The following is a 214,713-nucleotide window of genomic DNA, read 5'->3' on the forward strand; positions in this document are numbered from 1 at the left end:
TTTTTTTTGTTGTGTTTGTTTTGTCGGTTTTGGGTGGGTGGTGGGGGGGGGGGGGCGCCGCCCCCCCCGGGGGGGGCGCCCCCGGGGGGGGCCCCCCGGGGGGGGGGGGGCCCCCCCGCCTTGTTCCTGCCCGACGTAGTGCGCCCGTAGAGCCAGCGTCTACCGGTCCGGTCGTTGACTCCGACGATCCGGCACGCCTCGACGTTGGTGTAGCCCTGCTGCATGAGCCGGGAGTATGCCTCCCGCTCCCGGCTCAGCTTCACAGGCCCCTGAGCGTTCCGGTCCCTGCGGATCTCGAAGTCCAATGCATCCCCTGAACTGGGGTGTTGCAACGACTGCTAGGGCCTGTGTGAGGTTGTGATCAGTCTTGGGGTTCTGCCTCTTCTGAGGGCAGAACCCTGTAGGACTGTGGCTGTGACGCGTAGGCAACTCACTGATGATCAGTGGAAGCTGATCGAGCCGTATCTGCCGGTCGGCCGGTTCGGGCCGTACCCCGAGCGGCTGCGGGAGCAGTTCGAGGGGGTGATCTGGCGGTTCCGCTCCAGTGCCCAGTGGCGGGAGATGCCGTCCGAGTTCGGCCCGTGGCCGACGGTCTACGGCCGGTTCCGGGTCTGGCGGGACGCAGGCGTCTTCACCGCCCTGTTGGAGGGCCTGATCGCCGAGGCTGCCCGCGTCGGGAAGGCGGACCTGTCGCTGGTCAGTGTGGATTCCACGTCCGTCCGTGCTCACCACGACGCTGCCGGGATGCTCGTCGGCGAGGAGGTCATGGACGCCCTGGAGGAGGCGGCGCGCGAGCAGGAAGAGGCCCGTCAAAAAGGGGCGAGCCGCAGGAACAGAACGGACACGACGAGCAGCGACGCGCCCGGCTTCGGCGCAGGCTCCGCCTGAAGGAAGCCCTGCTCGGCCGGTCCCGGGGCGGCCTGACCAGCAAGGTCCACCTCGCCGCCGACCGCAGGTGCCGGCCGCTGTCGTTCGTCCTGACCGAGGGGCAGGCCGCGGACAGTCCGCAGTTCATCCCCGTGCTGGAGAAGGTGCGGGTCCGCCTGCCGGTGGGCCGTCCCCGCACCCGGCCCGGTGCGGTCGCCGGGGACAGGGCCTACTCGTCCCGCAGCAACCCCGCCTACCTGCGCAAACGCGGGATCAAGGCGGTCATCCCGGAGAAGAAGGACCAGGCCGCGAGCCGGAAGCGGAAGGGCAGCAGGGGTGGCAGGCCGGTCGGTCACGACGCCGACCTCTACAAGGAGCGGAACACCGTCGAGGGCCTGATCAACAGGCTGAAGGCATGGCGCGGCATCGCCACCCGCTGCGACAAGAAGCCCGAAAGCTACCTCGCCGGCCTCCACCTCCGCGCCGCGATGATCTGGATCGACGACCTCCTGCGGACGACCAAATGATCACAACCTCACACAGGCCCTAGAACCCAAGTGAGCGATCCGGGCCCTCGTTCGCCCTGGCGGGCAGAGGCGGAGGATACGAGATGCGAACTCGTGAGGGGTTGCTCCCAACACGCTTTCCAGATGTTCGTCCGGCTGTCCGGGGACGGTCGTAGGCGTCCTGACCTGCGGCGGAACGACCTGCTGGCTGGGCTCTGAACGGTGGGGGTGAATGCAACCAAAACTGCAACCACGGCCAGCTGTGCTGCGCGCGACTGGCAGGTCGCGCCGATATCGTGGTGCCGATCAGTTGATGGCGTCGTGGGGAGCGAGCGGGGGGCGATCGTCGATGACGATGCGGGTCCTGGCGGCATCGCCCTGTGAGGGAAGCGCGTTGTTGATGACGCTGGCGATCCGGTTGTAGTACGTCGACGCGAGTGCGCGGTCCTCGCGTGAGGTCGTATGTGATTGCTGCGTCGAGTGCAGGGCGCTGAGGATGGCAATCAAGGTGCGTCCGGAAAGCGTCACATTGGTCTGCTCGTCGTCGTCGCCGTTGGCAGCGAGTCCCGGGACGCGGAAGTGGGCGTTTCGGGCCGCTTGTTCCACGATGAAAGCCCACGCGTCGCGGTGGCAGATGAGGTCGGCTGCGCTGATGCCGGCAGCTTGCTCAAGTACGGCGTCGAGCGTCCGCTGCCCGGCAGTCTCCGGGGCCTGCTCCTCGGGTTCGGAGTCAGATGCGTCCAGTGCTGCCTCGTGGGGGACAGGGGGGTGCACGACGGTTGTGGGGATCGGCTCGTAGCTAGGCGCGACTGCAGTCGAGACGGGATTTTCAGCCGCTCTACCCAAGGCGTCTGTCCGTGCTTCGGCCGCCTCGCGGCGTGCTGTCTCAAGTTCGAGACGCAGGGATTCCGATTCGCGGCGGGCGTCGGTGATGGTCTTGTGGGCGTCGTTGAGTTCACGGCGGAGTTCGCGCAGCTCGTCCCGCAGGTCTTGAAGGCCGCCCTCCCGAGTAAGCCGTGCCAGAGCTTCCCCTCTGTCTGCTGTCGCGAACCGTCCAGACTGCATGTCTCGTCTTCGAGTCGACCCGCTCGGAGTGGGCCTGACGAGGGGCTCAACGGGGCGGGGCCAAGCGGCTCTTGAGGCCAGGCCGGCGTGAGTCCCATTTCCGCGCTTGGTGGCCCCTCTCCGGCTCTATGGTCGTGCCGTGGACTTCATAGAGATTGCCCCCGGCGTGACAGCCACGCCCCGGTCTGTCGAGCACGAGAGCAGCATAGGTACGCTCGCGCGAATCCGTGGAATGCATCAGAGGTACGGGCTTGCCCGAGACTTCCTGCCGCGGTCTGGTCCACCGTGGGGATGGGTCATTCCGGGGAATGGGCTGTACGAGTGGAGGGTTCGTGGTGATGACCGCGATGGTGCTCGATTCTTCGTCGTGAAGGGCACATTCAGGCGCAGGGTGATCCTTGTGTCGCAGGAAGCCGCAACTGCTCTCGCGAACCGTATGGGTTCGCGGGCTACTTGATGGCCATGCCAGGCAGTCGGACCTGAGAGGTCGGGTCTTGCGCACAGGTGCAACAGGTCAGTAGGCCCAGGTTGAACCTGTTCCGCGGTACTCCTCGACCGGGATCGGGTGGATGTCGGGGCGCATGCGGTCGGTGTACAGCAGGCCGTCGAGGTGGTCGATCTCGTGGGCGATGAGGCGGGCGAGGCCGAACTCGTAGGTGACGGTGGTGATGGTGCCGTCGAGGGTGGTGACGGTGACGTCCATGCGGAGGGGGCGGGGCACCATGCCGCGGACGTCGAAGAAGCTGAGGCAGCCCTCGTATTGTTCGTCGGTCTCGTCGGAGACGGCCGTGATCGTCGGGTTGAGCAGGATGATCGGCTCGGCGCCGGCGGTCGGGGGAAGGACCAGGGCGGCGGCGCGGGGGATGCCGATCTGCGGGGCGGCGAGGCCCATGCCCTTGGCGAAGGCGTGGACGCGGCCGATGCGATCGACGGCGGCGAACAGCTCGTCGATCACGGTCTGGGCGGCGGCGTGTTCGGCCGGTAGGTCGAAGGGTTCGGCGGGCTGGTTGAGGATGGGGATGCCCTGTTGGACGACGCCGAGGGACTGCATCTGCTGGCTGGGCCGTACCTCGATCACTTGATCTCCTTGGTCTGCTGCGGGTCGTTGGCGGTGGCGGTCCAGGCGCCGACCAACGTCGGCTCGGGCCGGAGTTTGATCCCGGTCGCGATCTCGACCTGGGCCGAGAGCTCGGTGAGGGCCTGGGCGAAGCCCACCGCGGTCGCTCCGTCGTGGGCGGTGAGCGTGAGGGTCCGGCGTTCCGAGCAGCGGATGCCGGCCGCGATCTTGTAGGCGGGGCGGTAGCCGATGTGCTCCAGCAGCCAGCCGGCGCTGGCATGCAGCTGCCCGTCGCTGTCGGTGTGAACCGGACAGCCGGCAGTCGACTAGCGGGCGGCCTGCGCGGCGGTGACGGGCGGATTGAGGAAGACCGATCCGGCCTGGCGGGCATCTGGACCGTGGGGGTCGAGGAGGAGTCCGCGGCGGTGGCGGTTGGCGAGAACGGCGGCCGTCACCTCGGCGACGGGCGGTCGGGTGCTGATGGAGACGCCGAGTTCGTCCGCGAGCGGCTGGTAGGTGACGGGGGCGGCCGGTGAGCGGGTGAGGTGGAACGTTGCGGTGAGGATGGTCCAGCGGCCGGGGTCGTTCTTGAAGCGGCTGTCACGATGGTGGAGGCGGCATACCTGGGCGGGCAGGGTCCGCAGTCGGCCCATGTCCCAGTCCCAGGCGGTGAGGTGGTCGAGGGTGTCGGAGACCTGCTGGCCGTAGGCTCCGGCGTTCTGGACGGGGGCGGCGCCGACAGTGCCGGGTATGCCGGCCAGGCACTCGATCCCGGCGAGGTGTTCGGCTGAGGCCCACTGGACGAGGTCGGCGAGCGGGTGACCGGCCTGGACGGTCGCGGCCACCGTGTCGTCGTCCACCCGCTTCATGGTGATGCCTCTGGTGTTCATCACGGCGACGGTGCCCTCGTGGCCGGTGTCGGAGGCAATGACGTTACGGCCGTGGCCGAGGGTGAGGGGTGCGTCCTCCTGCCGGTCGCCGATCGTACGGACTAGTTCGAACCAATCGTCGGGGTCGGCGACCCGCAGGACGTTGTTGGCCGGGCCACCGAGCCGCAGGGTGGTGAGGGACGCGAGCGTGGTGCTGGGCACGGGTGGCCCTCCTAGGGTTCGTCGGTGATCGCCTTGAGGGCGAGGGCTCGCAGCGGGGCGAGGCGGGTGCGATTGTCCTGGTGGTGGTAGACGGCGTTGGTGCAGATGGCCAGGTAGCGGCCGGTGGTCGGGGCGAGGTAGAGGCTGGTGCCGGTGAAGCCGTGGTGGTAGACCACGCCGCCCTCGTCGGCGAGGATCCAGGCCAGGCCACGGTTGAGGCCCGGCTCGATCTCGGCCTGCGGCCGCATGCTGTAGGCGAGCCAGCGACCCAGGGGCCCATCAGTGGCGTGCGAGGACAACAGGTGGACGGCGAAGGTGGCGAGGTCGGCTGGGGTGGTGAACACCCCGGCGTGGCCGGCGACTCCGCCGAGCAGGGCGGCGTTGTCGTCGTGCGGCATTCCCCAAAGCCGGGGCCCGCCGGTCAACCGCTGCTCGGTCGGGGCGACCTGAGCGGAGCGGGGCACCGGTCCGTAGGTCGTGCTGGTCATGCCGAGGTGCTGCCAGAGCTCGGCCGCCAGCTCGTCCAGGCGCTGGCAGCGGTAGTGGGCCAGGGCCAGGCCGAGGAGGATGAAGCCGCGGTTGATGTACCGGTGGCCGGCGCCGGGCTCGGCGATCAGGTCTTCGCCGCAGATCAGTTCAGCGAGTGGCTCGGGGCGGCCCCGGTACTGGTCGAGGCGGGTGTCGGCCCGTAGGCCGGATGTGTGGGACAGGATCTGGCTGACAGTCACCTGTCCGCCCGGCGCCTCTGCCGGGATGCCGGTCAGCAGTTCCCGAGCCGGGGTGTCCAGGGTGAAGCCATCCATAAGGGAGGTGCCGACCAACGGCCAGGTGGCCAGGACCTTGGTCAGCGAGGCCACGTCGTAGACCGTGTCCGGCCCCGGCCGGGCGTCGCCGCACTCGGGGGCGACGACGCCGGAGGCCAGGTAGCCGGGCGCGGTGTCGAAGATACCGTGGGCGATGACGCCGCCGGGCACGGTGCCGTCAGCGGTCATCAGGTCCAGGCACTCGCGCAGCTCGGCGAGCGCGTTCGGCTTCCACGGCACGGTGAGGGTCACGGCTACTCCTGGTCAATCGTCAGGTCGGCACCGAGCGCGGCCAACTTCGGCAGCAGGCTGCCGTATCCGCGCCGCAGGTGATACATCCCTCGGATCGTAGAGGTGCCCTCGGCGGCCAGGGCAGCGATCACGAGCGCGGTCACCGCCCGGATGTCCTCCCCGGCCACGTCGGCGCTGGTGAGCGCGGACCGGCCCCGGACGGTGATCACCGAGCCAGTCGCGTTGACGGCGGCGCCGAACGCGGCCAGGGCCGGCAGGTGGGTGTCGCGCTGGGTGTAGATCCGCTCGTCGATGCGGGACGTGCCGTCGGCCTGGGTGAGAAAGGCGGTCAACTGTGGCTGCACGTCGGTCGGGAAGCCCGGGTGCGGGCCGGTGGCCATCTGTACCGGCCGTGGCCCGGCCGGGGCGCTGACGGCCGTTCCGCCGTCCAACGAGTCGAACTGGATTCCGGCGTCGGCGAACACCGACACCAGCCCGTCCGGGAACGCGGCCGGCGGGAAGCCGTCCAGGTGGACGGTGCCGCCAGCGATGGCGGCGGCCAGCGCCAGGGTGGCGGCCTCCAGCCGGTCCGGCGGGACGGTGAACACCCCGCCCTGGATGCGGTCGGTGCCGGTGACGTTCAGGGCCGTGCGGCCCCGCCACTCGATGCCGACGCCGGCCTGCGAGAGCAGGGCTGCGGTGTGGGTGACTTCGGGCTCGATGCTGGGGTTGAGGATCGAGGAGGTACCCGGGGTTCGGGCGGCCAGCAGCACGGCGGTGACCGTCGCGCCCAGGCTCGGCCCCCATGAGCGGGTCTCGGCGTCAGTGGTAAACGGCAGCCGCTTGCCGGTGAAGCGGGCCCGTACCCGGCCGCGGTGCACTTCGACCTCGGCCCCGGCAGCTTCCATCGCGGCCAGGTGCCGGTCGATGTAGCGGGCGCAAAAGGCGTCCCCGCCGGGGATGGGGAAGGTGACCTTGCCGGCGCGGGCCAGCAGGGCGCCGCCCATGACGGCGGTGGTGCGGATGCGCCGTCCGAGGTCGTCCGGGATGACGGGGAAGTAGGAGTCGGCCGGACGGGTGGCGAACTCGTCGTCGGTCACGGTGGCGCGGGTACCGGTGCGGTGCAGGATGTCGGCGACGACCGAGGTGTCCAGGATCCCGGGGGCGCCGACCAGCGTGAGCGGGTCGTCGGCGAGGATCGCGGCGGCGTACAGGTGCAGGGCGATGTTCTTGCTGCCCTGGACGGTGGCGGTGCCCGTCAGGCGGCGGCCCCCGGTGATCCGTACGGCCCGCTGGGCGGTCGTCGTGGTGGTGTCGGTGGTGGGCATGGTCACCTTCCCTGGCTTCCGGCCGGGAAGAAGCCCCCGACCTGGGTCTTCGGATAGAGCACGGTGTGCGCGCCGATCAGAGTGGCGGGCTGGAGGACGGTGCCAGCGGGGACGATCACGCCGTCGCCAATGACCGCGCCGAACTTGGTCTGGCCAGTGGCGACTCGGTGGCCGTCGAGGTACGCGCAGACCGCTTCGGTGGCCGGTTCGGTGACCGGCCCGGAGGTGACCCGCAGGCCGGTGGTGGACACGAACGCGCCGATGTTGACGCCGAGGCCGAGCACGGAGTCCCCGACGAAACTGGTGTGCTTCATAAAGACGCCACCGGTCAGCAGCGAGCGGGTGACCTCGGCGCCGAAGCCGATCCGGCAGCCGGGGCCGACTACGGTGTTGTCGCGCACCCGGGCGCCGGCTTCGATCACAGCGCCGGGGCACACCAGCACCGGACCGGTGACGAACGCGCCGTCGGCGATGACGGCCCCGGGCGCGACGATCACGTGGCCCCGAACGGTGGCGCCGGGCTCGATGGTCCCGGCGGCCTCCGGCAGGGGGACGTCCAGGTTGCCGGCCAGGAGGTCGGTGATGGCCTTCTTGAGGCCGAACACGGTTGGGCAGTGGCTCAGCAGGTGCAGCACCACCGGGTCGGTGACCTGCTCGGTGTCGAAGTAGTACGCGGGGGTGGTGCGGTAGTCGATGCGCTCCAACTCAGTGTGCAGCGCGGGCGCGTCGGTCAGCCGGTGCATGGCTGGATCTCCTCTCGGGCGAGCGAGCGGAAGAAGGAGGTGGGGTCGTCACGACGGCCTCCGGGTGCCTCAGGAAGCAGGCAGGTCGGGCGCGGTCGCCGCAATCTGGGGGCTGGCCTCGGCGGGCTGATTATGAACAGCCAGGCCAAGCAGGGCGAGCACGGGCAGGTGCAAGGCGGCCCAGGATGCGGTGAGGAAGGCGCCGAGTCGGTCACGATCCGCCGGGGCGGCGTGCCGCCGGTTGTCGGGCGGTGGGGAGGTGCTGGGCGTTGGCATGGGAGGGCCTTCGGCAGCAGGGGGAGGAGCGGACGTTCCCCAGTGAACTGCCGGGCGGAAGGCTGGATCCGTAGCCGGACTACGGCCCGTAGTCCGGCTACGGTCAGACGATTTGAACGCCCGCGCGGGCGGCGAAGTCCCGTACGCCAGGCAGCTTGCGGTCGTGCCGAAGCAGGGGGGCGACGAGGTCACGGACGGCACCCCGGCGGATTTCCTGCGGGGCCGCCTCCTCAGCGGCCAGGAGAGCCCGGTAGCACTGTTCGGGCTTGTTCCACTGGTCGAACGCACGGGCCACATCGGTGAAGAACCGGGCTTGCCGCTCGGCGGTCGGCAGCGCGGTTGGGTCGATCGTGGAGGCCAGCTCGATCGCCCGGCCAGCGTCACCGAGCTCGTAATGCACCGACAACTCGTGCAGGGCGACGCCCTGGATGCCGTCGACCAGGCCGGAAGCCCGGCCGGCAGCTGCGGCGCTGTCGGCAGCCTCACGGATTAGCGAGTGTGCGTAGGCGCGGTCGCCGGTCTTCGCGGCGGTGTAGGCCGCAGTGGCGTACAGGTCGCCGCGGGCGGCCAGGCGGGCGGACTCGGGCACCGTAGTGTCGGCGAGGAGGTCTTCGGCGGCGACCACCACGATGTCGGTTGCTCGGGCCAGACTGCCCTGGCGGCGCCAGGCGCTGGAGACCATCCGCTGTGCCTCGGCGACCACCAGCGGGTCGCCGCCGCCCCGGGCGGCGGTGAGCGCGCGGTCGGCGGTGATGGCCACCAGGTTGTTGTCGCCGATCTTGATGCACAGTCGGACCGCGAGGTTGTAGAGCTGGGCGACGTTGCGAGCCCGCTCCTCGGTGCTGCCGACCATCTGGGCGGCAGCGATCCGGCTCGGCAGAGTCTCAGCGAGCGCGTCGTACTTGGCCGCCTTGAACTCACGACGGGACGTCAGGAGGGAGGCAACGACGGTCTCGTGGGTGGGCTCGCTGCGGGGCGCCGGAACCCGCCCTGTCCCGTAGAGCAGCAGGTCCTCCAGGCCGGCCAGCGGTGACGCTGTCTCGGCGTGCGCGGCCTGCTGGCCGACGACCGGGGTGAACAGGGCGGCAGCCGCCAGGGTCAGGAACGGGCGGCGTCGCACATCGTCCTCCTCGGCAGCGGAAGTGCTCGTCAGCGTAGCCGAGGTGGACTTGCGGGGGCGGGACCTTGGCCGGTCTGCGGCTGGTTGCGGTAAGGCCATCAGCTCGTTGAGCTCGCAGCTCAGTACCTCCGCGAGGCGCCGGAGCAGGGTCAGGTCTTTCACCTGCTGCAAGTCCCGCTCGACCAGCGACATCCAGACCTCGCTGCGGTCGAGCTCAGTGGCGAGGCGGAGCTGGGTCCACTCCATCTCGGCGCGACGGAGCGCGATGAACTTGCCGAACGTGATGCCGTTGCCCCCCACGCTGGCCCCCGGTGCCGTGTTGAAGCCACTACGGATCGCTACCGTACCGATGGTTGGGGCCACGGTGTGGGGCTTTCGGCGCCGAGCCAGCGTTCACCGCACTGTCCGGCGGGCTTGAGTCGGGCTGCGTTGCTGGCCCCCGAGGGTCTTGCCCTGAGGTCATCTGTGTTGCCCTCGCACCCCTGGGCGAGAGCAACTCTCTTCGCTGCGAGGTGCACGCAGGGTAAGGACTCCTTGCCTCACAACTTGCTCCGGCTGTGCGCCGTGAGGCGCTCTCCGATCGCGCGAAGGTGAAAGGACTTCGCTGCTCCCCCTGTCGCAGCACGGGGAGTGTAGCTGGGGGCAGTTCGTCCTGGGAGACGCCAGGCCGGATGGAAGCAGCCCCGACAACGCCGGGACGGTCCAGCACTGCCAGATGGATCGGGTTCGGCAAGCGAGACGCAGAGGTGTACGAGAGGAATCGATGTGTACGCCCCTTAATGAGTTGCCAGCTCCAACCTGGCGGATATGGGCTGGTGACGGTGCGTTCCCACTCACTGAGCATGACCGAGTGGGGAACTTCCGGGAAGGCATAGGTGGGCCGTCCCGGGAGGCCACGGTGAAGGACTGCGGCGTAGTCGTGGCGATGCCGTAGGGGCAAAGTCGAGCACCTCCTGTGACAAACGATCGGGAGTGAACACGGGAACTGCCTGGTGACAGCTCCCTGGGACCGGACAGCCAGTCCGGGCGCGGGGATAGGTCCGTCGTCGGCCGAATGCGCCGGGCAGGACGGAGCCGCCGTAGTAGTCCGAGGCCGGGAAAGCCGGTCACATAGCGAAGGGCGGCAGCAGTAACGAGAGGTAAGGAGGCTGCAATGCCGGAAGACGCCGCGCCGAATGGCACGGCTCCGGACCTGATCTCGCAAGGGAGTTGGGCCCGGGTATCGGAGATGCAGGCCAAGCTTCACCGTTGGGCGGTGGCCGATCCCGGCCGCCGGTTCGACGACCTGTTCAACTTCGTGCACCACCCCGCGACGCTCCAACGAGCGTGGGACCGGGTGGCGGGCAACACCGGGGCGAAGACTCCCGGATCCGACGGCCTGACGGTCGGCCGGATCGAGCGGGAGATCGGCGTCCGGGTGTTCCTGGAAGGGCAGCGTGAGGCGATCAAGGCGGGCGAGTTCCGTCCCCAGCCGGTGCGGGAGCGCAAGATCCCCAAGCCGGACGGGTCCGGGAAGGTCCGCAAGCTGGGCATTCCCACGATCGCCGACCGCGTGGTCCAGGCTGCGCTGAAGCTGGTGCTGGAACCCCTCTTCGAGGCCGACTTCATGTCGATCTCCTATGGGTTCCGGCCCGAGCGGCGGGCGCACGACGCCATCGCCGAGGTCCAGCGCTTCGGCTCCCAGGGCTATCACTGGGTGCTGGACGCTGACATCGAGGCGTGCTTCGACCGGATCGACCACGCGGCCCTGATGGACCGCGTGCGCCTTCGGGTGAAGGACAAGCGCGTGCTCTGCCTGGTCAAGGCGTTCCTCAAGGCCGGGATCCTCACGGAGCTCGGCGGCATCGAGGAAACGCATTCCGGGACGCCGCAAGGGGGCATTCTCTCCCCGCTGTTGGCCAACATCGCGCTGTCGGCGCTCGACGAGTACCTGCACCGCGACTGGCTGCCCGGCGGGCAGATGCACACCAACTGGCAGCGCATGAAGCGTCGAAGCCGAGGCCAACCGACCTGGCGCATCATCCGCTACGCGGATGACTTCGTCGTCATGGTCCGCGGCCAACGCGGCGACGCTGAGGCCCTGCGCGAAGAAGTCGCTTCGGTGCTCGCCCCGTTGGGTCTGCGGCTTTCGCCGGAGAAGACCCGGATCGCGCACCTGAGCGAGGGTGTCGACTTCCTCGGCTTCCACCTCAAGTGGATGAAGAAGCGAGGGACCGTCGACAAGTGGTTCGTCTATACGCTCATCGGCAGCCGGCCCGTTCGGCAGCTGAGGTACAAGATTCGAGCCCTGACCCGCAGGACGTCCCAGCTGGACCCCAGATCCGTACTGATCCGGCTCAACCAGATCCTGTACGGATGGGCCATGTACTTCCGTCACGCCGTCGCCAAGCACACGTTCAAGAAGATCGCCGACTTCGTCTGGCGACGATTCACGACGTGGATGAGGCAACTGCACCGCTGGGGATGGAAGGACATCTGCCGGTGGCTGCGCGGTCCCGACGGGACCTGGCGACCACCCGCAGTGGACGGCATCGAGTTGATCAACCTCGCCCGCAAACCGGCGGTCACCCGCTACCGCTGGCGCGGCAACACGATCCCGACCCCTTGGTCCAGCTACTGAACCATTCCGCTCAACGGCAGGAACTGTGGAGAGCCCGTTGCGTGGAGACACGCACGGCGGGTTCGGAGAGCGGTCTGGGGAAACGGACCACGAGCAATCGCGGCACCGCGCCCCAGGCCGACTCACCTCCAACGGTCCGACCTGGATCCGGATTACAGGTCCCTGTAACCAGGGGCCACCAATGCGCTGGCAGTGCTCTTTCTGAGCTTACGCAGACCAGATCACGGGACGTTACGGCGTGCGGTGGAAGCGCGGAAAGCTGCTGTGGTTCGACGGCTGATCCCCGAGTCGTCAGCCCGGCAAGCTCAAGGGCGGGCTGACGACCAGGTAAAGCGAAGATCGACAACTGCGCTAACCGATAGTCGAGTTGACGGTCGGCCGCCCGGCCGGACGACCCTGCCCTCCCCGCCCGCCGTCGCGGACGCGGCCCGGGACCGGCAGGCCCGATCAGCCGATCGGTGGTGCGAGGTACTCCAGCGCGTAGCCGTGGCCGTCGCCGTCGCTGGAGGGGGTCACGCGGGCGATCCCGGGTGAGTCGAGGTGGGCGCCGGCTACGAAGTGGTCGGGGCGGGTCAGTCGTTCGAGGAGGGCCGCTCGCGCGTCGCGGGCCTGGGACTGGTCGCCGTCGAACTCCCAGGCCACGTTCGGCTGATCGAATTGGAGGGTGGGGACATGGACGGTGTCACCCCAGACGAGAAGATGCCCGGTGCCGCTTCTGACGTCGTAGACGGTGTGACCAGGCGTGTGGCCCGGTGTCGGGATCGCGGTGGTCCAGTCGTTGATCGCGACCTTCCCCGACACGGGTACGACCCGGTCGCGGATCGGATCGAGCCGCCCCGAGAACACCGAGGCGTCGCCCGCGCCGACCCACACGCGTTCGAGGCCGGTGAATGCTTCCGAGCCGTCCGGAGCGATCAGTCCGCTCACATGGTCCTCGTGCCGGTGGGTGATGGCCACATCGGTGATGCGCGCGCGGTCGACTCCCGCTTCGTCGAGCGCGTCGTAGATCAATCCCATGGTGGGGTCGGGCCAGACGTCGGACGCGCCGGTGTCGACGAGAACCGACCGCGTGCCGTCGGTGACGAAGAAAGCGTTGACCGACAGCCGCAGGTTGTCGCCGGCCAGCGGGACCGCGGGCGGCAGCACGTCCAGCGCGCGCCCGTCCACGCCGCGGAGCCGTGTCGGCGGCATGTCGATGTACCCGTCTCGCAACGAGGTTACCTGCAGGTCGCCGAATTCGAACGTGGCGTGGTGCCGGCCACACGAGATCAAACGCATGGAACCCCTCCGTCATGTCGGGCGCACATCGTGCGTCTCCGATAGGAGATCAGATCTCCTTTAGAAGAACACTACACTGTGGGCAGCGCAGTACCCATCGATCGAGGAGCACGGTGGTCGAGCAAGACGGAAACGCGGCCGAACCGCAGCACGGTGACGACCTGGCCGGTGCGTTCGGCGGCAACGTGCGGCGGCGCCGCGAGGAGGCGGGCCTGACGCTGGAGCAGCTGTCCGAACGGTCGTCGGTCAGCCGGGCGATGCTGTCCAAGGTCGAACGCGGCGAGAAGAGCCCGACGATCGGCGTCGCGTCCAGGATCGCCCACGCGCTCGACGCGTCGCTCTCGGACCTGATCGGTACGCCGGCGGCCGCCGCGCCCGGTGTCGCCCTCGTCATGCGCAAGACCGATCGCCCCGTATTCCGTGACCCGGAGACCGGCTTCGAGCGGCACATGGTGTCGGCGGCCCCGGGCGCGGGACGAGCCGAGATGGTCGTCCACCACCTTCCCCCGCACGTCTCCACCGGGCTGCTGCCCGCGTACCCGCCGGGTGTGGAGAAGCAACTCGTGGTACTCGAAGGCACCGTGACCGTCGCGATCGGCGGCATCAGCGAGACCCTGAACACGGGCGACTCCCTGTTCTTCCAGGCCGACGCGGACCACGGCTTCGCCAACCCGACGAACGCCCCCTGCGAATACATCATGGTCATCTCGCGCAGAACCTGATCGGCGGCGGTGTGCGGGGCTCGACGAACCCGCCCCAAGCCTCCGCAGTGACCTTGACCCTGATCCTGGCCCTGCCCCTGACGCCTGCCGCCGAAGGCCGGAGGAGGGCCCAGCCACCCTGCCGGGACGGCCGACCGGAACGCGGAACCCCCGGTCCGGTGCCCGCGGGATCGCGGATCTCAGAAGCTGTAGCCCTTCCCGCAGAACGTGGCGGTGACCTTGTGCGGCTCGAAGTCCGGGAGCACCGAGTGGAGGTTGACCACCTCCGGCACGATGAGCAGCAGGTCGATGACGAGCGCGATGATCAGCAGCGGCATGAGGGGCCGCGCCATGGCGTTCCGCCCCCGCACCGCGGCCCACAGCAGTACGGCGAGGAAGGGCGCGGCAAGTATGCCGATGGCAGGACCGGCCCATGCGGCGACCTGCGCGGACACGGGTATCGCGGGGGTGGGGACGCACACCAGTCCGCTGACGTAGTGGCCGTGGGCCCAGAACGCGTAGACGGTGCAGGCCAGTCCGACCGGGACGGCCAGGATCGCCATGGTGGTGAAGAGCGGCCACCGGTCGTTCGAGGACGAGCGGGCAGGAACGGTGGTGGAGTTGTGAGCCATCTGACCAGTGCCAATCGGGATCGGGTTGCTTGGGCCCCAACTTACTGATCGTTTCAGAATGAGTTGAGCGCGGGTCTTGCGCTCGACGATCTTGGTCGGCAGAGCGTCCGAGTGCGTGTTGATCTTGTTCCGGAAGACCTGTGGGAGCGCGTTGCTCCGCTGCTGCCACCCGCTCCCGAACGGCGACACCGCCACCCTGGGCCACTGCGAGTCCCGGACCGGGCAGCCCTCGCCGGCATCGTCTACGTACTGCGGACCGGTGTCGCATGGCGCGATGTCCCCGCCCAGACCGTGGGCTGCTCCGGAGTCACAGCCTGGCGTCGGCTGCGGGACTGGACCGAGGCCGGCGTCTGGCCCCGCCTGCACGCCGCGCTGCTGACCGAACTGCGCCGCGCGGACCTGCTGGACCTGGACGACTGCGCCGTGGACGGCTCGCATGTCCGAGCTCTCACAGGGGGGATCACGTCGGCCCCTCGCCGTTGACCGCGCCCGCCCCGGCTCCAAGCACCATGTGATCGTGGACCGTTGCGGCACCCCGCTCGCCGTGACGCTCACCGGAGGCAACCGCCACGACGTCACCCAGCTTCTGCCGCTGCTGGACGATCCGCGGGCTTCGAGGACGCCCGCGGCGCAGGCCCCGACGGCTGTTCGCCGATCGCGGATACGACTTCGACAAGTACCGCCGCCTGCTGTGGAAGCGCGGCATCAAGCCGATGATCGCCCGACGTGGTGTCGCTCATGGCTCCGGGCTGGGCAAGGTGCGCTGGGTCGTTGAACGTGCCTTCGCCTGGCTGCACCAGTTCAAGCGGCTCCGCATCCGCTACGAACGACGCGCCGATCTCCACCAGGGCCTGCTCGAACTGGCCTGCAGCATCATCTGCCTCCGACGCCTACGAGCCTCATCCTGAAACGATCAGTTGGCTACGCTGAACCACCCCGGCCGCACCTCGGTCAGAAGCGGTTGCAGCGACCGCACTGCGGACCGCAGGTCCTCATCCGTGACGTCAACAGTCTCCGGCAAGCTCAGCCCGTAGCAGCGCAGCCGCCAGAGGTCGAAGACTTCACTCCCGTCGGCTGCGAAGTCCATATCGACCTCAGTGCCGTTGTCGCTGACGAAGCGACAGCCTGCCCCATGAACGGTGTAGGAGTAGGCACCGATGTGATCACTCCGGCTGATCCGGCGCGACCGGGCCAGGCCGAGGACATCCGCCAGTCGCTCAAGCGAGGGAATCGCCACCCTCATGGCCTCGTCAATCGCGTTCAGAGCGTGGACGTAGCCGAGCACGAGGTCTCGTGCAGCCCCAACCCGTTCCATACGGCCTCATCCCCCTGAGCCTGTGGCTGAAGAGATTGTTCCATGAGTCGCCAGCGTCTCCGCAGGACGGCATTCTGAAACGATCAGTTAGAATCTCGGCGGCCGCCCCGATCATCTCCCCCGACAAGCCGCGGGTCTCGTGATCGGACCCTGCGCCTTCCTGAGCCGAAACCCCCAACTGACCGGCCGCACCCGCGCCTTCGTATCGTGTACGCCATGGCGAATGAAGCGGAGCCGGCATCCCGCCGCACCGACAGGCACGGCAACAGGTCTAACTCGGCCACGGACGGCACCGCCTCCCACCGGGACACGTGCAGCTGCTTCGACCAGCGGCGAGTGAGCAACCGGCGGCGGGTGAGCTTCCACCACGAGCAACAGGACACCTCCTCGCCCGCCTGGCAGCACCTCCTGGCGCTGATCGAGGAGGCCGCCGCGGACGGACGGGAGGTGTTTCGACCACTGATGGAGATGAGCCCCGAGGATCGGCGCCAGATCGTCACCCTGCCGCCCAGCATCGCCAAGCTCACCGCCGTCAAGCAGTTCACCCTCTACGGCAGCAACCTCGTTCGGATCCCTGCGGAGATCGGCGCCATGAGCAGCCTGCAGGAGTTCACCCCGTACACGTCGTACCGGCTGCACTGGTTCCCGTACGAGATGACCAGGTGCCCGAACTTGAAGCGCAGCACGGTGAGCACGCGCGCCCTGTACGGGAACGAGAAGCTCCGTCCACCGTTTCCCCTGCTCCAGCCCGCCGGCACCGCAGCCACTGGCCTCGACTCGGGCTCGGGCACGGCGACACCGATCCCGGAACATGGGGTTCAGCAACGATCCGCAAGTGCAGCATCTGTGACCGGTCATTGGAAGGCACCGGGATCCACCAGGCGTGGATCTCGTTGCGAGTTGCCACCGACGTCCTGCCACTGCTGGTCAACGCCTGCTCCGCATCCTGCCTGCAGGCCCTTCCCGAGCCCCCGGAGGGCCACCTCCGGCACCCGCACTCCGGTGGCCCAAGCCTTGCGCAGCCGACCGCCCACGCGACTTGGACGCCGCGCTCGCGGACCCTATGACTTGGGACGATCCACAGGACCCGTGGTGGGTGGGCGCAGTCACCCTGTCGCTGACGGAAGGAGGGCGCAACACGCTCTTCGCTCAGGACTCCACCGGGGCGGGCACGGCATCCACCGCGTGAAGCGCCCCGGGACCGTCGTCAGGCCGGAGCTCTGGCACCGGTCACATGCCGCGCTCGGGACCATAGATCGGCGTGGGGCGTTCGGTGGGTGACATCGGCAGCGGTTCGAGCAGCACCGGGCCGGGGTAGAAGGCGGAGCTGTTCGGGCCGACCATGTCCTCGCCGACGAGGTAGCGGTAGAACCATTCGGAGAAGCTCATCCGGTACTCGTACCAGGATCCGTCGTGCTCCACCGCACAGATCCGCTGTCCCGTCCGGTCGGGCAGCGGGGCCAGGAAGACGTATTCGCCGCGGTCGGTGTTGGTGATCGGGATCAGGCCGTCCCTCGTCCCGAACCTGACCTCCTGCAGGCCGAGGGCAGCGCGGATGTTCTCCTCCGGCTCCACCCAGTCCTCCCGATCCCAGTCGAGTCGGGCCCAGGCTTGGGAGGTCTCGCGGATCTCCTTCCCGAGGTTCCAGCGCTCGGTGGCCGGATGCGAGAGGTACAGGTGCCCGTTGATCTGCATCGGAGCGTAGGCGTCGACAATCGCCTTGTAGTCCTCGGGGAAGTCGATACCGATCTCGGCCTCCAACTCGGCCCATGCTTCCGGGCTGGCGAAGCGCCGTTCGCCCGGGCCGAGCATGGCGAACACGTCGGCGAGATGGTCTCGCATCGGCTCTCCTCATCGGGTTCGGGCGTCAGAACGCCGCGCCATCGCCACCACGAACGTTGGGGCGTGCCGCAAGGCTAACCGGGACCAGTGACATCGACTCAGCCGCGCAAGGCCGGATCGACTGGAAGGCACAGCCGACGACTGCGCACCCGCCCCCTCGCACTCCCCCGGACGAGCATTCGGTCACGCCGCAGCCCTGTCTCGCAACCGATGTGGGACCGGGTCGTCGCGGTGTCATACCAGCCCGGTGAAGCTCTCCCGGCCCGTCGGCCATCGGAACGGACGCACAGGCGTCACCAGCTCGAACACCCCTTCCATCCGGGAACATGCGGAGACGAGCTGCTCGTCCGACGGCAGTGAGCGTCCGAGGCCCAGTCCTCGAAGGCGTAGGACAAGCCCGGCTCCCCGGCATTGCCGTTGACCGTGTTCGCGGGCTCACTGCCAAAGCCGCTTCGACCAGTCACCCCGAGGGAGATAGGCACGGCCATCACCGACCTGCTTGATCCCGCCGGGAACAACGTCCCCGTGGTACGGATACTGCTCCGTCACAGCCGCCAGCAGGAACTCCAGGAAGCCGCCCTCGAACAGGTCCCACTCCCGCATCGAGTGGAACTTCGCAGCGACCGGCCACCGGTTTGGGTCCGGGCCCCTCATCAGCCAGAAGAAGTGGTCGGAGCTGTAGTTGTTGGCCCACTTCAGGAGCCCGCCCTCGGCCGGGAACAGCGGATACGGGCACTCGTCGTAGTCCCCGTCCTGGTGGACCTCGGCCAGCCAGGCACAGTATCCGTAGGGTTCGGTCGTGTAGTACAGGAAGCCCTCGAAGCCGAGCGGCTGCCCGGTCTCGGGACCAGGCGCTGCCGATGGCGTGCAGATGTGCAGTTCGTCGCTGATGCTGACCATCCCGTACCGGTCGACGAACGCCCGGTAGTCCGCGGGCAGCTGGAAACCGAGCGCTTCCGGCCCGAGCTCCCACGGGACCGGGACGACTCCGTCCGCTGGCGGCGGCCCGATGACCGCGCCGAGCCGGTCCAGCATCTCCTCAATGTTCACGTCTACCCCCGTCATCCGCCCGATCGCACCGGAGGCTACCGGGTACCGCCCGTCCCGGGACTGACAGCCCGGCAAGCGGCAGCCGCGTCCCCCTGGCGCCTCGTCAAGGCGTCCGCCCCGGCGTCGGCGGTTCCTCGCCGGGGCGGGCTCGTGTGGCCGCACTGCCCCCGTCGTGGCGGGTGCCTCGGGCGGGTGCGGTGCGGCCGATCCTGCGTCGGTGCCCGGCTAGTCGAGGGTGAGCAGGATCGCGACCGTGTTGCCCTCGGCGTCCAGGCACTCGGTGGTGTTGGAGCCGTCCGGGTCGGCAAGGAGGCCCAGTACGGTGCCGGTGCCGTCCTCGTCCGGGATCATCAGCCAGTCGTTCGCGAAGTCGCCCTCGGCTGGCTCGACCGGCCAGTCGGTCGGGTCCACCGACGCGTCCTGGAGCATCTCGCGGAGGCGCTCCATCCTCCAGCTTTCGCCACCGGCGGCGCGCGCGGACAGGGTGGCCCAGGCGCGCTTGAGCATCCCGGTGCCCGGCTCGATCCAGGTCGTGCTGGGATTCGCGTGTATCACGGCCAGGCCGGACGGGGTCGCCACCCGGTCGCCGCAGTCCTCCGTGCTGACCGGGACGGTCTCGCCGGGGTGCACCAGGACCGCCACCGGCACCCCGGGTGCGGCTTCACGAGCGACCAGGTAGACCGGTGTGCCACCGGGCCGCATCGGGAAGCCGCCGCCCTCGGGCCCCAGCGGGTCGTAGATCGTGCCGTGGTCGCAGGATCCCTGGATCAGGCCGAGCCGCTCGATCCGCCAGCCGTCGACCGTCCGCGTCCCCTCGAACGGATCGGCCAGGGCCGTGCTCAGCGCGGGCATGTACGGGTACTCGAACTCGTCAAGGTCGTCGTCATCGTCGTAGGACATCCGGTCTCCCGATAATTCGTAGGTGAGAGGGAGAGTAGACCGCGGCCCTGACACAGACCGCTGGACCGGAGGCCGGTGATGATCATCAGGACGCTGCGTCGCCTTGAAGCCACGTGGGGCCTTCGGTGGCTCAGGGGTGGACGAGGCGGCCCGGGGCCGATTGCTGAGTGACCGTCGGTGTCCGAGCGGCGGGCCGGTCCGGGGGCCGGTCCGGGGGCCGGTCCGGGCCACCTCGCCGGTCGGTGTGTCCGAACGGGCGGGCATGATGGCGCCGTGCCGACCGCCGAAGAACCCCACCAGCCACCTTCCCGCGAACCGGAGCCGATAGCGCCGGGCCGGGCGACACCCGACCCGTTCGAGGGACTCGTCCTGGACGAACGGTTCATCAAGGACGCCGCCGTCAAGGAGCCGACCGCCCGGACCCGGATGCTCGCCGCGCAGTGGCGCAAGGAGCCGCCGGTGGACCCGGGAGGCCGCCGCTGGGCACCGGGCGCGGCCTCCGGCACGGCCCGCTCGAAGTGGACCCGGCCCGGACGCCGGCGCACCGTGCTGATCGCGGCCACCGCTTTCGCGGCGCTGCTGGCCGTCGCGGTCGGAGCGGACCCGGCCGGCCTGCTGAGCCGGGACAGCCCGGCGGTACGCGGCCCGTTGGCCGTGCCCGCATCGCCGCGGCCGACTGCGGATGTCGCGCTGCCCGGTGGCGGGGTCTCCGACGGCACCAGGTGCGGCACGAAGGGCTTCCACCACTTCGACCCGGCTCCGGCATCCTTCACCTTCGCCGGCGGATCACAGCCGGACGCCCCACCGCCAGGACCGCAACTCGTCCTCGGCTCCTACGGGTTCTCACGGACCTCGGCGAAGGACCCCGGGCAGTTCACCATCGGTCTGCTGCTCGGTCCGGGCGCCCGCGACCGCGCGCTGGACCTGTCCGCGCCACTCGGATCGCAGGGCGTCGCGGTGGAGATCGAGGGCCCGGACGGCCTGGTCGGCGGAGCCCACGGCCTCCCGATCACGCGCGACGACGACACCCCGTCCGCCGCCGGCGGCACCGTCCACGTCGGACCCGAGGGCGGCGCCTCCGTCCAGCTGACCCTCCCGGCCGGGGCCCTGTGCCCGGGCTTCGACGGCTTCGCCGTCCAGCAACGCCTGATGTCGCCGACCGACTCGCACAACACCATCATCGGCCAGCCGCCCTACCGGCTCACGGTCTCCGTCTCCGATCCGGCGATCGGCGCACTACGGCGCCAGGTGGGCTCGACGGTGCCGGGCGACGTGCTGGCGACCGACAACCGGATGCCTCACTGACCGGAGCCACCGGAGAAGAGGCCCGACGACGCTGAACCGGGTCCGGCGGTACGGCGGTTCGGCGGTCTGCTGGGCCTCCAACCGAGCACGCACCCGCCGGCGGTGGGCAGCGCGGCGGTCGGGTGGCTCCGTCCGGTGCGGTGACGGGCCGCGGACGGGGCCGCGGGCGGGGCCGCGGGCGGGGCCGCGACGTCGAAGAGGGCTGTCGGCGTGGCCTGCTTGACCCGTCGGGTCGGGCCCCGCAGAGTCGGGTGCGGTCCTGTGCGGGCATTGGCAGGCGGCCCGCCGCGAGGGCCGGAGCCGCTCCGGGCGTGCCGGGCGGAGCGTCGACGTGAGGGAGCGGGTGATCCGATGGTTGTCGACTTGATCGTGATCGGTACGGCCATCACCCTGGGGCCGCTGCACAACAGCGCCTTCGTCCTCCTGCTGTCCTCGCGGCGCGGCGTCCACAAGGGGCTCGCCTTCCTGCTGTCCTGGCTGGCCAACCTGGTCGCCGTCGTCGCCTGTGTGCTGCTGCTGACCGGCGGGACGCCACCCGTCCACCACAGTTCGCCGTCGAGCGCGGCCCTCGCCGCCAAGCTCGCGATCGGCGTCGGCCTGGTCGTGTTCGGCGGCTACCGAAGTCGGCAGCCTCCCCGCCCGTACCGGCCACCGAGCTGGGCGGGGCGCGTCGACAACGCCTCGCTCGGCACCGCTGCCGGACTCGCCTGGCTGCTCCAGCCCTGGGCTCTGGTCGGAGCCGGCGCCGCCACGGTCGTCGACGCCGACCTCTCCTCCGTCTACACCTGGCTCGACCTGACCGGCTACTGCCTGCTGGCCACCCTCAGCCTCCTGGTGATGGAGCTGTACACCGTCTGGGCTCCGGAGACCTCCCGCGCCCGGCTCGACGCGCTGCGAACCTGGCTCGAACAGCACCAGGACCAGCTGATCATCACCCTCTCGCTGCTGGCCGGGCTCTGGCTCACCGCCAGCAGCATCTACCATCTCGTCACCTGAGGACCGGGCGGGCGGCTTCGGACTCGTCACGGGCTTCCGGGGTTCGGGCTCGCTGCTGCCTTTCTACGCGCTGGCGCTGGCGCTGGCACTGGTGCTCTCGGAATCCGCGCTGCTGCTGCTCTGGCTGCTGCCGCTGTCCGCGCTTGCACTGGCGCTGGCCTTGGCGCTGGCCTTGGCGCTGGCATGGTCGGAATCGGAACTGTTGCTGCCGCTGAACCCGCTCCCGTGGCTGGGCTTGCTCCCGTGGCTGGGCTTGCTCCCGCGGCTGGGCTTGCTCACGTGGCTGGGCCCGCTCCCGCGGCTGGGCTTGCTCACGTGGCTGGACTTGCTCCCATGGCTGGGCCCACTCCCGCGGCTGGGCTTGGTCCCATGGCTCCTCTTGGATGATGAGGATCCCTTCGCCGAGGGCCTGCCCGAGCCGACGGAGCCGCTGGAGGAGGATGTCTCGGTCGAGCTGGACGAACTAGATGAGCTGGAGTCGCTATACGAATCGGACGAACTGGATGAGCTGGATGACCTGTGCGGATGGGATGAGCCGAACGACTCATGCGAATGGGTGTGCGAATGCGACGAGCTGTGCCCAGTGCCGCCGCCGGACCCGGCGGCCCGGGTTCGTGCGCCGGTGCCGGTTCCGGTGGTGGTCGCAGCGGCGGCGCGGGTGGCGGGGGTGATGACAAGGGCGACGGTGGCGAGGAGGAAGGTGCGGCGGGCCGGCTGGTTCATGGGCGCTCTCCGGTGAGGGTCAGGGCGTGGCGCAGGTGGCTGGTGAAGTCGCCGGTGGTGGGGTGGCGGGCATCGGGGTCGGGGTCGAGGGCCCGGTGGAGGGTCTGCTGGAGGTGGGGCCAGGTGGTGGCGGGCCAGCCGGTGAGGGGGCGGGGGCTCCGGGTGAGCTGGTGCGTGCGGGTGCGGGTGCGGCTGCCGGTGTCGGGCAGGTGGTGGCGCTGCTGGACCACGCGGTAGAGGATCGCCGCCGCGCTGTACTGGTCGCTCGCCGCCGTCGGAACCGGCCGCGGCCAGGGTGCGAGGCATTCGGGTGCCGCGTAGACGGTGGTGGCGCAGCGGTGGAGTGTGTCGGGGGTGGGGGTGCCGTGCCATGCGCAGCTGTCGAGGTCGATGAGGGTGAGGGTGTGGCCGTGGCCGACGACGATGTTGCGGGGGCTGAGGTCGGCGTGCACGACCTCGTGGTGGTGGAGGCCTTCGAGGGCGTGGCACAGGGCCAGGGTGAGGCGGGTGAAGACGTCGGCGCTGCCGGGTGACCATGCGGCCATGGAGTGGTCGAGGTGTTCGAGCAGGTGGTGCAGGGTCGGTCCCTGTTGCCAGGTGACGGCGAGGTAGTGCAGGCCGCGGTGGACGCCCTCGCCGGCGAGGTCGGCGACGTGGGGGTGTGCGGCTGCGGCGCGCAGGCCGCGGGCCTCGTTGTGGGCTCGGGCGAGGACGTCGTGGTCGGCGTCGTGACAGGTGGTCTTCAGTGCCACGTGCGTGCCGTCGGGGGCTGTGGCTCGGAAGACGTTCTGGCAGCCGCGGCGGCGCAGGAGTTCCAGGGGGCGGTAGCCGGCGATCGTGGTGTCCAGGAGTCGGCCGGGGGTGCGGCCGTGCGGGCAGCGGCGGGACGGGCGGGCGCGCTCGGAACGGTCCGGAAGGTCCGGTCGCGGCTGTGGCGTGCCGGACGTCCGGCTTCGGGCGGAGGGTGCGGGCAGCGGACGCGCCGGTGGGGTGATCGGGAGGGTCGGGAGGGTACGGGGCATCGCTTCCTCGTGGGCGGGGACGACGGTGGCGGTGTGGGACGCGCGCTCGGCCGCTGCGGCCGGCGCGCGTCCCACGAGCGGCGGTGTCAGGTCCGGCTGACCGTGAAGGGGATGCGCTTGGTGACGTCCTGGACGCGGACCTCGCCGCTGATCGTGGTGACGCGGGTGCCGCCTCCGGCGCAGACGACGCTGTCTCCGATGGCGTGACCGGCGTAGGAGACGAAGCGGATCTGGCCGCGGCCGCTGGTGTCGACCTTGATCTCGAACGAGCCGATCGCGTAGCGGGAGTCGCTGGGGCCGGTGGCGATCTCGGTCTTGAACGTGTTGACGCCCGCAACGACCGGGGTGACGGTCATCGCGCGGTCGTTGCCGTTGGCCGAGGCAGCGCCGGTGAACTCCGTATCCGGACTGTCGCCGCCCACGTAGTCGCTGATGGAGCCGCCGCACACGTCGGTGGTCGCGGCGCCTGCGGGCGGTACGGCGGTCAAGGCGGCGGCGAGGGCGAACGCGGCGACGACGGCCCGCGGGCCCAGTCTCCTGCTCATGGGGCGAGATCCTTTCTGACGGACGAAACTCCAGTCAGTGTCCGAACCACGCCGTCGCCCGGCGGGCAACACGGGCACCCGGGCGGTCCGGATCACCACAGCGGCGTAGTCCGAATGCCTTCGGTCGCCCCGGCCGGTGGTCACGCGGGGTCGTCGGCAGGTCCTGCGTTCGCCGGAACGCGGCACGCGGGCGGCCGGCCTTCCCTAGGGTGTGGGGGAACAGGGATCGAGGGGCGGTGGCCGACATGTCGGTCGGGACGGCACCGAGGGACGGGCCGGGGGACGATGCGTCTCCGCAGGTGCGCAACATCATCGAGGGCGGGCACTTCTTCGGCACCGTGATCCAGGGCAGACACGTCGAACTGCAGCTCACACGCGACCCCGAGCGCGCACTGACCGGCCTGCCGCAACGTTCCTCCGCCTTCACCGGTCGCGACGACGAGCTCGCCGCGCTCCTCGCGGGACTGGCGCCGGAGACCGTCGGACGGTCGCCACGCGTCCACGTGGTGGCCGGGCTCGCGGGGATCGGGAAGACCGAGCTCGCCGTCCAGGCCGCCGATGAGGCTCTCCGCAGGAAGACGTGGTTCCCCGGCGGTGTCCTCTTCGTCGACCTGCTCGGTTACGACCCGGACCGCCGCCTTTCCCCCGACCACGCCCTGGACGGCTGGCTGCGCGCGCTCGGCGTCCCGCCCGCGCACATCCCGCCCGGCGTCCAGGACCGCTCCCGGCTCTTCCGCAGCGTCCTGTCGGCCCACGCCGAGGCCGGCCGTCCGGTCCTCCTGGTCGTCGACAACGCCGCCGGCCCCGACCAGGTCCGCCCGCTCCTGCCGGGCGACGGCGTCACCGCGGCGATCGTCACGTCCCGCGACAGCCTCGCCGTCGACGCCCGGCTGCACGAACTGGCCGAGCTCGGACACCGGGCCTCCGTCGGCCTCCTCGCCCACGCCGTGCGCCAGGCCCGTGGCGAGGGCGACACCCGCGTGGCCGACGCCCCCGAGGACACGGCCGCCGTCGTCCGGCTGTGCGCGGGCCTGCCGCTGGCCCTGCGCATCGCCGGCGCGCTGCTCGCGGACAGCCCCGACCGGCCGGTGTCCTCCCTGGCCGAGGCCCTGGCCGCCGACCACACCCGTCTGGAGCGCCTGCAGCACGCGGACCGCGCCGTCCGGGCGGCGTTCGACCTCTCCTACGGGCACCTGCGCGCCGCCCACGCCCGTCTGTTCCGCCTGCTCTCCCTTAGTCCCGGCCCCGACTTCGCCACCGAGTCCGCCGCCGTGCTGGCCGGGGTCGACGACATCGAGGCCGAGCAGCTCCTCTGCGACCTCTCCCGCGCGCACCTCGTCGAGGTGGCCGGCGTGTGGGGGCGCTGGCGCATGCACGACCTCGTCCGCCTCTACGCGGACGAACGGGGGCGCCTGCCCGTACACGCCGCGGCCGACCACCGGGACGCCGCCCAGGACCGGCTCCACGGGCACTTCACCGCCACCGTCCGTGCGGCCGACTCCCACCTGGCCACGCTGTCCGGTCCGCCCTCGCCCCGCTTTCCCGACCTCGCGACGGCCTTGGCCTGGCTCGATGCCGAACGGCCCAACCTCGTCGCCCTCATCGGCGCCGCCCCACCCCTCGGGCGGCCCGGGACCACGACGACCCTCGCCCTGGACCTGGCCCGGTACCTCGGTCACCGTCGTCATCTCGACGACTGGCTCGACGTCACCACCACCGCCCTGGAACTCTTCCGGGAAAGCGCCGACCGGCACGGCGAGGCCAGCGCACTGAACCTCCTCGGACTCGCCCTGCTGGAACTGCGCCGGTTCGACGAGGCCCGTGCGGCCCACACCCGGGCGGCCGCCGTCTTCCGTGTACTCGGCCACCACCTCGGCAGGGCCAGGGCACTCAACAACCTCGGGCTCGCCCTGCGGGAGGAACGCCGTTTCGACGAAGCCATCGACACCCTGACCGAGGCGGCCGCCGTCTACGGTGGACTCGGAGACCTCTACGGAGAGGCCATCGTGCTGAGCAACCTCGGCGCCACGATGCGCGAGGAGGGCCGGTTCGACGACGCGGTCGACGCCCATTCCCGGGCCGCCGCGACCTACGCGCGCTGCCACGACCGCCGGAACGAGGCCAGGGCGCTCAACAACCTGGGGCTCGTCCTGCTGGAGATGCGCCGGTTCGACGAGGCCATCGACACCCTCACCGGCGCGGGCAGCACGTTCGACGAACTCCAGGACCTCCACGGCGAGGCCACCGTGCTGACCAACCTCGGTGCCGCCCTGAAGGCGGCGGGCAGGGTCGAGGAGGCCATCGCCGCCCTCACCCGTGCCGTCGAGGCGCACCGTGTGCTCCACGACCGCCACCGCGAGGGCGGCGCGTTGAACAACCTCGGCCTCGCCCAGCAGCGGGCGGGTCTGACGGGGGCGGCCCTGAACTCCTTCGGCAGCGCCGCGACGCTGTTCCGCGAGCTCGGCGACGACCACAACGCGGCCAAGGCGCTGACCAATCGCGAGCGGGTGGGGGCGCAGGGGCCGCCCGGCCCCGGAGGCGGTGGCGGTGGCGGTGACGGTGGCGGTGGCGGTGGCGGTGGCGGTGGCGGTGGCGGTGGCGGTGGCGGTGGCGCCGACGGTGTCCCCGGGAGGCGCTGACGTCCCGGCCGCCCCGGGCAGCGGGAGCTCGGCCGATCACCGTGCGCGACGGGGCGGGGGACGGGGGTGGACCGCCGCGCGGCGCGGCGGCGGGCAATCCGCACGATACTGAAGCCATGTCGCAGAACGCCCGCACGCACCACGAGCCGTCGCGTCTCACGGTCAAGGGCCGCGAGGTACGACTGCGCACCATTGCCATGGCCGTCATCGCGGTCCTGGCCGTCTGGTTCATCGCGGTGAACACCGCCTCGGTGACCATCACCCTGTGGGTCTCCGACGTCACCATGCCGCTCTGGGTCGTCCTGACCGTCACGATCCTCGTCGGCATGCTGATCGGCGTCTTCCTGGCCCGCCGCCGCGCCGCCCGCAAGTCGGCTCGGTCGTGATCCCGGGGCCCGTGGGTCGGCGCCCAGGGGCCCGCACGGCAGCCCGTGCGCGGGCTGCGCCTTTCCGGCGCCCCGGCGCCGTTCCGCCTGCCCGGGCGGGTGCGGGGCGCCCGTGTCACACCAGGGCCGCGCCGCCGTCCACCGCGAGCGTGGTGCCGGTGACGTAGGCGTTGGACAGCACGAAGAGATAGGCCGCCGCGGCTTCCTCGGCGGTGCCGACACGCCGTGTGAGCAGCTCGGACCCGGCGCCCTGGAGGAAGGCCTCCGGGTCCGGGACGCTGCCGTCCCACAGCTCGGTGCGGATCACACCGGGCTGGACCACGTTGACGCGCAGCGGGGCGAGTTCGACGGCGAGTGCCCGGGACAGGGCCTCGATGCCGCCGGTGATGCCGGCCGTGAGCACGGTTCCGGACAGGGGGCGGATCGCGAGGACGCCGGAGCTGAAGGTGATCGAGCCGCCCTCACGCAGTCGCGGTACGGCGTACTGGGCGGCGAGGAACGCGCCCCAGAACCGGCGCTCGAAGACGGCCCTGGCCTCCTGCGGGGTGGTGTCGGCCAGCGGCTTGATCAGCAGGGATTCGCCCGCGGTGTAGACGAGGTGGTCGAACTCCCCGACCTGCTCGAAGAACGCGGCGATGGCGTCGCCGTCGGCGACGTCCAGGCGGCGGCCTTCGGCCGGCTCGCCCAAGCGCTTCGTCGCGGCGTCCACGCGGTCCTGGTTGCTGGAGGCGACCACGACGGCCGCGCCGGCCGCCGCGGCCTGTCGGGCCACCGCGAAGCCGATGCCGGAGGTTCCGCCGATGATCACGATCTTCTTGCCGGACAGGTCCATGGGGCCGTTCCTTCCTCGATGCGGTGCCGGGGTTCGGCGACCGCCGTGGCACGAACGTACGCCGCCACCATCGAGACGGTGAATGCCTTGAAGTCTCGATTCCCTGTCACATCGTCTCGCTGTACAGGGCCTAGAGTGGCGCCATGGACATCCTCAGCGACACCCTCGAAGTCCTGCGCACGGGGCGCCCGATGGTGACTCGCACCGACGCGCACGCCCCGTGGGCCCTGAGGTTCCAACCCGTCTCGGGAGCCGGATTCCACGTGGTGGTGGAGGGACACTGCCACCTGCTGCCACCGCACGGCCGACCGCTCGCGCTCGGGCCCGGCGACATCGTGTTCCTGCAGCGCGGCAGCGGACACACCCTGTGCGACGTGCCGGGCCGCGAGCCGGTGGACTTCGTCCCGGAGCGCGTGGACCGTTCCTCGCCGATCGGCCAGGTCACCGTGGACGGGCCGGGGCCGCGCACGGTGCTGGTGTGCGGCGCGTACGCGATCGACGTCGATCGCCCGCATCCGCTGTTCGGCGATCTGCCGGAGGTCATCCACCTCCCCGCGGTTCCGGGCCGCCACCCGGTGCTGCGCTCGGCGGTCGATCAGCTGTGCGCCGAGTTCCACGCGCCGCAGCCGGGCTCGGACGCGGTCGTCACGGCGCTCGTCGATCTGCTGCTGCTGTACATCCTCCGGTCCTGGTACGCCGAACTGCCGCAGGAACGGACCCGGGGTTGGGCGGCCGCGCTGACCGACCCGGCGGTCGCCCCGGCCCTGAAGGCGATCCACGACGATCCCGGCCACCCCTGGACCGTGGAGTCGCTGGGCACCCGCGCCGGGCTGTCGCGCGCGGCGTTCGCCCGCCGCTTCGCCTCGGTGGTCGGCGAGCCGCCGTTGACCTACCTGACCAACTGGCGGATGGCCACCGCGGCGCGGTTGCTGCACCGGTCGCCGGACCCGCTGAGCACGATCGCGCAGCACACGGGGTACACGTCGGAGTTCGCCTTCGCCAAGGCCTTCAAACGGCACTTCGGATCGCCGCCCGGGGCCTACCGCAAGCAGGTCAGGACGGCGGCAGGCGACGAACCGCGCGGATACGCCTGACGGTGCGGGGCGGGACGTCACCGCAGCGGACCGGGAGGCGGTGGCCGCTGTGCCGGTACACCGCGTGCACGCACGGACGGGGGTCACTCACCGGAGCAGCGCTTGGAGCTCCGGGAGTCGCCCGAACAGCTCCGGCAGGCCGTGCACGCCGTTGCGTGCGGACTCGTGGGACAGCGCGAGGTCGGGGCCGGTGCCCACCTCGACACCGGCGAGGCACCGGAGGACGTTCCACCTGGTGTGCCCCAGCCAGCCCCCGACCGTGTACACGAACCAGCTCGGACCCGGCGGTGGCAGCGCCCCGCCCCCCGCGGCGTAGCCGTCGAGGACCGAGCGGAAGACGGCGGGCCTGATGTCGTCGAGGCCGGGGCCCTTCGCGAGGCTCAGCGCGGTCGAGCCGAGCTCGCCGGACAGGTCGAGCATGCCGGAGAGCTCCCAGTCGAGCACCACCGGCCGGCCCTCCCGGGCCAGCAGGTTCCACGGGTGGATGTCCCGGTGGGTCAGCACGACGGGGCCCGGCCGTTCGCAGGTGTCGACGAAGTGCGCGATCGCGAGGAACGTCCCGACGTGGGAGGCGAGTTCGTCGGCCCACGGCTGTCCGGTCGCCAGCGCCCGCGCGGCGAGTTCGGGCCAGTCCCGTGGTGTCGGGTCCTCGGCCGGCACGTGGGGCCAGGCGACGTCGAGCGCGTGGATGCGCGCGAGGATCCCACCGATCTCGAACGCGTACGCCGCCGACACCGGGGCCTCGGGCACCTTCTCGCCCTCGGCCCAGCGGTGAACGAGCGTGCCGTGGTCGGCCGAGATCGGCTCCGGCATCGGGATGCCGGCGGCGAACGCCGCCTGCTCGAACCTGAACACGTCCTCGACGTGATAGGTCAGGCGGCGGTCGGCGAGGTTCAACTCCTTGACCGCGAAGGACCCTTGGTCGGTGTCGAGCCGGTACATCCGATTGGCGAACCCGCCGTGGACGCGGATCATCGGCCCGGTCGGCACGCCGAGATGTGAAAGGTTCACCCCCGCATGCTAGGGCCGGCGGTCCGGCGGCGCACCGGACTTTTGCGCGCCGTTGGCCGCCGGGGAACGGCCGGCCCCGGCCGTCGGGGACGGGCGCTCCGGGCCACGGATGCGTCGACCCCGGGCCACACGGGGGACAAGCTGCCTGTCGCGGCCGGGTCAGCCGCGCGGACACCGACAGAATGCCCTGATCGGCAGTCAACCAGGTGCATTCGGGAGGTCCCCGTGTTCCGTCTCCGTTCCCTTGCGCGGGCCGGGGTCGTCCTGCTCCTCGGGGCCGCGATGGCGGCCGCCGGGCCGAACCCGCGCACAGCGGCCGCCGCAGGCCTGCCCGCTGCCGGGCGGCTCCCGGCCCACGTGGTGGTCGAGGACCCCGCCGGCTACGTCGACCCGTACGTCGGCACCCGGGCGGACGCTCCCGACCGGGGCCACGGCGGCGGCGCCGGAAACACCTTCCCGGGGGCGTCGGCGCCGTTCGGCATGATGCAGTGGAGCCCCGACACCGCCACCTACCAGCACGGCGGCTACGCCTACGACGACCCGAGGCTGAGCGGCCTCAGCCTCACCCACATCTCCGGTGCGGGCTGCAGCGACTACGGCACCACCCCGTTCATGCCCGTCCTGGACGGCACGCCGACGGCGTCCTCCGCGTTCTCGCACGCGAACGAGCGCCTCGCCCCCGGGTCGTACGGTGTCACCCTCGACAACGGCATCGGCATCGACCTGGCCGTCACCCAGCGGTCCGGGATCGCCCGCTTCAGCTATCCGGCCGGGCACACCGCGTCCCTCGCCGTCGATGCGGGCCGGGCCTTCAACGCGGCGTCGGGCGAACTCACCGTCGAGGGCTCCACCATCTCCGGGTTCACCGACGGCGGCGGCTTCTGCGGCACGTCCAACCGCTACCGGGTCTACTTCCACGCCGCGTTCGACCACCCCTTCAGCCACGTGGACGCCGGCGACCGCTCGCCCGACGCCAGGACCGTGGTCTCGTTCGACACCGGCCCCGACGACGTGGTCACCGCCCGGGTCGGGATCTCCTTCGTCAGCGTCGAGGGTGCCCGCGCCAACCTGGAGAGCGAGCAGCGCGGCGCCCCGCTGGCGGAGGTCCGCGCCCGCTCCCGCGCCCGCTGGAACGACCTGCTGGGCCGGATCGCCGTCGCGGGCGGCACCAGCGATCAGCGCCGGGTCTTCTACACCGCGCTCTACCACGCCCTGCTGCACCCGAGCGTGTTCAGCGACACCGACGGCCGCTACCCGGGCTTCGACGGCCGGCTCCGCGCCACCCACCGCGGCCACGCCCAGTACGCCGACTTCTCCGGCTGGGACGTCTACCGCTCGCAGATCCAGCTGATCGCACTGATCGCCCCGGACGAGGCCGCCGACATCGCGCAGTCGATCACCGACCAGGGCGACTCGGCCGGCTACTTCGACCGGTGGACCCTGGCCAACGGCGGCACCGGCGTGATGGTCGGCGACCCGCTCCCGACCATGGCCGCCACCGTCCACGCCTTCGGAGCCACCGGCTTCGATGCGGCCCGGCTGCTGCGGCTGGCCCGGCAGGGCAGGGACGACCCGCGCCAACGCCCCGGCCACGAGGCCTACGACACAACGGGATTCGTCCCGGCGGACACGGAAGGGCAAGGCGCGTCCATCACGCTGGAGTACGCGACCACGGACTTCGCGCTGGCCCAACTGGCCGCCCGGCTCGGGGACTCCGCCGCCCGTGACGTCCTGCTGCGACGCTCGGCGAACTGGCGCAACGTCTTCAACGACACCAGCCGCTACGTCCAGCCGCGCGACGCGGACGGCAGCTGGCCCCCCTTCAGCCCCGAGCGGCCCGGCGGGTTCGCCGAGGGGAACTCCGCCCAGTACACCTGGATGGTGCCCCACGACCAGCGCGGCCTGTTCGACGCGATGGGCGGCCGTGCGGCCGCCGTGAACCGGCTCGACACCTTCTTCACGGAGCTCAACGCCGGCTCCCGGGCGCCCTACGCCTACCTCGGCAACGAACCCTCCCTGAACACGCCCTGGGCCTACGCCTACGCGGGCCGCCCGGACCGCGCCCAGGACGTGGTCCGGCGCGCCCTCACCACGCTGTTCACCGACACCCCCGGAGGCGAACCCGGCAACGACGACCTCGGGCAGATGTCCTCCTGGGCGGTGTGGGCCGCCCTCGGCATGTACCCGCAGGTGCCCGGCCGGGCCGAACTCGTCCTGGCCAGCCCCCGGTTCCCCGCCGTCACCATCCGTCGGGGCGACGGCCCCACCATCGACATCAGCGCCCCGGGCGCCTCCGACACCGTCCGCTACGTCCACGCGCTGCGCACCGACGGCCGTCCCACCGGCCGCCCCTGGGTGAGTGAGCACTTCGTCCGCCACGGCGGCACCCTCGCCTTCACCCTCTCCGACACACCCGACCCCTCCTGGGGCAGCGACCCGGCCGACGCACCGCCGTCCTTCCCGCCGCCCCCGGCCCCGGCGCAGGTCCAGGCCCCGGCTCAGGCCCCGGCCCCGGCCCCGGACCAGGCCCAGACTCCGGCGCGGGACCACCAGCCCGGAGGCGCGCGGTGAACCACCGCGGCGCGCCGGTGGCCACGACCGTGAAAACGGGATGCCTCGGCCGGCAGTGGTCGGGTAGCGTGCGGGTCATGTCGAGTCCTGAGTCAGACGAGGTGGGGGCTTTCGGTCACGCCGTCAGCCCCCTTCACCACTGAGCTCGTAAGCCCCGTCGTCGAACCGCGTTCTGCGGTCGGACGGGTGTGCCCTCAGGGGGCCGGCCGCGGTGACGAGATGACCCTCTCGTGCCTCTCCTCGCCCCGGAGCCTCTCGATGCCCCTTCCGCTGTACCTGCTCGCCGTGGCGGTCTTCGCCATGGGCACCTCGGAGTTCATGCTCGCCGGCCTCCTGCCGGACCTCGCCCCGGATCTCGACGTCACCGTCGGCACGGCGGGCGTGCTCACCTCGGCCTTCGCGATCGGCATGATCGTCGGCGCCCCCCTGGTGGCCGCACTCTCCCGCAACTGGCCCAGGCGCGCCGGCCTGCTCGGGTTCGTCCTCGCGTTCTCGGCGGCGCACGCCGTGGGCGCCGTCACCACGAGCTTCCCGGTCCTGTTCGCCACCCGCGTCGTTGCCGCGCTCGCGAACGCGGGGTTCCTCGCCGTCGCCCTGACGGCTGCCGCCACGCTGGTCCCGCCCGACAAGAAAGGACGCGCGCTGGCCGTGCTGCTGTCAGGCACGACGACGGCCACCATCGCCGGTGTCCCCGGCGGCTCGGTGCTCGGCACCCTGCTCGGCTGGCGGGCGGCGTTCTGGGCCGTCGCCGCGCTCTGCCTGCCCGCAGCTCTCGGCGTCCTGAAGGGCATCCCGGCGGGACGCGCGGAGGAACGGACCACCGGCGGGCCGACCCTGCGAGCGGAACTCGCCCAACTGGCAAGGCCGAGGCTGGTCCTGGTGATGCTGCTGGGTGCGCTGGTGAACGCGGCGACCTTCGCCGGCTTCACCTTCCTCGCCCCCGTCGTGACCGGCACCGCCGGGCTGAGCGAGCTGTGGGTCTCCGTCGCGCTGGTGCTCTTCGGTACCGGGTCGTTCGCCGGCGTCACGGTCGCCGGTCGACTGTCCGACCGGCACCCCGGGCCGGTCGTCGCGGTCGGCGGCCCGCTGCTGCTCGTCGGCTGGCCGGCACTGGCCCTGCTGGCGGACCGGCCGGTCGCCCTGCTGGCCCTCGTGTTCGTCCAGGGTGCCCTGTCGTTCGCGCTGGGCAGCACCCTGATCACCCGGGTCCTCTACGAAGCCGCGGGAGCCCCCTCTCTGGCGGGATCGTACGCGACCGCCGCACTCAACGTCGGAGCCGCCGCCGGCCCCCTCATCGCCGCGACCACCCTCGGCACCGGAGCCGGGAACCTCGGGCCGCTGTGGTCGAGCGGATTCCTGGTCGCCATCGCGCTGCTCCTCGCGTTCCCCCTCCGCAGTGTGGTCGCGGCCGGCCGAAGCGCGGAGGTGCTCCGGTGACGCGGGCGAACGCCGAGAGCCCACGTCCTGTGTGCCGCGTCGAAAGCGGCCCCCAGGACGTGGGCGCCCCCGCCCCGTCGACTGGCGGGCGAAGGATCACGCCCGCGCGAACTCCAGGACGGCGATCCCACCGAGGACGGTGACCGCGGCCGTCAGCCGTAGCCGCCCGAGGCGCTCGCGGAACACCACGGTGGCGATCAGCGCGGCGATCACGATGCTGGTCTCGCGCAGCGCCGCGACCGACGCCAGGTTGCCCCGGGACTGCGCCCAGACCACCAGGCCGTACGCCGTCAGCGACAGCACCCCGCCGAGGATCCCGACCGGCAGCACCCTGCGCACCCCGGTGAGCAGGGCGCGGCCGCGCCGGGCCCAGACGACCGCGACGAGTGTCGGCCCCTGGAGCAGGAACAGCCAGGCCACGTAGCCGCCGACGGTGCCGGCGTGCCGGACGCCGCTGCCGTCCAGCACCGTGTAGCCGGCGATCATCGTGCCGGTACCGGCGGCGGCCGCGAGAGCGGGCAGTTGCGCCCGCCCGGGTATGCCCTGGGCGAAGGCCAGCCCGATCAGCCCGCAGGAGATCACCACCACACCCGCCAGCTCGCCCACCCCCAGGTGCTGGCCGAGCACCGTCACCGACAGCAGCGCGACCAGCAGCGGCGCCGAGCCGCGGGCTATCGGGTACATCTGCCCGAAGTCGCCCAGCTGGTACGCCCGCAGCAGCAGGACCGTCGAGATCGTCTGGACCACCGTGGAGGCCAGCAGGTACGGCCAGGCCGCGGCGGCCGGCAGCGGATTGACCGCGACCAGCACCAGGGCGCAGGCGGTGTAGGTCAGGTTGATCAGCGCGAAGCCGACCATCTTGTCCGGGATCCGGTGCGCCAGCCCGTTCCACACGGCGTGCAGCACGGCGGCCGTGAGCACGGCCAGCGGCACGGCCGACCCGATTTCTGACATGGCGAAGCTCCCCTCCCGTCAGCCTGCCGGACTCCCGGCAGTGCTTGGAACCGAATTCCACGGTATCCTAGATCCATGGAAGAAGGTTCCGAATTTTTCACGCCCCTGGAATCCCAGCTGGCCGCGCAGATCCGGGCCCGTCTCGGCGAGCTGCGCGGCACGGAGGCGAGGGTCGCCCAGGTGGTGCTGGACCGGGGCACCGCCCTGGTGCACCTGAGCGTCAGCGACGTCGCGGCGCTGGCCGGAACGGCCCCCTCCTCCGTGGTCCGGGCCTGCCAGCGGCTCGGCTTCCGCGGCTTCCAGGAGCTCAAGATCGCCGCCGCCCTGCACGCCCCCGCCACCCCCGCCCCGGGGCCGGCCGCGGACACCGACGACCCCGCCGCCCGGGCGCTCGCCGACACCCTGCGCGCCGCCCGGGAGGCCCTGGAGGGCATCACCGCCACCCTCGGCCCGGACGACCTGCGAGCAGCCGCCGAGCTGCTGAACGACGCCCCCCGGGTGCTCCTGGTCGGCACCGGACTCTCCGGCGCGGTGGTGCTCGACCTCGCCTACCGGCTGCGCGCGCTCGGCCTCCTGGTGGACGCCCCGGCCGACTCGATGACCGCCCAGCTGGTGGCCACCGGACTCTCCGCGGGCGCCGTCTGCCTGGCCGTCAGCCACACCGGCGCCACCCACAGCGTGGTGGCCGCCGCCCGCAGCGCCCGGGCCGCCGGCGCCGAGGTGCTGGCGCTCACCAGCTACGCCCGCTCACCGCTCACCGAGACGGCGACCTGCGCCCTGATCGCGGGCGGCCAGGACCTGGTCTTCGGCCTGGAGACCACGGCCAGCCGCCTCGCCCACCTGGCCGCCGTGGACGCGCTCGCCCAGACCCTGCTGGCGCTGCGCGGACCGCGCGCGGAACAGGCCCTGCGGCTCGCCGCGGACGTCTGCGCGGACTACGTCTACTGATACCGCATCGGGCGACGTTCGCCCGGTCCCGCGGGACGGGGCGACGGCGGGCTGCTGTCGTCGACGCGGAGTGCCCTGGATGCCCCCCGACGCCGGTGTCGATCTTGGTGGTAGTTTGCGTCGCGAGGTGACGGCTGTCCGGGCTCCGCGCACCGAGTCGCACATGGCCGCGGGCTGCCGGGCCTCGTCTTGCCGAACATGCGCACGGAGGTGGTTCTGTGATCGGGCCGGGAGCGATAGCGGGGATCGCGGCGGTGGAGCTCGGCATGGTGCTCACACCGGGGCCGAACATGATCTACCTGGTCTCCCGCTCGATCGCCCAGGGCCGCCGGGCGGGCCTGACCTCGCTGGCCGGAGTCGCCCTCGGCTTCCTGGTCTACCTCTTCGCGGTGTCCGCCGGGATCGCCACCGTCTTCGCGCTGGTGCCGGAGATCTACCTGGCGATCAAGCTGGCCGGAGCGGGCTACCTGCTCTGGCTGGCCTGGAAGGCCGTCCGGCCGGGAGGTCGATCCGCCTTCACGGCCCGGGAACTGACACCGGACGGGCCGCGCAAGCTCTTCCTGATGGGCTTCCTCACCTGCCTGCTCAACCCCAAGGTGGCCATCCTCTACATCTCGCTGCTGCCGCAGTTCGTCGACCCGGCACGCGGCCATGTCGGCGTCCAGGGGCTGCTGTTGGGGCTGACCCAGATCGCGGTCGGGGTCGCGGGGAACGCGTTCTTCATCGTGACGGCCGGCTCCGTCGCCGGGTTCTTCAACCGGCACCCGCTCTGGCAACGCCTGCACCGCTATGCGATGGGCGCCGCGCTGACGGGCTTCGCCGTCAGGATCGCCACCGAACGCACGGACGCGGCGGTCGCCCTGCCCTGACGGCCGAGCCCGGGGGCGACCACCCGGCGCACGCGGACGTCATGACTCGGCCGGGAGGGCTCGGCGCTCCTACCGGGTTCCGGCCTCCGCTCCTCCTCAGCGTCCGATGCGGTGGTAGGCGGCGGCCCAGCCGGCGGCGGTGCGGTCGCCCCGGGTGAAGACGGCGGCGCCGGTCCGACCGGCTGACGGGTCGTCCTGCCGCGGAGCCGGGTACGGCACCTCGACGGCGGTGACGGTGCCGGGGCCGGTGGCGCTGCCGGCGTCGGTGTGCCGGGTGGCCGCGGTTCCGTTCCAGGTGACGACCGTGGCTCCGCGCGGCGCCCGGACGTGCGCGTGGTCGGGGTGGAGGGTGATCTCGGTGCCGGTGGTCCGGGACGCGAGGAGCGCGAGGTAGTCGCCCGGGGTGAGGCGGCAGGTGTCGGGCGGGGTGGTGCCCGGCCAGTCCGGTGAGTCGATGCCGCGGGAGCGGGCTGCCTGCCACATGGCGGGGACCAGGGCGTGGGCGTGCATCGGGGTGGCCATCTGTTCGCACATCCACAGCAGCCGGCCCGCGCCGCGTGCGGGGCCGAGGGTGCGCCAGCGGATGCGCTGGGCGAGGTCGGCGGCGGTGACGGCTATCCAGGGGTGGACGGTGACGAGGGGCCCTTGGGCGCCGAGCCAGGCGAGGTAGCGCTGGGCGTCGTCGAGGACCGGTGCCATGGAGTCGGCCGGGATGCCGCGGATGTAGGCGGGCCGGCCGCGGAAGGCGTGTGGTGCGCGGGCGACGAGGAGCAGGACGGCGCGGGCGAGGTCCCCGGCGACCGGCTGCCAGTCGTCGTCCTCCTCTTCCTCGTCCGCGGGCTCGCTCCCGTCGGGCCTGCCGAGGGTGCGCAGGACGTTGTAGAGCTCGGCCTTGGCGCGGTCGGTGAAGGGGGCTTGTTCGAGTGCGGGCAGGCGGGTGGCGAGGGTGGTGATGAGGGCGCCTTCCGCGGCGTCCGGGTCGGTGGGGACGGGGAGCAGGGCGGCGGCTTCGGCGAGCGTGGCGGCGAGGTCGGCGTCGACCATGAACCGGCTGGTGAGACGGCCGAGTTCGGTGGCTTCGAGCCTGTCGTCCCCGTCTGGGTCGGGGGTGCGGGTGAGGTAGGCGGCGTCGGTCAGGAAGTCGGTGGCGTCGTGGAGGGGGTCGAAGGGGTGGTGGCCCTGGTGGAAGGCGAAGGTGCTCTTCCACCAGTTCTCGGCCTGGGTGACGGTGGCCAGGCGGTTCTGGACGGCTTCGGCGAGCAGGTGGTCGGGCAGGCGGTCGCGGATGCGGGAGGTGACGGTGTACCCGGCGGCGAGCCGGGCCTGCCAGTGGTGGCGTTCGCTGGGCGCGGTGAGCAGGTAGGCGTGGCCCTCGCGCTCCCCGGCGCCGATGCGGCCGGCGCGGCCGAACATCTGCTGGACCATGGACACTTCGATGCGGCTCATGCCGATCTGGGTGTCCCGGACGATGACGGCGCGGGCGGGGAGGTTGACGCCGGCGGCGACGGTGGAGGTGGCGACGAGGATGTCGGCCCGGCGGGCGCGGAAGGCCTGTTCGGCGTCGCGCTTGTGGGGCCAGTCCCGGTAGTGGAGGCGGACGCCGGCCTTGGTGCACAGGCGCTCCACGAGGTCGCCGTCGTCCGGGTCGGCGCCGGTGGTGTCGACGCCGCGGTCGTGGGCCAGGGCGAGGGCCGTGGTGCGAACCGAGCGCTTGCTGCCGCAGAACACCAGGACGCTGCCGCCGTCGGCGGTGTGCCGGCGGGCGAGTTCGACCGTGCGGGCGGTGCGGGTGAGGTTGCGGGTGGCCCAGTCGGGCGCGTCCGCGTCCGGTGGCATCGCCGGTAGTTGCCAGGTCAGGCGGGTGGGGCGCCAGGGCGAGCGGACCAGGCGGGCACCGAGCCAGGCGGCCGTCTCGTCGGCGTTGGCGACGGTCGCGGACAGGCCCACGATCCGTACCCGGGCGGCGTCCTCGCGGACCCGGGCCAGGAGTGCTTCCAGGACCGGACCGCGGACCGGGTCGCCGAGCAGGTGGATCTCGTCGACGATCAGGCAGCCGACCTCGGCGAGCGCCGCGCGCAGCGAACCGGCGCGGCAGATCGCCTCGAACTTCTCGGTGGTGGCGACCCACAGGTCCGCCTCGCGGATGAGGTCGGTGTCGACGGCGGCCTCGCCGGTCAGCCGGACCACGCGCAGGCCGGCCCTGCGCCAGGCGGCGAGGTCGCGGTCGAGTTCGTCGGTGAGGGAGCGCTGGGGAACGAGCCAGGCGGCCTTGCGGCCGCGCCGGTGGGCGGTGAGGGCGGCGACCATGCCGATCGCGGTCTTGCCCGCGCCGGTCGGGGCGACGACCATCACGTGCTCGTCGCCGCCGGTGACGACGGGAACGGTGGAGGCCTGGACGGGGTTGAACGCCGGGTGCGGCAGCAGGGCCTTCCAGTGTTCGGGGACCAGTTCCTCGACGGGCACGAACGCCTCGATGTCGCCGGCGGGAAGCTCGTCCAGGGCGTCCCACTGGGCGGCGAACGCGTCCCGGGCGGCGTACGCGGCGGGGCCCGCGGCCGGTGTCGCCGCACCGCCGGACCAGGCGGCCAGGTCGACGGGCCCGCCGAGGTCGGACACCGTGGTCACGAACTCGTCCTCGACCCAGTGCGCGGCGGTGCGCACCCGGGCGCCGAGGCCGGTGAGCGCGTGGCGCAGGCCGTCGAACCCCTCCCCCGCCGGGACGATGACCCGGACGTCGGCGGCTGCGCGCAGCACGGCCTCGGGCACCTGCCAGGCGGGGTCGGTGACCTTCCCCCACCACAGGGCACGCGTCTCCTGCTGCGCGGGCAGCGGCAGGTCCTCGGGCCACGCCGGGCCCACCGGGGCGGGTGCGGGCTCCCGGGAGGGGTGGGGCAGGCGGACCGCGGTGACCGTCACGCCGGGCCCGGCCGGACAGCGGCCCGGGTCGAGGCCGGCGACCAGCCGGGCCGCGGCGCGGACGGTCGTCGTGGGAGCGGCCTTCGTCCGCCGGGGCGCGCGGGCGGCGGGCACCACAGGGACCGCGGGCGCGGCGGGCGCGGCTCGCAGGAGCTTGTCGTAGGTCTTCACGCCTAGGTCGGCAAGTGTGTACGCGCGCGGGCAGGCGGGGCAGACCAGGGCGACGTACCGGTACTGGCGTCCGCCGGACTCGTACGGGCGGCGCAGCGAGTGCAGCGGCCGGTCACACTCGGGGCACGGGCGGGGCAGCTGTTCCTGGTAGGTCCAGCCCGGTTCGGTGAACCGTTGCTGCAGCCCTTCGTCCGGCAGGTCGCTCCCCCACCGTTCACTCATCACCTGCGGGACCGTCAGGTCGCTTGCCTCGGTTTCCGTTTCGTGCACGGTGCTCACTGTGTCAGCCGGGGCCGCGGCTGTGCCAGAGGGGTTTCGGTCGGGCGATGGGCGGCCGGCGGCGCGTACCCGGGGTACCCCGTCTCCTCCGATTGCCTACGAACCTGTGAGTCCGTATCCGAACTTGATGCGATTTCCGGCTCGTTCTCCGTCACACCCACCGGTGAACGCGCCCCGAAGCGGGGGCGTGTACGACCGGTCGCCGCTCTCCTGGGGGTCCTGTCCGGATCGGGCGGACGCCCGCCGACCACGAGAGTGAGGCCCCAGGTGGGGATGACAAGACGAAGGACGCGCGTCGCGCGGGCCGCGGTGCTCACCGTCGCGCTGACCGTCAGCGGGGTGCTGACGGCGCCCGCGGCGTACCCGCAGAGCGCGGACGGAGCGGTGACGGTCCGGGTGGTCCGGGCCGTCGACGCCACGGGTACGTGGACGCCCGCGCTGGAACCCGGCCTGGCGGGCGTGCGGGTGACCCTGACCGGCGGGAACCGGGTCCACGTCGAGGGCACCACCGCAGCCGACGGGACGGTGACGCTGGCACCGCCGCAGAACCGCGACCGCGGCGGCAAGTACCGGGTGCAGGTGGTGAATCCGAAGCCCGGCGTGCTGTTCCCCGCCTTCGCCTCGCGGGAGGGACTGGACGGGGCGCCCGACCGGCTCAGCTCCAACCTTGAGTTCGTCGACCTCTCCGACGGCCGGAACGTCTCGTACACCACGGGCCTGTGGAGCCCCGGCGACTACTGCCAGAAGAACGCCCCCCTGGTGACGACCTGCCAGAACACCACGTGGGAGGGCGGTGCGCAGCGCACGCTGGTGTCCTTCCCGTACGGTGCGCGCGGCCAGGACGGCGTGGACGTGAACGTCACGGACATCGCCACCGACGCGGAGACCGGCACGCTGTTCGGCATCGCGTGGAACAGGGCCGACGGGCGGGTGTTCTCCTCGGCGGCGGCCAAGCGCACCACCGGCTACGGCCCGGGCGGCTCCGGCGGGATCTACGTGACCGACCTGGCGCAGAAGCGGACCACGCTGTTCACCACCGTCCCGGACGCCGGAAGCACGGCGCACGAGCCGGGGACGGACGACGCGTTCCTGACGGTGCCGGGCAAGGAGAGCCTCGGCGGGCTCAAGGCGACGGACGACGGCAGGGACCTGTTCGTCGTCAACCTCAACGACCGCCGGCTGTACCGCTACGACGCCACCGCGGCGACCGCGGCGTCACCGAAGGCCGTCTACCCCGTCCCCGACCCGGGCTGCCCCTCGGCGGGTGACTGGCGCCCCTTCGGCCTGGGCTTCCAGGACGGGACCGGCTACCTCGGCGGTGTCTGCTCGGGCGAGTCGACGGGCGCGGTGTCGGACCTGCGGGCGGTCGTGCTGCCCTTCGACCCGTCCACCGGCCGGTTCCGCCCCGCCGTGCTGGACCAGCCGCTGGACTACCCGCGCCAGTCGACCGTCGGCGCGGGCCCGTGCGACGGCGCGGGCTGGTTCCCGTGGACGGACACCTACCCCACCACGCAGAACGGCCAGACCTGCTCCGGCTTCCGCGCCCAGCCGGAGCCGGAGCTGGGCGAGGTCGGTTTCGAGGCGGACGGTTCGATGCTGCTGGCCTTCCGCGACCGCTTCGCCGACCGGGCGACGGGCCAGGAGGCGGCGGGCGCCGCCGTCGGGCAGGTCCTGTCGGGCGGCGATCTGGACAAGGCCTGCCCGGTGAACGGCACCTACGTGCTGGACACCGACAACGGCTGCGGACTCTCGCCCCGGGGCACCCGCTTCTTCGACACCAGCCGGATGGGCTTCCACCACAACGCGGCCTACGCCGGGATGGCGCTGTCCAAGGTCGAAAGCACCCTCGGGATCTCCGGGTTCGACCCCAACAGCACCGCCTTCGGCTACGGCACGTCGTTCCTCCAGCGGGCGGACGGCAAGCAGGACCCGGCGTTCGGACTGCGCCTCAACCCGCCGAACGTCCCGGCGCCGTTCGGCAAGGGCGCCTCGATGGGCGACCTCGAAGTGCTCTGCGACCGGGCGCCGCTGCAGATCGGCAACCGGGTCTGGTACGACCCCGAGCGCGAAGGCATCCAGGAACCCGGCCAACTCCCCGCGCAGGGCGTCACCGTCCACCTGTACGACGGATCGGGCGGGCTCGTCGGAACCACGACGACGACGGCACGCGGCGAGTACTACTTCGACGACTCGAACGTGGCCGGCGGCCTCGCACCGCACACCGCGTACACGATCCGGCTGGACAACCCGTCCGACTACGCCGAGGGCGGTCCGCTCCACCGCTGGGTGCCCACCCGGCACGACGTCGGTGACGACCCCTTCGTCAACTCCAAAGGCATCGCCCCGCCGGGAGAGCACTATCCCGAACGGGCCCTGACCACCGGCGGCCCCGGCGAGAACGACCACACCCTCGACTTCGGCTTCCGACGCTGCGGGTGCGGCCACTGACAACCCCCTCGGTGGCGGCGTGGCATCGAGGTCGACCACGACCCTGACGCCACGCCGCCGACAGGCCACGGCGCCCGGCGGACCCCCGCCGGACGCCGATCAGAGGTGGTCGATCACGCACACGGAAGCCAGGCCGTGGAGTACCGCGAGCAGGGGTACCGGAACGTCCAGCCGTGGATCGACAGCAGCCTCGGCAGCCTCAAGACCGAGTCGGCTCGCGTCCTCGGCGAAGCCGCACTGACCATGACGTCCCTGGAGTGGCAGAAGGTCTACCTCGGGTGACGCTCGTGGTCCGCCGGCTACGCCTTCCGCCCCCGGCTCTCGAAGGAGGCGGGGGCGCACTTCGCGCCGACACTTTCTGAGGCCCTTGAGAACGGGGCCCGGTCAGGCGGTGCGCGGCTGCCGCACGGCGCGGGCGAGGCCGAGCAGGGTCAGCAGGATGACCGTCCCGGCGTAGAGCGAGAGGGCGGTCTGCAGGCCGAACAGGTTGGTCAGCAGACCGGCGAGGACGGCGGGGACACTCATGGCGAGGTAGCTGAGGACGTAGTAGGCGGCGAGCGTGCCGGCGCGTTCGCCCGGGTCGGCCGGGGGCAGCAGCAGGCGCAGGGCGGCCTGGGTGACGGCGCCGAAGCCGGCGCCGGCCATGGCGGTGCCGGCGAACAGCGCGGACAGGCTGTGCAGGTGCGGGCCGCTCAGGGTGAGCAGGGCCCCCGGGATCAGGAGCGCGGTGCCGGCGAGGCTGACGGCTCGGGCGGGCAGCGCCCGGGTGGAGTGGCCGGCGAGGCCGGCCGCGGCCGTCAAGGTGAAGAAGACCAGGCCGCCGGTGGCGGGGGCGGCGTGCGGGGCGATGAGCCGGGCGAGCGAAGGGCCCAGGGAGGAGTAGAAGCCGCCCATGGCCCAGGCGGCGACGACGCCGGGCGCGGCGAACGCCATGGCCGGCCGGGAGGCGCGGGCGACGGCGATCGCGGGGCGCAGTGAGCGCCATGCGCCGACGTGGGGGAACGCGGTCTCGGGAGTGAGCAGGACTGCGACGGCCTGCGCGGTGAAGAGCAGGAGCAGCAGCAGGTACACGGTGCGGGTGGGGGCGGGGGCGTACTGCACGAGGGCGGTGGCGGCCAGCACGCCGACCGCCATGCCGGCCACGGGGGCGATGCCGTTGGCGGCCGTCGCCCGGCCCGGCCGGTCGGGGTCCTCGAAGTCGAGCAGAGCGGCTCCGACGGCGCTGGTGGCCACGCCGGTGGCCAGTCCCTGCAGGATCCGGGCGGCGATCAGCGCCGACGTCCCCTGTGCGGTGGCGAAGACGCCCATCGCAGCGGCTTCCGCCAGCAGCGCCGCGGCGAGGACCGGGCGCCGGCCCAGGTGGTCCGAGAGCGTGCCCGCGGTCAGCAGCGCCACCAACAGGGCGAGCGCGTAGGCGCTGAACACGATGGTGAGCGTCAGGGCCGAGAAGTGCCATGCGGCCTGGTAGATCGCGTAGAGCGGGGTCGGTGCGCTGGAGGCGGCCAGCAGGCCGACCAGGATCGAGGCGTGGAGCGGGAAAGCGCCGCGCCGGCTCAGGACGGGCCGGCGGCGGGGGTGGGACGGTAAGGCCGTGACGCTGGTCATGGAACACCTCGGAGCCTTAAGGCGAATGCTTTGCGTTAGTCACCCTAGGCCCGCGCCACTCGGAAACGCAAATATTTAGCTTTTAGGCGACAGAAGGACGGCCGAAGGGGACTCGGCGCGAGCGAGTGCCGCTGCTACCAGACGCTCGATGTAGGCCGCGGACAGGTCCGACGGGCGGAACAGGATCCGGTACATCAGCGGGGCGACGACGACGTCCAGCAGGGTCTCCACATCGGGCACCGCCTCCCCGCGGCCGGCCGCCCGCACGTTGACGGCCTTCAACTGCTCGGCGGCGTAGTCGGAGCAGCGGGCCGCGTTGCCCTGCTCGGGCTCCCCCAGCAGGGCGTCACGGATGTACGTGAGGCCCGCCGTCGAGGACATCTCCTCGGCGAACTGCACGGCCCACGCCTCCAGATCCGCCCGCAGGGTGCCGTGGTCGGCCGGCGGGGCGTCGGGGCGCAGCCGCTCGACGGCCACGTCGGACAGCAGTTCCCGCAGATCCCCCCAGCGCCGGTAGACGGTGGACGGCGTCACTCCCGCGCGGGCGGCGATCAGCGGCACGGTGAGCGCATCCCGCCCCACCTCCGCCTCCAGATCACGGACGGCCTGGTGCACGGACTGCTGGACGCGGGCACTGCGGCCGCCGGGGCGTGTGGTCGGTCGGGCACTCATGCGTACAGCTTAATGCGAATGAGTTGCGTTCCTGGTGCCGCCCGGCCGGACTGCCGGCGTCGTGCACCTCGTCCGCGCCGTCACGATGACCCGAACCGCGCAGCTCGCGTCGACGCGTTCGTCGGCGCGTTCGTCGGCGCGTTCGTCGGCGCGTTCTTCGACGCGGCGGTCAGGACACGGTGGCCGGAGGCCCGCGATCCGCCTCGGGCATACTGAGCGGATGCGGATGACGGGTGGGGCCAACTTCCCGGCGGTGGCCGGGCGTTTCGACGGTGGGCGACTCAACGCGACCTGGCCGTTCGGCGTGCTCACGGTCGGATCCGGGCGGGTGCACCTGAGGGCCCGGCTGATCGGCGCCGTGTGGCGGATGTCCGGCGCGGAGCCGCTGGACGGCACACCGGAGGAGATCGCCGAGGTCTTCCCCTGCCGCGGCCGCCTGGGGACGGCCGGTGTCGGGTTCCGCACCGTCCAGGGCCACCGCTACTACTTCTGGACGGGCGCCGTGGCAACGGTCATCGACACCTGCCGCCACCAGGGGTTCACCGTGTCGAGCGAGGTCCAGACGATGTGATCCGCGGACGCCCGGGCCCGGCACGGGGTTTCAGGCGAGCCAGTCCGTGTAGTGGGTGGGGGCGATGCGGGCGCCGCTCGGGGCGGTGAGGACGTCGCCGTGGACGGCGGCGAACAGGCCCGCCGTGTCATCGGTGACGACTCGGCGCCCGTCGCCCTTGGCGGTCAGGGTGAGCCGGCCGAGTTCGTCGAGCGGGTAGACGTCCGGGCCCGCGATGTCGACGACGCCGTTCAGGGGGCTGCCCGCGGCGACTTCGGCGACCACGGCGGCGACGTCCGCGGCGGCGATCGGCTGGATCGGCGTGCGCGGCAGGCGGACGGTGTCGCCGTCGGCGGTCATGGCCAGGGTCGCGTCCATGAACTCCATGAACTGCGTGGCACGGACGATGGAGTACGGGACCGGTCCGGCCTTGAGGGTCTCCTCCTGGAGCACCTTCGCCCGGTAGTAGTCCAGATCGGGCACCTGGTCCACGCCGACGATGGAGAGGATGACGGCGTGCCCGACCCCGCCCTTGTGGCTCGCGGCGAGAAGGTTGTCCATCGAGGTCCGGAAGAAGGCGAGCGAGGCGTCGTCGAAGGTCGGGGAGTTCGTCAGGTTGACGACGACGTCGGCGCCCGCCACGGCCTCCTCCAGCCCCTGCCCCGTGATGACGTCCACGCCCGTGGACAGGGAGTGCGGGACGGCCTGATGCCCGGAGGCGTTCAGGTTCTGCACGACCCGTGACCCGATCAGCCCGGTTCCGCCGATGACTGCGACCTTCATGGCATTCGCCCACTTTCGATGACTGGCGTCCGACATGCGCCTTCCGTACTGCCAACCCTCGGCGAACGCGCCCGTCCCGGCGAGCCCGGCCCGTCCGGGTGTCACCCACCGTGACGGTCGGGCGGCCGATCGACCGTCCGCTGAGAAGAAACCACCCTGGTCACAGGCCTGTCGGCGGCCCCTGGGAGAATCTGCGCCATGACAACCGACATCCGCCGCTCCGCGGGAACCAGAACCCTCTCCGACGCCCTGCTCTCGATGTTCGGCATCCGGCGGCTCAGCACCGAGAAGGACCTCGCCGACCTCCGGGCGGGCACCACCCTGCAGGTGTTCTGCTCAAGCCCGACGCTGGGCACCGTCAAGATGCTGTCGGTCGGCAAGGGACGGACCATTCCGCACACGGCCTCCGGCCACCTCCACCTCTCGGCCGACACCGTGACCTGGCACAACCGGCGCACCCGCGAGAACGTCGTCCTCCAGGGCCCGTTCCGCCTCTCGCCGTCGGAGCAGAAGGCGCCGCTCCCGAAGATGGCCCGCCTCGACCTCGCCGCGGGCGACGAGCAGCACGTGATCGTGATCCCCAAGGCCGACGTCTCCCTGGTCACGCAGGTCCTGGAAGCGGCCGACCGGTAACACCTGGGCGGGACACCCCGGCCGGGGAAGGCCGGCAGGCCTGGTAAGCCAGGCAGGCCAGGCAGGCCAGGCACGCCGGGCAGACCTCGCAGACCTGGTAGGCCGGGCAGACCGCCTGCTCCGCTCAGACGCCGTCGAGGTCGGCGCGTATGCGGAGCCGTAGCTCGCCGAAGAGACGGTCCCAGTGCCGGCGGGCCTCCTGATACTCCGGCTCGGTGTACGTGACGCCGGACTCGACCAGGTCACGAAGGTCCCGCAGCGCTCTGAAGGCTGTGACGGAGGACTGTTCGACACCGTCCGACGCGGTGATCGAGACCTGGTACCGCAGCTCGTAGGCACCCCCGGACTTGAATGCCTCCACCGCGACCCGACCGCGCTCGTCCGCGGGCGCCGTGGGGTTCCGCGCGGCCTGGCGGATCTCGTTCCAGGTCCTGGACAGCGCTGCGAGGTACTCCGCGTAGAGCAGTCGCTTGGCGTCCCGGTGCCGGTCCCGGTGGTCGCGCCGCCACCTGACCCGGTCAGCGATGAGCGTGGACGTGACGCCGATGACGGCGCCGAGGGCGGTACTCGCGAATGGTGACCAGTCCATGGGGCCGAGGCTATGCAAGCGCCGCCGGCTCTGAGTGCGGTTCAGGCGAACCCGGCTGCGGTCGTCGGGGTTGTCGGGGTCGTTCGGCGTCACCGGGTCGTCAGGGTCGTCGGGGTCGTCGGGGTCGTCGTCGGGTCAGCTGACGCTGAGGGCCCGGAGTGACTGGCCGAGATACAGGAACAGCAGGACGATCCCGAATCCGACCGCGGTGGCGGCGGCCACGTCGGCGGCGAGCCCCTGCGCGGTCAGGAGCGGGCGGATCCAGAGGAAGAGCAGCGTGAGCACCGCGGTGTTGACGCTCTGCGCGAGTGGCCGCCACGTCAGGTCGTGCAGGCCGTCGGCACCGGCCGCCACGGACAGCGGCACGACGCCGAGGCCGACGAACAGTCCGAGGATGACGAGCATGGAGATGCTCTCGACGTGCCACGTCCAGCCGGTGTGCACGAAGGCGTCGAGGTCCTTCGTGTCGTTGACGACGGCCCCGAGCTGTGGGGCGGAGGGCGCCCACAGGGCCCGGACCCGGCCGTCCGGGCGGGGTTCGTCGTGGGTGACCCCGTAGGCGGCGACCTGCGGGCCGCCCGGTATCGCGAGCACGAGGTCGGCGTGGTAGCCCGTGACCTCACCCTCGTCCTCGATCTCCTCGACACCGGAGGCGTCGACGACCGTCGCGGTGACGGTGACCGCACCGGCCTGCTTCAGCTGGCGGACGGATTCGCCGCCGTCCATCCCCCGGAGCGAGGCCGGCACCGCGGCGGCGAGCGGGACGAGGACCCAGACCGCGGCGTACCGCACGTAGACCCAGGCGGGGCTGTGGAAGCTCTCCGGCACCCTCGGCTCGGGTTCCCGCCGCGGGGGCTGTTTGGAGAGCAGGACCCGGCCGGACCTCGCTCGCGCCACCGCGCGCAGGGCGGCGCGCGTCCAGAGGGCGACCAGCCGCAGCCAGAGCAGGCCGAGGCCGACCCACCCGAGGAGGAGCAGGCCGGTCTGCGGTTGCACGGCGCCGGAGCCCAGCCCGAAGGCCCGCACCAGCGCGACCGCCATCGCCGCCCACGCCCCCACCGCACAGCACCGGACCACCCACGTCAAGACACGTCCCACCGCGCACCCCCGTGATCGACTCCGGCGGAGTCTCCCACATCGTCAGGCTGCCGGGCCGTGGATTGTCAGTGCCGGGCGGAAGGATGTGCGGTGACGCAGCAGCCCGTACCGAGGAGCACCGTGACCGCCGCCACCGAGCCGACCTACCGTCCCGTCTTCCAGGACCTCTGGTGCGCGTCCGACCTCGGTCCGCACCGCCCGTGCGGCGGCACCTACGAGTGGTACGACGCCGACACGCTGCCGCCGCTGGAACCGGCCCGTTTCGACGGCGGGTTCGGGTGGCTCGGCGGCACCGGCCCGGTGCTGCCGGAGCTCGCCGGGCACCTCGACGCCGTCGCCGCCGAGCTGGCGGGCGCCGGGATCGTGCTGCCCGCCGAGTTCACCGCCTTCCAGACCGGCGCCACCAGCTACCAGTCCCTGGACGCGGTGTCGGCCACGGCCTGCTGGACGGACGTCTCGTCGCCGATACCGAGCCCGGTGGAGCCCGGTGCCTTCCTGGTCCGCTTCCTGCGCGACCAACAGGACTGCGTGCACTGGTACCTGTACCTGCGCCCCACCGGCGAGGCCTTCGTGGTGGCCTCCCCGCTGGACCTCGCGGACGCGCCCGAGTGGGACGAACCGGGCGTGCCGGTGGACTGGTTCGGGGCCATCGCCCGGTGCGCTTCCTCGTTCGAGGAGTTCGCGTTCCGCTTCTGGGTGGAGAACCGCCTGTGGTGCGCGCTGCACGGCTACGGCGAGGAGAGCATGGACGACGAACTCACCGGGTACCTCGCGCACTACGAGCGCGGCTGACCACCCGGAGACCGGAGTTGCCGGGCGGCCTTCTTCACTTCCACCTGTGCCCGCAGAGCCACCGCCTTGTCGGAGTCGCCGTACCACCACCACGTGTACCCGGCGATCGCCAGGAACAACGCCACGGAGACGAAGAAGAACGGATTCAACCGGAACTGCCCGCCTCTGGCCAGGCCGTAGACGGTCCAGAAGGTGAGGATGAGTGCGCCTTTGAGCAGGACGGACAGCGTCTTCTTGGTGCGGAGGTTCATGTCGCGCACTGTAGGGCCCGGCGGCAGTGCTGACCAAGCGTCACGAAAGAGGGGTGATACCGGGGCTGATCTGCCGAAACGTCGCCATCCGCGGGGCTCGGGGCCGGGCTCGTGCTCGTGCTCGTGCTCAAGCTCGTTGCCGCATCGGTCCGCCCCGGTCCGCCCCGGACGGGACAGACCGGGGCGGACCGATGCCGGCGCTGGATCAGCCGGCGTTGCTGGTGTCCGGCGAGAACGGGCCCACGCACACGGTGCCGAGCGTCGCCTCCCTGACGCACACGGTGACGTTCACCCGGCCGGAGAAGTCCGCCGAAGCGCTCTGACCGGGGTAGAACAGGCCGGTCTGCGAGTTGCCGCTGGACGGGGTGATCGTCCACCGGTAGTCGGTGTAGTGGCCGGAGGACAGCGAGACCGTGGCGTAGGTGTCGCCCACGTACCGGTACCAGGTGGCGTAGGCACAGATGGAGAAGTTGCCGTTGCTGTTGCAGTGCGTCGTCGTCGCGTGTGCGGAGGTGGTGGCGCCCAGCGTGGCCGCGACGACGGCGGCAGTGGTCAGTCCTGCCTTCACGAACTTCATGTGACTCCCTCGTAGATGTCAGTGGGTCATGGAAGGTCGGTGCGGGGCACCCGTTCGTCGGCCGGTGGAGCCCGGCGGAACTCGGGCCGACCGCCCGGGGTGTCGGGCACGGGATCCAGGGAACCCCGGTGACACATCCGCCGTCGAATGATTCGATTTCTTTCGAAGAGAATCTCGACGCGGGGGGCGGCTCGTGATCAGGATCGACCTCGGCAGTCAGGGGCTGGGCAAGGTCAGGTTCGCCATGACCCCGCTCGACGTCGCCAAGGACCTGCTGTACTCCCTCGCCCGCTCGCCCGGTTCACTCGACCCCGAGTGGCAGGCCTCGGCCCGGCAGGCACTGTCCGCGGGGCGGCTGGGATTGCTCGCCGTCGTCGCGGGCGGGGGCCCACGCGGTTACGCCCCCGACTTCCTCCGGCCGGAACCGCCCGGCTCCCAGCTGCCCCTGGACGAGGCCCTGCACCGCGTCGCCACCACAAGCCGGGAGCGGATCCGCTACGAACTCACGGGGGCCGTCGGCGGCCACTCATGGGGGCGCACCGCTGCCGACCGGCCGCCCCGGCTGCTCCTCGATGCCATGGAACGGGGCGAGGAGTACGTGGCACAGCGCGTCGCGGTGGAGCTGGAACGGTTCTGGCACACCGCCCTCGCGCGTCACTGGCCCGGCATCCGGGCCCGGCTGGAGGGCGACGTCGCCGCCCGCGCCACCGTGATCACCCGGCACGGCATCGCCGAAGCCGTCAACCACCTGGCCCCCAACCTGGAGTGGGACGGCGGCGCCCTGACCGTCCACCCGACGACCCCCGGACTGCCCACGTCCAACCTCGACGCCGATGCCGCGATCTTCGTACCGAGCGTCTTCGCGGGACGGGCGACCTTCTGCGGTGCCGAGCCCCCGGGCGCGCCGTCCCCCCGCCTCCCGCTGATCGTCTACCCGGTCGGGCCGAACGACTGCCTCCCGACCGCGCCCGAAGGAGCACTGATCGGCCCGACCCGCACGAGGCTCATGGCCGAACTCGCCCAACCCCGCACGACCGGAGAACTCGCCCGGCGCGTCCACCTCAGCCCCGCGACCGTCTCCTACCACCTGCAGATCCTCCACCGGGCCGGCCTCGTACAACGCACCCGTCGATCCCGCACCGTCCTCTACCAGCGGGCCATGACCACGCACGGCGGGCAGTAGCCGCCCGAGGACGCCCGCGCCGTCGGGGCGGCCGGCTCAGGGATTCCGTCCGTCACTATCACCGTCACCGTCACCGTTGCCGTCACCACCGTTGCCGTCACCACCGTTGTCGCCATCACTGTCGCCGTCGCCCTCGCCCTCGTCGTCGCCGTCGCCGTCACCGCCGTTGTCGTCCGACGACTCGCCGCCCCGCGAGCGGTGCTGCCGCAGGTACCAGACCAGCAGGGTGACGGCGATGATCACGGCGATCGCGATGGCGGCGAACCGGCCGACCGTACCCTCCACCCTGCTGTAGGCGGCTCCGGCGAAGTAGCCGAGGAGGGTGAAGCCGACGCCCCACGCGACCCCGCCGAGGGCGTTGTAGAGCAGGAACCGGCGGTACGGCATGCGGGACATCCCGGCCAGCGAGGGCACCAGCGGGCGGAAGAAGGCGATGAAGCGGCCGACGAAGACGGCGGCCGGCCCGCGCCGGCGGATCAGGTCCTGTGCCGTGCCGACCCGCTTGGCATGGCGACGCAGCGGGCGGGTGTGGAGGATCGACGGGCCGAGGTGCCGGCCGATCTCGTACCCGGCGGAGTCGCCGAGGACGGCCGCGCAGACGACGACCAGGACCATCAGGCCGAGCGAGGCGCGGCCCTGGTGGGCCAGGAAGCCGCCGAACACGGCGGCGGTCTCGCCGGGGATGAAGAAGCTGAAGAACAGGGCGTCCTCGGTGAAGACCATGCCGCCGATGACCGCGTACACGACCGGGCCGGACAGGCTGCGCAGCCAGTCGGTGATCGCGTGCATCGGCCACACCTCGTCGGCGATCGTGCCCCTTTCCGCCCCAATGTAACGCTTGTCCCCACGCCGACCCCGTCGCACGGGACCGGGGCGGCGCGTTCCGCACCGACGGGAGGGTCGGCCGACGGCCGTCCGGGAAGCCGACGGCTCCGTCGCTCGCGATGCCGGCGCCCGGCCCGAGGGGCGCGCGGTACGCCACCTGCCCGGCGGCACCCGACGGGCCTGCGCGCATCGTCAACGGACCTTGCGCGGACGGCCGACGACTCCCGTCGCGCGCTGCCGCAGGGTTGGTGGTGGGCACCACGCCGGTGCCCACCGCCATACCCGGGAGGGATGCACCATGTCGCCCATCCGCACCATGTCGCCCGTCCGCACCAGGCCGTCCGTCCGCACCAGGCTCGCCGCCGCGGCCGTCGCCGCCCTGGCCGGTGCCTCGGTGCTCGCCGCCGCTCCGTCCGCGAGCGCCGGGACCGCCGTCACCGCGGTCGCCGGGGAGCCGGGGCTGTACCGGGTCACCGGGCCGGACGCGCTCGACTCGGCCTGGGACCTCTGCAAGGACGGCCAGACCTGTTTCTGGCAGAACGCCAACGCCGGCGGCTGGATCTGGATCGTGCCCTACTGCGGGCTGAACGACGTCCCGGACTGGTTCGACGACCGCGCCAGCTCGGTCTGGAACCGCGGCGGCGGCCCCGCCGACATCTACGCCGGCTCCGACTACTCCGGATTCATGGGCACCGTCCCGCGCTGGTGGCAGGGCAACCTCGCCTCCGCGCACAACGACCGGCTGAGCGCGGTCAACGTCCGCTGCGGCTCGTAGCGACGCCCGCACCCGCCGAGGCCCGGAAGTCGCTCGCGGTGGTGCCGTACTCGTCGCGGAAGGCCCGGCTGAAGGCGGCAGCGGCGCGGAAGCCCCAGCGCGCCGCGATCGCGTGCACCGGCACCACCGCGAGACCCGGGTCGGCGAGGTCCGCCCGGCACCGTTCCAGGCGGCGCCGGCGGACCACCGCCGCGACACCGCCGCGCTGTTCACGGTGGAAGAGCCCGTGCAGGGTGCGCAGCGAGATGTGGTGCCGGGCGGCGATCGCGGTGGGCGAGAGGTCCGGGTCGCCGAGGTTCTCCTCGATGAAGGCGTCGATGCGGGCGAGCAGCATCCGGTGGCGCGGCTCCGGCGGCAGCCGGTCCTCCACGCCCAGCCGGTGCGCGAGGAAGGCGACGGCCAGTTCGCGCGCCGCGATGCCGAGCCGGACGGCCTCGTGCTCGGCGACGGCGGGCGCCTCCCGCACGAGGCCGCGCAGGAATGCGGCCAGCACCCCGCCGACGCCGCCGCGGGCGGACGCGGAGCTGGCCAGCAGCCGGTCCAAGCGGCGGTGGTGCAGCGGGAGTTCGGCTGCCGGAAGGTGCAGGATGACGGCCCGGGACACGCCGCCGGGCAACCCGCGGCCGTCGAACGGGCGGGAGGTGTTCCACATCACGAGGTCGCCGGAGCGCATCCTGGTCTCGTTGTCGCCCTGGGCGATCCACATCGCGCTGCCCCGGATCAGCGCGAGCTCGTACACCTCCGGGTCGGAGCGTCGGATGAGAGCGGGGGTGCGCTCCGATCGGATGGACGGGAAGGACATCGTGGTGAGGTGTTGCCCGGGGCCGAGCGCCAGCGTGCCGACGGTCGCGGGGAAGTCGTCGGCGTGCTCGGTGGTGATCCGGGTGGGCGCGACGTCCCGGGCGACCATCTCGCACCACCACTCGAACCGGTGTCCCGGCTCGACGGCGGAACTGTCCAGGTGCTGGTAGGGCATGGGCCGCTCCCTGCGCTCCCCCGGGGGCGTGCGACACGGCCGCCCGAGCACGTCGCCGACATGACACAGCCTGCGCACGGCCGCCGCCTCCCCGCAAGCGCTCGAATCCGCCAACTCCGCAGCCCGCACCGCCCGGTGTGCACGGCTGCCGGTCCCGCACCACGACCCGCGGGCGACGTGAGGTCAACTGACCATCAATGTGGCCTGGTTGACGGTCAGAGAGGGGTCGGCCCGACGGCGGCACTCCGGCTTCCCAGGGGGCTCTCGCTGTGCGAGGCTGCTGCGGAAAGAGCCGGCCCGCGGGAGGGAGGACCAGGCATGCCCGAGCAGCACGCGGACGAGGAGCAGCCGGAGGGCTTCCAGGCCGTGAACAGGATCGAGGGCGACGTCACCGTCCACGGCCCGGTGATCCAGGCGGACGTCCTCGTCGCTGACTCCACCGTCGACACCGACGGTGTCCGGCACCTGTCGCCGGCCCTGGCGATCTCCATCGAGAGCTTCCGATCCGGCACCACGGAGATCGTCCACGAGGGCGAGGAGACGACGGGTTCCTCGTTCCCCGGCGCCAGGCCTCGCCCTTCGGCCGTCCGCCGGTGGTGGCGTCGACTCCGGGGCCGACGCGGGCGACCGGGCGCGGACGGATAGCCCGGTTCTCGGCCGCCTGATGGTGGCCTGACCGAGCGAGCGTCTGCCTGAGGTCACTGGAAGTCATGGGCCCGCGGGCGCCGGGCCGGGGAGGGCCCGGCCGGGCGCGTGGGCCGTCCTCAGGTGGAGGGCCGGCCCTCCGGCGCGGCGGCGGCCGCGGACGCGGGTGCGGCGTCGGCCACCGGCGGAGCGGCCGGGGCCGAGACCATGGCCTGGACGCGGGCTTCCTGGGCGGCCCTTGCCGCGAGCGGGTTGACGTCGGCTCGGCGGGCCAGCTGCATGGCGGTCAGGCGGTTGACCACCATGATCGCCGCGATCGCGGCCACCAGCCGCAGCGCCGACCCGGCGGCCTCCACCCGGATGGTGCTGCGCAGGCTTTCGAGGTCGCCCGGGACCGACGGGTCCACGTGCTTCAGCATGGTGGCGGCGATCCGGCTGACGATGATCGAGCCGATCCAGGTGGACCACCACAGGGCGATCACCTTCTCCGACGGCGTGCGCCGCCTTCCTTCGGCGTCCAGCGGCGCGCTGGCCCTCCAGCAGTCGACCATCAGCTGCCAGGGGAACCAGAGCGCGACGACGGGGGTGAACCACGCTCCGATGACCCAGCCGCGCCCGAGGCGGTGCCCGTTCGGCAGCAGCAGATCGGCGTTCTTGCGGATGCGGTAGAACCAGACGATGAACACCACGATGGTGGCCAGCACCAACGTGCTGTACACGTCGTTCAGCGTCTGCGCCGTGGAGTGCACGGCATCGAAGTCGTCGAGGTCGGCGTCACCCGGCGCGTCCAGCAGCCCGCCCACGAGGACGTCGGACCACACGTCGACCGCGACCGCCAGCACCGCCAGCGCGGCGTCCAACGCCAGCAGGGCGTACAGCGCCACGGCGAGGCCGTTCGCCGGACTCAGCGCCGCGGCCCATCCGGGGACCGCCTCCGCGCAGCCGAAGCAGCGGCCGCTGTCCGTGCCAACGGGGCGCGCCCCGCACGCCACACACACCATCAGATCGTCAACTCCTGGAATCGCCGTGTGCTCGACCCCGCACACCGGTATGCCACCACCCCGACGGGGGCGGGCGGGCCGACTCTAGGGGATCCGTGGTGCCGTCGGCCAGCGTGAATTCCCAGCTCGGAGGCGGTATCGCCGGATACGTGGCAATCGCTCCGACATCCGGGCCCGGGAGTCTGATCCGAAGCCTGGAGAGTCTGATCCGAGGCCGGAGCCGATCGGCATCCCTGCCCGGCACCGGGCCCTCCGTGATCCACCGGTGTGCTCGCGGTGTCCCACCGGAGGCCGTCGGTGAAGGACGTGCGGTGGACGGGCCGCGGCAACCGCAGGCCGCAGGGCGGCCGGCTACTTGCCGGCCGCTGCCACGGAGGTGACGGCTTCCGCCAGGGTGGGGCGGTAGATGCCCATCTGCGGGTTCAGGACGTGGGTGCCCGCGGCGAGCGGGAAGTTGCGGGTGTTGGCGAGGGGCATGTTGGTGTCGTCGTCGTCGACCAGGACGTTGATCTCGTTGATGCCGGGGGTGGTGCCGGTGGTGGCGCCGCTCGGGTTGAGGTCGATCACCACGTAGGCGCTGCGGCCCGCCGGGACCGGGAAGCGCAGGGTGCCGCTGGCGAGGATCGGCTTGATGTTGTTGCTCTGGTCCCGGGCGGTGGAGTTGCCCAGGTCGACGCCCGGGGTGGAGCTCAGGCTGCAGGTGCCCGTGCCGTTGTTGTGGACCTCGATGGCCCACTGGCTCGGAGACCCGGCGCGGGGCGCCGCCTGGACGGTGAGGTTCTCGATGTCGCACGGCCGGGCGTCGGTGCCAACGTCCCCGCTGCCGGGCTGGGTGCCGCCGGGCTTGGCCGCGCCCGACGGGCTCGCGGCGGGCGGTGTCTTGGCGGCCGGGCGGGTGGCGGTGGGCAAGGCACCGGCGGTGGGCGCGCTCGCGGTGGGAGCACCGGTGGCCGGGCCGGCCGGCGTCGACGGCGCGGCTGCCACCGAGGTGGGCGCGGGGGCCGGAGAGCCGCCTGCCGTGTCGGCGTTGTCGGGCCCGCACGCGGTCAACGCCAGCCCTGCCCCGACGACGAGGACGGCGGTGGCGAGCAGCGGACGACGGTTGCGGACGAACATGGTGACTCCTCGATGACGGTGGGTACGTGAGGGGCGCTGACCGGCGCCGATCGGCGCCGATGCGCTCGGACAGTTCAAAGGACGTACGGCAGAAGGAATTTGGTGGCATCCGTGGCGTCACAATCGCCAGGACATGACCGGGACCGGACCGTGACGTTCGATCGGGTACGGCGCGGTTGACAGAGCCCGTTGTGCCGGTGGGAGTTGTCGAGCGCGCGACGGATCCGGTGGTGCACCGCCCGCGTCGGCCGCCGGGTGGCTCTGGAGGCCAGGGGGCAGGACGTCGGACGTCGGACGTCAGCGCAGGGTGAGGCCGGCCTTCCGTGCGAGGTCCGGGTCCTCGGGACGGCCGAGGACGAGGATCCGGAGGGCCGTGCCGGCATAGACGGCCAGGCGACGGGCGATCCTGCGGGCGGTGTCGGGCATGGTGGTCTGCCTTCCTGTCTTCCGGGCCTGGCTACTGGTCTTCGGGCTACCGGCCTTCGGGCTGCCGGTCTTCGGGCGACCGGTCTTCGGGCGACCGGTCGCTCTTCGGGTCGGGTGGTGCGGGTGTCACCAGGAGACGGCGTCGTCCATCGACTGCTGCCAGTAGGTGACCTTGAGGGAGTCGTCGACGTACGCGCCCTTGGCCGGCAGCGGCGGGTGGGCTCCGGCGCCGACGCTCTCGTTACCGGAGGGGCCGTGGAAGTAGACCTCCAGGGAGGTCACGGTGCGGCCGTTGGCGCCGTCGGTGCCGTCCGTGGAGGAAAGGTTGACGGAGGCGTAGCCGGACTCGCCGGGCTTGAGCGTGACGACGGCCTGCGGCTTAGAGTCGTCGATGACGGGGGGCACGGACTGGGCCTCGCCGAAGCGGACGGCCGGGTAGCCGTAGAGGTAGCAGATGCCGGAGCCCGTGTTGGTGACCGTGAGCAGCATGTGGTTCACGGGGCGGTTGAGCGGGGCGGCGGTGGTCTTGGTGTTGGAACCCTCGCAGGTGCTCGGGTTGGCGGCGGCGGGAACCGCGGGGGCCTTCGGTGCGGAGGAGACGGGGGCGTTGGCGGCGGGCTTGGAGGCGGTGGCGGCCGGGGCCTTGCCGGTGGGGGCGGCGGCGGACGGGGCGCCGGGCGCCGCGGAGGTCGAGGGGGTCGCGGGTGCGGTGGGCGGCGTGGTGAACGGGGTGACCGTGACCGTCGGGGCGGGTCCCGCCGACTTGACGTCCCCGTCGCCGTTGCACGCGGTCATCGAGAGGGCGGCGATGGCGACGCCGGCGGCAGCGGTGATCAGCCGGGTGCGGGAGGTGCGGACGGACATGTGGTGGTGCCCCTTTCGGCGTTCGCCCAACGGGTGGGCCGGTGCGTCGATCGGATGACCGAGGCTTGATGACCGAAGCCTGCGGGGCACTTCGTCCCAGCCACCACACCTGGCGGCACGATCGGGAGGGTGGAACGGCGAATGAGCCTCTGACCAGCGGGGATGGGCCGAGCCTGGAACGCTGGAACGGGACACCGAGGGGTCGCCGAGCGGTCGCCGAGGGGTCGACGGGACAGGAATGGAGACGATCCGGCACGCCGTCGGGCGACCGGGCGGGCTCCGTGAAGCCGACCGGCCGCGGTGCGGGCGGACTCACCCACACCGCGGCCGGGGACGACGGGCGGCGGATCGCTAATCACTCATCGCGGACCGGTTACTCGGAGGCGTCCTTCCCGGGATGGTGGTGCTCACGGTCGAGGCGCAGGGCGAGCAGGGCGTGGGCCATCGCGCCGCCGGCGCAGACGGCCGCGGCGACGAACCCGATCTCGGCGATCTCCTCGCGCGTGGCCCCCGCGTCCGTCGCGCCCCGGGTGTGGGTGTCGATGCAGTACGAGCACCGCGTCGTCATCGCGACGGCCAGCGCGACCAGTTCGCGCAGCTTGAGCGGAATCGTCCCGCCCTCCCGGAAGACCGATTCGTGGAAGTGGATGAAGGCGTCGAACTCGTCCCGGGCCAGGGCGCGGACGGTCGGCACGGTGCGCAGGTCCGAGGGCTGTTGGTAGGTCATGGCCCGATCCAAGCCGCGCGGCGCACGGCGCGTCCAAGACCGTTTCGGACCGGGTGGGCATGCTTCGGCTATCGCTTCCGATCGCTATCGTGACCCCCATGGACCTGCGCAGACTCGGCTACTTCGTCGCGGTGGCGGAGGAGGCGAACGTCGGACGGGCCGCGAAGCGGCTACGGATGTCGCAGCCGCCCCTGAGCCAGCGCATCCGCGAACTCGAAGCGGACCTCGGCTGCGCGCTGTTCGTCCGGACCCCGCGGGGCATGGAACTGACCGCGCCGGGCCGGGTCCTGCTGGTGGAGGCCCGCGCCCTACTGGCCGGCGCCGAACGGGCCCGCGAGCGGGTACGACGGGCCGCGGGCGAGCGGGTACTGCGGGTCGGGGTGCTCGGACCGGGCGAGCAGGCGCTGTCCTTCCCCGCCGCCCGGGCCTTCGCACAGAGCTGCCCCGACACGACCGTCCGGCTGCACCAGGGCGACCTGGGCGACCCGCTGATCGGACTCACGGCCGACCAGGTCGACGTGGCGATCACCTACGGCCCGTTCGACGAGACCGGGTTGGCGACGCGGACGGTGCGCGAGGACCGCTGCTACGCCGCCGTCCCCGCCGACGACCCGCTGGCCCGTCGGCGCAGCCTGAGCGCCGGGGACCTCGCCCACCGCAGCTCCGTCCGCCTGCCGGAAACCGCCGACCCCACCTGGCGGGCCTTCTGGCAGCCGACCCCCGACAGCGCCGACGGACCGGCGGTCCGGTCCCTGGACGAGTGCCTGCACGCCGTCCTGTGGCAGCGCGCCGTCGCCCTCGTCCCCGGCCAGGCGGCCGCCCGCCACCAGGTCGAGGGCATCGCCTTCCGCCCGGTCGACGACCTCCCGCCGAGCCGTCTGGTCCTCGCCTGGCGCCGGGCCGACCGCTCCCCGCTGATCCCCGCCTACGCGGCCGCCCTGTGCGCGTCGACCGGGTAGTCCGGGACAGGGACGCCGCACGAGCCTCCCCCGACGGTTCGGCGCACGGGCGCTGAGCTGCTAATATTCTTCTTGTCGCGAGGGAGAATGATTCCTCGTCAGGCGTCAGCGGTGCTACCAGAGCACGTCCTACTTTCAGTAGGAAGAGTCCGTGCAACCCGGGCCTGGCGCTCCATAGTCGGACGGGGTCCGGTACCTACCCAGGTACCGGACCCCGTCCGCGTTCCCGGCAGCGCCGGGCAGCGCCGCTCCCGGCGCCGATGGGGCGGACGACGACTCCCGTGGCCTCGTCGACGGATTCCTCGACGGATTCCTCGACGACCGGTGACCGGAACCCCCGGTGCTCCCGCCCTGCCCCTCCCCTGCGAACGGCCGTCGCGCCGCGGGGCGCGCCGGCATGCTCCGCCGGCCGCCCTCGCCAAGCTGATCACCCCGGCCAAGGCGACCAGCGCGCGGCTGATGCCGTACCAGGGCGACAAGGCCCTGCTCGAATGGTCCTCGTACGGCGAATCCGAAGCGGTCATGACGCTGATCGACGTCAAGAGCGGCCGCCGGCTCGCCGAGGGGCCGGGCATCGACACCAACGGCACCGTCGATGACGACGGCCTCGCCGTCTCCCCGGACGGCAACACCGCCGTGGTGCAGTACGGCAAGGGCGCAGTGGCCTGGAACACGGAGACCGGCAAGGAGCTGTGGCGCCAGGCCGCGGACGAGGTGAACATCACGCCGCGCGCCCTCCCGGGCAACGGTGTCCTCTACGCGTACGTGAACGGCGCCGGAGCCGCGCTCGACGTCCGCGACAAGAAACTGCTGGCCTCGGGGATCGGGGAGATGCCGCAGTTCACGACGAACGGGTACGCCGCTGTCCGCGGCCCCGGGGGCCTCTTCGTCTTCGCCACCCAGCCCGTCTGACGGACGGGCGCACCGCCCCCCGTTCAGGGTCCCGATGGGTCCCGGGGGGGGCCAGCGGTCCCCGGTGGGGGCGGTGTCGGGTGGGGTGGGCCCGACTGATCGTTCCGGAATGGGTCGAGCCGCGGGTCCCGTGCTCGACGATCTCGGTCGGCAGGGCGTCCGGAGTGCGTGCCGATCTCGTTCCGGCCCTACTCTCACACGGTGATCACCATGCCGACGGACGAAACGAATCAGCCGGACCCGACCGAGAGCGGAGCGGACTTCCGCGTCCTGCTGCAGCGCCTCATCAGGCAGTACGAGGACTCCGGCACGGACGTCCCGGAGGTGGACGACGTGCTGCTCCGCTGGGCGGCCGCGCTTCCCGACCACGCCCCGGATCCCGGCTGGCCCGGCCTGGCCCGCCACCTGCTCGACGCGCTCGCCGCGCCGTCGGCCGGGCTCGCCGCCCCTGCCGCCCTGGCCGATGAACCGCCGGTCGCGACCTCGGGGGACCTGCGCACCCGGCTGCGCGCCCTGGCCGCCGACTACGCCCGGGACCGTGCCTGGCGGGCGGACAGGCGGGCCCGCGGCGAGTGGGCCGGTGACGGCGGCGGCTGGGCGAGCGCCTCGCTGGCCGGGTTCCTGGAGTCCTGGGACAGCTGGCTGGACGCCTCGCTCGGCAGGCCGCCGAGGTTCCCGGGCGTTCCGCCGGTCGAGCCGGTGACGTGGGCTTCGGTCGCCTGGCAGCTCGGCGCGGCCCGCGTCTACGAGTGACGCCGTCCGGACGCGCGGAACTCCCGGAGGTCCGCCAGGCCGCCGGGCGTCCGCCGCGCCGGCCCCGCAGGCCCAGCCCGCCGCCTTGCGGCCCGTGCCCGTACCCCGGGTGCGGGCCGCAACAACCGCAACAACCGGCCGCAATAAGGAGTGTCGGACCACCCGGTGCTGGTGCTGTACTGGGCGCATGGGGGTTGACGACGGCCGGATGCGGTTGCCACTGACGAGCCATCCTGTCGGTGATCCGGGTTCCGGGCTCAGCCGGATCCTGAGCACCGGCCGGATGCTCCGCAACACCTTCGTCCACCCGCCCGACGGCCAGGTCGCCTTTCTGACCGCGAGCCGCGCCGACCTCCTGCGGCTCGGCGCCCTGTTCCGCGTCGCCGCGACGAGCCCGCACAGTGCGGTCCACATCCCGCTCCCGTCGGGCGACCAGCCGACGACCTTCGTCGGCAACGCCCGTCCGCTGCCGCTGCTCCTGGCCCGCGAGGACACCGGGCTGCGGCCCTCGCACTGGCCGGACCTGCGGCGCCGGATGCGCCGCGCCTCGACGCCCCTGAGGGTGACGGCCCCGGCGGCGCGCTCCGCCGACCGCCCCGACGACGTCCGTCGCCGCGCCGACCGCCACCCCGCCCGTTTCGCCGAGCACGCCGCGACGATCGTCATCACCGCCCGGGCCGAGCTCCTGTTCTGGATCGGGGACTGGCTCACCGACGTCGGCGACCGCGTCGCCGCGGAGCCGCACGTGCATCAGCACGGCGAGTGCTTCCTCGGCGACATCGTCGGCTTCTTCGACCCCGAGGGCACGAACCGGCCGATGCACGCGTTCTGCGTCGTCGCCGTCGAGCCGATCTTCCACCGGGCCCGCTGGCAGCAGCAGCGCACGCCCGTCGGATGACCACCGGGCGCTGCGGGCCCTGCGGGCGCTGCGGGTGCTCCGGGGCGGCGGCGTGCGCTCACCTCCCGTCGGAGCGTTCGGCCAGGCTCCGGCGCCACTGCTCCATGCCCTGGCGGAGGGACTCGTTCACCATCAGCAGGAGTCCGGCGGAGGACTCGAACCGGGCGCCCGCCGGGGTCGCAGCCCCGAGGATCCCGGCCGCGCGCTTCGCCTCGGCCGCCAGGGCGTCGTTCGTCTGCATGGTGACCAGCAGGGTCCGGACCCAGATGCCGTCGTCGATGACGTAGCGTTCGCGGCGCACGCCGGGAGTCCGCTCCCGCCGGAGCAGCCCCTGCTGCTCCAGGAACGTGACGGCGTTGGAGATCGACGCCGGGCTGACGCGGAGCCGCTGGACCAGGTCGGCGGCGGTGAGGGCGCCGGAGTCGGTGACGTACAGGCAGGCCATCACCCCGGCCGCCACCCGGGGCACCCCCTGCCGGACCAGGACGGCGGCCCAGGACTCCGTGAGGTCCTGGACCGTGTGGGGGTCGCGCCCCCCGCCGCCGTCGGGGACCGGCGCCGCCGCGGGTTCGGCCTGCTTGTGCCGGCGGGCGCGGTGGCGGGTGGCCTCGTGCGCCCGGGTCGCCCCGTAGCCGTCGGGCCCGCCGTTGCGGGTGACCTCCCGCATGACGGTCGAGGCGGGCCGGCCCAGGCGCCGGCCGATCTCCGCGTACCCGAGTCCGTCGGCCAGCCCTGCGGCGATCTGCCGGCGGTCCTCGCTGGTGAGTCTGCCTCCGGGCATCGGCACCCGTCTCCCCTCTACCGGCGTGCGCGGGGCCGGTGCCCGCGAGCCTCGCGCCACAGTATGCATTCAGCCGCAGCTCATTGCAAAGGAGGGCTCGATCGCCCATTGCATTAAGCGTCAAGGTCATTGCAAAGACGGGCCTTCGACGACAGAAATACCCTTTTAAGGCAAGCGAAGTGAGGCTCTTTTGAGCGTTGACCGATTCATGAACGCAATGTAGCGTCGAGCATGTTCAGCGAAGCCCGAACACTGGCGAGAGCCGGCCGGGTTCCCACGCCGACGTCCGCCGCCGGCGGATCCGAAGGAGGCACCACCATGTCCGTCACCCCCACCCACCAGCCGGAGCCCGCCCTGCCCGAGCCCGCCACCGGGCAGGACCGCCCGGACCTGCAGGAGGCCGTTCAGGCCTTCGTCGACGCCGGGTTCGCCGGGATGCAGATGCGGGTGCACGACGAGCAGGGCGCATGGGTCGGCACCGCCGGCGTGCGCCAGCTGGGCGAGGCCGGGGAGCCTCCGGCGGACGGGCGGTTCTGGATCGGCAGCACCACCAAGACCTTCGTCGCGACCCTGGTCCTGCAGCTGGTGGCCGACGGCGCGATCGGGCTGGAGAGCCCGGTCGTCGACCACCTGCCCGGGCTCGGCCTGGACGGGCGCATCACCGTACGGATGCTGCTGCAGCACACCAGCGGGCTGTACAACTACACGGGCGAGCTCGACCCCGACGGGACGTTCGTGCCGGGGCTCCCCTCGGTGGGCAAGGCCTGGGTGGAGAACCGGTTCCACAGCTACCGCCCGGAGGAGCTGGTGCAGTTCGCACTCTCCCGGCCCGCGCGGTTCGAGCCGGGGACGGACCAGAGCTACTCCAACACCAACTACACGGTGGCCGTGCTCCTGGTCGAGCGGATCAGCGGCCGCTCGTACGCCGAGGAGATGCAGCGACGGATCCTCCAGCCGCTCGGACTGCGGGACACCGCGGTGCCCGGCACCTCCCCGGAGCTCCCCGAACCGCACGCCCACGGCTACTACCGCTACCAGGACGCCGAGCGGTGGGAGGTCGTCGACGTCACCCGGCAGAACCTCTCCCTGCTGGTCGGCGCCGGCGACATGATCTCCACCACCCGGGACCTCCACACCTTCTTCTCCGCGCTGCTGGGCGGCAGGCTCCTGCCGGCCCCGCTGCTGGACGAGATGCGCACGCCGCACGGGATGCTCGGGTACGGCCTCGGCCTGTTCGTGCAGGACCTCGGGCCGGGCCACGGCACCATCGTCCACCACAACGGCGGCGCCCCGGGCGGCTTCGGGGCGCTGATGATCAGCACCCCCGACGGCGGAAGGACCCTCACCGCCGGGCTCACCACCGGGGACTCCGCGACCGACCCGGCACAGGAGTTCCCGAAGGCGCTGGACCGGCTCGTCAAGGCGGTGTTCGGCGGCGGGCAGGCCGGCAGCGACGGGCCCACGGCCTGAGCGGCTCGCGGCCATGAGCCCGGGTCCGGGAGACGGCCGGGTCGGCGTCCGCACGACGGGGGTGGACGCCGACCCGGCAGCGAGCCAGCGGCGCGGCAGCAACCGGCCGACATAGCTGCCGGTCAACAACGCCGCGCTCCGAGGGAGTTCGCCCTCCGGGCGGAGGTGCGCTAGCAGCACGAGGGAACCGGAAGATGTCCTCCCGGCCCGACATACGACCGCAGGCTGCCCAGGGCGGAGGCCCCGCCGGGCGGAGCGGCGTGCGGGCGCCGCATGCGGTTCAGTCGCCCGGCCACTTCACGGCCGGCAGTGAACTCCCGCGCCATGCGGCCGGGTTGACCCAGGCCGGCGTGCCGCCCCGGTTTCCGGGGCTCCGCAGGCGCACGCGCGTCGACGTGCGCGGTGGCCGGGTCAACCCCGGGCGGGCATGGGTGACGGGCTTCCCACGATCCGGTGATCGCCAGTGCATCGTTGACGACCCGTTGGAATGATGGCGCCGCTCGCCACCATTGGTTCGCCGACGATCGGTGCTACCACTTGCCGTGCGCTCGGGACACAACCGGGACAGCGCCTCACGGTCGTGCCCGAGTGACACGACCCTCAGCGAGAAACCGAAAGGCTCCTCCATGGCCACCGCACTCCGCAAGACGCTCGCCCTCGCCACGCTGGCACTGACGGCCTCCTTCCTCCCCGCCGGGCAGGCGGGGGCCGCCGACACCGCCCGCCCCGCGACGCGCACCCCCGGCCTCTACTGCCTCGCCAACGCCTGGAACACCCCGAACGTCTCGACGAAGCCCTGCAGCACCGGCGACCAGGGGCAGCACTGGACCGTCTCGGGCGAGCAGATCTCCCTCACCAACGCACGGGCCTACTGTCTCGCCAACACCTGGAACGCCCAGGACGTCTCGGTGAAGCCGTGCAGCACCGGCGACCAGGGGCAGTACTGGAGCATCCAGGGCCAGCAGATCGTCCTGACCTTCGCCCCGGCCTACTGCCTCGCCAACACCTGGAACACCCCGAAGGTCTCCACCAAGCCGTGCGACGCCAATGACCCGGGGCAGCACTGGGTGGTCTTCAACGACCAGATCAGCCTCGCGGCGGCCTGACCCCGCCTCCGCTTCCGCTGCGTCGGCGCCGGCGCAGCGGAAGCGGTGCTCCCCGTAAGGGCTCTACCCGACGGTCCCTACCCGCGGGGCCGCACCGCCGGACGAGCACGGAGCGGACACGGCACGACCGCACCCGGTAGCGTGACCGGGAGCTGTGCAGGGCGGCCACGTGTCCCGGCCGTGACAGCCGGGCTCCAGCACACACGATCCGGACAGGGAGAGCAGCACATGAGCACAGCGCATGCCGGCCCGGGTGACTACAGCACGGTGCCGAATCCGGAGCAGGCCCTCAAGTACGCGATCCAGCACATCGCGGGTGACCGGGTCGAGATCGTCGAGGGAGTCATCACCCCCGTGTCGCCGTCCTGGGCCCACGAGACCGCTGTCGACCTGATCCGTGAACAGATCGGCCCCCGCATGCGCGAGCTCGGCCTCCGCGCCGGCTCCGGGAACCTCGACCTGCCGGGCACGGAGAACTTCTACGTACCGGACCTCGCCGTCGTACCGGCCGAGTTGGCGAAGACCGAGGGTGCGCTCCTCCCCGACCAGACCGTGCTCGTCGTCGAGGTGACGTCACCGTCGAACGGTGAGACCGACCGCACCGCCAAGCGTCGGCGCTACTCCCAGTTCGGCGCCCCGGTGTACCTCCTCGTGGACCGGCAGGAACGCACCTGCACACTGTTCTCCCAGCCGGGCCGACTCGGCTACACCCTGGTCGAGGGCCCCCACCCCTTCGGCACTCCGCTCCGGCTGCCGCAACCGTTGGACCTCGAACTCGACACCTCGGGTTTCTGAGCCCGGATCACGCCCGCCGCCCGGATCACGCCCGCCGCCCGGGCCGGGCCGAGGTCCCAGAGCGCGGGCGCCCCCCGGAGCGCGGGTGGCCGCGATGCCGCGACGGCGGACCTGGTTGGATCAACGCATGACGGATTGGTCGCGACTCAGCCATGCCTACGGAGCCGCCGGGGACATACCGGCGCTGCTCGACCGGATCACCGCCGAGCCGAGCCGGGAGCTCTGGAGCGACCTGTGGTCGGCGCTGTGCCACCAGGGCAGCGTCTACACGGCGAGCTTCGCGGCACTGCCCTGGCTGGCCGGAACGGCCGCGGGCGGGGACCGGGAACAGGCGGTCGACGCCCTGGTCCTGGCGGGCGCGATCGTGGCCCGCGCCGACCAGTGCCGCGGAGTCGACGACGTCCGCTCGGTGTACGCGCCGCAGATCGCCGCGCTGCTGACAGCCGTGGACGGGTACCGCCGGACGGCTTCCGACCGCGCCGACTACATCCACCTCCTGGAGGCCACGCTCGGCTTCGAGGGCGTCGTCGGCTGGAGCGAGGGCCTGGCCTGGGGACTCGGGAGCGAGGAGTACGTGGTCTCCTGCCCGGACTGCGAGACGGACCTGTTCATCGTCTTCGGCGAACGCGGCTTCTTCTCCAGCAGCGAGGACCACGCACTCGCGGACGGCGGCATCGCGACGATCGAGACGAGGGCCCTGCGCCCCTCGCCGCCCGCGGACCTCGACGGCATCGGCCGGCGCCTCCACGACCTCGCCCTCGCCGAGGGTCAGCCCGAGGTCGCGCACGCGTTGACCTACGTCTTCGGCCACGCCGCCTGCCCCGACTGCGGGTGCGACTTCGCGGTCGCAGAGCAGATCGCCGCCGACTGGTGACGCTTCCCTGCCCTACCGGGGTCGAGCCCGCGGCGTCGTGAAGGGCCGGCGGTTCCGGCCGAGTTCGGCGCCGGCTGCTCTGGCGGCTCGCTCGATCTCCGCGCGCCGGGCCTCCCGGAAAGCCTCGTCGTGCGGCGGAGTCGCGTACCGGGCCGTCGTCCCCGTCGAGCCGTCGAGCTGTTCGCGCAGGATGTCGGCGTGTCCCGCGTGCCGGCTGGTCTCGGTGAGCATGTGGACCAGGACGTTGAACAGCTTCACGTCGGGGCTGGGCCACCACGGCACGTGACCGGAGGCGTCGACGGCGAGGGCGGTGATCGTCGCGTCGGCGTGCTCCCAGGCGCGACGGTACCGGTCGGTGATCTCCTCGCGCGTCTCGTGCTCGGTCGCCCACATGTCGGCGCCACGCTCCCCGGCATCGTCCCACCGGGGCAGGGGCTCGGGGAACGGCCGGTCGAAGACCTCGCCGAAGTACCTGGCCTCCAACACCGCCAGGTGCTTGACCAGGCCGAGGAGGTTGGTGCCCGTCGAGGTCAGGGGCCGGCGGACGTCGTACTCGCCGAGCCCGTCGAGCTTCCAGAGCATCGCCGCGCGGATCTCCCGCAGATCGCTGTGCAGGTACGCCTTCGCGAAATCGTCGATCATGGTGCACGAGCCTGTCACGGCCCGCAGGCGGGCTCAACGGGCGACCGGCGCTCCCGGCGTGGCACCTGCGTCCTGGTGTCAGCCGTCGGCCGGCAGCTCGTGCGGGCTGAAGGTGCGGCGGTAGGCGGCCGGGGAGACTCCGAAGGCCGTCCGCATGTGCGCGCGCAGGGAGTTGGCGGAGCCGAAGCCGGCCCGGTGGGCGACCAGGTCGATCGAGAGGTCGGTGGTCTCCAGCAACTGCTTGGCCATTTCCAGGCGTTGGGCGGTCAGCCACTGCACCGGGGTCATGCCGGCTTCGTCGCGGAAGCGCCGGGTGAAGGATCGCAGGCTCATCCGGGCGTGCTCGGCGAGGCGGGTGAGGGGCAGCGGCTCGCCGAGGTGTTCCAGGGCCCAGGCGCGGGTGGCGGTGGTGCTGGCGACGGTGGGTTCGGGGACCGGACGGTCGATGTACTGGGCCTGTCCGCCGTCCCGCCAGGGCGGCACGACGCACATCCGGGCGGTCCGGTTGGCGACCGCGGCGCCGTGGTCGCGGCGGATCACGTGCAGGCACAGGTCGACGCCGGCGGCCACACCCGCGGAGGTGAGCACGTCGCCGTCGTCGACGAAGAGCACCTCCTCGTCGACCTTGACCGCCGGGTAGGCCCGGCGGAACTCCGGGGCCAGGTTCCAGTGCGTGGTGGCCGGCCGGCCGTCGAGCAGCCCGGCGGCGGCGAGCACGTAGGAGCCGGAGCAGATGGACACCAGCCGGGTGCCGGGCCGGATGCCGGCGATGGCCGCTTCGACCTCGGGCGGCAGCGGGCCGCCGCGGCCCAGCTCGGGCATGGCGTGCGTGGGCGGGACGATCACGGTGTCCGCCGCGGCCAGCGCCTCGGGCCCGGCGGCCGGTTGCACGGTGAAGCCGGCGTCGCTGAGCACGGGGGCGCCGTCGGCGGTGCAGACGACGACGTCGTAGAGCGGGCGGCCGTCGGCGTCGAGGGCGCTGCCGAACACCCGGGAGGGGATCCCCAGCTCGAAGGGCGGGACGCCGGGCAGGGCGAGCACGGCGATCCGGTGCCGCCGGGGCTTCGTCCACCCGGGGTTCCGGACCTGCGCGGGCTCCCGTTCGTCCGTGTCCCGAGCCGTCTCTGCCGCCCCTGTCCGCTGCGCCGTACCCATGGCCAGATCCTGTCACATAGTGGCCAGACGGCCAACACCACCGCCGTCCCGGATACCGGATCGTGGACTGCGTCGCCGGGGAACGGCGGCGCACCGAACGGAACGAAGGACGAGGCAGGACAGCATGCGAGCGGTGGTCGTGGAGCAGTGGGGCGGGCCCGAGAACCTGGTCGAGCGCGAGGTCGAGCGCCCCGAACCGGGCCTGAACGAGGTCCTGGTGCGGGTGCACGCGGCCGGCGTGAACCCGGTGGACTGGAAGACCCGGGCCGGCGGCGCCCTCATCGAGTGGGGCGACGTCCCGGCGGTCGGGTGGGACGTGTCCGGCACGGTCGAGGCCGTCGGGCCCGGCGTCGGCGTGTTCCGCCCCGGCGACGAGGTCTTCGGGATGCCGCTGTTCCCGCGCCAGGCGGGCGGGTACGCCGAGTACGTGGTGGCACCGGCCCGTCACCTCGCCCCCAAGCCGGCCGCCCTGACCCACGTGGAGGCCGCCGCGCTGCCGCTGGCCGCGCTCACCGCCTGGCAGGCGCTGGTGGACACGGCGGACGTGCGCCCCGGCGAGCGGGTGCTGGTGCACGCGGCGGCCGGCGGGGTCGGCCACTTCGCGGTGCAGATCGCCAAGGCCCGCGGCGCGTACGTCATCGGCACCGCCAGCGCCGGCAAGCACGACCTGGTGCGGGAGCTGGGCGCGGACGAGGTCGTCGACTACCGAACCGTGCGCTTCGAGGACGCCGTCTCCGACGTCGACGTGGTACTGGACGGCCTCGGCGGCGAGACGGCGCAGCGTTCCCTGCAGGTGCTCCGGCCCGGCGGCCGGCTGATCACCCTGCCCGGCCCGGACGACGTGCCCGCCGCCCCGGACGGCGTGCAGGCCCAGTGGGTGCTGGTCGAGCCGGACCACCTGGGCCTGCGCGAGATCGCCGCGCTGGTGGAGCGGGGCGCGCTGCGGCCCGTGGTGGAGACGGTCCTGCCGCTGTCGCAGGCCGCGAAGGCGCACGAGCTCGGCGAGCAGGGCCGCACCACCGGCAAGATCGTCCTGACGGTCGCCTGACCCCGGACGGGCCAGGGAACGCGAGCAGGCCCGAGCCGCAGGTGGCCACTGCGGCTCGGGCCGAGGAGGAGGCCGCCGAGCCGGCCGGCGCAGCGGGCCCGGAGGCGGCATCGGCCGTAGAGTCCGAAGGCATGGCCGACCCGCCAGTCTTCGACGAGATCGCCGACGCGCTGTACGCCCTCGCGCCGGCCGACTTCACCGTCGCCCGCAACGCGCGCGCCGACGAGGTCAAGAAGGCCGACCCGCAGCTGGCCAAACGGGTCCGCGCCCTGCACCGCCCCACCCACGCCGCCTGGGCCGCCAACCTGCTCGCCCACCGGCACGGGGACCTCGTCGGGCAGCTCCTGGACCTCGGCCGGGAGCTGCGCGACGCCCAGCAGCACCTGGCCGGGGACCGGCTGCGCACGCTGACCGACCGGCGCCGCCGGCTGGTCCGGGAGCTGACCGAGCAGGCGCAACAGGAGGCCACCGCGGCCGGGCACCCGCTCGGCGCGGACGCGGCCGCCGACGTCGATCGCACGCTGTCCGCCGCCCTCGCGGACCCGGACGCGGCCCGGGCCCTGGCCGGCGGCCGGCTCACCGCCGCCCTGGAGCCGCCCCTGTGGCCGGGCGCCGCTCCCGCCGGGACGGAGACCGGCCGCCCGGACGCGGCCGCCACCCGGACCGCCGAGGCGGCACCCGCCGACGGGAAGGGCTCGGCGGCCCGGACCCGAACGCGGGCACGCGCCGAACGCGAACACGAGCGCGAGAACGAACAGGAACGCGCCAACGAACGGGTACGCGAACGGGAACGGGAACGCGAGCGCGAGCAGGCCCGAGCCGCGGTGGCCGCCTCGGAGCGGGCCGAGCGGGAGGCCGCCGACCGGGCCGCCGACGCCGCCCGCGAACTGCGCCGCGCGACGTCGGCCCGGCAGCGGGCCCAGGAGGAGGCCGATCGTGCCGCGGCAGCCCTCGCGCAGGCCCGGGAGCGCGACGGCAGCGCGCGGACGGCCCTCGCCCGGGCCGACGACCGGGTCCGGGCCGCCGAGGACACCGCCGACGCCGCCCGCGCCCGGGCGTCCCGGGCCCGTGAGGCCGGGCAGGCGGCGGCCGCCCGGCTGCGGGCCCTGGAGGACGACGGAGGACGGTGACCACGGCGCGGGTGAGGAAGGGCGGCGGTCGGCTCTCACTCATCCGGTGCGGGGCAGCAGTTGGGACAGCCGCCTCCGGGCGTAGTCGACGAACCCGACGGCGGGCACCAGCTGACACACGGCCGATCCGATCACCCGGCTGCGGGAAAGCCCCAGGGCGGCGAACTCCTCGCCGATGAGCGGGAAGTAGGTGTCGTTGTCGTCGCCGACGTCCGGCGTCTCAAGCCACACCCGCTCGCCGTCGACCAGGTACGGGAAGCGGCGCAGCTTCTTCCGGTGGGTGGGCACCAGCGATTCCGCGTGGTGCAGGAACGAGTTGCGGTTGTGCCCGACGCCGAGCAGCAGGATGGACCCGCCCAGCTGGTGGATCCTCGCGAAGGGCGAACCGTTCCCGAGGGCGTAGCCGAGCGGCTGCTCGGCACAGATGGTGCGTGCGTCCGCGCCGAGGGCCGCCAGGGATGCCTGGGGGTGCCGGCTTCGGACCCGGTCCGGGTGCGCCAGCACGGCGCTGGGGATCGCACCCATCGCCGTCGGCAGCGCGTCGTGGAAGGTCGGGACGGCTGCGCGCGCCGCGGCCGTTCGCGGGTCGTCGAAGGCGTAGCGGTCGGGGTGCGGATCGGCGACCTGTCGGGTGTAGGCGGGCACGACGATCGTGCCGTTCCGGCCCACTGCGGCGCGCAGGGCCTGCACCACCGCGTCGGCGCCGCCGTCCACCCGCCCGAAGGCGGACAGCGACGAGTGGACCATCAGGACGGATCCCGGCCGCACGCCCAGCGATTCGAACTCACCTTGCAGGGCTGTCGCGTTCAGTGGCTCGGTGGGTGGTGCGGTGTTCATGTCGATGCCCCCGTCGTCTGTCGTCATGTCGTCGTGTCGTCTGTCGTGTGTCATCGGCCGTGTGTCATCGGTCGTCGCCGTTCGGGCCGTTCCGCCGTCACGTCGCCAGGGCCGCACGGAGGAACGCGAGGATCTCCGCCCGGGCGGCCTCTGCCTGTGGTTCCACGCCGGGCAGGGTGAGGAACGCGTGCTTCGCTCCCGGGTATTCGGAGAGCCGCACCGGGGTCCCCGCCTCGCGCAACTGCTCGGTGTAGCGGCGGCCGTGGTCGGCGACCGCGTCCCGGGTGGGCACCACCACGAGCGCTGGGGCGAGCCCGCTCAGATCGTCCGCGTACCGCGGCGAGACGGCCGCGGCGTCGGCTCCCGGCGGGACCGCGAGCCGCTGGACGAACCGCAGTTGCGGCAGAGCCCGGGTCGGGCTATGCCCGAACTCGGCGATCGAGGGGTGGTCGAACATCGTCCCGGTCACGTCGACCACGGGGTTGACCAGCACCTGTGCCCTGAGCTCCGGGCCCGCCCGCCTGGCCCGGATGGCCGTCAGCGCGCTGATGAGCGCGCCGCAGCTCTCGCCGAAAACCGCCACGCGGGCAGGGTCGACGCCCCACTGCGCCGCGTGGCGCACCACGTGCCGGAGCACGTCCCAGCCGTCGTCGGCGGCGTTCGCGAGCGGGCTGTCGGGGGCGAGGAGGCGGTGTTCGACCGAGACGACGAGGGCGGGCAGGTGGGCGGCGAGGTGGCTGTTGGTCCAGTCGCACTGCGCCGCGGTGCCCACGAAGCCGCCTCCGTGGACGTGGACCACGAGTGGCAGGTCGGTCCGGGCGTCGTCGGCGCCGTCTCCCGCCGCCACCGGCCGGTACACCCGGACGGGGAGGTCGCGGCCGGGAAGCGCCAGGTGCTGCCAGGTGATCGCGGCGCCGGGATCCGGTTCCCCGAGCACGGCCCGGGCCGTGCCGGACGCCCGCCAGCGGTTCTCCGCGTCGCGGTAGGCGCGCAGTTCCTCGGCCGTGATCGCCGAGAGGTCCGGCTCCGGCGGTCGTGTCGCGGACGTGGTCGTGGTCGTGGTCTCGCCCATGTGTCCTTCTCCCCCTCCCGGCCGCATGCCGGGTGTTCGTCGTGGCCTGACGGTGCGTTGTCCTCAGTATGCACGCACCGCGTGCATCATCAAGTGCATTGCCAAGTGCAAAGCCGAGTGCATGAGTTAGGCTGAGCGCCGGACGAGCAAGACGAGCAAGACAAGACAAGACGAGAAGGACGAGAGGGGCGGGATGACCGGCCGAAGGCGATGGTCGACCGAGGAGATCCTGGACACGGCGGCGGAACTGCTCCGCACGACCGATGCCGAGTCGTTCAGCGTGCGCAAACTCGCCGCAGCACTCGGGACCGACTCCTCCAGCCTTTACCGGCACTTCCGCAACAAGACCGAACTGCTGCGCGCGGTGGCCGACCGCGTCCTGCTGGCCGCCATGGACGGCTACCGCCCCGAGGGCGACTGGAAGCAGCGCATCACCGCGCTGGCCCTGCGCCTGCGCGAGGCCTTCGGCGAGCAACCCCAACTCGCCACGGTGTGGGGGCGCTACGCCTCCGGCGGCACCGGATCCCGGCTGGTGATGGAGGAGCTGCTGCAGGCCCTGCGCGCGTCCGGGCTGCCCGACGAGGAGGTGCCGGTGCGGTACCACCGCGTCGTGATCCTCCTCGCCGCACTGATCGCCTCCGAGGCCGGCATCAGCACCATCTCGCCCACCGAGTACGAACAGGGCATGGAGCAGTTCCGCGTCGCGGTGCTCGGCGCCGACCCGGAACGGTTCCCCACCCTGGCCCACTTCGCCCGCGACGTCCGCCCCCTCGGAGCGGACCGCAGCGCCGCCTTCGAGGAGATCCTCGCCGCCCAGCTCGCCCACATCGAGGCCTCGATCCCCTGACGCGCCGGCGCCGGACGTCCCCTGCGACCGGGGTCCTGCCGAACGCCGGTGGCGGAGGTCGGGTACGCGAGGGGCACGGGTACCCGTGGGCCTCCCCCTCGCCCACCCGCAGAGCGGCGTCCGAAATCCGCCGGACTCGGGAAGCCGGAACGACGAGGGTGGTCCGTGCGGGGGAAGCCCGCAGGACCACCTCGAAGGGACACCGGCCGATGGCGGCACACACGACGACGGACAGGGCGGTGGCCGACCGGCTCGACGGGACCGACTGGGCGGCCCTCGTCGGGGAACTCGACGAGTACGGGCACGCCCTCACCGGCCCGCTCCTCACCCCCGCCGAGTGCCGGACGATCTCCGACCGCTACGACGAACCCGAGCACTTCCGCACGACGGTCGACATGGCCCGGCACCGCTTCGGCTCCGGCCAGTACCGCTACTTCACCCACGAACTTCCCGCTCCGGTAAGGGACTTGCGGGAATCCTTCTACCCCCGCCTGCTGCCCGTCGCCCGCGCCTGGGCCGCCAGGCTCGGCGCCCCCGCACCGTGGCCCGACCGCCTCGACGAGTGGCTGGAGCTGTGCCACTCCGCCGGTCAGGCCAGGTCCGCGCAGATTCTGCTGCGCTACGGCCCCGGCGACTGGAACGCCCTGCACCGCGACGTGTTCGGCGACATGCTCTTCCCGCTGCAGGTCGTCATCGGCCTCGACGCTCCCGGCACCGACTACACCGGCGGCGAGTTCCTGATGACCGAGCAGCGCGCCCGCGCCCAGTCCCGCGGCTCGTCCACCCTCCTCCCGCAGGGCCACGGCCTGGTCTTCACCGCCCGGGAGCGGCCCGTGGCGAGCAGGCGGGGCTGGTCGGCCGCACCGATGCGGCACGGTGTGAGCACCGTCCGCTCCGGCCGCAGGCACACCCTCGGCCTCGTCTTCCACGAGGCCTCGTGACCGCCCACACCGACGCCGAACTCGCCTCTCTCGTGGGCCTGTTGACCGCCGACCGGGCCGGCGTCGAAACCGTCGCGATCGGTCACGGCCGGGACGACCCCTCCCGCGCCGCCGCGCACGCTTTCGCCGAGGCCTGGCAGGCGCGCGGCGGCACGGTCCTCGCCCGGGTGGACTGGCCGGAGGACGCCGCCTCCTGGCTGCGCCCCGCGCGCCGTCTGACCGCCCAGACCCCCGACGCCTGGGTGATCGCGGCCGCCGTCCCCGGCTTCGCCCGGCTCGCCCGCCGCCTGCGGCGGTCCACCGACTTCGACCCGGCCCGCGCCGTCGCGTTCGCCGCCCTCGGCGATCCCCGCCTGCCCGCCCTGGCGGGCCCCGGCACCCTGGACGGCCTGCGCGGCGCCACCGCGGACGGCGGCACCTGGGAGGTCCGGGACGACCGGATCCTGGACGACCGGCTCACCTCCGACCACCCGAACGGGACGAGCAGCTGACCCCTGGGCAGGACGACCGGGTGCGGTCTCCATTCGCCGAAGGGTGCGTCCGAAGGGTGCGTCCGGACGGCCGGGCGTGCACGACGGGGCCGGCCCCGCCCGCTCTTGTGGACCCTTCGTGAAGATCGCTAGCATCGCCCCGGGGCCGCCCGCCGACGCGGCCGGGGAGGAGCGGTGTGTCCCAGCGGCCGGCGTTACCGGCGGAGCCGGATCCGATGGCGGCGATGGACCGCCTCCTCGACGGCGTCCTCGCAGGTCGCGGTGGTGTCCTGGAGCTGGTGGGCGACCCCGGCACCGGCAAGACCCAACTGTTGAACGCCCTGGCCCGGCTGGCGGCGGACCGCGGCGCGGCGCTGCTGCGTGCCAGGGCCGTTCCGGGCGAGGCCAAGCCGTACCAGGTGTTCCGCGACGCCTGGTGCTCGGCGCCCGAACCGCCCGGTCCGCCCGCGCCGTCCGGCCCGGCACGCGTCCCCCGCTGGGACTCCGCCGCCGACCGGGAACTCGCCCGCGCGCTGGGCGCACTCGGCGGGGACGGCGCGGTCCTGCTGCTCGACGACCTCCACCACGCCGACCCGTCGTCCGCCCGGCTGCTCGGGCAGCTCCTCGACCAGCCGCCGCCCGGTCTGCTGCTGGCGCTCGCCCACCGGCCCCGGCAGACCCCGCCCGCGCTGCTCAGCGCGCTCGACGAGGCCGAACAGGCCGGCACCGCCACCCGGATCGAGCCCCGGCCGCTGGACACCGCCGCCGTCGCCGCGCTGCTGCGCGCGCACGCCGAGCGCACCGGGCCCGCCGGGCCGCCCGACCCGGCCGCCGAGCCGGCCGCAGCGCCGAAGGCCCCGCCGGCCGGGCTCACCGGCCCCGGCGCCGCCCCGGCCCGGTGGGAGGCGGAACGGCTGCGGGCGGCCTCGGGCGGCAATCCCCGGATCACGCGGATCCTGCTGGAGTACGGGCCCGAGCCCGGCCCGTCGCCCGCCGGTGGCCGCCCGCCCCGGGCCGCCGCACCGCTGCTCGCCGAACTCGACCTGCTCTCCCCGGCCGCCGCCGAGCTGCTGGACGCCGCGGCCGTGCTCGGTGAACCGTTCTGGCCCGGTGACCTCGCACAGGTCCGCGGCCTCGCCGCCGCCCCCGCCGCCGAGGCGCTGGCCGAGCTGACCCGGGCCGACCTGGTGCGCGCCGCCGGGCCCGGCGGCGAACTGGCCTTCCGTCACCCCGTGCTCGGGACGCTGCTCCACCGGCGGATCGACCCCGGTCTCCGGACGGCGCTCCACCGGCGCGCCCTGGCCCTGCTGGAGACCCGGGACGCCCCGGCCGCCGCCCGGGCCGGGCACGCCGAGCACACGGTCCGCGGCACGGACCCGGCCGAGGCGCTGCGGCTGCTGGCCGAGGGCGCGGCCGAGGTCTTCGCGACCGCGCCCGCCACCGCGGCGCGCTGGCTGCGCATCGTCCTGGCGCACCCGCCGCGGGACAGCCGGGACACCGATGCCCGGGTCCGCCTCGCGGTGGACTGCTGCCGGGCGCTGACCGCCGCCGGCCGGCCCGCCGAGGCGCGCGAGCTCGCCCACCGGGTCCTGCACGGCTCGCTCACCCTGGGCGAGGGCCCGCGCTCGGCAGTCCTCGCGGCCTGTGTCGGCGCGGAGCGGCTGCTCGGGCGGTACGCCGAGGCCGACGCCATGGCGCGCACCGTACTGGACTCGCTGCCCCGGCCGCTGACGGCCCCGCTGCCGGCCGAGACCGCCGAGCTGGTCTTCGACTACGGGCTGCTGCACGCGCTGCGCGGCACCGCCGCCGAGGTCCGCGACCTGGCCCACGAGGCGGCCGGGGTGGCCGGGCAGCCCGGCCGGACCGCGCTGCAGGTGCTGGCCGGCTTCTGCGACAGCTACGCGGGTGACTTCGCCCGCGCCGATCCGGCGGTGGCCGCCCTGGCCCACCTCGTCGACTCCCGACCGGACGGCTTCGCCGGCCGGGCCCCGGAGCTGCTGGCGCTGCTGGGCTGCGCCGAGCTGTACCTGGAACGGTTCACCGACGCCTACCGCCACCTGGACCGGGGCCTGTCGGTGTCCGGCGACGGCGCGCACAAGCACCTCGCCGTCGACCAGCTGCTCGGCCTCTCGATGCTCGACCAGTGGGCGGGCCGGCTCGACCTGGCGCAGCGCCGGGCCCGGCGCGCCGAGCGGCTGGCGGACGAGATCGGCGCCCCCGACGCCGCCGGGCTGGCGATGGCGATGCGCGCCTCCGCACTGCTCTGGGCCTCGCCCCGGCGGCGTACGGCAGAGGCCGTGGCGCTGGCCGAGCAGGGCCTGCGGACCACCGTCCCGGGGGCCGGGTGGTGGGCCGGCTCGGCGCTCGGTCTGCTCGCGGTGGCCCGGCTGGCCGGCGGCGATCCGGCCGGCAGTCTGCGTACCCTCGCCGACGGCGGCGGTCCCGACCTCGAACGGCTGCAACCACCGTCCAGGCCCTCGTTGTTCGCGGTGATGACGACGGCCGCCGCGCTGTGCGGGGACCTCGGGACGGCGCGGCGCAGCGCGGCGGCGGCCGACGAGGCGGCCCGGCGGCTCGGGCGGCCGACCTTCCAGCAGGCGCACGCCGACCGGGCGGGCGCGGCGCTGGCGCTGGCCGAGGGCGACCACCGGGCGGCGGCGCGGCTGGCGCTGGGGGCCGCCGAGGCCTTCGACGCGCTGCGCGTGCCGCTGCTGTCCGCCTGGACGGTGATCGGCGCGGCCCCGGCGATGGCGGCGGCGCTCGGCCGGCGGGCCGCGCTCGGCCGGCTCGACGAGGCCGTGGAGTCGGCCCGGCGGTGCGGGGCGCTGCGGCTGTGCGAGGACGGCGCGCGGGTCAGGTCGGCGCTGCTGGAACAGCCAGCCGCGCCGACGGCCGCCACCGGCGGATCGACGGCGGCCACTCGCGGTTCGACCGGGCTGAGCAGGTCGACCGGGCTGAGCAAGGCGACCGGGCCGACCGGCCTGAGCGGATCGACCGGCCTGACCGGCCTGAGCGGGTCGACGGGTCTGACAGGGCTGAGCGGGTCGACGGGTCTGACCGGGCTGAGCGCGCGGGAGCGCGAGGTGGCCGAACTCGCCGCGCAGGGGCTCAGCTCGCGCCGGATCGCGGAGCACCTGGTGCTCAGCCCGCGGACGGTGGAGACCCATCTGGGCAGCGTCTACCGCAAGCTCGGGGTGGCCTCGCGCGCGGCGCTGGCCCGGCTGCCGCTGGACACCGACGGCGGACTGCCGGGCGCCGGGCCCGCGGCCTGATGCTCCGCCAGGGCAACTGCTCGGTAACCATCTTGCGTAGGTCTACCGATGCCCGCGGTGGCACCCCGGGGCCAGACTCGACGGCGGACGGCCGACCGCCGCCCGCGCACCGCGACCCGGAGCGCCGGGACGGTCGTGGACCCTCCGTCCGCCCCCTCGCCCACAGTGGAGACCCCCGTGAAGCTCCGGACCGCCCTGAGCGCAGTCGCGCTCGGAGTCACCGTCCTCACCGCCGTTCCGGCGACCGTCCTGCCGCAGGCCGCCTTCGCGGCGGACTGCTACACCTCGTGCGACCCGTGGGACCACGACTACACCGGCGACGGCTTCGTCCTGGACGTCGACGGCCTCCCGCTGGACAGCACGCCGTTCCCGGACGACGACGTGATCCGGGTGATCGGACGGGCGCAGCCCGACCCGGTCCCGGTGCAGCCGGAGTGGACGCCGCCGAGCGGCGGCTCCACCGGTTCGAGCCCCGGCACCCGGGCGACGCCGGTGAAGATCGTCAACAAGAAGGTGATCCGCAAGGACTGCGTCCAGAACACGTCCGACCACCCGACCACGATCAAGACCACGACCAGCTACTCGGTGTCGTACAGGGTGAGCATGGAGCTCGGGATCGAGGCGCTGAACGCGCTGAAGCTCACCGTCGGGCACGAGCTGAACACCGTGTCCACCCAGTCCACCGAGGTCTCGGTGGAGATACCGGCCCACGGCACCTGGGCGCTGGGGGTGGAGTACCAGACGGTCGAGTACGCCATCACCGCGACCAACTGGATGGGCCAGACCGAGACCCAGTACGTGACGGTCACCCAGCCGACCGGCAGCCTGATCTCCGGTCCCTGCGGATGACCGCTCTGTTCGCCGAGCGCGGGGCACGGCCGGTCCGTCCGGTCGTGCCCCCGCCCGGGGCGACGGCGGTGCCGGCCGGGGCGCGCGGTCCGGCCCTCGCCGCGCTGGCCGAACTGCGCGAGGCCGCGGCCGACTTGGACAACCCGGACCTGTTCCACCGCCCCCGGCTCCGGACCCGCCTCCACCCCGGCCGGCTCGGCGGCACGGACCCCGGCCGGCTGGCCGAGCAGGCCGCGGCCTCCGCCGGGAACCGCGCCGCCGCCGGACTGCTCGCCGTGGCCTCCGTCCGGGCCGAGCTCCGGGAACGGCCGGGGCAACGGCCCTGCTTCACCCCGGACGCGCTCGTCGACCTGCAACGCCTGCTGGTCGCGGAGGACCCGTCCGTACCGGGCGGCGGCGGGCTGCGCCGCACCGACGCCCACGTGGTGTGGCCGGACGGGCGGCGGTTCGCGATCGCCGTCCCGCCCGGCCGGCCGCTGCACGGGCACCTCCGGCGCTGGCACGACTGGACGGTGACCACCGACTCGCCGCCCCTGGACCTGGCGGCCTTCGGAGTGCTGCGGCTGTACACCGTCCACCCGTTCCCGGACGGCAACGGCCGGCTCGCCCGGCTGCTCGCCCAGTGCGACCTGGTCGCGGCGGGCCTGCTGCCCGGGCTGCTGCTCGACCTGGACGGCTGGGTGGAGGCCCGGCGCGCCGTGCACGACGAGGCGATCGTGGCCGCGGCCGACGGCGACTGGGCGCGCTGGGGCGCGGTCTTCGCCGAGGCCGTCACCGAGACCGCCCGGCACCGCACCGCCACGCTCACCGCCCACCGGCGGCTGCTCACCGCCGCGATCGACGCCGTCCGGGAGGACCGGCAGGCGGTGGGCGTGCTGCGCGGGTTCACCGCCGCCCCGGCGGTGTCCGCCGACTGGCTGCGGCCGCGGCTGCCCTACGACCCGGCCACGGCGCTGGCCCGGCTGCGTCGGGCGGGGCTGCTCACCCGTCACCCCCGGCTGCCCGGGGCCCTGGTCCACCCGGGCCTGCTGGCGCTGCTCGACACGCCGTTCGCCGCCCGCCTGCCCGACGGAGCCCGGCCACGCTGACGGCCCGTGGTGTCGACGGCACCGACGGGGTCGACGGTGTCGGTCACGTCGTCGCGGGTGGTCCGGAGTGCGCCGGCGGGTTCCGGAACCGGGGCCCCGGTGCGCAGGCTCGAAGCGCCGACGGACCGACGGGATCACCCGTGGCCGGTGGCCGAGGGGGCTCCCCGCGATCAGGCGGCCAGGGTGAGGACCTGGCCGGGCAGGAGCAGGTCGGGGTCGTCGCCGACGGTGCCGCGGTTGAGGGCGTACAGAGCGGGCCAGCCGCCGGGGACGCCGGCCGCCTGCGCGATGTCCCCGAGGGTGTCGCCCTCCCCCACCGTCCACGTGTCGGTGCGCCGGTCGCCGCTCGCCTCCGCGGCGGTGTCCGGGTCGGCGGTGTGCTGCGGGGCGAGGGAGGCCGCGGGTACGTGCGGCCGGGCGTACACCGGGCGGTTGCCGCGCCCGCGGCCGTCGGTGCGCGCGGCGGTGTGGGCGGTGGGGTGCGCGGCGGAGCGGTCACCGCCGTGGGCGGACCGGGCCCCGCAGGCCGGCCAGGGCGTCAGGCCGCGGCGTGCGGCGAGCCGTTCGGCCACCGCGATCTGCTGCTCCCTCGTCGCCCGGTCCGCGCGCGGCGCGTAGGCGAGGCCCCCGTTGGAGCGCCAGGTCGCCTCGTCGAACTGCAGGCCCCCGTAGTAGCCGTTGCCGGTGGAGGTGTTCCACCGCCCCCCGCTTTCGCACCGGGCCACCGCGTCCCAGTCCGCACCGGCCCGGACACCTCCCGCCGCCGCGGCAGCGGTCGACGCTCCCGGACCGCCGGAAACGACGCCGAGCGCGAGCAGGACGAGCGGGAGAAGGACGATCAGACGGCGCACCGCCACGGGCAGCAGCGACATGAGCACTCCTGGACTCGGGAACGAGCACTGGGCACCGCGGTGCCCCCTCCAGCCATTCACCACTCCGGCGCCGTCCGACCGCCGACGGGCCGGTGACTCCTCCGGGCAGCCGCCCTACACCACTCGAACGCCGGTGGGCACGAGGCGTCGCCCGGCGGGTTGTCGCAGTTCTGTACCGGAACCCGGCGGTCCGATCATCGACGGGCCGCCGGTGGCTATCGTCGGCCGGGCATCGAGCATCGCGACGACAGGGGACGTGTGAACGACGGGGGACGCGCGGACGGCGGGAACGAGGTCGCGCCGGGAACCGGCACGGCGGCCTGGGCGAGGGCCGGCCAGAGGACGGTGCGGTTCCTGCTGACGGCGTTCGCCGGTGCGGGGATCGCCCTGCTCCTGCTGGGGCTCGGGCTGGCGTGGCTGGTGGACTGGAGCGGCCCGAACCCGACCGACACCGGCGGCTTCGGGGACTACCTGCTGGTTTCCGCCCTCTGGGCGGTCGGGGCGGGGGTGGCCGGCCTGGTCGGGGCGCAGCTGCGGCCCTCCCGGGGCGAGGGGTCGGACCTGGCCTGGCTGGCCTGGTGCGACCTCGGCCTGGTGCTCGCGCTGCTGTGGCCGTTGCAGGTGTTGGCCGTCGCTGCCGTCGTCGGGTTCGCCGCCGTCACCGGAGTGCGGGCCGGTGGCCGGGTGCGGGCCGGTGGCCGGGCCCGGTGGCTGCGCGGGTGTGGGGCACTGGCGGGGGCGTGCCTGTCCGTCGCCGGGGCGGTGTGGGGTGTCACCGGCTACGCGGCCGAGCAACCGTGGACGTCCGGCGATCCCGCCGACCGGGCCGTCGTCGGCACCTGGAGCGGCCCGAACGGCGAGACCCTCGCCCTGGCGGCCGACGGCACCTTCCGCGCCACCGCTGCCACCACCGCGACGGCCGCGGCGGGGGCGCGACACTCCCTCACGGAGCCCTGGTACCAGGGCGAAGGCCGTTGGAAACTGACCGACATGGTCGGCCCGGGCCGGACGCTGACCCTCACCTTCGCCTCCGGCACCGACGACCTGGTGGTGTACGGGGCGCTGACCCCGTCCACGCTCTGCCGGCCCTACGCGGAGGAGTGGTGCGACGCCGCCCTCCACCGGTGACGGCCCGGCCGGCCACGCGCGCGACCGGCCACGGGCACGACCGGCCACCCGCGACCGGCCGGGCCGTCGAACACCCGGATCGGTCGGACACGTGCGTTCCGTTGCGAGGGCCAACTATTCACCGGGGACGGGGGTTTGGGGCGCAAGGCAGGACGGCGGCGGTGCCGACGGTCGGATGATCGGGGGATGGCCCACGCCGCGAGCCCGTACTCGTTTCCGCTCCCGTCGGTTCCCTTCCCGATGGCCCCGGTTCCGCTGCCGCCCCGGCCACCGCACGTCCATCCGCCGTCCCCGCCGCCCCGGCCCCAACCACCGCCGACCGACTGCCCGACGCCCAGCCCCACGCCCAGCTCCACGCCCACACCCACAGCCAGTCCCCCGGCAACGCAGCCACCGACGACCTCGCCCGCACCCACCGCACCGTCCGCGTCGCCTGCCCACCCGTCGCCGATCCACCCGTCGCCGTCGCACCCCGGGCCGGCCGCCGAGGTTCCGGCGCCGCCGCCGGCCCGGGTTCACGAGGGAACGCGGCCGACGGCGCCCCGGGCGACGCCCGGCCCGACGACGCCCGCACCCGCGACGTCGCGTCCCGCCGCACCGACGCCCCTGCCAGTCGCCGACCTCGGCGCCACCACGACCGCATCGGCGGTCGCCGCCCCGCCGCCCGACGGACCGGACGCGCCCACCGTGCCGGCTCTCGCGCCCTCCGTGTGGGCCACCGTCGTCGTCCTCACCGTTCTGCTGCCCGCCGCGCTCGCCGCGGTGTTCGGCCACCACCGAGCCCCCGTCAGGAGCCGCCGTTGAACCCCGGACCGCTGATCGCCGCCGCCCTCGCCGCCGCGTCCCTCGCCGTGGCCCACCGGCTCCGCCCGCGCTCCCCCGAGGGCGAGGGCCCGCCCGAACCGCACGCCACGCTGGCCAGCATCGGCTCCGGCCTGCTCTCCGGCTTCACCCTGCTCACCGGCTTCCTGATCGCCACCGGCTGGGCCGCCCGGAGCACCGGCATCACCCCGCCCGGCGGCCTGTACGCGGCCGACCTCGCAGCAGGCACGGCCGTGCTGCTCTACCCGGCCCTGGCCGGGCTGCCGTTCACCCCCCGGTACGTGACGGCGGTCTGCCTCTTCGGCCTGCTCGTGGGCTACACGACGGCACTGGCATTCCAGCTCCGACCGTAGCCCTGCCCGGGCGGTACGGGGCCTGTCCGAGCCGGGCGCCCTCGCGCCACGAAAACCGTGTGCCCTCACCCGTCGCGGTGTCCAATACTCGGCGCCATGCAGGCCTTCCCCACGAACCCGGACCGGCTCGAAGCGCCGGTGCAGCTGACGGACGACACCGGCACCGCGTGGCAGCTCCGGAAGAAGCGGATCGACCTTCGCGCGGTGCGCCGGCTGATGAAGGACCGCGCCGCGACGGTCGTCCTCGGCGAGAGCGGGGGCACTCGCCCCCGGCTCGTCGCGGACAGCGAGCGCCCGCAGCTCTGGGACGAGGTCAAGGACGGCTACCGGGGGCCCGGCGGTGGCGGGACCGCGGGCCGCTACCTCGCGCACGAGTTCCGTGCGGATTCCGACCGCCGCATGCTCTACGTGGAGGAGCACTGCTGACCGCGAGGCGGATCACGCCCGTCCTCGTCCGAGGACGCGCTCGGCTCGGGCCGCAAGTTCCGCCCTCGTCCGACCCCCGCACCTCTTTTTCGTCATCTTGACGAAAAAGGGGTCCGCGCCATATCGTCGCCATGACGAAAAGGGGGCCCTCCGATGGCCGACATCACCCGACGATTCGGGCTGCGCCACCTGCGCGCCGTTCCCACCGCCCATGTCCGCCACCTGCGGCGCGGGCGGGTCGCCCACGAGGGGGCCGGGCTGGCGTTCTGGTTCCGGCCGCTGACCGCGGCGATCTCCGAGGTCCCGGTGGACGACCGGGAGCTCGCCATGCTCTTCCACGCCCGCACCGCCGACTTCCAGGACGTCACCGTCCAGGCGACGCTCACCTACCGGATCACCGACCCGGCCACCGCCGCCACCCGCGTCGACTTCGGGATCGACCCGGACACCGGCGCCTGGCGCGCGGCCCCGCTCGACCAGCTCGCCACCCTGCTCACCGAGACCGCCCAACAGCACGCGCTGGGCCTGCTCGCCCGCACCCCGCTCGCCGCCGCCCTCGTGGACGGGGTCAGCGCGGTGCGCGAGCGGATGACCGAGGGCCTGGCCGACGAGCCGCGGATCACCGAGACCGGGCTCGCCGTGATCGCCGTCCGGGTGGTGGCGCTGCGGCCCGAGCCGGAGGTCGAGCGGGCGCTGCGCACGCCCGCCCGCGAGCTGGTGCAGCAGGAGGCCGACCGGGCGACCTTCGAGCGCCGCGCGGTGGCCGTCGAGCACGAGCGCGGCATCGCCGAGAACGAGCTCGCCAACCGGATCGAACTCGCCCGCCGCGAGGAGCAGTTGCTCGCCCAGCAGGGTGCCAACCGGCGACTCGAAGCGGAGGAGGAGGCCGTCGCCGACCGGGTCCGCACCGACGCCGAGGCGCAGCGCCGCACCCGGCTGGCCGCCGCCGAGGCGCAGGCCGCCCGCGAGCTCGGCGACGCCCGGGCGGCGGCCGAGGCCGCCTGGCTGGCCGCCCACCAGCAGGCCGATCCGGCGGTGCTGCGGGCGCTGGCGCTGATGCGGCTGGCGGAGCACCTGCCGCGGATCGACAGCGTGACGCTCACCCCGGACGTGCTCACCGGTCTGCTGGCCCGCCTCGGCGCCCCCGGGGCGCAGCGGTGACCCTCGCCCCGCGGGTGGTGCTGGTGCACCGGCGCACCGAGTACGAGGAGCTGGTGGCCCGTCACGGCACGCCCGGGCAGGCGGCGTTCTTCCTCGCCTCGCGGGGCCGCTCGGTGGAGGAGGTCGAGCAGCGCCATGCCCGGCAGGCGGCGGCGCTCGCGCGGGCGGCGGCGGCCGTGCCGCTGGACTGGCGGCGCAGCCGGGTCGAGCGGGCGGACCTGCCGCGTTTCCTCTTCGAGCCGGGGGACGTGGTGGCCGTGGTCGGGCAGGACGGCCTGGTGGCCAACGTCGCCAAGTACCTGGACGGCCAGCCGGTGGTCGGCGTGGACGCCGAGCGCGGTCGCAACGCCGGTGTGCTGGTCCGCCACCGGGTGGAGGCGCTGCCCGCGCTGCTGCGGGCGGCGGCGGGCGGCGAGGGGTCTCTGGAGGAGCGGACGATGGTCGAGGCCGTCGCGGACGACGGCCAGCGGCTGCTCGCGCTGAACGAGGTGTACGTCGGGCAGCCCGGCCACCAGACGGCGCGCTACCGGCTGGCCGTCGAGGGTGACCCGGAACCCCAGGCCTCCTCGGGGGTGCTGGTCGGCACGGGGACCGGTGCCACCGGCTGGTGCCGTTCGGCATGGCTGGAGCGCGGCGGCCCGCTCGCGCTCCCCGCCCCGGGTGCCCCGGCCCTGGCCTGGTTCGTCCGCGAGGCGTGGCCCTCCCCCACCACCGGCACCACCCGGGTGCACGGACTGCTGGACGGCGGGCGGCAGTTGGTCCTGACCGTCGAGTCCGAGCACCTGGTCGCCTTCGGGGACGGCATCGAGGCGGACGCCCTCGAACTCGTCTGGGGCCAGAGCGTCCGCCTCGGGGTCTCCACGACGTGCCTGCGCCTGCTGGCGTGAGCCCGGCCCCGCGCGCCGCCGGGCGGGGTGCGGGGCGGCGCGCGGGGGTGGGAGAGGGCGGTCAGGCCCCGTGAGCACCGCCCGCCCACACGGCGGGGGTCCGCTGCGACCAGGGAGCGGCCTGTTCCAGCTGTCCGGCGAGACGGAAGAGCAGGTCCTCGCGGCCGTGTCCCGCCGCGAACTGGATGCCGATGGGCAGTCCGGTGGCGGGGTCGGTCTCCAGCGGCACGGACATCGCGGGGGTGCCGGCGACGTTGAACGCAGCCGTGAAGGGCGAGCGATGCAGGACCTGCCGGAGCCAGCCGACCGCGTCGCCGCCCTCGGCGCCCTCGGCGTACCCGCCCAGGGGGACGGGCAGTTCGGGCAGGGTCGGGGTGAGCAGCAGGTCGTACTCGGCGAAGTAGCGGCCGATCGCGCGGGCGACGCCGTTGCGCATCGCGAGCGCCTGGACGAACTCCGTCCCGCCGACCGTCCGCCCGTAGGCGTAGCTGGTCAGCGTCTCGGGTTCGAGGGTGGTGGAGTCGACCGGTCGCCCGGAGGCCGCGGCAAGGCCGTCGATCCAGACTGCCAGATTGGTGGTCCAGAGGCGGGCGTTGGCCAGGACGAACTCCTCCCAGTCGACGCCGAGGTCGACCCTGACCTCCTCCACTCGGTGCCCCAGCGATTCGGCGAGCCGGGCGGAGCGGAGGGCGGCGTCGACGACGGTGCCCTCGACGGCCCGGCCGCCCCAGGGCCGGGTGAGCAGGCCGATCCGCAGGCTGCCCGGGGAGCGGGTGACCTCCTGCGCATAGGGCCGCTCGGGCCGCTGCGCGGAGTACGGGTCACCGGCCTCGGCGCCGTGGACGAGGTCCAGCAGCGCGGCGCTGTCGCGCACCGAGCGGCTGAGGACACCGTGGACGGCGAGGCCGTTGAAGACCTCGTCCGCGTCGGGGCCCATGGATATCCGGCCGCGGGTCGGCTTCAGCCCGAACAGGCCGTTGGCGGCGGCGGGGACGCGGATGGAGCCCGCCGCGTCGGTGGCGTGCGCGATCGGGACGATGCCGGCAGCGACGGCGGCTCCCGAGCCGCCGCTGGAGCCGCCGGGGCTGCGGGTCGGGTCCCAGGGGTTGCGGGTGGGGCCGTACAGGGCGCCTTCCGTGGTGGTGCTGTACGCGAACTCGGGAGTGGTGGTGCGTCCGAGCGTCACCAGTCCGGCGCGGCGCAGGCGCGTCATGAGCGTCGAGTCGGCTCCGGCGACGTTCCCCGCGGCGAGCCGGCTGCCCAGCTCGACCCGCCGGCCGGCCATGGTGACGGCGAGGTCCTTGATCAGGAAGGGCACCCCCGCCAGCGGGGTACTGCCCGGGGCCGGCGCGTCCTGGGCCGGCCAGGTCTCGACGACGGCGTTGATCCGCGGATTCACCGCCTCGGACGCGCGCCGGGCGGTCGAGGCAAGTTCCGCGGCGGTCACCTGGCCGCGGGCCACCAGGTCGGCCAGGCCGACGCCGTCATAGGTCACGTACTCGGAGAGCTTCATCTTCGTCCGTTCTGGAGGGTCGACACCGGTCGGCGATACCGATCGGTCTTGCATGAGACCGATCGGTATCGTCCGGGACTGAGCGGTACCGTAGCATCGGAAGCAGGCGGCGCAACGCCCCACTGGAACGAGGAGGGGCCGCAGGGTGAGCACGGACGGGATCGGCGGAGCCGACAGGGCCGGCAGGCGGAGCAGGGTGGCCACGTTGCCGCCCCGGGAGCGGATCCTCGACGCGGCGGAGGAGCTCTTCGCCCGCGAGGGGATCAAGGCCGTCGGCGTCCAGGCGATCGCCGACCGGGCCTCGACCACCAAGATGGCGCTGTACCGTCACTTCGCGACCAAGGACGCCCTGGTGGAGGAATGGCTGCGCATCGTCGCCGCCGACTACACCGCCGTGTTCGACCGGTTGGCGGAGGCCCACCCCGACGACCCCCGGGCCCAGATCCTGGGGATGGCCCGGTTCATCGCCGACGGACTTCCCGGGATCTCCCACCGGGGGTGTCCGTTCATCAACTCCATCGCGGAACTGCCCGACCGCGCGCACCCGGCGCGGCGGCTGATCGAGGCCCACAAGGCCGGCCAGCTGCGCCGGCTCACCGACCTGTGCGCCCGGGCCGGACTGCCCGACCCGGACGAGGCGGCTGCGGAGCTCACCTTCGTCCTGGAAGGAGCCCAGGTGAGCACCCAGAACGGGAGCGTCGAGCACGCGGGCGAGCGGCTCATGAGGATCGTCGGGGCCGTCCTGGAACGGCACCCGGCCCCTGCCCCCGACGGCCCGTCACGGCACCGGACCGGCCGACCGCCGGGGAACGGCTGACGGACGGCCGGGGAAGGGAGCGCCGACCGCCGGGGAACGGCTGACGGACGGCCGGCGGCCGGCTCGGCAGCGGGTCAGGAGCCGCCCGCCACCAGGCCGTCCACCTGGTCGCGGTCGATGCTGAGCGCCATCCCGCCGTACGTCTCGTTGACGCCGCCCCGGTACTGGTGGATGCGGTGGCCGGTCCACAGGTCGTCGGGCAGCCCGGCCTGGCCGGTGGTCGTGGCCTTTCCGTCCCAGCGGGCGTACCAGATCGCGTCCGGCAGCGGGGACCGTCCGGCCCGGGCGGCGGCGACGATGTCCGCGATGCCGGAGTCCATGCTGGAGTAGAAGCCCGAGCGGTACCCGGCCTCCTGCAGGGCCCTGGTCCAGCCAGCGGTGAAGTCGACCACCGCCCGGCTGCACACCGCGTCGCCCGACGGGTACGCCTCCATGTCGAGGTACACCGGGCTGCCCGGCCCCAGCCCGAGCGTCTGCAGCGCCTGCGCCGCCTCCGCCGCCTCCTCCCCGCCCTGCTCCTCGGCCCGGTCCGGGTCGATCCGCAGCGGCTTGTCCGGGCGCGCGGCGCAGGGCGCCTGGAGCCCGACGTGCGTGGGCACCAGCTGCCACCCCATCGCGCGGACCTGGGCCACCCACTGCGGCGTCAGCCGGCTCTGCGTACAGGCGCGCTGGCCACCGCTGCTGTAGATGTTCACCGCGCCGTACGGCGAGGCGGTCCACCAGACGGACATGGCGTCCAGCGACGGCGCCGAGCAGGCGTCGAACCCGGGCCCGGTGTAGCGGTACTCGGGCAGCGCTTCGTCCGGTCGTGGTCCGCTCGGCGGCGGACCGGGCGGCAGCGGTACGGGCGGTCGTGGCACGGGCGGCAGCGGTACGGGCGGCAGCGGTACGGACGGCAGCAGCCCGGCGAGGGGGCCGGAAGCGGGCGCGGCAACGGGCACGGGCCGGACGGCCGGCTCCCGCGCGTCGTGGGCGAGCCCGTGGGCGGCGCCGGGGAGCATGGCGAGCACGGCCGCGGCGGGGAGCGCGGCGAGGGACGAAAAGCGCATCCCCCCGTTCTAACCGCCGCCGGGGACGCCCCCGCGTCACACTGCGGCCGTGCCGCACCCGTTCACCCGCAAGCGCGACACCGCCGAGCCGAACGTACCGGACGCGGGCCGGCCGGCTCGGACGGAGCCTCACCACACCGTTCCCGCCCGGCCGACCGGGACTTCACTGCGGTCGGGCGGTCCGGCGCAGCGCGGCCGTGAAGGCGGCCGCGTGGCGGGCGATGTGTGCCGCGTCGGCCCGGTATCAGTCCGGGGCGGGGGCCGCCTCGGGGCGGCCGGGGCCGATAACGGGGTCGGCACCGGGGCCGAGAACGGGGCCCGGCTGTGCGGCGCGCGCGGGGGCGCGCGGGGTTTCGGGTGCGCGGTGGAGCAGGCTGAGCCCGCCGCCGACGGCCAGGGTGACCACCACGCCGATGGGGACCAGCCACTGGGCGGCGATGGCCGTGGGCACCGTCCCGGCGGCCGTGGTGACGTCGATCTTCACCCCGCGCACGAGGTAGGTCATCGCGGCGACGGTGACCACGAAGGCGAGCACGGAGTCGGTCCCGTTGGCGCGCCGCACGAGGCGGCCGAGCAGGAAGGCGCCGAGCAGTGCGCCGTAGGTGTAGCCGGCGATGGTCAGGCCGGTGAGGTAGACGTTGCCGGTGCTGGTGCTGAAGGCGCAGGCGAAGACGGCCATCAGCGCGGCCCACACCAGGGTCATCACGCGGGCGAGCCTGAGGAGGAACTCCTCGGAGGGCGTGCTGCGGAAGAAGCTGTGGATGATGTCGGCGACCGTCGAGTTCGACATGGAGTTCAGCGCCGAGGACAGCGAGCCCATGGCGGCGCCGAGGATGCCGGCGACGAGCAGGCCGGAGACCACCACGGGCAGCCCGTGCAGGATGAAGTCGGGGTAGAGGTTGTCGGAGCTGCCGAGTCCGAGCGCCTTGAAGCTCTTGCCCTCGTTGTAGGACCAGAGCAGGGCGCCGACGAGGGAGAAGGCGGCGAACTGGAGGGTGACGAACACGCCGGAGGCGATCATCGCCTTCTGGCCGTCGCGCAGGGTCCTGGTGGCGAGGATGCGCTGCACGATGAGCTGGTCGGAGCCGTGGCTGGCCATGGCGAAGATCGCGCCGCCGACGATCGCGGTCGGTAGCGCGAACGGGCTGGTGAGGACGTGGGCGGGGGCGAAGTCGGTGTCGAAGAGCCGGAACCGGCCGGCGTCCAGGGCGCGCGCGTAGCCGTCGGTGCCGACGTGGCCGGACAGCACCGCGATGGTGAGGAGTGCGCCGCCGAGGTAGAGGCCCATCTGGATGGCGTCGGTCCAGATGACGGCCCTGATGCCGCCGAGGTAGGTGTAGACGACCGTGATCAGCGTGAGCACGATGATGATGGTGCGGTAGCCGGTGTGCACGCCGAACTCGCCGAGCAGCAGCTTGATCGGGATCGCCGAGGCGAACAGGCGCACGCCCTCGGCGAGCAGCCGGGTGACGACGAAGGTCACCGAGGCGAGCCCCTGGAGCCCGGGGCCGAACCTGCTGCCCAGGTACTGGTAGGCGCTGACGAAGCCGCCGCGCTTGTACAGCGGGATGAGCGCGGTGGCCACGACGACGCGGCCGATGACGTAGCCCAGGGCCAGTTCGACGTTGCCGAAGCCCTGCCCGCCGTAGGCGCCGCCGGGCAGGCTGATGACGGTCAGCACGCTGGTCTCGGTGGCCACGACGGAGAACGACACGGTCCACCAGGGCATGTGGCCCTCGCCGACGAAGTAGTCCTTCGCGGTCCGCTGACGGCCGGCCAGCCGCAGACCGATCACCGCGATGGCGACCAGGTAGACGACGACCACGAGAAGGTCGAGTTGGCGCACGCTCTCTCTCCTGTCTCTCTCCCGGCCGCCGTTCCCTCCCGCCCCCTGCGCTCTCCCGGCTCCGGGCCCGCTCCCGACGTCTCCTCATCATCACGCACCGGAGCCGGTCTCAGGGCCGAAAGCCCGGATGCCTGCTGACGTGCCGTCCGATCACAATCTGAGAATCGGATGATCTGTGAGACGGCGGTGACCTCCGGTGGGATGCTGTGCCCTTGGTCCGACCACCGCACCGACCCGGGAGCCACCCATGCCGCTGTTCGGCAACCGCAAGAACCTTCCGAAGCCGCTCTGCGACGAGCACGGCCCGTGCAAGGCGCTGGCCGCGATCTCGGTCTTCGAGGTCCGGGACCGGCTGCGGCTGCTGGTCGCCCCGACCCGGTCCCTGGGCCCCGACCCCATGGCCCGGCCGATCGACGACGAGCTGTCGGTCGTCCTGTGCGTGAACGGCGGCAAGCGCGGCGGGGCGACCGAGGCCCTGTCGATAGCCGAGCACGCCGCCGACCAGTGGAGTGTCAGCCGGGCCGAGCTCTGGGAGCGGGCCTTCGCCAACCTCGCCACCGAGAAGCTCAACCGACAGTCCTTCAACGCGACGAACGGCGACGTCCTGTACGCCGTCAACGGGATGGGCGTGTGGCCCGGCGCCGCCCAGGCCCTGCGCCTGGAGAACGCCCTGGGCGGGGCCGAGCTGCCGTACGGCGCGCTGGTCACCCTGCCGACGAGCAACGCCTTCTGCGCGGCACCGATCCGCACCGGCTCGTCGCTGAACGCGATCCGCTTCATGATCGACCTGTCGAAGCAGCTCCAGGCGAACGACCCGGCCCCGCTGACCTCCTCGATCTTCTGGTACCGGGACGGCTGGCTGGAGAACCTGAACGTCGGCGACAACGGGATGATGCGGCCCTCCGCCCGCTTCCGGGAGATGGCGAACGGCCTCCCGGCCGCGTGAGGCCCGTCCGGATCGTGATCCCGGCTCGCCCGCCGGGGGCTGCCGGCCGTCCGCCGGACGATTGGCACGGTGTGCGAAGCACTCGCCCCGCCGTCACCCGCCCCCGGGGGCCGGGAACCCGGTGTCCACGGGGTGCGTCCTCGTCGTCGGTCGGCGTGCCGTAGGGTGCCGCGCCGGCAGGCACAGTCGGCGGTGGCGCACGGCGAGCACGACACGGAGCGGGGAGCAGCAGACGATGGACGACCGGACGCAGCAGGGCGACAGACCCGGCGGGGGCGGCACGCCCTCCACCGCCCCCGGCGAGGCCCCTCGGGCCGAGGACGCCCGGGTTGACGAGGCCGGCGTCGACGAGGCCGGCGTCGACGAGACCCGGGCCGAGGACTCGCAGACCGAGCAGACCGAGCAGACCGAGCAGACCGCGGAGTCCGCGGAGGCCCGGCCCGAGGAGCCGCAGGTCGAGAAGCCGCAGGTCGAGGACGCCCGGCCCGAGGACGCGCGCGGGGCCTGGGAACTCCCGGGCTACCTCCACGACCGTGAACTCGGCGCCGGAGCCAGCGGCCGCGTCGTACTCGCCCACCACCTGGAGACCGGCACGCCGGTCGCGATCAAGTACCTGCACGACCGCGTCGGCACGCCCGCGCTGCGCGCCGAGGCCGAGGTCCTCGCCCGGATCGACTCCCCGCACATCACCCGGCTCTACGAGTACGTGGAGGGGGCGCGGGGCTCCGCCATCGTGATGGAGCTGGTGGACGGCATCGCCCTGCGCGACCTGCTGCGCGCGGAGGGCGCCACCAGCGCGCAGGCCGCCCTGGTGGTGCTCAAGGGCTCCCTGCTGGGCCTGGCCGCCGCCCACGAGGCCGGGGTGGTGCACCGCGACTACAAGCCCGCCAACGTGCTCGTCGACACGGCCGGCACATCGAAGCTCGTCGACTTCGGCATCGCGGTGCCCAGCGGCGACGACCGCGACGTCTCCGGCACCCCCGCCTACATGCCGCCCGAGCAGTGGGCGGGCCGCCCGGCCTCCCCGGCCGGGGACGTCTACGCCGCCACCGTCACGTTCTTCGAGTGCCTCACCGGCGCCCGCCCCTTCGAGGGCGCCACGATCGCCGAACTCGCCGTCCAGCACGCCGAGGCGCCGATCCCCGCCGAACTCGCGCCCGACCTCGTCCGGCCGCTGATCCTGGCCGGTCTGGCCAAGGACCCGGAGGCCCGTCCCGACAGCGCGGCCGCGTTCGTCCGCGAGCTGGAGGCCGTCGCGACGACCGGCTACGGGCCGGGCTGGGAGGAACGGGGCCGCCTCGACCTGCTGGGCCTGCTCGCGCTGCTCGCGCCGCTGCTGCCCGGCGCCGGCGCGGCCGGCGCCACCTCGCTGGCCCACACGTCCGTGGGTTCCCAGAGCTCCCTGGGTTTCCTGGAGTCGCTGGGCTCCCAGGGTGCCGTGAGCGCCCTCGGCACCCAGGGCGCGGCTCCTGCGGCCCAGCAGATCCCGCACCCGGTCCCGCCCGGCCGCGGCGTGCTCCGGCGCAACCGCGGCAAGGCCCTCACCGGCGTCGCGGCCGGCGCCCTCACCCTCGCCACCCTGGCCGGCCTGGCGGCCGCGGGGGCGACCGACGGCGGTGCCCGCACGGTCGTCGGCGCAGCCTCCCCGGAGGCGACCACCAGCATCGACCCGCAGACGCCGACGGACGGCCCCGCCTCCCCCATCCCGAGCGGCGACGGCTCCACGCCGAGCCCGACGGCCTCCACCTCCGCCCCGACGGCTTCGCCCACGGCCACCCCGAGCACGCCCGGCAGCACCCCCACCGCCACCCCGACCTCCAAGGCGCCCACGGCACCCGCCACGCCCGGCCGGCCGGCCCCCGGCGGGCCGCCCGCACCGTCCACCCCCGGCGCGCCCGCCCCCACCACGGCCGCGCCGGCACCGCCCCCGGTCACCGCCCCGCCGAGCCCCAGCCCGAGCCCGACGGTCGCCCCCGCCACCCTGACGGTCGACTCGGTCAGCCTGGCCCCCGTCACCTGCAGCGGCCGTTGGAGCCTGACCGCGACGGCCACGGTGACCGCCCGGGGCACCGGCAGCGGGACACTGACGTTCAGCTGGTACCACAGCTCGGGCGGCCGCGCGGTCACCGTCGCGACCGACACCGTGCCCGTGGTGAACGGCACCGCCACCATCAGCCGCGCGCACGACTTCGGCTCCGCCGACACCTTCCCGACCTGGGGCGTGCGCGTCACCACCACCCCGGCGGCGGGCAAGGCGGGCACCACGTCCTCCGAGACGTCCGCCTTCCTCTGCAACCCGCCCCGCTGACGCCCCGGCACCTGATCCTCCCGTTGCCCGTGCCGTTCCAGTCTGCTCCCCCTTTCCGTCCCCGTTCCCGTCCTGGAGAAGCCATGTCCACCTCCCGCCCCGACTCCGCGCCCGACCCGGGCGCGGACAGGACCGTCGTTCTCGGCAAGCACCCGGCCGCCGACGGCGGTACGGGCGGCGGAGCCGCCGTGGGCGAGGCGACCGTCCGACTGCCCCGCGAGACGGAGGCCACGGTCCGCCTCACCGGCACCCCCGGCGGGACGGGAGCGAGCGCCGAGGGGGCGGAGTCGGAGGGACCCGACGGCGGTACGGGCGGCGGAGCCGCCGTGGGCGAGGCGACCGTCCGGCTGCCCCGCGAGACGGAGGCCACGGTCCGCCTCACCGGCACCCCCGGAGGGACGGGGGCGGGCGCCGAGGGGGCGGAGTCGGAGCCGGAGAGCGCGACCTTCCTCGACCCCCGGGTCTGGGGCAGCGAACCGCGGAGCGGGCAGACCCTCACCCTCACCGACTCCACGCGGACCGAGGAGTCCACCGCTCCGGCCGCAGCCCAGGACGCCGAAGCGGCTCCCGCCGTCCCCCCTGCCCCTGCCGTCCCCGCCGACAGTGCAGCCAGTGCAGCCGCCGCCTCGTCGTCCTCCTCCGGGTCCGTCACCCCGGCGGAACGCCCGCTCGCCTCAGGGGAGTTCCGCCACTTCGGCCCCGGCGTCCCGCCGCGGGCGGCCGCCGCCTGGCACGGCCAGACGGTGCCGGAGACCGGACAGCCACGGCCGCCTCGCCGGGTGTGGCGGTGGCTGACCCCGTTGCTCGTCGTCCTCCTGGCCCTCGCGGCCTTCCTGTTCTGGCGCCACCTGCGCCCCCCGGCCCTGGCCGTCACCGGTGTCACCGTAACGACCGACCAGGCGAACCCCGGCTGCGCGGCCACCGCGGTGGTCACCGCCGCCGTCGAGACCAACGGCGGTGCCGGCACACTGCGCTACCGCTGGGTGCGCAGCGACGGCACCACCTCGGACGAGATCGTCCAGGACGTCCGCTCCGGTGTGCACCACACCGACCTGGTGCTGCGCTGGAGCTTCGAGGGCCAGGGCGCGCTCCAGGCCACCGCGACCCTGCAACTCCTCGCCCCGGCCGCCCGCACCGCCGCCACCTCGTTCACCTACCACTGCAGCTGAAGCCCGTCGCCTGCCGCCTGCCCCACGCGGGCGGGCGGTCCGGGCGGGCGGTCCGGGCGGATGTCCGGGTGGCAGGCCGGGTGTGCCTCACCCGAGGCGGACGGGGGCCTGCGCGTGGTGGTACAGCTGCGCGATGTCGAGCGGTGGGAGCCGTGACAACGTGGTGCGGGCTGTGTTCATCGCGGCGGCGTGACGGGGGTCGCCGAGGACGGCCGTCATGGCTTCGGCGATCTCGTCGCGGGTCGCGGTGAGGTCGAGCGCACGGCCGAGCCCGCGCCGGGCGAACGCGGCGGTGTTGCCGGGCTGGTCGGCGAGAACGCCCATGCCCAGGACGGGCGTTGCGCCCTGGACGGCGTCGAGCAGGGAGGCCCGGCCGCCGTGTGTCACGAACAGGTCGGCGCGGTGCAGGAGCGCCGGCTGCGGGGCGTGCTCGACGACCGTGATGCGCGGGTCCGCGCTGTGCAGGTCCTCGGCGAGGCGTCCTGCGGACACGATCGCCTCGCAGCCGATGTCGGAGAGTGCGGCCGTGATCTCCCGGTACGCACCCCCGACGACGCTGCGGAGGCCGGCCATCGCGGTGGTGAGGGTGCCGAGGCTCACGTAGACGAGCGGCCGGGACGAGGAGGAGGCGCGCCCCCGACGGTCGGGCTGAGCGGTCCGGAAGCTCGCGACGGTGCGTCGGACGGCGTGCGCCGAGGGTGGGGGCGCCGCGTGGAACCACGGGAGCGGCGCGGGGGTGAGCATCGGGGGCAGTAGGGGGACGTCCTGACCGTACCGGTCGTGGAGGGGCGCCAGGGCGGGTACGACGTCGGTGTCCCAGAGTTCCAGGAGCAGCGGGCCGAGCCCGTTGTCCGCTGCCAGCAGTGGCAGGTGAAGGACCCTCGCCGCGAGGTGCGCGCCGAGGTCGCTGCACTCGGCGATCACCAGATCGGGCCGTGTGCGGGTCCACGCGGTGATCAGGTCGCGGGCCTTCCGTTCGGCCCGGTCCGGCCAGAGCCGACCGAAGACGTGGCGGTTGAAGGACGCGTTCCCGTACTCCTTCCAGATCTCGCTCGCCTCCTGCTGCACGGCGGGATCGCAGGTCCAGTCCGACCCTGCCCGGTGGAACTCCACTCCTCGGCGCCGGGCTTCGAGGCGGAACATGGGAGGGGCGTGGAGCGCGACCCTGTGGCCCTGCTCAAGGGCCGGGCCGATGACGTAGTCGAGCGCGGACACGTGCGAGGGGACCGGCTCGGCGGTGATGGCGATCCGTAAGGCCACGGGGGACTCCAAGTGGTGTGGTGCGGGCCCGCGTTGCGGGCTTTGCGGGCGGTGCGTCGACCGGATGACCGGGCTCGACGACCGAAGCGTGCGTGGCGGCCCGTCCCGGCGACCAGAGCTGACGGCACGATGGGTAGGGTGGAACGGCTGATGGGGCTCTGACCAGCGGGGGCGGAACGGGCCTGGAACGCCGGACCGGGACGCCGGGGGATCGGAGGGGACAGGTGTCACAGGACACGGGGGCCGGGGAGGCGGAGGAGTTCGCGCGGCTGCTGCGGGAACTCAAGGACCGCTCGGGCCTGAGCTACGGGACGCTGGCCAAGCGCCTGCACATGAGCACGTCGACGCTGCACCGCTACTGCAGCGGCACGGCGTTGCCCAACGAGTACATGGCGGCGGAGCGCTTCGCACGGTTGTGCCGGGCGACGCCGGAAGAGCTGGTGGAACTGCACCGGAGCTGGATCCTGGCGGACGCGGCACGGGGGCGGCGGACGGAGCGGGCCCCGGAGCCGGCGCCGGAACCCAAGCCCGATCCGGCTCGGACTCCGGCTCCGGCTCCGGCTCCGGCTCCAGCGCCGGCTCCAGCGCCGCCCGCCTCCCCGGCGGCCGGGGAAGCGGGCGCTGAACCGGTCGTCGAGGTGGTGACGCCGCCCGGATCGCCGCGGCGCCGCCGCAACGTGCTGATCGCCTCCGCCGCGGCCGTCGCGCTGCTGGCCGCCGTGGTGGTCTTCGTGCGTCCCGGCGGCTGGGGCGGCGACGACTCGGGCGGCCGGCAAGCGGCCGGCGCCACCGCGTCGGGCGCGACGGCCACGGGCACGACAGCGCTGCCGGGGCCGCCGCCCTCCGCCGTCTCCGCTGCCTCCACCGCCGGGACGGCGAGCCCGTCGGACACCGCCACGGCAGCCGCCACCCCGCCCGGGACCGCGGCTCCCGGGTCCGCCACCCCCGGTGCCACCCCATCGGCCGACGCACCCCCGCCGCTCACCGTCGGCACCCGGCCGTACGTCTACGACAACCCGTGCAGCCAGCACTTCCTCGTCAACAGCGCGCCCGCCCAGGTCGGGCCGCCCGCCCCCGAGCGCGACGCCCCGCGCTGGGCCGCCGCCTACGGTGCGGTGTCCTCCGGCGAGCAGGAGATCGCCTTCACCGTCCAGGGCACCGGAGCAGACACGGTCGTCCTGGAGGCGCTGCACGTGCGGGTCGTGTCCAGGGGTGCGCCGCTCGCCTGGAACGACTACTCGATGGCCGTAGGCTGCGGCGGCGAGGTCGACATCAAGTCCTTCGACATCGACCTCGACCGGGGCAGCCCCACCGTCACCGTCAAGGGCGGCCAGCGGAACTTCCCGTACAAGGTCAGCGAGTCCGACCCGGAGGTCTTCTACGTCATCGGCCACACCAAGGCGCACGACGTCCGCTGGGACCTCACCCTGGACTGGTCGAGCGGCAGCCGCCGCGGCACCATCCGCATCGACAACGGCGGCACCACCTTCCGCACCAGCGCCAACGTCAACCGCCCGGGCTACGACTACCCGCTGGGCCCCAACGAGTGGATCAAGCGAACGGACGGGTAGGAGCTGTCGGGTCCGGTCGTCGACGGCGTGTTCCGGCCTTTGCTTCAGGCGCCGGTGGCGGCGGCCGTAAGTCGATTGCCGGAGCTCGGCGGCTGCGCGACCATCGTCGGATGGAAACGGACGAGGGTCGGAAGCTGGTTCGGGTGGTGCAGACGTGTTCTGCCTGCCCGTCGCAGTGGGATGCCTGGACGGCGGACGGCCAGTACCTGTACCTCCGGTACCGGCACGGTGAGGGCAGCGTCGAGTGGCACCCCGGGCCTGACGATGAGGCCGACACGCCGGAGTCCTGGAACGCGGGCCTCTCGGGGCTCCTGGTCGAGTGGGACGACGGCACCGACGGCGGTGTCATCAGCCTCGGGGACTTCCTCGCGGCAGCGGGTCTGGTGCTGGCGCCGGGTGCCGCGGTGAGCTGAGGCCGTGACACAGCGTCGGGCGCGCGGCCGGGCGACGGTCACCCGACCGACCGGACAGCGTCAGGGCCCGCCGTCAAAGCCCCGCGGGCGGGGGTTCGACGACGGGCCCTGACGTGCCCGGCGGCTAGGTCAGCACAGCATGTCTTGGCCGCTGTTGACGACGGAGCCGTTCGAGAAGTTCCACTCCGGCGTGTGCCCCTCGCGGGAGCAGCCGCTGAACTCGGCGATGCCGTAGTAGAGGCGGTCGCTGGAGGGGTTGGAGTAGATCGACAGCTTGCTGTGTCCGGGGAGGAACGAGTCCCACCAGGCCGTCCCGTCCCACACGACCGTCGGGGACGCCGGGCCGTACTCGGAGCCGCCGCCGGAGGAGTTCCGGACCTCGATGAAGCCGTTGGCCCTGGTCCAGTTGGTGTTGGTGATGTGGGCTTCGGTGTAGGCGCCCGAGGTGCACGAGTCCCACGCGAGGTAGAACGTGCCCATGGTGTGGCCACCGCTCCAGATGTAGCGGGTCGGGCCGAGCTGGGACAGTCCACAGGCGTGCGCGGTGGCGGCCGGGCCGGCGACGGCCACCGTCAGGCCGCCGGCTGCGACGGCGAGCGCGGTGATGCCGGCCCGGATCCGGGTGCGGAGTTTCATTTCACGTCCCCCTTTGTGAGCTGAACTTCCTCGCTCGAACGGTGCCACGGAATCCGGACCCCGGTCCAGCCATCGACTTACCGGATTCCCGTAAAGCTTTCGTATGGCGCCGCCGATTGCCGCCGACGCGTTTTGTCGGGCGAATGACCCATGGTGCCGAGATGGGTGGACGACTGCAGTTCCTCGACAACCCGCTGGGCTCAGGAAGTGCTGGTGGGCGCGGACCGGCCGACCTGGAGGTGGTAGTCGGCGGCGGTGGCGAAACTGCCCGCCGCACCCCGCACGCTGAGTTCGTGGCGGCCGGGGGCGAGCGGCTCCAGCCGCACCCACAGGCCGCAGGCGTACCGGTAGACCTTCCCGGAGCCGGCGGTGAACGGGTTGCCCTTGACCGTGTCGAACCCGATCAGGGTCGGCTCGATCGTCTCGACGGGCAGGGCGCGCCCGTCCAGGGTGGCGCTGCCCTGGGCGGCGGTCATGAAGTCCAGGCAGTCGGTGCGGCCGCCGCTCAGGTTCACCACGGGGAAGATCATCGGCATGTCGGCGGGGACGGTGCAGGAGCGTGTGACGGCTCCGCCCGTGGTGCCGGCGAGGAACCAGAGGTCGGCCTTCTGCCCCTGGCCGCAGAGGTGGCCGTCGCGGTCGAGGACCGGATTGCGGGCCTGCTCGATCGAGGCGGCCCAGCTCCACCAGCTCGCCTGGACGTCGTACGGCCGGATGGCCTGCACCCTGGCCGTGTAGGCGGGGTTCGCGTCGGGCGGGGGTTCCTGCGTCGCCGGGACGCTCGGCGAGGGGGTCGCGGCGGTCGGGACCGGGGTGGCGGACCCCGAGGCGGCGGGGCCCGGGGCGACCGAACCGGCGGCCCGGTCGGGGGCCGGTGAGCCGGTGCAGGCCGCGGTGAGGGCCAGGGCGCCGACGAGTACCCCGGCGAGTCGTCTGGAGAGCATGATCGGAAAGCTTACGGGGGCAGGTCCGGGGACCGGACGCCGGGCGGCCCGGCCAGCCCGGCCCGGAACGGCTCACCCGCCCCCCGGCCGTCGCCGGTCCGGGGGCGGTTGACGGATGGTCACGGCCGGGCCCTACGGTGGTCGGCATGACGAACTCGGGGACCCCGGACAGCGACAAGACCGACGTCCGGATCAGCATCTTCGGCGGCAACCGCCTTGCAGGACACGAGATCCACAGCCGCACCGTGACCGCCTCGCTCATCGGCGGCGCCGACATCGACCTGACCGACGTGGACATCCCCGACGGCGCCGAGGTGCGGATCACCAAGCTCAGCCTGATCGGCGGGGTGAAGCTGCGGGTCCGCCCGGAGGTGCGGGTGGTGGTCGGCGGCATCCGCCTCGGCGGGGTCAGCGACGACGGCCCGAGCCGCCCCGGCGGCCCGACCGTCCACGTCGCCGCCTGGGGCCTGCTCGGCGGCGTGAGCGTCCTGCGCGACTGACGCGGGCCCGCGCGGGACCCGCGCCGCGAGCGGTGGGAGCGCCGCCATCGGACGGCGGGCGCCGCCGTCAGGTGGTGGGCGTCGGCGCGGGCGACGCCACGCCGGTGGGCGGAGCCTGGCAGGGCAGGGTGACCATGACGGTCACGCCCTGGCCGGGCTTCACCGCGCCCACGGTGATGGTGTAGTGCTCGGACTCCTGGGAGGCCTTGAAGTCCCAGGTGTCCGCGTCGGACCCCTTGGAGGCGATCTTGAAGCCTTCGCCCGCGAGCTTCTCGCGCAGTGCCCGGACCACCTCGGGACGCTGCTCGTCCGCGGCATCCAACTGGATCGCCGAGCCGAGCTGGTACGGCTCGCCCTCGTCGGCGACACTGATCCCCCGGCCCGGGCACTCGAAGAAGCCGGACATGCCGCCCCACGGATTCCGCTCAAGGCCCGTCAGCGTCCGCACGTGGTCCTCGATGCGCTCCGCCCGGGTCCGCGCCTCCTCCCGGGACTCCACGCGCACCGGCTTGCTCGGCGCGTCCGACCCGCCGACGAGCGAGCACGATCCGAGCACCAGTGCGCCCGCCGCCATCAGCACGGCCGCACCGGCCCCCCGTACGGCCGCACCGGACGGAAGGGCCGTCGAACTCTTGGACAACTGCGGTACTCCCCCGTGAACAGGCGTGCGATCTGCAGTCCGGATGCTACGGCACCACCGGGGAGGATCCGTACTCGATTCGAGGCCCTCCGTGCCCGGTCCTCGTCCGTCCGCCGTCAGCTGTCAGCTGTCACCCGTCACCCGCCGGCCCGTCAGCCGTCGCGGAGGATGCGGTGGGCGATCGGCGGGTGCACGCGGAGCAGGGCCAGCAGGGCCCGGGAGGCGCCGATCGGGACGAGGGGGCGGCCGCGTTCGATGCCCCGGGCGATCGCAGCGGCGGCCTCGGCGGCCGACAGCTTGCGGACCGCACCCTCCCGGTCCGCCGTCATCGCCGTGTCGACCAGCGGCAGCACCACCTCCTGCACCCGGACGGACGGCGTGTCGGCCTGCGCCTGGTAGCGCAGCGACTGCACCAGGGTGTGCACGGCGGCCTTGGTCGCGCAGTAGACGGGTGCGGAGCGCTTGGGCGCGTACGCCAGGCCCGAGGTCACGGCGACGAAGGACGCCGGGCCGCCCGCCGCCGCGAGGTGCGGCCAGCTCGCGGCCGCCAGCTCGACCACCGAGCGGAAGTTGACGGCGATCTCCTGCCCGACCCGGTCCAGCAGTTCGGGGCTCGGCCCGCCGGTGAGCGAACCCAGGTGCTGGACACCGGCGTTGGCGACCACCACGTCCAGCCCGCCGAGCTGCCCGGCGGCGAGCCGGACCACCCGGGCGGCCTCCCCGGGCACCGCCAGGTCGGCGACCACCGCGTGCCGCGCGGCCTGCGCGGACGCCGGGGTGACGGTGAAACCGTTTGCGGTGTCCGGGACTTCGGGCACGCCGGGGTCGCTACGCCGGCCGCAGGTGACCACCCGCGCGCCGGCGTCGACCAGGGCGCGGGCCAGGGCGTCCCCGACCCCGCTGGTGCCGCCGGTGATCAGAATGCGCTTTCCACTCACGTTCATGCACGCCACGATGGCTCGGCGCCGCACCCCGCACTTGTACGATCGCGCCATGGCGCCTCCCCCGTCCCGGCCCTCCGGCCGGACCGTGCACCCCGAACTCACGGCCGCGGTGCTGTGGGCCGTCACCGCGGGCGCCACGCCCCCCGCGCCCGCCGCCCGGCTCGCCGAGCGCCACCTCACCGACGGCACCCCCGTGCCCGAGCAGCTGCACCGCGAGCTGCTCGCCCACCTCCAGCGCCTCGGCTGGCCGACCGTCCTGGCCGCCGCCCGCCGGCTGTTCGCCCGACCGCGGGACCCGCTGCTGCGCTCCCTCGTCGCCGCCGAGGACGTGGCCGACTTGCTCACCCGGTCCCGGCTCGCCGAGCCCTGGCTGTACATCGGCCACACCACCCGGGCCGACCTGCGCCCCGGCGAGCTGACCGTGCGCCACCTCGGCCACCTCGGCCACCGGCCGCTGCCCGCCGAGACGCTCTTCGTCTGCGCCCTCCACCTGACGGCCGTCGCCACCGTCACCGCCCAGGACGTGGACGCGGTCCTCCTCACCGGCGACGGCCGCACCCTGCCGCCGTCCGCCCTCCACCCGACCGACGCGCCCGCCCCGATCGCCGCCTGGCGGCTGCGCTGGACGGACACCGCGACGGCCCCGACGGCACCCCACCCGGCCGAGCGGCGGCTGCTCGGCGAGGTCCGCCGCCGGATCGCCCTCGACCCGGCCGCCCCCTGGCGGGTCGGCGACACCGCCACCGGCCTCGGCCTGTCCGCGCGCACCCTCCAACGCGCCCTGCGCACCGCCGGAACCACCTTCCAGGCCGAACTGACCGCCGTCCGCCTGGACACCGCCGGGCACCTGCTGCGCCGCACCGACCTGCCGCTCGCCGACATCGCCGCCGCGGCCGGCTTCACCGACCACCCCCACCTCAGCCGCCGCTTCCGCGCCCACCACGGCTGCACGCCCAGCCAGTTCCGCCGCCGGTCCGCCGAGGCCGCGCACTGAGCCACCGGCACCGGGCGGCGGCCGGTCACCCCGGCGCGCTCCGGTGCGCTGCCGCGGACCGCGCCGCGTCCTCGTTCCGCCGACGCCGCTGCACGGCGCGGACGATCTCCGCCCCGGTGTCCTCCAGGAAGGCGGCCGCCGTGCCCAGCCTGGCCCCGGCCGGCGTGGCCGCGCCGAGCAGGTCGGCCCCGCCGCGGGTGAACTCGGCGATCATCGCGTTGCGTTGGGCGCTCGCCAGCAGCGCTCGGTACCAGACGTCGTCGTCGATGACGTACCGCTCGCGGCGGCCGTCCTCGTCCTGCTCGCGCCGCACCAGCTCCTGGCCGGCCAGGTAGCCGATCGCCTTGGATACCGACGCCGGGCTCACCCCGAGCCGCTGCACCAGTTCGGCCGCGGTCAGGCTGCCGCTGTCGGTGACGTAGAGGCAGGTCAGCACCCGGGCCACCATGCGCGGCAGGCCCGTGTGCACCAGCAGCTCGGCGAACTGCGCCGCGAACTCCCCCACCGCCGCCGGATCGCGCCCGTGCGCCGCGCTCACGCCGCCGCCGGGCGTCCGGGCCGGCCCGGCCTTGCTCCGCCGGGAGCGCCGCAGGGTGGCGCGCTGGGCGTTGTCGGCGCGGTAGCCGGAGGGGCCGCCGTTGCGGGCGATCTCCCGGGTGACCGTCGACGTGGGGCGCGCGAGCTCCCGGGCGATCTCTCCGTAGCCGAGCCCTGCGGTGAGCCCCGCGGCGATCCGGCGGCGGTCTTCCTGGGTCAGCCTGGCACCCGGCATGGTTGCTCCTCTCGTCGCGGTCGAGTATGCCGTCACCGTCGATCCCATTGCAGCAGACAGGGCATACCCATTGCATTCGCCCGCAGGCTCATTGCAAGGATTGACCATCATTGACCTGCCCATACATGCCAGTTGAGCATCATCGGCATTGATGGATCCGCGAACTGACACCTAGTCTCTTCACGAATCGCGAAACCGGATTGCCCCAGGAGGAGTCACCGTGAAGACCACCGTCCGCACCGCCGTCACCGCCCTGCTCACCGGCGCCCTGCTGGCCGCCGCTCCGGCGGCCGGCGCCGCCGACCGCACACCCGACCGCGACCACGACCGCCGGCACGCCGGCGTCCAGTCGGTACTCGACCGCGCGGTCTCCGAGGCCGGCCTGCCGGGGGCCATGGCCGAGGTCCGGGACGGCGACTCGACGTGGTTCGGGCAGGCCGGCACCGCCGACCTGGACACCGGCCGCAAGCTCGCGCCGCAGGACCGCTTCCGGATCGGCAGCACCACCAAGACCTTCGTCGCCACCGTCCTCCTCCAGCTGGAGGCCGAACACCGGCTCAGCCTGGACGACAGCGTCGAGCACTGGCTGCCCGGCCTGGTCGACGGCAACGGCTACGAAGGCTCGCGGATCACGATCCGCCAGCTGCTCGACCACACCAGCGGCATCCACAACTTCGCCCGGACAAAGCTCGCGGCGGACGACTTCGTCGGCGTTCCGTTCCTGCAGCACCGGTTCGACAGCTTCACCCCGCGTCAACTGGTGGAGATCGCCCTCGCCTACGAGCCGACCTTCGCCCCGGGAACGGGCTGGGAGTACTCCGACACCAACTACGTGCTCGCCGGGATGATCGTCGAGCGGGTCACCGGCAGCAGCACGGCGCAGCAGATCGCCCAGCGGATCACCACGCCGCTGCACCTGAAGAGCACCTACGAACCGACCGGTGACGACCCGCGCATCCACGGCCCGCACGGCCGCGCCTACTCCAAGCTGATGGTGCCCGGCGACACCACCCCCTTCTACGACGTGACCGAGCAGAACCCCTCCCTGGGCTTCGGCTCCGGCGACATGATCTCCACCAACGGCGACCTCGCCACCTTCTTCCGCGCCCTGCTGCAGGGCCGACTGCTGCCGCCCGCCCAGCAGCAGGAGATGCTCACCACGCTCGACCCGCGCGGCGGGTGGATCCCGAACACCCGCTACGGCCTGGGCGTCGCCTCCCTCGACCTCTCCTGCGGCACGGTGTGGGGCATGGGCGGCGCGATCGACGGATCCTGGTCCTACACCTTCGGCACCCGCGACGGCCGGCACGTCCTCTCCACGGAGGTCAACGGCGACTGGGCCAACGGCACGTGGGCCTGGCCGATCGGCGTCTTCACCGCCGAACTGGAGGCCGAGTTCTGCACCCCCACCACGACCGCCACCACCCCCTCCTGAACCGCCCGCCCGCCCGGCGCTAACCGACCGCCCTCGCGGCGCCCGGCGCCCCACGGGGTGCGTGACCCGACGTGACCGGCACCGCGTCACGCTGCGCGTTCGACCTCGGGGGGGGTGGAATCGGGTGGCGGGCGGGGGGATACTGGATCTTGGAGGTGCTGCCCGGCCGAGCAGGGCTCTTCGCTGTCGGAAACGACCGGGAGAGGCGGTGCCTGCGATGTCGGGCCGTTTGAAATCGCTCATTACCCGGCTCCGGAAGAAGTCGCCCGTCTTCTGGCTCCGGACGTTGACGGTCGTCTTCGCGGTGGCGATCTTCGCGATGCTCGTCGACGTCTTCGTCGACAGCGCGGTGAGCCACACGCAGAACGTGACCGCCGCGATCATCGCGGTGTTCGGGGCGCTGGTCCTCGCCCTGCTGGCCCTGGCGAGTCCGGGAACACTGGAGGAGCTCTCGTTCGGACCCTTCAAGGCCAAGTGGCAGCACATCAAGAAGCTCGAAGACGAGGTCCAGTCGCTCCAGTTGGCCATGCTCAGTCTGGTCACCCGGTACGAGCGCAGCCACCTACGGAAGCTGGTGGCCGGGAACCAGGACGGAAAGGTCCAGTACCGGCCGTCGATGTACCAGGAGTTGGAGCGGCTGCATCATCTGGGATACGTGAAGCCGAAGCCCGAGTCCCCCGGCCTGGTGGGGATGAAGGAGAGATTCGAATCGGACCCGGTCACGCAGTTCCCGCTGTCGACGTACGTGGTCCTCACCGCCATGGGAAGCAAGTACCTTGAGCTGTACCGGAACTGGACCCCCAAGATCGAGGTGAGCCGGCAAGGGGACGTGACGATCGCCGGCAAGGACTTCGGCCGGGCGGAGGACTGGGAAGACATCGTGGATTACGCCATGAGGTCGGGCTGGTACGACGAACCGGACCACGAGGACGTGGACTTCGCCCGGAACACGCCGGAGGCTCTGCGTACGCCGGTGGCCTTGCGTACGCCGGGGGCTCCGCGCACACCGGACGGCACGCCGCAAGGGGCGGAGGGCCGGAAGAAGGAAGAGGAAGAGGTCCCTCCGATGGGGGCGGTCCCCGGGCCCGACGGCACGGAATTCCGGGTCTGGGCCCCGAACGCCGCTGCGGTGAGCGTCCTGGGGTCGTTCGACGGCTGGGCCACGCCGCACCCGATGGCCACCGAGGGTCGCGGCAACTGGGCGGTCCGGCTGGACGAGGCCGCCCCGGGGGACGAGTACAAGTACCTGGTCACCGCCAGCGACGCCGAGCTGCGGAAGAACCGCGAGCTGTGGAAGATCGACCCGTACGCGCGCCGGCTGACCGGTTCGGTCGGCAACGCGGTGATCGAGGCCGCCGCCTTCGACTGGGGCGAGCAGGAGTGGCAGACCCCGGCACTGGACGACCTCGTCATCTACGAGCTGCACGTCGGCACCTTCAGCGGCGCCGACGGCCCGCCCGGTCGGCTGTCCGGGCTGACCGAGCGGCTCGACGTGCTGGCCGGGCTCGGGGTGACGGCCATCGAGCTGATGCCGGTCACCGAGTACGCCGGGGAGAGGTCCTGGGGCTACAACCCGGTCTCGGCCTTCGCGGTGGCCGGCGACTACGGCACCCCGGACGAGCTGAGGACCCTGGTCCGGGAGGCCCACGCACGCGGCCTGGCGGTGCTGTGCGACGTCGTCTTCAACCATTTCGGGCCGAACGACCTCGATGCCGGGCTGCGCCGCTTCGACGGCTGGTACGAGAACGACGGCGACGGGATCTACTTCTACAACGACGAACGCCGCGATACCGGGTGGGGTCCGCGCCCGGACTACGGCAGGCCCGAGGTCTGCCGGTACCTGACGGACAGCGCACTGCACTGGCTGCGGGAGTACCGCATGGACGGCCTGCGGTGGGACGGCACCGCGTTCATCCGCAGCGTCGGCGTCGGCAACGAGGCGGGCGGCGGGCTGGGCGACGGGATACCCGACGGCTGGCGCCTCATGCGCGAGGTCAACGGCGCGATCGGAACCGCCCTGCCCGGGAGGATCCGCATCGCGGAGGACCTGCAGGACGAACCCGCGCTCACCACCGCCGCACCCGTAGGGGCGGGGTTCAACTCCCAGTGGGACGCCGGCTTCGTCAACGCCCTGCGGGACGCGCTCACCCCCGCCCGGGACGAGGACCGCGACATGCGTCGGGTCTGCGAGGCGGTCGGGCACCGGATCGGCGGCCGCACGTTCGCCCGGGTGATCTACACCGAGTCGCACGACGACGTCGCCCGCAAGCACGAACGCCGCCGCCTGCCCGAGGCGATCTGCCCGGAGAGCCCCAGGAGTTGGTTCGCCAAGAAGCGCTCGACCCTCGGCGCCGCGGCGGTGCTGACCGCACCGGGCATCCCCATGATCTTCCAGGGGCAGGAGTACCTGGAGGACACCGCTTTCGACGACCGCGCTCGACTCGACTGGGCCACCAAGCGGGAGCGCCACGCGGGGATCACGCAGCTCTACCGGGACCTCATCGAGCTGCGACGCAACCGCGGGAACACCACCGCCGGCCTGCGGGGCACGGGGGTGGAGACCTATCACCGCAACGACACCGACAAGGTGATCGCCTTCCGCCGCTACCCGACGGAGCACCCCGAGGACAGCACCGTCGTCGTCCTCAACTTCGGCAACCGCGCGTACCCCGCGTACGACCTCGGGTTCCCCCGCGAAGGGACCTGGCACGTGCGGTTCAACAGCGACGCGCAGGCCTACGACTCGACGTTCGAGAACGCGCCCAGCAACGACGTCCGCACCCGCCCCGGGCCCAGGGACGGGCAGCCGTGCACGGGCACGGTCGGGGTGGGAAAGTACAGCGCGGTCATCCTGTCCCAGGAATCGTGACGGGCGACGGGTCGAGATCGGGGTCGAGGTCGAGGTCGAAGGAGTCGGCTGCGGTGAGCTGCTCGACGAACGTCCTGAAGTCCGCGGCCAGTTCGAGTTCGGTGCCGAGCTCGGTGTCGAACCAGGTGACCGACGGACCGCCGTCCGGGCCGCAATCCCGGTAGTCGAGACCGATCCAGTGGTGACCGTCGCCCGAGAGGAGGACGAGCGGCGACGGCAGCGCCCATTCCTCGACCAGGTAGGGGGTGTCCAGCAGCGACATCGTCCGCTCGCTCCGGCCGATGCCCAGCAGGACGTCGAAGGGAACGTGGTCCTCGCTCCACGAGGTCGGCCGGCCGGTGGGGAACGCGTCGTGCTCGTCGGCCACGATGCCGCCGTTGCGGATCCGCGGGAGGTCGAGCAGGGCCGGGGGCAGGGTCACACCGAGCAGACGCTCCGCTTCCCGCACCGCCTCGTCCGTCAGGGGCTCGTGGACGCCGTGCTCACCGGCACCCCAGAACGTCGCCGTGACCTCGTCGAATCGCGCCATGACGGGCAGCCTACGGCTCGGCCGCACGGGCCCCGGCCGCCGGGTCACGCCGGGCGCAGGGTCACACCGGCCGCAGGGTCACACCGGCCACCGGGTCACGCCGGGCGCAGGAGGTCCAGTTCCTCCCCGATCGCCGCGCGTAGGACGTCGTGCCGCGGGCCGAGGGCGAACCGCCGGTCGGACCACCGGTCCCGGGGGTAGAGCCACACCGGCCGGCCCACCAGGTCGGCCGGCTCCCAATCGAACCGCGGCCAGACGTGCGCGTGCAGGAAGCCGTCCGTGTTGCCGAGGATCTCCAGGTTGACCCGCCGGAACGCCGGGTCCAGGCGGCGGGACGCCCGTTCGACCGCCTCACCGAGCCGGTCCATGTCGGAGAGGAAGGCCAGCCGTCCGTCCCTGGGCAGGTCCGAGAGTCGTTCCGCCCGGGGATCGTCGGCCAGGAGCACCGAGTAGCCCGGCAGGAACTGCACGTCGCCGATCACGGCGAACCCCGCGGTCAGCCGCCGCAGCACCGTGGGGTTCTCACCGCGCAGGGCGCTCCCGATCCGATCCGTCCGCCAGTCGTCAGCCATGGCCGGAACCTACCCGGCCACGGCCGCCCGCCCGTCGGCCGGGTTCCTGCGCCCCGGTCGACGTGCGGTCACAGGACCGTCAGGGCCGCCTCCAGGTCGTCCAGGCCCAGCGAGCCCTGGCGCAACGCCTTCATGTGCCAGCGCTTGAGGTCGAAGTCGTCGCCCGCCCTGCGGCGGGCCGCCTCGCGACCGGCCAGCCAGGCGCGCTCGCCGAGCTTGTAGCCGATGGCCTGGCCCGGGCGGCCGAGGTAGCGGACGATCTCGCTGTCCAGGACGGCCGGCATCAGCCCGGCGTACTCCGCCATGAAGGCGCCGCCCAGCTCCGGGGTCCAGCGCTCGCCCGGGTGGAACGGGGAGTGGGCCGGGATGACGCTCTCCAGGTGCATGCCGATGTCGATGACGACGCGGACGATGCGCATCATCTGCTTGCCGAGGTAGCCGAGGCGGCGTGCGGGGTCGGTGAGGTAGCCGAGCTCGTCCATCAGGCGTTCCGCGTACAGGGCCCAGCCCTCCACGTTGGCGCTGATCTTGCCGAGGGTGACCTGGTAGCGGGACAGCTGCCCGGCCGCCGCCGTCCACGAGGCGAGCTGCAGGTGGTGGCCGGGGACGCCCTCGTGGTACCAGGTGCTGACCAGCCGCCAGGTGCGGAACCGTTCCTCGGCGTCGCCGTTGGCCGGCGGCAGGAAGGTCCGGCCCGGGCGGGCGAAGTCCAGGCTCGGCCCGTTGTAGTACGGCGCGGCCGCGCCGCCGGCCGGGGCGATCCGGGTCTCGACCCGGCGCAGCGGGCCGGTGATGTCGAAGTGGCGCCCGTCCAGCGCCTCGATCGCCTCGTCGGTGATCCCTTGCAGCCAGGCGCGCATCCGCTCGGCGCCCTGCACGGTGTGCCCGTGCTCGTCGAGGTGGGCGCGGGCCTGCCCGACGGTGGCGCCCGGGAGCACGCGTCCGGCCTCCGCGCGCAGCTCGGCCCAGACCCGGTGGAACTCCTCCCACGCCCAGCCGTAGGCCTCGTCCAGGTCGAGGTCGGCGCCGGTGTACCGGCGGGCGCCGAGCAGGTAGCGCTCGCGGCCGACGGCGTCCGGCGTGCCCTGCGCGGCGGGCCGGTAGGTGTCGCGGAGCCAGTCCCGGAACGCGGCGACGGCGGCGGTCGCGTCCTTCGCGGCCGCGTCGAGGTCGGGGCGCAGCCGCTGCGGCGCGGGGGCGACGAAGTCGGCGAACCAGCCGGGGCCGCCGGCCGTCTCCCCGGTCCACGCGGTGAGCTGCGCGCCGAGGACATCGGCCTGCCGCGGCGCGGCGAGCAGTCCGCGCGCGACGCCCTCGGTCAGGGTGGCCCGGTGGCCGTCCAGCGCGGCGGGCAGGTTCCGCAGCCGTCCCAGCACCGGGGCCCAGTCCTCGTCGGCGGCGGTGGGCATCATGGTGAAGATGTTCCGGAGCTGATGCACCGGCGTGTGCAGGTTGGCCACGGTCCGCAGGTGTTCGCCGGCGTCGTGCGCCCGCAGTTCGGCCTCCAGCCGCTCGCGCAGCAGCCGGGCGCAGGCGTGCTCCGCCGGGTCCTCGCCGGGCCCGGCCGCGGGCAGGGCGTCGAGTCGTGCCAGCGCCTGCCGCGCGAGGCGGGCCTGCTCCTCGATGCCGTCCGGCGACAGGTCGGGCATCGTGTCGTCGCCGGGTGCCAGGCCCAGGGCCGTGGACGTGACGGGATCGTGTGCGGCGACCCGGGCCACGTAGTCGTCGGCGATCTGTCGGGGGGTCATCACCTGGTCGGGCATGTCGTCCTTCTCGCTCGGTCGGCCTCGGGCGGCCGGAGGGAGCCCTCCGACCGAGGCTGGTGCCGCTGGTCTCGGAGTCGGGGTCGGGGTCGGATCGGTGGGCGCGCACGGGTACGGCGGTGGCTGCGGGGGTGGCGGTCGCCATCCTGCCCGGATGCGCCGCGAATAGTCCCGTCGTTTGACGGATTCCGTCAAACGAGCACCGTGTCGCGGGTGCGTCGGGTGCAGCATGGGTGCATGAGCGTGCGCATCGACATCGCGGGGCTTCGACCTGAGCAGGTCGCCGCCGCCCCCTCCCCGCTGGCCGAACTCGGCATGGCGCTGCACGCGCTCGCCGAGCCCGGGCACCACCCGGGGCTCCAGGGCTGGGCGGCCGGCGTGACCGCCCGCCTCGACCCGCACCTGGCCGACCGGCTGTACGAGGTCGACTTCCTCTGGCGGACCACCTTCTCCGATCTCTTCCTCCCCTACGCGGGTATCCCCGGCGACGCGGCCCGCCCCGGGGCCACGCTCGGCGAGGAGCTCGACCTCCTGGACGAGCTGACCGACGAGCAGTTCGTCGACGCCGCGCTGGAGTTCAACTACCCGACAGCGTACGGCGAACCGGGCCACGGACCGCTCGACGACCCCGGACAGCACCGCCGCGTCCTGGAGCTGGCCGCACTGCGCGGCCCGCGCCAGATGAGCTTCACCGACCGCCTGTTGACCGACCCGCCCCGGATCCGGCACTGGCTGCGCCGCCTCCTGGAGGACTGCGACGAGGCGTTCTTCGCGGACACCTGGGCCCGGCTGTGCCCCCGACTCGCGGCCGACACCCGCCACCGGACCGAACTGCTGCGCCGCAAGGGGGTGGCCGAGGCGCTCACCTCCCTGTCGGCGGCCGTCACCCTGGACGAGGCGGAGGCCCTGGTCACGGTCGACAAGGTCGGCGCCGGCCGGACCGCCACGGCGGGCCGCGGCCTGCTCCTCGTGCCCACCAGCATGGGCTGGCCGCACCTGATGGTCCTGCACCGCGACGGCTGGCAGCCGGTGGTGCACTACCCGATCGCCTCCCCCGAGCTGGCGACACCGCCGCCCTCCGTCGAGCAGGTCACCCGGCGCCTGGCCGCCCTCTCCCACCCCGTCCGCATCCGCCTCTGCCGCCACCTGGCCCGCGGTGCCTTCACCACCAGTGAACTCGCCCAGATCCACGGCCTGACCGCCCCGGAGATCTCCCGGCACCTGGGCGTCCTGAAGAAGGCGGGCCTGGTCACCACACAGCGCCGCGGACGCTACGCACTGCACCAGCTGGACGTCACCGTCGTCGCCCGGCTGGGCAGCGACTTCCTGGAGGGCGTCCTCCGCTGACCGGCCCGCCCCACCCACGGCCCCCGGCACACCTCCTGACCCGGCGCCGCCGGGGCCACGCGCCGGGCGGGGGCTCAGGAAGCTAGTGGCCGTCCTGCTTGACCCCTCGTCTCAGCCACGGAGCGAAGATCGACGTGGCGAGGAACGTTCCCACGGCGCCCAGAACCGTCACCACGACGGGGAGCGTGGGTGCATGCAGGACCACGTAGAGCGGCGACCCGGGGATGACGAGCCCCCACACGGCGAAGGAGAAACACCCCATGCAGGCTTCCGCAACCGGCGGCTCGGACTTCCGGGTCTTGTCCTCGGGACGGCTGGGGGCTGGCTGCGGAGTCCCGGATCCGACCAGGGGCGGAAGGCGGGATGCCGCGGGATCCTCCCCGCCGGGCTCCTTCGCAGCAGGTGTGCCCGTGAAGGCATAGGTGGCGAAGAACGCCGCCGCGGTGCCCAGGATGCAACCGCCGTAGAGGACCCAGCGGAGCGGCAGGTAGGTCGCCAGCGGGTCGTCCTTCACCACGCCGGTCAGCACGCCCAGCACGGTCGTGTACAGCGCGATCACCTCGGTCGGAACCGCCTCGACCAGGGTGTCCGCGCCATTGCCTTCGCCGGGGGCGGTCGACTCGCCGTTCCCCGTGGCGGAGGCCGGCCAGGTCCCGGAGGTCGGCGGTCGGACCGCGACGGCGGGCGCGCGTCGCCGACGGGCGGTGACGGCGAGTGACCTGATGCTCATGGCTCACACCCGGCCGTCGTCAGAAGGTCACCTGGACCGCGAGTCCGCTGTCCAGTGTGGAGGCCAGGTCCTGGATGTACTGGTGGTCGAAGAAGTGCGGCGACGTTCCCGAGCCTCCGACGAAGTGGCCGAGCACCGAGCCGCTCCGGCTACCGGAGGTGACCATGGCCAGACTGCCGGAATCACCGCGCCGGAGTCGGCCCGACGGCGCGAACTGCCACACCTTCAGCCACTGGCGTCGGGCGTCGCCGAGCGTCACCAACGCAGCGGTGACCGATCCGACCTGTCGGCCCGACGGGCCACCGTAGACGACCACGTCCAACGTCCCGTACGGCGGTTGCGGAGGTGGCATGGCGCCCCGGTGGGAAACGAACGCCACCTGGTGGCCGGGATCGTCGAGTGCGACCACGGCGTAGTCGTACCCTCCCTTGGTGCCCGCGTTCACCGGATCCTGCCAGTCCACGACCGTCCCGGTCACCCAGCTCGGAACACCGTCCCCCGTGGCGTACACGTCGACCTGCACCTTGCCCGGAACGAGATGACCGGCAGTGATGAAGCCCGACTCCTGCGGGCCGATCCTGCAGGGCAGGCCCACGGTCGCGCTGCCGGCGGGGCTGCGGGCGACCACCTCGTCGGTGGGATAGACCATGCCGGCGGCCGTCGGCCGGCCGGCCAGGTCGATCAGGGTGTTCGGCGGCACCTCCCAGGACCGCAGCTGTCCCCAGACCCGCGTGTCCGACCAGCCGTTGTCCATCAGCGTGGCCAGCGGGTAGCGTCCGGCGGGAAGCTCGACCCCGTCGGCCCTGACGTCCTCGAAGCTCGCCACCACCAGCGGGTACGTCCATCGCCCGTGTGCGTCCGGTGCACTGCCCACACCCCAGACCAGGGGCTGCATCCCCTCCTCCAGGGACCCGAGGTAGTGCTGGTACAGGTCGAACAGTTGCTGGACGACTCCGAACAGTCGCCCGTTCTCCGGGTCGGTCCACCACACCGTGACCACCTCCCACGTGCGGGGCGCCTGCCGACGGAACAGTCGGCGGAACTCAGGGCCAGGATGGCCCCGCCGGTTCCGGCAGGCGAGCCGGTGCTGCCCGTCCGAGTGGCCCTGTCGGAGTCGGGAAGGGGGGAGGCCGGAACTCAGCGGCGGGCGGCGGCGGCGATCATCGGGCGCAGGACCTCGGCGGCGGGGGTGCTCGCCAGGTAGCCGACCAGTTTCTCGCGGTGGCCGGACGGGATTCCGTGGGTGAGGCCCGCGGCGAGCAGGGCGGCCACGTAGGCCTGCTCCAGGACCGGGCGCGGGAACCGCCGGCGCAGCTCGGCGCGCAGCCGGGCGGCGTCGGCGTGCCGGCCCTTGCGGTCGGCCTTGACGAGGTCGACCGCCAGCCGTACCGCAGGCAGCACCGTGGCCAGCCGGAGCTGCTGCTCCGGGCCGGTGGTGCCCGTGCTGAGGAAGTGCGTCAGGTGCGGGCCGAAGCGCCCGGCCAGCTTGCGTAATTCCCTCGGGGCCGGGGGAAGTTCCGGATCGGGGTTGCCCTGACTGCACCAGTCCAGCCGGGCCGTGTCCCGCCAGAACCGCGGCGGATCCTCGAACCAGGCCCACCGCACGACGGGGGCGAGTCCGGTCACCGGAAGCCCGGTGGTGCGGAAGCCTGGCGCAGGTCGGACGGCGAACTCCGTCCCGTCGTCGCCGCGGAAGGCCAGGACGAGCTCCCAGGTGCAGCAGGAGCTGCGGATCCGCGCGGTGACGATGAAGCGTTGGGACTCGTCCGGGGCCAGCCGCACGTGGGTACGGTCGAGGAACGGACGGGCACCGACACGTCGGCGGGTGAACTCGTCCACCTCCCAGAGCTTCGGGTGTTCCTGGTCGAGGTCGAGTTCCAGCTCCGGTACGCCGCTGACACCCTGCGGGAGCCGGGAGACCAGCGCTCCGGTGAGCGGTTCGGCGCGGTCGACGACCTCGGCCCGCATGCCGCGCAGGGTGAGGTGGGCGTCCGAGCGGTTGGTCACGGTCACGGACAGTTCCGTGGTCGCGAAGTCCACGCCGCCGTGCCCGCGCGCCCACTCGGCCACGTCCTCCTGTCCCGGCCTCTGCCCCGGCAACAGCGCCGGGGGTTCGTCCAGCGCCGCTCGCGAGGGGATCACCAGCCACTGGCCGGGCTCGAAGTACTCCACCAGGACGTCCACCGTCCCGGGGCCCGTCGGCCGCGCCGGCCGCACCGGCCGCGCCGCCGGGTGGAGGTGCACGTCTCCGTGCACGCTTCCGGCCTGCAGCACCGAGCCGTTGACAGTCGCCCCGTCGGCGAGGAGGTTCTCCACCGAGGAGGTCGAGGGCGGTTCCGGGTGATCCTGCGGCATGACTCCATGCTCGCAGCCGCGGACCGGGGGTGATGGGCGTTCGCCCGAAACTTCCGCCCCGCCAGGGGGGAAGAACGACCCGACGTGCAGCGGAGGTTGGGGACCCGGCAGCGCCCCGGGGCTCACTCCACCAGGGCGGCGGCGATGCGGCGGATCGTCTCGCGGCGCTGCGCCCGGTCGGCGGGGTCCAGGACCGCCAGCACCTCGGGGTTGGACGCCGCCCACAGCATCGCGACGTGGGCGAGCAGGGCGAACAGGACCCGGGGGTCGAACCGGGTCGAGACCCGGCCCTCGGCCTGCAGCTCGGCGATGGCGGCACTCCTGCTGCGCACCTCGGCGATGCCGAGGTCGTTGAGCGCGTCGCCGTGCTCCAGCCGCTGCCAGGTGATGATCCGGGGGATGTCGGGGTGCTCGGCGTAGAGGTCGCTCAGGCTTGCCGTGAACCCGGGCAGGTCGTTCACGTCGAGCGGCACGTTCACGACGATCTGCTCGACCAGTTCGTTCCAGACGGCGTCGAACAGCCCGGCCTTGTTCCCGAAGTAGTGGTAGATCTGCGCCTTGTTGCTGCGTGCGGAGGCGGCGATGCGGTCGACGCGGGCACCGTTCAGCCCGTGCGCGGCGAACTCGGCCCGGCCGGCCGCGATGAGTCTCCGCTTGGTGGCTTCGGCGTCGCGCTCCATCTACCCAGCTCCTAACTAACCGTTTACTTGACAGGGTCACCACGACACAGTCTAATCAACTAACCGTCCAGTTGAATATGGACGAGCGTGCACCTCGGGGTGGGGTCACGCATCTCGGGGCGGGGTCGCGCACCTCGGGGCAGGGGAGGGAACCGGGCGTGGAACCGGGCACGGTGATGGTCGGTCGGGACGGCGAGCGGGCAAGGCTGTCCGCGTTCGTACAGGCCCCCGACGGACAGGCCCTGCTGCTCAGGGGCGAGGCCGGCGTCGGCAAGAGCACCCTGCTCGACCTGGCGGCGCGGATCGCGGCCGGGGACGGCCACCTGGTGATCCGCGCGACCGGGGTCGAGGCGGAGACCGAACTGCCCTACGCCGGGCTGCACCAGCTGCTCTACCCGCTGCTCGCGGACGGCGGACAGCCCGGCCGGCCACCGCTGAACGCCGCCGCCCGCACCGCGCTCGACGCCGTGTTCGACCGGACGGACGACTCGCCGCCGTCCGTCATGGCCCTCGGCATCGCCGTCCTCAACCTGCTGTCGTCGACCGCCGCGACCCGGCCCCTGCTGCTCGTCCTCGACGACGGCCAGTGGCTGGACGAGGCCAGCGCCGACGTCTGCGGGTTCGTCGGCCGCCGGCTGGCCGGCAGCCCCGGGGTCAAGCTCCTGGTGGCCGTCCGCAGCGACATCGCCTCACGGTTCGACACCGCGGCCCTGCCCGAGACACCGGTCCACGCGCTCGCCGACGCGGACGCCACCCGCCTGCTGGACCGGCACCACCCCCAGCTCGGCAGGCACCTGCGCGGCCTCGTGCTGGAGACGGCCCGCGGCAACCCGCTGGCACTGCTGGAGCTGCCCGCCCACACCGCCTCCCAGCCGGGCGACCGGGCGCCGGAGGACCTGCTCGGCCCGCACGGCGTGCCGCTGCCCCGGCGGATCCAGGAGATCTACGCCACCCGCCTCGCCCGCCTCGGCGACACCGTCCGGGCGCAACTGCTGACCGGCGCCCTCGACGGCACGGCGGCCAGGCCGGGCGAGGGCCACGCCCCGACCGCGGGGTACCGCATGCGCGGCGTCGACGAGGCGGTCGGGTGCGGCCTGCTGGTCGTCGAGCCGGCCACCGGCAACCTCGTCTTCCGGCACCCGCTCGTCCGGTCGGCCGTCGTCCAGCTCGCCGCCACGGACGAACGCCGCGCCGCCCACCGGGTGTTGGCGCACCTCCACCGGGAGAACCCGGAACGGCGCGCCACACACCTCGCGGCCGCCACCGTCGACCCCGACGAGGAGGTGGCCGCCGCCCTCGAAACCGCCGCCCGGTCGGCGACCCGGCGCGGGGGCGCGCGCATGGCCGTGTCCTGGCTCACCCGTGCCGCCGAGCTCAGCGAGAACCGGGCCGACCGCTCCCGGCGGCTCGGCGACGCGGCGTACGTCGCCGGGCAGGCGGACCGGCTCGGCCAGGCCCGCAGCCTCGCACAGGCCGCCTCCACGCCCGGCTCGGACGACAACCCCGCCGCAGTCCTCGCCGACGCCTACCTGGCGCTGTACCAGAACGGCGACGTGCGGGCCACGCACCGCCAGGTCACGGCGGCCATCGGGCGACTGCGCGACGGCGACGCGGGCCGACCGTTCCCCGCCCGGCCGTTCCCGGCCCAACCCTCCCCGGCCCAGCCCTCCCCGCCCCAGCCCTCCCCGCCCCGGCCCGACGCCGACCCCAACGGCGAGGTGCTCGACCGCCTGGTCAGCCTCCTGCTCGCCGTCAGCCAGTACGCCGGCAGCCGTACCGCGTGGCACCGCACGCACGACGTCCTCACCTCCCTCGGCGACCTCGCCACCGAACGGGCATGGCTGTACGCCGGCACCTGGAGCGACGTCGTCCGGCACGGCGCCGGCCTCGCCGAGGCGGTGGAACGGGCCGCGGCGCACCTGCAGCACCAGGACCCGTGGGACGTCACGCGCCTGGCCGTGTCGGCCTACCACCTCGACGTCCTGAGCCCGCTGCGCCCGTACCTGGAGCGCGTCGTGGACCGCGAACTGGACACCGGCGCCACGTCCAGCGGCATCGTCATGCTGCACCTGGTCATGCTCGACCAGACCGCGCTCGGCCAGTGGGACGCCGCCGAACGCACCGGACAGCACGCCCTGGCCCTGGCGACCGAGACCGGCAACCAGCTGTTCGCGCACCAGACCCGCGCCTACCTGGCCCAGCTCGCGGCCGTACGCGGCCGGGCGCAGGAGGCCCGCGACCTGCAGGCCGAGGTCGACGCCTGGGCCCGCCCGCGCGGCGTCGGATTCCTCACCCAGCTCGCGGACGGCATCGGCGCGACCACCGCGCTGAGCGCCGGCGACTACGAGACCGCGTTCCTCTACGCCATCGGCATCACCGCGCCGGGGGCGTTCCGGCCCTACGCGCACCAGGCGTCACGAACCCTCCTCGACCTCGTCGAAGCCGCCCTGCACACCGGGCGCGCCGAACAGGCCCGGGCCCACGCGCTGGCCGCGCGGGACGCCGGCCTGCCCGACCTCTCCCCGCGCCTGGCCCTGATCACCCACGGGGCCCTGGCGATGACGGCCGACGACGACGGGGAGGCGGCGGAGATGTACACCCGCGCGCAGTCCCACCCGGCGGCCGAACGGTTCCCGTTCGAGCTGGCCCGGATCCGGCTCGCCCACGGGATCCGCGTGCGCCGCGCCCAGGGCGGCGCGGCGGCCCGCACCTTCCTCACCCCGGCCGCCGAGGCCCTCGACCGGCTCGGCGCCACCGCCTGGGCCGCGCGCGCCCACGCCGAACTGCGGGCGAGCGGCGTCACGCCCCACACCCCGGCACCCACCGCGGTGCCGCTGACCTGGCAGGAGCGCCGGGTCGCCGAACTCGCCGCCGCCGGCCTGACGAACAAGGAGATCGGCGAGCGGATCCGGCTCTCCCCCCGCACGGTCAGCGCCCACCTCTACCGCGTCTTCCCCAAGCTGGGCGTCACCACGCGCGCCGCCCTCCGCGACGCCCTGACCAGGATCGACCACCACTCCGCCGCGCCCTGACCCCGCCCGGGCCGCTCGTCGAGCGCCTTCAAAACCCCGTCGAACTCCGACGCACCATCAGGTACCGTCCCACGTCGCCGAATCCACCCGTCCGTTCCGACGAGCCTGCGAGGAATCATGGAGACGCAACCGATGGTGAACCAGCCCCGCGAGGTCCTGCTCACCGGTGCCGCCGGCCGCATCGGCACCTGCCTGCGCGAGTCCCTGCCCGCCTACGGCTACCGGCTGCGCTGCTTCGACCGCCTCCCGGTGCCCGGCGAACCCGACGCCGTCATCGCCGACCTGCAGGACGCCGGAGCGCTGGCGGCGGCGATGGACGGCGTCGACGCCGTCGTCCACCTGGCCGGCATCCCGGGCGAGGCACCGTTCGGCGACATCCTCGCCGCCAACATCGAAGGCACCTACCGGCTCTACGACGCCGCCCGCGCGGCGGGCGTGCCCCGGATCGTCCACGCCAGCAGCAACCACGCCGTGGGCTTCACCGAGCGCCCCGCCGACGGCAGCACCGTCCGGGTGGACACCCCGCAACGGCCCGACACCTACTACGGGCTCTCCAAGTGCTTCGGCGAGAACCTCGCCTCGTTGTACGCCGACCGGCACGGCATCGAGACGGTCTCCCTGCGCATCGGCTCCTTCGCGCCCCGGCCCCGCAGCGTCCGGATGCTCGGCACCTGGCTCAGCCCCGCCGACTGCACCCGCCTGGTGCACGCCGCCCTCACCGGCCCGGCGGCCGGCCACACCGTCGCCTACGGCATATCCGCCAACACCCGCGCCTGGTGGGACCTCACCTCCGCCCGGGCACTCGGCTACCGCCCCCTGGACGACGCCGAGCTCTTCGCCGCCGACCTGATCGCCGAACTCGGCGAACTCCCCGCAGAGGACCCGGAGTTCCGCTACCTCGGCGGCCGCTTCACCCAGTCCCGCCCCTGACCGCCACCCGCCTTCGCGGCAGAACCGCCGGGACGACGTCGTCCGCGGCGCGTCAGGGGACGAACTGTGCGCCGAGCAGGCCGCGTCCGGCTTCTGCCGCCGCGCGCCACACCGGGGGTATGCCGTCGAGCAGGGTGTCGATGTCCTCCTGGCTGCCTTCGGTGCCGAGGGCGGCGGAGAGCAGTAGCTCGGCCCGGCGCCGGGCCTCCGTGGTCCAGGTGAAGGCGCGTTCGACGGCGGGAAGCGTCCGGACGACGTCTTCCGGGGTGAGGATGACGTCTCCGAACCACCCGGGCAGCGCCGAGCAGCGCAGGGGCCCGAGGGCGAAGGCCAGCGCGGCGGCGGGGTGGCGCTTGCGGATGCAGACACCGAGGTGCGGCAGGGACGCGTCGTGGCCCCGTTCCCAGGCCGCGTAGACCAGGCAGATCCTTTCGTCCAGCACGGAGGGGCCGGCCGCATCGACGAACCGGTCCATGGTCTCGCCGGTGCTGCCTTTCTCCTGCCACCACCGGAGGAGGTCCCTCGAAGCGGGGAGGGCGGCTTCCGCCTCGATCGCCGGACCCAGCTCCGGCGCGTAGCGCAGGGCGGCCTCCGCCTTCAGGGGCACCAGGCAGAACATTCCCGAGAAGCCCACGGACTGCCCCCTCTCCTCCGGTCGTGACGGAGTCGATGGTGTCACCCGGGTCCGACAACGGCCCCTGCCGACGCCTCGGAACCACCGGGACCACCGGGACCGACGACGGCATGCCCGCGGGATGACGGTGGGATGACGGCGGACGGGTGCACGCTGGTGCGCATGACCGAGTTTCTCGCATCAGCCGATGACGGACGACGCATCACCGCCCTTGACGACGGATCCGGACCGACCCTGCTGGTGGTCCATCCGGGGGGCGGTGATGCGACGGCCTGGGACGGCGTCACCCGCCTGCTCGTCGACGACTTCCGCGTCGTCAGGATCCGCCGACGGATCTATGTCCCCGGAGCGGACATCGCCCTTCCCCACTCGATGGCCGTCGAGGCCGCCGACATCGTCGCCGTCGCGAAGCTCCTGGACTCTCCGGTGCTGCTCGTGGGGCATTCCTCCGGCGCGGTCGCCGCGCTGGAGGCCGCCCTGCTGGACCGGTCGGCGTTCGCCGGCCTGTTCCTCTACGAACCTCCCCTGCCCACCCGGGAGTCGGTCGCCGGACCGAACACCGGGGGCGCGGGAGCGCGGGCCCGTGCCGCGCTCGACGGGGGCGATCCGGTCGAGGCGATGCGGATCCATCTGCGGGACATCGTCGGCATGCCCGCACCGGTGGTGGACGCCGTGTTCGCCGACCCGGACACGCGGGCCAGGCTGACCGCCTACGCGGCGGCGCAGATCGCCGACACCGAGGCGGTCGACGCGCTCGGCGTCGGCGTCGACCGCTTCGCGACGCTCGAAACGCCGACGACCCTGATCGAGGGCGACCTCAGCCCCGCCCACCTGCGCGAACGCCTGGCCGACCTGGCGGCGGCCCTGCCGAACGCGCGGGTCGTCACGCTCACCGGCCAGGGCCACGTCGCCCACCTCGCCGCCCCTGACGCCCTCGCCCGCGCCGTCCGCGACACGGCGGCACAGGTCCTCCAGGGGTGACTGCAGGCCTCACCTCTGGTCCACGGCACTACCAGGAACCGTCGGGCCGGAGGAGGGCCCGGTCGATGAGCCCGAGTGCGTGGTCCGCGTCCGGTCCGCGCCAGTTCGGGCTCGTGGCCACGGCATCGAGGAGTGTTCTCGCGGTGGCGATGAGTTCCCGGGCGCCCTTCGGGCCGCGCCCGCGTTCGCCGAGTCCGCCCAGGCGTCGGCGGATCGCCATGGACTCCCGCACGCAGGCCAGTGCGTCGTCCAGTTCGCCCGACCTGGCCAGGGTTCTCCCCAGGACGGCCAGGTCGACCGCCAGGTGGCCCGTGCCCACGGGGTCGCGGGCCGACCTGCGCCGGCAGGCGACCGCGCGGCGCATCGCTGCGGCGCCGGCGGAGCACCTTGTTGCTGAACAGCCAGGTCAGGTGGGTCAGGGGCCACCGGTCCGCGTAGTCGACCAGGACGAGCAGCCCGCGTGCTCCCCCGATCCGCAGGTCCTGGCTCGCGGGTGCCGTGTCGTCGATCCGGCCGATCGTCTGCTCGGCGCTGAGCACCATCCAGCCCAGCCGCCGGGTGCGGGCGGCGATCTCGTCGGCCAGGCGCGTCTTGCCCTGGCCGCCCGCGGCGTGCAGCCAGAGCGCCGCCCGTCGGGCTCCGCTGTCGCGCCATGCGGTGAGTTCGCGCAGCTCGGCTTCGCGGCCGACGAACTCCACCACGGCGGTGCGCGCGTTGAGCAGATGGCTGGGATGGACCGGCGGTTCGCCCCCATGCGGGACCGGCCCGGGATCCCGCTCCGCGGGGGCGTACCCCCTCAGGAGGTAGACCGGCCCCCGGCCCGGAACCTGGTACAGGTCCCCACCGACCACTCCGTAGGCATTCCCCGCGAGGGCCGTGACGGGCTGGACGACGCCCGGCCCGCTCCGGCCGCCGCGCCGTCGTGGGCTCACGGCCGGTTCGGCGATCCGTCGCCCCGGGCGCCGCCGTCCCGGACCACCCCGAGGTTGACGATGTTGCCGCCGATGACGCCCTGGGCCTGGGCGTTCTGCCCGCTGGCCGTGATGTTCTGGATGGTCTGCGACTGCGGCTGGAACTGCTCCTGCGACCTCAGCTCGGCGAGGAACTGCTCCACCTCCTGTAGCGCCTCGGGGTGGGCGGCGAGCAGGTCGCGCAGCCGGGTCTCCCAGACGACCTCGGCTCGGGCCCGGACGCGCCCGGGGCCGTCCTCCCCCTCGGCAGCGAACTCGGCGGCGATCTCGGCGGACGAGCGTTCCAACTCGGCTCCGATCCGCTGTTCGGCGTCCCGGCCGGAGCGACGCCAGAGCGCGGGTGCCCTGCGCACCAGGTCGACCACCCCGGTCGCCAGCGCCCTGACCAGCTGCTGACCGCCCTCGATGGCGAGCGCCTCGAACACATCCGTCATGACCACCCCTTCCCGCAGCCTCGTCCGGGCCGCCGGATCATGTCAACTCTACTGCGGGTCAAGGACATTATGAGAGACGCGTGGCGCCTGCACAGGGTTGCGGCCGCGCGGCCGACGCGGCTCGGACGGTCCGTCGGAACGGGATCCCCCGCGCCTGCCCGGACGCCGCGCCACACCTCTCCCGACCGGTCCCGCACAGCACGGGCCACGTCCTGCACTGGTCCCGCCGGCGCCGCCGACGCCGACACCAGGCTCGGACCAGCCATGACAAGGGACGAGGCCACAGCCCAAGGGCTGAAGCCTCGTCGAGACAAGCACCGTTGCAGGACCAGGCCCAGAAGGCCGAGGCCGGCTCGGGCCGCGTCCCGGGCGGGTCGGACACCACGGTGCCCGACCCGCCCTCGTACGAGACCCACCCGCTGCCTACCTCGTTTCCGCCGCGGTGTTCAGCTCGTTCCGGCTGACCCGGGCCGGGCGCAAGGCGATGTCCTGGCGGCTGTCGGCCGCGCGCCCGCCCAGCACCGGCAACTCGGCGCGGCATCCGCCCCGGCACCGGCCGGCTGCGTGGTCCGGGGTTCCCACCGGATCAGCCGTGCTGGTCCGAGCGGATGATGGTGTCGATCATGCGCTGCAGCAAATCGGCCAGGTAGCGCTTGTCCTTGGCGGCATTGTGATCGCCGATCTGGTCCAGCCGCATGGCGTCGTCGAGCAGCTGGTCACGCTGGTGGCGCATCCTCACGACGTCCGCGCTGTGGTCGGTGGCGGCCACGGCCGAGGCCGCGCCCGGCTGGACGGGGGCGGCCTGAGCGGGGGCGGCCGCGAGCAGGACACCACCGGCCAGGGCGGCGGTCAGGGCGATGGCGGGAAGACGATGACGCATTTGGGCTTCTCCTCATTTATGACGGTGCTTTGTTGACGACACATCAGGAACCGTCCGCAGTAACTACCGAGGACTGATGCAACCTCGACCGATCGGGTTGTCAGTCCGTGCGACGTCCCATGGCCCACAGGCTCACATCAGGAGGTGTCCACTTGGAAGGACGGGGACTGTCCAGCGCTGTCCGCCCATGCTCACCCGGTCCTGCCGGAAGCGTGTTCGCGGCCCGATCCCGGCCCAGAACATCGGGCTGAAGATTGTTGGACGATCGGCGAATCCACGGCCATCGCGCGGAGCGACTTTCCGGTATGGAACTGCCGGACGTTGGTGACACATGGATCTCCGACTGCGGGTCCCTACCGGCCCCAGATCAACGGCAAGGTCGAACGCTTCAACCGCACCCTGCTCGACGAATGGGCCTACGCACGGCCCTACCGCACCGACCAGGAACGCCGCGACGCCCACCCCGACCGGCTCCACACCTACAATCACCACCGCGGGCACACCGCACTCGCAGGCAAGCCCCCCGCCGGCCGCGTCCACAACCTCACGGGCCAGAACACCTAGCGGTGGTTCGGAGGTCGGCACGGTAGCGGCCCGGGGTCGTGCCGATGATGTCGGTGAACGCCGTGATGAAGCTGCTGGGGTTGGACCATCCGCAGGCGTAAGCGGTTCGGCCGGTGTCGTGGCCGTCTGCGAGCAGCACCAGAGCGTGGTGGATGCGCAGTTGCGTGCGCCACTCGTAGAAGGTCATGCCGAGTTCGCTGCGGAGGAGCCGGCTGAGGGTGCGGGTGCCGGCTCCGACCCTCTTCCCGAGTTCGGCCAGTGTGGCGTTGTCCGCCGGGGTCTCGTACAGCATCCGGGCCAGGGCCTGCAGTCGGTCGTCCCGCGGCTCCGGCAGGTGCAGCGGCTGCTCGCGTGCTTCGTCGAGTTCGTCGACGAGGACGCGCAGGAGGCGGAGGCGCGCGGAGCGGCTGTAGCGGGGCTCGGAGGAGTCGTCGTTGCGGGGGGCCGTCAGGGCGAGCAGGACCTCGCGGGCGAGGCCGGAGGCCAGGAACACCACGGGGTGATCCGGTAGGAGCCGGGCGAGGGACGGCGGAAGGAAGGCGATCCGCATGTCGGTGTCGCCGTGGGCGCGGTGCTGGTGTGTGAACCCGGCGGGGGTCCAGGCGACCCGGTTGGCGGGGACGATCGACGTGCCGCGTTCGGTGCGGACCGTCAGGACGCCGTCGGCCGCGTACACCAGGTGTCCCCGCGCGTGGGACTGCGCCGCGCTCGTACCGCCGGACGGCCAGAGGTGGCGCCCGCCGGAGGGCCACACCTGTGACGTCACACCGGCGGTCCCGCGGGCTTGGCGGTGAACGGGCATCAGTTGGCGTCCTATCGGTGACGAGCCACACGTCGGTCCGGTGACACTACCTGCATGCCGAGTGGCCTTCCGTCCCGCGTGAGGCGCCGGACCGAACCACACGTCAGGCCGTCGAGGCGGTGTGCCTCGATGCCGCGGCTTGGGAGATGGAGAGAAGAACCATGACGTCATTCGTCCTCGTTCCCGGCGCTTGGAAGGGCTCTTGGGCGTTCGAGGCGGTGATCCCGCTGCTGGAGCGAGCCGGTCACACCGTTCACGCCCTGACCCTGACCGGCCTGCGGCCGGACGACGACAACGCGACGGTCGCTGGTGCCAACCTCGACACGCACGCCGACGACGTACTGCGGCACTTCGATCGCCACGGCATCACCGACGCGACGCTGGTCGGCCACAGTTACGCCGGGATGGTGATCGCCGCCGCCGCTGATCGCGCCGACGGCCGGGTCTCGCGACTGGTGCACCTCGACGCCTACGTGCCGCGCGACGGCGACTCGTGCTGGTCCTCGACGAACGACCACTTCCGGGAGGTCTTCGTCACCGGTGCCGCGGCCACCGGCTACGCCGTCCGACCGCCGGAGGGCGGCGATCCCCGCCGCCGCCCCCATCCCCTCGCCTCGTTCCTGCAGACGATCCGGCTCACCGGCGCGTTCGCGCGGGTCCCCCGTCGGGAGTTCGTCTACTGCTCGGGCTGGGAGGACCGGACACCGTTCGCCGAACTCCGCACCCGTCTCCGGACCGATCCCGACTGGCAGGTCCACGACATTCCGACCGGCCACAACGCCATGCACGAGGCCCCGGAGGCCGTGGCCGCCATCCTGCTCGGCGACCCCACTGCGGGCGTGGAGACGCCCGGGCAGCCGGCTCGCCGCTGAGCGGATCCTGCCGCGCCCACAGTGCCGAGCCCCCGAGCCGCCGAGCCCCCGAGCCCCCGAGCCGGAGCGACCGAAGCGACTGAAGCGACCCGCCGTCGGACACAGGTCGACGCACCGCGACGCCGCTCGGCCCGCAGCCCGCCGTCCGCGGTGTCGAGGGCAGGGCTGCGAGTGCAGCCAGGACAATCCCGTGCTTCGTGTCCGCCCGCGCGATACGTTCGTCCTCTCACAACCGGAGGTAACGAGGAACCGCTGCCGGTCCTGTGCTCCCTGATCCGGCTCGTCGAACCGGCCGACCCGGACCTGTGCGCGGGCCGGGGTCCGGCCGGCGGGGAGCAGCGCGACTGCGACCACCACTGCTCCCCTCCCCTGAACCGTCACGGCGGTCATCGGCGCGCGGTCACCGGCCCGCGGTAGTCGGCCTGCGGGTCATCGCCCCGCAGCCCTCGGCGCCGCGTACTCCACGTACTCGTGCAGGCCGTAGGCGAGGCCCAGCGCCAGCACCGCCGAGATCACCACCGCGGCGATCAGCCCGAGGGCGACGGTGCGCGCTCCGCGCCCCGTGGGTCCCACGGGCTCCGGCCCCAGCAGGGCCTCGACCCGCTGGGGCACCGGGCCCGTACGGACGGACAGCAACCGGTCGCCGCCGCGTGCGAACGCGCCGGAGGGTGCGCCGGAGGAGACGGCGGTGGACGTAGCGGAGCCGGCCAGTGCCGCGCGGGCGATGGCCGTCGCGGCCGTCCGCCGGCTGTTCACCGCCCGGGCCGCGGCCTCGTCCGCCCACCGCTCCAGGTGGAACTCCAGGGCCTCACGCAGCCGCCCCAGCGCCGGATGGACGGTGGCAGCGAGGTCGGCGACGCCCGACAGCAGGTGGTGCCGCCCGCGGAGGTGGGCCCGTTCGTGCGCGAGCAGCACCGCGCGCTCCGACGGTCCGAGGGCTCCGAGCATGCCCTCCGTCACCACGACACGGCCGGCGCGCCCGCGGTGGCGGGGCAGGGCGAAGGCCTCCGCCTCCTCACCCGGCAGGACGACGAGGTCGCCGTCCGCGGTCCCCGCACCGGTCAGCGTCCACGCGCGCGACAGCAGTGCGCGGTGCCGGCGCACGGCCAGCGCGAGCCGGACCGCCTGCACGGCGAGCAGCACCCCGGCGACGCAGGACACCGGCACGACCGCCGGCCAGTCGGCGGCGACCCGGCCGAGGTCCATGTGTTCGAGCCCGGCGAGGACCGGCACGTGGAAGAGCGCGATCAGGGCCGCCGCCGTCCCGCCGGCGAGCTGTACGGCAGCCCCGGCGAGCACGAGGGAGGCCTCGCGGGGCGGGAGCAGTCCGGCCAGTCGGCGGGCCGCGGGCGCCGCCGCCCAGGGGAGGGCGGCGGTGAGGGCGACGATCACCAGGAACAGCGTCACGGCCTGCCCTCCGGTTCCACCCCACCCTCCACGGCGGGGGACGGTTCGGACTCCGCTTCGAGGATGAGGCGCCGCAGGGCGTCCCCGTCGTCGGCGGAGAGCGAGGAGACGAAACGCTTCAGCACGAGGTCCCGGTGCGGTTCCTTCTCCAGTTCCCGGCGCATCCGGCCGGCTGCCAGCCCGGCCGCGTCGGCCACGGGAGCGTACGCGAAGGAGCGTCCGGGCCTGGTGCGCTCCAGGGTCCCCTTCTCGTGCAGGCGGGCCAGGATCGTCGTCACCGTCGTACGGGCGAGGCCCCGGGGCAGGGCGCCCTTGACCTGCTGGGCGGTCAGCGGCTCACCGGCCGCCCACAGCACCGCCATCACGTCCGCGACGAGCTCACCGTGCGGGCGCCTGGCCTCCCGGCCGTCCCTCGCCATCTCTCCCCCTGCTCCGATGCGGTCGACCGGCACGCCCCGGGCGCCGGCCGGCCCGCCCGGACCCGGTGGGGTGACGGGACGGGGTCGGGCGTGCGGAGCCCGGGTGTATCTCGCTCAACTCTAGGGGGCGCTCCTCCGGCGGTGGCGGGGCAGGGGGTGCCCCGGGCTCGGGCGAACAACCGCTCGGACGCACCGTCAAGTCTTCCGGGAGCCACACGATTCGATACGACGACAGCAATGTAGACCAACCGTGCGGGCCCGGGTATCGTGCAGATCGGGCTTGCCCGTGCGGACCGCGCCGCAGCCGCCCGCCGGTGATCGGAGGCCGTGTTCACCCCGGCCTCGGGGCGGCCGTTCGCGGCGCGGCGCGCCGCAGGTGCTGACGGGAGTCGTCCGGCGGAGACCCTCTCCCCCGCATCCGCGCCCTGCCGACCGGCCCGACGAACACCCGCGGTTCCGTGCGGCACCGCGACTCACCCGGAGGTAGCGATTCGTGACCCGTTACAGCGTCGACCCCGACCGGCGTGAGCTGATCGCCGCCTGGGGAACCGGTGAGGGCAACCTCGCCACCCGCATCGCCGCCCTCCCCGCCGACGTGGCCGTGTCCGCGTCCCTCGGACTCTCCACCGCCCTGACCCAACTGTCCGACGCGGCCTGGCGTGCGTACACCCACCCCGCCGGCGCCGTCGGTTCCCGGGTTCCCGACACCGGCGGCCGGGTCCGCGACCGGGAACCCGACCCCGTCCGGGAGGTCGCCCGTGCGATCGCCGCACCGGACCCGGCCGGCCGCAGCGCCGTCCTCGCGTCGTCCGGCCGGCTGCTCGAATCGGCCCGTCTGGTCGGCCGGGCCCTCCACGACCTGGCCGATCCCCGCCTCACCGAGGCGGTGCTCGCCGAGACCGCCACCGAGCTGGCCGCCGTCGAGAGCGCCGAACTGGGCGACCTGACCGGCCGCGCCCAGCAGGCCGTCCTGCTCAGCCGCGAGGACGCCTCCCCCGCCCAAGTCGCCGCCGCGGACCACCTCCTGGCGCAGGACCCGTTCGGTCCGGCCGCGCTGTTCTGCGCCGTGGAGCCGACCGCGGCCGCCGTCGCCGCGGCCCACTGGCTGGCCGCCGCGGTCGAGGTCACCGCCGAGGCCACCGGGTTCGACCCCGTGCGGGTGATGCAGGAGGCCGACGCCATCGGGCCCCTTCCCCACGAGACCCGCACGGTCATCCTCGGCCTGATCGAGACCGGGGTCTCCCCGTACGACGCCGTCACCGGCCTGGTCCGGCACGCCATGCAGATCACCGAGGGCCTCCTGCCCATCCCGGTCGCCCTGCGCGAGCAGGTCGACGACCCGGAGGACGAGGACGAGGCGGAGACCGCCGCCGACTACACCGTCGAGGACGACCCGGGCCTCACCGACCTCGCCCTGCGCCTCACCCCGCTGGACCCCCGGCGGCCGGCCCGAAGCCTCCTCGAAGTCCTCGTCGACGGCATCCGGGCCTGCCGGCTCCTGCACGCCGAGTTCACCGGCCTCGACCGCGACTCGGCGGCACCGGGCGACGACCGGGCCGAGCAGGACCGGAGCCGCGAACACTTCGCCCGACTCGTCCGCGCAGCCGCCGCCCGGCACCGCAGCCGACTGTTGTGACGGCATCCCCTTCAACCCCTGGGCCTGACACCACCGACGACGACACCGCCCCCACCCTCACACCCACACACGCCCCGGCCGAGGCGGACCCGGGGGCGCCGCACGACGGCACGGGCGGGGCTGGCAGGCTGGGCCGGGTCGGGGCGTCGCCGGGCGCCCGCGGGGAGGGAGTCCTGGTGATGGGTGGATCGGCGGCTCGGCGGGTGCCCCCTCTGGATCCGCAGGTGCGGGCCGCGGTGGACGCCGCCGGTGCGCGGGCGCGGGAGGTGCTCACGCCGGAGGGCCTGGCGGCGTGGCAGGAGCGGGACGCCGCCGCCCGGCCCCGCCCGGCGCTCGACCGGCTGCGCGACGGCGGCCGGTTCGAGGTGGAGGAGGTGCGCGTGCCACGGGCCGACGGCAGCGACCTCACGCTCGTCAGCGCGCGGCCCGCGGGGGTCCGCGAGCCGCTGCCGTTGCTGTACTACCTGCACGGCGGCGGGATGGTGACGGGCAACGCGTGGTCCGTCCTGCCCCGGCTGCTGCGCGGGTGGGCGCTGCCGCTGGGGTTGGCGGTCGTGTCCGTCGAGTACCGGCTGGCGCCGCACACCCGGTTCCCCGGGGCCGTCGAGGACTGCTACGCCGGGCTCGTCCGGGCGGTCGGACTCGCGGACCGGCTGGGCGTGGACGCGCGGCGTGTGATCATCGGCGGCAAGAGCGCCGGCGGCGGGCTCGCGGCGGCCCTGGCCCTGCTGGCCCGCGACCGCGGCGGCCCGGCGCCGGTCGGCCAGCTGCTGCTGAGCCCGATGCTCGACGACCGCGGCGACACCTTCTCCAGCCACCAGATGGCCGGCCACGACACCTGGGACCGCACCTCCAACGCCACCGCCTGGCAGGCCGTGCTCGGCGACCGGTACGGCGCCGCCGACCTCCCGCCGTACGCCGCCCCGGCCCGCGCCACCGACCTGTCCGGACTGCCCCCGGCCTACGTCGACGTGGGCTCGGCCGAGACCTTCCGGGACGAGGCCGTCGCCTACGCCGACGCGATCTGGCGGGCGGGCGGCGAGGCCGAACTGCACGTGTGGCCCGGCGCCTGCCACGGCTTCGACACCCTCGCGCCGGACGCCGACGTCACCCAGGACGCCCACGACGCCCGTACCCGCTGGCTGCGGCGTGTCCTCCGACGGTGAGGAGGCCGCCGGGCCCGGCCCCCTGCTACCCGCGGCCGTCCCGGGACGTCCCCGGTTCGTCCGGCCTCCGGGGTGGAGATCGGGGTGGAGATCGGGAAGACTCGCCCGCATGGTTTCGGTACTGCAGAACGTGGCGATCGACTGTGCGGACGCCTATGAACTGGCCTGCTTCTGGAGCAGGGTGACGGGTCGCCCGCTGGACCCGGAGGACCGGCCGGGTGCCCGGGAGACCCAGGTGATGCTGGCCGAGGGCCCGGTGCTGTACTTCAACCAGGTGCCCGAGGGCAAGACGGTCAAGAACCGGATCCACCTGTGTCTGCGCCCCGAGACCTCGCGCGACCTGGAGGTGGACCGGCTGCTGGGCCTCGGTGCCACCCTGGTCGGCGATCACCGCAATCCCGACGGCTCGGGCTGGGCGGTCCTGGCCGATCCCGAGGGCAACGAGTTCTGCGTGCTGCGCAGTGCGTCCGAGCGGGCCTCCGCGGGTTCCTGACGCGGGTTCCTGACGCGGGAAGTGCACACCGAGCCCGCGCCGGCTGGGGCACGGGCTCGGCGGCGTCCGGGGCGGCAGCGGCGTCCGGGGCGGCAGCGGCCGGGACTGCGGGGCGGCGTTCAGGTGGTGATGAAGACGTCGAGGGCCTGGGTCACGATGTCGATCGGGTTCGAGAACGACCTGCTGAAGTTGCTGGTGCCCGCGAAGTGCATGCCGACCGGGTTCCGGGCCTCGTCGAAGGTCCAGACGATGGAGCCGGAGTCCCCGGGCTGGGTGAAGACGCCGCCGTTCCCGCTGATCGCGATGGAGCCGGAGAAGAAGGCGGAGTTCCCTCCCGGGTAGCCGACCCAGTGCGAAGCGCCGACCTCCTGCACGAAGCCCGAGGTGAGTTCCGTCGTCCGCCCGCTCTTGCCGACGAGCATGCCGACCGTCGCCGCCGTGGTCGTGGAGCTGATCGCGATCTCGACCGGGCCGCTCGGCCCGGGGGCCAGGACGTTCGGGCTGACGTTGGCGGGGTCCGCCCAGGCCGTCGCACAGTCGACGCCGTTGACGGTCCCGCCGAACGTCACGGGAACGAAGCGCTCCAGGACGGCCACGAGGTCCGGCGGGCAGACCCCTCCGTCGCCCGTGGCGGGCTGGACGACGCAGTCCCCGAGCTGGCCCTGGTTGCTGTTGGCGAGGATGTGGTTGCAGCTGATGAGGAGCGTTCGCTGGTCCCGCGGGGCGGACCGACCGGTGGTCAGGCAGCCCAGCGTGCCGGTGCCGAGGGCGTTGGGAGTGCTGATCACCGATATCCCGCCGGGTGCGGGCCGTGCCTGGAAGGTGAACGACTGTGCCTCGATCGGCCCGGTGACGACGGGGACGACGACCACCCTGGGTGAGGCCGCGGCCTGGACGCCCATGCGTTCGACGAGCACCGCGGTGACGTCGGCGGCGGTCCTCGGCTGGGCCAGGTAGACGGTCAGCGTCGGCTGCCCGGGCTCCACCGCGCCGTCGCGCGGTCCGAGCTCCGACGGTGTGGCCCGGCCGATGCCGACGCCCTGGATGTTGGTCAGCTCGGTGAAGGCCTCCGCCGAGCGGACGCCGCTGCGTTCGTCACCCTGGGTCCTCAGGGCCTCCTCGATCGCGGCTCGCGCCTCCAGGAGCTCGGGCGGGAATTCGGCGGGGTCGAAGCCGATGTTCTCGGGCAGGTTCCCCGGGGCACTCATCTGGACGTCCTCGCCGGACCGTGCGAAGTCTTCCGGCGGGGGCTGGCTGGGCCCTGGCATGGCAAAGCTCCTCGGAGGTGCGCGCCGGGGGCGAGCGGTCCCCGTGCCGGGACGGCGGCAACTCGCACGAACCGGTCGGACTCCCGCCGGCGGAACGCGGGTCGGGAGCGCAAGGCGGGTCGGGAGCGGAAGGCGGGTCGGGAGCGGAAGGCGACGCGGGATCGCCGCCGTCGGGGAACGGCCCGGGGTTCCACCGGGGCTGCGCCGCCTGTTCGGGTCCGTCCGCCGGGACCGGGTCGGGTCCGTCCCGTGGGACGACAGGCGTCCTCGGCGCGGACCGGTGCCGCTCGTGGCGCTACCTTCATGCTCCCACCCCGGCAAGTCGCCCGCCTCCCCGTGGGTGACCTGCAACCCCGGCAGCCCGGCGGTCCGACGTCGGCCCGGCGGGCCGGGAGCGATGGCACCGCTCACGGGCCGTCAGGGCCGTCACTCGGGCTGGCCACCGGGTTCTGCAGCGGACGCCGCCGGGGGTGCGGAGGTCAGCGCACGAGGGGCAGGAAGACCGTGTCGACGATCTCTTCGAGGACGTGGTCGGGCGCGGGGGCGAAGGTCGTGAGGATCTCGTGGCGCAGCAGGTCGAAGGGGAGGGCCTTGATGCGTGTGCTGAGGTGTTCTGCTTCCACTTCGCCGCGGGCGACGGCGCGGTCGAAGAGGACGTCGGCGGTCTTCTCGCGGGCTGCGGTGAAGAGGTCGCCGGGGCTGGTGCCGGTCGCCTGGTAGTAGCCGGCCAGGTGCACGTTCATGACGGTGACGAGCTGGACGCGGGTGGCGTTGATCGTCCGCATGAGGGTGAGGACGTCCTCGCGCAGGCTGCCGGTGTCGGGGATGTCGACCCGGGACTGTTCGAGGACGTGGGCGATGGCCGCCCGGACGAGTTGGTCGCGGCCCGACCAGCGGCGGTAGAGCACGGGCGGGCTGGTGCCCGCGCGCCGGACGACGGCGTCCATGGTGAATCCGGCGTAGCCGCTGTCCGCGAGTTCGTCCCAGGCCGCGTCGAGGAGTGCCTTCTCCAGTGCCGCGCCGCGGCGTCGCTCAGCCATCCGGGACCCCTTTGGAAAGAGTTGCCTTTCTTATCTCGGCATCCTAGCCTGAGGGCCACAAGATAGAACTCTCTATCTTAACGACCGTGTCCGTGAGGAGAACCGGATGTCCGTACGAGAGCGAACCCCCGTGTCGACGGCGATGGACCACGACGTGCTCGTGGTGGGTGCCGGGCCGGTCGGCCTGATGCTCGCCACGGAGCTGCGGCTGGCGGGGGCCCGGGTCGTGGTCGTCGAGCGGCGGACGGAGATCGACACCGCGCCCAAGGCGGGCGCGTTCAACACGGCCACCGCCGAGGCCTTCGAACGGCGCGGCCTGCTCGCCGCGATACGGGCCGCGGCGGGGAGGCGGCCGCTGCAGGCCGAGGGGGAACGACCGCCCTTCGTCGGGCACTTCGGCGGGATCCAGGTCCCGTCCGGCCCCGTCGACGAGCAGGCTCCCGGCCTGCGTGGACGCGGCCCGGACTGGTACGTGCAGGTCCCGCAGGCCGAGGTGGAGCAGGTCCTCGGTGAGCGCGCCGCGCAGCTGGGGGTCGAGGTCCGGCGCGGGGTCGAGGTCCGCGGCTTCGACGAGGACGAGGCCGGTGTCACCGTCCACCTGCCCGACGGCGAGGACGTCCGGGTGCCGTGGCTCGTCGGCTGCGACGGAGGCCGCAGTTCGGTCCGCCGCCGCGCGGGCTTCGACTTCCCGGGCACGGACCCGCAGATCACGATCCGACACGCGGTGGGCACCATCCAGGGGGCGGAGCACCTGGGGCGGGGCTGGCAGCACACTCCCACCGGCGTCTACGTCCACGGGCCGGGCCCGGGCCAGGTGCGCACAGTCGAGCCGGACGGTCCGCCGGCGGACCGTGAAACGCCGGTCACCGCGGCCGAGATGGAGGCCAGCCTGCGGCGCGTCAGCGGCGCCGACGTCCGCATCACCGCGCTCACCTTCGGCGCCCGCTCCACGGACCACGCGCGGCAGGCGACGACCTACCGGCGAGGTCGTGTGCTGCTCTGCGGCGACGCCGCCCACGTGCACTCACCGTTCAGCGGCCAGGGCCTGAACCTGGGCATCGGCGACGCCGTCAACCTCGGCTGGAAGCTCGCCGCCACCGTGCAGGGGTGGGCGCCCGAGGGCCTGCTCGACACCTACACCGGCGAACGGCACCCGATCGGCGCCCGGGTCCTCGACTGGACCCGCGCCCAGGTGGCCGTGATGCGCGGCGACGCCCACAGCCGCGCCCTCAGGGACGTGACCGCCGACCTCCTCGGCACGCGGGACGGCGCGACCCACTACGTGCAGCGGATCTCCGGTCTGTCGCAGCGCTACGACCTGGGCAACGACCATCCGCTGGTCGGCACGGCGGTGCCCGACCTCCGGCTGGACGACGGCACACGGCTCTCCGACCGCACCCGTACGGGCCGGGCGCTGCTCGTCGACCTCGCCGGGGACGACCGGCCGGCCGCCCTGACCGCTCTCGCCGAGCGGTACGCCGGGCGTCTGGAACTGGTCAGGGGCCGGGCGGAGAGTGTCGAGGCGGACGGCCTGCTGGTCCGTCCGGACGGCTTCGTGGCGTGGGCGTCGGCCGCCGGTGACCGCGTGGGCCCGGGCCCGGAAGCCGCCCTGACACGGTGGCTGGGGAAGGGCACGGGTCCTTCGGACGGGTGAGCGGTCCCGCGGCCCCGACCCGCCCGACCTCAGGGACCACCCCGACCACCGCGCCCCGGCCCCGCGTGGGCACGCCGCACCGCTGCCGCCGGGCCGATGCCGGGCAGCGGCGTGAGAATGGGCCGTAGCTGCCGTGTCCGACCAGTTCGGGAGGCGTCCATGAAGGACCTGGAGTTCAAGCAGAAGCGCACCTTGACCCGCGCCGAGGCCGCCGATCAGCTCGACGCGCTGGCGGCGGCGCTCAGGCGCGGCGGCCAGGCCGAGCTGGACCTCGGGCCCGGGAAGCTGTCCCTGCGGATCCCGGACGAGCTGCACACCGAGATCGAGGTCGAGCTGGAGGACGGCGAGATCGAGCTGGAGATCGAGCTGACCTGGCGGGCGGGCCAGCCGGACAGCGCCGGCGACTGACGACCGACGACCGCGCCCGCCGGCCGTTGTCGGCGGGCGGGCGGACAGCCCCGCAGGCAGCCGGGCGTCACCCCAGGGCGGCCGCCTTGCGCAGCAGCACCGACCGCTCGCTCGCGTTGCGGCACAGCCGGGCGGCGAGTTCCAGCTCGGCCCGGGCCTCGACGGTGCGGCCGAGGCGGGTGAGCAGTTCGCCGCGGACGGTCGGCAGCAGGTGCGACCCCGACAGGCGGCCGGAGGCGGCGAGCTCGTCGACCGTGGACAGCGCCTCCAGCGGCCCGCCCGCCATCGCGACCGCCACGGCCCGGTTGAGCTCGACGACGGGCGACGGGGCGACCCGGCCGAGCGCCTCGTACAGGAGCACGATGCGTTCCCAGTCGGTGTCCGCCACCGAGGGCGCCGTCGCGTGGCAGGCGGCGATCGCGGCCTGCAGCCCGTACGGGCCGAGGCCCCGCCCGAGGGCCGAGGCCCGGCCGAGCGCGGCGAGGCCGCGGCGGATCGCGGAGCGGTCCCACCTGCGACGGTCCTGGTCCTCCAGGAGCACCGGCTCGCCGTCGGGCCCGGTGCGGGCCGGGAAGCGCGCGGCGGTGAGCTCGAACAGGGCGAGCTGGCCGTGCACCTCCGGTTCGGCGGGCAGCAGGGCGGTCAGCGTCCGGGAGAGCCGTACGGCCTCGTAGGCGAGGTCGGGGCGCAGCAGGTCGTCGCCGCTGGTCGCCGTCGAGCCCTCCGTGAAGATCACGTACAGCACGCTCAGGACGGCGCCGAGCCGCTCGCGCCGGTCCTCGGGCGGCGGCAGCTCGAACGGCACGTGGGCGGCGGCGATCGTCTTCTTGGCCCGGGTGATCCGGGCCTGGACGGTCGCCGTGGGCACCAGGAAGGCGCGGGCGATCTCCTCACTGGACAGGCCGCCCACCACGCGCAGGGTGAGTGCCACCCGGGCCTCGGGGGAGAGCACGGGGTGGCAGGCGGTGAACACGAGCGCGAGGACGTCGTCGTCGACCCGGTCCGGGTCCCACGGCAGGTCGTCCGCCCGCTCGGGCGCGGCGGCCGCGCCCGAGCTGAGCTCGCCGTCGGAGAGCGGGCCGGCGAGCGCGGCGTACCGTTCGTCGAGCGCCGACCTGCGGCGGAAGGCGTCGATGGCCCGCCGCCGGGCGGTCGCGAGCAGCCAGCCCACCGGGCTGCTCGGTTCCCCGTCGCGCGACCAGGCGACGAGCGCCTCCGCCAGGGCCTCCTGTGCGACGTCCTCGGCGAGCGCGAAGTCCCCGGTGTAGCGGGCCAGCGCGCCGATGATCCGGGCGGACTCGATCCGCCAGACCGCCTCGACGGCCCGCCGCGCCGCGTCGGCGACGGGCGGGCCGTCGGCGGCCGCGGGCGTCACAGCTGGCCGGTCCGCTCGCGCCACGCCCGCTCCTTGATGATCCACTCGTTGTCCTGCGGGAACTCGTCGATGCCCGGCACCCGGCGGATCTCGCACTTGGAGCCGGGGATCGCCGGCATCCGCTTGGCCCACTCCACCGCCTCCTCCTTGGAGGCGACGTCGAGCAGGTAGAAGCCGCCGAACAGCTCCTTCGTCTCACCGTACGGCCCGTCGGTGACGACCGGGGTCTCGCCGTCGTAGTCGACCACCACGCCCTGGGAGGGGTCGTCCAGGCCCTCGGCGGCGACGAGCACCCCGGCCCGGATCAGCTCGTCGTTGAAGCGGCCCACCGTTTCGAGCATCTGCTCGAAGGGTGTGTCCATCATCTTCGCGACGGACTCGTCCGTGCCGCGCATGATCAGCATGTACTTCGCCATGATCGGTCTCCTCGTTCGGGGGTCGTCTCTCGACCCTCTCAGTCCCAGGTCGAACGGCGCGGCAGCGAAATCGACACGGCGGACGGATTCGGGCCGGATTTTTTTCCGATCCCCTCCAGGGGGCGGGGCCGGTCAGGCCAGGACCCGGTCAGGGCCGGGCGGGTGCCGTCTCCTGGATGCGCCCCTGCAGCTGCTTGGACAGCTCCGCGACGCAGGCCGCGAGCTGCCCGGTCGTCAACTGCGCCGGGTCGCCGCCGCACCCGCCCGCCGGTACGGCCGGCGGCTGCCCGGACGGCTGCGGCGCGGTCGGCTGCGGGGCGGTCGGCTGTCCGGACGGCTCCGGCGTGCCGGGCGCCGGGGCCGGCACACCGCCGCCCGGCGGGGAGATGCTGCCGTTCAGCGACACCAGGTTGGGCGTCACCGTGGCGTCCCCCGACAGGTCGATGTAGTCCTGGGTCTGCCCGTTGAAGTCCACGAAACCGCGCCACATGTCCCGGCCGAACGGGACGATCTCCTGCAGCGCGCCGCCCTGCCCGGCGCTGATGGTGATCGAGGTCTGCTGCGCCATGTACGACACCATCCGGCTCGCCAGCACGTCCAGGTTCACCGACGGCGCGTCGTCGCCGCGCACGTAGACGTGCAGCTCGTTGAGGCCGCCGCCGACCCGGTCGGCCTGCACGACCGCGAACGCCACCACCAGCTGCGAGGAGCTCTCCCGGGGCACCAGCGGCGTCACGTAGTACAGGTGGCCGTCCGCCTTGGAGCGCAGCAGGAACTCGCCCGGGTTGACGGCGTTGGTCGCCGCCGAGGTGTGGTCGTAGCCGAAGCCGCGGTCGTCCTTGGCGCCGCGGCCGCCGAGCCACTGCACCTCGTGGATCTGGTCCCGGACCACCGAGGCCGGGTACACCGCGCCGGGCAGATCGCCCGGCGCCACCTCGGCCCGGTACGTCATGCTCGGGCGGCCGTCCGACGAGCCGCGCAGGACCAGCACCCCGGCCGGCTCCAGGACCGTCCGCTGCCGCCAGCCGATCTGCCGCGCCACCGAGATCACCACCACCGGCTCGGCCGTGCGGGGGTCGGCGCCGTCGCAGTAGCCCCAGATGTCCTGGTCGCTGTAGACCAGGTCAGGGAACCGCTCGGCGAGCAGGTTGCGCAGGCTGACGGCCCCCGTGCCGGCGAAGGCCCGGCCGAAGGCGTGGTCGCCGCGGAACGCGCAGGTGGCGACGGAGTTCGAGCGGCCGTCCCACACCGCGACGCCCTCCATCGGCTGCTCGCCGGAGCCGTCCAGGACGGCCGTCCACACGCCGCCGCCCTGCGGGGCGTCGGGCAGGTAGTGCAGGCTGTGCCCCATCAGGTGGACCCCGGAGGTCAGGCCGGCGCTGTCGGTGAGCGCCTTGGTCGCCGCGGCGTAGGAGGCGGTGCGCGCCTCGAAGTCGAAGTCCGGCATCGGCGCGGTCTTCACGCAGGCCGGCACGTCCGCGGTGCCCACCAGGTCGCAGCGGCCGCCGTCGCCGGCGCGGGTGTGCTCGGTGACCGGCAGCACCGACCGCGGGGTGCCCGCGCCGCCGGCCGGGACGTCGAGCACGGTCGCCGCCGCGTAGTAGCGGCCCGCGTCCTTGTCGTCGTCCCACAGCCCGGTGCCCACCCGTACCAGCGAGCCGACCACCGCCAGCAGCACCGCAGCCACGGCCAGGCGCACCCGCCACCCGCGGAAGCCGGCCCCGGACTGCTCCGCGACGTACCCGACCACGCCGACCGTGCCGCACAGCCCCACCGCGACCCACACCCAGAACAGCAGCGTCGCGTCCGGCACGCCGCCGTGCGGGAAGAACTCCTGCCGGAGCAGCAGCACATAGCTCTGGTCCTGCTGCCCGAACCCGCCGAACGCGACGTGCTTGACCAGCCACACCAGCACCGCGACCAGCGGCATCCACAGCCACCAGGCGGCCAGCGCCCACAGCCCGCGCCGCAGCGCCCCCCGGCGGACGTCACGCCCCGTCACACGCTCCCCCTGTCCGCGCCCCGCCGCCGCTCCCCCGGCCCGACGATCCTCCGACCCGACGATCCTCCGATGCTACGCGCCGGGCCGCCTCCACCGCCGGGGAACAAGGGCACCCGCGCAAAGGTGCCCGGTATCCGTATGGCCGTCAAAGTGCCCACTGCCTACCGGCGTTGCATCGCCCGGTCCTCCGCCGCGCGCCGCTGCCGGTTGGCCCGGTCCTTCGCGGCGTCCTTGCGCGTCTGCGCCGCACCGGGGGGCTCGACGACGAAGTTGCAGTTGCCGCAGACGTAGCCCCCCTCCGGGCCGTAGGTGATCTCCGCCCCGCACTGCGCGCAGTGCATCCCGGACACGCTCACCTCCCGCGTGGTGACCTCCCGCAGTGCGGCGTTCGCCGGCGGCGGGACCACGTACCAGCACGATCCGCAGACGTAACCGCCCTGCGGGCCGTGGCTGACGGGCTGCCGGCACTTGCCGCAACGGGGAGTGTTCATACCTACCTCACGATGGACGGGACGACGGGGACGGCTCGCGCGGACGACGGCACCGCACGGCCGATGACGGCGCCGCACTGCCCGCAGGCAAGCTGTCTACCCTGATCCTGCATCAGCGACCCACAGTTCGGACACTGCATGGCGATTCCCTCCGGTCTCCTCGGTGGTGCAGCCATCGTGGCGCGGGTACCCCGGAGATCGGAAGCCCCGTACCCCGAGGACCGGTCGGCTTCCCCTGACGCCCGCTCAACCCGCGCTGCTCCTCCGCCCGGCGACCGGCACGGGGCGGGCGCTCGGCGTCGCGTTCGGCGCTACGCTCGGCCGATGGTGACGGTGCTGGTCAACGGTCTGCCCGGAGCGGGCAAGACGACGCTCGCGCGCGCTCTGGCGGCCGAGCTGCGGCTTCCGCTCTTCAGCAAGGACGCGGTCAAGGAGACCCTGGCGGACACGCTCGGCGTTCTGCGCCCGGCGGGGTTCACGGACCGGGAGTGGAGTCGGGCGCTCGGTGCGGCCGCCGGCGAGACGCTGTGGACCCTGCTGGCCGACGCTGGTGGCTGGGCTGTCCTGGAGAGTCCGTGGTTGGCTCACACCCGGCCGGTCGTGGCGGCGGGGCTCCGGCGCGCGGGTGTCGCGACGGTCCGCGAAGTGTGGTGCGACGTGCCGCCGGACGTGGCGCGCCGTCGCTTCGCCGCGCGCACGGCCGAGCGGCACGGCATCCATCCCGAGCGCCCGGGCGGGTTCGGCGGGGACTGGGACCTGTGGTCCCGGGGCGCCGAACCGCTCGGGCTGGGGGTCGTCCACCGCGTGGACACCACCCGTCCGGTCGATGTCCCCGCGCTCGCGGCCGTCCTCTCGGCCGCGCGTTGAGCTGCCGCCGGCAGGTGCGTGACGAGGGCGCGGTGACCGCCGGCGCTCAGTGCCGTCGCCCGCTCGGGCGACGGCGGGCGGCGGGCAACGGGTGGTCCGCCGAGGGCTGTGACCCCTCCGGGCGCAGGGCCAGGCCCACCCCGACGGCGGCCGTGGCCAGGCCCAGCGCGGCCAGCGGCCGGGACCACTCACCCACCGTGGCGGGGGCGAACGCGGGTGGCAGCACCAGCAACGAGGCCGTGAGGGCGGCGGCCGCGGAGGCGGGGCGGATGCTCGGGTGCCGGGGGCCGAACGCGTCGAGCAGCAGCAGGTGGGCGGCGAGCAGGACGGTCACGGCGAGCGCCCGGCCCCACGACGGTTCGCCGAGCGCGGCGAGCAGGACGGAGGCGGCGGCGAGGAGGGTGGGGCGGGTCGCGGACAGGCGCGCGAGCCAGGCCGGCGGGGCGCCCGACGCGTCCGGGCCGACCGGTGCGGGGACGGCGGCCCACAGGGCGCCGACGGCGACCGGCAGCAGGCTGACCGGCCCCAGCCGGTCGGTGAGGGTGCCGTCTCCGGTGCCTGCGGCGGCGAGCGCGAGGGCGGTGCCGGTGGCGCGCAGGGCGGCGCGTTCCAGGCGCGGGGCCCAGCCGGTGCGGTGGGCCGGTGCCGCAGCGCCCGTACGGGGGCGGCGGGCCGGTTCGGCTAGCGTGCGCGGCGGGGACCCCGGCTGCGTGGCGCGGGTCGTCCGGGTCGTCCGGGGCGCGTGGGGCGCGCGGGGCGCGTCGGTCGGGCGGGTCGGTCCGGTCATCGGGCGGCTCCCACGATCCGGCGGCGCAGCAGGGGCCCGAGGGCCAGGTCCAGGCTCTCGCCGGGTGTGTGGCGGACCACCGGGATGCCCCGGCCGCGCAGGGTGGCGCGCATCGCCTCGCGTTCCGCGCGCCACAGGCGCAGCGCGAGGGCGTCGGTCTCGTCGTCGGGGCGGGCCGCCGGCTCCCCGACCGGGATCTCCACCACGACGAGCGGGTTGCCCCGTTCGCGGACCCGGCCGAGGACATCGAGGATGCGCTGGTCGGCGAGCGGGGTGAAGGCGTAGACGAGGGCGTGGCCGGGCAGGGCCGCGAGCGGCAGGGTCGGCAGGGGGCCGCGCGGGGGGCGGTCCTGACGGACCTCCAGCACGCTCTCCACGATGCGGTAGAACTGCCGGTCCCCGGTGGAGGCGGTGAGCAGGCGCAGGCGTCCGCCGACCGCGACGAGGCCGATCCGGTCGTGGCGGCGCAGGTAGGCGCGGGTCAGGCCGGTGGCGGCGCGCAGGGTCTCGTCCAGGCTGCGCAGCCCGGTGGTGGCGTCGATGTAGTCGGCGAGCGTGTCGAGCAGGACGACCGCGTCGGCTGCGCGTTCGGCGGCGAACTGGTTGATCTGGACGGCGTCGCGGCGGGTCGTGGACGGCCAGTGGATCCGGCGCTGCCGTTCCCCGGGCACGTGCGGGCGGACGCCGACGACCTCGATGCCGGTGCCCTCGTGCGCGGTGGTGTGCTCGCCGATCCGTTCGGGCAGGCGGACCGGGATCGGGGTGAGGCGGGCGGCGTCGGGGACGGGGAAGACGTCGACGGTGCCGAGGTCGGTGCGGACGGTGCGACGGGTCAGGCCGCGGGCGTCGGGGACATCGAGGTCGACGACGCCCAGGTGCCGGCGGCCCCAGCTGGCGGCGTGCAGGACGAGGTCAACGCCGGTCGGGGTGACGGTCAGCGCGTCCAGGGTGACGCCGGGGCCGAGCGTCACGACGGGCTCCGGCGGGCCGATCCGGCCGTCGTGCTGCACGGTGACGTGCACGGCGATGGCCTCGCCCTCGAAGCAGCGCTGGAGGCGGACGGTGCTCTCGGCGGCCAGCCGGGTGGGGCGGCTGCGGCCGGGAGCCGCCAGGGCGAGCAGGACGGCCGCGAACGCGGCCGGGGCCAGGAGCCAGGCGTGGCCGGTGACCAGGGCGGCGAGGGCCGCGACGGTGGCCACGGTGAGCAGGCGCAGGGTCTGCTCACCGGGCCGCCAGTACGGTGCCGGCGGGGCGTCGGGCAGGCCGGCGGCGGTGGCGCGGGCGCTGCGGGCGACGGCCAGCGCGCGGACGCGGCGGGCGAGCCGGTCCGTGCCGCCGGTGCCGCCGGTGCCGCCGGTGCCGTCGGTGGCCGTCGGCAGGCTTGCGGCCGGGGCCCGGCCGGGGCGGCCCGGGGTCCCGCTGCCGTCCGACGCGGCGTTCACCGTGTCCCCGCCTGGGGCAGCGTCTGCGGTGCGGGGACGGAGGCGACCAGCCGCGCCATCACGTCGTCCGCCTCGATCTGGCGCACCCACAGTTCCGGCTTGAGCGTGATGCGGTGCGCCAGGGCCGGGCCGGCGAGCGCCTTGACGTCCTCGGGGGTCAGGTAGTCCCGCCCTTCCACCATGGCGTGGGCGCGGGCCAGTTGGACCAGCGCCAGGCCGCCGCGGGGCGAGGCGCCCACCTGGATCTGCTGGTCGTTGCGGGTGGCTTCGACGAGGGCCATGACGTACGCGATCAGGTCGTCGTCGACCTCGACCAGCTCCACCGCCGCCCGCATGGCCAGCAGTTCCGCCGGGCCGGCCACGGTCTCCAGGACCGGCTCGGGGGCCGCCCGGTCGATCCTGGCGCGCAGCATCGCCGCCTCGGTGGCGGTGGGGAGGTAGCCCATGCGGACGCGCAGCAGGAAGCGGTCGAGCTGGGCCTCGGGCAGGGCGTAGGTGCCCTCGTACTCGATCGGGTTGGCGGTGGCGATGACCAGGAAGGGGTCGGGCAGCCGGCGGGTGGCGCCGTCGACGGAGACCTGCCCCTCGGCCATCGCCTCCAGCAGGGCGGCCTGGGTCTTGGGCGGGGTCCGGTTGATCTCGTCGGCCAGCAGCAGCTGGGTGAACAGCGGGCCGGGCCGGAACACCATCTCGCCGGTGTTGCGGTCGTAGAAGGGGGCGCCGGTGACGTCCGAGGGCAGCAGGTCGGGGGTGAACTGGATCCGGCGGAAGTCCAGGCCGAGGGTGGTGGCGAAGGAGCGGGCCAGCAGGGTCTTCCCGAGCCCGGGCAGGTCCTCGATCAGGACGTGCCCGCCGGCGAGGGCGCCGAGCATGACCAGGCGCAGCGCCTCGGGCTTGCCGACCACGGCCCGTTCGATCTCCGCGATCACCGCGCGGGCGCGCTCGCCGGCCTGTTGCGGGGTGAGCGGCGGAGGAGCCGGGACGGTTCCCTGCGGTGCGGGACCGGCGGGACTCACCGGACCGGCGGGACTGGCAGAACTGGCAGCGGCGGGGCCGGCGGGGCCGGCGGGACGGGCGGAAAGGTCGGGCATGACGCTCCTGCAGAGACGATTCGGTCGGTGGGAGGTGATGGAGGGGCGGCCGTCACAGCGAGTCGAGCCGGTCGACCAGCTCGCGCAGGACCGCCGTCGGGAAGGCTTCGGCCGGGGCCGGCGCCAACGGGTCGATCCACGGCCACAGCCGGGGCCCGAGGAGTTCGGCGGCCCGGGCGCGATCGGCCGACAGGTCCACGCCGTGCGCCTCCGCGAGCCGTACCGTGTAGAGCCGTTGGAGCCGGAAGCGCAGCGGCGTGGTGTCCCCCTGGGGGTCGAGGCCCTGGCGGACCGTCCAGCGCCAGTCGCCGAGGCCGGGCTCGTACGCCTCCATCTCCTGCGGCCGACGGCGCCGGAAGAAGGTCTCGGTCTCGGTCTCCGCCCCGGCGACCCGGCGGGCGACGAGCAGGCCGACGGCGGTCAGCAGGACCGCACCGGCCCCCGCCCCGGGCCAGCCGCCGACCAGGGCGAACAGGATCTCGGCGAGGACGGCGGGCAGGGCCAGCTCGATCAGGCTGTGCCGCACCGAGCCCGGCCGGGCCAGTTCGCGGTCCGTCCCGTCCACGGGCCCGTCGCGTCGGGGTGCTGAACTGCTCACCGCTGCTCCCCTGTTGTGTCAGCTCCCGTTGGGTGGGCGCCTGTTGCATGAGCCGCTGCCGGGTGTGCCTCTGCTGGGTGCGCGACGGCCGGTGTGCCCTCGTCCGCCGCGGCCCCGGCGTCCGCGGGCTGGGCGTCCGCGAGCCGGGCGGCGATGGCGTCCAGGGCCGTACGGGCCCGGTGCACCTGGCGGTCGTCCATCGGGTGGGTCGAATATCTGGCCTCGCGGAACAGCGCCGTCAACTCCCGTGCCCCGGCGGCGTCGACCCGCTCGTCGGACAACACGCGCACCAGCAGCTCCGTCGGGCTCTCCCAGGCCTGCCGGGGAAGTCCGGAGGCGGCCAGCGAACCCTCCATGGCCGCGTAGCAGGCGATCACCGCCGCCCGGGCGTCCGCTCCCTCCAGGGCCCTGCGGCCCGAGGCGACCGCCTCGACGAGTGCGCCCTCGGGGCTCGCGGGCGCAGCGGGCAGCACCTCGGGCAGCTCCCGGCTACGGCGCCTCGACCTGCGCAGCCGGACCACGGCGAACGCGCCGACGGTGAGGACGGCTGCCGCCGCCAGGGCGATCAGGGCCACGAGCAGCATCCCGAGCCCCTCGCCGGAGTCCGGCGAGACCGGCACCGGCGTGGCCGACGGAACGGTCTCGGGGGTGGAGTCGGGCGAGGGCAGCGAGAGGTCGGGCAGCGCGTCCCCTCCGGACCGGCTGTGCAGGACCAGCAGCAGGACCGGCACGGCGACGGCGGCCAGGGGCAGCAGGAGCATGGCCGTCTCCCGCAGGCGGTCGGCCCGGGGCGTCGGCCCGTCGAGGTGGCGGACCTCCTCGCGGAAGCGCACCGCGAACCTGCCCACCAGCACGGCCCAGCCGAGCCCGAGCAGCACCACGTAACCGAGGCCCGTCACCGGCCCGCTCGTCGCCGTGCCCAGTAACCCGCCCCCGGGCCGCAGGGTCGCGGCAGCCGTCAGCAGCCCGACGACGACCAGCAGTAACCCCGCCCGTCGGCCGTGCCGTCCGCGCGTACGCGCCGGCGATCCACCGCTCATGCGAACCCCCCGGTCCCCCGCGCGCACGAACGGCGCGCGAGGTGCAGCGTCGCACACCGGCCGTCACGGTGTCACCTGCCGTCGCAGGCAGCCCACACGTCCCCGGTGTCCCCCGCGCCCCGCGCCCCGCGCCCCGCCGGCACGTGCCCCGCCGGCACGTGCCCGACCGGGGCGGAAGACGGTCGGAAAATTTCTTCGAACCCACCTGCAACCCCCGCGGTGGCCGCACGTCTGTATCAGTGAGGGGAACGGAACGGGGCGACTCACAGGGGGGCCTCCGTCCGGGAACCGGCCTCCGTGACCCGCCGGGTCCACGAGGCCGCTCGACCGCTCACTCACGTACGCACAGGTACACGCACACCCACATCCCATCGCCTTCGGTACCGCCGAACCCTCTGTTCGGCATGCCCATGACAAGATTGTTCCAGGGGGAACCATGTCCAGCACCACCCGCGTCCGCCGTTCCCGCCGCGCCGTCACCGTCGCCGCCGCGCTCGGGGTCCTCGCACTGGGCGGCTCGCTCGCACTCCCGGCGCAGGCCGCCTTCGCCGACGGCGTGCACCAGGGGACGCTGACCGTCCAGACGCCCCAGGAGGTCGGCTTCGCCGGTCAGCCGGTCGCGTTCACCGAGACCGTGACCAACACCGGCACCGAGACCACCGCCTTCTCGCTCGTCCTGCAGACCACGACCGAGGCGGGCACCCCGGAGCACGCGATCACGATCGACTACAAGGACCCGGCGAACGGCAAGTGGACCTCGGTCCCGCTGGAGTTCTACCGCGGCGACGACGAGGCCACCTACCACGGCCTGATCAACGGCATCACGGTCGCGGCCGGCAAGACCGTGAAGCTGGACCTGCGCATCGGCGCCCCGATGGGCCTGCCGCACGACGGTGCGAGCAACGGCGGCTTCCGCTCCATCACCCTGAGCTCCCGCCTGACCGTTCCGGGCACCTGGGAGAACCTGGGCGAGCTGGTCAGGACGATCTCGGTCGAGCCCGTCGTCAGCTCCCTGGCCCACGTGCCCGCCACGGCGGTCGCCGGCGGCGCGCCGATCGAGTTCGACGCGGTGCTGTCCAACCCCACCCCGTCCGCCTACATCAACCTCGGCAACGTGCTCTTCACCGACAGCCACGCCACCGTCCAGGTCCGCAAGGCGGACGGCACGTGGACCACGCTGAAGAAGTACGCCACTGACACCGACGACACGGCCGGCGTCTACCTGCAGGGCCGCAACTCCTCCATCGGCGCCGGGAAGACCACGGTGAGCCGGGTGCGCGTGTCCTACGACGGAACCACCCCGCTGGGTTCGACCCGCATCAACCCGTGCATCTTCGTCAACGAAGGGAGCGCCCCGTTCTGGGGGACCACCAACTGCAGCCAGGGCAGCACCGTCAACGTCGTCGCCCCGGCCGCGACCCCGGCCCCCACCACGCCGCCCACCAGCACCCCCACCACCGCCCCGGGCAAGACCCCCGGCAAGACCGGCGGCACGTCGGGCACCGGCACCGAGCAGGGCACCGGCACCGGCACCAAGCAGGACACCGACGTGAAGCAGGCCACGGACACCAAGCCCGCGACCGACACGGCGCCCGCACCCGTCGCCCCCGTCGTGGCTGCCGCGCCCGCTGTGGGTGCAGCGCCCGCCGTGGGTGCCGCCCCTGCGGCCCCCGCCGCCCCTGCCGTGGGCGAACTCGCCGCCACCGGCGCCGAGTCCAGCACCGTCCCGGCCGTGGCCGCCGCGGCGCTCGCCACCCTCGGGGCCGGCGCGCTCGTCCTCGTCGGCCGCCTGCGCCGCCGGTCCTGAACCACCCCGCGACCCGCGCCCTCCCCGGCCACCCACCGGGGAGGGCGCGGGTCCGTCCGTCCCGGTGGCCGTCCCCGCCGCCACCCTCCACCGCGTAGGCTTACGAACGGACCGTCAGCCCGTCCAGGGTGAGGTCCAGCAGGCGTTCGGCGCGTGCCCGCAGGTCGGGCCCGGCCGAGGTGAGGGCGATGCCTTCGAGGGCGGCCGCGAGGTCGGCGGGGCCGATGTCGGTGCGGATCGCGCCGACGGCCGTGCAGGCGTCCATCAGAGCGGCGAGGGCCTGTCGGATCATGTCCCGGCTGTGGCCGTGCGAGATGCTCCCGGCTGCGGCGAGGGCGCGCAGTGCGTCGGCCATTCCGGCCTTGGCGGCGACGTAGTCGAGGAAGAGCCGGGTCCAGGCGCGCAGCGCCTCGTACGGCGGCTCGGCTGCGAGCAGGCCGGGGACGGCGTCGCACAACTGGGCCAGCTCGTTGCGGTAGACCGCCTCGATCAGGGCCTCGCGGGTGGGGAAGTTGCGGTAGAGGGTCGCGCTGCCGACGCCCGCCGCCTTCGCGATGTGTTCCATGCGGGCGTCGAGCCCGTCCTCGGTGTAGACGCGCACGGCGGCGGCGAGGATCTTGTCCCGGTTGCGCTGCGCGTCGGCGCGCAGCGGGCGGTGCGAGCTGCCGTCGGTCACGTGTCGTCGTCCCTTCCTGTCTGCCGGTCGATCCTTCCCGTCCTGTCCGCCGATTGCCAAACGGAGGGTTCCCCACTTAACGTGGGATCAAGTGGAGAACTCCCCACTTTCATCGCGGGCCACCCTCGGGCCACCCTCGGGCCACCCTCGGGCACCCTCAGGCCAGCCCGCCCAACTCCGGAAAGGCTGCTCATGCCGGGAATCGAAGGCAAGGTCGTGGCGATCACTGGCGCCAGTAGCGGCATCGGGGCGGCGACCGCCCTCCACCTCGCCGGGAGGGGCGCCCGGCTCGTCCTCGGGGCACGACGCGAGGACCGACTGGACGCGGTGGTCGCGCAGATCACCGCGCAGGGCGGCAGCGCCGTCGGCGCCGTCGTCGACGTGACCCGCCGCGAGGACCTGCGGCGCCTGACGGACACGGCGCTCGACCGGTTCGGCCGGCTCGACGTCCTGGTCTCCAACGCCGGCACCATGGCGGTGTCCCCGTTCGACGAGCTGCGCCAGGACGACTGGGACGCCATGGTCGCCACCCACATCACCGGCTTGCTCAACGGGATCGCGGCCGCCCTGCCCGTTTTCCGGGCGCAGCACTCCGGCCAGTTCGTCAACATCGGCTCCACCGCGGCCTACACCGTGAAGTCCCCCCAGGGCGTCTACGCGGCGACCAAGACCGCGGTGAAGGTGCTCACCGAGGGCCTGCGCCAGGAGTCCGGGCCCGACCTGCGCGTCACCCTCGTCTCCCCCGGCTTCACCGACACCGAGGGCGTCGGCAAGGGCGCCGCTCCCGACGTCACCGCCGCCCTCCTCCGCCGGCGCGACGAGATCGCCATCCCGCCGTCCGCCATCGCCGCCGCCATCGCCTACGCCATCGACCAGCCCGAGGGCGTCGACGTCAGCGAGATCGTCGTCCGCCCCACGGCACAGGACTGACACCGGGGGCGGCGCTCCTTCCCCGCCTCCTCCCCCGCCTCCTTCCCCGCCCGGGACGGGACGCGCGGAAGGTCCCGGCCGTCGTGCGGACGGGACCTTCGGCGGGGGCGGGGTGCTGCCCGACGGGGGGCGGGGCGCCGCCCGGCGGGCGGGTCAGCCGGTGGTGCGGGGTGCGAAGACGCCGAACGTGGCGCCCTGCGGGTCGCGGACCACGGCGATCCGGGGGCCGTTCTCCATCTCCACGTCGACGGGCCCGTGCAGGACCTCGGCCCCCAGGCGCGTCGCGGTCGCCGCGGCGGAGTCCACGTCCGCGACCTGGAAGTACGGGGCCCAGTGGGACGGGACCTCCGCCGGGATGGAGGCGTCCATCGCCATCACGCCGCCGAACATCTCACCGGCCAGGCCGACCATCGGGTAGACGTCGTCCGGCCAGACCTGCCAGCCGAGGGTGGTCTTGTAGAACTCGACCGCGGCGTTCCTGTCCCGGGTCGACAGGTCGACCCAGCCGAAGGCGTTCGGCTCGTTCACCACGCCGAACCCGGCGAACTTCCGGGCCTGCCAGACGGCGAACGGCGCGCCGGTCGGGTCGCTGAGCAGCGCCCAGCGGCCGAGGTCGCCGATCTCCATCGGCCCCATCCACACCTGGGCGCCCGCGCCCTTGGCGGTCCCGCAGGTGCCGTCGACGTCGTCGGTCGCGAAGGACACCAGCCACATCACCGGCTGCTGCGGGTTCATCAGCGGCGCCACGGCCGCGGCGGGCGCGCCGCCGTGGGAGAAGGTGGTGTAGCCGCCGTACTGCGGGTCGGGGTCGGTCTCGGCGCTCCAGCCGAACAGTTCGCCGTAGAACGTCTGAGCGGCGGGGAGGTCGCGGGCGCTCAGCTGCGCCCAGCACGGGGAACCGGGGACGATCTTGGTCACCTTCAACGCACGAGCCTCTCGGTATCGGGTTCGGGGCAGGAGGACCATATCCGACAGTTCGTCAGATATCCGGCACGACCGGCGGTTCGGGGGACGGCCCGGTGCGGCCGGGCCCCGTTTCCCGTCCGGGGGCCGAGGGCAGAGCGCTTCCAGGGGCCGGTGCCGGAGCGCTGGGGTTCTGTCACGTCCCGTCGCGCACCGCGGCAGAGGTGCCGCGCAGCAGGAGAAGGGACTCCGGGGTGGCACATCGTGAGGCAGGGCCGCCGGTCACCCCGATCGGCGTCACCGGCACCACCGACACGGCAGCGGCCGGGGCGGGCGCCGCATGAGCGCCGCCGACCGCGGCGACCGCACCGAGGGCGGCGCCGACGGCGACTCCCAGCCGCTCTACGTCCAGAACGTCATCGCCGTCAGCGGCTTCGCCTACGGCACGATCGGCGCCGACATCCACGTGCACGGCGCCGACGGGCTCCCGCTGTACCTGCTCGCCGCCTGGCAGCGCACGATGGACACCGACCCGGGGTGGCTGCGCGAACTCCCGAGCCGGATGCTCAACGCCCGCCGCGCCGTGGTGCCCTTCACCGGCCGCCACGACGAGCTCGCCCGGCTGCGGGAGTGGCGCGACGGCGACGGCGCGCGGTTGGGGGTGCGCTGGCTGTACGGTCCGGGCGGCCAGGGCAAGAGCCGCCTGGCGGCCCGGTTCGCCGACGAGTCCGCCGAGGCAGGCTGGAAGGTCGTCGTCGCCTTCCACGGCCCCGACGCCGACCCGATCCCGCCCGGCAGCCAGGATCTGCGCCCCGCCGGGGCGACCGGGGTGCTGTTGATCGTCGACTACGCGGACCGGTGGCTCACCACCAACCTGACCTGGCTGCTGAAGAACGCCCTGCTGCACCAGAGCGGCGTGCCCACCCGGGTGCTGATGCTGGGGCGCACCATGGACGAACTGCCCCAGCTGCGCGGCATCCTGGACACCTACCAGGCCGGTGTGTCCGTCCAGCCCCTCCCGGCCCTGCCCGCGGACGGCGCGGACCGCGGCGCGATGTTCACCGCCGCCCGGGACGCCTTCGCGGCCGTCTACCGCCTGCCCGACGCAGCCGCGGTCCGGCCGCCCCTGGCGCTGCACGGCACCGAGTTCGGCCTGACCCTGGCCGTCCACATGGCCGCCCTGGTCGCCGTCGACGCCCGTGCGACCGGATCCGCCCCGCCGGCGGACCGGTCCGGCCTGACCATGTACCTCCTGGACCGCGAGCGGCTGCACTGGGCGCGGCTGTACGGCGACGGCGCCAACGCCGGGCAGGACGGGAACGGCTTCCGCACGCCGCCCGAGGTCATGAACCGGGCCGTGTACGCCGCCGTCCTCACCGGCACCCTCTCCCGCGCGGCCGGTACGGCGGTCCTCGACCGGCTCCGGTTGCCGGACCCTCCGGACGTCCTGAACGACCACACGTCCTGCTACCCGCCGGCCGCAGCCGACGCCTCGACCGGACCCGCAGCACCCACTGCGACAGCAGCACCGACCACACCGATCCCCGACCAGGTCCTGGAGCCCCTCTACCCCGACCGCCTCGCCGAGGACTTCCTCGCCCTGACCGTGCCGGGCCACCGCCTCGCCTACCCGCCGCAGCCGTGGGCGGTGCCCGACACCTCGTCGCTGCTCACCCGGCACGGGCCCGAGCGCGCCCCCGCGCCCTGGACGCCCCGCGCGGTCACCTTCCTGCTGTCGGCCGCCCAGCACTGGGAGCATCTCGGCCCGCAGCACCTCTACCCGCTGCTGCTGGCGGACCCCCGGCTGGCGGTCGACGCCGGGAGCGCCGCGCTGACCGTCCTCGCCGGGCTGCCCGACGTCGTCCCCGTCCTCGAAGCCGTCGAGCCGCACCTGCCGCCCGACCGGCACACCGACCTCGACCCCGGCATCGCGGCCGTGATCGGCCGCCTGACCGAGCACCTGCTGCGCCGCACCCGGGACCCGAACGACCGGGCGCTCCTCCACACCCGTCTGGCCACGCGCCAGTCGCACGCCGGTCTCCACCGCCAGGCGCTGGAGAACAGCGTGCAGGCGGTCGCGTGCCTGCGCGGCCCGGCCGAGGAGGATCCCGCGCAGTACCTACCCGACCTGTCCAATGCGTTGGCCAACCTCGGCGTGTGCCGGTCGGTGCTGGGGCAGGCCGCCGAGGCGCTGGAGGCCACCGAGGAGGCCGTCCTCCTGGCCCGCCGTCATGCGGCCGAGCACCCCGCGGCCCGCCGTCCCGGTGCTCCGCAGGCCGACCTGTCCCGCCCGCTGAGCAACCTGGTCCACCACCGGCTGGCGACGGGACGCCTCGACGAGGCCCTGGAGGCGGCCCGGCAGGCGGTGGACCTGTGCCGCGACCTGTCCGACGCGGACCCCGACGGGTACCGGCCCGCCTACGCCCGTGCGCTGGTCAACGCCGGGATCGCGCTGTTCGAGTCGGGGCACCGGGCCGACGCCGTCGAGGCCGGCCGGACCGCACTCGCGGTCTACCGGGGCCTCGCCGCCGACAGCCCGGACCGCTTCGACCCCGAGTTCGCGACGTCGCTGGTCACCGTGGCCAACCACCTGTGGGGCATGGGGCGCGGCGCGGAGGCGCTCGGGGTCGCCGCCACCGCCGTGGGCATCCGGCGCCGGCTGGCCAGGGCGAACCCCGACGCCTTCCGGCCCGCGCTCGCCCGCGCACTGACCGCACTCGGCGTCTACCAGCGGGCGGCCGGGCGCGACGACGAGGCGCTGACGACCGCCGAGGAGGCCGTCCGTCAGTGGCGCGAACTGGTCGCGGCCAACCCGGCGTTGCACGAGGAGTTCCTCGCCGCCGCGCTGTCCAACCTCGGCAACCGGCTCGCCGCCGCCGCCCGGCCGGAGGAGGCCCTGACCGCCACCGAGGAGGCCCTGACCGCCACCGAGGAGGCCGTGCTGATCCTCGACCGCCGGGCCGCGACCGGCCGCGCCGTCGACCGGGACAGTTTCGCCATCGCGTTGAACAACCTGGGCAACCGGCTGGCCGCGGTGAACCGGCCGGAGGCCGCCCTCGACACCTCGCGTAAGGCCGTGGAGATCTACCTCGTCCTGGTCGGTGAGCACCCGGCGGCGTACGAGCCGGCCCTGGCCCGGGCGCTCGCGAACCTGGGCATCCGGTGGGCGCAGCTCGGCTTCCTCCGCAAGGGGCTGGACGCGACCGAGGAGGCGGTGCGCATCCAGCAGGCCCTGGCGGCCGCGAACCCCGAGGCGTTCACGACCGACCTGAGGCGCTTCACCTACAACCGTGACGCGCTCCGCGCAGAGCTCGCCGAGCGCTCGCCCCGGCCGCGGTGACCCACACCGCTCCGGCCGGGCCCTGCGGCGATCACAACAGTTGCCACAACTGTCGCTTCCCGGTCGACAACGGACCGTTCATCGTCAACTCGCGTTCCAGCGATGTCTTTTGACGACCGATTGGATCTCGATCCGGCGTATCGTGTTACGTTTCGCAGACCAACGGAGAACAGGTTGACCCCGGCGGCGCTACCAACACCCCGGGGTCCGGCACAAGGAAGCCAACGAACTCCCGATGCGTATTCATCGTAGCGTCCCCGTACGTGACTTCACCGTACTTCCCAACAACGTCCTGCAGTACCGACGGCTCTCCTACACTGCCCGCGGTCTGCTCGCGGACCTCCTCTCCCGCCCCGACGGCTGGCAGGAGGACGGTCGGCAGATGGCCGACACCAGCCCCCAGGGGCGCAGCGCCGTCCGCAAGGCCCTGAAGGAGCTGATCGCGGCCGGCTACTACCGGGTCGTGACGATCCGCCTGCCCGACGGCACCCTCCGCACCGAGAACCACGTCTACGACACCCCTCAGCTCCCGGCACCGGCTACCACCCCTCCGGCGCCCGGTGGAACGACCACCGGTGGTGCTGACGCCCTACCAAAGAACCAAGACAAAGAACCCTCCCTCCCGGCCGCCGCGGAACGCGACGGGCCGGAGGTCGAGCACCGGGCCGCCGAGGACCCTCCCCCTCCCCCTCCCCCTCCCGCTCCCCCGGACGAACGAACGCGGGAGGCGGTCGCAGCACTCTTCCGGGCGATCCGGCCCGAGCCCCGTCTCCACCTCGGCGAGGCCGAAGCCCGGAAGCTCGCCCCGCTGGTCGCCCGGTGGCTGGAGCGCGGCGCCACCCACACCGAACTCGCCCAGGCCCTCCTGCCCGGGCTCCCCGCCCCCCTGCACTCGGCGGCAGGGGTGATCCGCTACCGCCTGGAGAACAAGATGCCGCCCGAACGAGCCCCCGCACGCCCGGCAGCGGCCCGGTACGCCGAGTGCGCCAAATGCCACGACCCGGTACCGAAGCCCGGCATCTGCCGCCCCTGCGCCGGGCTCGGCGCACCCACGCCCGCCGTCGGCGGCAGCGGGGCGACCACCCTCGTAGGAGTGGCCCGTGCCCGGGCGGCCCTGCGTGCGGCCCGTACGACCGCACTGGGCCTCGGCGGACTGGCCCAGCCCGGGTGAGGCCTCGCCGGCCGCGGCTTCGCCAGTGTGCCGCGGGTGTACCGCCGGGGCACCGAGCGGGCGCTCCGAGCAGGCGCTCCGCCGGGCAGGACGCGCGGCACCGGGCCCGTCCGACTGATCCGGATGCCACCGTGCGCGTGCAGCACACCGGCCCTGCGGCGAGGTTGAGGGGATGGACACCATCATCGTGCTCGAAGCCGACACCCCGACCAACGTCCGGCTGCTCGGTGCCGACCACACACCGGCCGACCCCGAGAACCCCGTACGCCGCGCGCACACCGCCCGGGCAGCGGCCTCGGGCGTCTGCGACCCGCTCACGCTGTGCGGCCTGGACACCTCCGACATGACCCTCGCCCCGCACCGGTCCACCGACCTCGGCGAACCGCACCCCCGCCTCCCCTGGGCCACCTGCAGCAGCTGCCGCAAGGCCGAGGAAGGCACCCGGCCCGCCCCCGTCGCGGACAGCGCCGGCACGGACGGCGCCGGCACGGACGGCCCGGAGGACACGCCGCTCCCGGCCGAACCCCCGGCGCCCTGAACCCGCGAAGGCCGGACGGGGCCGCGAGAGCGGCCCCGTGCCCCCGGCACGCGCCGGGCTCAGCCGACGGTCAGCTCGCGGCCGTACCCGGTCTGGGCGACCTCGTCGTGGATGTCGCCGAGGCGGCGATCGGGATTCAGCAGGGCGACGACGGCGTCGGTGAGCGGCTGGTGATCGAGGACGTGCTGGATCGCCGTCAGGTCGGGCGTCTTCTCGTAGTACTCCTCGGCGAACTCCCGATAGGCCGCGGCCGTCCCGGCCACCAGCACGTCGAAGATCCAGCTCGCGCCGTCCACGTCGCCGTCGTTCCCGTCCGGGAGGTCCACGGCCCCGCTCCGCCATTCGGCATCCGAGGACTCGCGCCAGAAGCACACCGTCGCCCGCAGGGTCCCGTCCGACTCGCAGAAGGACGGCTCGCTCAGGAGCGGCTGGAACGCCTCGGGCACCGAATCCACCAACCCGGGCCACAGCCGGAGCGGATCCTCGGCCCAGGGCGTCATCGGCGACTCGTGGTCGAAGCCGCGGGCGAACGCGCCGGCCGCCGAGAACACCACCGAGTAGTCGTTCCCCGAGCCGTCGTGCATCGACGCCAGCATCTCCGACCCGGACCAGGCCGGGTCGAACGCGTAGTAGCGCAGCGACGGCTCGTCGCACATGATCACGTCCAGCACCGCCATGGCTTGCGCCCGGCCCCGAACGGCTGAGATCTCCGGAAGTCGGCTGGTCACGTCGTATACGGTCATGCGCCGATTCAACCGCAGCCCACCGACACGATCCCGGGCACGGTCACCGCCGCACCGTCCGGACGGCCGGAGAGATCACCTCCACGCGCCGACGAGCAGCGGCCGGTTCCACCGTCCACCACGGCCCAACCCGCCCATGTCGCCCCGCTCACGGGGGCGGGTACCTTCCGGGTACGGCCATGCACCCGGAAGGGGATCAGGATGACGCAGTGGGGTGACTACACAACGGGCGAGCGCATCAAACTTCTGCGCGGTCCGGACGTGACTCAGGAACAGCTCGCCGAGGCCTCGGGCCTGTCCGTGGCGACCATCCGAAAGGCTGAACGCGATCTCGGTGGGAGCCTGCAGACCCTGCTGCGGATCTCGGCCGCGCTGAACACCGACGTGTCGGTGATCCTCGGCCAGCAGGCGCCCCGCCGGGCGATGCACGGCGCCGACCGGGCGATGATGCGCGAGCTGTCCCGCGCCGTCCACGACACCGCCGCCGGCGTCGGCCTGGACGTGCAGCCCCCGGCCCCGGCCGAGCTCGCCGCCGGGCTCGCCGCCGCGTGGGAGACCTACCGCACCGGTGACTACGTCGGCGCGGGCGTGCGCATCGCCCCGGCCCTGCGCGAAGCCGCCGCTACCCTGCGGGCCGTGCCCGCCGACCGGCAGGGCACAGCCGCCGGCCTCCTCGCGGACGCCTACCGGCTCGCCGCGTACGTGGCCAATCAGTTCGGCGCCCGGGACCTCGCGTACGCGGGGATCGGGCACGCCCAGCACCAGGCCGACCAGGCCGGGGACACCGTCCGCTCGGCCATGGTCGCCTCGGGCCGGTCGTGGATCTACCTGCGGGATGCCCGCCTCGACCAGGCCGCGCAGACGGCTCGGGTGTCCTACGAAGCGATCGAGCCCCGGTACGGGGACCGCGATCTCGGGCTGCTCGCCACCTACGGATGGCACGTGACCTTCGCGGCCGTCGTCGCGGCCCGGCAGGGCGACGTCGCCCGGGCGGACGACCTGCTCTCCCAAGGGCACGCCGTCGCCGCCCGGATGGGCCGGGACGTCACGGTGAACGGCACGGCGTTCGGGCCCGCTACGGTCACCGCACAGGCGATCGGCATCACGGTGTCCACGGGACGCCCCGGCAAGGCCCTCGGCCTGTTCGGGTCGATCGGTGACCCGTCCGGCCTCACGCCGTCGGCACGCAATCGGATGCTGCTGGACGTCGCCCTCGCACAGCCGGCGTCAGCAGACTGTGCCCGGCCGTGCCGCAGTTGCTCGCAAGAGGTCCTGCACCAGACCGAAGTCGATCGCTTGCGGCCTGCGGAACCGCAGACACCCCTTGCCCATGTCCTGCCCCGCCAGCCGTTCGGCGAACGCCTCGCGCACATCACTGCGCATCAGATAGAAGGAGATGTACTGCTTCTGGCTGGCGAAGGCGATCTCGGCGACACCGTCCCGCTCGTACGCGGGCATTCCGTAGGCCATGAGCTCCGTGAAGCCCTTCAGCTCCTGCCGGCACAGCTGTCGCAACTCGGCCAGCGCGTCTCTACGGTCATCGGGCACCTCGGCCAGGTAGCCGTCCACGTCTTTCGCTGCACTTTGCACCATCACGAGAGGATATGTCGACTCCTTCCCTAGGAGTCGTCTCTGATCAACGTGCCGTCCGGGCCGAGTCGGTGGACGCGCGGCGGGGCCATGGCCGCCATGGCCGCCTTGAGGGCGGCGTCCCGCTCGGCGGGGTCGGGGGCGTTGGGGTCCCGGACGAGGTAGCCGTGCAGGGCGACAGTCTCCGCGGCCAGGTCGCCCGGCTCCGGGCAGCCCTCGACGACGAAGCCGCAGAGCGCGCGCAGCGCGTCCTCGCCCATGTCCAGCGGGTGGAAGGGCAGCGGGTACGGCTCCTCTTCCTCGTCCGGCCACGGGACGATGTCGGCGGGGCGCTCCCCGGCCCAGTAGGGCGTCTCGAAGGGGAGCGGCTCGCCGATGTCCTCGATGATCCCGCTGTCCGGGGACAGGCTCAGCGCGCGGACGAGGTGCCCGTCCTCCCACACACCGAAGGCCAGCCAGTCGACGACGCTGTGCATGGCGTGCAGGACCATCCGTCGGCCCGCGCTCGCCGCCACCAGTTCGTCCGGGAGGCGGGACGGGAAGTCGATCATGAACCGTTGGTCGCAGACCAGCTCCACCCCCGGCCAACTCCCCGCGTGGGCATGGCCGTTCGGGGGATGGACCCCGCGCCCGAGGTTCGACGGGGCGGCCGCGTCGATCGCCCAGCCCGGGTACAGGCGCCGCATCATCGCGGCCGTCCGCTCCCGGTCCGGCGCACCGACCCGCTTCAGCAGGCCCGGTGCCTCCCCGTCGGCGTACACGAGCAGCCCGGTTTTGGCCCCCACGGTTCCTCCCTCACGGCGAATGCCCACGTTGCGCTCGCAAGCTACTCGCCGGCACCGACAGAGCGCCGGGCGCTCGGCCGTGGGTGGGGCGGGGCGCCGCCCGGCAGGCTTCGTCAGTGCCCGGCCGTCGCGGTGAGGCGTCGCAGGGCGGCGTGGCCGGGTGGGCCCCAGGTGGGTTTGCCTCCGGGGCGACCGCGGACACCGGCCTCTCCGATGAGGATCCCGACGAGGGCGCGCAGCACCGCGCATCCGCGGGCGCGGCGCATGGTCGCGGCGTCCGGAGCCGGCCGGTCGGCGGCACGGGAGCGGGCGGCGACATGGGACCGGTAGGTGTCGTGGAAGCGGTCGACGGCACCGTCCGGCAGGAGGATCCAGGCGGCGGCGAGGTCGTAGGCCGGATCGCCTGCGCACAGGTCGCCGAAGTCGATCACGCCGCAGAGGGTGCCGTCCGCGGTGAGGACGTTCGCCGGGTGGAGGTCGGCGTGGAGCCACAGCGCCGGGCCCGCCCAGCCGGGCGCGGCGACGGCATCCTCCCAGACGGCGCGGACGGCGTCCGGGTCGGGGATCAGCCCCATTTCGGTGGCCGAGGCGAGCATCCTGGCGACCCCCTCCGCCTGCTCGGCCAGCGGCCCCCCGCGGTCGCGGCCGACGGGCGCGCCATCGGGGGCGGGCCGGTGAAGGGCGGTCAGGAACCCGGCCAGGCGGTCGGCCGAGTGGGTGGCCCGCGTGGCGGGGGCGCGGTCGCCGGGCGCGCCGGGGACCCACGTGGTGACGATCCAGGGCCGCGGGAACCGCTCGGAGGGCTCCCCGAGGCGCTGCGGGACGGGGACCGGCAAGGGCAGCTGCGGGGCGAGGGAGGGCAGCCACGCGTGTTCCTTGCGCAGCAGCCCGTCCGCGGAATCCGTCGCCCAGGGCAGGCGGACGGCGAGGTCGTCGCCGAGCCGCCACAGCTGGTTGTCCCAGCCGCGTGCGCCGAGCCTGACGGGGAGGTCGGCCAGGTCGGGATGCTGGTCGCGGAGCAGCTCCCGGACGAGCTCCGCGGTCATCTCGGTCGCGGTGTGCGCGGTGTGGGCCATGGGTGACCACCGTAGTGGCGAAGGGGCTCACCGGTGCGTGCTTCGGCGGCCGCCGCACCGGGTGGGTGCGGCGGCCGTGGCCGGACGGGGTGGGTGTGGGGAGCGCGGGCTGGGCGCGGGCTGGGCGCCGAGCGCGGTTCGGGTCAGGCGGCGCGGAGCAGGGCGGGCAGGGCGGCGGTGTCGATGATGCGGGCCCGGGTGGGGAGGACGTGGCGGAGCAGGACGTCGTGGACGTCGGGGTCCGGGTCGGCGACGCCGTCGGACAGGACGTGGAGCCGGTAGTCGCGGTCGGCCGCGTCGAGGACGGTGGACAGGACGGCGCCGCCGGTGCTGACGCCGGCGACGACCAGCGCGGTGAGGCCCCGCTCGCGCAGCCGGCGGTCGAGGTCGGTGGTGGACAGGGCGCCGTGGCGGGTCTTGCGGACGACGATGTCGCCGCCGCCCTCCCGGGGAGCCAGGCGCTCGTGGACGGCGGCGGCGGGGTCCTCGTGGTGCATGGCGCGGTGGCGGGCCAGTGCGGCGAAGGAGGTGTTGGCGGCCGGGACCGCGGCCCAGTCGGCCTCGGTGAAGCCGAGGCGTCCGTGGACGACGGTGCCGCCCGCGGCGCGTACGTCGGCGACGGCTCCTTGCAGGCGGGTGAGCAGGGCCTCGCGCTCCCCCTCGTCGGGCAGGACGGCGGCCAGGACCGCGGGCTGGCAGTCCAGGACGAGCAGGGCGGTGTGGGCGGGGTCGAGGGCAAGGTCGGTGCTCACGCGGGTGTCCTCCTGGGTTACGGCGGCGGTAGCGGTCACGGCGGCGGCGGTAGCGGTTACGGCGGTGGCGGTTACGGCGGTAGCGGTCACGGCGGTGGCGGTGGCAGTTACGAGGGCGGTGACGGCAGTGGCGCTTGCGGCGGCGCGGGAGTCAGGCCGGGTTGTCGGCCGGCACCGACGGCACCGGATCCGGCTGCGCCACCTGGTCGCGGCGGGGCAGCAGCAACGGGGTGGCCAGGATGGCCAGCCCCGCGACGGCGAGGGTGGTGCGCGGGCCGGTGGCGCCGGCGAGCAGTCCGCCGAGCGCGGTGAGGACGGCGATGGCCGCCTGCTGGCCGATCGACCAGGCCGCCAGGGTGCGGGCGACGAGGTGCTTGGGGGTGTGTTCGAGCCGGTAGGTGGCGAGCACCGGGGTGTAGAGGCTCATGTTGACGATGATCGCCAGCTCGACGGCGATCACGGTGACGAGGCCGACGACGCCGGGGCGGACGAAGGCCAGGCCGATCAGCCAGACGGCGCGCAGGGTGCCGACGGTCCGGAACACCCGGTGCCGTCCGTAGCGGGCCACGACGCGGGGGGCCAGCCGGGAGCCGACGAGTCCGCCGAGGCAGGGGGCGGCGAAGGCGAGGCCGTACTGCCAGGGGGCGAAGTCGAGTCGGCGCAGCAGGAGGACGGCCAGCACCGGCTCGGTGGCCATGATCAGGCCGGAGACGAGCATGTTGTTGAGGTAGAGCGCGCGCAGACCGGGGTCGCCCAGGAGGTGCCGCCAGCCGTCCAGCACCCCGCCCGCCCGGACCGGGCCGGTGCCGGTAGCAGTGCCGCTACCGCTACCAGTGCCGCTTCCGGTGTCGCTACCGGTGCCGGTGCCGGTCGGCCGCGGGGCCTCCTCCCGGCCGCCGATCGCGGTGATGCCGAGCGCGGACAGCAGGTAGCTGAGCGCGTCGGCCACCACGGTGGTGACCGGCCCGAACACCCCGATCGCCGCGCCGCCCAGCGGTGGCCCGACCGCGATGGAGCTCCAGTTCGTGGACTCGAACCGGGCGTTGGCCACGAGCAGGTCCTCCGGCCGGACGAGGGCCTTGAGGTAGGCGCCGCTTGCCGCGCCGAACGCGATCTTGGCGGCGGCGACCACGATCGAGACCACGAGCAGCTGGACGAACCCGAGCCACCCGAGGGCGTAGGCCGCCGGGATGCTCGCCATGGCCGCGAACCGGGTCAGGTCCGTCGCGATCATGACCGGGCGTTTGCGCCGGAACTCCACCCACGGCGCGAGCGGCAGCGCGACCAGCGCTCCCACCGCGGGCCCGACCGCGGACAGCGCGGACACCTCGGCCGGACCGGCGTGCAACACCAGCACGGCGATCATCGGCAGTGCCCCGAACCCCAGCCCGGACCCGTACGCGCTCACCGCGTACGCCGCCCACAGCCAGCCGAACCGGCGGCCCAGCCGCTTCCTGCCCCTCATGCTCGATGTGCCTCCTCGCCGTCTCGATCACACAAACCGGGGTTGATCGAGGAGAGCTAATCGGGCAGCACAACCGCGGGTCAAACAACCTTCGTGCCATCGCCGCACAACCATGGGTTGTTCACTAGGGTGGTCGGCGTGGACCTCGAAGCAGTGCGCACCTTCGCCGCGATCGCGGACGCCGGCCAGTTCCAGAAGGCCGCGGTCGACCTCTCCGTCACCCAGCAGGCCGTCTCCAAGCGCGTCGCCGCGCTGGAGCGCGACCTCGGCGTGCGGCTGTTCACCCGCACCCCGCGCGGGGCCGAGCTGACCATCGACGGGCAGGCGTTCCTGCCCCACGCGCGCGAACTGCTGCGCGTCGCGGAGCGCGCGGTCGCGTCCGTGCGCGTGGGGCACCGCCCGCTGCGGGTCGACGTGATCGCCTCGCGCGGCGCGGCGTCGGGCCTGATGCGCGGCTTCCACCGCGCGCACCCGCAGATCGACCTCGACGTGGTGATGCTGCTGGAGATCGAGACGGCGATCGCCGCCATCCGCTCCGGCACCGTCGACGCGTCCTTCCGCGCCGTCGCCGCGCCCGGCCGGCCCCTGCCCGAGGACATCACGTCCGTCCGGGTGCTCGACGAGCCGCTCCAGCTCCTCACCGGCCCCGGCCACGCGCTGGCGGGCGCGAGGTCGGTGACCCTCGCCGAGCTGGTCGGCCACCGGATCTGGATGCCGGGCATCCTCCCCGGCAGCGAGTGGGGCGCCTACTACGACGACCTGGTCGCCGAGTTCGGTCTCACCATCGAGGCGACCGGCCCCAACTTCGGCTCCGACGCGCTCCTCGACACCATCGCCGACACCCCGGCCCTGGCCACCTTCATGAGCGAGCACACCCGCCTCGTCTGGCCCGCCGGCCACGGCCTGCGGCGCATCCCGGTGACCGACCCGACGCCCGTCTACCCGCACTCACTCCTGTGGCACCGCGACAACCCCCACCCGGCCCTGGCCACCCTCCGCACCCACCTCGCCGCCACGACCCCCGGCCACGACGCCCCCGACACCTGGGCCCCGGACTGGGTGCTGCCGCGCTGAGCGCCGCCGGGCCGGCCGGGACCGGATCACCCGGCCGGGGACCAGGCGGCGCTCAGTCCTCCGTACCGAATCCGGTCCCGGCCGCGGTGTCGGCACCGGCGTCGGTCCGCCACGCGGAACGGAGCCGCTCCGCGACCTCGGCGGCCTGGCGAAGGCCCGACCGGTAGGCCGGCTCCCACGCCGTCCGGTCGTTCAGGTCCGGGCCGAACACGCCGATCGAAGCCGGATCGGGCTCGACGGTCACCACGGTGTGCGCCGCGGCCACGGCCAGCTCCCGGTGGAGCAGCTCGCGGGGAAACAGGTGCGCCTGCGGGTCGATCACGACGAGCGTGCGCGCTCCGGCCGCGAGTGCGGCGTTGGTCGCCGACCGCAGGGCGCCGTCCATGTACCGGCGGCCGTCGACGGTGATCGGCGGGTAGATGCCCGGAAAGGCCGTGCTCGCCGCCACGGCGACGGACAGCGGCGCGCCGCTCGTACGGTCGAGGACGGCCGGCTCGCCGGTCTCGGCGTCCACCACGGGGATGAGCAGCGGCCGGTCCGGCCAGTCGTCCGTTCCGACCATGGCGCGCATCCGGGCGACATGGGCCTGCTCGGGGCCGGTCTCGGCGTCGAGCGCGATCCGGCCGACCCGGCGCCGCGCCCCGTCCGGGTCCGCGGCGGCCTGGCCGAGCACGGCGAACACCTCGCCCAGCCGGCGCCCGTCCACCCGCGGCGGCGTGCTGCCGGAACCGGCGGGGCGCACGGGCGTGGCGAGGCGGCCCGGGTCCTGACCGGTGGCCAGCAGTGCGCCGGTGATCGCGCCGGCCGAGGTGCCGACGATGAGATCGGCCTCGCCGAGATCCACCCCGCCGTGGCGCAGGCCGCGGGCGAGCCCGGCCGTCCAGGCGGTGCCGACGAGACCTCCGGCGCCGAGTGCGACGGCCCGGTCGTGTGCGTGCATGACTGTCTCCCCCTCGTTCTTGAAACAGTCGTACCATATACTGACGCAGGCTCAGATCGGCAAGAACGAAAGGACGGTCCACCGTGGGGCGACCTCCGGACCCCGCTCGACGGGAGGCCACGCTGGCCAGGGCGACCGACTACGTGCTGGCGCACGGCCTCGCCGGGTTGAGCCTGCGGCCCCTGGCCGCCGCCCTCGACACCAGCCCGCGGATGCTGCTCTACGACTTCGGCAGCAAGCAGGAGCTGGTGTCCGCCGTCCTCGCCGAGGCCCGCCGCCGCGGCGCGATGCGGCTGGCCGGGCTCCCCCCGGCGCAGGCCGCCTCCCCGGAGGAGCACCTGCGCGGCATCTGGTCCTGGATGAGTGCACCGGAACGCGCCCCGTTCGTCCGGCTGTTCTTCGAGGTGCACGCCGACGGTCTCGTCCATCCCGAGAACTACCCGCACCAGGCCGAGGCGATCACGGACTGGTTCGACACCCTGGGCGCCGTGTTCCACGACGTCACCGCCGGCCCGAACGACACCGTCACCCCGACGCTGGTCATGGCCGTCATCCGCGGCCTCCTGTTCGACCTCACGACCACCGGCGACCGCCACCGCACCGACCGCGCCCTGGACCGCTTCTGCGAACTCCTCGGCCCTGCCCTCCGACCGCCACGACCAGCGGGCACGTGACGCTCCGCAGCCGACTGGAGTGCGGAACCGGCTGCGGCCCCGGCCGTCCGCCTCGCGCGCTCCGGCGGCGCAAGGCGGCAACGCGCTCCGGCGACACGAGGCGGCGAGGCGGCGAGGCGGCCGCAGCACACGGGTCAGGGCAGGAGGACGGCCTTGCCCCGGTTGCGGTGGGCCTCCAGGTCGGCATGCGCCTGGGCGGCCTCCGCCAGGGGGTAGGTGCGCCAGATCGGCACGGTGAGCTTTCCGGCGGCGGCGAGCTGCACCAGCTCCGGCAGTGACTCCCCGCCCTGGCCGCCGGTGCCCGCGCTGAAGCGCACGCCGTGCTGCTGGGCGGACATGTCGGCGATGGTGATGACCTTGTCCGCATCGCCGGTCAGGGCGACGGAGTCGGCGAGCACGCCGGCGCCGGCGGCGTCGAAGACGAAGTCCACTCCGCCCGGGGCGGCGGCCTTCACCCGCTCCGCCCAGCCGTCGCCGTAGCGGACGGCGGTGGCGCCCAGCGCGGTGATGCGCTCGACGTCCTTCTCCCCGACCGTACCGATGACGGTGATGCCGCGGGCGACCGCCAGCTGCACCGCGATGTAGCCGACGCTGCCGGCGGCGCCGTGGATGAGCAGGGTCCGGCCCGCCTCGACGCCGAGCTGGTCGAGGACCCGGTGTGCGGTCCGGCCGACCGTGACCAGCGAGGCGGCCACCTCCCACGACAGCTCCGCGGGCTTGGCCACCGGGCGTTCCAGCAGGGCGTACTCGCTGTAGCTGCCGCCGGCGGTGGCACCGAGCACCTCGTCGCCGACGGCCGCACCGGCTCCCTCTCCGACGGCGTCGACGACACCCGCCGCGTCCACGCCCGGTGTCACCGGGAAGTCGGCGGGGGCGACCGTGGCCATCATGCCGGAGCGGATCTTCAGGTCGAGCGGGTTCACGGAGGCGGCCTTGACCTTGATCCGGACCTGGCCCGGACCTGGCTGCGGCGGGGTGACCTCGGTCGGGCGCAGCACCTCGGGCGGGCCGTACTCGGAGAAGGTGATGGCAGTGGACATCGGAAACTCCCAGGTGAAGACGGGTTCGGAAGACGGATCGGGGGACGGATCGGACGGGATCGCCCTGACCCACTGTGCGGTCACGACGGCGGCCACGCCCGTGGCCGCGCCGGTGTGCCGCGCGCCTGTCAGTCGTCGATCAGGCGCCGAGCGCCGGGTAGTCGGTGTAGCCCCGGTGGTCGCCGCCGTAGAACGTGGCCGGATCCGGCGTGTTGAACGGTCCGCCGGCGGCCAGCCGGGCCGGCAGGTCCGGATTGGCCAGGAACAGCGCCCCGTAGGCGATCATGTCCGCGCTGCCGTCCTCGACGAGCTCCAGCGCCTCGGGCCCGGTGACGGCGGGGTGGGTGAAGGGGTTCAGGACGAAGGTGCCCGGCCACGCCTTGCGCAGGCGCGCGGTCAGGTCGCGGTCCGGGCCCTCCAGCAGGTGCAGGTAGGCCAGGTCCAGGCCGGTCAGCCGCCCGATCAGCGCCTCGTACACCTCGGCCGGGTCGGCCTCGGCGATGTCGTTGTACGGGTTGCCGGGCGAGATCCGCAGACCCACCCGGTGGCCGCCGATCGCCTCGGCCACCGCGGTGACCACCTCGACGGCGAATCGGATCCGGCCCTCGGTGTCGCCGCCCCAGGCGTCGGTGCGCAGGTTGGTGTTCGGCGCGAGGAACTGGTGGACCAGGTAGCCGTTGGCGCCGTGGATCTCCACCCCGTCGAACCCGGCCTCGACGGCGCGGGCGGCGGCGTCGGCGAAGTCCGCGACGGTCTGCCGGATCTCCGCCTCGCTCAGCTCCTCCGGCGTCACGTAGTCCTTCGGGCCCTCGTGGGTGAACACCTGCCCCTTGGCGGCCACCGCCGACGGCGCCACCGGCACCAGGCCGTCGGGCAGCAGGCTGGGGTGGCCGATCCGGCCGGTGTGCATCAGCTGGGCGAAGATCACCCCGCCCTCACGGTGCACCGCGTCGGTCACCGTCCGCCACGCCGCCACCTGCCCGGCCGTGTGCAGGCCGGGGGTGTCGGGGTAGCCCTGGCCGACCGGCGAGGGCTGGATGCCCTCGGTGACGATCAGCCCGGCGCCGGCGCGCTGCGCGTAGTACGTCGCCATCAGCTCCGTCGGCTCCGCGCCCGGCCCGTGCGCGCGGCTGCGGGTCATCGGCGCCATGGCGATACGGCTGGTCAGGGGCTTGCCGCCCAGAACGATCGGATCGAAAGCAGTGGTCATGATCTCTTCCCTACGTGAGGAGTGCCGGTGGCCTCGATGCATCCAACGTAACAGATACCTGCTCGAACAGGTAAGTGCCCGAGGAGCCACTTCTCCACGGCCTCCTGGCCTCAGCCATGCAGACCTGCCAGGGAAGTTGCCGTGCGAAGGCGGGCGGATCAGCGAGGGAGCGCAGCCGCGCGATAGAGTTAGCTGCCCGATCAGGAAGTGAGGAAGAGATGACCCAGTCCCCGAAGGCCGGGAAGGATCCCGCGGGATCCGCTCAGGGAGCCAGCGTTCCGCTGCCGGCCGCCGCCGCCGGCGGGCCCATCAGCCACGCGATCTTCCGCCTCGCCCGCCTGCACCGCATGTACGCCGGACAGCTCCTGCGCCGCATCGGCCTGCACCCCGGCCAGGAGCTCGTCATGATGCACCTGTGGGAACTCGGCCCCCGGCGCCAGACCGACCTCGTACGCCTGCTGGACTCCGACGCCGCCACCATGACCCGCACCGTCCAGCGCCTGGAGCAGGCCGGCTTCGTCCGCCGCCGCCCCGACCCCACCGACAAGCGCGCGTCGCTCATCGAACCCACGGCCGCCAGCCACGCCCTGCGCCGCGAGGTCGAACAGAGCTGGAGCACGCTCGAAGACCTCGTCACCTCCGGTCTGACCCCCGACGAGCGCGCGGAGGCCCTGCACACCCTGGAACGCCTGGAGCACAACCTCGTCGAGGCCGCCGCCGACTCCGGGTGCGAGGGGACGGAGGAGCCTCAGTCGGGCGGCTCGGCCCGGCCGTAGCGGGCAGGGCTCACCAAGGAACGGTCCATCCGTAGCGGGCAGGGCTCACCAAGGAACGGTCCGGCCGAAGCGGTCCAAATAGGCCAGGCCGGGCGTGCCCCGTCGGGAGAGCAGGACGTCCACCAGCAGGGGGACGGTCTCCTCGATCGTGAACGGCGCGCCCGGACCGCCCAGGGCCGTGCGGATCCAGCCCGGCGCCAGGAGGACGAAGGCGCGCCGCGTCCCGCTCTGCCGGGCCGCGAAGCTCCGCAGGAACATGTTCAGCGCTGCCTTGCTCCCCCGGTAGACCTCGCGGCCGCCGGCCGTGTTGTTCGTGATGCTGCCCTGTCCCGAGGACATCGCCCCGATCAGGCCCGCCGGTCGCACCAGGTCTTCGAGGGCTTCGATGGCGCGCATGGGGCCGAGGGCGTTGGTGACCATCACGTCGACGAAGTCGGCCGTCGGGACCGCCCCGACCGGCGTCCGCTCGTTGTTGGTGGTGCCCGCGTTGACGAAGAGCACGTCGAGTCGGCGGTGCGCCAGACGTTCGTGCAGCAGCGGCAGGTGGCCGGGCTCGTTGAGGTCGAGGCGCTCGACGGTCACCCGCCCGTCGGCCCGGTCCGCGAGTTCGTGCAGCGGCGTCCGGGCGGTGACGTCGCGGACCGTGCCGACGACCCTCCACCCCCGGTCGAGGAACTCCACCGCCATCGCGTGGCCGAGGCCGCGCGAGGCCCCGACGATCAGGGCGGTCGGTCGGTGCTGGTGTGCGGTGCCGTTCGATGACATGGGCGTCAACTCCGTTCCACGGGCGTCGTACTCCGTTCGGGTGTCGTCGGGACCCCGGGACCGGCACGGGGCGGCGCCCGTCGCTGCGATCCCTCGACCCGTGCGCCCCGAATCCCGTGCGCCCGAACCCCTGCGCCCCGAACCCCCTACGCCCCGAGTGTTTCCTCCGCACGGCATCGCGGGCGAGCCACGAGCCCTCGTTCGTAGGATTGCCGACATGCCGAGGGCACTCATGACGGAATCCGCTTCGCTGCAGCCCGATGACGTACGAATCATCCGGGCGCTGCAGATCGCACCGCGGGCTTCGTTCGCCGCGATCGCGACCGCCCTCGGCCTGACCGAGGGGGCCGTCAACCGCCGCTACCGCCGGCTGCGCGCCGACGGTGTGATCCGCGTGGCCGGCGTGGTCAACCCGGGCGCCCTGGGGCAGAGCAGGTGGCTGGTGCGGCTGCGCTGCCGCCCCGGCAGCGGCCCGGCGATCGCCGACGCGCTCGCCGAGCGGGACGACGTCAACTGGGTGGCCCTGGGCGCGGCGGGCTGCGAGATCACCTGCGCGACGCAGTCCCGGACGCGGGAACAACGCGAGGACCTCCTGGGGCAGCGGCTTCCCCGCACGGCCGCGGTGGTCGACGTCAACGCCTTCGCCATGCTCCGTCAGTTCCTCGGCGGGCGCGGCCACTACTGGTCCGCCCTGGAGGGCACGCTGTCCCCGGAGGAGGAAGCAGCGCTGGGGAGCGGCGGGCCCCCGTTCACCGAGTCTCCGGTCGTCGCCCGCGAGCCGCTGCAGCTCACCCCCGAGGACGAGAAGATGCTCGATGCGCTCGCCGCGGACGGCCGCGCCGGTCTCGTCGACCTCGCCGCAGCCGCCGGTCTCACTCCGGGTCGCGTCTCGCGGCGCCTCGACACCCTGCTCCGGCGCCGCGTCGTGCACATCGACGTCGAGATCGCCGCAGCGGCCCTGGGCTACCACGCCCGCGCGAACCTCTGGCTCCGCGTGCACCCGTCGGCGGTGAAGAACGCCGGCCGCGCACTCGCGCAGGAACCCGGGATCGCCTTCGTCGCAGCCGTCTCCGGGCCCTGGAACATCCACGCCGTCGCGCACTGCCGGGATCTCGACGAACTGTTCGAGTTCACGTCGGATCGCATCGGGTCCCTGGACGGCTTGCAGAGCATGGAGGTCTCACCCGTGCTGAAACACGTCAAACAGGCGGGCACCCGGCTCTTCGGCGATCGCCTCGTCGAGCCGCGCGGCCCTCGCGCCCGGCGCTGAGAGGACGGGCGCGACCGGCCGCTCGGCGTCGCGTCCGCCCCGGTGGTGCCGAACGGCCCGGACAGGGGCGGGCCGTTCGACACCTGGCAGGGGGCACCGCCCGTCAGCCGGCGGACTCCGAACTATCCGACCGCTCCGGCGTGGTGGTGCCCGACGGCGGGATCAGGCCCCCCACACGGTCCAGAAGACGTCGGCGTTGTCGCCGCCGCCACCCTGACGGACCGGGGCGAAGACGCCGCCGTCGGTGCCATTCTCGTCATAGCCGTTGGAACCGACGTAGGGGTTGGCCCAGTGCAGCTGGATGTACTTGCCGTTGCGCCAGCCCTGCTGGCAGTCATAGGACACGTACTGCACCAGGCCCTCGGTACCGGTCATGAACCCGTTGCTCTCGGACCCGAAGGTCTCCTCGGCGCCGTCCGCCAGCCCCATCCACGGCTCCTGCGTCCAGATGCCGTGGGCCAGGGAGTAGTTGGTCCGCCAGAGCGTGCAGCCGGTCTTGTTGGTCAGGTGGACCGTGGTGCTCCGGGCGGCCTGGACGCCGGCCGGGGCCGGCTGGACGGCCTTGACGGCGGCCGAAGCGGTGGCTGCTCCGGTGGCCGGGGCGGCCTGGGCGGTGCCGGTGGCGATGGTGCCGAGCCCGATGGCGGCCACCGTGGCCAGCGCCGCGACGCGTGCGGAGATGCGCATGGTTTCCCTCGATTCCGTGTGTGTGCGGTGGGCGGCGCGGGCCGTGTGCCTGCGCCGTGGTGAACGATCCGCCGCGCCGGGCGACAAGCGATGGACGGGCGGGGCGGCGCGATGCGGCCCGTGCCGCCCGCCGCGCGTCCATCGTTTGTCTACTGTCCACTGTCGTGGTGTTCCGGGACTTCGGGCGCCTCGGTGGCCGTCGGCGGCCCGTCGGCCGTCGCGGTGGCAGTCCGCCGGTCCGGACGCGGGGGAATTCCGACGGCTTTCGATCTGGCGGTCCGTCATGATTTCCGGAACGTCACTTCCGGCGATTTCCCGGATGTGTGAATCGGCGAGTGCCGTGCACGATTCCTGTTCCCTCCCCCCTCCGCCGCAGCCGGGCCCGCGGTTTCCCGGATCACCGGGGCAGAGGCCGTTCACGCGGGGGAGAACCGCTTTCCGGGGACGGTAGCGGGCGCCGGAGACGATCATTGTGCGCGAAAACGGGCGGGTCGCGTCCGACTCCCAGTTGATCATCTGCAATGCTGTCCCCGTCCACCGTTCGCGGCTTTGAACGGCGGACATCCGCAGTACCGGGCAGTCAGCCCGGGAAGCCCACGGAGAGAACGGAACATCATGAAGCCATCCGTGCTTGTCGTGTCCACCGACCCCCAGGGGTCCGCCGTCGTCTGGGCGGAGCGGGTGGGCGACAACCTGCCCTTCGACTTCATGGCGGCGCACGACCACGCCGAACAGCTGATCCACCTCAAGAACACCGGCGCGAAGATCCACGTGATCGCCAACCAGAAGGGCGGCGTCGGCAAGACCACCACGACGGTCAACCTCGCGGCGTGCACGTTCGACGTGCTGGGCGAGAAGGACGAGTACCAGCACATCTTCATCGACACGCCGGGCACCCTGGCCGACGAGGAGATCCTGCGCCGGGCGCTGGAGATCGCGGACGACGTCCTGGTCCCGATGATCACCGAGCCGCTGTGCTTCGACCCGACGGCCCGGACCATCCAGAAGGTCATCGAGCCGATGGACATCCCCTTCCGGATCGTCGTCAACAACTGGGACCCGCGCGACGGCCGCGCCGACCTGGAGGACACCGAGGCGTACATCGCGGCGAAGGGCTGGCCCCGCGCCAAGACCGTCCTGCGCCGGTACAAGATCCACTCGCGGGCGGTGGCCGAGGGCACCGTCGTCACCCAGTACAAGGAGAGCGGCACCGCCTACCGGGCCCGCGAGGACTTCTTCCGCCTGTCCCTCGAACTCGGGTACGGGGGTCGCTGATGGCAGGCCGTCGTGTCTCCTTCGCCTCGATGGCCGCCGACCCGGTCGTCGACGCCCCGGGTGTGGAAAGCGGCAGCAGCGCCAACAACACCCCGGCCCGGTGGATCCCCACCGCCAACTGCCTCCCCAACCCGCGCAACCCCCGCGACGAGCTGGGCGACCTCTCCGACCTGGCGAGCATCAAGGACCGCCAGCTGCAGAGCTGCCTCGCCGTCACCCCGGCGGCCTACCTGCTCCTGTGGCCGGAGGACCGGCAGGTGCTCGGCGCGGGCCCGCAGGACGTGGTCATCGTCAACGGCAACCGCCGTCGGGCCGCGGCGCAGCTGTACGGGCGTGAGCAGCTGCTCGTGGTCGTCGACGACTCGGTGGCCGAGTCCAAGGCGACCCTGCTGCGGGCGGCCCTCGACGAGAACATGGCGCGCAAGGACTTCGACCCGATCGAGGAGGCCAACGCGGTCCTGCTCATCGTGGCGCAGTACCCCACCGCCAAGGAGGCCGCCGAGGCCGAGGGCTGGTCCCAGAGCTGGATCTCGCACCGCAAGAACCTGCTGAAGCTCCACCCGGAGCTGCAGCGCCAGGTGCGGGCCAAGGCACGCGGCGAGGAGGGCGTCTCCATCAACGTCGCCCGGCGGCTGGGGTCGGTGAAGGGCATCGATGAGATGTCCCTGGCCGAACAGACGGCGGAGCTGGACCAGTTGCTGCAGGCCGACGCCGACGCGGTGGCGCTCAAGCGGGCGGCGCGGCTGGAGGCGAAGGCGGGCGTCAAGGCCGCCCCGGCCGGCGTGCCGGCTCCGCAGCCGGCGGCCGCGTCGGCACCGGCCGCCGAGCCGGTCGCCGAAACGGTCACCGCACCCGCCGCGATAGCTGCCCCGGCGCCCGCCCCGGCCGCTGCCGAGCCGGTCAGCCGACCGGCTGCGGAATCCGCGCCGTCGGCGGCGGCCCCGGCGCCGACGACGCCGGCCGCGCCTCGGCCGGAACCTGCAGCCCCGGCAGCTCCGAAGGCGGCTCCGTCCGCGAGCGCCGAGCCCGCTTCGGGCGCCGACCGATTTTCCGCGGAAAATTCCGACCCGGTCCCGATGCCGGAGCAGCGCGAGAAGCCGGCGGTCGCAGCCCCGCAGGCCGATCTGGACGGTGTCGACTGGCACAACGTCGAGGAACTGGCGGACGCCATCTGCCGTACCCTCTCGGCCGACGAGGCCTACCGCCTCGCCGACGCCCTGGCGAACCGTCTGCTGACGACCAGCAGCTGACGCACCCTGGTGTCCCGCTCCACCCGTTCGCGGGTGGGGCGGGACACCGCTGTTTTCCGGGCCCGGCGCGGCACGTCAGGGCCCGGTGGGCTACGCGGGCGGGGCCGGCGGTTCGGGGGTGTCGAGGGGCCAGGTGTCGCGGTCCTCGATGTGGTCGTAGACGGGGAGTTCGTCGGCCAGGACGTCGAAGTGGAGCAGCGGGGCCCACAGGGCGCGGTCGCCGACGACGTACAGGCGGCGCTTGGCGCGGCTGGCGGCGACGTTGAGCAGGTGCGGGGTGCCGGCCGCCCATGCGCGGGCGCCGCGGCGGCCGGCGCCGAGCAGCAGGATGACGACGTCGGCCTCCTTGCCCTGCGCCTTGTGGACGGTGGCACAGCGTTCGTCGAGGTGTTCGGCGCTCCAGCCGGGGAGGGTGCGGCAGGTGTCGCGGGCCTCCCGGACGAGGGCGCGGAAGGGGGCGATGATGCGGAGGCGGTCGACGCCGACCTCGTGCCGGTCGAGCCGGCTCAGCAGGAAGGTGAGGGCGCGTCGGTCGCGTTCGCCCCAGGGGGCGTCGGCGGGGCGTTCGGGGTCGGGGGTGTCGAGCCAGCGGCTGGGCAGCAGGCCGTCGTGCTCGGGGTCGGGGAAGGGCTGCGGGTGGGTGCCGTACACCATCAGGCCGCCGTAGGCGACCTCGTTGCTGACGGTGAACATGGGCTCCTCGCAGCGGCGGTGGACGCGCAGCGGTGAGCCGACCCAGACGGTCTCGTCCTCGGCGCCGGTGGGCGCGGGCAGGTACGTGCCGTAGCGGTTGACCCGGTCGGCGACGGCCTGGGCGGAGGTGGCGGAGGGCAGCCACTCCTCGTCGACGCCGTGGGCGAGCAGCAGGCGGCGCTGCAGGGCGCTGGGCATGGTGACGACGGGTTCGAGCTGCAGCGGGTCGCCGACGAGGACGGCGCGGCGGGCGCGCCACAGGGCGCCGACGGCGGCCTGCGGGGTGGCCTGGCCGGCCTCGTCGACGAGGACCCACCCGAGGGAGCCGCGGCCGAGGCGGGCGAACATGCTGCCGATCGAGGAGAAGGTCGTGGAGACGACGGGGACGAGCAGGAAGAGGGTCTGCCAGGCGTGCAGGACCTGCTCGTCGGGGACGGGGCCGTTGGTGCCGGCCATGAGCTCCACCAGGACCTGGAGGTTGCTGCGGATCCGCTTGGCGGTGTTGGCGACGAAGGCGCGGTGCAGGTCGAGGGCGCGCAGGAACAGGTCGCTGCGGGCGGTGCTCCAGGCCTCGTCGGCCCAGGGGGCGCCGAGTTCCTGCTCGGGGTCGTCGAGGTGGAGCCAGTCCAGCGGCAGGGAGGGGAGGGTCTCGGCGGCCTCGCGCAGGGAGCGGTGGGCGGCGTCGACGCGGGCGACGGCGCTCTCCAGCTCCTGCAGGGCCGTGCGGGCGTCCTGTCGGGCCCGCTGGAGGGCTTCGTGGGCGGCGGACTCCTCGATGAGGGCGGCACGCTCCAGCGCTCGGGCGAAGTCGGCAGCCGTGGCGGCCGCGGTGACGTCGGTGGTGGAGCGGGTGCGCAGCTCGGCGGCGGCCTGCTCCTCGGCGCGCACGCAACGGGCGATGTGGCCGTTGGCGTCCGCCAGGGCGGTGTGCTGCTCGACGAGCAGGGCGAGGAGTTCGGCCTGGCTGCGTTCGCGGTGCTGCTCGGCGGCCTGGCGCTCGGCCTCGCTCCGGAGCATGCGGCGCAGCCCGGCGCGCAGGCCCGACTGCGCGGTGGGGGGCTCGTCGTGGAGGGCCGTGAGGGTGTCGACCTGTCGGCGGTGCTGGTCGGCGCGTTCGCGGGCGACGGCCAGGACGCTCCGGGCTTCTTCGAGGGCCTGGCGGGCCCGGGAGACGCCCCGGTCGGCGGCCTCGTGGGCGGCTTCGGCGGTGCGGACGGCGCTCGCACCGGTCTCGACGGCCGTGGCGGCGGCGTCGGAGCGGGTCCGGGCGGCGGCCACCCGTTCGTCGGCACGGACGACGGCGGCGCTCAGGGCGCCGAGGTCGGCGTCGAGCCGGTCGGACCGGGTGGTCGCCAGCGCCGCGGCGAGGCGGGCGCGTTCGGCGCGCAGGCGTTCCACCTCGCCCTGAGCGGCCCGGAAGGCGGCGACGGCCTCGGGCCAGGAGGGGACGGGCTCGGCAGAGGTGGCGGGGGCGGCGGGGGTCGATGTCACGGTCGCTGGGGCCGTGGCTGTGCGGCGGTCGCGCGGGGTGCGGGCGGCGGGCCTGGGCGCGCTCGGCGGGACCCAGTCGCCGAGGACGGCGTTCATGCCGCGCAGCGCCGGGAGGCCCGCGGCGGTGCGGACGGCGTTCTCGTCCTCGGGCAGGCGGCCCCACCAGAAGCGCTCGGTGAACCGCGTCCGGTTGGTCTTGTTGCCGAGGACGGCGGCCACCAGCCCCCAGGCGGGCGCACCGCCGAGCAGGGCGGAGGCGAGGTCGGAGAAGTGGTCGGGGCCGCCGTGCCAGTGCTCGTCGAGGGCGGTGGCGCCGGGCAGTTCGGCGGTGATGTTCTCCACCGCGCCGTTGTTGGAGGAGGTGACGACGATCTCGCGGCCGGTGAGCCGCGGGTCGAGGGCGGAGACGAAGCGCGCGTGGACGCCCTGGCGGTCCTTGCCGCGCCAGGCTCGGCCGACGAACGCCTCCTCGGGCCGCCGGTAGCCGGCCAGCACGGCGGCGCGCTCGACCACGAGGGCGGCGACCAGGTCGCGCAGCATGGTGGTCTTGCCGGTGCCGGGCGGGCCGTTGACGGAGAACAGGCCACCGGCGTCCGGGGCCGGGGTGGTGGCCGTCGTCCCGGTGGCGCGGTCGGCGAGCATGCGGTTGACCGCGAACTGCTGGCTGAGCGCGAGCGGGTAGCGCGCCTTGGCCGGCCAGCGCCCGGCGGGGACGAGCGCCGGGTCGACGCCTTCGAGGACGGTGAGGCGGTCCACGAGCAGGTCGGTGCGGGCGGCGACCGGGATGTCCTGGCGAGCGGTCAGATAGGCCTCCAGGGCGGGGCCGAGGCCCTCGCCGCCGCTGTCGGCGAGCGCCGCGCCGACCCGGGCGAGGTCGGGCGGGAGGAAGCTGTTGAGGAACGGCTGCGGGGCGACGGCCTTGGCCTTCGGGTCGCGCGGGAGGCGCACCAGCCGGCTCTGCACCCGGATCACGCGCGGGTCGAGGTGCTCCTCGACGCCGCACAGGTGGGCGATCTGGGCGGTCAGCGCGACGAGGTCGGCGAGTTTGACCGGGCGCGCGCCGGTGTCCTCGTCGGTTCCGTCGGGAGCGTGCCCATCAGGCCCATCAGGCCCATCGGGCCCATCGGGCCCACCGGGCTCGTCGGGGGAAACGGGCGCAACGGTGGCGGGTGAAGCGGACGATGACGGCACCGCGGCGGACGGCTGCGGCTCGGCCGCGGCCCCCGGCCCCTCGGCGTCCTGCCGTCCCGTCCGGCGGACCGCCGACCACTCGGCGACGCGCCGCACCAGCGGCTCCGTCGCCCCCTGCACGGCGGCCCCGGCGACCTCGCCGAACAGCGCCCCGACCGCCGCCACCGCCGCGCCGCCCAGGACCTCCGCGAGCAACTGCCGCCAGCCGCCCGTCGGTTCGGCCCCCGCGCCGCCGGCCGCGCGGCCGGGCACCGTGCCGCCCACCGGCCGGGACAGCAGCGGGTTCGGCAGCGAGTACGGCGGCTGGTTCGGCAGCGGCCGGGCCCCCGGCGCGTACCGGATCGGCGCGGCGGCCAGCTGCCCCACCGCCACCTCGAACGCCTCGCCCAGCTCCTCGAAGCCGTCCAGCCACCCGGGCGTCGACGGCCCGGGGTCGAAGAGCCGCCCCGTCGCCCAGGCGCACGCGGAGACCACCGAGGTCTCCTCGACCGGCCGCCCGTGCTCGTCCAGGACCAGCGCGAACATCGCGCTGCGGCCCGACAGCTTCAGCTCCTCCTGCGGCACCCCCGGATCGGGGTCGGTGCCCGCCGGCAGCACGGCGATCATCGCCTGGCGCAGCCGCTCCACCTCAAAGACCCCGCCGTACACCTCGTGCCGCCACACCATCCCGCGCGGCGCACGCCGGGCCGCCGTCTCCGGGTGCTCCGGCGACCAGGGCAGCAGCGCCGCCGCCTGGCCCGCGGCCGGCGTGACGTCGACGACGACCGGGTCCGAGGCCCGGGGCCGGCCCGCGCGGCGCTTGCGCGGCACCTCGGGGATCGACGGCGGGCTGAACAGCTCGATCGCCCGCCAGCACTCCAGCAGGTCCCCCGCCCGCCGGCCCCGCCCGTCCCCGCTCCCCACCCGTCGCCCCCTTGCGTCGAACCTGCTGCGCGCAGCCGCTTCGTGTGCGTCAGCCGGCGGCCGAATCTACCGGACGCCGGGCGGGTGAGCCGAGTGCCGGCGGCGGGCCCGCTGCGGGCGGCCGTGGTGGGGCGCCGGCCGGAGCGCTCGGGGGCGAGCGGAGCGCTCCGGCAGGGGCCGGCTACTCGCCTTCCAGGGCGGCCACCAGCTGGGGCAGGGTGCCGCCGGCCGTGTGGAAGGCCAGGTGGTCGTGGTAGTCCCGGCTGTGGACGATGCGGCCGTCGCGGACCCGCAGGACCTGGATGTTCGCGGTCTCGAAGTCCCGGCCGGTGGCGCGGTGGTGGGCCCGGTAGTCCCACTGGGTGACGATCACCTCGGGATCGTCGGTCTCCCGGATCACCACGTTCTCCGCCGTGAGCCGCAGGGGCGAGTGCTCGGCGACTTCCGCGAACCGCTTCGCGAGGACGGCTCGCCCTTCGAACCGGCGCGGCCCGACCGGCTCGAAGACGGTCTCCACCACGGTGTCCTCGGCGTAGAGCTCGGCCAGTTCGGAGAACCGTCCTTCGGTGATGCCCTCCAGCAGCTTGAGGAAGACCTCGCGCGGCGACAGCGTTTCGGACATGATCAACCCCCAGGATCGCGCCGCTAGAATCGGACTAGCGACTCCGCTTCACACGATACGGACCAGCCACTCCGGTTGTCCAGGGGTAGATCCGCGCGCGCCGCGGACGGGAGGAGACAGGCATGAGCGGGGCATCGGAACGACCGCTGCGCGCCGACGCGGCCCGCAACCGGGCCAAGCTGCTCGACGCCGCCACCGAGGTGTTCACCACCCGCGGCATCGGCGTGCCGACCGAGGAGATCGCGCGCGCCGCCGGGGTCGGGGTCGGCACCCTCTTCCGGCACTTCCCCACCAAGGAGGCACTGCTGGAGGCGGTCATGGTCCGCAGGCTGGAGACGATCACCGCGCGCACCGCGGAACTCGCGGCCGAGGCCGAGCCCGCCGAGGCCTTCTTCGCCAGCTTCCGCCTGATCGTCGAACACTCCGCCGGCAAGCAGGAGTTCACCCGCGCCCTGGCCGAGGCCGGGGTCGACGTGCACGCCTCCCTGCGGGAGTCCACCGAGCAGATGCGGTCCCAGCTGACCGAACTCCTCGCCGCGGCGCAGCGGGCCGGGGCCGTCCGCCCCGAGGTGGGCCTGCCGGAGCTGATCGCCCTGCTCGTCGGCGTCGGCACGGCCACCGAGCAGCTCGCGGCCGACCCCGGGGCCCGGGAGCGGATCTTCGACGTCGTCTTCGCCGGACTGCGGCCGCAGTGACACCCCGGAGGCACGGCAACCCGGCGCCGCGACTCCGCGCCGCAGCACCGCGTCGCGACTCCGGGCCGCCACCCGCGTAAGGTCGGCGACCGACGCACCCACCTGCCCGATGACGACGAGGGACGAGCCCCACCGTGTCGAACGCGCCCGTGATCCGCAGTGACGTCCCCGGGTCCTTCCCCTGGAGCGTCTTCCACGTACGCCACCCCGAGCTCGTCCGGCGGGTCCTCGACGCCCTCCCGTACGGCCCCGCCGAGCGGTCGGCCGTCGAGCGGCTGCTCGTGGAGAGCACCGACGGCGTCCTGGAGCCGCTGTGCGCGGACGCGGTGGACGCGACGGATGCGACGGACGCCGCCGACGCGGCCCGGTGGCTGGCGTGGGGCGAGGGCCTGTGGGGCAGGCCGTGGGGCGAGGCGCCGTTCCTGTGGGCCGAGAGCTACTTCTACCGTCGGCTCCTCGACGCCACCGGCTACTTCCGGCCCGGCGCCTGGCAGGGCGTCGACCCGTTCGCGCCGTTCAAGGCCGCCGAGCTCGGCGGGTCGGCGGTCGACGACGAACTCGCCGCGCTCGACGCCCTCGACGGGCTGCCGCAGACCCGCCGGCGGGAGGCGCTGCTGTCGTCCTCGCTGTGGGGCAACCGCGCGGACCTCAGCTTCGGGATCACCGCGGAGCCGGGCGGGCCCGCCGCGTCCGGCCTGGTCGCCGACGACAGCGCGCTGCTGTGGGAGGCGCTGGAACGGGCCGGGGGCGGGCGGCTCTGCGTCGTCGCCGACAACGCGGGCCGGGAGCTGCTGCCGGACCTCGTGCTGATCGACCACCTCCTGACCGGCGACGCGGCGGCGCAGGTCACGCTGTACGTGAAGCCGCAGCCGTACTTCGTGTCGGACGCGACGATGGCCGACGTCCTCGCCGCGCTCGAACGCCTCCGCGCCGCGCCCACGCCGGCCGCCGCGGCGGTCGGTGAGCGGCTGTGGCAGGCGATGGGCAGCGGCAGGCTCGCGGTCCGCACGCATCCGTTCTTCTGCGCGCCGCTGCCCTTCCACGACATGCCCGCCGACCTCCGGGCCGAGTTCGCGGACGCGGCGCTGACCGTCGTCAAGGGCGACCTCAACTACCGCCGCCTGGTCGGCGACCGGCTCTGGCCGCCGACCACCCCGTTCACCGCCGCGACGGCGCACTTCCCGTCCGCCGTCGCAGCCCTGCGCACCCTGAAGTCGGACGTGATCGTCGGCGTCGACGCCACCACCGTCGCCCGGCTCGACGACACCGGTACGCCGTGGCGCACCGACGGCCGTCACGCCGTCCTGCAGGTCGACGCCCGGCGGTAGGCGGGACGGCACCTGGTGGGGCGGCACCTGGTGGGGCGGCACCCGACAGGCGGCACCCCGCAGGGCGCACCGGGCCGGCGGCTACCGGTACCAGTCGTCCCCGCCCGCGGCGAGGGAACGGCCCAGGTAGTCCGCCAGGTCCCGGGCCACCCACCGGCGGCTGTCGTCCTCGTGCTCCCAGACGAAGATGTCCGGACGCTCGGGTGTCCGCACGAACGCGAAGTGGTCCCCGCCCCCGTTGTCGCCGAAGAAGAGCAGGGCGTCGAAGGGCATGTACAGCTGGGCGAAGGAGGCGTCGGAACGGAAGAGCAGGTTCCGCTCGACGACCGTTTCGAGAGGCCACACGGTGTCCACCGCGGTGCGCCCGATGATTCCGTCGCTCTCCAGGAGCAGCTCCCTCAGCTCGGCGGGCAGCCCGCGTCCGAGCCGGCGCTCCGCCTCGGCGAGCGCCGTCACCTGCGCGGGACTCCGGAACCCCGCCCCGGGGAAGGCCTCACCAGCCGCTTCTCTCCACATGGCTCCGAAGACTACCCAGGGGTCGGCCGGACCTCGGCGCGAGCCTCGACCTCAACCTCGACCTCGACCTCAAGCTCAACCTCAGGTGCAGGTCGAGGTGCAGCTTCAGGCTGTGCAGCTTCAGCTTGAGCCTCAGGTCCAGGATTCGGCTTCACGTTCAGGTCGAGGTCCGCCCTCACGTTCGGCATCAGGTTCAGGACAGCATGTTGATCCGGTACTGCATGATCCGGTAGTTCGTGTCGTCGTACCACTGACTGACGACGATGTGGAAGTTGCCGAACGTCGAACCGGGGACGACGAAGCCGCCGTACGGGCTGGCGACGAGGTTGCCGACCTCCTGGCCCGGGGCGCCGGGCAGGATCATGGTCTGCTCCAGCGTCCTCGTCAGGTCCGAGGTCGGGAGGGGGAAGACCATCGCCCTGATCGACAGCGGGTCCATGTTGAGCCAGGTGAGGACGTACTTGCCGTCCATGGCGCGGAAGCACATCTCGCCCCACCTGCGGGTGCCGAAGACGGTCGTCGGGGCGGGCGCGTTCCACCGCCAGCCGCCGTCGGCGAAGCCCCACGGCTCGTAGGCGTCCGGGTTACCGAGACTGTCCTGCCGGACCCGGTGCAGCAGCATGCCCGATTCCACGTCGCGGTTGAACACCGTGGACAGCACGTAGCAGTAGCCGTCGTCGGCCACGGCGTACGTCTTCTGCTGGAACTGGCCGCCGTGCAGGTCTCCCGGCCACTGGCAGAGGTACTCCCAGGTCTCGCCGTTGTCGGTGGAGCGCCAGAAGTCGGTGTGGTGGGTGTCGTAGATGACGCCGCGCATGAGGTGCATGTACATCACGCCGTCGACGACGAACACATCGGACGGGATCGCCGTGGTGAACTTGTCGCCGACCGGGTTGTGCGGCTCGTCGACGAGGCTCCTGGCGTGGTCGCCGCCGACGCTGCCGTCGATGCGCAGGCTGTCGGGGTTCGCACTGCCGGAGCGCAGGCCGACCGGGGCGCGCCAGTCGCCGGCGCCCACCCGGTCGCCGTCGAAGGTGTCGCCGCAGACGAAGAGCATGGTCCCGTCCGGGCACCGCACGGGGATGCCGAGGTCCGTCCACGGCGAGGCGAACGGCCCGGTCTCGACCGGCCCGCTGAGGTTCTTGATCTTGGTGGCGATCGTCGGAGCGGTCGGGTCGTACGGGCCGTTGGCGACCGCCGCGGGAGCACCCGTACCGAGGGCCCCCGCCCCCGCGGCGACGCCGAGACCGATCCTGAGCAGCGTGCGGCGGGAGGGCCCGCCGGTCGTCGCGTCGTTCCCGCCCGATGAGTGGGTCATGGTGTCGATGGCCTTTCCGAGTCGACTGGATCCCCGCGGCTTCCTGCGGCTCCCGAGGCTACGGCGATCCACCGGCGCCCGATCGATCGGTGAACAAACCTTCACTCAAATTGGTTAGGAATTACCGGAGTTCACGATCCGCACGCAGCTCGTTCGAGCCCGGGCCGCGGGCCGGACGGGGACGGAACCGAGGTGCCCCGACGCGCGGCGGCGCCGTCCCGTCAGACGACGTGCAGCCCGTACGCCGCGAACACGGCGCGGGCCGCGGCCGTCTGGTCGCGGGTGGGCACCGGTGTGTCCGCGAGCGTGAACTCCAGACCGAGCGCTCGCCACTTCTCCGTGCCGAGCTTGTGGAAGGGCAGCACGTCGACGCGGGTGACGTTGCCGAGCGAGGCGGCGAACGCGGCGACGCCCTCGACGTTCCCGGGCGCATCGGTCAGGCCGGGAACCAGCACGAACCGGACCCAGGTCTCCTTGCCGAGGTCGGCGAGCCGACGGGCGAAGTCCAGGGTCGGGGCGAGTTCCCGTTGGGTCAGGTGCCGGTAGAGCGCGCGGTCCCAGGACTTGATGTCCAGCAGCACCAGATCGGTGTCGGCGAGCAGGGCGTCGGTGGCGCGGGCGCCGAGGAAGCCGGAGGTGTCCAGGGCGGTGTGCAGGCCGAGCTGGTGCTTGAAGCGGTGCAGCAGCTCGCCGGTGAGGACCGGCTGGAGCAGCGGTTCGCCGCCGCTGACGGTGGCGCCGCCACCGGAGGCGTGGATGAACCCGGTGCACTTGGCGGCCTCCGCGACGATCTCGTCCGCGGAGGTGCGCCGGCCGTCGCGCATGTGGCGGGTGTCGGGGTTGTGGCAGTAGAGGCAGCGCAGCGGGCAGCCGTCGAGGAAGACCACGAAGCGGGTGCCGGGGCCGTCCACGCCGGTGGACAGGTCCCACGAGTGCAGCATGCCGCCGACCGGGCGCCGGGTGACAGCGGCCGCGGGGGTGACGGCACCCGGGGTGACGGCGATCGGTTCGGCGGCGATCGGTTCGGCGGCGATCGGTTCGGCGGCACTCGGAGCGCGAGCCGCCGGGGGACGACGCGGCGGGCCTTCGCGGAGGACGGGTTCGGTCATGGCGATTCTCCGGAGGACGGCGGGGTGCCGGCGTCCGCTGGTCGGAGCGGGCGCCGGCGCCGCGTGGACGGTCGGTCACGCTGCCCGGGCCCGGTCTTCGGACCCCACGTTCGGGGGTTCGAAGACCGGCCTAGAGCGCGTCGTGGAAGGTGCGGTTGATGACGTCGAGCTGCTGTTCGCGGGTGAGGCGGACGAAGTTGACCGCGTAGCCGCTGACCCGGATGGTCAGCTGCGGGTACTTCTCCGGGTGGGCCATCGCGTCCAGCAGAGTGTCCCGGTCGAGGACGTTGACGTTCATGTGGAAGCCGTGGCAGGCGACGTAGCCGTCCAGCACGCCGACCAGGTTGCTGATCCGCTCCGCCTCGGTGCGGCCCAGCGCGTCCGGGGCGACGGTGTTGGTCAGCGAGATGCCGTCCTGGGCGTGCTCGTAGGGCAGTTTCGCGACGGACAGGGCGGCGGCCACGAAGCCGTGGCCGTCCCGGCCGTTCATCGGGTTGGCGCCCGGGGAGAACGGCTCGCCGGCCCGCCGGCCGTCCGGGGTGTTGCCGGTCTTCCGGCCGTAGACCACGTTGGAGGTGATGGTCAGGACGGACTGGGTGTGCTCGGCGCCGCGGTAGGTGGGGTGCTTGCGGACCTTCGCCATGAACTCCTCGACCAGCCGGACCGCGATCCCGTCGGCCCGGTCGTCGTTGTTGCCGTACGCCGGGTAGTCGCCCTCGATCAGGTAGTCGGTGACCAGCCCGGTCCCGTCGCGCACCGGGGTGACCTCGGCGTACTTGATGGCGGACAGCGAGTCGGCGGCCACCGCGAGGCCGGCGATGCCGCAGGCCATGGTGCGCCGGACGTCCCGGTCGTGCAGGGCCATCTCGATCCGCTCGTAGGCGTACCTGTCGTGCATGTAGTGGATGACGTTCAGCGCGTGAACGTACGTCTCGGCGAGCCACTCCAGCTGTTCGTCGAAGCGGGCCAGGACCTCGTCGTGGTCGAGCACGCCGTCGCCGACCGGGGCGGTGGCCGGGCCGACCTGGTCGCCGGACGTCTCGTCCCGGCCCCCGTTGATCGCGTAGAGCAGCGTCTTGGCGAGATTGACCCGGGCCCCGAAGAACTGCATCTGCTTGCCGACCTCCATCGCGGAGACGCAGCAGGCGATCGCCGTGTCGTCGCCGAAGCGCGGGCGCATCAGCTCGTCCGACTCGTACTGCACGGCGGAGGTGTCGATGGTCACCCGGGCGCAGAACTCCTTGAACCCCCGCGGGAGGCGTGGCGACCAGAACACGGTCATGTTCGGCTCGGGCGCCGGGCCCAGGTTGTACAGGGTCTGCAGGAAGCGGAAGGACGTCCGGGTGACCAGGGTGCGGCCGTCCGCGCCCATGCCGCCGATCGACTCGGTGACCCAGGTCGGGTCCCCGGAGAACAGCTCGTCGTACTCGGGGGTGCGCAGGAAGCGGACGATGCGCAGCTTGATGACGAAGTCGTCCACCAGTTCCTGCGCCTGCTCCTCCGTGAGGCGCCCGGCGTCCAGGTCGCGCTGAAGGTAGACGTCGAGGAAGGTCGAGGTGCGGCCGAGCGACATCGCCGCGCCGTTCTGCTCCTTGACCGCCGCCAGGTAGGCGAAGTAGAGCCACTGCAGCGCCTCGCGGCCGGTGCGGGCCCGCCCGGAGACGTCGTACCCGTAGGCCGAGGCCATCTCCTTGAGCTCGCCCAGTGCCCGGATCTGCTCGGCGAGTTCCTCGCGTTCGCGGATCGTCTCCTCCAGGACCGCCGGGTCGGCGGGCGCCGCGTTCAGCTCGGCCTTCTCCGCGAGCTTGGCCGCGACCAGCCGGTCCACGCCGTAGAGGGCGACCCGGCGGTAGTCGCCGATGATCCGGCCGCGCCCGTAGGCGTCCGGCAGGCCGGTGATGACGCCGGCCCGGCGGGCCGCCAGGATCTCGGGGGTGTAGGCGTCGAACACCCCGGCGTTGTGGGTCTTGCGGTACGCGGTGAAGACCTTCTCCAGCTGCGGGTCGACCGGGTAGCCGTAGGTCCGCAGCGCACCCGCGACCATCCGCCAGCCGCCGTTCGGCATGATCGCGCGCTTGAGCGGGGCATCGGTCTGCAGGCCGACGATCAGCTCGCTCCCCCGGTCGATGTACCCGGGCGCGTGCGCGGTGACGGAGGACGGAACGTCGTGCGCGACGTCGTACACGCCCCTGGCGCGTTCCTCCGGGAAGCGGTCGGTGATCCGCCGCCACAACGCGGTGGTCCGCCCGGTGGGGCCGGCCAGGAAGGCGGCGTCGCCCTCGTACGGGGTGTAGTTGTGCCGGATGAAGTCATGGACGTCGACGGTCTCCCGCCATCGTCCGCCCCGGAAGCCCTCCCAGGCGTCCCGAGTCGTCTCGTCGTGCTGCCGGACAGTCATCTCTCTGGCTCCCTTCTCGGATTCACCGCCACCGTGGTGGTCCCGCCGTCGGCCCCGGTCCTCGTCCGGAACTTCCCGACGGACCAGGGGCCGACGGTCCTCAGGACCGGTCGCCGTAGTAGGCCTGACGCATCAGCTGCTGCATGTCGGCGAGCATCGGCATGCGCGGGTTGGCGGGGGCGCACTGGTCCTCGTAGGCGTTCATCGCCTGGTGCGGCAGGGCCGCCAGGAAGGCCTCCTCGTCGACGCCGGCCGCCTTGAAGGAGCGCGGGATGCCGACCCTGTCGCGCAGGTCCTCGACCGCCGCGGCGAGCGACTCGACGCCCTGCTCGGGGGTGGCGGCCGGGAGGCCGAGCATCCGGGCGACGGCCTGGTAGCGCTCGGGGGCGAGGTAGCTCTGGTACTTGGGCCAGCCGGTGACCTTCGTCGGGGCGGAGCCGTTCCAGCGGATCACGTGCGGCAGCAGGAGGGCATTGGTGCGCCCGTGGGCGACGTGGAAGGTGGCGCCCAGGGTGTGGGCCATGGCGTGCACCGCGCCGAGGAAGGCCGAGCCGAAGGCCATTCCGGCGATCGTCCCGGCGTTGTGCATCTTCTCGCGGGCCACCGGGTCCTCCGGGCCGTCCGCCACGGCCCGCTCCAGGTTCTCGAAGATCAGCCGGATGCCCTGCAGGGCGAGCCCGTCGGTGAAGTCGTTGGCGTAGACCGACACGTAGGTCTCGATGCAGTGGGTGAGGGCGTCGAAGCCGGAGTCGGCGGTGACGTCCTTCGGCAGCCGTGTGGTCAGCGCCGGATCCACGATCGCCACGCTCGGGGTGAGCGCGTAGTCGGCGAGCGGGTACTTCTGGCCGGTCGCGGTGTCCGTGATCACCGCGAACGGGGTGACCTCGCTGCCGGTGCCCGAGGTGGTCGGGATGCACACCAGCTTCGCCTTCTCCCCCAGGTCGGGGAAGGTGAAGGCGCGCTTGCGGATGTCGAAGAACTTCTCCTTCAGGTCGGCGAACTCGACCTCCGGGTGCTCGTACATCAGCCACATCACCTTGGCGGCGTCCATCGGCGAGCCACCGCCCAGCGCGATGATCGTGTCCGGCTCGAACTCCCGCATCAGCTCGGCGCCGCGGCGCACCGTGTCGATGCTCGGGTTGGGCTCGACGTAGTCGACCACCCGCACCTCGACCGGCTCCCGGCGACGGTCCAGGACGCCGCGGATCCGCTCCAGGTGCCCGATCCGGACCATCGTGTGGTCGGTGACGACGACGATCCGGTGCGCGTTCGGCATGCTCGCCAGGTACTTGACCGAGTTGCGCTCGAAATAGATCTTCGGCGGGACCTTGAACCACTGCATGTTGGTGTTGCGCCGCCCGATCCGTTTGATGTTGACGAGGTTGAGGACCGAGACGTTCCCCGCCACCGAGTTGTGCCCGTAGCTGCCGCAGCCCAGGGTCAGCGAGGGGGTGAAGGCGTTGTAGACGTCTCCGATGCCGCCCTGCGAGCTCGGCGCGTTCCAGACGATCCGGCAGGCCTTGACCTCGTGCCCGAACTCCTCCACGAACGCCGCGTCCTCGGTGTGCACCGCCGCCGAGTGCCCGAGCCCGTTGAACTCCACCATCGCCGCGGCCAGTTCGACGCCCTCGCGGCGCGATCCGGCGCTCAGCACCGCCAGCACCGGGCAGAGCTTCTCGCGGGTCAGCGGCTCCGCCGGCCCGACCCGTTCGCAGTCCACCAGGATCACCGAGGTGTCCTCGGGTACCGCGAAGCCCGCCGCCTCGGCGATCCACGCGGCCGGGCGGCCCACCACGTCGGCGTTCAGCCGGTCCCCGGCGCAGGAACGGCCGTCGCCGGTGCCGAACAGGAACCGCTCCAGCAGCGCCTTCTCCTCGGCGCTCGCGTGGTGCGCCTTCAGCTTCCGGAACTCGGCGAGCGCCGCCTCCCGGATCTCCTCGTCCAGGATCACCGCCTGCTCGGAGGCGCAGATCATGCCGTTGTCGAAGGTCTTGGACAGCACGATGTCGTTGACCGCGCGCTTCGGGTCGGCGCTCTTCTCGACGTACGCCGGGACGTTGCCCGCGCCGACGCCCAACGCCGGCTTGCCGCAGCTGTACGCGGCCCGGACCATCGTGTTCCCGCCGGTGGCCAGGATCGTCGCCACGTCCGGGTGGTTCATCAGCGCGCCGGTCGCCGCCATCGACGGCTCCTCGATCCACTGGACGCAGTGTGCCGGGGCGCCGGCCGCCACGGCCGCGTCCCGCACGATCCGGGCCGCCTCAGCCGAGCAGTTCTGGGCCGCGGGGTGGAAGGCGAAGACGATCGGGTTGCGGGTCTTCAGCGCCAGCAGGCACTTGAAGATCACGGTCGAGGTCGGATTGGTCACCGGGGTGATGCCCGCGACCACCCCGACCGGCTCGGCGATCTCCACGATCCCGTCGATCTCGTCCCGGTACACCACCCCGACCGTCTTCGTGCGCCCCATCACGTGCGTGACGTTCTCGCAGGCGAAGACGTTCTTCACCGCCTTGTCCTCGAACACCCCGCGCCCGGTCTCCTCCACCGCCAGCACGGCGAGTCCGGTGTGTCGGGCCAGCGCCGCCAGGGACGCCTTCCTGACGATGTGGTCGACCTGGTCCTGGGTGAACGAGGCGTACTCCTGCAGGGCCTCCAGCGCGGAGGCGACCAGTGCGTCGACGGCGGACGGGGTGCTGACGTCGCTGACGCTGTTCACGGTGCTGACGGTGGTGGGGGACCCTGTCCGGGCCTCGGTCTCGTCCGTGGTCTCGGCCTCGGGGCGGCGGCGGGGCATGGTGGTCACCTCTCGGTTCGTCATCCGGTCGGGGCGCATCCGTGGCCGGTCCGCGCCTCCGAACTCCAGCCTGTCGTGGCAACGCCCTTGCGGAGAAGCGCCGTTGGACCGTTCCTCCGGGCCGAAGGTCCCTTCCCCGGACGGACCTGCGATCGTGGCCGGCCCGCCCGGCGCGGCCGGCGCAGCCGGTCGGGGACCGGGGAACGGCCGCGGCCCGGACCTTCGAGGGTCCGGGCCGAGGCCGCCACCGGGCGGCTCAGTCGTGCGGTTCAGTCGTGCGGTTCAGTCGTGCGGGACGATCGCGACCGGGCAGAGCGCGTGGTGCAGGACGGCGTGCGCCACGCTCCCCAACCGGGACACACCCGCCTGGTGCACGGGGGTCCGCCGCCCCAGCACGACGAGCGAGGCTCCCCGGGAGGCGTCGACGAGCGCCCCGCCCGCGTGCCGGGCGGTCACCTCGGCCTCCACCCGCACCCCGGGGAACTTGTCCCGCCAACGGGCCAGCGCGTCCCCCAGGCGCACCAGCTCCGCCTCCGCCAGCGAGTCCCTGATCTCCCGCTGGTCGACCGGCGCCTGCGTCACGTAGGGGCCGGCCGGCAACGAACGGCTCTCCAGCACCCGCAGGGTGACGCCCCGACGGGCCGCCTGCTCGAAGGCGAAGGCGAGCACCTCGGCGCAGGGGCGGTCGCCCCGGACGCCCACCACCACGTCACCCGCCGCGCCACCCGCCCCGTCGGACTCGCCGTCCGCGCCCGCCCGGACGAGCACGACCGGGCAGAGCGCGTCGGCGGCCACCCGGAGCCCGACCGAGCCGACCAGCAGGCCGGTGAAGCCACCGAGGCCGCGCGAGCCGAGGACGATCAGCCCGCCCCGCGCGCCGGCCGCCACGAGCGCGTGGACCGGGCTGCCCGGAATCCGCTCGCACGACAGCTCCAGGCCGGGCAGGACGGCCGTGAGGCGGTCCCGGACCGCCAGCAGCTCCGGCGGCAGGCCGTCGTCCGCCCCCGCCGGCCGCAGCGGCCTGCCGTCCTCGGCTCCCCCGACGTGGATCATCCGGAGCGCCCGGCCGCTCCGGTCGGCCTCGGCGGCAGCCCACGCCGCCGCCACCGTGCTCTGCTCCGAGCCGTCGATCCCCACCACCACGGAGTGCGACATGTCGCGTCCTCTCTCGGTCCCGCGGGACGCGGCCGTTCCGCGCCCCCGCCGTCCGGGACAGCATCGCGTCGTGCCCCGCAGCCGTGGCAGGGGCCGAGCTGCCCTGCCGCCGCGCCGAAGGTCCCGGCGGCGCGGGGTCGGTGGGGGGGCCGCATGCACGGCGGGGAGCCGGGGACGGTGTCACCCGTCCCCGGCTCCCCGCCCTCGGCGCAGCTCCTGCCGCCGCTACCGCGTCACCGCGCCGGTGTGATGAGGCCGTAGTGGCCGTCGTAGCGGTGGTAGAGCACGTTGCCCCGCCCGGTGGCGGTGTCGGCGAAGAAGACGAACGGCAGTCCGGTGAGGTCGAACCTGGCCACCGCCTCGGGCACCGTCAGTTCCGGCACCGCCGCGGTGCTCACACTGAGTCCCGGCTCCGGCTCGCCGATGGGCCCGGCGACGGGTCCGGCGACGGGTCCGGCGACGGCCAGACGGTGCCCATCGGCGCGCTCGTCGCGGTAGACGACGCTGTCGCAGCCGGAGGCGGCGTCGGTGAACAGGTGGAAGTCGTAGTCCATGGCCTCCAGCTCGAACACGGCGGCCCGGGCGCTCTGGCTGGGCAGGCTGTACGTCTTGTGCCGCACGATCCGCCGGTCCTCCGGTGCCAGGCCGCGCCGGTGCGGGCGGTGCTCGCGGGCGGCCTCGTCGTCCCGGGCGGCGCGGCCGGCCGGGGCGTGGTGGCGGTGGGCGTCGCGGTGCCGGTGCACCCGGGCGAGCCGGGCGGTCAGCCGGTCCTGGAGCAGGTCGACGGCCTCCTGCATGGTCGCGGCCGCCACGTGGGCGCGGACGGGCCGGCCGTTGAGGTCCACCACGGCCTGGGCGATGGCGGGCTTGACGACGTGGTTGCTCGCCTGGGTGAGCTTCACCCGGGCCGCGAGCACCGGCTCGTGCTGCCGTTCGACGACGGCCAGCAGCTTCGCCCGGGCGTAGTCGGGCGCGGCGAGGGACACCTCGCCCCGGGTCTCGACCCGGATGTCGTGGGCGATCGGCGTGTGCAGACGGTTCATCAGGAGTCCTGCCTCTCGGATGTGGTTTCAGACTGCCGGGTGCCGGAGGGCGCCGTCGTCGGCCGTTCGCCCCGCGGGCAGGGCCGTGCGGCCCAACTCCCCACCGATCGCGGCGGCGCGGACGGTGGTCCCGGTGGTGCCCAGGACGGTGCCGAGGGCGTTGTCGAGCGGGCCGATGGCGGCCAGGCCGCCGGTCCGTTCGGCGAACGCGGCGGCGGCCTCGGCCTTGGGCCGCATCGAGCCCTCGGGCAGGTCCAGCGCGCGCAGGCGCTCGGGCGTGGTGGTCACCAGCGGGCCGGGGTGGGCGGTTCCGTAGCGGGTGAACACGTGCGTGACGTCGGTGAGGATCAGCAGGGCGGAGGCGTCGAGCTGCTCGGCGAGGAGCGCGGCGGTGCGGTCCTTGTCGACGACGGCCTCGGTTCCCCGGAGCAGGCCGGTGTCACGGTCGCGGACGACCGGGACGCCCCCGCCGCCCCCGCAGATCACCACCGCTCCGCCGGCCAGCAGGCGGCGGACGAGGGGCGCTTCGAGCACCGCCCGTGGTGCGGGCGACGGGACGACACGGCGGCGGTGCGCGCCGTCCTGCGCCGTGGTCCAGCCGCGCTCGCGCTCCAGGGCCCGGGCCTGCTGCTCGTCGAGTCGCTGGCCGATGAACTTGGTGGGGTGGGTGAACGCCGGGTCGTCCGGGTCGACCTCGGTGTGGGTGACGAGGGCGGCGACCTCCCGCCCGGGAAGCCGGTTCATCAGTTCCCGGGCGAGCAGGGTGCCGATCATGCCCTGGGTCTGGGCGCCGAGGACGTCCAGCGGGTACGGTGCGGTGAGCGCCGGGTCGGTCTCGCTCTCGACGGCGAGCAGGCCGATCTGCGGACCGTTGCCGTGGGTGATCACCACCTCGTGGCCGGCCTCGACGAGTTCGGCGAGCGAGCGGGCCGCCTGGTGGACGTGGTGCAACTGGACCTCGGCGTCCGGGTGTTCGCCCCGTTGGAGCAGGGCGTTCCCGCCGAGGGCTGCGACGATGCGCACGGTCAGTCCCTCCCCAGCGTGGCGACCAGGATCGCCTTGATGGTGTGCATGCGGTTCTCGGCCTGGTCGAACACCAGCGAGGCGGGCGACTCGAAGACCTCGTCGGTGACTTCGAGCCCCTCCAGGCCGTGCCGGGCGGCGAGTTTGGCGCCGAGGTCGGTGCGGGTGTCGTGCAGCGCGGGCAGGCAGTGCAGGAAGGCCGTGTCCGGGTTGCCGGTGGCGCCGAGGGTCTTGGCGTTGACCTGGTACGGCAGCAGCTGGGCGATGCGGTCGGGCCAGTGGTCGTGGTCCTCGCCCATCGAGACCCACACGTCGGTGTAGAGGTAGTCGGCGTCCCGCACGGCCTCGGTCACGTCCTCGGTGACGGTCAGGCGGGCCCCGGTCGCCGGTGCGAGCGCCCGGCAGGCGGCGACGCGCTCCGGCTGCGGCCACAGGGCGCGCGGCGCGGCGATCCGGACGTCCATGCCGAGCAGGCTGCCCATGGCCATCAGCGAGTTGGCGGTGTTGTTGCGGGCGTCGCCGAGGTAGCAGAAGGAGATCTCCTCCAGCGGCTTCCCGCTGTGCTCGCGCATCGTGAAGACGTCGCACAGGCTCTGGGTGGGGTGGCAGGCGTCGGTGAGGCCGTTGTAGACCGGCACTCCGGCGCGGCGGGCGAGTTCGATGACGGTGCCCTGGTCGAAGCCGCGGTACTGGATGCCGTCGTACATCCGGCCGAGGACGCGGGCGGTGTCGGCGACGCTCTCCTTGTGGCCGATGTGGGAGCTGTCCGGGCCGAGGTAGGTGGTGGTGGCGCCCTGGTCGGCGGCGGCGACCTCGAAGGCGCAGCGGGTGCGGGTGGAGTTCTTCTCGAAGATCAGCGCCAGGCGGCGGCCGGCGAGCCGGGGCTTCTCGGTGCCGGCCCGCTTCGCGGCCTTCAACTCGGCGGCGAGGTCGAGCAGGTGCCGGATCTCGGTGGCGGTGAAGTCGAGTTCGTCCAGGTAGTGGCGGCCGGACAGGTCGATGGTCATGGCGGCGTTCTCCTTCGTGGGGAGTGATCGGAGGTGGTCAGTTGGCGGGATCGCGCTGGACGGGGCAGCTCATGCAGCGCGGGCCGCCGCGGCCCCGGCCGAGCTCGGATCCGGCGATCGTGACGATCTCGACGCCCTGCTTGCGCAGGTGGGTGTTGGTGGTGGTGTTGCGCTCGTAGCCGACGACGACGCCGGGTTCGAGGGCGAGGAAGTTGCTCCCGTCGTCCCACTGCTCGCGCTCGGCGGCCCGCATGTCCTGCTCGGCCGAGAGGAAGCGCACCTTGTCCAGGCCGAGGGCCTCGGCGAGCGAGGTGGCGAGGTCCGTGTCGGGGCGGACGTCGAAGCCGGCCGGGCGCTCGGGGGCGGGGGTCAGGGTCCAGGAGCGCAGCTGGTCGGCGAGCCCGGGGTAGAGGACGAAGGCGTCCCGGTCGATCATGGTCAGGACGGTGTCCAGGTGCATGAACGCCCGGCTCTCCGGCAGGCGGACGGCGACCAGCCGGTGCGCGGTGTTCGTCAGGAACAGCTGCCGGGCCAGCTGTTCCACGGCCTGCGGGGTGGTGCGCTCGCCCATCCCGACCATCACGACGCCCTCGGCGAGGACGTGGACGTCCCCGCCCTCCAGGGTGCTGCCCTGCGCCTGGACGGTGCCGTCCAGCAGCGGGGGCGCGGCCTCGGCGAACAGCGGGTGGAAGCGGTAGATCGCCGCGGTGTGCAGGGTCTCCCGGCGGCGGGCCGGGCGGGCCATCGGATTGAGGCTGTACCGCCCGCCGATCCAGCAGGAGTTGTCCCGCGGGAAGAGATGGTTGGGAAGCGGCGGCAGGGCGAAGTCCTGCTCCCCCAGCGCGCTCCAGACCAGGCTGTGCGGCCGCGTCAGCGGCAGGTCGTCCTTGAGGACGCCGCCGATCAGGTACTCGGCGAGGGTCGGGCCGTCCAGGTCCTCGCACAGGGCCCGGACCGGGTCGACCAGGGCGGGGCCGACGGTGCTCTCGGTGACGACCTGTCCGAGCAGCCACGCCCGGGCCGGCGGCAGGTCGAGGGTCTCGCCGAGCAGGTCGGCGTAGTGGTGGACGCGGACGCCGTGGTCGCGCAGCACCTGGGCGAAGGCGTCGTGCTCCTCGCGGGCGCGCTTGGCCCACAGGATGTCGTCGAACAACAGCTCGTCGACGTTGCGGGGGGTGAGCCGGGCGAGTTCGAGGCCCGGGCGGTGCAGGACGACCTGGCGCAGGCGGCCGGCTTCGGAATCGACACGCAGGGTGGACATCGGTGGGCTCCTCGTTCTCAGTGCTGGTGGCGCGGACGCAGCGCGCGGAGGATGAGCGTCGGCAGGCCGACGGGGTGCGCCGTGCGGGCCGTGCGGGCCGTACGGGCCCCCGGCGCGGGCTGGGCCGTACGGGCCGCGGGCTGGGCCGTACCGGAGTCGGCGGGCGCGGCCGGGGCCGTGGCGTTCCCGCCCGGCTCCCGCTTGAGCCAGACGTAGACCGGGATGCCGAGCAGGATGGTGAACAAGCCGTAGTAGACGGTCTGGTAGCCGCTGCCCTGGATCGACCAGTAGGAGAACGACAGCGCGAGGACGGTGACGGTGGCGTCCCGGCCCAGGCGCCGCCGGTCGAGCTCCGCGCGACCGTGCCGCACCAGCCAGAGCAGCTGCGCGGCCGCGGACACCAGGTAGGGGATGACGGCAGTCAGGACGCTGAGCAGCACGATCTCGGTGAAGACCTGGGTGAACTGCGTGTAGCTGACCACGGTGAGCAGCGACGCGAGCACGGTGGCCGACAGGATGCCGAAGACGGGCACCTCACCACGCCCCCGGGTACGGCCGAAGGCGGACGGGAACAGTCCGTCGCGGGCCGCCGCGAGCGGCATCTCGGCACAGATCAGCGTCCAGCCGTTGAGGGCCCCGAGGCCGGAGACGATCGCGGCGGCGGCGACCAGGTTCCCGGCCCAGGTACCGCCCGCGATGGTGTTGAACGCGTCGGTGAACGGCGCGGTGGAGCCGACGAGTCGGCCGTGCGGGACGGTGCCGAAGACGGCCAGCGTCCCGAGCAGGTAGATCGCGGCGCAGGCCAGCGTGCCGTAGACGGTCGCCCGGGGCACGTTGCGCTCCGGGTCCCGGACCCGGTCGGCGGCGACCGAGGCGGTCTCCAGGCCGATGTAGCTGAACAGGGCGATGGCGCCGGCGGCCGAGACGGCTCCGAGGGCCGATCCCCCGCTCGCGTTGAAGGCCCCGAAGTTGCCGGACTTGACGAACAGCAGTCCGGCGGTCGCCATGAAGCCCAGCGGGAGGAACTTCAGGACGGTGGTGACCACCTGGAAGGCCCCGATGTTCCGCACGCCCGTCAGGTTGACGGCCGCGGGCAGCCAGAGACCGGCCAGCGCGATCGTGATCGAGGCCCAGGTGTGGTGGCCCTTGTCGACGAACACCTCGACGTAACCGACCCAGGCCACCGCGATGGCCGCGTTGCCCGCCCAGGCGGTGATCCAGTAGGACCAGGCGGTCAGGAACCCGGCGAACTCGCCGAACGCCTCCCGGGCGTAGACGTAGGGGCCGCCGCTGCCCGGCACCCGCTCGGACAGCCGCCCGAACACCACCGCCAGGGCGAGGGCGCCGACGGTCACGGCGACGAACGCCACCAGGGCGATCGGCCCGTAGGGTGCGAGCGCGGACGGCAGGGCGAACACCCCGGTCCCGATGATGCTGCCGACGACCAGTGCGGTCGCGGCGGGCAATCCGAAGCGTGTGTCGGTTCTCCGTTGCCCCGGGGCCGCGTCGGCGGCCCCTCGCTCCGGGTGGTCGGATGCGGACATGAGGGTGCTCCTCGGTCAGAGTGGAAGTCCACGGCGGGCGGACCTGCCCATCGCTCGACGAGGAAGATCCTCGATCCGCCGGGCTGCGCCGCCCCAGGGGCCGACGGTCCCTGTCCCCCGTGCCCGCGGTCCCGGCCTGCCCGCCCGGTGGTCCCGGGCCCGGCCGGGACCACCGGAGCCCGGCGCCGGCCCGTCGCGGTCGACACGGGGAAGTACCGCGAGCGGCACACGGCCCGACGCTTCCGCGACCGGGACCACCGGCCCTGCGGCCGGTCCCTTCGGTCCCTTCTCCCACCGCGTGCCCGGGCGGCAGATTCGATGGTGCCGGGCGCCGGCCGTCCCGGCCCGACGCTTGATCCCACGAGGGGGAGACCACCATGACGCGCTGTGTCCTGACCGGAATCGACGGATCGCCGCAGAGCGAGGCGGCGGCCCTGTGGGCGGCCGCGGAGGCCCGGCGCCGGGGCTGCGCGGTGCGGCTGCTGCACGCGTGGCCGTGGCTCGACGCCGGGGACGGGAACGTCTCGCAGCCCGGCGACCTGCGGCAGAGGGCATCGGACGCGCTTCGTGGGATCGCCGACCGGATCCGGCACGACCACCCGGGCCTGCCGGTGGAGGTCGCGGTGGTCGCGGAGGATCCCGTCGACGGACTGCTCGCCGCGGCGAAGGGGCAGGAGCTGCTGGTGCTCGGCTCCCGCGGGCTCGGCGGCTTCGCCGGCCTCCTCGTGGGTTCGGTGGGGCTCGCGGTGGCAGCGGCCGCGACCGTCCCGACCGTGCTGGTGCGCCTCGGACAGGCGCCCGCCGACCGGCCCGCTGGGACTGGGGGCGGGACGGGGGCCGGGGCGGGACGGGAGGTGGTGGTCGGGCTCGACGGCCGTCGAACCGACGACACCGTCGTCGAGTTCGCCGTGGCCGAGGCGCAGCTGCGCGGCTGCCGGCTGCGCGTCGTGCACGGGTGGGACCCGGCGCCCGTCTGGGCGTACGGGGGCCTGATGCCGCCCCTGGTGGACCTGACGGAGCAGGAGGCCACCGAAGCGGCCCTGATCTCCCCGGTCGTCACCGCCCTGAGGGCGGAGCACCCCGGGCTCGACATCGTCGAGGAGGTCCGCCTCGGTGGCGGAGCCCGGGCCCTGCTGGAGGCGACCTCGACCCGTGCGGACCTCGTCGTCGTCGGGCGGCGGGAGCACCGTCACCGCCTCGGGCCGCGCCTCGGCCCGGTGGCGCACGCCGTCCTGCACCACTGCGCCGCCCCGGTCGTCGTCGTCCCCCACACCTGAGCCGTGCACGGCCTCGCCATCGCCCCCTGAACAGCGACAAGGAGCACCGCCGTGTCCAGCACCCACCGCCCGGCCCGGCCCGACAGCCCGGCGGCACCGCCGTGCGGCCACCTGCGCCGGGCCCTCGGCCGGGAGCGCAATCCGCTCAGCCGCGCTCTTGACCGGGCCCGGAGCCGGGCGGTGGTGCTCACCGCCCTCGGGATCGCGCTCGCGGCACTCCTCGGGGCCGGGGCCGCCGTCACCCACTTCGCCGCGGGCCAGCGGCAGGCCGCGGCCACGGCCGCCGGCCTGCACCGCGTCGACGCCCTGGTGCAGGGCTCCGTCCGGAGGGCGGAGGCCACCGTCGTCGGCGGGAAGGCCGTGTACCGCGCCGACGCGGCCTGGACCTACCCGGGCACCCGGTCCAACACCGGCAGCATCGACGTCCCCCGGACCGCCGGGCCCGGCAGCACCGTCGGGATCTGGGTCGACGGCAGCGGCCGCCCCGCCACCGCACCGTCGAGCACCGCCGACCTCGTGGCCGACGCCCTGTGCCTGGGCCTGCTCCTCTTCGGCCTGCTCTGCGTCCTCGCCTCCGCCGTGCTCTGCACGAGGCTGAGCGTCCTCGACCGTCGGGCCGACCGGGCGTGGACCCTGGGCTGGGCCCGGTCGGAGCCCGTCTGGAGCGGCCGCGCGCCCCGCGGCGGCGAGCACGGCTGACCGGTCCGGCCGTTCCGGCCACGGCACCCGGCCGTGGCACCCGGTCCCGACAGCCGGCCACCGTGGGGCGGAACAGGGCCGGAGGGCCCTATCGGAACCGCCCCCGGTCGCGTCAGACTCCACGGAGAGTCACGCGGTCCGCCGGCGGGGCGGGCCAACGGGGTTGGAGCGGCGATGACGGAGAGTCCGGCGGCTGGAACGAGCGGCCCGGTGAAGGTGTTCCTGCTGGACGACCACGAGGTGGTCCGCCGGGGCGTGCACGACCTGCTGGACGCCGAGCCGGACCTCCGGGTGATCGGCGAGGCCGCCACGGTCGAGCAGGCGCTCGCCCGGGTCCCCGCGCTGCGCCCCGACGTCGCCGTCCTCGACATGCGGCTGCCGGACGGCGACGGCGTGACGGTCTGTCGCGAACTGCGCTCCCGCATGCCCGGGCTGGCCTGTCTGATCCTCACCTCGTTCGACGACGAGGAGGCGCTCCTGGACGCCATCATGGCCGGGGCCGCCGGATACGTCCTCAAGCAGATCAGCGGCACCGACCTGGTCTCCGCCGTGCGCACCGTCGCCTCCGGCCAGTCGATGCTCGACCCCGGCGCCGCCACCCGGCTGATGGCCCGCCTGCGCGGCGACGCCGTCACCGAGCAGAGTTCCGGCCTGCCCCAGCTCACCGAACGGGAGCGGGAGGTGCTCGCCCTGGTCGGTGAGGGGCTCACCAACCGCCAGATCAGTCAGCGGCTCTTCCTCGCCGAGAAGACGGTCAAGAACCACATCTCCCGCCTGCTGGCCAAGCTCGGCGTGGAACGGCGCGTCCAGGCCGCCCTGATCGCCACCCAGGCCCTCGGCACCCACGGGCAGCCCGCGGCTCGTACCGGCCGCTGAACCGACCGCTGAACCCGCTGCCTCACCGACCGCCTCGGGGCACCGACCCCACCGATCAGATCCGGTCGGCATCCCCTCCGAGGACCAACGACCCCTCCCCCGGCGCCCACCGCGGCGACACCATCGATGCCATGACACCTGACACCACCCCGCTGGACGGGCGAGAGTGCCGACGGCTCCTCGCCGGCCTCTCGGTCGGCCGGGTCGTCTACACCCTCGGTGCCCTCCCCGCCGTCCAACCCGCCCGGTACCGGCTCGGGGCCGACGGGAGCGTGCTGCTGAGCACCGCCGCCGGGTCCGAGCTGGCCCGAGCGGTCGCGGGCGCGCTGGTGGCCTTCGAGGCCGGGGAGCTCGACGCGGCGGACGGCACCGGCTGGAGCGTGACCGTCCTCGGCCGCGCCGACGTCACCCCCGAGGGAGCGGCGACCGGGCCGGCCGGCACGGTCACCGTCCGCATCCTCCCGGAGCTGGTGAGCGGCCGCCTGTTCCCGCCGAACCGCCTGGTCCAACGCTGATCGGACCGACGTCGGTCGGATCGCCGATCGGACCGACGCCGGCCGGGCCACCGCTGGTCGGTCCGACGCCGACGGACTCGACGCCGGCGGAACCGACGACGGCCGAACCACCGGCCTCCGGCCCTCGGACGGCACGACGGACGCGCCGCCGCAGGGCCGGATCAGTGTGCCAGCGGCACCGACCAGGACAACCTGGTCCCGCCGGCCGCCGGGGCGGCCAGCTCGAAGACGCCCCCCAGGGCTTCGGCGCGTTCGGCGAGGTTGCGCAGTCCGCTGCGCCGCCCCTGTTCCGGAATGCCCACCCCGTCGTCCTGCACCGTGAGCACCACCCGCGCCCCGGTCGCCTGCAGCACCACCTCGATCCGCCCCGCCCGCGCGTGCCGGGCCGCGTTGCTCAGCGCCTCCCCCAGAACCGCCACCACGTGGTCGGCCACCTCCGCGGGCACGTCCGTGTCCAGCAGGCCCTCCATGCTCAGCCGGGGCGGGAAGCCCAGCGCCGCCGGCGCCGCCTCGGCCACCCGCACCACGCGCGACCGCAGGCCCTGGCCGCCCTTCTCCTCCCGCGCCCGCAGGCCGAAGATCGTCGACCTGATGATCTTGATGGTCTCGTCCAGGTCCCCCACCGCACGCAGCACCCGGTCCGATGCACCGGGATGGTCGATGACCCGGGCCGCGCTCTGCAGCGTCATCCCCGTCGCGAACAGCCGCTGGATGGCCAGGTCGTGCAGGTCCCGGGCGATCCGGTCACGGTCCTCCAGCATCGCCAGCTGCTCGACGTCCCGGCGGCGTTCCGCCAGCTCCAGGGCGAGCGCGGCCTGGTCGGCGAAGCCCAGCAGCGGGCCGGTCTCGCCGTCGGTGAACTCGGGTCGGCCGGCTTCCCTGGCCAGCAGCAGCACGCCGTCGATCTGCCCCTCCGCCCGGCCCAGCGGCACCGCGACCGCCGGTCCGAGCCCGGCGAAACGGCGCGGCTCGGCGAACAGCCGGGGATCACCGGCCAGATCCACCGTCGTCACCGACACCCCCGAGGCGAAGGCCGTCCCCGACAGCGACCCCTCCAGCGGTACCACCAGGCCCTCCCGGCCGGCCGCGTCGCCGCCGAGCGCCAGCTCCACGCGGAGCGCTCCGGTCCCGGCCGTCGGCACCGAGACGTCGGCCAGCTCCGCGCCGGTGATCTCCCTCGCCCGCTGGGCGATCAGCTCGAACACCTCGGACCGGGAACCGCCGGACAGCAGGGCGCGCGTGATCTCGGCGCTCGCGCTCAGCCAGCGCTGCTGGCGCTGGGCCTCCTCGTACAGGCGGGCGTTGTCGATCGCCACCCCGGCGGCCACGGCCAGGGTGGAGATCACCGCCTCGTCGTCGGCGTCGAACTCCTCGCCGCCCTGCTTGTCGGTGAGGTAGAGGTTGCCGAAGACCTCCTCGCGCACGCGCACCGGCACGCCCAGGAAGGTCCGCATCACCGGGTGGTGCGCCGGGCAGCCCACCGACGACGGATGCTCGGAGAGATCGGCCAGCAGCAGCGGCGCCGGGCGGTGGATCAGCTCCCCGAGCAGGCCACGGCCGGTCGGGTACGGGCCGATCCGGGCGATCTCCTCCTCGGACAGGCCCACCGTGAGGAACTGCGACAGCGTCTCCCCGTCCGGCCCGATCACCCCGAGCGCCGCGTAACGGGCGTCCACCAGGACGGCGGCAGCCTCCACGATCCGCCGCAGCACCTGCGTCAGGTCCAGCTCCCGGCCGACCGACAGCACCGCCTCCAGCAGGCTGTGCACCCGGTCCCGGGTGCCCCGGGCCGCGTCGATCCGCGCCTGGAGCTCCTCCAGCAGCTCGTCCAACCGCAGCTGCGGCATTCGTGACCGCACCGTCTCGCCGCCCACGGGCCCTCCTCGTCGCCAAAGCCCCACTGCCGAAGCCGCGCTGCCGAAGCCTCACTGCCGAAGCCGCGGCTGATTCTCGCAGACGGCCGTCCGGCCCCGGGACCTTCGGTACCCAGGTGGGGCTGCTCGGCCCCTGTGACCGACCGTCGGCCCCGCGGGAGTCTGGTCGCCGGACGGGACCGCGCCCACGAGTGCCGCGGCCCTCCGCCGACCAGGGAGGTCTCAGCGATGTCGCACGGCGTGGTGGTGGGGATCGACGGCTCGACCGAGAGTGCGGCGGCGGCCGAGTGGGCCGCCCGCGAGGCCCGGCGGAACGGGCGCGCGCTGCGGATGGTCCTGGTCGCCGGCGGCGAGGTGGACGCGCTCGACCGCGACCTCGGCGGCGACAGCACGCTGCCGGGCCCGGTAGCCGCGATCCGGGACCGCATCGCGGCCGAGCTGCCCGGGCTGGCCGTCTCCTGCGAGATCGTCCCCGGGAACCCGGCGTACGCGCTGACCGCCACCGCCCGCCGGGCCCCGGTGCTGGTGCTGGGCTCGCGCGGGAAGGGCGGCTTCGCCGACCTCCTGATCGGCTCCGTCAGCCTGCGCGCCGCCGCCCGCGCGGACTGCCCGGTGGTCCTGGTCCGCGCCGGATCGGACGGCGGAGCCGAGGCGGACGGGCCGGCCGCGACGCCCGGACCCGTCGTCGTGGGCGTCGAGGGCGACCGGCCGTGCGACCCGGTGCTCGCCTTCGCCTTCCGGCACGCCGCCGACACCGGCGCCGCCCTGCGGGTGATGGAGAGCCGGGACACCTTCCGCGGCCCGTCCGCCACGGAGGCACCGGTGGACCGGTGGCACATCGGGCAGTCCCTGGCTGCCGCCGAACGGGCCCGGCTGCAGGACACCCTGGAGCGCTGGCAGGACGAGTTCCCCGACGTCCGTACCGAGGCGGAGGTGTGCGCCTGGAGCGCGAGCAGAATGCTCGTCGAGGCGTCCCGCACCGCCTCGCTGGTGGTCCTCGGCCGGCGCTCCCCCAGGCACCCGATGGCCGGGCCCCGGCTGGGCCCGGTGGCCCAGTCCGTGCTCCACCACGCCCACGGCCCCGTCGCCGTCGTACCCCACCACTGAGCCGGTCGCACGGGCCCGCGTGCCCTTGAAGGTGGCGACCGGCTGTGCATGACTGGAGGGAGCAACGCTCCCGGCCGACATCGAGGTGCCCCGGATGGGATTCATCGGCACGGTGGGGCTGGTCCTCCACCCCGAGCGCACCTGCGCGCCCACCGTCGAGGCCGTGGTCCATTGGAGCCGGGCCCGGGGGACGAAGGTGCTGGGGCTGGCGGCGGAGGTGGCCAGGATCGGCTGCGAGGCCATTCCGGTCGGGACCGAGGAGCTGGCCACGAGCGCCGACCTGCTGATCAGCCTCGGCGGGGACGGCACCATGCTGCGCGCCATGCGGCTCGCGACCGGGGGCCACGCGCCGGTCCTGGGCGTCAACGTCGGACGCCTGGGCTTCCTCGCCGAGGTCGACATACCGGAACTGCCCGCCGCACTGGACGCCATCGACGCCCAGCGGTTCACCGTGGAAGTCCGTTCCGGCGTCCACGCCAGCTTCGGGACCACCCGGGAGACAGCGCTCAATGACGTCGTGCTGCTGCGCAGCCCGGGCCACAGGTCCGCGGCGGTCGCCGTGCGGGTCCAGGGCGAGCCCTTCGTGGACTACACCGCCGACGCGGTCGTCGCCGCCACGCCGACCGGCTCCACCGCGTACAGCTTCTCCGCCGGTGGCCCGATCGTCTCCCCCAACGCGGAGGGGCTGCTGATCACACCCGTCGCTCCGCACGCCGCGTTCAACCGCTCGGTGTTCCTCTCCAGCGGCGAGCGGCTCGACCTGGAGGTCCTGCCGCACAGCGGGGACCTCGCCGTCGAGGCCGACGGCCTCCTGGTCGGCCGTGTCGTACCGGGCGACCACGTCGCGGTGACCATGCTGCCCGCCGCCGCACGCGTCGTACGGCTCGGCCGCACCACGTTCTACCAGCGGGCCCAGCGCAAGCTCCGGCTCACCGGCTCGGCGGAGCACGACTGACTCCCCGGGGCGTCAGCGGCGGCGGAGGCGGCGTACGAGGCGGAGGCGGCGCACGTGGCGCAGCCCGCTGCCGGGGTCAGTGGGCGGCCAGGGCGAAGGCGGCGGCGGTCTCGTCGCGGTTCCGGCCCTGGCCGAGCAGGACGTGCAGGAGCAGGCGGGCCTTGTAGGCGTCGAGGTGGCCGCCCCGGATCAGTCCGCGGGCCAGCAGGTCCTTCTCCGAGCCGGGGAAGCCGTACGTCCCCTCCAGGACCGGCCCGTTGCCGATGCGGCTGGCGAGGACGACCGGGATCCGGGCCGCGGCCCGCTCCAGGACGGCCACGAAGCCCTCGGGGACGTGGCCGACTCCGAACGCGGCGACGACGAGCCCGTCGCACGCCTCGGCCATCGCGGCGAGGAGCGTACCGTCGTCGCCGAGCGTCGCGGTGTACAGGCCGACGCGGGCCGCGGGCCGGATCGTCGGGCCGGCGAAGGTCGTACGCGCGGCGAGCGGGCCGTGGAGGTGGACGCGCCCCTCGTAGAGGCGGCCGAGGGGCCCGGTCGCCGGGGAGGTGAACGCGGCGGGGCTGGTGGTGTGGGACTTGCGGACGGTGCGGGCGGCGTGGATCTCGTCGCCGAGGACGACCACCGCGCCGGCGCCGCGCAGCTCGGGCGCCGCGGCGGCGACGACGGCTGCGTGGATGTTCGCCGGGCCGTCCGCACCGGGCAGGGTGGGGTTGCGCATCGCCCCGGTGACCACGATCGGCTGCTCGCCCGGGTGCAGCAGGTCCAGCAGGTAGGCGGTTTCCTCGATGGTGTCGGTGCCCTGGGTGACCACCGCGCCGTCGCAGCCTGACCGGAAGGCGTCGGCCAGGGCGCCCGCGAGCGCGCTCAGGTCGTCGAAGCCGAGGGAGGCGCTGGGCAGGCGCCGGAAGTCGTGGACCCGCAGCTCGACGTCGAGGCTCTGCAGGGCGGGGACGGCGGCGAGGAGGTCGTGGGCGGACAGGGCCGGCACGACGCCGCCGGTGGCCGGATCGGCGGTCATGGCGATGGTGCCGCCGAGGGAGAGGATCGCAACCGCCTTCGTGCCCAACGCCGTCGTCTCCTTGGTCGGGGCGGCCGGGTGACCGGGTGTTCGAGTGCCCGGCTCTCCCGAGGTTCGAATGACCGCCGGGTGTCCGGGTGGCCGGGTGGCCGGGTGGCCGGGTGGCCGGGGGCAATCTACCGGCTCGTGGCATGCTGTGACGATGCTCCTGGCACGTCATGGAACCAGCGTCGAACTGCGCCCGCTGCGCTACCAGTTCCCCGCGACGAGCGGCGACCCGTTCGACGACAACTGGCTCGTCGTCGAGGGCAGGGTGACGACCCCCGCCGGCGGATGGTCGTTCCAGGATCCCGCCCTGCTGACCTCCGAAGGCCGCGAACTGTCGTCCTGGCTGCGCGCGGTCGCCGCGGGCAGGGTGGCCGTGGCCGAGCCCGACGAGGAGGGCGACCTGTCGCCGAGCCTGTCGTTCCTGGAGCCGAACCTGGCCTTCAGCCTGGCCGGCAGCCTCGACGGGCGGTCGCTGGTGCGCGTCCACCTGTCCCTGGAGGCGGCACCGCCGTGGCAGCGGTGGGACGCCGACGACGCTCCGGACATCTACCAGTACGCCGTCGAAGTCGCCTGCAGCAACGACGAGTTGCTGCAGGCCGCCGACGCGTGGGAGCACGGACTGTCGTCGTTCCCGTCCCGCTGAACGAGCGTCCCTGCCGTACCGGAGGCCTGACGGGAAGCCGTACCGGAGGCCGGACGGATTGATCCGGCCTCGAACCGGTCCGTAGAGTGCCCCGACGCCGCCGCGCGGACGGCGCACGGGCAGCACACGGGGGACGGGGGGATCATGGCGGACGGTTCCGGCCACGCGGTCCGGACAGGCGGCGCGGCCGAGGGGCGGGCCCGAGGGCGGGGGCGGACCCCGCTGCGGGCGGTGGCGCTGTCGGTCGTCCTGGCGGCGGCCCTGACGGCCTGCGGGTCGGACGGGCCCGACCGCGGCCGGGTGCTGCGCGCGGACGAACGCGCAGTGAGCCTCGCCGTCGGCCAGCGGTTCTCGATCGCCGTCCGGGACAACGCCTCGGCCGGCGACTCCTGGAGCATCGAGGCCCCTCGGCCGGACGCCGCCGTGGCGGTCGAGGTCGACGAGCGCGTCGACCTCCCCGAGGAGGCGAGGACCGCGGACGGCGCCGGCGGCACCCGCTACTACACCTTCGAGGCCAAGGGCCGCGGGACCACCGCCGTCACGCTCCTCGACTGCTACCGCGGACTCTGCCACCGCCCGGCCCTCGGCGACGAGGACCGGAAGCGGGTCGTGCACGACACCTACACGGTGACGGTCCGGTGAGCACCGACTGGCTCGACCGCGCGGCGGGGCTGCGGCGCTGGACGAACAACGGCGTCCGCGCTCCGCACAAGCCGCTGCTGCTGCTCTACGCCCTCGGCAGCCACCAGCAGGACGCCGACGGCGAGCTGCGCTTCAGCGCGGTCGAGGGTGAGCTGAAGCGGCTGCTCGCCGAGTACGGGCCGTCGCATCCGACGACGCCCGCCTACCCGTTCCACCACCTCGTCAGCGACGGTGTCTGGGAGGTCCGGACCGACCGGGGCCCGGGAAGCCCCGGGAGCGGCGTCGGCGTCCTCCGCGCGAGCGGCGCCACCGGCAGGCTGGCGCCGGGGCTGCGGGCCGCGCTCGCCGAGGAGCCGTCCCTGCTGGGCCGGATGGCCAGGGTGGTGCTGGACGCCCACTTCCCGGTGTCCCTGCACGCCGACCTCTGCGAGGCCGTCGGCCTCGACCTGGAGCGGGCCGGGACCGGCTTCGTGGGCGCAGCCGACCCCGGCGCAGCCGACCCCGCGGCCCGGCGGCAGCGGGACCGGCGGATGCGTGAACTCGTGCTCACCGCCTACGAGTTCCGCTGCGCGTTCTGCGGTTACGACGGGGCCCTCGGCGCGATCACGGTCGGGCTGGAGGCGGCGCACGTCCGCTGGTGGTCGCACGACGGGCCGGACGAGGTCGACAACGGCCTGTGCCTGTGCTCACTGCACCACAAGCTCTTCGACAGGGGCGTCCTCGGCCTGGGGGAGGACCACCGCATCCTGGTGTCCCAGCGCTTCGTCGGCCGCAGCGAGGCCAGCCGCCGGCACGTGCTCGCGCTCTCCGGACGCCCCGTCATCGGGCCGCAGCCCGGGAACCCGCCGGTCGCGGCCCGGCACCGGCAGTGGCACGTACGGCAGGTGTTCCACGGCGCGCCCCGCCCGCCCGCGGAGGCGGCGCACACCGGCTGAGGGACAGGACGGCGTGACCGACGGGCGCTTCAGCGCCACGCATGACGGATCGTCAAGCGCCCGAGCCCCGTGAACCCCGAGATCCGGATCCTCGGTCCGCCGGGGCGGGCACGCCGCCGGGCCTTGTGGAGCGCTTGCCGCCAGCCGGTCTGCAGACCCTCGATGTCGACGACCGCGTCGCGCGGGACGGTGATCCTGGCGTTGCCGGTGCCGAGTTGCAGCTCGATGTCGACCACCGGGTGGTCGATGACCGCCCGGGAGAGGTCCAGGTGCACGCTGCCGAGCGCGGACGCGACCGTGAGGGTCCGGGGCACCCGCCATGCGCCGCGTCGGCGGATCCGCCCGCTGACGGCGGCGATCGTGGACGCCGCACCCGCGCGCTCCTCCGGGAGCGAGGCCAGGGCCGACCGGAGCTCGGCGCCCGTCGTGGCGGTCAGCACCTCGTGGAGGCGTTCGTCCAGCTCCTCGTCCGAGAGCCGCCCTTCGCCGTACGCCTCGTGCAGCCGCTCGACCGCCCGGTCGCGGTCGTCCTCGCCGACCGGCGGCGGCCGGTGGTCCGGTCCGCCGGGCCCGGCCATCACCGCCCCCTGCGCCCGTGCGCACGGGCAGGGGCAGGGGCAGGGGCACGGGCAGGCTGCGGAGCAGGACCGTGCAGCCTCCGGGCGGCTGCGACCGGATCCACCACGACATCTCGACTGAGTACGCTGTACGCGGTCATGGCGACCACGCTAGCACGGGGAGCGGCCACTGGGTACTGTGTACGCAAGCAGGGGGTGCAGCGGTGACCGACGCCGAGTACACGAACATCTGGATGCGGCCCGAGCGCCCGGCCCGCGGACCGAAACCGACCTACAGCCGTGCGCAGATCACCGAGGCCGCGGTCCGGATCGCCGACACCGAGGGGCTGGAGGCCGCCACGATGCGGCGGATCGCCACCGAGATCGGCGCGGGCGCGATGTCGCTCTACCGTTACGTCCCGAGCCGGGACGACCTGATCCAGCTCATGGCCGACCGGCTGATGGGCGAGATCGACGTCGAGGGCATGCCCTCCGGCGACTGGCGGGCGGATCTGACACGCTACGCCGACGGACTGCGGGCCATGTGGCTCCGGCACCCGTGGATCGCCACCGTGAACCGGTCGCTCCCCGGTCTCGGCCCCCACCAACTGCTCCTGATCGAACGGGTGGTGGGCGTGCTCGACGCCCACCTGCCCATCGACGAGAACCTCGGCCTGATGGCTGTGCTGAACGGCTACGTCGAGGGCGCCGTCCGCGACGAGGTCAGCCAGGCCGAGGAGCTCCGCCGCAGCGGCCTCAGCGAGTCCGAGTGGGCGGCACGCAGCCACCCGTACATCCAGCAGCTGCTGGAGAGCGGGGAGTACCCGATCTTCAGCAAGATCGCACTGGAGGCGCGCCAGCCGCGCCTGAGCCGGGACGACCAGTTCCGGTACGGGCTGGCGCGCGTCCTCGACTGCGTGGCCGCCGCCCTCCCGTCACCCTGACCCCACGCCCACGGCGGGCGGGGTTCTACCAGTCGCCCCCGCCCGCCGTCGGCGGCCCGGCCGGCGCCACGCCCTGCGTCACCTGAGACACGTCATCCCCCTCGATTCGATCAAGGGCCCCCAGCGTAGGGCAGGTGATCATCCGTGACCAGGCGTGCGGCACCCGGACCGTTCGTCCACGAGGCCACCGCTGGCACCGCCGCCGCCATCGCTGTCGCTGTCGCCGGCCACGGCGCCGGCACCTGCGCCGGCGGACGGGACCTCCGTCGAGGCCTGCAGCAGCAGGTCGCGCAGGGCCGTGGCGGTGTCCGACGGCTCGGCGGGCGTGAGGACGACCTGGTCGACGGTGGTCGACGGGCCGGCGAGGGGGATGACCCGCAGGCCGGGTGGCCGGTGGTCGAGCGCGGACTCGACGGTGATGCCGATGCCCGCTCCCGCGGCGACGTGCGCGGCGATGGCGTGCACGCTGTCGGCGGTCCTGATGATGCGCAGATCGGCACCGCCGATCCGGAAGGCGGACAGCAGGCGGTCGCAGAGGCCGCTGTTGATCTGGTGGGGCCAGGTGAGCAGGTCGGTGGTGGACAGGTCGGACGTGCTCAGCCCGGTGCGCCCGGCGAGGGGGTGGTCCGCGGGCACGAGCGCCACGAACCGCTCGGTGGACAGCACCCTCGCGCGGACGCCGGTGACGTCACCGGTCGCCCAGCCGATGCCGAGCCCGATCGTCTCCGCCCGCAGGGCGGTGAGCTGGGCGGTGGTCGGCATCGACTCCGGCACGATCGTCACATCGGGGAAGCGGTCGCGCAGTTGCGGCAGGCAGCGCAACAGCAGCTGGTGACCGGTGTACTCGGCATGGGCGACGACGAGGGTGGTGCGGGCCCGGTCGCCGGCGGCCAGGGCGCGTCCGCGCTGCTGGAAGCGGCGCAGCTGGGCGAGGGTGGCGCGGGCGTCGGGCAGGAGCGCTTCGCCGAGGTCGGTGAGTGAGACCCGGCGGCTGGTGCGGTGGAACAGCCGTCCGCCCAGGCTGCTCTCCAGCCGTCTGACGGCGTCGCTGACGGTGGGCTGTCCTCGGTGCAGGCGCGCGGCGGCGCGGCCGAAGTGGAGTTCCTCGGCGACGGCGACGAATGCTTCCAGTTCGATCCTGTCCACGGGAGCAGGCTAGCGCGATCGATCGGTATCACCGATCGCTGCATGCCGGAGTTCGGCGTTGATGGCGCGGCACGCACGGGCTGTGATGGGTGGGCAGGCCGACGAGCAGGGCCTGCGAGCAGGACTTTCCCACGATCGAAAGTAGTGAAGAGTCATGGCAGTCAAGGACGTCGACCGCGAGCAGGATGCGCCGAAGGTCACCGTGACGGTGGTCTACCACTCGGTGCACGGGCACACCCGGGTCCTGGCCGAGCACCTCGCCGTCGGGGCGCGGCGGGTGCCCGGCGCCGACGTGCACCTGGTCGAGGTGCGGCCCGAGGACGTCGTCGCGGGCCGCTGGCACGACGCCGGGGTGATGGAGCTGCTGGAGCGCTCCGACGCGATCGTCCTCGGCTGTCCGACGCTGATGGGCAGCGTGTCGGCGGTGTTCAAGGCGTTCATGGAGGCGGCGTTCACGCCGTTCGTCACGCAGGCGTGGAAGGACAAGCTGGCCGGCGGCTTCACGATGTCCGCCTCGCAGAGCGGTGACAAGCTGGCCGTCCTGGAGCAACTGGCGCTGTTCGCCGCACAGTTGGGCATGCAGTGGATCGGCGTCGGCGACATGCCCGGCAACAACTGGAGCGGCGGCTCGCGCGACGACGTGAACCGGCTGGGCTCGTGGCTGGGCCTGATGAGTCAGAGCCACGCCGACCAGGGGCCGGAGCGGGCCGGCTCGCGCGGCGACCTCATCACCGCCGAGCGCTACGGCGAGCGGATCGCCCGGCTGACCCAGCGGTGGGTCAACGCCCTGCCGTACGACACCCCCCGGATGACCGAACACGAGGCCCGCGCCCTGTCGGCGTCCCTCCGGGCGACGGACGACGCGCCGACGGCCCTGACCGGCGCCTGACCCCTCGCCTGGCCTTCCGCCTGACCCGGCGCCTGACCCGGCGCCCGACCCGTCGTCGGCGCTGTTCCGGCACCGCCGCCGCCATCGCTGTCGCCGGGGGCGTTCGGGAGGGCCGCCGGCGGACGGCGGCACCCGGGCCCGGTGCCGCCGTCGGTCACCGCCTGCTTCTCAGGCGTTGGTGTTGAGGGTGTCGTCGAGCCAGTCGTAGATGCGGGCCTGGGTCAGGCGCATGGCGCCGGGGTGGCAGTGGGCGCCGGCGCCTTCCTCGGCGGTGAACACCATCAGGTCCTTGGGGCAGGTGAGGTGGTCGTAGAGCTGCTCGGGCTGGCCCTTGAAGAACATGTCGTCCTCGGCATCGCAGACCAGGGTGGGGCAGCGGATCTGTTCGGCGATGCCGCCGGCGAGGCTGTAGTCGAGGTAGGAGGCGTTGAAGGCCCGCGGGGTGTCGACGCCCATGACGTACATGCCGTGGTTGATCGCCCAGCGGGCGATCGGGTCCTTGGTCATGATCTGTTCGAGGGCGGCGTCGAGTTCGGGGGCGGACGGGGCGCGCAGGAGCTGCTCGGCGTCCTCGCGGGTGCCGGGGATGTTGCGCACGGAGGTCTGGCCGAGGTCGTAGAGGCCGTCGACGGCGACCAGCGCGGCCAGGCGGTGCTCGAACGCCGCGGCCCGGGGGGCGAGGACGCCGCCCATGCTGATCCCCAGCAGCGCGATGCGGTCGTCGTCGACCTCGGGGAGGGTCTGGGCGAAGTCCACGACGGGGGTGATGACGTTCTCCCAGTCGGGGCGGAAGACCAGGCCCTCGCGGTGGCGCGGCCCGGGCATGCCGGGGCCGTCGAAGACCAGCACGGTGTAGCCGCGCTCGACGCCGGCCAGCGCGCCGAAGAAGTGCAGTTCCTCGGCGGTGCCGTCGAAGCCGTTGTGCATGATGAGCGTGGGGCGCGGCGTGCCGCAGTCGTCGGCGCGGTAGAGGTAGCCGGGCAGGGTGGTGTCCTCGTAGGGGATCTCGACCGGCTCGATGATCGGGGTGAACAGTGCGGCCGCCGACCGGAAGCAGGCCACGCTGCGCTCGTAGGCGTGGTCGTGGCGGGGGTCGCAGGGGTGGCCGTGGAGGAAGAACTCGGCCGAGCGGTAGTAGTTCGAGGCCCGCAGGAAGGCGTCCCGGGCGCTGACCGTGTGACCGGCCGCCAGTGCCTTCCCGGCGTCGCGGGAGACCCGGTCGGCGGTGGCCAGCCACTCGGTGTACCAGCTTCCGTAGTCGCCCTCGGTGATGCGCTCGGCGGTGGAGACGACCTCGCCGAAGTCCGCGCCGCCGTAGGCGATGTGGCTCATCGAGCGCAGGGTCTCGTACCAGAACTGGATGTTGTTCGGGAACAGCAGCTGCTTCATCACACACTCCCCTTCACCCGCAAGCACAGATTTGTGCTTGAGATGGGAACAGTAGCCCCCCGGATCCCCAGAAGCAAATATCTGTGCTTACGATGGAGGCATGACCGACAAGCAAGCGCCCGCACGAGTGCGCAGGAGCCCCGAACAGGTCCGCGAAGCCGTCCACCAGGCGGTCATCGACCTGCTCTCCGACCCCGACGGCGAGGACCTCAACATCCCCGCGATCGCACAACGCGCCGGCGTCAACCACACCAGCGTCTACCGGCGCTGGGGCAGCCTCGACGCCCTCCTGGCCGACATGGTGACCACCCGGCTCGAACGCGACTCACCCCTGAACGACACCGGCAGCCTGCGCGGCGACCTCCTCGCCTGGGCCCAGGCCAGCGTCGCGAGCATCCGCACACCCCAGGGACGCGCCCTCGTGCGCGCCGTCGTGCTGTCCATGCCGAACAGCACCCAGGCCCAGGACGAGCGCGCGCAGCACTTCCGGCGCCGGATGCGCTCCATCGAGCAGATCCGCGAACGGGCCACGGCCCGCGGCGAGGACCCACCGCCCCTGGAGCAGATCCTCGACCAGCTCATCGCGCCGTTCTACGTCCGGGCGATCTTCGGCATCGACCCGCCGGACCACGGCTACCCCGAACTCCTGGTCGACAGACTGCTCGGCGACCGCAACTGACCGGGCCCGAGCAGTGCGTCCACGGCGACGTAGGCCGTCCGGCGACGACGGCGGCCGCGCGACGACGGCGGCCGCGCGACGACGGAGGTCGCGCGACAACGGAGGCCGTCCGGCGGGCTCCCCCGCGGGCCGCGGGTGCTACCAGTTGGCCCAGGTGAGGTTCCAGCCGCCGAGGCCGTTGTCGGGCGAGACGGTCTTCTCCTTGGTGTTCACGACCGTGACGACGTCACCGATCATCGAGCTGTTGAAGAACGACCCCGCGGGGGAGGTGTCGCTGCCGCCCTCCACGTCCTTGAGCGCGACGCAGCCGTGGCTGGTGTTGGCCTTGCCGAACGGGTCGCCCTTGTACCAGTAGTTGCCGTGGAGGTAGGTGCCGCTCCTCGTCAGCCGCATCGCGTGCGGGACGGCGGGGATGTCGTACTCGTTGCCGAGGCCCACCGTCTGGGAGTTCATGTGGGTGACCTTCTCCTTGGACATGATCACCATGGTGCCGCCCCACGACGCGTGCTTGTCGTCGCCGAGGGTGGCGGGCACCGTGGTGGACTTGCCGTCCCGCACGATCGTCATCTGGTGCGTGGCGGCGTCCGCGGTGGAGATCTGGGAGCGGCCGATGGTGAACGGCTCGTCCTTGTCGACGTCGCCCCAGACGCCGGGGGCGACCTCGACGTTCTTCAGCCGGTAGTGGATGGTGACCTTGGTCCCCGGCTTCCAGTAGTCCGCCGGACGGAAGTCGATCCGGTCGTCGCCGAACCAGTGGCCCTTCACCTCGGTGCCGTTGTCCGTCTCGAAGGTGATGGCCTTGGCGACGGCGTCCTTGTTCACGACCTTCGTGCTGAAGTCCACCTTGACGATCATGCCCACGCCGTAGGTCTGGCCGTCGGCGATGTTGTCGTTGGTGGACACCTGCTTGCCGGGCGGGACGGTGGTGAAGGCGCTGGTGGCCGCGGAGAGCAGACCGTCGGCGTCCTTCGCCTGGGCGTTCACCGTGTACGCCGTGCCGGGGGCGAGCGCGGCGGCGGGCTTCCAGTCGGTGCCGTCCGGGGTGATCGAGCCCGGGACGGGCTTGCCCTCCTTGTCGGTCACGTCGACGGTGGTGAGCTTGCCGTGGGAGACGGACACCCGGAGGGCGGTCGGTGCGACTCCCTGGGCCCCGTCCTTCGGCTCGACGTCCAGCACCGCGGTCGACGTCTTCGGCGTCGCCGCGGCGGCCGCCCCGCCGGGAGTGCCGGAAGCGGCGGCGTGAGCGCCGTCGCCCCCGCCCTGGCCGTCGCCGCAGGCCGCAGACATCAGCAGGACCCCGCCCATGGCCAGTGCCACCGCGCCGCGGTGGAAACGGTCGTTGGTGCGTATCGCGGCCCGGGCCGCCCGAACAGTGCTCACAGTCGCTCCCTCTCGGTGTTCGCCGGCAGCTTGTGCGACGGTTCGTCCCCGCCGCAACGGCGGGCCGCCGATCAGGGACGCTGGGACGCTTCCACCCCCTGTGACCTGGGAAGATGTAACCCTCCTGGGACGCGCTCGCGGGACGATCCCGCGGGGCGCCGGGAGGGCGCGGCCGGTGCCGCCGGCCTCCCCGGGGGAACCACGGGGCGGTCTACAGCGTGCTTGTCTGCCGGAGCCCACGTCAGCCGGCGCCCCGGTGGCCCGGCGGTCGGCGACGGCCGGAGCCGGGGGCGCGATCACCGAGGAGTGCACGAGCGGGTGGAGGACCAGTGCCAGAGGGGACCGGGGATTTGACGGCGGCGGACGAGGTCGGGCGGCTGCTCCAGGAGCTGAAGAGCCGGTCGGGGCTCAGTTACGGCGCACTGGCGAAACGGCTGCACGTGAGCACGTCGGCCCTGCACCGCTACTGCAACGGCGACGTGATGCCGGTGGAGTACGACCCGCTGGAGCGCCTCGCGCGACTGTGCCGGGCAACACCGGAGGAGCGCACCGAGCTCTACCGGCTGTGGGTCATCGCCCACGCGACGCGGGGGAACCGGCAGGCGCCCGCGCCTGGTCCTGCGGCACCCGGTCCTGCGACCCCCGAGCCCGTGGCACCGGTGGCCCCTTCGGCGCCGGAACCGGAACCGGAGGCGGAGGCGGAACCGCTGGCCGTACCGGAACTGCAGGCCGTACCCGAACCGCCACGGGCCGCGGGAAGCGTCGCGAAGGACGGGACGGCCGCCCCGGCACGCACCCCCGCCGTACCGCCGCGCCGGCGCGTGCGCCGGGGTGTACTCGCCGCGGTGACGGCTGCCGCGGTGCTCGCCACCATCGGGGCCGTCGCCACCGGCCTCGGGCCCCACCGGGGCGGTGACCCCACGTCCGCTCCCGCCCCGGCGGCGGACGCCGGGGCGTCCACCGGATCCCCGGCCCCGCTCCCGACTCCCGGCGCCACGGCCGCGCCGGTCACCGCGGGCGCGACCCCGTCGGGGTCGACGGCCGCCGCCGACCAGGGACCGAGCGCCCCGATCACCGTCACGGTCCGCCCGTCCGGCTGGGTCAGCGCGTGCGACCAGTACGTGGTCGACCGCCCGCCGTCCGAAGTCCCCAGGCCGCCCGCGGTGGCGGACGTCTCCGCCTGGGCCGCCAGGGTCGGCGCGGTCCCCGGCCACTACCAGTCGATCGAGCTCGCCGTGCAGGGCACCGGCAGCGACACCGTGGTGCTGACCGCCCTCAACGTCCGCGTCGCCCGGATCGCGGCCCCGCTGGCCTGGAACGCCTACTCCATGGGCGAGGGCTGCGGCGGTGGGGTCGACAAGAAGTCCTACGACATCGACTTCGACGCCGCCCGCCCCCGTCCGGTCGTCAGCGAGGGCAGCACCGGCCTGCCGGTCAAGGTGAGCGAGGCCGACCCGGAGGTCATCCAGGTCAATGCCGAGACCGTCGCCCACGACGTCAGCTGGTACCTGGAACTGGAGTGGTCCAGCGGCAACCGGAAGGGCACGCTGCCCATCGGCCTCGGCGACGGCACGCCGTTCCGCACCAGCGCGGTCAAGGGCCGGCCGCTGTACAGCTATCCGATCGGCGGGAAGGCCTGGGAGCCGAGCCCTTTCCGGCAGTGACGACCGGGCAGTGACGACCGGGCGGCGGGAAACGGAAGCGGTCCGCCGGATGTTCCGGCGGACCGCTCCGAGGGATTGTTCCGGGGGATTACTCTTGTTGAAAGTTGCCGCGGTCCGGGCACCCATTATTGTGGCC

At 73.6% G+C, this 214,713-nt stretch carries 195 protein-coding genes and 4 pseudogenes; 92 read left to right on the forward strand and 107 right to left on the reverse strand.

Translation table 11 applies throughout. The features are described from left to right. Positions 1-414: 414 nt before the first annotated feature. Positions 415-1,394, forward strand: a pseudogene (locus ACIRST_RS09395) (IS5 family transposase). Between the two features lie 285 nt (positions 1,395-1,679). On the opposite strand, the gene ACIRST_RS09400 reads toward ACIRST_RS09395, so the two are convergent. The 8 genes from ACIRST_RS09400 to ACIRST_RS09435 form a co-directional block, all read right to left on the reverse strand. After that, the gene (locus tag ACIRST_RS09400) at positions 1,680-2,438 is read right to left on the reverse strand and encodes a hypothetical protein (RefSeq protein ID WP_402801139.1); all 759 of its coding nucleotides are present in this window, start codon (positions 2,436-2,438) and stop codon (positions 1,680-1,682) included. Positions 2,439-2,952: 514 nt separating this feature from the next. Continuing rightward, a complete protein-coding gene (locus ACIRST_RS09405) occupies positions 2,953-3,516 on the reverse strand; it encodes a peptide deformylase (RefSeq protein ID WP_402801141.1) in 564 nt (187 codons plus the stop codon). Next, entirely contained in the window at positions 3,513-3,779 is a 267-nt protein-coding gene (locus tag ACIRST_RS09410; RefSeq protein ID WP_402801643.1) for a hypothetical protein, read from the reverse strand. Before ACIRST_RS09410 ends, ACIRST_RS09405 begins: the two co-directional genes overlap by 4 nt. Positions 3,780-3,821: 42 nt before the next feature. Next, positions 3,822-4,586, reverse strand: coding sequence for an FAD-binding protein (locus tag ACIRST_RS09415; protein WP_402801143.1), 765 nt, complete (start codon positions 4,584-4,586; stop codon positions 3,822-3,824). Between the two features lie 11 nt (positions 4,587-4,597). Beyond that, the gene (locus ACIRST_RS09420; RefSeq protein WP_402801146.1) at positions 4,598-5,641 is read right to left on the reverse strand and encodes a serine hydrolase domain-containing protein; all 1,044 of its coding nucleotides are present in this window, start codon (positions 5,639-5,641) and stop codon (positions 4,598-4,600) included. A 2-nt stretch (positions 5,642-5,643) separates the two neighbouring features. Beyond that, positions 5,644-6,948: a UDP-N-acetylglucosamine 1-carboxyvinyltransferase gene (locus tag ACIRST_RS09425; RefSeq protein ID WP_402801148.1), complete on the reverse strand. Its 1,305-nt coding sequence runs from the start codon at positions 6,946-6,948 to the stop codon at positions 5,644-5,646. Positions 6,949-6,950: 2 nt separating this feature from the next. After that, entirely contained in the window at positions 6,951-7,691 is a 741-nt protein-coding gene (locus ACIRST_RS09430; protein ID WP_402801150.1) for a hypothetical protein, read from the reverse strand. A gap of 379 nt (positions 7,692-8,070) precedes the next feature. After that, positions 8,071-9,450 carry a helix-turn-helix domain-containing protein gene (locus tag ACIRST_RS09435; protein WP_402801152.1) on the reverse strand — a complete coding sequence of 460 codons (1,380 nt, stop codon included), beginning with the start codon at positions 9,448-9,450 and terminating at the stop codon, positions 8,071-8,073. 790 nt (positions 9,451-10,240) lie between these two features. Between ACIRST_RS09435 and ltrA the strand changes: the two genes are divergently transcribed. Continuing rightward, positions 10,241-11,707 carry a group II intron reverse transcriptase/maturase gene (gene ltrA, locus ACIRST_RS09440; RefSeq protein WP_402801154.1) on the forward strand — a complete coding sequence of 489 codons (1,467 nt, stop codon included), beginning with the start codon at positions 10,241-10,243 and terminating at the stop codon, positions 11,705-11,707. A gap of 447 nt (positions 11,708-12,154) precedes the next feature. On the opposite strand, the gene ACIRST_RS09445 is transcribed toward ltrA, so the two are convergent. Next, positions 12,155-12,985, reverse strand: coding sequence for an MBL fold metallo-hydrolase (locus tag ACIRST_RS09445; RefSeq protein ID WP_402801156.1), 831 nt, complete (start codon positions 12,983-12,985; stop codon positions 12,155-12,157). A 113-nt stretch (positions 12,986-13,098) separates the two neighbouring features. Between ACIRST_RS09445 and ACIRST_RS09450 the strand changes: the two genes are divergently transcribed. Further along, a complete protein-coding gene (locus ACIRST_RS09450; protein ID WP_402801158.1) occupies positions 13,099-13,707 on the forward strand; it encodes a helix-turn-helix domain-containing protein in 609 nt (202 codons plus the stop codon). A gap of 179 nt (positions 13,708-13,886) precedes the next feature. On the opposite strand, the gene ACIRST_RS09455 is transcribed toward ACIRST_RS09450, so the two are convergent. Next, positions 13,887-14,318, reverse strand: coding sequence for a hypothetical protein (locus tag ACIRST_RS09455; RefSeq protein WP_402801160.1), 432 nt, complete (start codon positions 14,316-14,318; stop codon positions 13,887-13,889). Positions 14,319-14,429: 111 nt separating this feature from the next. On the opposite strand from ACIRST_RS09455, the pseudogene ACIRST_RS09460 reads away from it, so the two are divergent. Beyond that, a pseudogene (locus ACIRST_RS09460) lies at positions 14,430-15,226 on the forward strand (IS5 family transposase). 5 nt (positions 15,227-15,231) lie between these two features. Here the strand turns inward: ACIRST_RS09460 and ACIRST_RS09465 are convergent. From ACIRST_RS09465 to ACIRST_RS09485, 5 genes are all read right to left on the reverse strand, one after another. After that, entirely contained in the window at positions 15,232-15,603 is a 372-nt protein-coding gene (locus tag ACIRST_RS09465) for a DUF6896 domain-containing protein (protein ID WP_402801162.1), read from the reverse strand. A 578-nt stretch (positions 15,604-16,181) separates the two neighbouring features. Next, positions 16,182-16,328 (reverse strand): hypothetical protein, encoded by a 147-nt coding sequence (locus ACIRST_RS09470; protein ID WP_402801165.1) that lies wholly within the window; start codon positions 16,326-16,328, stop codon positions 16,182-16,184. Between the two features lie 535 nt (positions 16,329-16,863). Further along, positions 16,864-17,475, reverse strand: coding sequence for an SMI1/KNR4 family protein (locus tag ACIRST_RS09475; RefSeq protein ID WP_402801166.1), 612 nt, complete (start codon positions 17,473-17,475; stop codon positions 16,864-16,866). A gap of 435 nt (positions 17,476-17,910) precedes the next feature. After that, positions 17,911-18,540, reverse strand: a complete 630-nt coding sequence (locus tag ACIRST_RS09480; RefSeq protein WP_402801168.1) for a hypothetical protein — start codon at positions 18,538-18,540, stop codon at positions 17,911-17,913. A gap of 210 nt (positions 18,541-18,750) precedes the next feature. After that, the gene (locus ACIRST_RS09485; RefSeq protein WP_402801170.1) at positions 18,751-19,425 is read right to left on the reverse strand and encodes a hypothetical protein; all 675 of its coding nucleotides are present in this window, start codon (positions 19,423-19,425) and stop codon (positions 18,751-18,753) included. Between the two features lie 273 nt (positions 19,426-19,698). On the opposite strand from ACIRST_RS09485, the gene ACIRST_RS09490 reads away from it, so the two are divergent. From ACIRST_RS09490 to ACIRST_RS09500, 3 genes are all read left to right on the forward strand, one after another. Then, positions 19,699-20,730: a hypothetical protein gene (locus ACIRST_RS09490; protein ID WP_402801172.1), complete on the forward strand. Its 1,032-nt coding sequence runs from the start codon at positions 19,699-19,701 to the stop codon at positions 20,728-20,730. A 351-nt stretch (positions 20,731-21,081) separates the two neighbouring features. Continuing rightward, complete coding sequence (locus ACIRST_RS09495; RefSeq protein ID WP_402801174.1) at positions 21,082-21,726, forward strand: GAP family protein; 645 nt, start codon at positions 21,082-21,084, stop codon at positions 21,724-21,726. A gap of 91 nt (positions 21,727-21,817) precedes the next feature. After that, positions 21,818-22,465: a hypothetical protein gene (locus ACIRST_RS09500; RefSeq protein ID WP_402801177.1), complete on the forward strand. Its 648-nt coding sequence runs from the start codon at positions 21,818-21,820 to the stop codon at positions 22,463-22,465. On the opposite strand, the gene ACIRST_RS09505 is transcribed toward ACIRST_RS09500, so the two are convergent. After that, the gene (locus tag ACIRST_RS09505) at positions 22,446-23,546 is read right to left on the reverse strand and encodes a protein kinase (RefSeq protein ID WP_402801180.1); all 1,101 of its coding nucleotides are present in this window, start codon (positions 23,544-23,546) and stop codon (positions 22,446-22,448) included. The two genes, ACIRST_RS09500 and ACIRST_RS09505, sit on opposite strands and share 20 nt — an antisense overlap. 11 nt (positions 23,547-23,557) lie before the next feature. Beyond that, a complete protein-coding gene (locus ACIRST_RS09510) occupies positions 23,558-24,016 on the reverse strand; it encodes a hypothetical protein (RefSeq protein WP_350522400.1) in 459 nt (152 codons plus the stop codon). 299 nt (positions 24,017-24,315) lie between these two features. Here ACIRST_RS09510 and ACIRST_RS09515 point away from each other — a divergent pair, with 299 nt between their 5' ends. Beyond that, on the forward strand, positions 24,316-26,655 hold the full coding sequence (locus ACIRST_RS09515) for a tetratricopeptide repeat protein (protein ID WP_402801183.1): 2,340 nt from the start codon (positions 24,316-24,318) through the stop codon (positions 26,653-26,655). A gap of 116 nt (positions 26,656-26,771) precedes the next feature. Beyond that, positions 26,772-27,041: a LapA family protein gene (locus ACIRST_RS09520; protein ID WP_350522402.1), complete on the forward strand. Its 270-nt coding sequence runs from the start codon at positions 26,772-26,774 to the stop codon at positions 27,039-27,041. A 115-nt stretch (positions 27,042-27,156) separates the two neighbouring features. On the opposite strand, the gene ACIRST_RS09525 is transcribed toward ACIRST_RS09520, so the two are convergent. After that, positions 27,157-27,873 carry an SDR family oxidoreductase gene (locus ACIRST_RS09525; protein ID WP_402801186.1) on the reverse strand — a complete coding sequence of 239 codons (717 nt, stop codon included), beginning with the start codon at positions 27,871-27,873 and terminating at the stop codon, positions 27,157-27,159. A gap of 143 nt (positions 27,874-28,016) precedes the next feature. Between ACIRST_RS09525 and ACIRST_RS09530 the strand changes: the two genes are divergently transcribed. After that, positions 28,017-28,967: an AraC family transcriptional regulator gene (locus ACIRST_RS09530; RefSeq protein ID WP_402801189.1), complete on the forward strand. Its 951-nt coding sequence runs from the start codon at positions 28,017-28,019 to the stop codon at positions 28,965-28,967. A gap of 87 nt (positions 28,968-29,054) precedes the next feature. Here ACIRST_RS09530 and ACIRST_RS09535 read toward each other — a convergent pair whose 3' ends face one another. Then, positions 29,055-29,978 carry a phosphotransferase family protein gene (locus tag ACIRST_RS09535; protein ID WP_402801192.1) on the reverse strand — a complete coding sequence of 308 codons (924 nt, stop codon included), beginning with the start codon at positions 29,976-29,978 and terminating at the stop codon, positions 29,055-29,057. A gap of 225 nt (positions 29,979-30,203) precedes the next feature. Between ACIRST_RS09535 and ACIRST_RS09540 the strand changes: the two genes are divergently transcribed. Together ACIRST_RS09540 and ACIRST_RS09545 are read left to right on the forward strand one after the other, a co-directional pair. Beyond that, positions 30,204-32,549, forward strand: coding sequence for a GH92 family glycosyl hydrolase (locus ACIRST_RS09540; RefSeq protein ID WP_402801195.1), 2,346 nt, complete (start codon positions 30,204-30,206; stop codon positions 32,547-32,549). Positions 32,550-32,807: 258 nt separating this feature from the next. Beyond that, on the forward strand, positions 32,808-33,986 hold the full coding sequence (locus ACIRST_RS09545; RefSeq protein ID WP_402801198.1) for a Cmx/CmrA family chloramphenicol efflux MFS transporter: 1,179 nt from the start codon (positions 32,808-32,810) through the stop codon (positions 33,984-33,986). A 96-nt stretch (positions 33,987-34,082) separates the two neighbouring features. On the opposite strand, the gene ACIRST_RS09550 is transcribed toward ACIRST_RS09545, so the two are convergent. Further along, on the reverse strand, positions 34,083-34,940 hold the full coding sequence (locus tag ACIRST_RS09550; RefSeq protein ID WP_402801201.1) for an EamA family transporter: 858 nt from the start codon (positions 34,938-34,940) through the stop codon (positions 34,083-34,085). 75 nt (positions 34,941-35,015) lie between these two features. On the opposite strand from ACIRST_RS09550, the gene ACIRST_RS09555 reads away from it, so the two are divergent. Together ACIRST_RS09555 and ACIRST_RS09560 are read left to right on the forward strand one after the other, a co-directional pair. After that, complete coding sequence (locus ACIRST_RS09555) at positions 35,016-35,888, forward strand: MurR/RpiR family transcriptional regulator (RefSeq protein WP_350522409.1); 873 nt, start codon at positions 35,016-35,018, stop codon at positions 35,886-35,888. A gap of 266 nt (positions 35,889-36,154) precedes the next feature. Further along, positions 36,155-36,757, forward strand: a complete 603-nt coding sequence (locus ACIRST_RS09560; RefSeq protein ID WP_402801204.1) for a LysE family translocator — start codon at positions 36,155-36,157, stop codon at positions 36,755-36,757. Positions 36,758-36,853: 96 nt separating this feature from the next. Here ACIRST_RS09560 and ACIRST_RS09565 read toward each other — a convergent pair whose 3' ends face one another. Further along, positions 36,854-40,114 carry a DEAD/DEAH box helicase gene (locus tag ACIRST_RS09565; RefSeq protein ID WP_402801207.1) on the reverse strand — a complete coding sequence of 1,087 codons (3,261 nt, stop codon included), beginning with the start codon at positions 40,112-40,114 and terminating at the stop codon, positions 36,854-36,856. Positions 40,115-40,396: 282 nt separating this feature from the next. Between ACIRST_RS09565 and ACIRST_RS09570 the strand changes: the two genes are divergently transcribed. Then, complete coding sequence (locus ACIRST_RS09570; protein WP_402801210.1) at positions 40,397-42,571, forward strand: SdrD B-like domain-containing protein; 2,175 nt, start codon at positions 40,397-40,399, stop codon at positions 42,569-42,571. A gap of 135 nt (positions 42,572-42,706) precedes the next feature. Then, a complete protein-coding gene (locus ACIRST_RS09575; protein WP_402801213.1) occupies positions 42,707-42,853 on the forward strand; it encodes a hypothetical protein in 147 nt (48 codons plus the stop codon). 102 nt (positions 42,854-42,955) lie between these two features. On the opposite strand, the gene ACIRST_RS09580 is transcribed toward ACIRST_RS09575, so the two are convergent. Further along, on the reverse strand, positions 42,956-44,176 hold the full coding sequence (locus tag ACIRST_RS09580; RefSeq protein WP_402801216.1) for an MFS transporter: 1,221 nt from the start codon (positions 44,174-44,176) through the stop codon (positions 42,956-42,958). A 75-nt stretch (positions 44,177-44,251) separates the two neighbouring features. Then, the gene (locus ACIRST_RS09585; RefSeq protein ID WP_402801219.1) at positions 44,252-44,848 is read right to left on the reverse strand and encodes a TetR/AcrR family transcriptional regulator; all 597 of its coding nucleotides are present in this window, start codon (positions 44,846-44,848) and stop codon (positions 44,252-44,254) included. A 220-nt stretch (positions 44,849-45,068) separates the two neighbouring features. Here ACIRST_RS09585 and ACIRST_RS09590 point away from each other — a divergent pair, with 220 nt between their 5' ends. Next, positions 45,069-45,419, forward strand: coding sequence for a hypothetical protein (locus ACIRST_RS09590; protein ID WP_350522415.1), 351 nt, complete (start codon positions 45,069-45,071; stop codon positions 45,417-45,419). A 30-nt stretch (positions 45,420-45,449) separates the two neighbouring features. Here ACIRST_RS09590 and ACIRST_RS09595 read toward each other — a convergent pair whose 3' ends face one another. Then, positions 45,450-46,181: an SDR family oxidoreductase gene (locus tag ACIRST_RS09595; protein WP_402801222.1), complete on the reverse strand. Its 732-nt coding sequence runs from the start codon at positions 46,179-46,181 to the stop codon at positions 45,450-45,452. Between the two features lie 198 nt (positions 46,182-46,379). Here ACIRST_RS09595 and ACIRST_RS09600 point away from each other — a divergent pair, with 198 nt between their 5' ends. Then, a complete protein-coding gene (locus ACIRST_RS09600; protein WP_350522417.1) occupies positions 46,380-46,814 on the forward strand; it encodes a hypothetical protein in 435 nt (144 codons plus the stop codon). Positions 46,815-46,938: 124 nt separating this feature from the next. On the opposite strand, the gene ACIRST_RS09605 is transcribed toward ACIRST_RS09600, so the two are convergent. Further along, a complete protein-coding gene (locus tag ACIRST_RS09605; RefSeq protein WP_402801224.1) occupies positions 46,939-47,403 on the reverse strand; it encodes a hypothetical protein in 465 nt (154 codons plus the stop codon). A 135-nt stretch (positions 47,404-47,538) separates the two neighbouring features. After that, complete coding sequence (locus tag ACIRST_RS09610) at positions 47,539-48,489, reverse strand: hypothetical protein (protein WP_402801226.1); 951 nt, start codon at positions 48,487-48,489, stop codon at positions 47,539-47,541. Positions 48,490-48,591: 102 nt separating this feature from the next. Between ACIRST_RS09610 and ACIRST_RS09615 the strand changes: the two genes are divergently transcribed. Next, positions 48,592-49,293, forward strand: a complete 702-nt coding sequence (locus ACIRST_RS09615; RefSeq protein WP_402801229.1) for a hypothetical protein — start codon at positions 48,592-48,594, stop codon at positions 49,291-49,293. On the opposite strand, the gene ACIRST_RS09620 is transcribed toward ACIRST_RS09615, so the two are convergent. Both ACIRST_RS09620 and ACIRST_RS09625 read right to left on the reverse strand, forming a co-directional pair. Continuing rightward, positions 49,278-49,544 (reverse strand): hypothetical protein, encoded by a 267-nt coding sequence (locus tag ACIRST_RS09620; protein WP_350522421.1) that lies wholly within the window; start codon positions 49,542-49,544, stop codon positions 49,278-49,280. The genes ACIRST_RS09615 and ACIRST_RS09620 overlap by 16 nt on opposite strands. Before the next feature lie 205 nt (positions 49,545-49,749). Then, complete coding sequence (locus tag ACIRST_RS09625) at positions 49,750-50,121, reverse strand: hypothetical protein (RefSeq protein ID WP_350522422.1); 372 nt, start codon at positions 50,119-50,121, stop codon at positions 49,750-49,752. 193 nt (positions 50,122-50,314) lie between these two features. Here ACIRST_RS09625 and ACIRST_RS09630 point away from each other — a divergent pair, with 193 nt between their 5' ends. Then, entirely contained in the window at positions 50,315-51,304 is a 990-nt protein-coding gene (locus ACIRST_RS09630) for an ArsR/SmtB family transcription factor (protein ID WP_402801232.1), read from the forward strand. A 36-nt stretch (positions 51,305-51,340) separates the two neighbouring features. On the opposite strand, the gene ACIRST_RS09635 is transcribed toward ACIRST_RS09630, so the two are convergent. After that, entirely contained in the window at positions 51,341-52,093 is a 753-nt protein-coding gene (locus ACIRST_RS09635; RefSeq protein WP_350522424.1) for a DedA family protein, read from the reverse strand. Positions 52,094-52,427: 334 nt separating this feature from the next. Between ACIRST_RS09635 and ACIRST_RS09640 the strand changes: the two genes are divergently transcribed. Then, a complete protein-coding gene (locus ACIRST_RS09640) occupies positions 52,428-52,904 on the forward strand; it encodes a peptidase inhibitor family I36 protein (protein WP_350522425.1) in 477 nt (158 codons plus the stop codon). Here ACIRST_RS09640 and ACIRST_RS09645 read toward each other — a convergent pair. After that, complete coding sequence (locus tag ACIRST_RS09645; RefSeq protein ID WP_402801236.1) at positions 52,882-53,880, reverse strand: helix-turn-helix domain-containing protein; 999 nt, start codon at positions 53,878-53,880, stop codon at positions 52,882-52,884. The genes ACIRST_RS09640 and ACIRST_RS09645 overlap by 23 nt on opposite strands. A 318-nt stretch (positions 53,881-54,198) precedes the next feature. On the opposite strand from ACIRST_RS09645, the gene ACIRST_RS09650 reads away from it, so the two are divergent. Further along, positions 54,199-54,525 carry a hypothetical protein gene (locus ACIRST_RS09650; RefSeq protein ID WP_402801238.1) on the forward strand — a complete coding sequence of 109 codons (327 nt, stop codon included), beginning with the start codon at positions 54,199-54,201 and terminating at the stop codon, positions 54,523-54,525. Between the two features lie 119 nt (positions 54,526-54,644). On the opposite strand, the gene ACIRST_RS09655 is transcribed toward ACIRST_RS09650, so the two are convergent. The 5 genes from ACIRST_RS09655 to ACIRST_RS09675 form a co-directional block, all read right to left on the reverse strand. Beyond that, positions 54,645-55,409, reverse strand: coding sequence for a DUF4328 domain-containing protein (locus ACIRST_RS09655; protein ID WP_402801240.1), 765 nt, complete (start codon positions 55,407-55,409; stop codon positions 54,645-54,647). 468 nt (positions 55,410-55,877) lie between these two features. Further along, on the reverse strand, positions 55,878-56,642 hold the full coding sequence (locus ACIRST_RS09660; RefSeq protein ID WP_402801242.1) for a DUF4232 domain-containing protein: 765 nt from the start codon (positions 56,640-56,642) through the stop codon (positions 55,878-55,880). A 297-nt stretch (positions 56,643-56,939) separates the two neighbouring features. Next, positions 56,940-57,068 carry a hypothetical protein gene (locus tag ACIRST_RS09665; protein ID WP_350522430.1) on the reverse strand — a complete coding sequence of 43 codons (129 nt, stop codon included), beginning with the start codon at positions 57,066-57,068 and terminating at the stop codon, positions 56,940-56,942. Positions 57,069-57,194: 126 nt separating this feature from the next. Then, a complete protein-coding gene (locus tag ACIRST_RS09670; RefSeq protein WP_402801245.1) occupies positions 57,195-57,932 on the reverse strand; it encodes a DUF4232 domain-containing protein in 738 nt (245 codons plus the stop codon). Between the two features lie 373 nt (positions 57,933-58,305). After that, positions 58,306-58,659 (reverse strand): carboxymuconolactone decarboxylase family protein, encoded by a 354-nt coding sequence (locus ACIRST_RS09675; protein ID WP_396550121.1) that lies wholly within the window; start codon positions 58,657-58,659, stop codon positions 58,306-58,308. Positions 58,660-58,757: 98 nt separating this feature from the next. Between ACIRST_RS09675 and ACIRST_RS09680 the strand changes: the two genes are divergently transcribed. The 4 genes from ACIRST_RS09680 (at position 58,758) to ACIRST_RS09695 (ending at position 62,181) form a co-directional block, all read left to right on the forward strand. Further along, on the forward strand, positions 58,758-59,618 hold the full coding sequence (locus ACIRST_RS09680; RefSeq protein WP_402801248.1) for a LysR family transcriptional regulator: 861 nt from the start codon (positions 58,758-58,760) through the stop codon (positions 59,616-59,618). Between the two features lie 324 nt (positions 59,619-59,942). After that, a complete protein-coding gene (locus tag ACIRST_RS09685) occupies positions 59,943-60,530 on the forward strand; it encodes a PQQ-binding-like beta-propeller repeat protein (RefSeq protein WP_402801250.1) in 588 nt (195 codons plus the stop codon). A 210-nt stretch (positions 60,531-60,740) separates the two neighbouring features. Continuing rightward, entirely contained in the window at positions 60,741-61,283 is a 543-nt protein-coding gene (locus ACIRST_RS09690) for a hypothetical protein (RefSeq protein WP_402801252.1), read from the forward strand. Positions 61,284-61,566: 283 nt separating this feature from the next. Continuing rightward, positions 61,567-62,181, forward strand: coding sequence for a hypothetical protein (locus ACIRST_RS09695; RefSeq protein WP_402801255.1), 615 nt, complete (start codon positions 61,567-61,569; stop codon positions 62,179-62,181). A 58-nt stretch (positions 62,182-62,239) separates the two neighbouring features. On the opposite strand, the gene ACIRST_RS09700 is transcribed toward ACIRST_RS09695, so the two are convergent. Further along, positions 62,240-62,962: a helix-turn-helix domain-containing protein gene (locus tag ACIRST_RS09700; RefSeq protein ID WP_402801257.1), complete on the reverse strand. Its 723-nt coding sequence runs from the start codon at positions 62,960-62,962 to the stop codon at positions 62,240-62,242. A 318-nt stretch (positions 62,963-63,280) separates the two neighbouring features. On the opposite strand from ACIRST_RS09700, the gene ACIRST_RS09705 reads away from it, so the two are divergent. The 4 genes from ACIRST_RS09705 (at position 63,281) to ACIRST_RS09720 (ending at position 67,207) form a co-directional block, all read left to right on the forward strand. Further along, on the forward strand, positions 63,281-64,432 hold the full coding sequence (locus tag ACIRST_RS09705; protein WP_402801260.1) for a serine hydrolase domain-containing protein: 1,152 nt from the start codon (positions 63,281-63,283) through the stop codon (positions 64,430-64,432). A 626-nt stretch (positions 64,433-65,058) separates the two neighbouring features. Continuing rightward, positions 65,059-65,538 carry a ricin-type beta-trefoil lectin domain protein gene (locus tag ACIRST_RS09710; RefSeq protein ID WP_350520600.1) on the forward strand — a complete coding sequence of 160 codons (480 nt, stop codon included), beginning with the start codon at positions 65,059-65,061 and terminating at the stop codon, positions 65,536-65,538. Between the two features lie 228 nt (positions 65,539-65,766). Beyond that, positions 65,767-66,333 (forward strand): Uma2 family endonuclease, encoded by a 567-nt coding sequence (locus ACIRST_RS09715; protein WP_350520601.1) that lies wholly within the window; start codon positions 65,767-65,769, stop codon positions 66,331-66,333. A 127-nt stretch (positions 66,334-66,460) separates the two neighbouring features. Beyond that, positions 66,461-67,207 carry a hypothetical protein gene (locus ACIRST_RS09720; protein ID WP_402801263.1) on the forward strand — a complete coding sequence of 249 codons (747 nt, stop codon included), beginning with the start codon at positions 66,461-66,463 and terminating at the stop codon, positions 67,205-67,207. A 12-nt stretch (positions 67,208-67,219) separates the two neighbouring features. Here the strand turns inward: ACIRST_RS09720 and ACIRST_RS09725 are convergent, their stop codons facing one another. Together ACIRST_RS09725 and ACIRST_RS09730 are read right to left on the reverse strand one after the other, a co-directional pair. Continuing rightward, positions 67,220-67,849: a DinB family protein gene (locus tag ACIRST_RS09725; protein ID WP_402801266.1), complete on the reverse strand. Its 630-nt coding sequence runs from the start codon at positions 67,847-67,849 to the stop codon at positions 67,220-67,222. 78 nt (positions 67,850-67,927) lie between these two features. Then, positions 67,928-69,004, reverse strand: coding sequence for a GlxA family transcriptional regulator (locus tag ACIRST_RS09730; RefSeq protein ID WP_402801268.1), 1,077 nt, complete (start codon positions 69,002-69,004; stop codon positions 67,928-67,930). A gap of 124 nt (positions 69,005-69,128) precedes the next feature. Here ACIRST_RS09730 and ACIRST_RS09735 point away from each other — a divergent pair, with 124 nt between their 5' ends. Together ACIRST_RS09735 and ACIRST_RS09740 are read left to right on the forward strand one after the other, a co-directional pair. Next, positions 69,129-70,052, forward strand: a complete 924-nt coding sequence (locus ACIRST_RS09735; protein ID WP_402801270.1) for an NADP-dependent oxidoreductase — start codon at positions 69,129-69,131, stop codon at positions 70,050-70,052. 131 nt (positions 70,053-70,183) lie between these two features. Next, positions 70,184-71,182: a hypothetical protein gene (locus ACIRST_RS09740; RefSeq protein ID WP_402801273.1), complete on the forward strand. Its 999-nt coding sequence runs from the start codon at positions 70,184-70,186 to the stop codon at positions 71,180-71,182. 39 nt (positions 71,183-71,221) lie between these two features. On the opposite strand, the gene ACIRST_RS09745 is transcribed toward ACIRST_RS09740, so the two are convergent. Further along, the gene (locus tag ACIRST_RS09745) at positions 71,222-72,046 is read right to left on the reverse strand and encodes an aminoglycoside N(3)-acetyltransferase (protein ID WP_402801275.1); all 825 of its coding nucleotides are present in this window, start codon (positions 72,044-72,046) and stop codon (positions 71,222-71,224) included. A 70-nt stretch (positions 72,047-72,116) separates the two neighbouring features. Beyond that, the gene (locus ACIRST_RS09750) at positions 72,117-73,091 is read right to left on the reverse strand and encodes an alpha/beta hydrolase (RefSeq protein ID WP_402801278.1); all 975 of its coding nucleotides are present in this window, start codon (positions 73,089-73,091) and stop codon (positions 72,117-72,119) included. Positions 73,092-73,284: 193 nt separating this feature from the next. On the opposite strand from ACIRST_RS09750, the gene ACIRST_RS09755 reads away from it, so the two are divergent. The 6 genes from ACIRST_RS09755 to ACIRST_RS09780 all read left to right on the forward strand — a co-directional run bounded on the left by ACIRST_RS09755 (position 73,285) and on the right by ACIRST_RS09780 (position 80,558). Further along, a complete protein-coding gene (locus ACIRST_RS09755) occupies positions 73,285-73,938 on the forward strand; it encodes a TetR/AcrR family transcriptional regulator (protein ID WP_402801280.1) in 654 nt (217 codons plus the stop codon). Between the two features lie 209 nt (positions 73,939-74,147). Next, positions 74,148-74,879, forward strand: coding sequence for a 2OG-Fe(II) oxygenase (locus ACIRST_RS09760; RefSeq protein WP_402801282.1), 732 nt, complete (start codon positions 74,148-74,150; stop codon positions 74,877-74,879). Then, positions 74,876-75,370: an ABC transporter substrate-binding protein gene (locus ACIRST_RS09765; RefSeq protein WP_402801284.1), complete on the forward strand. Its 495-nt coding sequence runs from the start codon at positions 74,876-74,878 to the stop codon at positions 75,368-75,370. Before ACIRST_RS09760 ends, ACIRST_RS09765 begins: the two co-directional genes overlap by 4 nt. Before the next feature lie 224 nt (positions 75,371-75,594). Then, complete coding sequence (locus ACIRST_RS09770; RefSeq protein WP_402801286.1) at positions 75,595-78,621, forward strand: LuxR C-terminal-related transcriptional regulator; 3,027 nt, start codon at positions 75,595-75,597, stop codon at positions 78,619-78,621. Positions 78,622-78,798: 177 nt separating this feature from the next. After that, complete coding sequence (locus ACIRST_RS09775; RefSeq protein ID WP_350520612.1) at positions 78,799-79,470, forward strand: DUF6426 family protein; 672 nt, start codon at positions 78,799-78,801, stop codon at positions 79,468-79,470. Then, positions 79,467-80,558: a Fic family protein gene (locus tag ACIRST_RS09780; protein WP_402801288.1), complete on the forward strand. Its 1,092-nt coding sequence runs from the start codon at positions 79,467-79,469 to the stop codon at positions 80,556-80,558. The genes ACIRST_RS09775 and ACIRST_RS09780 overlap by 4 nt, the downstream gene beginning before the upstream one ends. A 170-nt stretch (positions 80,559-80,728) precedes the next feature. Here the strand turns inward: ACIRST_RS09780 and ACIRST_RS09785 are convergent, their stop codons facing one another. Then, on the reverse strand, positions 80,729-81,430 hold the full coding sequence (locus ACIRST_RS09785) for a transglycosylase family protein (protein ID WP_350520614.1): 702 nt from the start codon (positions 81,428-81,430) through the stop codon (positions 80,729-80,731). A gap of 258 nt (positions 81,431-81,688) precedes the next feature. Here ACIRST_RS09785 and ACIRST_RS09790 point away from each other — a divergent pair, with 258 nt between their 5' ends. The 5 genes from ACIRST_RS09790 to ACIRST_RS09810 all read left to right on the forward strand — a co-directional run bounded on the left by ACIRST_RS09790 (position 81,689) and on the right by ACIRST_RS09810 (position 86,207). Then, a complete protein-coding gene (locus tag ACIRST_RS09790) occupies positions 81,689-82,558 on the forward strand; it encodes a hypothetical protein (protein ID WP_350520615.1) in 870 nt (289 codons plus the stop codon). A gap of 800 nt (positions 82,559-83,358) precedes the next feature. Continuing rightward, entirely contained in the window at positions 83,359-83,733 is a 375-nt protein-coding gene (locus ACIRST_RS09795; RefSeq protein WP_402801292.1) for a hypothetical protein, read from the forward strand. 96 nt (positions 83,734-83,829) lie between these two features. Next, a complete protein-coding gene (locus ACIRST_RS09800; RefSeq protein WP_350520617.1) occupies positions 83,830-84,159 on the forward strand; it encodes a hypothetical protein in 330 nt (109 codons plus the stop codon). A 153-nt stretch (positions 84,160-84,312) separates the two neighbouring features. Continuing rightward, a complete protein-coding gene (locus ACIRST_RS09805; RefSeq protein ID WP_402801295.1) occupies positions 84,313-85,320 on the forward strand; it encodes an SPFH domain-containing protein in 1,008 nt (335 codons plus the stop codon). Further along, positions 85,317-86,207, forward strand: a complete 891-nt coding sequence (locus ACIRST_RS09810) for a hypothetical protein (RefSeq protein WP_402801298.1) — start codon at positions 85,317-85,319, stop codon at positions 86,205-86,207. Before ACIRST_RS09805 ends, ACIRST_RS09810 begins: the two co-directional genes overlap by 4 nt. 61 nt (positions 86,208-86,268) lie before the next feature. On the opposite strand, the gene ACIRST_RS09815 is transcribed toward ACIRST_RS09810, so the two are convergent. Then, positions 86,269-87,720 carry an amidase gene (locus ACIRST_RS09815; RefSeq protein WP_402801301.1) on the reverse strand — a complete coding sequence of 484 codons (1,452 nt, stop codon included), beginning with the start codon at positions 87,718-87,720 and terminating at the stop codon, positions 86,269-86,271. 196 nt (positions 87,721-87,916) lie between these two features. On the opposite strand from ACIRST_RS09815, the gene ACIRST_RS09820 reads away from it, so the two are divergent. Next, positions 87,917-88,537, forward strand: coding sequence for a TetR/AcrR family transcriptional regulator (locus ACIRST_RS09820; RefSeq protein WP_402801304.1), 621 nt, complete (start codon positions 87,917-87,919; stop codon positions 88,535-88,537). Positions 88,538-88,611: 74 nt separating this feature from the next. Here ACIRST_RS09820 and ACIRST_RS09825 read toward each other — a convergent pair whose 3' ends face one another. Further along, positions 88,612-89,586, reverse strand: coding sequence for a DUF1906 domain-containing protein (locus ACIRST_RS09825; protein WP_402801307.1), 975 nt, complete (start codon positions 89,584-89,586; stop codon positions 88,612-88,614). A 244-nt stretch (positions 89,587-89,830) separates the two neighbouring features. Continuing rightward, positions 89,831-91,432, reverse strand: coding sequence for a sodium:solute symporter (locus tag ACIRST_RS09830; RefSeq protein WP_402801310.1), 1,602 nt, complete (start codon positions 91,430-91,432; stop codon positions 89,831-89,833). A 247-nt stretch (positions 91,433-91,679) separates the two neighbouring features. Between ACIRST_RS09830 and ACIRST_RS09835 the strand changes: the two genes are divergently transcribed. From ACIRST_RS09835 to ACIRST_RS09845, 3 genes are all read left to right on the forward strand, one after another. Then, complete coding sequence (locus ACIRST_RS09835; protein ID WP_350520624.1) at positions 91,680-92,378, forward strand: hypothetical protein; 699 nt, start codon at positions 91,680-91,682, stop codon at positions 92,376-92,378. Between the two features lie 235 nt (positions 92,379-92,613). Continuing rightward, positions 92,614-94,686 (forward strand): protein kinase, encoded by a 2,073-nt coding sequence (locus ACIRST_RS09840; protein ID WP_402801313.1) that lies wholly within the window; start codon positions 92,614-92,616, stop codon positions 94,684-94,686. An 83-nt stretch (positions 94,687-94,769) separates the two neighbouring features. Next, complete coding sequence (locus ACIRST_RS09845) at positions 94,770-95,855, forward strand: hypothetical protein (RefSeq protein ID WP_402801316.1); 1,086 nt, start codon at positions 94,770-94,772, stop codon at positions 95,853-95,855. Positions 95,856-95,942: 87 nt separating this feature from the next. On the opposite strand, the gene ACIRST_RS09850 is transcribed toward ACIRST_RS09845, so the two are convergent. Next, positions 95,943-97,115 (reverse strand): glycosyltransferase, encoded by a 1,173-nt coding sequence (locus ACIRST_RS09850; protein WP_402801319.1) that lies wholly within the window; start codon positions 97,113-97,115, stop codon positions 95,943-95,945. A 224-nt stretch (positions 97,116-97,339) separates the two neighbouring features. On the opposite strand from ACIRST_RS09850, the gene ACIRST_RS09855 reads away from it, so the two are divergent. Together ACIRST_RS09855 and ACIRST_RS09860 are read left to right on the forward strand one after the other, a co-directional pair. Further along, entirely contained in the window at positions 97,340-98,686 is a 1,347-nt protein-coding gene (locus ACIRST_RS09855; RefSeq protein WP_402801322.1) for a helix-turn-helix domain-containing protein, read from the forward strand. Positions 98,687-98,796: 110 nt separating this feature from the next. Next, the gene (locus ACIRST_RS09860; protein ID WP_402801325.1) at positions 98,797-99,099 is read left to right on the forward strand and encodes a hypothetical protein; all 303 of its coding nucleotides are present in this window, start codon (positions 98,797-98,799) and stop codon (positions 99,097-99,099) included. A gap of 129 nt (positions 99,100-99,228) precedes the next feature. Here ACIRST_RS09860 and ACIRST_RS09865 read toward each other — a convergent pair whose 3' ends face one another. Continuing rightward, positions 99,229-99,735, reverse strand: a complete 507-nt coding sequence (locus ACIRST_RS09865; protein WP_396550057.1) for a hypothetical protein — start codon at positions 99,733-99,735, stop codon at positions 99,229-99,231. Positions 99,736-99,935: 200 nt separating this feature from the next. Further along, the gene (locus tag ACIRST_RS09870) at positions 99,936-100,679 is read right to left on the reverse strand and encodes a hypothetical protein (RefSeq protein ID WP_402801328.1); all 744 of its coding nucleotides are present in this window, start codon (positions 100,677-100,679) and stop codon (positions 99,936-99,938) included. Between the two features lie 146 nt (positions 100,680-100,825). On the opposite strand from ACIRST_RS09870, the gene ACIRST_RS09875 reads away from it, so the two are divergent. After that, entirely contained in the window at positions 100,826-101,179 is a 354-nt protein-coding gene (locus ACIRST_RS09875) for a hypothetical protein (RefSeq protein ID WP_350520636.1), read from the forward strand. 67 nt (positions 101,180-101,246) lie between these two features. Here ACIRST_RS09875 and ACIRST_RS09880 read toward each other — a convergent pair whose 3' ends face one another. Both ACIRST_RS09880 and ACIRST_RS09885 read right to left on the reverse strand, forming a co-directional pair. After that, entirely contained in the window at positions 101,247-101,819 is a 573-nt protein-coding gene (locus ACIRST_RS09880; protein ID WP_402801331.1) for a hypothetical protein, read from the reverse strand. 152 nt (positions 101,820-101,971) lie between these two features. Beyond that, complete coding sequence (locus ACIRST_RS09885) at positions 101,972-102,763, reverse strand: SDR family NAD(P)-dependent oxidoreductase (RefSeq protein WP_402801333.1); 792 nt, start codon at positions 102,761-102,763, stop codon at positions 101,972-101,974. Positions 102,764-102,812: 49 nt separating this feature from the next. Between ACIRST_RS09885 and ACIRST_RS09890 the strand changes: the two genes are divergently transcribed. After that, positions 102,813-103,757: a helix-turn-helix transcriptional regulator gene (locus ACIRST_RS09890; RefSeq protein ID WP_402801335.1), complete on the forward strand. Its 945-nt coding sequence runs from the start codon at positions 102,813-102,815 to the stop codon at positions 103,755-103,757. A 25-nt stretch (positions 103,758-103,782) separates the two neighbouring features. On the opposite strand, the gene ACIRST_RS09895 is transcribed toward ACIRST_RS09890, so the two are convergent. Then, positions 103,783-104,529: a MarR family transcriptional regulator gene (locus tag ACIRST_RS09895; RefSeq protein ID WP_402801337.1), complete on the reverse strand. Its 747-nt coding sequence runs from the start codon at positions 104,527-104,529 to the stop codon at positions 103,783-103,785. Between the two features lie 220 nt (positions 104,530-104,749). On the opposite strand from ACIRST_RS09895, the gene ACIRST_RS09900 reads away from it, so the two are divergent. Together ACIRST_RS09900 and ACIRST_RS09905 are read left to right on the forward strand one after the other, a co-directional pair. Further along, positions 104,750-105,964 carry a serine hydrolase domain-containing protein gene (locus tag ACIRST_RS09900; protein ID WP_402801338.1) on the forward strand — a complete coding sequence of 405 codons (1,215 nt, stop codon included), beginning with the start codon at positions 104,750-104,752 and terminating at the stop codon, positions 105,962-105,964. A gap of 286 nt (positions 105,965-106,250) precedes the next feature. Continuing rightward, on the forward strand, positions 106,251-108,833 hold the full coding sequence (locus tag ACIRST_RS09905; protein WP_402801340.1) for an alpha-amylase family glycosyl hydrolase: 2,583 nt from the start codon (positions 106,251-106,253) through the stop codon (positions 108,831-108,833). Here the strand turns inward: ACIRST_RS09905 and ACIRST_RS09910 are convergent. From ACIRST_RS09910 to ACIRST_RS09920, 3 genes are all read right to left on the reverse strand, one after another. Then, the gene (locus tag ACIRST_RS09910; protein ID WP_402801342.1) at positions 108,811-109,362 is read right to left on the reverse strand and encodes an SMI1/KNR4 family protein; all 552 of its coding nucleotides are present in this window, start codon (positions 109,360-109,362) and stop codon (positions 108,811-108,813) included. The two genes, ACIRST_RS09905 and ACIRST_RS09910, sit on opposite strands and share 23 nt — an antisense overlap. 95 nt (positions 109,363-109,457) lie before the next feature. Next, positions 109,458-109,934, reverse strand: coding sequence for a diadenosine tetraphosphate hydrolase (locus ACIRST_RS09915; protein ID WP_402801345.1), 477 nt, complete (start codon positions 109,932-109,934; stop codon positions 109,458-109,460). Between the two features lie 68 nt (positions 109,935-110,002). After that, positions 110,003-111,697: a DUF885 domain-containing protein gene (locus tag ACIRST_RS09920; protein WP_402801346.1), complete on the reverse strand. Its 1,695-nt coding sequence runs from the start codon at positions 111,695-111,697 to the stop codon at positions 110,003-110,005. Between the two features lie 237 nt (positions 111,698-111,934). Here ACIRST_RS09920 and ACIRST_RS09925 point away from each other — a divergent pair, with 237 nt between their 5' ends. Continuing rightward, the gene (locus ACIRST_RS09925; protein ID WP_402801347.1) at positions 111,935-113,044 is read left to right on the forward strand and encodes a DUF5937 family protein; all 1,110 of its coding nucleotides are present in this window, start codon (positions 111,935-111,937) and stop codon (positions 113,042-113,044) included. Positions 113,045-113,126: 82 nt separating this feature from the next. Here the strand turns inward: ACIRST_RS09925 and ACIRST_RS09930 are convergent, their stop codons facing one another. The 4 genes from ACIRST_RS09930 to ACIRST_RS09945 form a co-directional block, all read right to left on the reverse strand. After that, the gene (locus tag ACIRST_RS09930; protein WP_402801350.1) at positions 113,127-113,774 is read right to left on the reverse strand and encodes a hypothetical protein; all 648 of its coding nucleotides are present in this window, start codon (positions 113,772-113,774) and stop codon (positions 113,127-113,129) included. A 19-nt stretch (positions 113,775-113,793) separates the two neighbouring features. Then, positions 113,794-114,765, reverse strand: coding sequence for a hypothetical protein (locus ACIRST_RS09935; RefSeq protein WP_402801352.1), 972 nt, complete (start codon positions 114,763-114,765; stop codon positions 113,794-113,796). A gap of 146 nt (positions 114,766-114,911) precedes the next feature. Further along, the gene (locus tag ACIRST_RS09940) at positions 114,912-116,129 is read right to left on the reverse strand and encodes a hypothetical protein (protein WP_402801354.1); all 1,218 of its coding nucleotides are present in this window, start codon (positions 116,127-116,129) and stop codon (positions 114,912-114,914) included. 122 nt (positions 116,130-116,251) lie between these two features. After that, positions 116,252-116,809 (reverse strand): TetR family transcriptional regulator, encoded by a 558-nt coding sequence (locus ACIRST_RS09945; protein WP_350520648.1) that lies wholly within the window; start codon positions 116,807-116,809, stop codon positions 116,252-116,254. Between the two features lie 158 nt (positions 116,810-116,967). Here ACIRST_RS09945 and ACIRST_RS09950 point away from each other — a divergent pair, with 158 nt between their 5' ends. Both ACIRST_RS09950 and ACIRST_RS09955 read left to right on the forward strand, forming a co-directional pair. After that, positions 116,968-119,841 carry an AAA family ATPase gene (locus ACIRST_RS09950; protein WP_402801357.1) on the forward strand — a complete coding sequence of 958 codons (2,874 nt, stop codon included), beginning with the start codon at positions 116,968-116,970 and terminating at the stop codon, positions 119,839-119,841. A 135-nt stretch (positions 119,842-119,976) separates the two neighbouring features. Next, positions 119,977-120,771, forward strand: coding sequence for an NAD-dependent epimerase/dehydratase family protein (locus ACIRST_RS09955; RefSeq protein WP_402801646.1), 795 nt, complete (start codon positions 119,977-119,979; stop codon positions 120,769-120,771). Between the two features lie 52 nt (positions 120,772-120,823). Here ACIRST_RS09955 and ACIRST_RS09960 read toward each other — a convergent pair whose 3' ends face one another. Then, the gene (locus tag ACIRST_RS09960) at positions 120,824-121,405 is read right to left on the reverse strand and encodes a hypothetical protein (RefSeq protein ID WP_402801359.1); all 582 of its coding nucleotides are present in this window, start codon (positions 121,403-121,405) and stop codon (positions 120,824-120,826) included. Between the two features lie 162 nt (positions 121,406-121,567). On the opposite strand from ACIRST_RS09960, the gene ACIRST_RS09965 reads away from it, so the two are divergent. Further along, on the forward strand, positions 121,568-122,386 hold the full coding sequence (locus tag ACIRST_RS09965; RefSeq protein ID WP_402801360.1) for an alpha/beta fold hydrolase: 819 nt from the start codon (positions 121,568-121,570) through the stop codon (positions 122,384-122,386). A gap of 28 nt (positions 122,387-122,414) precedes the next feature. On the opposite strand, the gene ACIRST_RS09970 is transcribed toward ACIRST_RS09965, so the two are convergent. The 3 genes from ACIRST_RS09970 to ACIRST_RS09980 form a co-directional block, all read right to left on the reverse strand. Continuing rightward, positions 122,415-122,705 (reverse strand): hypothetical protein, encoded by a 291-nt coding sequence (locus ACIRST_RS09970; protein WP_402801363.1) that lies wholly within the window; start codon positions 122,703-122,705, stop codon positions 122,415-122,417. A gap of 609 nt (positions 122,706-123,314) precedes the next feature. After that, positions 123,315-123,791: a hypothetical protein gene (locus ACIRST_RS09975; protein ID WP_402801364.1), complete on the reverse strand. Its 477-nt coding sequence runs from the start codon at positions 123,789-123,791 to the stop codon at positions 123,315-123,317. A 586-nt stretch (positions 123,792-124,377) separates the two neighbouring features. Further along, the gene (locus ACIRST_RS09980) at positions 124,378-124,671 is read right to left on the reverse strand and encodes a hypothetical protein (protein WP_402801365.1); all 294 of its coding nucleotides are present in this window, start codon (positions 124,669-124,671) and stop codon (positions 124,378-124,380) included. A gap of 351 nt (positions 124,672-125,022) precedes the next feature. Here ACIRST_RS09980 and ACIRST_RS09985 point away from each other — a divergent pair. Then, positions 125,023-125,235: pseudogene (locus tag ACIRST_RS09985) on the forward strand (integrase core domain-containing protein); the annotation flags it as partial. Here ACIRST_RS09985 and ACIRST_RS09990 read toward each other — a convergent pair. Beyond that, on the reverse strand, positions 125,216-126,001 hold the full coding sequence (locus tag ACIRST_RS09990; RefSeq protein ID WP_402801367.1) for an AraC family transcriptional regulator: 786 nt from the start codon (positions 125,999-126,001) through the stop codon (positions 125,216-125,218). The pseudogene ACIRST_RS09985 and the gene ACIRST_RS09990 overlap by 20 nt on opposite strands. A 197-nt stretch (positions 126,002-126,198) precedes the next feature. Here ACIRST_RS09990 and ACIRST_RS09995 point away from each other — a divergent pair, with 197 nt between their 5' ends. Next, the gene (locus tag ACIRST_RS09995; RefSeq protein WP_402801368.1) at positions 126,199-126,909 is read left to right on the forward strand and encodes an alpha/beta fold hydrolase; all 711 of its coding nucleotides are present in this window, start codon (positions 126,199-126,201) and stop codon (positions 126,907-126,909) included. A gap of 429 nt (positions 126,910-127,338) precedes the next feature. Here ACIRST_RS09995 and ACIRST_RS10000 read toward each other — a convergent pair whose 3' ends face one another. Together ACIRST_RS10000 and ACIRST_RS10005 are read right to left on the reverse strand one after the other, a co-directional pair. Next, the gene (locus ACIRST_RS10000; protein WP_402801370.1) at positions 127,339-128,316 is read right to left on the reverse strand and encodes a M56 family metallopeptidase; all 978 of its coding nucleotides are present in this window, start codon (positions 128,314-128,316) and stop codon (positions 127,339-127,341) included. Further along, positions 128,313-128,735 carry a BlaI/MecI/CopY family transcriptional regulator gene (locus tag ACIRST_RS10005; RefSeq protein WP_402801372.1) on the reverse strand — a complete coding sequence of 141 codons (423 nt, stop codon included), beginning with the start codon at positions 128,733-128,735 and terminating at the stop codon, positions 128,313-128,315. The genes ACIRST_RS10000 and ACIRST_RS10005 overlap by 4 nt, the downstream gene beginning before the upstream one ends. A gap of 493 nt (positions 128,736-129,228) precedes the next feature. Between ACIRST_RS10005 and ACIRST_RS10010 the strand changes: the two genes are divergently transcribed. The 3 genes from ACIRST_RS10010 to ACIRST_RS10020 all read left to right on the forward strand — a co-directional run bounded on the left by ACIRST_RS10010 (position 129,229) and on the right by ACIRST_RS10020 (position 132,030). Continuing rightward, positions 129,229-130,371: a hypothetical protein gene (locus tag ACIRST_RS10010; protein WP_402801374.1), complete on the forward strand. Its 1,143-nt coding sequence runs from the start codon at positions 129,229-129,231 to the stop codon at positions 130,369-130,371. Positions 130,372-130,574: 203 nt separating this feature from the next. Next, positions 130,575-131,537: an alpha/beta hydrolase gene (locus ACIRST_RS10015; protein ID WP_402801376.1), complete on the forward strand. Its 963-nt coding sequence runs from the start codon at positions 130,575-130,577 to the stop codon at positions 131,535-131,537. A gap of 109 nt (positions 131,538-131,646) precedes the next feature. Further along, positions 131,647-132,030 carry a VOC family protein gene (locus ACIRST_RS10020; RefSeq protein WP_402801379.1) on the forward strand — a complete coding sequence of 128 codons (384 nt, stop codon included), beginning with the start codon at positions 131,647-131,649 and terminating at the stop codon, positions 132,028-132,030. A gap of 119 nt (positions 132,031-132,149) precedes the next feature. Here the strand turns inward: ACIRST_RS10020 and ACIRST_RS10025 are convergent, their stop codons facing one another. Beyond that, the gene (locus tag ACIRST_RS10025) at positions 132,150-133,298 is read right to left on the reverse strand and encodes a hypothetical protein (RefSeq protein ID WP_402801381.1); all 1,149 of its coding nucleotides are present in this window, start codon (positions 133,296-133,298) and stop codon (positions 132,150-132,152) included. Positions 133,299-133,777: 479 nt separating this feature from the next. Next, the gene (locus ACIRST_RS10030) at positions 133,778-134,338 is read right to left on the reverse strand and encodes a TetR/AcrR family transcriptional regulator (RefSeq protein WP_350520661.1); all 561 of its coding nucleotides are present in this window, start codon (positions 134,336-134,338) and stop codon (positions 133,778-133,780) included. 106 nt (positions 134,339-134,444) lie between these two features. Here ACIRST_RS10030 and ACIRST_RS10035 point away from each other — a divergent pair, with 106 nt between their 5' ends. Both ACIRST_RS10035 and ACIRST_RS10040 read left to right on the forward strand, forming a co-directional pair. Next, complete coding sequence (locus tag ACIRST_RS10035; protein ID WP_402801383.1) at positions 134,445-135,992, forward strand: FAD-dependent monooxygenase; 1,548 nt, start codon at positions 134,445-134,447, stop codon at positions 135,990-135,992. Between the two features lie 159 nt (positions 135,993-136,151). Further along, complete coding sequence (locus ACIRST_RS10040; protein ID WP_350520663.1) at positions 136,152-136,400, forward strand: amphi-Trp domain-containing protein; 249 nt, start codon at positions 136,152-136,154, stop codon at positions 136,398-136,400. Between the two features lie 67 nt (positions 136,401-136,467). Here the strand turns inward: ACIRST_RS10040 and ACIRST_RS10045 are convergent, their stop codons facing one another. The 4 genes from ACIRST_RS10045 to ACIRST_RS10060 form a co-directional block, all read right to left on the reverse strand. Continuing rightward, positions 136,468-137,799, reverse strand: a complete 1,332-nt coding sequence (locus tag ACIRST_RS10045) for a sigma-70 family RNA polymerase sigma factor (protein WP_350520664.1) — start codon at positions 137,797-137,799, stop codon at positions 136,468-136,470. Next, on the reverse strand, positions 137,772-138,191 hold the full coding sequence (locus tag ACIRST_RS10050) for a YciI family protein (protein WP_396550004.1): 420 nt from the start codon (positions 138,189-138,191) through the stop codon (positions 137,772-137,774). Before ACIRST_RS10050 ends, ACIRST_RS10045 begins: the two co-directional genes overlap by 28 nt. Before the next feature lie 148 nt (positions 138,192-138,339). Continuing rightward, a complete protein-coding gene (locus ACIRST_RS10055; protein WP_402801387.1) occupies positions 138,340-140,193 on the reverse strand; it encodes a hypothetical protein in 1,854 nt (617 codons plus the stop codon). Between the two features lie 161 nt (positions 140,194-140,354). Next, the gene (locus ACIRST_RS10060; protein ID WP_350520667.1) at positions 140,355-140,684 is read right to left on the reverse strand and encodes a hypothetical protein; all 330 of its coding nucleotides are present in this window, start codon (positions 140,682-140,684) and stop codon (positions 140,355-140,357) included. A 324-nt stretch (positions 140,685-141,008) separates the two neighbouring features. Here ACIRST_RS10060 and ACIRST_RS10065 point away from each other — a divergent pair, with 324 nt between their 5' ends. Continuing rightward, positions 141,009-141,551, forward strand: coding sequence for an AAA family ATPase (locus ACIRST_RS10065; RefSeq protein WP_402801390.1), 543 nt, complete (start codon positions 141,009-141,011; stop codon positions 141,549-141,551). Between the two features lie 46 nt (positions 141,552-141,597). Here the strand turns inward: ACIRST_RS10065 and ACIRST_RS10070 are convergent, their stop codons facing one another. The 5 genes from ACIRST_RS10070 to ACIRST_RS10090 all read right to left on the reverse strand — a co-directional run bounded on the left by ACIRST_RS10070 (position 141,598) and on the right by ACIRST_RS10090 (position 146,509). Continuing rightward, positions 141,598-142,338: a hypothetical protein gene (locus tag ACIRST_RS10070; protein WP_402801393.1), complete on the reverse strand. Its 741-nt coding sequence runs from the start codon at positions 142,336-142,338 to the stop codon at positions 141,598-141,600. Further along, complete coding sequence (locus tag ACIRST_RS10075; RefSeq protein ID WP_402801395.1) at positions 142,335-143,780, reverse strand: DUF58 domain-containing protein; 1,446 nt, start codon at positions 143,778-143,780, stop codon at positions 142,335-142,337. The genes ACIRST_RS10070 and ACIRST_RS10075 overlap by 4 nt, the downstream gene beginning before the upstream one ends. Continuing rightward, positions 143,777-144,796, reverse strand: coding sequence for an AAA family ATPase (locus tag ACIRST_RS10080; protein ID WP_402801397.1), 1,020 nt, complete (start codon positions 144,794-144,796; stop codon positions 143,777-143,779). The genes ACIRST_RS10075 and ACIRST_RS10080 overlap by 4 nt, the downstream gene beginning before the upstream one ends. A 127-nt stretch (positions 144,797-144,923) precedes the next feature. Then, positions 144,924-145,469 carry a hypothetical protein gene (locus tag ACIRST_RS10085; protein WP_402801399.1) on the reverse strand — a complete coding sequence of 182 codons (546 nt, stop codon included), beginning with the start codon at positions 145,467-145,469 and terminating at the stop codon, positions 144,924-144,926. Continuing rightward, positions 145,466-146,509 carry a DUF4129 domain-containing protein gene (locus ACIRST_RS10090; protein WP_402801401.1) on the reverse strand — a complete coding sequence of 348 codons (1,044 nt, stop codon included), beginning with the start codon at positions 146,507-146,509 and terminating at the stop codon, positions 145,466-145,468. Before ACIRST_RS10090 ends, ACIRST_RS10085 begins: the two co-directional genes overlap by 4 nt. Positions 146,510-146,945: 436 nt before the next feature. Between ACIRST_RS10090 and ACIRST_RS10095 the strand changes: the two genes are divergently transcribed. Next, entirely contained in the window at positions 146,946-148,316 is a 1,371-nt protein-coding gene (locus ACIRST_RS10095; protein WP_402801404.1) for a hypothetical protein, read from the forward strand. A 100-nt stretch (positions 148,317-148,416) separates the two neighbouring features. On the opposite strand, the gene ACIRST_RS10100 is transcribed toward ACIRST_RS10095, so the two are convergent. Beyond that, positions 148,417-148,992 carry a helix-turn-helix domain-containing protein gene (locus tag ACIRST_RS10100; RefSeq protein ID WP_350520675.1) on the reverse strand — a complete coding sequence of 192 codons (576 nt, stop codon included), beginning with the start codon at positions 148,990-148,992 and terminating at the stop codon, positions 148,417-148,419. Between the two features lie 192 nt (positions 148,993-149,184). On the opposite strand from ACIRST_RS10100, the gene ACIRST_RS10105 reads away from it, so the two are divergent. Next, entirely contained in the window at positions 149,185-149,922 is a 738-nt protein-coding gene (locus tag ACIRST_RS10105; protein ID WP_402801407.1) for an SDR family oxidoreductase, read from the forward strand. Between the two features lie 153 nt (positions 149,923-150,075). Here ACIRST_RS10105 and ACIRST_RS10110 read toward each other — a convergent pair whose 3' ends face one another. After that, positions 150,076-150,840: a VOC family protein gene (locus ACIRST_RS10110; protein WP_350520833.1), complete on the reverse strand. Its 765-nt coding sequence runs from the start codon at positions 150,838-150,840 to the stop codon at positions 150,076-150,078. A 325-nt stretch (positions 150,841-151,165) separates the two neighbouring features. On the opposite strand from ACIRST_RS10110, the gene ACIRST_RS10115 reads away from it, so the two are divergent. From ACIRST_RS10115 to ACIRST_RS10125, 3 genes are all read left to right on the forward strand, one after another. Beyond that, a complete protein-coding gene (locus tag ACIRST_RS10115) occupies positions 151,166-154,165 on the forward strand; it encodes a tetratricopeptide repeat protein (RefSeq protein ID WP_402801409.1) in 3,000 nt (999 codons plus the stop codon). Between the two features lie 235 nt (positions 154,166-154,400). Then, positions 154,401-155,336 carry a hypothetical protein gene (locus ACIRST_RS10120; protein ID WP_402801410.1) on the forward strand — a complete coding sequence of 312 codons (936 nt, stop codon included), beginning with the start codon at positions 154,401-154,403 and terminating at the stop codon, positions 155,334-155,336. Between the two features lie 172 nt (positions 155,337-155,508). Next, positions 155,509-155,874 (forward strand): hypothetical protein, encoded by a 366-nt coding sequence (locus tag ACIRST_RS10125; RefSeq protein ID WP_402801412.1) that lies wholly within the window; start codon positions 155,509-155,511, stop codon positions 155,872-155,874. 59 nt (positions 155,875-155,933) lie between these two features. Here the strand turns inward: ACIRST_RS10125 and ACIRST_RS10130 are convergent, their stop codons facing one another. Further along, positions 155,934-156,617, reverse strand: a complete 684-nt coding sequence (locus ACIRST_RS10130; protein WP_402801413.1) for a hypothetical protein — start codon at positions 156,615-156,617, stop codon at positions 155,934-155,936. Between the two features lie 201 nt (positions 156,618-156,818). Between ACIRST_RS10130 and ACIRST_RS10135 the strand changes: the two are divergent. After that, positions 156,819-156,995 (forward strand): annotated as a pseudogene (locus ACIRST_RS10135) (helix-turn-helix domain-containing protein); the annotation flags it as partial. Positions 156,996-157,844: 849 nt separating this feature from the next. On the opposite strand, the gene ACIRST_RS10140 reads toward ACIRST_RS10135, so the two are convergent. The 5 genes from ACIRST_RS10140 to ACIRST_RS10160 form a co-directional block, all read right to left on the reverse strand. Then, a complete protein-coding gene (locus ACIRST_RS10140; protein ID WP_350520682.1) occupies positions 157,845-158,210 on the reverse strand; it encodes a DUF1801 domain-containing protein in 366 nt (121 codons plus the stop codon). Between the two features lie 26 nt (positions 158,211-158,236). Continuing rightward, positions 158,237-158,992, reverse strand: coding sequence for a DUF6928 family protein (locus tag ACIRST_RS10145; protein WP_402801415.1), 756 nt, complete (start codon positions 158,990-158,992; stop codon positions 158,237-158,239). A 113-nt stretch (positions 158,993-159,105) separates the two neighbouring features. Next, positions 159,106-160,068, reverse strand: a complete 963-nt coding sequence (locus ACIRST_RS10150) for an aminoglycoside phosphotransferase family protein (protein WP_402801417.1) — start codon at positions 160,066-160,068, stop codon at positions 159,106-159,108. A gap of 143 nt (positions 160,069-160,211) precedes the next feature. Beyond that, positions 160,212-160,820: a cysteine hydrolase gene (locus ACIRST_RS10155; RefSeq protein WP_402801419.1), complete on the reverse strand. Its 609-nt coding sequence runs from the start codon at positions 160,818-160,820 to the stop codon at positions 160,212-160,214. A 151-nt stretch (positions 160,821-160,971) separates the two neighbouring features. Continuing rightward, a complete protein-coding gene (locus ACIRST_RS10160; protein WP_402801421.1) occupies positions 160,972-162,285 on the reverse strand; it encodes an MFS transporter in 1,314 nt (437 codons plus the stop codon). A gap of 138 nt (positions 162,286-162,423) precedes the next feature. On the opposite strand from ACIRST_RS10160, the gene ACIRST_RS10165 reads away from it, so the two are divergent. After that, positions 162,424-163,359: a LysR family transcriptional regulator gene (locus tag ACIRST_RS10165; protein WP_350520688.1), complete on the forward strand. Its 936-nt coding sequence runs from the start codon at positions 162,424-162,426 to the stop codon at positions 163,357-163,359. A gap of 52 nt (positions 163,360-163,411) precedes the next feature. On the opposite strand, the gene ACIRST_RS10170 is transcribed toward ACIRST_RS10165, so the two are convergent. Beyond that, on the reverse strand, positions 163,412-164,299 hold the full coding sequence (locus ACIRST_RS10170; protein ID WP_402801423.1) for a patatin-like phospholipase family protein: 888 nt from the start codon (positions 164,297-164,299) through the stop codon (positions 163,412-163,414). A gap of 83 nt (positions 164,300-164,382) precedes the next feature. Between ACIRST_RS10170 and ACIRST_RS10175 the strand changes: the two genes are divergently transcribed. Continuing rightward, complete coding sequence (locus ACIRST_RS10175) at positions 164,383-164,973, forward strand: TetR family transcriptional regulator (RefSeq protein ID WP_396549966.1); 591 nt, start codon at positions 164,383-164,385, stop codon at positions 164,971-164,973. A gap of 134 nt (positions 164,974-165,107) precedes the next feature. Here ACIRST_RS10175 and ACIRST_RS10180 read toward each other — a convergent pair whose 3' ends face one another. Next, complete coding sequence (locus tag ACIRST_RS10180; protein WP_402801425.1) at positions 165,108-166,013, reverse strand: NADP-dependent oxidoreductase; 906 nt, start codon at positions 166,011-166,013, stop codon at positions 165,108-165,110. Positions 166,014-166,152: 139 nt separating this feature from the next. After that, complete coding sequence (locus ACIRST_RS10185) at positions 166,153-167,223, reverse strand: alkene reductase (RefSeq protein ID WP_402801427.1); 1,071 nt, start codon at positions 167,221-167,223, stop codon at positions 166,153-166,155. A 218-nt stretch (positions 167,224-167,441) separates the two neighbouring features. On the opposite strand from ACIRST_RS10185, the gene ACIRST_RS10190 reads away from it, so the two are divergent. Beyond that, positions 167,442-167,999 (forward strand): MarR family winged helix-turn-helix transcriptional regulator, encoded by a 558-nt coding sequence (locus ACIRST_RS10190; RefSeq protein ID WP_350520693.1) that lies wholly within the window; start codon positions 167,442-167,444, stop codon positions 167,997-167,999. Between the two features lie 45 nt (positions 168,000-168,044). Here the strand turns inward: ACIRST_RS10190 and ACIRST_RS10195 are convergent, their stop codons facing one another. Beyond that, on the reverse strand, positions 168,045-168,764 hold the full coding sequence (locus ACIRST_RS10195) for an SDR family NAD(P)-dependent oxidoreductase (protein ID WP_402801428.1): 720 nt from the start codon (positions 168,762-168,764) through the stop codon (positions 168,045-168,047). 217 nt (positions 168,765-168,981) lie between these two features. Here ACIRST_RS10195 and ACIRST_RS10200 point away from each other — a divergent pair, with 217 nt between their 5' ends. Beyond that, positions 168,982-170,034 (forward strand): Lrp/AsnC family transcriptional regulator, encoded by a 1,053-nt coding sequence (locus tag ACIRST_RS10200; RefSeq protein WP_350520695.1) that lies wholly within the window; start codon positions 168,982-168,984, stop codon positions 170,032-170,034. Between the two features lie 162 nt (positions 170,035-170,196). On the opposite strand, the gene ACIRST_RS10205 is transcribed toward ACIRST_RS10200, so the two are convergent. Beyond that, positions 170,197-170,721, reverse strand: coding sequence for a hypothetical protein (locus tag ACIRST_RS10205; protein WP_402801429.1), 525 nt, complete (start codon positions 170,719-170,721; stop codon positions 170,197-170,199). A gap of 636 nt (positions 170,722-171,357) precedes the next feature. On the opposite strand from ACIRST_RS10205, the gene ACIRST_RS10210 reads away from it, so the two are divergent. After that, complete coding sequence (locus ACIRST_RS10210) at positions 171,358-171,996, forward strand: ParA family protein (RefSeq protein WP_350520697.1); 639 nt, start codon at positions 171,358-171,360, stop codon at positions 171,994-171,996. Then, positions 171,996-173,246 carry a ParB/RepB/Spo0J family partition protein gene (locus tag ACIRST_RS10215; protein WP_402801430.1) on the forward strand — a complete coding sequence of 417 codons (1,251 nt, stop codon included), beginning with the start codon at positions 171,996-171,998 and terminating at the stop codon, positions 173,244-173,246. The genes ACIRST_RS10210 and ACIRST_RS10215 overlap by 1 nt, the downstream gene beginning before the upstream one ends. Positions 173,247-173,336: 90 nt before the next feature. Here the strand turns inward: ACIRST_RS10215 and ACIRST_RS10220 are convergent, their stop codons facing one another. Both ACIRST_RS10220 and ACIRST_RS10225 read right to left on the reverse strand, forming a co-directional pair. Then, positions 173,337-177,524 carry an AAA domain-containing protein gene (locus ACIRST_RS10220; protein WP_402801433.1) on the reverse strand — a complete coding sequence of 1,396 codons (4,188 nt, stop codon included), beginning with the start codon at positions 177,522-177,524 and terminating at the stop codon, positions 173,337-173,339. A gap of 181 nt (positions 177,525-177,705) precedes the next feature. Next, positions 177,706-178,146 (reverse strand): nuclear transport factor 2 family protein, encoded by a 441-nt coding sequence (locus ACIRST_RS10225; RefSeq protein ID WP_350520700.1) that lies wholly within the window; start codon positions 178,144-178,146, stop codon positions 177,706-177,708. Between the two features lie 122 nt (positions 178,147-178,268). Here ACIRST_RS10225 and ACIRST_RS10230 point away from each other — a divergent pair, with 122 nt between their 5' ends. Both ACIRST_RS10230 and ACIRST_RS10235 read left to right on the forward strand, forming a co-directional pair. Next, positions 178,269-178,841: a helix-turn-helix domain-containing protein gene (locus ACIRST_RS10230; RefSeq protein ID WP_350520701.1), complete on the forward strand. Its 573-nt coding sequence runs from the start codon at positions 178,269-178,271 to the stop codon at positions 178,839-178,841. Positions 178,842-178,975: 134 nt separating this feature from the next. Continuing rightward, entirely contained in the window at positions 178,976-180,169 is a 1,194-nt protein-coding gene (locus tag ACIRST_RS10235; RefSeq protein ID WP_402801435.1) for a damage-control phosphatase ARMT1 family protein, read from the forward strand. Between the two features lie 81 nt (positions 180,170-180,250). Here ACIRST_RS10235 and ACIRST_RS10240 read toward each other — a convergent pair whose 3' ends face one another. The 11 genes from ACIRST_RS10240 to ACIRST_RS10290 form a co-directional block, all read right to left on the reverse strand. Next, entirely contained in the window at positions 180,251-180,625 is a 375-nt protein-coding gene (locus ACIRST_RS10240) for an SMI1/KNR4 family protein (RefSeq protein WP_350520703.1), read from the reverse strand. A gap of 253 nt (positions 180,626-180,878) precedes the next feature. Beyond that, on the reverse strand, positions 180,879-182,003 hold the full coding sequence (locus ACIRST_RS10245; protein ID WP_402801437.1) for a DUF4185 domain-containing protein: 1,125 nt from the start codon (positions 182,001-182,003) through the stop codon (positions 180,879-180,881). A gap of 221 nt (positions 182,004-182,224) precedes the next feature. Continuing rightward, positions 182,225-183,112 carry a pyruvate formate-lyase-activating protein gene (gene pflA / locus ACIRST_RS10250; protein ID WP_402801440.1) on the reverse strand — a complete coding sequence of 296 codons (888 nt, stop codon included), beginning with the start codon at positions 183,110-183,112 and terminating at the stop codon, positions 182,225-182,227. 130 nt (positions 183,113-183,242) lie between these two features. Next, positions 183,243-185,510 (reverse strand): formate C-acetyltransferase, encoded by a 2,268-nt coding sequence (gene pflB / locus ACIRST_RS10255; RefSeq protein ID WP_402801441.1) that lies wholly within the window; start codon positions 185,508-185,510, stop codon positions 183,243-183,245. A gap of 100 nt (positions 185,511-185,610) precedes the next feature. Then, positions 185,611-188,304, reverse strand: a complete 2,694-nt coding sequence (gene adhE, locus ACIRST_RS10260) for a bifunctional acetaldehyde-CoA/alcohol dehydrogenase (RefSeq protein WP_402801653.1) — start codon at positions 188,302-188,304, stop codon at positions 185,611-185,613. Between the two features lie 282 nt (positions 188,305-188,586). Beyond that, complete coding sequence (locus ACIRST_RS10265; protein WP_402801442.1) at positions 188,587-189,459, reverse strand: universal stress protein; 873 nt, start codon at positions 189,457-189,459, stop codon at positions 188,587-188,589. Positions 189,460-189,692: 233 nt separating this feature from the next. Beyond that, a complete protein-coding gene (locus tag ACIRST_RS10270) occupies positions 189,693-190,502 on the reverse strand; it encodes an HPF/RaiA family ribosome-associated protein (RefSeq protein WP_402801443.1) in 810 nt (269 codons plus the stop codon). A 27-nt stretch (positions 190,503-190,529) separates the two neighbouring features. Continuing rightward, positions 190,530-191,525, reverse strand: a complete 996-nt coding sequence (locus tag ACIRST_RS10275) for a carbamate kinase (RefSeq protein WP_350520709.1) — start codon at positions 191,523-191,525, stop codon at positions 190,530-190,532. A gap of 2 nt (positions 191,526-191,527) precedes the next feature. Then, a complete protein-coding gene (gene argF / locus ACIRST_RS10280; protein WP_402801444.1) occupies positions 191,528-192,532 on the reverse strand; it encodes an ornithine carbamoyltransferase in 1,005 nt (334 codons plus the stop codon). Between the two features lie 37 nt (positions 192,533-192,569). Next, positions 192,570-193,793: an arginine deiminase gene (locus tag ACIRST_RS10285; protein WP_402801445.1), complete on the reverse strand. Its 1,224-nt coding sequence runs from the start codon at positions 193,791-193,793 to the stop codon at positions 192,570-192,572. Positions 193,794-193,810: 17 nt separating this feature from the next. After that, positions 193,811-195,337: an amino acid permease gene (locus tag ACIRST_RS10290; RefSeq protein ID WP_402801447.1), complete on the reverse strand. Its 1,527-nt coding sequence runs from the start codon at positions 195,335-195,337 to the stop codon at positions 193,811-193,813. Between the two features lie 377 nt (positions 195,338-195,714). On the opposite strand from ACIRST_RS10290, the gene ACIRST_RS10295 reads away from it, so the two are divergent. The 4 genes from ACIRST_RS10295 to ACIRST_RS10310 all read left to right on the forward strand — a co-directional run bounded on the left by ACIRST_RS10295 (position 195,715) and on the right by ACIRST_RS10310 (position 198,704). Then, positions 195,715-196,614 (forward strand): universal stress protein, encoded by a 900-nt coding sequence (locus ACIRST_RS10295; RefSeq protein ID WP_402801448.1) that lies wholly within the window; start codon positions 195,715-195,717, stop codon positions 196,612-196,614. 51 nt (positions 196,615-196,665) lie between these two features. Next, positions 196,666-197,313, forward strand: a complete 648-nt coding sequence (locus tag ACIRST_RS10300) for a hypothetical protein (RefSeq protein ID WP_402801451.1) — start codon at positions 196,666-196,668, stop codon at positions 197,311-197,313. A 174-nt stretch (positions 197,314-197,487) separates the two neighbouring features. Further along, positions 197,488-198,189 carry a response regulator gene (locus tag ACIRST_RS10305; protein ID WP_402801453.1) on the forward strand — a complete coding sequence of 234 codons (702 nt, stop codon included), beginning with the start codon at positions 197,488-197,490 and terminating at the stop codon, positions 198,187-198,189. A 131-nt stretch (positions 198,190-198,320) separates the two neighbouring features. Beyond that, on the forward strand, positions 198,321-198,704 hold the full coding sequence (locus ACIRST_RS10310; RefSeq protein ID WP_350520716.1) for a pyridoxamine 5'-phosphate oxidase family protein: 384 nt from the start codon (positions 198,321-198,323) through the stop codon (positions 198,702-198,704). 161 nt (positions 198,705-198,865) lie between these two features. Here ACIRST_RS10310 and ACIRST_RS10315 read toward each other — a convergent pair whose 3' ends face one another. Then, complete coding sequence (locus ACIRST_RS10315) at positions 198,866-200,551, reverse strand: GAF domain-containing protein (protein WP_402801655.1); 1,686 nt, start codon at positions 200,549-200,551, stop codon at positions 198,866-198,868. A gap of 255 nt (positions 200,552-200,806) precedes the next feature. Between ACIRST_RS10315 and ACIRST_RS10320 the strand changes: the two genes are divergently transcribed. Both ACIRST_RS10320 and ACIRST_RS10325 read left to right on the forward strand, forming a co-directional pair. Continuing rightward, entirely contained in the window at positions 200,807-201,685 is an 879-nt protein-coding gene (locus ACIRST_RS10320; protein WP_402801454.1) for a universal stress protein, read from the forward strand. 94 nt (positions 201,686-201,779) lie between these two features. Beyond that, entirely contained in the window at positions 201,780-202,640 is an 861-nt protein-coding gene (locus tag ACIRST_RS10325; protein ID WP_350520718.1) for an NAD(+)/NADH kinase, read from the forward strand. 76 nt (positions 202,641-202,716) lie between these two features. On the opposite strand, the gene ACIRST_RS10330 is transcribed toward ACIRST_RS10325, so the two are convergent. Beyond that, on the reverse strand, positions 202,717-203,709 hold the full coding sequence (locus ACIRST_RS10330) for an asparaginase (RefSeq protein WP_402801457.1): 993 nt from the start codon (positions 203,707-203,709) through the stop codon (positions 202,717-202,719). A 154-nt stretch (positions 203,710-203,863) separates the two neighbouring features. On the opposite strand from ACIRST_RS10330, the gene ACIRST_RS10335 reads away from it, so the two are divergent. From ACIRST_RS10335 to ACIRST_RS10345, 3 genes are all read left to right on the forward strand, one after another. After that, a complete protein-coding gene (locus ACIRST_RS10335) occupies positions 203,864-204,352 on the forward strand; it encodes a hypothetical protein (RefSeq protein ID WP_402801460.1) in 489 nt (162 codons plus the stop codon). Positions 204,353-204,496: 144 nt separating this feature from the next. Then, positions 204,497-204,994: a protease inhibitor I42 family protein gene (locus ACIRST_RS10340; protein ID WP_350520721.1), complete on the forward strand. Its 498-nt coding sequence runs from the start codon at positions 204,497-204,499 to the stop codon at positions 204,992-204,994. After that, complete coding sequence (locus tag ACIRST_RS10345; RefSeq protein ID WP_402801463.1) at positions 204,991-205,929, forward strand: phosphorothioated DNA-binding restriction endonuclease; 939 nt, start codon at positions 204,991-204,993, stop codon at positions 205,927-205,929. The genes ACIRST_RS10340 and ACIRST_RS10345 overlap by 4 nt, the downstream gene beginning before the upstream one ends. Positions 205,930-205,958: 29 nt before the next feature. On the opposite strand, the gene ACIRST_RS10350 is transcribed toward ACIRST_RS10345, so the two are convergent. Beyond that, on the reverse strand, positions 205,959-206,507 hold the full coding sequence (locus ACIRST_RS10350; RefSeq protein ID WP_402801466.1) for a DUF1707 domain-containing protein: 549 nt from the start codon (positions 206,505-206,507) through the stop codon (positions 205,959-205,961). A gap of 203 nt (positions 206,508-206,710) precedes the next feature. Here ACIRST_RS10350 and ACIRST_RS10355 point away from each other — a divergent pair, with 203 nt between their 5' ends. Beyond that, a complete protein-coding gene (locus ACIRST_RS10355; RefSeq protein ID WP_350520724.1) occupies positions 206,711-207,430 on the forward strand; it encodes a TetR/AcrR family transcriptional regulator in 720 nt (239 codons plus the stop codon). A 138-nt stretch (positions 207,431-207,568) separates the two neighbouring features. Here the strand turns inward: ACIRST_RS10355 and ACIRST_RS10360 are convergent, their stop codons facing one another. Further along, positions 207,569-208,576 carry a LysR substrate-binding domain-containing protein gene (locus ACIRST_RS10360; RefSeq protein ID WP_402801468.1) on the reverse strand — a complete coding sequence of 336 codons (1,008 nt, stop codon included), beginning with the start codon at positions 208,574-208,576 and terminating at the stop codon, positions 207,569-207,571. A gap of 154 nt (positions 208,577-208,730) precedes the next feature. On the opposite strand from ACIRST_RS10360, the gene ACIRST_RS10365 reads away from it, so the two are divergent. Next, positions 208,731-209,465: a flavodoxin family protein gene (locus tag ACIRST_RS10365; protein ID WP_402801470.1), complete on the forward strand. Its 735-nt coding sequence runs from the start codon at positions 208,731-208,733 to the stop codon at positions 209,463-209,465. A gap of 168 nt (positions 209,466-209,633) precedes the next feature. Here ACIRST_RS10365 and ACIRST_RS10370 read toward each other — a convergent pair whose 3' ends face one another. Beyond that, complete coding sequence (locus ACIRST_RS10370) at positions 209,634-210,854, reverse strand: alpha/beta hydrolase family protein (RefSeq protein ID WP_402801472.1); 1,221 nt, start codon at positions 210,852-210,854, stop codon at positions 209,634-209,636. Positions 210,855-210,954: 100 nt separating this feature from the next. Between ACIRST_RS10370 and ACIRST_RS10375 the strand changes: the two genes are divergently transcribed. After that, entirely contained in the window at positions 210,955-211,533 is a 579-nt protein-coding gene (locus ACIRST_RS10375) for a TetR/AcrR family transcriptional regulator C-terminal ligand-binding domain-containing protein (RefSeq protein ID WP_350520728.1), read from the forward strand. 138 nt (positions 211,534-211,671) lie between these two features. Here ACIRST_RS10375 and ACIRST_RS10380 read toward each other — a convergent pair whose 3' ends face one another. Continuing rightward, on the reverse strand, positions 211,672-212,913 hold the full coding sequence (locus tag ACIRST_RS10380; protein ID WP_350520729.1) for an Ig-like domain-containing protein: 1,242 nt from the start codon (positions 212,911-212,913) through the stop codon (positions 211,672-211,674). Positions 212,914-213,242: 329 nt separating this feature from the next. Here ACIRST_RS10380 and ACIRST_RS10385 point away from each other — a divergent pair, with 329 nt between their 5' ends. Then, positions 213,243-214,577 carry a helix-turn-helix domain-containing protein gene (locus tag ACIRST_RS10385; RefSeq protein ID WP_402801475.1) on the forward strand — a complete coding sequence of 445 codons (1,335 nt, stop codon included), beginning with the start codon at positions 213,243-213,245 and terminating at the stop codon, positions 214,575-214,577. Positions 214,578-214,713 lie beyond the last annotated feature (136 nt).

It is taken from the genome of Kitasatospora sp. NPDC101447, assembly GCF_044767225.1.
Taxonomy (GTDB): Bacteria; Actinomycetota; Actinomycetes; order Streptomycetales; family Streptomycetaceae; genus Kitasatospora.

Coding starts and splice junctions, on each gene's coding strand:
- ACIRST_RS09400 (WP_402801139.1), bottom strand. CDS start 2,438: ATGCAGTCTGGACGGTTCGCGACAGCAGACAGAGGGGAAGCTCTGGCA.
- ACIRST_RS09425 (WP_402801148.1), bottom strand. CDS start 6,948: ATGCCCACCACCGACACCACCACGACGACCGCCCAGCGGGCCGTACGG.
- ACIRST_RS09430 (WP_402801150.1), bottom strand. CDS start 7,691: ATGCACCGGCTGACCGACGCGCCCGCGCTGCACACTGAGTTGGAGCGC.
- ltrA (WP_402801154.1), top strand. CDS start 10,241: ATGCCGGAAGACGCCGCGCCGAATGGCACGGCTCCGGACCTGATCTCG.
- ACIRST_RS09445 (WP_402801156.1), bottom strand. CDS start 12,985: ATGCGTTTGATCTCGTGTGGCCGGCACCACGCCACGTTCGAATTCGGC.
- ACIRST_RS09455 (WP_402801160.1), bottom strand. CDS start 14,318: ATGGCTCACAACTCCACCACCGTTCCTGCCCGCTCGTCCTCGAACGAC.
- ACIRST_RS09475 (WP_402801166.1), bottom strand. CDS start 17,475: ATGCGAGACCATCTCGCCGACGTGTTCGCCATGCTCGGCCCGGGCGAA.
- ACIRST_RS09480 (WP_402801168.1), bottom strand. CDS start 18,540: ATGACGGGGGTAGACGTGAACATTGAGGAGATGCTGGACCGGCTCGGC.
- ACIRST_RS09485 (WP_402801170.1), bottom strand. CDS start 19,425: ATGTCCTACGACGATGACGACGACCTTGACGAGTTCGAGTACCCGTAC.
- ACIRST_RS09495 (WP_402801174.1), top strand. CDS start 21,082: ATGGTTGTCGACTTGATCGTGATCGGTACGGCCATCACCCTGGGGCCG.
- ACIRST_RS09510 (WP_350522400.1), bottom strand. CDS start 24,016: ATGAGCAGGAGACTGGGCCCGCGGGCCGTCGTCGCCGCGTTCGCCCTC.
- ACIRST_RS09520 (WP_350522402.1), top strand. CDS start 26,772: ATGTCGCAGAACGCCCGCACGCACCACGAGCCGTCGCGTCTCACGGTC.
- ACIRST_RS09525 (WP_402801186.1), bottom strand. CDS start 27,873: ATGGACCTGTCCGGCAAGAAGATCGTGATCATCGGCGGAACCTCCGGC.
- ACIRST_RS09530 (WP_402801189.1), top strand. CDS start 28,017: ATGGACATCCTCAGCGACACCCTCGAAGTCCTGCGCACGGGGCGCCCG.
- ACIRST_RS09545 (WP_402801198.1), top strand. CDS start 32,808: ATGCCCCTTCCGCTGTACCTGCTCGCCGTGGCGGTCTTCGCCATGGGC.
- ACIRST_RS09550 (WP_402801201.1), bottom strand. CDS start 34,940: ATGTCAGAAATCGGGTCGGCCGTGCCGCTGGCCGTGCTCACGGCCGCC.
- ACIRST_RS09555 (WP_350522409.1), top strand. CDS start 35,016: ATGGAAGAAGGTTCCGAATTTTTCACGCCCCTGGAATCCCAGCTGGCC.
- ACIRST_RS09560 (WP_402801204.1), top strand. CDS start 36,155: ATGGTGCTCACACCGGGGCCGAACATGATCTACCTGGTCTCCCGCTCG.
- ACIRST_RS09570 (WP_402801210.1), top strand. CDS start 40,397: ATGACAAGACGAAGGACGCGCGTCGCGCGGGCCGCGGTGCTCACCGTC.
- ACIRST_RS09580 (WP_402801216.1), bottom strand. CDS start 44,176: ATGACCAGCGTCACGGCCTTACCGTCCCACCCCCGCCGCCGGCCCGTC.
- ACIRST_RS09585 (WP_402801219.1), bottom strand. CDS start 44,848: ATGAGTGCCCGACCGACCACACGCCCCGGCGGCCGCAGTGCCCGCGTC.
- ACIRST_RS09590 (WP_350522415.1), top strand. CDS start 45,069: ATGCGGATGACGGGTGGGGCCAACTTCCCGGCGGTGGCCGGGCGTTTC.
- ACIRST_RS09595 (WP_402801222.1), bottom strand. CDS start 46,181: ATGAAGGTCGCAGTCATCGGCGGAACCGGGCTGATCGGGTCACGGGTC.
- ACIRST_RS09600 (WP_350522417.1), top strand. CDS start 46,380: ATGACAACCGACATCCGCCGCTCCGCGGGAACCAGAACCCTCTCCGAC.
- ACIRST_RS09605 (WP_402801224.1), bottom strand. CDS start 47,403: ATGGACTGGTCACCATTCGCGAGTACCGCCCTCGGCGCCGTCATCGGC.
- ACIRST_RS09620 (WP_350522421.1), bottom strand. CDS start 49,544: ATGAACCTCCGCACCAAGAAGACGCTGTCCGTCCTGCTCAAAGGCGCA.
- ACIRST_RS09625 (WP_350522422.1), bottom strand. CDS start 50,121: ATGAAGTTCGTGAAGGCAGGACTGACCACTGCCGCCGTCGTCGCGGCC.
- ACIRST_RS09635 (WP_350522424.1), bottom strand. CDS start 52,093: ATGCACGCGATCACCGACTGGCTGCGCAGCCTGTCCGGCCCGGTCGTG.
- ACIRST_RS09640 (WP_350522425.1), top strand. CDS start 52,428: ATGTCGCCCATCCGCACCATGTCGCCCGTCCGCACCAGGCCGTCCGTC.
- ACIRST_RS09645 (WP_402801236.1), bottom strand. CDS start 53,880: ATGCCCTACCAGCACCTGGACAGTTCCGCCGTCGAGCCGGGACACCGG.
- ACIRST_RS09650 (WP_402801238.1), top strand. CDS start 54,199: ATGCCCGAGCAGCACGCGGACGAGGAGCAGCCGGAGGGCTTCCAGGCC.
- ACIRST_RS09660 (WP_402801242.1), bottom strand. CDS start 56,642: ATGTTCGTCCGCAACCGTCGTCCGCTGCTCGCCACCGCCGTCCTCGTC.
- ACIRST_RS09665 (WP_350522430.1), bottom strand. CDS start 57,068: ATGCCCGACACCGCCCGCAGGATCGCCCGTCGCCTGGCCGTCTATGCC.
- ACIRST_RS09670 (WP_402801245.1), bottom strand. CDS start 57,932: ATGTCCGTCCGCACCTCCCGCACCCGGCTGATCACCGCTGCCGCCGGC.
- ACIRST_RS09675 (WP_396550121.1), bottom strand. CDS start 58,659: ATGACCTACCAACAGCCCTCGGACCTGCGCACCGTGCCGACCGTCCGC.
- ACIRST_RS09680 (WP_402801248.1), top strand. CDS start 58,758: ATGGACCTGCGCAGACTCGGCTACTTCGTCGCGGTGGCGGAGGAGGCG.
- ACIRST_RS09690 (WP_402801252.1), top strand. CDS start 60,741: ATGCCGACGGACGAAACGAATCAGCCGGACCCGACCGAGAGCGGAGCG.
- ACIRST_RS09695 (WP_402801255.1), top strand. CDS start 61,567: ATGCTCCGCAACACCTTCGTCCACCCGCCCGACGGCCAGGTCGCCTTT.
- ACIRST_RS09700 (WP_402801257.1), bottom strand. CDS start 62,962: ATGCCCGGAGGCAGACTCACCAGCGAGGACCGCCGGCAGATCGCCGCA.
- ACIRST_RS09705 (WP_402801260.1), top strand. CDS start 63,281: ATGTCCGTCACCCCCACCCACCAGCCGGAGCCCGCCCTGCCCGAGCCC.
- ACIRST_RS09710 (WP_350520600.1), top strand. CDS start 65,059: ATGGCCACCGCACTCCGCAAGACGCTCGCCCTCGCCACGCTGGCACTG.
- ACIRST_RS09715 (WP_350520601.1), top strand. CDS start 65,767: ATGAGCACAGCGCATGCCGGCCCGGGTGACTACAGCACGGTGCCGAAT.
- ACIRST_RS09720 (WP_402801263.1), top strand. CDS start 66,461: ATGACGGATTGGTCGCGACTCAGCCATGCCTACGGAGCCGCCGGGGAC.
- ACIRST_RS09725 (WP_402801266.1), bottom strand. CDS start 67,849: ATGATCGACGATTTCGCGAAGGCGTACCTGCACAGCGATCTGCGGGAG.
- ACIRST_RS09730 (WP_402801268.1), bottom strand. CDS start 69,004: ATGGGTACGGCGCAGCGGACAGGGGCGGCAGAGACGGCTCGGGACACG.
- ACIRST_RS09735 (WP_402801270.1), top strand. CDS start 69,129: ATGCGAGCGGTGGTCGTGGAGCAGTGGGGCGGGCCCGAGAACCTGGTC.
- ACIRST_RS09740 (WP_402801273.1), top strand. CDS start 70,184: ATGGCCGACCCGCCAGTCTTCGACGAGATCGCCGACGCGCTGTACGCC.
- ACIRST_RS09745 (WP_402801275.1), bottom strand. CDS start 72,046: ATGACGACAGACGACGGGGGCATCGACATGAACACCGCACCACCCACC.
- ACIRST_RS09750 (WP_402801278.1), bottom strand. CDS start 73,091: ATGGGCGAGACCACGACCACGACCACGTCCGCGACACGACCGCCGGAG.
- ACIRST_RS09755 (WP_402801280.1), top strand. CDS start 73,285: ATGACCGGCCGAAGGCGATGGTCGACCGAGGAGATCCTGGACACGGCG.
- ACIRST_RS09760 (WP_402801282.1), top strand. CDS start 74,148: ATGGCGGCACACACGACGACGGACAGGGCGGTGGCCGACCGGCTCGAC.
- ACIRST_RS09770 (WP_402801286.1), top strand. CDS start 75,595: ATGGACCGCCTCCTCGACGGCGTCCTCGCAGGTCGCGGTGGTGTCCTG.
- ACIRST_RS09780 (WP_402801288.1), top strand. CDS start 79,467: ATGACCGCTCTGTTCGCCGAGCGCGGGGCACGGCCGGTCCGTCCGGTC.
- ACIRST_RS09785 (WP_350520614.1), bottom strand. CDS start 81,430: ATGTCGCTGCTGCCCGTGGCGGTGCGCCGTCTGATCGTCCTTCTCCCG.
- ACIRST_RS09800 (WP_350520617.1), top strand. CDS start 83,830: ATGCAGGCCTTCCCCACGAACCCGGACCGGCTCGAAGCGCCGGTGCAG.
- ACIRST_RS09805 (WP_402801295.1), top strand. CDS start 84,313: ATGGCCGACATCACCCGACGATTCGGGCTGCGCCACCTGCGCGCCGTT.
- ACIRST_RS09815 (WP_402801301.1), bottom strand. CDS start 87,720: ATGAAGCTCTCCGAGTACGTGACCTATGACGGCGTCGGCCTGGCCGAC.
- ACIRST_RS09825 (WP_402801307.1), bottom strand. CDS start 89,586: ATGCGCTTTTCGTCCCTCGCCGCGCTCCCCGCCGCGGCCGTGCTCGCC.
- ACIRST_RS09835 (WP_350520624.1), top strand. CDS start 91,680: ATGCCGCTGTTCGGCAACCGCAAGAACCTTCCGAAGCCGCTCTGCGAC.
- ACIRST_RS09840 (WP_402801313.1), top strand. CDS start 92,614: ATGGACGACCGGACGCAGCAGGGCGACAGACCCGGCGGGGGCGGCACG.
- ACIRST_RS09845 (WP_402801316.1), top strand. CDS start 94,770: ATGTCCACCTCCCGCCCCGACTCCGCGCCCGACCCGGGCGCGGACAGG.
- ACIRST_RS09860 (WP_402801325.1), top strand. CDS start 98,797: ATGGAAACGGACGAGGGTCGGAAGCTGGTTCGGGTGGTGCAGACGTGT.
- ACIRST_RS09865 (WP_396550057.1), bottom strand. CDS start 99,735: ATGAAACTCCGCACCCGGATCCGGGCCGGCATCACCGCGCTCGCCGTC.
- ACIRST_RS09870 (WP_402801328.1), bottom strand. CDS start 100,679: ATGCTCTCCAGACGACTCGCCGGGGTACTCGTCGGCGCCCTGGCCCTC.
- ACIRST_RS09875 (WP_350520636.1), top strand. CDS start 100,826: ATGACGAACTCGGGGACCCCGGACAGCGACAAGACCGACGTCCGGATC.
- ACIRST_RS09885 (WP_402801333.1), bottom strand. CDS start 102,763: ATGAACGTGAGTGGAAAGCGCATTCTGATCACCGGCGGCACCAGCGGG.
- ACIRST_RS09890 (WP_402801335.1), top strand. CDS start 102,813: ATGGCGCCTCCCCCGTCCCGGCCCTCCGGCCGGACCGTGCACCCCGAA.
- ACIRST_RS09895 (WP_402801337.1), bottom strand. CDS start 104,529: ATGCCGGGTGCCAGGCTGACCCAGGAAGACCGCCGCCGGATCGCCGCG.
- ACIRST_RS09910 (WP_402801342.1), bottom strand. CDS start 109,362: ATGGCGCGATTCGACGAGGTCACGGCGACGTTCTGGGGTGCCGGTGAG.
- ACIRST_RS09915 (WP_402801345.1), bottom strand. CDS start 109,934: ATGGCTGACGACTGGCGGACGGATCGGATCGGGAGCGCCCTGCGCGGT.
- ACIRST_RS09920 (WP_402801346.1), bottom strand. CDS start 111,697: ATGCCCGACCAGGTGATGACCCCCCGACAGATCGCCGACGACTACGTG.
- ACIRST_RS09925 (WP_402801347.1), top strand. CDS start 111,935: ATGAGCGTGCGCATCGACATCGCGGGGCTTCGACCTGAGCAGGTCGCC.
- ACIRST_RS09930 (WP_402801350.1), bottom strand. CDS start 113,774: ATGAGCATCAGGTCACTCGCCGTCACCGCCCGTCGGCGACGCGCGCCC.
- ACIRST_RS09940 (WP_402801354.1), bottom strand. CDS start 116,129: ATGCCGCAGGATCACCCGGAACCGCCCTCGACCTCCTCGGTGGAGAAC.
- ACIRST_RS09945 (WP_350520648.1), bottom strand. CDS start 116,809: ATGGAGCGCGACGCCGAAGCCACCAAGCGGAGACTCATCGCGGCCGGC.
- ACIRST_RS09965 (WP_402801360.1), top strand. CDS start 121,568: ATGACCGAGTTTCTCGCATCAGCCGATGACGGACGACGCATCACCGCC.
- ACIRST_RS09975 (WP_402801364.1), bottom strand. CDS start 123,791: ATGACGGATGTGTTCGAGGCGCTCGCCATCGAGGGCGGTCAGCAGCTG.
- ACIRST_RS09980 (WP_402801365.1), bottom strand. CDS start 124,671: ATGCGTCATCGTCTTCCCGCCATCGCCCTGACCGCCGCCCTGGCCGGT.
- ACIRST_RS09995 (WP_402801368.1), top strand. CDS start 126,199: ATGACGTCATTCGTCCTCGTTCCCGGCGCTTGGAAGGGCTCTTGGGCG.
- ACIRST_RS10005 (WP_402801372.1), bottom strand. CDS start 128,735: ATGGCGAGGGACGGCCGGGAGGCCAGGCGCCCGCACGGTGAGCTCGTC.
- ACIRST_RS10020 (WP_402801379.1), top strand. CDS start 131,647: ATGGTTTCGGTACTGCAGAACGTGGCGATCGACTGTGCGGACGCCTAT.
- ACIRST_RS10025 (WP_402801381.1), bottom strand. CDS start 133,298: ATGCCAGGGCCCAGCCAGCCCCCGCCGGAAGACTTCGCACGGTCCGGC.
- ACIRST_RS10030 (WP_350520661.1), bottom strand. CDS start 134,338: ATGGCTGAGCGACGCCGCGGCGCGGCACTGGAGAAGGCACTCCTCGAC.
- ACIRST_RS10035 (WP_402801383.1), top strand. CDS start 134,445: ATGTCCGTACGAGAGCGAACCCCCGTGTCGACGGCGATGGACCACGAC.
- ACIRST_RS10040 (WP_350520663.1), top strand. CDS start 136,152: ATGAAGGACCTGGAGTTCAAGCAGAAGCGCACCTTGACCCGCGCCGAG.
- ACIRST_RS10050 (WP_396550004.1), bottom strand. CDS start 138,191: ATGGCGAAGTACATGCTGATCATGCGCGGCACGGACGAGTCCGTCGCG.
- ACIRST_RS10060 (WP_350520667.1), bottom strand. CDS start 140,684: ATGAACACTCCCCGTTGCGGCAAGTGCCGGCAGCCCGTCAGCCACGGC.
- ACIRST_RS10065 (WP_402801390.1), top strand. CDS start 141,009: ATGGTGACGGTGCTGGTCAACGGTCTGCCCGGAGCGGGCAAGACGACG.
- ACIRST_RS10070 (WP_402801393.1), bottom strand. CDS start 142,338: ATGACCGGACCGACCCGCCCGACCGACGCGCCCCGCGCGCCCCACGCG.
- ACIRST_RS10090 (WP_402801401.1), bottom strand. CDS start 146,509: ATGAGCGGTGGATCGCCGGCGCGTACGCGCGGACGGCACGGCCGACGG.
- ACIRST_RS10095 (WP_402801404.1), top strand. CDS start 146,946: ATGTCCAGCACCACCCGCGTCCGCCGTTCCCGCCGCGCCGTCACCGTC.
- ACIRST_RS10105 (WP_402801407.1), top strand. CDS start 149,185: ATGCCGGGAATCGAAGGCAAGGTCGTGGCGATCACTGGCGCCAGTAGC.
- ACIRST_RS10115 (WP_402801409.1), top strand. CDS start 151,166: ATGAGCGCCGCCGACCGCGGCGACCGCACCGAGGGCGGCGCCGACGGC.
- ACIRST_RS10120 (WP_402801410.1), top strand. CDS start 154,401: ATGCGTATTCATCGTAGCGTCCCCGTACGTGACTTCACCGTACTTCCC.
- ACIRST_RS10125 (WP_402801412.1), top strand. CDS start 155,509: ATGGACACCATCATCGTGCTCGAAGCCGACACCCCGACCAACGTCCGG.
- ACIRST_RS10130 (WP_402801413.1), bottom strand. CDS start 156,617: ATGACCGTATACGACGTGACCAGCCGACTTCCGGAGATCTCAGCCGTT.
- ACIRST_RS10140 (WP_350520682.1), bottom strand. CDS start 158,210: ATGGTGCAAAGTGCAGCGAAAGACGTGGACGGCTACCTGGCCGAGGTG.
- ACIRST_RS10150 (WP_402801417.1), bottom strand. CDS start 160,068: ATGGCCCACACCGCGCACACCGCGACCGAGATGACCGCGGAGCTCGTC.
- ACIRST_RS10160 (WP_402801421.1), bottom strand. CDS start 162,285: ATGAGGGGCAGGAAGCGGCTGGGCCGCCGGTTCGGCTGGCTGTGGGCG.
- ACIRST_RS10170 (WP_402801423.1), bottom strand. CDS start 164,299: ATGCACGCACACGACCGGGCCGTCGCACTCGGCGCCGGAGGTCTCGTC.
- ACIRST_RS10180 (WP_402801425.1), bottom strand. CDS start 166,013: ATGTCCACTGCCATCACCTTCTCCGAGTACGGCCCGCCCGAGGTGCTG.
- ACIRST_RS10185 (WP_402801427.1), bottom strand. CDS start 167,223: ATGACCACTGCTTTCGATCCGATCGTTCTGGGCGGCAAGCCCCTGACC.
- ACIRST_RS10190 (WP_350520693.1), top strand. CDS start 167,442: ATGACCCAGTCCCCGAAGGCCGGGAAGGATCCCGCGGGATCCGCTCAG.
- ACIRST_RS10195 (WP_402801428.1), bottom strand. CDS start 168,764: ATGTCATCGAACGGCACCGCACACCAGCACCGACCGACCGCCCTGATC.
- ACIRST_RS10200 (WP_350520695.1), top strand. CDS start 168,982: ATGCCGAGGGCACTCATGACGGAATCCGCTTCGCTGCAGCCCGATGAC.
- ACIRST_RS10205 (WP_402801429.1), bottom strand. CDS start 170,721: ATGCGCATCTCCGCACGCGTCGCGGCGCTGGCCACGGTGGCCGCCATC.
- ACIRST_RS10215 (WP_402801430.1), top strand. CDS start 171,996: ATGGCAGGCCGTCGTGTCTCCTTCGCCTCGATGGCCGCCGACCCGGTC.
- ACIRST_RS10225 (WP_350520700.1), bottom strand. CDS start 178,146: ATGTCCGAAACGCTGTCGCCGCGCGAGGTCTTCCTCAAGCTGCTGGAG.
- ACIRST_RS10230 (WP_350520701.1), top strand. CDS start 178,269: ATGAGCGGGGCATCGGAACGACCGCTGCGCGCCGACGCGGCCCGCAAC.
- ACIRST_RS10245 (WP_402801437.1), bottom strand. CDS start 182,003: ATGACCCACTCATCGGGCGGGAACGACGCGACGACCGGCGGGCCCTCC.
- pflA (WP_402801440.1), bottom strand. CDS start 183,112: ATGACCGAACCCGTCCTCCGCGAAGGCCCGCCGCGTCGTCCCCCGGCG.
- pflB (WP_402801441.1), bottom strand. CDS start 185,510: ATGACTGTCCGGCAGCACGACGAGACGACTCGGGACGCCTGGGAGGGC.
- adhE (WP_402801653.1), bottom strand. CDS start 188,304: ATGCCCCGCCGCCGCCCCGAGGCCGAGACCACGGACGAGACCGAGGCC.
- ACIRST_RS10265 (WP_402801442.1), bottom strand. CDS start 189,459: ATGTCGCACTCCGTGGTGGTGGGGATCGACGGCTCGGAGCAGAGCACG.
- ACIRST_RS10270 (WP_402801443.1), bottom strand. CDS start 190,502: ATGAACCGTCTGCACACGCCGATCGCCCACGACATCCGGGTCGAGACC.
- argF (WP_402801444.1), bottom strand. CDS start 192,532: ATGACCATCGACCTGTCCGGCCGCCACTACCTGGACGAACTCGACTTC.
- ACIRST_RS10285 (WP_402801445.1), bottom strand. CDS start 193,793: ATGTCCACCCTGCGTGTCGATTCCGAAGCCGGCCGCCTGCGCCAGGTC.
- ACIRST_RS10290 (WP_402801447.1), bottom strand. CDS start 195,337: ATGTCCGCATCCGACCACCCGGAGCGAGGGGCCGCCGACGCGGCCCCG.
- ACIRST_RS10295 (WP_402801448.1), top strand. CDS start 195,715: ATGACGCGCTGTGTCCTGACCGGAATCGACGGATCGCCGCAGAGCGAG.
- ACIRST_RS10305 (WP_402801453.1), top strand. CDS start 197,488: ATGACGGAGAGTCCGGCGGCTGGAACGAGCGGCCCGGTGAAGGTGTTC.
- ACIRST_RS10310 (WP_350520716.1), top strand. CDS start 198,321: ATGACACCTGACACCACCCCGCTGGACGGGCGAGAGTGCCGACGGCTC.
- ACIRST_RS10315 (WP_402801655.1), bottom strand. CDS start 200,551: ATGCCGCAGCTGCGGTTGGACGAGCTGCTGGAGGAGCTCCAGGCGCGG.
- ACIRST_RS10320 (WP_402801454.1), top strand. CDS start 200,807: ATGTCGCACGGCGTGGTGGTGGGGATCGACGGCTCGACCGAGAGTGCG.
- ACIRST_RS10325 (WP_350520718.1), top strand. CDS start 201,780: ATGGGATTCATCGGCACGGTGGGGCTGGTCCTCCACCCCGAGCGCACC.
- ACIRST_RS10335 (WP_402801460.1), top strand. CDS start 203,864: ATGCTCCTGGCACGTCATGGAACCAGCGTCGAACTGCGCCCGCTGCGC.
- ACIRST_RS10340 (WP_350520721.1), top strand. CDS start 204,497: ATGGCGGACGGTTCCGGCCACGCGGTCCGGACAGGCGGCGCGGCCGAG.
- ACIRST_RS10350 (WP_402801466.1), bottom strand. CDS start 206,507: ATGGCCGGGCCCGGCGGACCGGACCACCGGCCGCCGCCGGTCGGCGAG.
- ACIRST_RS10365 (WP_402801470.1), top strand. CDS start 208,731: ATGGCAGTCAAGGACGTCGACCGCGAGCAGGATGCGCCGAAGGTCACC.
- ACIRST_RS10370 (WP_402801472.1), bottom strand. CDS start 210,854: ATGAAGCAGCTGCTGTTCCCGAACAACATCCAGTTCTGGTACGAGACC.
- ACIRST_RS10375 (WP_350520728.1), top strand. CDS start 210,955: ATGACCGACAAGCAAGCGCCCGCACGAGTGCGCAGGAGCCCCGAACAG.